Annotated in this window: 164 protein-coding genes, 1 pseudogene and 1 riboswitch; of the genes and pseudogenes, 73 read left to right on the top strand and 92 right to left on the bottom strand. The window is 64.3% G+C overall.

Annotation, left to right across the window (positions count from 1 at the left end; genetic code table 11):
- Nucleotides 1-63 precede the first annotated feature (63 nt).
- From ACREP4_RS07685 to ACREP4_RS07655, 7 genes are all read right to left on the bottom strand, one after another.
- Nucleotides 64-249: a hypothetical protein gene (locus tag ACREP4_RS07685; protein WP_431595586.1), complete on the bottom strand. Its 186-nt coding sequence runs from the start codon at nt 247-249 to the stop codon at nt 64-66.
- Between the two features lie 264 nt (nt 250-513).
- Nucleotides 514-1,698 carry an ABC transporter permease gene (locus tag ACREP4_RS07680; protein ID WP_431595757.1) on the bottom strand — a complete coding sequence of 395 codons (1,185 nt, stop codon included), beginning with the start codon at nt 1,696-1,698 and terminating at the stop codon, nt 514-516.
- Between the two features lie 5 nt (nt 1,699-1,703).
- Entirely contained in the window at nt 1,704-2,459 is a 756-nt protein-coding gene (locus tag ACREP4_RS07675) for an ABC transporter ATP-binding protein (protein WP_431595585.1), read from the bottom strand.
- Between the two features lie 30 nt (nt 2,460-2,489).
- Nucleotides 2,490-4,025: an alpha/beta fold hydrolase gene (locus tag ACREP4_RS07670; RefSeq protein WP_431595584.1), complete on the bottom strand. Its 1,536-nt coding sequence runs from the start codon at nt 4,023-4,025 to the stop codon at nt 2,490-2,492.
- Between the two features lie 75 nt (nt 4,026-4,100).
- Nucleotides 4,101-4,298: a helix-turn-helix transcriptional regulator gene (locus tag ACREP4_RS07665; RefSeq protein ID WP_431595583.1), complete on the bottom strand. Its 198-nt coding sequence runs from the start codon at nt 4,296-4,298 to the stop codon at nt 4,101-4,103.
- A 9-nt stretch (nt 4,299-4,307) separates the two neighbouring features.
- A complete protein-coding gene (locus tag ACREP4_RS07660) occupies nt 4,308-4,892 on the bottom strand; it encodes a hypothetical protein (protein ID WP_431595582.1) in 585 nt (194 codons plus the stop codon).
- A gap of 248 nt (nt 4,893-5,140) precedes the next feature.
- Entirely contained in the window at nt 5,141-5,701 is a 561-nt protein-coding gene (locus tag ACREP4_RS07655) for a hypothetical protein (RefSeq protein WP_431595581.1), read from the bottom strand.
- Between the two features lie 115 nt (nt 5,702-5,816).
- Here ACREP4_RS07655 and ACREP4_RS07650 point away from each other — a divergent pair, with 115 nt between their 5' ends.
- Complete coding sequence (locus tag ACREP4_RS07650) at nt 5,817-6,005, top strand: fimbrial protein (RefSeq protein ID WP_431595756.1); 189 nt, start codon at nt 5,817-5,819, stop codon at nt 6,003-6,005.
- A 32-nt stretch (nt 6,006-6,037) separates the two neighbouring features.
- Here the strand turns inward: ACREP4_RS07650 and ACREP4_RS07645 are convergent, their stop codons facing one another.
- A complete protein-coding gene (locus tag ACREP4_RS07645; protein ID WP_431595580.1) occupies nt 6,038-6,787 on the bottom strand; it encodes a ferredoxin--NADP reductase in 750 nt (249 codons plus the stop codon).
- A 100-nt stretch (nt 6,788-6,887) separates the two neighbouring features.
- Here ACREP4_RS07645 and ACREP4_RS07640 point away from each other — a divergent pair, with 100 nt between their 5' ends.
- From ACREP4_RS07640 to panE, 3 genes are all read left to right on the top strand, one after another.
- Nucleotides 6,888-7,841 (top strand): ABC transporter ATP-binding protein, encoded by a 954-nt coding sequence (locus tag ACREP4_RS07640; RefSeq protein ID WP_431595579.1) that lies wholly within the window; start codon nt 6,888-6,890, stop codon nt 7,839-7,841.
- The gene (locus ACREP4_RS07635) at nt 7,838-8,632 is read left to right on the top strand and encodes an ABC transporter permease (RefSeq protein ID WP_431595578.1); all 795 of its coding nucleotides are present in this window, start codon (nt 7,838-7,840) and stop codon (nt 8,630-8,632) included. The genes ACREP4_RS07640 and ACREP4_RS07635 overlap by 4 nt, the downstream gene beginning before the upstream one ends.
- A 109-nt stretch (nt 8,633-8,741) precedes the next feature.
- A complete protein-coding gene (gene panE / locus ACREP4_RS07630) occupies nt 8,742-9,680 on the top strand; it encodes a 2-dehydropantoate 2-reductase (protein WP_431595577.1) in 939 nt (312 codons plus the stop codon).
- A 16-nt stretch (nt 9,681-9,696) separates the two neighbouring features.
- On the opposite strand, the gene ACREP4_RS07625 is transcribed toward panE, so the two are convergent.
- A complete protein-coding gene (locus ACREP4_RS07625; RefSeq protein WP_431595576.1) occupies nt 9,697-10,506 on the bottom strand; it encodes a TatD family hydrolase in 810 nt (269 codons plus the stop codon).
- 190 nt (nt 10,507-10,696) lie between these two features.
- Here ACREP4_RS07625 and hrpB point away from each other — a divergent pair, with 190 nt between their 5' ends.
- Together hrpB and ACREP4_RS07615 are read left to right on the top strand one after the other, a co-directional pair.
- Nucleotides 10,697-13,387, top strand: a complete 2,691-nt coding sequence (hrpB, locus tag ACREP4_RS07620; RefSeq protein WP_431595575.1) for an ATP-dependent helicase HrpB — start codon at nt 10,697-10,699, stop codon at nt 13,385-13,387.
- Nucleotides 13,388-13,502: 115 nt separating this feature from the next.
- Nucleotides 13,503-13,859 carry a hypothetical protein gene (locus tag ACREP4_RS07615; protein ID WP_431595574.1) on the top strand — a complete coding sequence of 119 codons (357 nt, stop codon included), beginning with the start codon at nt 13,503-13,505 and terminating at the stop codon, nt 13,857-13,859.
- Between the two features lie 239 nt (nt 13,860-14,098).
- Here the strand turns inward: ACREP4_RS07615 and ACREP4_RS07610 are convergent, their stop codons facing one another.
- On the bottom strand, nt 14,099-14,635 hold the full coding sequence (locus ACREP4_RS07610) for a pseudouridine synthase (RefSeq protein ID WP_431595573.1): 537 nt from the start codon (nt 14,633-14,635) through the stop codon (nt 14,099-14,101).
- A gap of 100 nt (nt 14,636-14,735) precedes the next feature.
- Entirely contained in the window at nt 14,736-16,226 is a 1,491-nt protein-coding gene (locus tag ACREP4_RS07605) for a PLP-dependent aminotransferase family protein (protein WP_431595572.1), read from the bottom strand.
- Nucleotides 16,227-16,291: 65 nt separating this feature from the next.
- On the opposite strand from ACREP4_RS07605, the gene ACREP4_RS07600 reads away from it, so the two are divergent.
- Nucleotides 16,292-16,537 (top strand): hypothetical protein, encoded by a 246-nt coding sequence (locus ACREP4_RS07600; RefSeq protein WP_431595571.1) that lies wholly within the window; start codon nt 16,292-16,294, stop codon nt 16,535-16,537.
- A 45-nt stretch (nt 16,538-16,582) separates the two neighbouring features.
- Nucleotides 16,583-17,872 carry a serine hydroxymethyltransferase gene (gene glyA / locus ACREP4_RS07595; protein ID WP_431595570.1) on the top strand — a complete coding sequence of 430 codons (1,290 nt, stop codon included), beginning with the start codon at nt 16,583-16,585 and terminating at the stop codon, nt 17,870-17,872.
- Between the two features lie 61 nt (nt 17,873-17,933).
- Here glyA and ACREP4_RS07590 read toward each other — a convergent pair whose 3' ends face one another.
- Entirely contained in the window at nt 17,934-18,791 is an 858-nt protein-coding gene (locus ACREP4_RS07590) for a class I SAM-dependent methyltransferase (RefSeq protein ID WP_431595569.1), read from the bottom strand.
- A 185-nt stretch (nt 18,792-18,976) separates the two neighbouring features.
- Here ACREP4_RS07590 and ACREP4_RS07585 point away from each other — a divergent pair, with 185 nt between their 5' ends.
- Both ACREP4_RS07585 and ACREP4_RS07580 read left to right on the top strand, forming a co-directional pair.
- Nucleotides 18,977-19,936: an aldo/keto reductase gene (locus ACREP4_RS07585; RefSeq protein WP_431595568.1), complete on the top strand. Its 960-nt coding sequence runs from the start codon at nt 18,977-18,979 to the stop codon at nt 19,934-19,936.
- 82 nt (nt 19,937-20,018) lie between these two features.
- Nucleotides 20,019-20,306: a hypothetical protein gene (locus tag ACREP4_RS07580; protein WP_431595567.1), complete on the top strand. Its 288-nt coding sequence runs from the start codon at nt 20,019-20,021 to the stop codon at nt 20,304-20,306.
- A 487-nt stretch (nt 20,307-20,793) separates the two neighbouring features.
- Here ACREP4_RS07580 and ACREP4_RS07575 read toward each other — a convergent pair whose 3' ends face one another.
- Nucleotides 20,794-21,696: a LysR substrate-binding domain-containing protein gene (locus ACREP4_RS07575; RefSeq protein ID WP_431595566.1), complete on the bottom strand. Its 903-nt coding sequence runs from the start codon at nt 21,694-21,696 to the stop codon at nt 20,794-20,796.
- A gap of 125 nt (nt 21,697-21,821) precedes the next feature.
- Between ACREP4_RS07575 and ACREP4_RS07570 the strand changes: the two genes are divergently transcribed.
- On the top strand, nt 21,822-23,036 hold the full coding sequence (locus ACREP4_RS07570) for an MFS transporter (protein ID WP_431595565.1): 1,215 nt from the start codon (nt 21,822-21,824) through the stop codon (nt 23,034-23,036).
- 67 nt (nt 23,037-23,103) lie between these two features.
- On the top strand, nt 23,104-23,907 hold the full coding sequence (dkgB, locus tag ACREP4_RS07565; RefSeq protein ID WP_431595564.1) for a 2,5-didehydrogluconate reductase DkgB: 804 nt from the start codon (nt 23,104-23,106) through the stop codon (nt 23,905-23,907).
- Between the two features lie 217 nt (nt 23,908-24,124).
- On the opposite strand, the gene ACREP4_RS07560 is transcribed toward dkgB, so the two are convergent.
- The 3 genes from ACREP4_RS07560 to mgtE form a co-directional block, all read right to left on the bottom strand.
- The gene (locus tag ACREP4_RS07560; RefSeq protein ID WP_431595563.1) at nt 24,125-24,859 is read right to left on the bottom strand and encodes an alpha/beta fold hydrolase; all 735 of its coding nucleotides are present in this window, start codon (nt 24,857-24,859) and stop codon (nt 24,125-24,127) included.
- Between the two features lie 163 nt (nt 24,860-25,022).
- Nucleotides 25,023-27,728, bottom strand: a complete 2,706-nt coding sequence (locus ACREP4_RS07555; protein ID WP_431595562.1) for a bifunctional acetate--CoA ligase family protein/GNAT family N-acetyltransferase — start codon at nt 27,726-27,728, stop codon at nt 25,023-25,025.
- Between the two features lie 412 nt (nt 27,729-28,140).
- Nucleotides 28,141-29,511, bottom strand: coding sequence for a magnesium transporter (gene mgtE / locus ACREP4_RS07550; protein WP_431595561.1), 1,371 nt, complete (start codon nt 29,509-29,511; stop codon nt 28,141-28,143).
- Nucleotides 29,512-29,834: 323 nt separating this feature from the next.
- On the opposite strand from mgtE, the gene ACREP4_RS07545 reads away from it, so the two are divergent.
- The gene (locus ACREP4_RS07545) at nt 29,835-31,631 is read left to right on the top strand and encodes a monovalent cation:proton antiporter-2 (CPA2) family protein (protein WP_431595560.1); all 1,797 of its coding nucleotides are present in this window, start codon (nt 29,835-29,837) and stop codon (nt 31,629-31,631) included.
- Nucleotides 31,632-31,708: 77 nt separating this feature from the next.
- On the opposite strand, the gene ACREP4_RS07540 is transcribed toward ACREP4_RS07545, so the two are convergent.
- From ACREP4_RS07540 to ACREP4_RS07525, 4 genes are all read right to left on the bottom strand, one after another.
- Entirely contained in the window at nt 31,709-32,227 is a 519-nt protein-coding gene (locus tag ACREP4_RS07540) for a hypothetical protein (protein WP_431595559.1), read from the bottom strand.
- On the bottom strand, nt 32,224-33,423 hold the full coding sequence (locus tag ACREP4_RS07535; protein WP_431595558.1) for a PAAR domain-containing protein: 1,200 nt from the start codon (nt 33,421-33,423) through the stop codon (nt 32,224-32,226). The genes ACREP4_RS07540 and ACREP4_RS07535 overlap by 4 nt, the downstream gene beginning before the upstream one ends.
- Before the next feature lie 670 nt (nt 33,424-34,093).
- Nucleotides 34,094-37,432, bottom strand: coding sequence for an ankyrin repeat domain-containing protein (locus tag ACREP4_RS07530; protein WP_431595557.1), 3,339 nt, complete (start codon nt 37,430-37,432; stop codon nt 34,094-34,096).
- Nucleotides 37,425-37,700, bottom strand: coding sequence for a YcgL domain-containing protein (locus tag ACREP4_RS07525; RefSeq protein WP_431595556.1), 276 nt, complete (start codon nt 37,698-37,700; stop codon nt 37,425-37,427). The genes ACREP4_RS07530 and ACREP4_RS07525 overlap by 8 nt, the downstream gene beginning before the upstream one ends.
- Before the next feature lie 178 nt (nt 37,701-37,878).
- On the opposite strand from ACREP4_RS07525, the gene ACREP4_RS07520 reads away from it, so the two are divergent.
- Genes ACREP4_RS07520 through ACREP4_RS07510 form a run of 3 tightly spaced genes read left to right on the top strand, consistent with a single transcriptional unit; the run spans nt 37,879 to nt 40,738 of the window.
- Complete coding sequence (locus ACREP4_RS07520) at nt 37,879-39,150, top strand: beta-ketoacyl-[acyl-carrier-protein] synthase family protein (protein ID WP_431595555.1); 1,272 nt, start codon at nt 37,879-37,881, stop codon at nt 39,148-39,150.
- 3 nt (nt 39,151-39,153) lie between these two features.
- Nucleotides 39,154-39,948, top strand: coding sequence for a beta-ketoacyl synthase chain length factor (locus ACREP4_RS07515; RefSeq protein WP_431595554.1), 795 nt, complete (start codon nt 39,154-39,156; stop codon nt 39,946-39,948).
- The gene (locus ACREP4_RS07510) at nt 39,941-40,738 is read left to right on the top strand and encodes a glycosyltransferase family 2 protein (RefSeq protein WP_431595553.1); all 798 of its coding nucleotides are present in this window, start codon (nt 39,941-39,943) and stop codon (nt 40,736-40,738) included. The genes ACREP4_RS07515 and ACREP4_RS07510 overlap by 8 nt, the downstream gene beginning before the upstream one ends.
- A gap of 12 nt (nt 40,739-40,750) precedes the next feature.
- Here ACREP4_RS07510 and fabG read toward each other — a convergent pair whose 3' ends face one another.
- Genes fabG through ACREP4_RS07470 form a run of 8 tightly spaced genes read right to left on the bottom strand, consistent with a single transcriptional unit; the run spans nt 40,751 to nt 47,157 of the window.
- The gene (fabG, locus tag ACREP4_RS07505) at nt 40,751-41,479 is read right to left on the bottom strand and encodes a 3-oxoacyl-ACP reductase FabG (protein WP_431595552.1); all 729 of its coding nucleotides are present in this window, start codon (nt 41,477-41,479) and stop codon (nt 40,751-40,753) included.
- A gap of 31 nt (nt 41,480-41,510) precedes the next feature.
- Nucleotides 41,511-41,894 (bottom strand): phosphotransferase, encoded by a 384-nt coding sequence (locus tag ACREP4_RS07500; protein WP_431595755.1) that lies wholly within the window; start codon nt 41,892-41,894, stop codon nt 41,511-41,513.
- Between the two features lie 40 nt (nt 41,895-41,934).
- Entirely contained in the window at nt 41,935-44,268 is a 2,334-nt protein-coding gene (locus tag ACREP4_RS07495) for an MMPL family transporter (protein WP_431595551.1), read from the bottom strand.
- Nucleotides 44,265-44,885, bottom strand: a complete 621-nt coding sequence (locus ACREP4_RS07490; RefSeq protein ID WP_431595550.1) for a LolA-related protein — start codon at nt 44,883-44,885, stop codon at nt 44,265-44,267. Before ACREP4_RS07490 ends, ACREP4_RS07495 begins: the two co-directional genes overlap by 4 nt.
- A complete protein-coding gene (locus ACREP4_RS07485) occupies nt 44,830-45,810 on the bottom strand; it encodes an acyltransferase (protein WP_431595549.1) in 981 nt (326 codons plus the stop codon). Before ACREP4_RS07485 ends, ACREP4_RS07490 begins: the two co-directional genes overlap by 56 nt.
- A complete protein-coding gene (locus tag ACREP4_RS07480) occupies nt 45,807-46,106 on the bottom strand; it encodes a 3-hydroxyacyl-ACP dehydratase FabZ family protein (protein ID WP_431595548.1) in 300 nt (99 codons plus the stop codon). Before ACREP4_RS07480 ends, ACREP4_RS07485 begins: the two co-directional genes overlap by 4 nt.
- 50 nt (nt 46,107-46,156) lie before the next feature.
- The gene (locus ACREP4_RS07475; protein WP_431595547.1) at nt 46,157-46,882 is read right to left on the bottom strand and encodes a ketosynthase; all 726 of its coding nucleotides are present in this window, start codon (nt 46,880-46,882) and stop codon (nt 46,157-46,159) included.
- Between the two features lie 5 nt (nt 46,883-46,887).
- Entirely contained in the window at nt 46,888-47,157 is a 270-nt protein-coding gene (locus ACREP4_RS07470) for a phosphopantetheine-binding protein (RefSeq protein ID WP_431595546.1), read from the bottom strand.
- A 198-nt stretch (nt 47,158-47,355) separates the two neighbouring features.
- On the opposite strand from ACREP4_RS07470, the gene ACREP4_RS07465 reads away from it, so the two are divergent.
- The gene (locus ACREP4_RS07465; RefSeq protein WP_431595545.1) at nt 47,356-48,366 is read left to right on the top strand and encodes a pteridine-dependent deoxygenase; all 1,011 of its coding nucleotides are present in this window, start codon (nt 47,356-47,358) and stop codon (nt 48,364-48,366) included.
- A gap of 53 nt (nt 48,367-48,419) precedes the next feature.
- Here ACREP4_RS07465 and ACREP4_RS07460 read toward each other — a convergent pair whose 3' ends face one another.
- From ACREP4_RS07460 to ACREP4_RS07450, 3 genes are all read right to left on the bottom strand, one after another.
- Entirely contained in the window at nt 48,420-49,766 is a 1,347-nt protein-coding gene (locus ACREP4_RS07460) for an AMP-binding protein (RefSeq protein ID WP_431595544.1), read from the bottom strand.
- 110 nt (nt 49,767-49,876) lie between these two features.
- A complete protein-coding gene (cydB, locus tag ACREP4_RS07455; protein WP_431595543.1) occupies nt 49,877-50,890 on the bottom strand; it encodes a cytochrome d ubiquinol oxidase subunit II in 1,014 nt (337 codons plus the stop codon).
- 1 nt (nt 50,891) lies between these two features.
- Complete coding sequence (locus ACREP4_RS07450; protein WP_431595542.1) at nt 50,892-52,283, bottom strand: cytochrome ubiquinol oxidase subunit I; 1,392 nt, start codon at nt 52,281-52,283, stop codon at nt 50,892-50,894.
- A gap of 300 nt (nt 52,284-52,583) precedes the next feature.
- Here ACREP4_RS07450 and ACREP4_RS07445 point away from each other — a divergent pair, with 300 nt between their 5' ends.
- Nucleotides 52,584-54,950, top strand: a complete 2,367-nt coding sequence (locus ACREP4_RS07445; protein WP_431595541.1) for a prolyl oligopeptidase family serine peptidase — start codon at nt 52,584-52,586, stop codon at nt 54,948-54,950.
- A 99-nt stretch (nt 54,951-55,049) separates the two neighbouring features.
- On the opposite strand, the gene ACREP4_RS07440 is transcribed toward ACREP4_RS07445, so the two are convergent.
- Nucleotides 55,050-57,740: a protein kinase domain-containing protein gene (locus ACREP4_RS07440; protein ID WP_431595540.1), complete on the bottom strand. Its 2,691-nt coding sequence runs from the start codon at nt 57,738-57,740 to the stop codon at nt 55,050-55,052.
- A 172-nt stretch (nt 57,741-57,912) separates the two neighbouring features.
- On the opposite strand from ACREP4_RS07440, the gene ACREP4_RS07435 reads away from it, so the two are divergent.
- From ACREP4_RS07435 to hemF, 7 genes are all read left to right on the top strand, one after another.
- Nucleotides 57,913-58,500 carry a hypothetical protein gene (locus ACREP4_RS07435; RefSeq protein ID WP_431595539.1) on the top strand — a complete coding sequence of 196 codons (588 nt, stop codon included), beginning with the start codon at nt 57,913-57,915 and terminating at the stop codon, nt 58,498-58,500.
- 69 nt (nt 58,501-58,569) lie between these two features.
- On the top strand, nt 58,570-58,950 hold the full coding sequence (locus ACREP4_RS07430; protein WP_431595538.1) for a hypothetical protein: 381 nt from the start codon (nt 58,570-58,572) through the stop codon (nt 58,948-58,950).
- A gap of 70 nt (nt 58,951-59,020) precedes the next feature.
- On the top strand, nt 59,021-59,560 hold the full coding sequence (locus ACREP4_RS07425) for a hypothetical protein (protein ID WP_431595537.1): 540 nt from the start codon (nt 59,021-59,023) through the stop codon (nt 59,558-59,560).
- Nucleotides 59,561-59,911: 351 nt separating this feature from the next.
- Nucleotides 59,912-60,334 carry an NUDIX hydrolase gene (locus tag ACREP4_RS07420; RefSeq protein ID WP_431595536.1) on the top strand — a complete coding sequence of 141 codons (423 nt, stop codon included), beginning with the start codon at nt 59,912-59,914 and terminating at the stop codon, nt 60,332-60,334.
- Between the two features lie 41 nt (nt 60,335-60,375).
- Nucleotides 60,376-60,954, top strand: coding sequence for a hypothetical protein (locus ACREP4_RS07415; protein WP_431595535.1), 579 nt, complete (start codon nt 60,376-60,378; stop codon nt 60,952-60,954).
- 25 nt (nt 60,955-60,979) lie between these two features.
- Nucleotides 60,980-62,551 carry a hypothetical protein gene (locus ACREP4_RS07410; protein WP_431595534.1) on the top strand — a complete coding sequence of 524 codons (1,572 nt, stop codon included), beginning with the start codon at nt 60,980-60,982 and terminating at the stop codon, nt 62,549-62,551.
- Nucleotides 62,552-62,582: 31 nt separating this feature from the next.
- Nucleotides 62,583-63,485 carry an oxygen-dependent coproporphyrinogen oxidase gene (gene hemF / locus ACREP4_RS07405; RefSeq protein WP_431595533.1) on the top strand — a complete coding sequence of 301 codons (903 nt, stop codon included), beginning with the start codon at nt 62,583-62,585 and terminating at the stop codon, nt 63,483-63,485.
- A 67-nt stretch (nt 63,486-63,552) separates the two neighbouring features.
- Here the strand turns inward: hemF and ACREP4_RS07400 are convergent, their stop codons facing one another.
- Together ACREP4_RS07400 and polA are read right to left on the bottom strand one after the other, a co-directional pair.
- Complete coding sequence (locus tag ACREP4_RS07400; protein ID WP_431595532.1) at nt 63,553-64,035, bottom strand: DUF421 domain-containing protein; 483 nt, start codon at nt 64,033-64,035, stop codon at nt 63,553-63,555.
- A gap of 387 nt (nt 64,036-64,422) precedes the next feature.
- The gene (gene polA / locus ACREP4_RS07395) at nt 64,423-67,194 is read right to left on the bottom strand and encodes a DNA polymerase I (protein ID WP_431595531.1); all 2,772 of its coding nucleotides are present in this window, start codon (nt 67,192-67,194) and stop codon (nt 64,423-64,425) included.
- Nucleotides 67,195-67,272: 78 nt separating this feature from the next.
- Here polA and ACREP4_RS07390 point away from each other — a divergent pair, with 78 nt between their 5' ends.
- Nucleotides 67,273-67,551 carry a DUF2782 domain-containing protein gene (locus tag ACREP4_RS07390; protein WP_431595530.1) on the top strand — a complete coding sequence of 93 codons (279 nt, stop codon included), beginning with the start codon at nt 67,273-67,275 and terminating at the stop codon, nt 67,549-67,551.
- A gap of 296 nt (nt 67,552-67,847) precedes the next feature.
- On the opposite strand, the gene ACREP4_RS07385 is transcribed toward ACREP4_RS07390, so the two are convergent.
- From ACREP4_RS07385 to ACREP4_RS07325, 13 genes are all read right to left on the bottom strand, one after another.
- Complete coding sequence (locus ACREP4_RS07385; protein WP_431595529.1) at nt 67,848-68,297, bottom strand: universal stress protein; 450 nt, start codon at nt 68,295-68,297, stop codon at nt 67,848-67,850.
- Between the two features lie 110 nt (nt 68,298-68,407).
- A complete protein-coding gene (gene uvrD, locus ACREP4_RS07380; protein WP_431595528.1) occupies nt 68,408-70,600 on the bottom strand; it encodes a DNA helicase II in 2,193 nt (730 codons plus the stop codon).
- 172 nt (nt 70,601-70,772) lie between these two features.
- Nucleotides 70,773-72,149: an FAD/NAD(P)-binding protein gene (locus ACREP4_RS07375; RefSeq protein ID WP_431595527.1), complete on the bottom strand. Its 1,377-nt coding sequence runs from the start codon at nt 72,147-72,149 to the stop codon at nt 70,773-70,775.
- A 153-nt stretch (nt 72,150-72,302) separates the two neighbouring features.
- Entirely contained in the window at nt 72,303-72,470 is a 168-nt protein-coding gene (gene rpmG, locus ACREP4_RS07370; RefSeq protein ID WP_431595754.1) for a 50S ribosomal protein L33, read from the bottom strand.
- A 10-nt stretch (nt 72,471-72,480) separates the two neighbouring features.
- The gene (gene rpmB / locus ACREP4_RS07365) at nt 72,481-72,717 is read right to left on the bottom strand and encodes a 50S ribosomal protein L28 (RefSeq protein WP_431595526.1); all 237 of its coding nucleotides are present in this window, start codon (nt 72,715-72,717) and stop codon (nt 72,481-72,483) included.
- A 330-nt stretch (nt 72,718-73,047) separates the two neighbouring features.
- Nucleotides 73,048-73,683, bottom strand: coding sequence for a cation transporter (locus ACREP4_RS07360; protein ID WP_431595525.1), 636 nt, complete (start codon nt 73,681-73,683; stop codon nt 73,048-73,050).
- A gap of 467 nt (nt 73,684-74,150) precedes the next feature.
- A complete protein-coding gene (locus ACREP4_RS07355; RefSeq protein WP_431595524.1) occupies nt 74,151-77,318 on the bottom strand; it encodes an efflux RND transporter permease subunit in 3,168 nt (1,055 codons plus the stop codon).
- Nucleotides 77,319-77,350: 32 nt separating this feature from the next.
- Nucleotides 77,351-78,325, bottom strand: coding sequence for an efflux RND transporter periplasmic adaptor subunit (locus ACREP4_RS07350; RefSeq protein WP_431595523.1), 975 nt, complete (start codon nt 78,323-78,325; stop codon nt 77,351-77,353).
- On the bottom strand, nt 78,322-79,602 hold the full coding sequence (locus ACREP4_RS07345) for a TolC family protein (RefSeq protein WP_431595522.1): 1,281 nt from the start codon (nt 79,600-79,602) through the stop codon (nt 78,322-78,324). The genes ACREP4_RS07350 and ACREP4_RS07345 overlap by 4 nt, the downstream gene beginning before the upstream one ends.
- Nucleotides 79,603-79,656: 54 nt before the next feature.
- Nucleotides 79,657-80,040, bottom strand: a complete 384-nt coding sequence (locus ACREP4_RS07340; protein WP_431595521.1) for a hypothetical protein — start codon at nt 80,038-80,040, stop codon at nt 79,657-79,659.
- Nucleotides 80,041-80,414: 374 nt separating this feature from the next.
- Nucleotides 80,415-82,199 (bottom strand): DUF885 domain-containing protein, encoded by a 1,785-nt coding sequence (locus tag ACREP4_RS07335; RefSeq protein ID WP_431595520.1) that lies wholly within the window; start codon nt 82,197-82,199, stop codon nt 80,415-80,417.
- 106 nt (nt 82,200-82,305) lie between these two features.
- On the bottom strand, nt 82,306-82,641 hold the full coding sequence (locus ACREP4_RS07330; protein WP_431595519.1) for a lipid-A-disaccharide synthase N-terminal domain-containing protein: 336 nt from the start codon (nt 82,639-82,641) through the stop codon (nt 82,306-82,308).
- Nucleotides 82,642-82,643: 2 nt separating this feature from the next.
- The gene (locus ACREP4_RS07325) at nt 82,644-83,366 is read right to left on the bottom strand and encodes a glycosyltransferase family 2 protein (protein ID WP_431595518.1); all 723 of its coding nucleotides are present in this window, start codon (nt 83,364-83,366) and stop codon (nt 82,644-82,646) included.
- A gap of 772 nt (nt 83,367-84,138) precedes the next feature.
- Here ACREP4_RS07325 and ACREP4_RS07320 point away from each other — a divergent pair.
- Nucleotides 84,139-86,169: an LTA synthase family protein gene (locus ACREP4_RS07320; protein WP_431595517.1), complete on the top strand. Its 2,031-nt coding sequence runs from the start codon at nt 84,139-84,141 to the stop codon at nt 86,167-86,169.
- A 169-nt stretch (nt 86,170-86,338) separates the two neighbouring features.
- Here the strand turns inward: ACREP4_RS07320 and ACREP4_RS07315 are convergent, their stop codons facing one another.
- The 6 genes from ACREP4_RS07315 to ACREP4_RS07290 all read right to left on the bottom strand — a co-directional run bounded on the left by ACREP4_RS07315 (nt 86,339) and on the right by ACREP4_RS07290 (nt 91,500).
- Nucleotides 86,339-87,304 carry an NAD-dependent epimerase/dehydratase family protein gene (locus ACREP4_RS07315; protein WP_431595516.1) on the bottom strand — a complete coding sequence of 322 codons (966 nt, stop codon included), beginning with the start codon at nt 87,302-87,304 and terminating at the stop codon, nt 86,339-86,341.
- A 283-nt stretch (nt 87,305-87,587) separates the two neighbouring features.
- Nucleotides 87,588-87,896: a helix-hairpin-helix domain-containing protein gene (locus ACREP4_RS07310; protein ID WP_431595515.1), complete on the bottom strand. Its 309-nt coding sequence runs from the start codon at nt 87,894-87,896 to the stop codon at nt 87,588-87,590.
- A 33-nt stretch (nt 87,897-87,929) separates the two neighbouring features.
- Complete coding sequence (locus ACREP4_RS07305) at nt 87,930-88,844, bottom strand: ParB/RepB/Spo0J family partition protein (protein ID WP_431595514.1); 915 nt, start codon at nt 88,842-88,844, stop codon at nt 87,930-87,932.
- The gene (locus ACREP4_RS07300; protein ID WP_431595513.1) at nt 88,844-89,641 is read right to left on the bottom strand and encodes a ParA family protein; all 798 of its coding nucleotides are present in this window, start codon (nt 89,639-89,641) and stop codon (nt 88,844-88,846) included. Before ACREP4_RS07300 ends, ACREP4_RS07305 begins: the two co-directional genes overlap by 1 nt.
- 357 nt (nt 89,642-89,998) lie before the next feature.
- Nucleotides 89,999-90,640 carry a 16S rRNA (guanine(527)-N(7))-methyltransferase RsmG gene (rsmG, locus tag ACREP4_RS07295; protein ID WP_431595512.1) on the bottom strand — a complete coding sequence of 214 codons (642 nt, stop codon included), beginning with the start codon at nt 90,638-90,640 and terminating at the stop codon, nt 89,999-90,001.
- Between the two features lie 266 nt (nt 90,641-90,906).
- Nucleotides 90,907-91,500 carry a 4'-phosphopantetheinyl transferase family protein gene (locus tag ACREP4_RS07290; protein WP_431595511.1) on the bottom strand — a complete coding sequence of 198 codons (594 nt, stop codon included), beginning with the start codon at nt 91,498-91,500 and terminating at the stop codon, nt 90,907-90,909.
- Nucleotides 91,501-91,599: 99 nt separating this feature from the next.
- Between ACREP4_RS07290 and ACREP4_RS07285 the strand changes: the two genes are divergently transcribed.
- Nucleotides 91,600-91,854, top strand: a complete 255-nt coding sequence (locus ACREP4_RS07285; RefSeq protein ID WP_431595510.1) for a GlsB/YeaQ/YmgE family stress response membrane protein — start codon at nt 91,600-91,602, stop codon at nt 91,852-91,854.
- A gap of 83 nt (nt 91,855-91,937) precedes the next feature.
- On the opposite strand, the gene xth is transcribed toward ACREP4_RS07285, so the two are convergent.
- Complete coding sequence (gene xth / locus ACREP4_RS07280) at nt 91,938-92,708, bottom strand: exodeoxyribonuclease III (protein ID WP_431595509.1); 771 nt, start codon at nt 92,706-92,708, stop codon at nt 91,938-91,940.
- A gap of 305 nt (nt 92,709-93,013) precedes the next feature.
- Between xth and hsdR the strand changes: the two genes are divergently transcribed.
- The 18 genes from hsdR (at nt 93,014) to ACREP4_RS07190 (ending at nt 127,122) form a co-directional block, all read left to right on the top strand.
- A complete protein-coding gene (gene hsdR, locus ACREP4_RS07275; protein ID WP_431595508.1) occupies nt 93,014-96,496 on the top strand; it encodes a type I restriction-modification system endonuclease in 3,483 nt (1,160 codons plus the stop codon).
- A gap of 90 nt (nt 96,497-96,586) precedes the next feature.
- On the top strand, nt 96,587-97,774 hold the full coding sequence (locus ACREP4_RS07270) for a Fic family protein (protein WP_431595507.1): 1,188 nt from the start codon (nt 96,587-96,589) through the stop codon (nt 97,772-97,774).
- Nucleotides 97,771-99,315 (top strand): N-6 DNA methylase, encoded by a 1,545-nt coding sequence (locus ACREP4_RS07265; protein WP_431595506.1) that lies wholly within the window; start codon nt 97,771-97,773, stop codon nt 99,313-99,315. Before ACREP4_RS07270 ends, ACREP4_RS07265 begins: the two co-directional genes overlap by 4 nt.
- Nucleotides 99,308-100,654, top strand: coding sequence for a restriction endonuclease subunit S (locus ACREP4_RS07260; RefSeq protein WP_431595505.1), 1,347 nt, complete (start codon nt 99,308-99,310; stop codon nt 100,652-100,654). Before ACREP4_RS07265 ends, ACREP4_RS07260 begins: the two co-directional genes overlap by 8 nt.
- A 30-nt stretch (nt 100,655-100,684) precedes the next feature.
- A complete protein-coding gene (locus ACREP4_RS07255; protein ID WP_431595504.1) occupies nt 100,685-102,484 on the top strand; it encodes a GmrSD restriction endonuclease domain-containing protein in 1,800 nt (599 codons plus the stop codon).
- A gap of 341 nt (nt 102,485-102,825) precedes the next feature.
- Nucleotides 102,826-107,772 carry an AAA domain-containing protein gene (locus ACREP4_RS07250; RefSeq protein ID WP_431595503.1) on the top strand — a complete coding sequence of 1,649 codons (4,947 nt, stop codon included), beginning with the start codon at nt 102,826-102,828 and terminating at the stop codon, nt 107,770-107,772.
- 478 nt (nt 107,773-108,250) lie between these two features.
- Nucleotides 108,251-109,105 (top strand): HpcH/HpaI aldolase/citrate lyase family protein, encoded by an 855-nt coding sequence (locus ACREP4_RS07245; RefSeq protein ID WP_431595502.1) that lies wholly within the window; start codon nt 108,251-108,253, stop codon nt 109,103-109,105.
- A 57-nt stretch (nt 109,106-109,162) separates the two neighbouring features.
- Nucleotides 109,163-111,577, top strand: a complete 2,415-nt coding sequence (locus ACREP4_RS07240; RefSeq protein ID WP_431595501.1) for a sodium:solute symporter family transporter — start codon at nt 109,163-109,165, stop codon at nt 111,575-111,577.
- A gap of 194 nt (nt 111,578-111,771) precedes the next feature.
- Complete coding sequence (locus ACREP4_RS07235) at nt 111,772-112,650, top strand: LysR family transcriptional regulator (RefSeq protein ID WP_431595500.1); 879 nt, start codon at nt 111,772-111,774, stop codon at nt 112,648-112,650.
- Between the two features lie 484 nt (nt 112,651-113,134).
- On the top strand, nt 113,135-115,306 hold the full coding sequence (locus ACREP4_RS07230; RefSeq protein ID WP_431595499.1) for a TonB-dependent receptor: 2,172 nt from the start codon (nt 113,135-113,137) through the stop codon (nt 115,304-115,306).
- Nucleotides 115,307-115,416: 110 nt separating this feature from the next.
- The gene (locus ACREP4_RS07225; protein WP_431595498.1) at nt 115,417-117,552 is read left to right on the top strand and encodes a TonB-dependent receptor; all 2,136 of its coding nucleotides are present in this window, start codon (nt 115,417-115,419) and stop codon (nt 117,550-117,552) included.
- Between the two features lie 140 nt (nt 117,553-117,692).
- Nucleotides 117,693-118,901, top strand: a complete 1,209-nt coding sequence (locus tag ACREP4_RS07220) for a serine hydrolase domain-containing protein (RefSeq protein ID WP_431595497.1) — start codon at nt 117,693-117,695, stop codon at nt 118,899-118,901.
- Nucleotides 118,898-119,851, top strand: a complete 954-nt coding sequence (locus ACREP4_RS07215; protein WP_431595496.1) for a ribokinase — start codon at nt 118,898-118,900, stop codon at nt 119,849-119,851. Before ACREP4_RS07220 ends, ACREP4_RS07215 begins: the two co-directional genes overlap by 4 nt.
- A 36-nt stretch (nt 119,852-119,887) precedes the next feature.
- Nucleotides 119,888-122,077, top strand: coding sequence for a formylglycine-generating enzyme family protein (locus ACREP4_RS07210; RefSeq protein WP_431595495.1), 2,190 nt, complete (start codon nt 119,888-119,890; stop codon nt 122,075-122,077).
- On the top strand, nt 122,074-123,930 hold the full coding sequence (locus ACREP4_RS07205) for a glycoside hydrolase family 127 protein (RefSeq protein ID WP_431595494.1): 1,857 nt from the start codon (nt 122,074-122,076) through the stop codon (nt 123,928-123,930). Before ACREP4_RS07210 ends, ACREP4_RS07205 begins: the two co-directional genes overlap by 4 nt.
- A gap of 163 nt (nt 123,931-124,093) precedes the next feature.
- Nucleotides 124,094-125,287 carry a CaiB/BaiF CoA transferase family protein gene (locus ACREP4_RS07200; RefSeq protein ID WP_431595493.1) on the top strand — a complete coding sequence of 398 codons (1,194 nt, stop codon included), beginning with the start codon at nt 124,094-124,096 and terminating at the stop codon, nt 125,285-125,287.
- Between the two features lie 27 nt (nt 125,288-125,314).
- Complete coding sequence (locus ACREP4_RS07195; protein WP_431595492.1) at nt 125,315-126,274, top strand: transaldolase; 960 nt, start codon at nt 125,315-125,317, stop codon at nt 126,272-126,274.
- 8 nt (nt 126,275-126,282) lie between these two features.
- Nucleotides 126,283-127,122 carry an acid phosphatase gene (locus tag ACREP4_RS07190; protein WP_431595491.1) on the top strand — a complete coding sequence of 280 codons (840 nt, stop codon included), beginning with the start codon at nt 126,283-126,285 and terminating at the stop codon, nt 127,120-127,122.
- 471 nt (nt 127,123-127,593) lie between these two features.
- Here ACREP4_RS07190 and ACREP4_RS07185 read toward each other — a convergent pair whose 3' ends face one another.
- From ACREP4_RS07185 to ACREP4_RS07170, 4 genes are all read right to left on the bottom strand, one after another.
- Entirely contained in the window at nt 127,594-129,009 is a 1,416-nt protein-coding gene (locus ACREP4_RS07185) for a coniferyl aldehyde dehydrogenase (protein ID WP_431595490.1), read from the bottom strand.
- A gap of 385 nt (nt 129,010-129,394) precedes the next feature.
- Entirely contained in the window at nt 129,395-131,116 is a 1,722-nt protein-coding gene (locus tag ACREP4_RS07180; protein WP_431595489.1) for a cation acetate symporter, read from the bottom strand.
- On the bottom strand, nt 131,113-131,430 hold the full coding sequence (locus ACREP4_RS07175) for a DUF485 domain-containing protein (RefSeq protein ID WP_431595488.1): 318 nt from the start codon (nt 131,428-131,430) through the stop codon (nt 131,113-131,115). Before ACREP4_RS07175 ends, ACREP4_RS07180 begins: the two co-directional genes overlap by 4 nt.
- A 150-nt stretch (nt 131,431-131,580) precedes the next feature.
- The gene (locus tag ACREP4_RS07170) at nt 131,581-133,014 is read right to left on the bottom strand and encodes a DcaP family trimeric outer membrane transporter (protein WP_431595487.1); all 1,434 of its coding nucleotides are present in this window, start codon (nt 133,012-133,014) and stop codon (nt 131,581-131,583) included.
- A gap of 239 nt (nt 133,015-133,253) precedes the next feature.
- Here ACREP4_RS07170 and acs point away from each other — a divergent pair, with 239 nt between their 5' ends.
- The 3 genes from acs (at nt 133,254) to ACREP4_RS07155 (ending at nt 137,056) form a co-directional block, all read left to right on the top strand.
- Entirely contained in the window at nt 133,254-135,197 is a 1,944-nt protein-coding gene (acs, locus tag ACREP4_RS07165; RefSeq protein ID WP_431595486.1) for an acetate--CoA ligase, read from the top strand.
- Between the two features lie 154 nt (nt 135,198-135,351).
- Nucleotides 135,352-136,017 (top strand): response regulator transcription factor, encoded by a 666-nt coding sequence (locus ACREP4_RS07160; protein ID WP_057634817.1) that lies wholly within the window; start codon nt 135,352-135,354, stop codon nt 136,015-136,017.
- Between the two features lie 279 nt (nt 136,018-136,296).
- A riboswitch (yybP-ykoY riboswitch) is annotated at nt 136,297-136,464 on the top strand.
- Nucleotides 136,465-136,474: 10 nt separating this feature from the next.
- Nucleotides 136,475-137,056 (top strand): manganese efflux pump MntP, encoded by a 582-nt coding sequence (locus ACREP4_RS07155; RefSeq protein ID WP_431595485.1) that lies wholly within the window; start codon nt 136,475-136,477, stop codon nt 137,054-137,056.
- 213 nt (nt 137,057-137,269) lie between these two features.
- Here the strand turns inward: ACREP4_RS07155 and ACREP4_RS07150 are convergent, their stop codons facing one another.
- The 6 genes from ACREP4_RS07150 to ACREP4_RS07125 all read right to left on the bottom strand — a co-directional run bounded on the left by ACREP4_RS07150 (nt 137,270) and on the right by ACREP4_RS07125 (nt 160,973).
- Nucleotides 137,270-140,722 carry a hybrid sensor histidine kinase/response regulator gene (locus tag ACREP4_RS07150; protein WP_431595484.1) on the bottom strand — a complete coding sequence of 1,151 codons (3,453 nt, stop codon included), beginning with the start codon at nt 140,720-140,722 and terminating at the stop codon, nt 137,270-137,272.
- Nucleotides 140,723-141,154: 432 nt separating this feature from the next.
- Nucleotides 141,155-142,180: an OmpA family protein gene (locus ACREP4_RS07145; RefSeq protein ID WP_431595483.1), complete on the bottom strand. Its 1,026-nt coding sequence runs from the start codon at nt 142,178-142,180 to the stop codon at nt 141,155-141,157.
- Between the two features lie 10 nt (nt 142,181-142,190).
- Nucleotides 142,191-145,568, bottom strand: coding sequence for a hypothetical protein (locus ACREP4_RS07140; protein WP_431595482.1), 3,378 nt, complete (start codon nt 145,566-145,568; stop codon nt 142,191-142,193).
- The gene (locus tag ACREP4_RS07135) at nt 145,565-157,273 is read right to left on the bottom strand and encodes an SdrD B-like domain-containing protein (protein ID WP_431595481.1); all 11,709 of its coding nucleotides are present in this window, start codon (nt 157,271-157,273) and stop codon (nt 145,565-145,567) included. Before ACREP4_RS07135 ends, ACREP4_RS07140 begins: the two co-directional genes overlap by 4 nt.
- Nucleotides 157,274-157,616: 343 nt before the next feature.
- On the bottom strand, nt 157,617-158,363 hold the full coding sequence (locus ACREP4_RS07130; protein ID WP_431595480.1) for a winged helix-turn-helix domain-containing protein: 747 nt from the start codon (nt 158,361-158,363) through the stop codon (nt 157,617-157,619).
- Between the two features lie 465 nt (nt 158,364-158,828).
- Entirely contained in the window at nt 158,829-160,973 is a 2,145-nt protein-coding gene (locus tag ACREP4_RS07125) for a S46 family peptidase (RefSeq protein ID WP_431595479.1), read from the bottom strand.
- 246 nt (nt 160,974-161,219) lie between these two features.
- Between ACREP4_RS07125 and ACREP4_RS07120 the strand changes: the two genes are divergently transcribed.
- Entirely contained in the window at nt 161,220-162,905 is a 1,686-nt protein-coding gene (locus ACREP4_RS07120; protein WP_431595478.1) for an Hsp70 family protein, read from the top strand.
- A complete protein-coding gene (locus ACREP4_RS07115; protein WP_431595477.1) occupies nt 162,902-164,413 on the top strand; it encodes a hypothetical protein in 1,512 nt (503 codons plus the stop codon). The genes ACREP4_RS07120 and ACREP4_RS07115 overlap by 4 nt, the downstream gene beginning before the upstream one ends.
- Nucleotides 164,414-164,519: 106 nt before the next feature.
- On the opposite strand, the gene ACREP4_RS07110 is transcribed toward ACREP4_RS07115, so the two are convergent.
- From ACREP4_RS07110 to glyQ, 4 genes are all read right to left on the bottom strand, one after another.
- Entirely contained in the window at nt 164,520-168,317 is a 3,798-nt protein-coding gene (locus ACREP4_RS07110; RefSeq protein ID WP_431595753.1) for a translocation/assembly module TamB domain-containing protein, read from the bottom strand.
- Between the two features lie 62 nt (nt 168,318-168,379).
- A complete protein-coding gene (locus ACREP4_RS07105; protein WP_431595476.1) occupies nt 168,380-170,167 on the bottom strand; it encodes an autotransporter assembly complex protein TamA in 1,788 nt (595 codons plus the stop codon).
- A 383-nt stretch (nt 170,168-170,550) separates the two neighbouring features.
- Entirely contained in the window at nt 170,551-172,623 is a 2,073-nt protein-coding gene (gene glyS / locus ACREP4_RS07100; RefSeq protein WP_431595475.1) for a glycine--tRNA ligase subunit beta, read from the bottom strand.
- Nucleotides 172,620-173,531, bottom strand: a complete 912-nt coding sequence (gene glyQ / locus ACREP4_RS07095; RefSeq protein ID WP_431595474.1) for a glycine--tRNA ligase subunit alpha — start codon at nt 173,529-173,531, stop codon at nt 172,620-172,622. Before glyQ ends, glyS begins: the two co-directional genes overlap by 4 nt.
- 185 nt (nt 173,532-173,716) lie before the next feature.
- Here glyQ and ACREP4_RS07090 point away from each other — a divergent pair, with 185 nt between their 5' ends.
- The 4 genes from ACREP4_RS07090 to ACREP4_RS07075 all read left to right on the top strand — a co-directional run bounded on the left by ACREP4_RS07090 (nt 173,717) and on the right by ACREP4_RS07075 (nt 177,747).
- Nucleotides 173,717-175,429, top strand: a complete 1,713-nt coding sequence (locus ACREP4_RS07090; RefSeq protein ID WP_431595752.1) for a GspE/PulE family protein — start codon at nt 173,717-173,719, stop codon at nt 175,427-175,429.
- Nucleotides 175,426-176,154 carry a glutamine amidotransferase gene (locus ACREP4_RS07085; protein WP_431595473.1) on the top strand — a complete coding sequence of 243 codons (729 nt, stop codon included), beginning with the start codon at nt 175,426-175,428 and terminating at the stop codon, nt 176,152-176,154. The genes ACREP4_RS07090 and ACREP4_RS07085 overlap by 4 nt, the downstream gene beginning before the upstream one ends.
- A gap of 5 nt (nt 176,155-176,159) precedes the next feature.
- Nucleotides 176,160-176,684: a 2'-5' RNA ligase family protein gene (locus tag ACREP4_RS07080; RefSeq protein WP_431595472.1), complete on the top strand. Its 525-nt coding sequence runs from the start codon at nt 176,160-176,162 to the stop codon at nt 176,682-176,684.
- Between the two features lie 157 nt (nt 176,685-176,841).
- Nucleotides 176,842-177,747 carry a BPSS1780 family membrane protein gene (locus tag ACREP4_RS07075; protein WP_431595471.1) on the top strand — a complete coding sequence of 302 codons (906 nt, stop codon included), beginning with the start codon at nt 176,842-176,844 and terminating at the stop codon, nt 177,745-177,747.
- Between the two features lie 90 nt (nt 177,748-177,837).
- On the opposite strand, the gene ACREP4_RS07070 is transcribed toward ACREP4_RS07075, so the two are convergent.
- From ACREP4_RS07070 to ACREP4_RS07035, 8 genes are all read right to left on the bottom strand, one after another.
- Nucleotides 177,838-178,830, bottom strand: coding sequence for a diguanylate cyclase domain-containing protein (locus tag ACREP4_RS07070; protein ID WP_431595470.1), 993 nt, complete (start codon nt 178,828-178,830; stop codon nt 177,838-177,840).
- Nucleotides 178,827-179,408: a chemotaxis protein CheB gene (locus ACREP4_RS07065; RefSeq protein WP_431595469.1), complete on the bottom strand. Its 582-nt coding sequence runs from the start codon at nt 179,406-179,408 to the stop codon at nt 178,827-178,829. The genes ACREP4_RS07070 and ACREP4_RS07065 overlap by 4 nt, the downstream gene beginning before the upstream one ends.
- Nucleotides 179,405-180,271 carry a CheR family methyltransferase gene (locus ACREP4_RS07060; RefSeq protein WP_431595468.1) on the bottom strand — a complete coding sequence of 289 codons (867 nt, stop codon included), beginning with the start codon at nt 180,269-180,271 and terminating at the stop codon, nt 179,405-179,407. The genes ACREP4_RS07065 and ACREP4_RS07060 overlap by 4 nt, the downstream gene beginning before the upstream one ends.
- The gene (locus ACREP4_RS07055) at nt 180,256-183,846 is read right to left on the bottom strand and encodes a response regulator (protein WP_431595467.1); all 3,591 of its coding nucleotides are present in this window, start codon (nt 183,844-183,846) and stop codon (nt 180,256-180,258) included. The genes ACREP4_RS07060 and ACREP4_RS07055 overlap by 16 nt, the downstream gene beginning before the upstream one ends.
- A 103-nt stretch (nt 183,847-183,949) precedes the next feature.
- A complete protein-coding gene (gene tatC / locus ACREP4_RS07050) occupies nt 183,950-184,699 on the bottom strand; it encodes a twin-arginine translocase subunit TatC (RefSeq protein ID WP_431595466.1) in 750 nt (249 codons plus the stop codon).
- Nucleotides 184,696-185,169, bottom strand: coding sequence for a Sec-independent protein translocase protein TatB (gene tatB, locus ACREP4_RS07045; RefSeq protein ID WP_431595465.1), 474 nt, complete (start codon nt 185,167-185,169; stop codon nt 184,696-184,698). The genes tatC and tatB overlap by 4 nt, the downstream gene beginning before the upstream one ends.
- A gap of 15 nt (nt 185,170-185,184) precedes the next feature.
- The gene (gene tatA, locus ACREP4_RS07040) at nt 185,185-185,412 is read right to left on the bottom strand and encodes a Sec-independent protein translocase subunit TatA (RefSeq protein ID WP_431595464.1); all 228 of its coding nucleotides are present in this window, start codon (nt 185,410-185,412) and stop codon (nt 185,185-185,187) included.
- A gap of 75 nt (nt 185,413-185,487) precedes the next feature.
- The gene (locus tag ACREP4_RS07035) at nt 185,488-186,387 is read right to left on the bottom strand and encodes a lipid-binding SYLF domain-containing protein (protein WP_431595463.1); all 900 of its coding nucleotides are present in this window, start codon (nt 186,385-186,387) and stop codon (nt 185,488-185,490) included.
- A gap of 337 nt (nt 186,388-186,724) precedes the next feature.
- On the opposite strand from ACREP4_RS07035, the gene hemH reads away from it, so the two are divergent.
- The 4 genes from hemH (at nt 186,725) to ACREP4_RS07015 (ending at nt 191,333) form a co-directional block, all read left to right on the top strand.
- The gene (gene hemH, locus ACREP4_RS07030; RefSeq protein ID WP_431595462.1) at nt 186,725-187,687 is read left to right on the top strand and encodes a ferrochelatase; all 963 of its coding nucleotides are present in this window, start codon (nt 186,725-186,727) and stop codon (nt 187,685-187,687) included.
- Nucleotides 187,684-188,547 carry an alpha/beta fold hydrolase gene (locus ACREP4_RS07025; protein WP_431595461.1) on the top strand — a complete coding sequence of 288 codons (864 nt, stop codon included), beginning with the start codon at nt 187,684-187,686 and terminating at the stop codon, nt 188,545-188,547. The genes hemH and ACREP4_RS07025 overlap by 4 nt, the downstream gene beginning before the upstream one ends.
- 126 nt (nt 188,548-188,673) lie before the next feature.
- Nucleotides 188,674-189,156, top strand: coding sequence for a hypothetical protein (locus ACREP4_RS07020; protein ID WP_431595460.1), 483 nt, complete (start codon nt 188,674-188,676; stop codon nt 189,154-189,156).
- Between the two features lie 14 nt (nt 189,157-189,170).
- On the top strand, nt 189,171-191,333 hold the full coding sequence (locus tag ACREP4_RS07015) for a methyl-accepting chemotaxis protein (protein ID WP_431595459.1): 2,163 nt from the start codon (nt 189,171-189,173) through the stop codon (nt 191,331-191,333).
- Nucleotides 191,334-191,473: 140 nt separating this feature from the next.
- On the opposite strand, the gene ACREP4_RS07010 is transcribed toward ACREP4_RS07015, so the two are convergent.
- From ACREP4_RS07010 to ttcA, 3 genes are all read right to left on the bottom strand, one after another.
- Nucleotides 191,474-192,265, bottom strand: a complete 792-nt coding sequence (locus ACREP4_RS07010; RefSeq protein WP_431595458.1) for a M48 family metallopeptidase — start codon at nt 192,263-192,265, stop codon at nt 191,474-191,476.
- Nucleotides 192,266-192,317: 52 nt separating this feature from the next.
- Entirely contained in the window at nt 192,318-193,226 is a 909-nt protein-coding gene (locus ACREP4_RS07005; RefSeq protein WP_431595457.1) for a recombination-associated protein RdgC, read from the bottom strand.
- A 123-nt stretch (nt 193,227-193,349) separates the two neighbouring features.
- Nucleotides 193,350-194,294 (bottom strand): tRNA 2-thiocytidine(32) synthetase TtcA, encoded by a 945-nt coding sequence (gene ttcA, locus ACREP4_RS07000; protein ID WP_431595456.1) that lies wholly within the window; start codon nt 194,292-194,294, stop codon nt 193,350-193,352.
- A gap of 120 nt (nt 194,295-194,414) precedes the next feature.
- Between ttcA and ACREP4_RS06995 the strand changes: the two genes are divergently transcribed.
- Genes ACREP4_RS06995 through ACREP4_RS06985 form a run of 3 tightly spaced genes read left to right on the top strand, consistent with a single transcriptional unit; the run spans nt 194,415 to nt 198,651 of the window.
- Nucleotides 194,415-196,958 carry a TonB-dependent receptor gene (locus ACREP4_RS06995; protein ID WP_431595455.1) on the top strand — a complete coding sequence of 848 codons (2,544 nt, stop codon included), beginning with the start codon at nt 194,415-194,417 and terminating at the stop codon, nt 196,956-196,958.
- The gene (locus tag ACREP4_RS06990; RefSeq protein ID WP_431595454.1) at nt 196,958-198,427 is read left to right on the top strand and encodes a CehA/McbA family metallohydrolase; all 1,470 of its coding nucleotides are present in this window, start codon (nt 196,958-196,960) and stop codon (nt 198,425-198,427) included. Before ACREP4_RS06995 ends, ACREP4_RS06990 begins: the two co-directional genes overlap by 1 nt.
- A gap of 17 nt (nt 198,428-198,444) precedes the next feature.
- Nucleotides 198,445-198,651 (top strand): YdcH family protein, encoded by a 207-nt coding sequence (locus ACREP4_RS06985; protein WP_431595453.1) that lies wholly within the window; start codon nt 198,445-198,447, stop codon nt 198,649-198,651.
- Here ACREP4_RS06985 and ACREP4_RS06980 read toward each other — a convergent pair.
- Together ACREP4_RS06980 and ACREP4_RS06975 are read right to left on the bottom strand one after the other, a co-directional pair.
- Nucleotides 198,611-199,516, bottom strand: a complete 906-nt coding sequence (locus tag ACREP4_RS06980) for an alpha/beta fold hydrolase (RefSeq protein WP_431595452.1) — start codon at nt 199,514-199,516, stop codon at nt 198,611-198,613. The two genes, ACREP4_RS06985 and ACREP4_RS06980, sit on opposite strands and share 41 nt — an antisense overlap.
- A gap of 18 nt (nt 199,517-199,534) precedes the next feature.
- Complete coding sequence (locus tag ACREP4_RS06975; protein WP_431595451.1) at nt 199,535-200,614, bottom strand: alkene reductase; 1,080 nt, start codon at nt 200,612-200,614, stop codon at nt 199,535-199,537.
- A 103-nt stretch (nt 200,615-200,717) separates the two neighbouring features.
- Here ACREP4_RS06975 and ACREP4_RS06970 point away from each other — a divergent pair, with 103 nt between their 5' ends.
- Nucleotides 200,718-201,599: a LysR family transcriptional regulator gene (locus tag ACREP4_RS06970; protein ID WP_431595450.1), complete on the top strand. Its 882-nt coding sequence runs from the start codon at nt 200,718-200,720 to the stop codon at nt 201,597-201,599.
- A 34-nt stretch (nt 201,600-201,633) separates the two neighbouring features.
- Here the strand turns inward: ACREP4_RS06970 and ACREP4_RS06965 are convergent, their stop codons facing one another.
- On the bottom strand, nt 201,634-202,758 hold the full coding sequence (locus ACREP4_RS06965) for a PAS domain-containing protein (protein ID WP_431595449.1): 1,125 nt from the start codon (nt 202,756-202,758) through the stop codon (nt 201,634-201,636).
- Nucleotides 202,759-203,110: 352 nt separating this feature from the next.
- On the opposite strand from ACREP4_RS06965, the gene ACREP4_RS06960 reads away from it, so the two are divergent.
- A complete protein-coding gene (locus tag ACREP4_RS06960; protein WP_431595448.1) occupies nt 203,111-203,620 on the top strand; it encodes a hypothetical protein in 510 nt (169 codons plus the stop codon).
- Nucleotides 203,621-204,019: 399 nt separating this feature from the next.
- Here the strand turns inward: ACREP4_RS06960 and plsB are convergent, their stop codons facing one another.
- The 4 genes from plsB to ACREP4_RS06940 form a co-directional block, all read right to left on the bottom strand.
- Nucleotides 204,020-206,641, bottom strand: coding sequence for a glycerol-3-phosphate 1-O-acyltransferase PlsB (gene plsB, locus ACREP4_RS06955; RefSeq protein ID WP_431595447.1), 2,622 nt, complete (start codon nt 206,639-206,641; stop codon nt 204,020-204,022).
- An 8-nt stretch (nt 206,642-206,649) separates the two neighbouring features.
- Nucleotides 206,650-207,624 (bottom strand): hypothetical protein, encoded by a 975-nt coding sequence (locus ACREP4_RS06950; protein WP_431595446.1) that lies wholly within the window; start codon nt 207,622-207,624, stop codon nt 206,650-206,652.
- 258 nt (nt 207,625-207,882) lie between these two features.
- Nucleotides 207,883-208,602: an orotidine-5'-phosphate decarboxylase gene (gene pyrF / locus ACREP4_RS06945; protein WP_431595445.1), complete on the bottom strand. Its 720-nt coding sequence runs from the start codon at nt 208,600-208,602 to the stop codon at nt 207,883-207,885.
- Nucleotides 208,599-209,501: a 5'-nucleotidase, lipoprotein e(P4) family gene (locus ACREP4_RS06940; protein WP_431595444.1), complete on the bottom strand. Its 903-nt coding sequence runs from the start codon at nt 209,499-209,501 to the stop codon at nt 208,599-208,601. Before ACREP4_RS06940 ends, pyrF begins: the two co-directional genes overlap by 4 nt.
- A 186-nt stretch (nt 209,502-209,687) precedes the next feature.
- Here ACREP4_RS06940 and ACREP4_RS06935 point away from each other — a divergent pair, with 186 nt between their 5' ends.
- Nucleotides 209,688-210,356 (top strand): YceH family protein, encoded by a 669-nt coding sequence (locus ACREP4_RS06935; RefSeq protein WP_431595443.1) that lies wholly within the window; start codon nt 209,688-209,690, stop codon nt 210,354-210,356.
- A gap of 137 nt (nt 210,357-210,493) precedes the next feature.
- Here the strand turns inward: ACREP4_RS06935 and ACREP4_RS06930 are convergent, their stop codons facing one another.
- On the bottom strand, nt 210,494-210,769 hold the full coding sequence (locus tag ACREP4_RS06930; protein WP_431595442.1) for a hypothetical protein: 276 nt from the start codon (nt 210,767-210,769) through the stop codon (nt 210,494-210,496).
- A 332-nt stretch (nt 210,770-211,101) separates the two neighbouring features.
- Between ACREP4_RS06930 and ACREP4_RS06925 the strand changes: the two genes are divergently transcribed.
- Entirely contained in the window at nt 211,102-212,307 is a 1,206-nt protein-coding gene (locus ACREP4_RS06925; protein ID WP_431595441.1) for a DUF3667 domain-containing protein, read from the top strand.
- A gap of 52 nt (nt 212,308-212,359) precedes the next feature.
- Here ACREP4_RS06925 and tmk read toward each other — a convergent pair whose 3' ends face one another.
- Together tmk and ACREP4_RS06915 are read right to left on the bottom strand one after the other, a co-directional pair.
- Nucleotides 212,360-213,040 carry a dTMP kinase gene (gene tmk / locus ACREP4_RS06920; protein ID WP_431595440.1) on the bottom strand — a complete coding sequence of 227 codons (681 nt, stop codon included), beginning with the start codon at nt 213,038-213,040 and terminating at the stop codon, nt 212,360-212,362.
- Between the two features lie 176 nt (nt 213,041-213,216).
- The gene (locus tag ACREP4_RS06915) at nt 213,217-213,696 is read right to left on the bottom strand and encodes a hypothetical protein (protein WP_431595439.1); all 480 of its coding nucleotides are present in this window, start codon (nt 213,694-213,696) and stop codon (nt 213,217-213,219) included.
- 184 nt (nt 213,697-213,880) lie between these two features.
- On the opposite strand from ACREP4_RS06915, the gene ACREP4_RS06910 reads away from it, so the two are divergent.
- On the top strand, nt 213,881-216,364 hold the full coding sequence (locus ACREP4_RS06910; protein ID WP_431595438.1) for a DEAD/DEAH box helicase: 2,484 nt from the start codon (nt 213,881-213,883) through the stop codon (nt 216,362-216,364).
- A complete protein-coding gene (locus ACREP4_RS06905; RefSeq protein WP_431595437.1) occupies nt 216,361-217,437 on the top strand; it encodes a ribonuclease H-like domain-containing protein in 1,077 nt (358 codons plus the stop codon). Before ACREP4_RS06910 ends, ACREP4_RS06905 begins: the two co-directional genes overlap by 4 nt.
- Before the next feature lie 299 nt (nt 217,438-217,736).
- Here the strand turns inward: ACREP4_RS06905 and ACREP4_RS06900 are convergent, their stop codons facing one another.
- The 3 genes from ACREP4_RS06900 to ACREP4_RS06890 all read right to left on the bottom strand — a co-directional run bounded on the left by ACREP4_RS06900 (nt 217,737) and on the right by ACREP4_RS06890 (nt 221,325).
- Entirely contained in the window at nt 217,737-219,572 is a 1,836-nt protein-coding gene (locus ACREP4_RS06900; protein ID WP_431595436.1) for a M56 family metallopeptidase, read from the bottom strand.
- Nucleotides 219,573-219,575: 3 nt separating this feature from the next.
- A complete protein-coding gene (locus ACREP4_RS06895) occupies nt 219,576-219,962 on the bottom strand; it encodes a BlaI/MecI/CopY family transcriptional regulator (RefSeq protein ID WP_431595435.1) in 387 nt (128 codons plus the stop codon).
- A gap of 247 nt (nt 219,963-220,209) precedes the next feature.
- Nucleotides 220,210-221,325 carry a saccharopine dehydrogenase family protein gene (locus ACREP4_RS06890; RefSeq protein ID WP_431595434.1) on the bottom strand — a complete coding sequence of 372 codons (1,116 nt, stop codon included), beginning with the start codon at nt 221,323-221,325 and terminating at the stop codon, nt 220,210-220,212.
- A gap of 377 nt (nt 221,326-221,702) precedes the next feature.
- On the opposite strand from ACREP4_RS06890, the pseudogene ACREP4_RS06885 reads away from it, so the two are divergent.
- The 5 genes and pseudogenes from ACREP4_RS06885 to ACREP4_RS06865 all read left to right on the top strand — a co-directional run bounded on the left by ACREP4_RS06885 (nt 221,703) and on the right by ACREP4_RS06865 (nt 230,502).
- Nucleotides 221,703-222,034, top strand: a pseudogene (locus ACREP4_RS06885) (hypothetical protein).
- A 363-nt stretch (nt 222,035-222,397) separates the two neighbouring features.
- Nucleotides 222,398-222,796: an I78 family peptidase inhibitor gene (locus tag ACREP4_RS06880; protein ID WP_431595433.1), complete on the top strand. Its 399-nt coding sequence runs from the start codon at nt 222,398-222,400 to the stop codon at nt 222,794-222,796.
- Between the two features lie 321 nt (nt 222,797-223,117).
- Entirely contained in the window at nt 223,118-227,572 is a 4,455-nt protein-coding gene (gene gltB / locus ACREP4_RS06875) for a glutamate synthase large subunit (protein WP_431595432.1), read from the top strand.
- A gap of 138 nt (nt 227,573-227,710) precedes the next feature.
- Nucleotides 227,711-229,156 (top strand): FAD-dependent oxidoreductase, encoded by a 1,446-nt coding sequence (locus ACREP4_RS06870; RefSeq protein WP_431595431.1) that lies wholly within the window; start codon nt 227,711-227,713, stop codon nt 229,154-229,156.
- A 470-nt stretch (nt 229,157-229,626) separates the two neighbouring features.
- Complete coding sequence (locus ACREP4_RS06865) at nt 229,627-230,502, top strand: methylglyoxal synthase (protein ID WP_431595430.1); 876 nt, start codon at nt 229,627-229,629, stop codon at nt 230,500-230,502.
- Nucleotides 230,503-230,686 lie beyond the last annotated feature (184 nt).

Here is a 230,686-nt window from a genome sequence, read left to right as displayed (position 1 = left end):
TCTTCCCCTCACCCCTACCCCTCTCCCGCACGCGGGAGAGGGGATGTGATCGACACATTTGGACTACTGCGTTTGCAGCGGGGAGCGCGCAGGCAAAACAACAGCAGGAAGTAGAGCGGGAGCAACGAGCAGCGTCAGGAACAGGAACAGAAGCAACGGCAACGGCAACGGCAACGGCAACGGCAACGGCAACGGCAACGGCAACGGCAACGGCAACGGCAACCGATGCTGCTGTTCTTGCTCCGTCATTCGCTCGGCTTTGGCTTGCAGCTCTTGCTTCGGCTTCGGCATTCGCTTTGGCTTTGGCTTTGGCTTTGGATTGTTCTCTTGCTCTTGCTGCTGCTCTTGCTGCTGCTCTTTCCCTTCTCCCGCACGCGGGAGAAGGTGCCCGAAGGGCGGATGAGGGCTGCTTTGACTCCTGCTTCGGCTACTCCTCCCTTCGCCCCAAAACTCTCCCCCAAAAAAAAGACCCGGATCGCTCCGGGCCTTTCTCACAACCATATCCCTGCCCTATCAGCCCGAAATGGCCAACCGCTCCTGGCGATAGCGCCACACCGCGAACAACCACAGCAAGGCAGCCAACAGCGCCGACGCGCCCAGATACACCGCCCATTGCAGACCGGATGGCATCTCGCCGCGCGTCACCTTCACCAGCATCTGGTTCTGCGACAGGAACGGCACGGCGTACTGCCACAACTGCGTGTCCTTCAGCGGGTACGCCATCAGCGCATAACCGGGCAGCATCGGCAGCATCATCAGCCACACCATGTGGCTCTGCGCTTCCTTCATGCTCTTGGCGCTCGCCGACAGGCACGTCAGCAGCGCGGTGCCGATCAACACCAGCGGCAGCAGGATCACCAGCAGCTTGCCCATGGCCGCGAAGCTCACATCCAGCGAACGCGCCGCGCCGCTGCCAATGCTCGCACTGAGCTTGAACGACAGCAGGATCAGCAGCATCGACGCCAGACCCAACACCACCGCAGCCAGCATCTTGCCGCTGACCAGCGCGCTGCGTGATGCCGGCGTTGCCAACAGCGGTTCCAGCGATTGCCGCTCGCGCTCACCGGCGGTGGTATCCATTGCCAAGTGCGAGCCACCGACGAAGGCGAACAGCATCAACACCAGCGGCAACACGATGGACAGGAAGATGCCGCGCTTGGCCTCGGCCGTGGCCAGGTCACGGATGCCGACATTCACCGGCGCCGCCACCATCGGGCTGACGCCGCGTGCAAGCAAGCGCAATGCACCCACCGATTGCCCGTACTCGCTCAGCGTGGCGCGAACGCGTGCGACCTGCACATCGCCGGTACGGCGTGTGGTGTCGGCCACGATTTCCACCTTGGCCGGTTTGCCGGCATGCCAATCCTCGGCAAAATCCGCGTCGATCACCAAGGCCACGTCTTCTTTCTGGCTGCGGATGCGGGCCTCGAAATCCTTCGGCGCCTCGGTGGCATTGATGCCACGGCTGGCGAGGAAGGCGACCAGGTTCGGCGCCTGCTGCATGCCAACCACCGACACCGTCATGTCCTTGTCCAACTGCGTTTCGGCGCGCAGGTTGGTGAGCTTGTTCATGCCCAGGAACAATAACGGATACAGCAGCGGCGCGGTCAACAAGGTCAGCAGGAAGGTGCGACGGTCGCGTGAGAAATCGCGCAGCTCCTTGCGCATCACCGTCCACATGTTGCTGAAGAATCCAATCCGGTTCATGCGTGCAGGCCCTCTTCGCTGCCGATCAACTTCACGAACGCATCTTCCAGGTTGGCCTCGTGCGCCTGTTCGCGCAGTTCATCCGGCGTTCCCTGTGCCACCACGCGGCCATGCGCAACGATGACGATGCGATCACACAGCGCCGCCACCTCCTGCATGATGTGGCTGGAAAAAATGACGCAGCGTCCTTCCTCACGCAGTTCCTTGAGGAAGCCACGCAGGCCGCGCGTGGTCATCACGTCCAGGCCATTGGTGGGTTCGTCGAGGATGACGTTGCGCGGGTCGTGGATCAGCGCGCGTGCGATGGCGGTTTTGGTGCGCTGGCCCTGGCTGAAGCCTTCGGTGCTGCGATCGAGGAAATCTTCCATCTGCAATGCTGCAGACAGACGCGCGGTGCGTGCGGCAATGTCCGCCGCCGACATGCCATGCAGTTCACCGAAGTAGTCGATGTTTTCGCGTGCAGTCAGGCGTTTGTAGACGCCGCGCGCATCGGGCAGCACGCCCAGGCTGCGGCGCACGGCATTCGGATCGATTGCCGGATCGATGCCATCCACCAGCACGCGGCCACTTTCCGGCGTCATCAACGTGTAGAGCATGCGCAGCGTGGTGGTCTTGCCAGCACCGTTGGGGCCGAGCAGACCGGTGATCTGGCCGTCGTGCGCGGTGAAGCCCACATCGTCCACGGCGATCACCGGGGTTTTGTCCTTGCCCTTGCCGGGGAAGGTCTTGCGGAGTCGTTCTGCAACGATCATTTCAGCGGATTCCTTGGCAATGCGATGACATCACGGTTCCCAGCCATTGAAGCTGGTGAACGGCGGCACGTAGTTGAGCTTGTCCAGGCAGGCACCATCCAGCGGCTTGGCATCGGCCTTTTCCACAAACTGGGCGAACAGCTTGGGCATGCAGCCCGCGCCGAGCACCGCATGGCCCTGGCCGCGCAGCACGAACAAACGGCTGTTGGGCAGATGCGTGACGATCTGCTCGCCGTAACGCGGTGGCGTCACCGGATCGAACTCACCCGCCAGCACCAGCGCCGGCACCTGCGTGGCCAGCGGCTGGTGGAAATCTGCCGGCGCCGTGCCCTTCGGCCACACCTTGCACATCGCGGCCATGCCCTGCGCCATCTGGTTGCCCAGCACCGTGTCTTCGTCACCACCGGCGGCGGCCATGCCGTCGCTGTCCTCGCTGCAGACCACCGACAACTGCATGCCCATCGCCATGCTGTCCTTCATGTCGCTCTGCAGCATCTGCGTCAGCGCCATCAGATTTTCGTAGCGACCGGCACCGGCTTCATGGATCAGCTTCGGCAGCAGCGCGGCGGCGGCGGGCATGTACGCGTACATGCGCACCAGCCCGGCCACGGTTTCCGCAGTGACCTGACCTTCGCGTTGTTCGCCACTGGTGGCATCACGGTACGTCACCGTCACCGGCTGCGCACGCAACTTGGCCAGTAGTGCGTCCAACTCAGCACGCGGGTCACCGAGCTTGTCCTTGCACGAAGCGACCTTGCTGCATTGGGCGAACTGCAGCGCCAGCGCGTCATCAAGATTGCGCGCGAAGATGTTGCCCAGCTGCAGGCTGTTGGGCACCGGCGAGTCGAGCACGATGCTGCGCGTGTGCTGCGGGTGACGCATGGCGTACTGCTGCGCCACACGCGTGCCGTAACTCACGCCATACAGATTGATCTGCGCGGCGCCAATGGCTTCGCGCACCGCATCCAGGTCGGCGACCGCATCGGTCGTCGTGTAGAAGCGCAGGTCAGCCTTCTTCGACAGTTCCGCCGCGCACTTGGCCGCTTCCGCGCCGTAGGATTCCGGCGTAGTTGCGGCATCCGGTGACGCATCGCAGGCAAGCAGGTTGGACTTACCGGTACCGCGCTGGTCCACCAGAATCACGTTGCGGTGTTTGCGCAGCTCTTTGAAGGCCGGCTCCATCTGCTGGAAGCTGTCCACCGCCGACTGACCCGGGCCACCGGCCAGGAAGAACAGCGGATCGGCCTGCAGCTCGCCCTCTTTCTCCGGCGCCAGCCAGGCGATGTTGAGCGGCACCTTGCGCCCGGCCGGGTTTGCCCGGTCTTCAGGCACCTCGAAGGTCGCGCACTGCGCTTCCATGCTGTCCTTGCTGAAGGACGAGCTCAGGCTGCACGGCAGGAACTGCAGGTTGCCCAGTACCAGCGGCTTGGCCGTGGCAGCGGCCTCCTCGGCGACAGGCTTGGCAGCGCTTGGTGCATCCGCATCGGCTGCGGGCCGGCTCATGCGGTAGCCAACAAGGCCGGCGACCACTGCGATCGCCAGAAGGGTTTGGGTCTTGCGGGACATCATCGGAACAGCCCCCACGATTGATTGAAAGAAACAAACAACGGTTCTGCCATTACCCAGACGCGGCCGGGTCGGCTATGTGACATCCGGAAAGAAAATATCCTCGATCCGCATCCCGAACAGGCGCGCGATGCGGAACGCCAGTGGCAGGCTGGGATCATACTTGCCGGTTTCCAGCGCATTGACCGTCTGCCGGGACACGTCCAGGCGTTCGGCCAACTCCCCTTGCGACCACCCTTGGGCATCGCGCAACTCACGCAGGCGGTTATCCATCTGCCACCCTCAGTGATAGCGCCGCGCGACCACGGCCTTGGCCAGCCCGTAGGCCAGACAGACCAGCGGAAACACCCAGATCATCGCCACGTTGGATGGTACGTCAATGACCTTGGCCGACTGCAGGAAGCCCCCGGTCAGATACAGCAGCGACACGAACGCCGTGGCGAAACTCACCGCTTCCAATTCAATACGCTGCTGCAGCTCATCAACATCGCGGATGTAGCGGATCATTGCCCGCAGCACCAACACCATGGGCGGCACCGGCAGCAGTGCGATCAGCGCACGCAGCAGCGTGCCATCCACCTGTTTCAGCAGCAGAATCGACACCACCAACAACAGCGCATACGCCGTCATGGCGATGACGACTTCGCGGGTATAACGCTTGCGCAACGCCTGCGGCGCGGCATCGCAATCCTCGGGCATCAGGCGCCGCAGAATCGCGGCAATCCCCAACCCCGTGGCGATGCCAAGCAGCAGCTTTGACGCTATTACGCCGCCGGCGGACGGCGCAAACTGCATCACCACCGCGCCCGACGCGGCGAGCAGCACGGCACCGGAAAGCAAGCAAAGCGATAACGCGTTACGGCTCATATCTGCTCCCGAAATTCACTGCCAGTGAAGCGAGTTTCAAATACGGAATCGTCCTTCCATTACCCGCCCGGCAATCGAGCGACTCTCCGCACCGATGGACTCGCAAAGAACACAGTTGCAGCGCTCAGGAGCTTCGCTATCGAAGCACACGCAATGTGTGCAGCGCCAAGCCCTGTAAAGCACGCTTGACACATCCTGCACCGTTCAATGCGAGCCTGTCAAGCGTACTTTACAAGCACAGTAGTTGGTCACGGCGTCGAATCACTTCGGAAGATCGCCTTGTCCAATCGCGTGATCGGGCCCAGCAACCAGAACCCCGCATGTGAATCGTGGACATAGTCATCAAAGAATCGGTCGACCTCAGCAGGAATCGGCGTGGTGCTATCGACCTCCTTCACCAGATCACGCTGGGTTTGCGATGGCCCCGTCGGTAGCGTCAACGTCGCGCCGCCAAGTGCTTTCGGCAGGGTCACCGTCTGCGGTGCATGCGCTGCGCGTGCACGCTGCAGGTCCACCTGCCAATCCTTGTTTCCTTCCTCCAGGTCCACCTTTTCCTGCGCGCTGGCGTGGCGCCAGCTGCGCAAGCGCTTCAGCTCGGCATCGCCGGTGTACTTCGCCCGCCAACGCCAGTAATGCCGCATCTGTGTCTGCATGCGGCTTTCCATATGGCCCCGTTTGCTGCCGACGACGTTTTCGCCTTTCTCATCGGGCGACGTCCACTGCAGATAGGCTGAGAAGGCGCTTTGCAGTTCAGGAGTAATGTCGAAGTCATCAATGACTTCCTGTTCCAACTCTGGAATCAGATTCATTTTTACGCCTGCATTGATGCTTTCAAAGTGCATGTCGGCAAGTGGCATCTGTGACAACAGATCGCTTCGCCCCGCACGCCCCTTGCCTTGGTCACCTGGGGAATAGCCGCCACCAATATCCGAATGCACGCCAGGATACGGCCCAGCGTCGACATCGGCGAGTGCGCAGAATCGCTGGTTGGCCGGTACGGCGCAGGACGGCCAGTTCGTCATTCCGTTGACCGCCCGCTATGTGCAGGACGGCCCAACGGTGGAGCCGGGCTCGGCCAATGCCAACGCCACCATCACCTTCAGCTATCAATGAGGTGATGTGCGTTGGCGTTGATGCTGCAGCGCTTACTTGCTGCTGACGTACTTCTCGCGGCGGATCTGCGCGGGTGGCAGGCCGGCGGCCTTCAGTGCCTCGGCAAAGGTATCGACCATGTCCGGGTTGCCGCACAGGTAGGCGATGTCGCGGGCCGGATCGGGGGCGATTTCGGCCAGTTGCTGCTGCACATAGCCCTTGCGCACGTCCGGGTGTGGATCGGCTGGCAGCTCGCGTGACAGACATGGCATGTAGCGGAAGCCCGGCGTGGCCTCGGCAAAGGCACGGAAATCCTCGCTGTACAGCAGCTCGCCGGGCGTGCGTGCGCCCTGCAGCAGCACCACTTCCACGCCGCGCTCCTCGATGGCCTGGCGCAGCAGCGGCAGCATCGAGCGGTACGGGGTGACGCCGGTGCCGGTGGCGACCAGCAGGTAGCGACCGTTGTGATCGCCCGGGTTCAGGCAGAACCGCCCGAACGGGCCGCTGCCGGTGACGTGGTCGCCCAGCTCCAGGCCTTCAAACAGTGCGGTGGCGGCGCCGCCGGGGACGAAGCTGACCGCGATATCCACCGCCTCGCCCGGCCCGAAGGCGTGGTCGTGGAGGGTGGCCAGCGAATAACTGCGCTTGGTGGCGGTGCCGTCGGCGTAGGCGAAATGCACCTGAATGAACTGGCCCGGCTGGAAATCCAGCGGTTGGCCATCGTCACGGAGGAACTGGTAATGGCCGACGCTGGGCGCCAGCATGTGGCGGCCGACCAGCTTGAGGGGGAATTGGATTGGCACGGGGGAGGAACAGTGTGTAGCCGGGCATGGGCCACGGGGCCAACTATAATAGCGGCCTTGCACCCATCCGGCGCCGTGAACCTGGCGCGAAGGCCCGAGCTTGGATTCCCGTATCTCCCCGGTCGCGCCTGCGTTGCGCGTCCACGATCTCCGCAAAACCTATGACAACGGCGTACAGGCACTGAAGGGTGTCTCGCTGGAAGTTGCCCCGGGTGACTTCTTCGCCCTGCTCGGCCCGAATGGCGCCGGCAAGTCGACCCTGATCGGCATCATTTCCTCGCTGGTGAACCTCAGTGAAGGCCAGGTGGAAGTGTTCGGCACCGACCTGGTCGGCAACCGCAGCGCGACCATGCGCCTGATCGGCCTGGTGCCGCAGGAAATCAACTTCAACCTGTTCGAGAAGCCGTTCGACATCCTGGTCAACTACGCCGGCTTCTACGGCATTGCGCGTGCCGAGGCCGAAGCGCGTGCCGAGGAAGAACTCAAGCGTGCGCACCTGTGGAACAAGGCGCACATGATGAGCCGCACCTTGTCCGGCGGCATGAAGCGGCGGTTGATGATCGCCCGCGCGATGATGACCCGCCCACGCCTGCTGATTCTGGATGAACCCACCGCCGGCGTGGATATCGAAATCCGCCGCGACATGTGGAAGACGCTGCAGGAAATCAACGCCGCCGGCACCACCATCATCCTGACCACGCATTACCTGGAAGAAGCCGAGCAGCTGTGCCGCAACCTGGCGATCATCAACCACGGTCGCATTGTCGAGCAGGGCCCGATGCGCGATCTGTTGGCCAAACTCGACGTGGAAGGTTTCGTCTTCGACATCGACGGTGAACTGCCGGCGCAACTGCCGCAGATCGAAGGCGCCACCCTAATCGCCACCGACGCACACACGCTGGACCTGGACATGCCGCGCGCGATGGATCTGAACCGCGTGTTCGCCGCACTGGCTGACGCCGGCATCCGCGTGCGTTCGATGCGTACCAAGAGCAACCGCCTGGAAGAGCTGTTCGTGCGCTTGACCGGCAACCTGGAGACCACCGCCGCATGAGTACCCCCGCTCCCGTGACCAACAGCCAACGCAACTGGGTGGCGCTGGGCACCATCGTGCGCCGCGAGATCAACCGCATCCTGCGTATCTGGGGCCAGACCCTGGTGCCGCCGGCCATCACCATGACCCTGTATTTCCTGATCTTCGGCGGCCTGATCGGCTCCAAGATCGGGCCGATGGGCGGCTACAGCTACATGCAGTTCATCGTGCCCGGCCTGGTGATGATGAGCGTCATCCAGAACAGCTACGGCAACATCAGTTCGTCATTTTTCGGCGCCAAGTTCGGCCGTCATATCGAAGAGCTGCTGGTCAGCCCGATGCCGAACTGGGTGATCCTGGGCGGCTATGTCGCTGGCGCGGTACTGCGCGGCGTGATGGTCGGTGTGATCGTGCTGATCATCGCCATGTTCTTCACCCCGGTGCGTATCCCGCATCCGTTTGTGACGCTGACCACGGTGCTGCTGGGCGCGACGATCTTCTCGCTGGCCGGCTTCATCAACGCCGTGTACGCCAAGAAGTTCGATGACGTGGCCATCGTGCCGACCTTCATCCTGACCCCGCTGACCTACCTGGGCGGCGTGTTCTATTCGGTGACCTTGTTGCCGGGCTGGGCACAGGCGATGACGCATGCCAACCCGATCTTCTACATGGTCAACGCCTTCCGTTACGGCCTGCTGGGCAGCAGCGACGTGCCGTTGTGGGTCGCGTACGCCTTGATGCTGAGCTTTGTCGCCGTACTCACCGCGCTGTCGCTATGGCTGCTCAAGCGCGGCATTGGCCTGCGTAGCTGAGGTGCATTGAGTGTTGTGAACAAACGGCGCCGAAAGGCGCCGTTTGTTTTTGCGCTTGCACCTATGATGGCCACACTCGTTTTCCGTTGATGGAAGGACATTCACCCTCATGCGTATCCTGATTCTTGGCGCCGGTGGCACCGGCGGTTACTTTGGCGGTCGCCTGGCGCAGGCCGGTGTTGATGTGACGTTCCTGGTGCGGCCAAACCGCGCCGCGCAGCTGGATCGCGATGGGCTGGTGATTCGCAGTCCACTCGGCGATGCCGCGTTTCCGGTGGCACACGTCACCGCCGACGCCTTGCCGCAGCTCGCACATGCGCGGCCGTTCGATCTGGTGATACTCAGCTGCAAGGCCTACGACCTGGACAGCTCCATCGACGCGATTGCACCGGCCGTGGGCGCCAACACCGCCGTGCTGCCCATCCTCAATGGTCTGCGTCACTACGCTGCGCTGGATGCACGCTTCGGCCGCGAGAACGTGCTGGGCGGGCTGTGCTTCATCAGCGCCACCAAGGCCGATGACGGTGCGGTGCTGCACCTGGACAAGCCCGCAAAGCTCACCTTTGGTGAACGCGATGGCAATGCGACCAGCGCGCGCGTTGCCGCGTTGGCCGCCGCCTGCGAAGCCGCTGGCGTCGATCACGTTGCCTCGGCCGATATCGCGCAGGAACAGTGGATCAAATACACCTTCCTGACCGCGCTGGCCGCCGGCACCTGCCTGATGCGTGCCGATGTTGGCAGCATCGTCGCCACCGATCACGGCACCGCGTTCATGCAGGCGTTGTATGCCGAATGCCTTGCCGTGGCCGCGCAGGCCGGGCAGCCGATTCCCGCCAAGGCGCAGGAAGGCGCGCTCGCTGCCGTGACCAAACCCGGCTCGCCGATCAAGGCTTCAATGCTGCGTGACCTGGAAGCCGGTCAACGTGTGGAAGCCGCGCATATCGTCGGCGACATGCTTGAACGCGCAGTGGCCGCCGGCCATTCCGCACCGTTGCTGCAGGCGGCCTATTGCCACCTGCAGGCGTACGAAGCGCAGCGCGCGGTGTGAAAGAAACCGCCTGCCGTCAGACCCGCGGCAGGCGGAACAAGGCGCGCGTTGCAGCAGTGGCGTTGGCGGCGGTGAGCGCCACGTCTTCGCCACGATCACGCGCGAGTTCTTCGACGATATGCGACAGGAACGCCGGCTCGTTGCGGCGGTCCTTCGGCAAGGGCCGCATCGTGCGCGGCAGCAGATACGGCGCGTCGGTTTCAATCAACAGTCGTTCGGCCGGAATGTGCTTCACCAGTTCGCGCAGGTGCGCGCCACGGCGCTCATCGCACAACCAGCCGGTGATGCCGATGTACCAATCACGATCCAGGTAATCGAACAGCTCGCGGCGCTCGGCGGTGAAGCAATGCACCACCGCCGGGCCGATCTGGCCGTCGAAGTTCTTCATCATCGCGATGAAGTCGTCATGCGCGTCGCGCTGATGCAGGAACAGCGGCTTGCCCACGCCATCAACGGCAAGGTCGGCGGAAATCTGCAGCTGACGCTCGAAGGCCTTGCGCTGCGCCGGGCGCGGCGAGAAATCGCGGTTGTAGTCCAGGCCGCATTCGCCCACCGCCACCACTTCCGGGTGCGCATGCAGCGCGCGCATCTCCGCATCGCATTCGTCGGTGTATTCGGTGGCGTGATGCGGATGCACACCGGCGGTGGCGTACAGGAATCCGGGGTGACGCCGCGCCAGCTCCAGCGCCATCGGCGAATGCTCGCGGCTGGCGCCGGTAATCAGCATCTGCACCACGCCGGCAGCGCGGGCACGCTCAAGCACCGCGTCCAGATCGCGATCAAAGGATTCGTGGGTAAGGTTGGCGCCGATGTCGATCAGTTGCATGGAGCGGAAACCAAAAGAAAGCAGTAAAGGCGGCAATTGTAGTCGTTGTCCGGAACGGCAGCCCCGCGCGGAGCGCCAACCCCTCCTCGGCCCTCCCTTGCGCATAGCGAACGGGAGGGCTGGGGAGGGGCGAGCCCGCCCGCGCAGCCATCAACATGGCTCTGCAGCAGCGGGCTTCTACAATGCGCACATGGCATCCGAATTCCCCATTTCTTCACTGCTCCCCGACATCCTCCAGCAACTGGCGGCGCATACGCGGCTGGTACTGGAAGCGCCGCCCGGCGCCGGCAAGACCACCCAGGTGCCGTTGGCGCTGCTGGAGGCGCCCTGGCTGGCGGGTCGCAAGATCATCATGCTGGAGCCGCGCCGCGTCGCCGCCCGCAGCGCCGCGTTGTTCATGGCAAACCAACTGGGCGAACCGGTCGGCGAGACCGTCGGCTACCGCATCCGTTTCGAGAACAAGGTCTCCGCGCGCACCCGCATCGAAGTCGTCACCGAAGGCATCCTGACCCGCATGCTGCAGGACGATCCGCTGCTGGAAGGCGTGGGCGCGTTGCTGTTCGACGAATTCCACGAACGCCACCTGGCCGCTGATCTCGGCCTGGCATTGGCGCTGGATGTGCAGGGCCAGTTGCGCGATGACCTGCGCATCGTGGTGATGTCAGCCACGCTCGATGGCGAGCGCTTGGCGCAGTTCCTGGAGGCGCCGCGCCTGTCCAGCGCAGGCCGCAGCTATCCGGTGGACGTGAGCCACTTCCCCGCCCGTCGCGACGAGGCGCTGGAAGCGCAGACGCGCCGCGCAGTGGAGCAGGCCCTGGCTGAGCATCCCGGCGATGTGCTGGTGTTTCTGCCGGGGCAACGGGAGATCAGCAAGGTGCAGGCGGCGTTAAGCCCCTTTCCCTCCGGGGTGAGAGCGGCCGCTGGCGAACCACTGGTTCGCAGCCCATCGAACGCCCTTGCGCCAGCGCAAGGGCCGGGGCGCGAAGCGGGGGTTGGGGAGAGGGTCGGAGGCACTGCCTCCCATACCTCCCTGCCGCACGAGGCTTCGCCCGCCCCCTCATCCGGCGTTGCGCGCCACGTTCTCCCGCAGCGAGAAGGGTTTGACGTCCTGCCGCTCCACGGCGAACTGCCCATCGAACAGCAATCGCGCGTGTTGCAGCCCGATCCGGATGGCCGACGCCGCGTGGTGCTGGCCACCAACGTGGCCGAGTCGTCGGTGACCCTGCCCGGCGTGCGCGTGGTGATCGACGCCGGACTGGCGCGCGAGCCGCGCTATGACCCCAACAGCGGTTTCTCGCGGTTGGATGCGGTGGCTATTTCGCAGGCCTCTGCCGACCAGCGTGCCGGCCGCGCCGGTCGTGTTGCCGCCGGCTGGGCGTGGCGCTTGTGGCCGCAGTCACAGCGGCTGGAGCCACAACGGCGTCCGGAAATGATGCAGGTGGAATTGGCCTCGCTGGCGCTGGAGCTGGCCGCGTGGGGCAGCGATGACCTGCGCTTTGTCGATCCGCCACCGGTCGGCGCATTGGCCGCCGCGCGCGAACTGTTACAGCGGCTGGGCGCGCTCAGCAGCGACAACACCATCACGGCATTGGGCAAACGCATGCTCGGGCTGGGCACGCATCCGCGCATGGCGGCACTGCTGTTGTCCGCCGCGAATTCCCGCGAGCAAACGCTCGCCGCCGACCTTGCCGCCTTGCTGGACGCGCGCGATCCGCTGCGCCAGGGCGGCGATGCACTGGCCGCCCGTTGGCGCGCCTTGGCGGCATTCCGCAATGGCCGTGCACCGCACGACGCCAACCGCAGTGCGTTGGCCGCCATCGACGCGGCCGCCAAACAGTGGCGACGACGTCTGCGCTGCGATGCCACGCCACCGGCTGACATCGAAGCGCACGAACTGGGCGATCTGCTCGCGCACGCCTTCCCCGACCGTATCGCCGTGCAGCATCCGAGCGATCCGATGCGCTATCAGTTGGCCAATGGCCGCAGCGCGCGCCAGTTCGACAACAGCGATTTACGCGGCGAGCCGTGGCTGGTTATCAGCGAGCTGCGTCACGACCCGCGCGATGCACTGATTCTGCGTGCGGCACCCGTCGATGAAACACGCCTGCGCGCCGACTTCCCCGAGCGCTTCAAACAACAGGACGTGGTGCGTTGGAACAGCGGCAAGCGTGCGCTGGAAGCACGCCGCGAAAGCAGCTTCGAGCGCATCGTGCTGGACAGCCGCCCCGCCGGCCAGGTGAACCCGGCCCACGCTGCACGCGCGCTCACTGATGCGGTGCGCGAGCTGGGCCTTGATGCCCTGCCGTGGACCGAGAACCTGCAGCAATGGCGCGCACGGGTGATGGGCCTGCGCCACTGGATGCCCGAGCTGGAGCTGCCCGACCTCTCCGACGCGGCCTTGCTGGAAACGCTGGACGATTGGCTGCTGCCGGCCTTCACCGGCAAGACGCGGCTGGATGCGTTGTCCGAAGAAGCACTGGGCGAGGCGCTGAAATCCGGCATCGACTGGAACGCGCGGCAGTTGATTGATCGCCATGCGCCGCTGCGCATCAGCGTGCCTTCGGGCATGGATCGCCGCATCGACTACACACTGGACGACGACGGCATCACGCCGCGCCCGCCGGTATTGGCAGTGAAACTGCAGGAGCTGTTCGGCCTGGCCGACACGCCGCGCATCGCGGACAACCGCGTGCCGTTGCTGCTGCATCTGCTGTCGCCCGGCGGCAAGCCACTACAGGTGACTGGCGACCTGAAGAACTTCTGGCAGAACACGTATGCGGAAGTGAAGAAGGAAATGAAGGGGCGCTATCCGCGCCACCCGTGGCCGGATGACCCGTGGAGCGCAACGGCGACGCATCGCGCGAAACCGCGCGGGACGTGAGCAGTTACCGTTGTTTCAGCTTCCGATCACCGCCAAGCACGCAACCGGCTAACATCCCCTACACGCCCATACAGCGAAACTGGGCATCTGACCCGCGACAACAAGGACTCCCCACATGAGCAAGTTCAGCGATATCACCGGTCCGGCGCTGGAGCGCGCGATGGAACTGGTCAACCACGCAGGCGGCAGCCTGAAGGGTGGCGGTGCCAATGCCGCCGAATGGCTCAAGGCCGGTGCAGCCATCGGTGCGATGAAGACCAGCGGCAAGGCCGTTACCCGCGTCGCCAGGCGCAACCCCGCCGCCACCATCGCCGTGGCCGCTGTCGGCGTTGGCCTGCTGGGCTACGCGCTGTACCGCAAGAACAAGCGCGACAACGAAGCCGTGGAAGCCAAGTCGCGCGCCATCGCGCAGCGTCGCCGCCACGCGGCCAGCGTCACTGATGAAACCAGCGATATCGGTAGCGACGCCTGACAGCAGGGGTTGGTGATTTGGGATTTGGGGGTTGGTAAAAGCCGGAGCAACGGCACCCCTCCCCAACCCTCCCCTTCGCGATGCGAAAGGGAGGGAGCAAAGGCAGCCTTCGCTGCGCTCCGACAAGCAGCCGCTGCAACCTGAAAGACGGCACAGAACCACTCCCTCCCTTTGCGTCAGCAAGGGGAGGGTTGGGCAAGGGTGCCGTTGCTCCGGCCAATCCCGAACTCCGGCCCCGATCAGATTTCCCGCCACTGCCCCGGCTGAAGATCACCGAGCGCATGCGGCCCCATCGACGCGCGCACCAGCCGCAGCGTTGGCAAGCCAACCGCCGCGGTCATGCGCCGCACCTGTCGGTTGCGGCCTTCGGTAATCGTCACTGCCAACCACGCATCCGGCACGGTCTTGCGGAAGCGCACCGGTGGATTGCGTTCCCACAACGTGGGCGCGATTTCCAGCAACTGCACGCCGGCCGGCAGCGTCGGGCCGTCATTGAGCTGGACGCCATCACGCAATGCCTGCAGCTTTTCCTCGCTCGGCACACCTTCCACCTGCACCCAGTAGGTCTTGGGTTGCTTGTGTTTGGGATCGGTCAAACGATGCGCGAGGCTGCCGTTGTCGGTGAGCAGCAACAACCCTTCGCTGTCGTAATCCAGACGACCCGCCGCATACACATTGGGCGGCAGGCCGAAGCCGGCCAGCGTCGCGCGCGGCGGCTGGCTGCGGTCGGTGAACTGGCACAGCACGTTGAACGGTTTGTTGAAGGCAATGAGCATCGGACGACAGCAGCGGAAAAGGCGCGGCCATTGTCCCATCCCTGTTCGGCAAACGTGCCGGCATCCGCGCCGTGCGTCAGCACGCTGGAGAATGCGCGGTTCACACCTGCCCGGTTACCCGCCGCAGCACCGTGGCCAGCGGCTTGATCGCCATTTCCATTTCCACCGGGGTATAGGCGGCAAACCCCAGCAGCAGACCCGGTTGTGGCGTCCTGGAGGCGTGCAACGCGGTGAGTCCCTGCAATGCCACGCCTGCTTGCCGCGCGCCCTCCAGCACCGCTTGTTCGTCGATACCCGGTTTGAAGAAACACGGCAGCTGCATGCCACCGGCCGGAACCTGCGGCACGACGAAGTCGGACAGATGTGCGCGCACCAGCTGCAACAAGGCATCACGCCGCGCCACATAGATGCCGCGCATGGCCCGCACATACGCGCCGAAATGCCCGGCCTCCATGAAGCGCGCCAAGGTCAGCTGGCTGAGCGTTGGGCTGTGCCCGTCCATCAAGCTGCGCGCCACCGTCATCGGTGCCACCAGTGCCGAGGGCAACACCATGTAGCCGATGCGCAGGCCCGGAAACAACGATTTGGTGAACGTGCCGATATAGACCGTCCGCTCATGCGGATCCAACCCCTGTACGCAGGCCGTGGGTTTGCCGGCGTAATGGAACTCGCTGTCGTAGTCGTCCTCGATGATCCAGGCATCGTTCTGGTTGGCCCAGTGCACCAACGCCAGGCGTCGGTCCAGTGACAGCATGGCGCCGGTGGGGAACTGGTGCGATGGCGTCAGGAACACCGCGCGGGCGTCATGTCCCTGCCGTTGCAACCGCGCCACCTGCATGCCTTCGGCATCCACGGCGATGGGCACGCGCCTCAACCCGGCAGCGTCGAAGGCCCTGCTTGCGCCGTGGTACATCGGGTCTTCAACGAGGATGCGGTCACCTGCATCGAGCAGCAGGTTGGCGCACAGCGTCAGTGCCTGCTGCGAGCTGGTCAGCACCAGCACCCGGTCGGGCGTGGCGTGGCCGCCGCGCTCCAGGTTGATGTAGTCCGCAATCGTCCGCCGCAACGACGCCATACCCTGTGCAGGGCTGTGTGCCAGCACGGCGCTGCCGTGCTCACGGATGACCTCGCGCTGCAGCCGCTCCCACACATGCAATGGAAAATTGCGTGTTTCCGGCACGCCCGGGGCAAACGGCCGGGGCGCAGACACGGTGTTGACGCCACCGGTGCCATGCAGCGCCTGACCGCGCGCGCTCAACCGGGGTGCCTGCGCTGCGGCCTGCGGTCGGCGCGGCGCGTTGGCACCGGCAAACAGCCGGGCGCGGCGCGAGACGCAGCTGCCACTGCCAACCTGCCGTTCGATGAAGCCTTCGGCGTGCAGTTGGCGGTACGCCGCTTCAACCGTGTCGCGCGATACGCCCAGCGACTGCGCCAGCGGGCGCGAGGCCGGCAACGGCCGGCCCACCTCCAGCGCACCGTCCAGGATCAGTTGGCGGATCGCCCGCTGGATGCGCCCATGCAGCGGCACGCCAGCGTGCGCCGGGTCACCGACAAATGCTTTCACCGATTCCAGCTGGGCGTGTCTGAACACCGTTTCCGACCTTGTACCGGCGCGTAAATGGTCTGCCGGATAGCCAATCAATGGAGGGGCGAAACATGCCATTGGCGGCGTACAAAGACAATCATCTCCCCCTTGCCGGATGCCCGATGCCGCCCCCACCCTCCCCGCTTAGCGCGGGGGATCTGCTGCACCCGACCATCGCCGCGCTGGTGTCGGTGATCGTCAACTACGGCGACACGTTCGTGCTGGTGTTCCAGGCGGCACGGGTGGCCGGTCTCGGCCCGGAGCTGACGGCGTCGTGGGTGTGGTCGGTCTCCACCGATGCCGCCGTGAACCGATGAAGCACTTTCCGTCACCTGCCGGCGCATGACGCCAAAGGAACCCCCGTGTACGACCCCAACCTCACGCTGGAACGCTTCGACCCCCGGCTTGCCAAGGCCATCGATGACGAGCGACAGCGCCAGGAAGACCACGTCGAGCTGATCGCCTCGGAGAACTACGCCAGCCCGCTGGTGATGGCCATCCAGGATTCGGTGTTCACCAACAAGTACGCCGAAGGCTATCCCGGCCGGCGCTTCTACAGTGGCTGCGAGAACGTGGACGTGGCCGAGCGTCTGGCCATTGATCGCGCCAAGCAGTTGTTCAACTGCGACTACGCCAATGTGCAGCCGCATTCCGGCGCGCAGGCCAATGCGGCGGTGTTCCTGGCACTGACCTCGCCCGGCGATACGGTGATGGGCATGAACCTGGCGCACGGGGGTCATCTCACTCACGGCAACCCGGCCAATTTTTCCGGACTGCATTACCGCATCGTGCCGTATGGCTTGGACCCGGCCACCGGGCGGGTCGACTACGAGGCGATGGAACGCATCGCACTGGAGACGCGGCCGAAGATCCTGATCGGCGGCTTCTCCGCGTATTCGCGCCACAAGGACTGGGCCCGCATGCGTGCCATCGCCGACAAGGTGGGCGCGCTGTTCTGGGTGGACATGGCGCATGTGGCCGGTTTGGTCGCCACGGGCCTGTATCCGGATCCACTGCCGCATGCGCATGTGGTCACCACTACCACGCACAAGACACTGCGCGGCCCGCGCGGTGGCCTGATCCTGTCACGCGGCCAGGACGAAGCCTTCCACCGCAAGCTGGACTCGGGCGTGTTCCCGGGCATCCAGGGCGGGCCGCTGATGCACGTCGTCGCGGCCAAGGCGGTGGCATTGAAGGAGGCGTTGTTGCCGGGCTTCAAGGACTACCAGCAACAGGTGCTGCGCAATGCGCGGGCGATGGCGGCGGTGATCCAGGCCTGCGGCTTCCACATCGTCTCCGGTGGCACCGACAACCATCTGATGTTGATCGACCTGTCATCGCGGCCCTACACCGGCAAACAGGCCGATCACGCGTTGGCGCTGGCGCACATCACTACCAACAAGAACTCCGTGCCGAACGACCCGCGCTCGCCGTTTGTCACCTCGGGCATCCGCCTTGGCACGCCGGCAGTCACCACACGCGGCTTCGGCGTACTGGAATGCGAGCTGCTGGCGCACTGGGTGTGCGATGTGCTCGAAGCGCTGGAGCAGGACGAGGACGTACAACGGCGCGTGCGCGAGCGCGTGGCCGGCCAGGTCACCGCATTGTGCCGACAACATCCGGTCTATCGGCGCACGCCCGCTACTGGCTGAAACAACAGCGGGAGGCGCATCCAGCCGCCTCCCGCATCATCACTTCCTGCTTGCTGATGCGTCAGGGCTTCACAAACCGCAGCGTCATCCGGTCGCTCTCGCCGATGGCCTTGTACTTGGCGGCGTCGGCAGCGTCATGGCTGTTGGAGGGCGGCAGCGTCCACACGCCCTTGGGGTGATCCTTGGTGTCGCGCGGGTTGGCGTTGACTTCGCTGCTGGCATCGAGCGTGAAGCCGGCCGCTTCGGCCATCGCAATCACCTGCGCCTGTCCCACATAGCCGCTCTTGTCATCGGCCGGCACGTCGGCCTTGGCACGGTGCTCGACCACACCCAGCACGCCGCCCGGCTTGAGCACGTCGAAGAATGCGCGGAACAGGCCTTCGGCCTGGCCATTGGCGCGCCAGTTGTGCACGTTGCGGAAAGTCAGCACCACATCGGCCGAGCCCGGCTTGCCAAGCACTGGCGCAGCCGGGTCGTAGGCCACTTCGGTGGCTCGGTCGAACTGTGCGGGTGCCTCGGCGAACTTCTTGGCCAAGCCATCGCGCGAACGCTGCTGGTAATCGCGACCACCGCCAGCAGGCAATGCAGCCGGATCGACCACCGCTGCCACGTACTGACCGCCCTCGCGCAGATACGGCGCCAGAATTTCCGCATACCAACCGCCGCCCGGGGTGATCTCGACCACCGTCTGCTGCGGCTGCAGGCCGAAGAACGCCAGCGTCTGCGCGGGATGACGGTATTCGTCGCGCGCGACGTTGGCCGGCGTGCGCGTGCTGGCCGCGACGGCCGCCTGCAACGCGGGCGACACCTGGATGTCGGTTACGGCAACTGCACTGTCCTTGGACATCGCAGGCAGGCTCGACATCAACGTGCCCATACCCAGCAGACAGGCGCACAGCAACGGGACTGGCTTGTTCATCACGGACTCCGACTTTGGTGTGGCGCGAGCCTAGCACGCGTTGAATCGCTGGCAATGCGCCGCGAATGTTTACATTGCGTTAGTGCGATGACGCAATGCAGAACGCTGTTTTCGTCACCGCTGCCATCGAACCGGAACGATCTGCGTCTATGCTGCGAAGCTTGGAAAAAAACAGGGACACGCACATGACCCAGCTCCGTGAACTTGGTCGCTCCGGCCTGCAGGCCAGCCCCATCGCTTTCGGCGGAAACGTCTTTGGCTGGAGTGCTGATGAGAAAACCTCCTTCGCCCTGCTCGATGCCTTTGTCGATGCCGGTTTCAATCTGATCGACACCGCCGATGTCTACCCGGCGTGGGTGCCGGGCAACCACGGTGGCGAATCGGAAACCATCATCGGCCGCTGGCTCACGCACAGCGGTAAACGCGACAAGGTGTTGATCGCGACCAAGGTCGCCAAATGGGCCGAGCACCCGGGTCTGTCCGCTGACAACATCAATGAAGCCGTCGAGGATTCGCTGCGCCGGCTGCAGACCGATGTGATCGACCTGTACCAGGCGCATGAAGACGATGAGTCGGTGCCGCTGGAAGAAACCCTCGGCGCGTTCGCGCGCTTGATCGACGCCGGCAAGGTGCGCGCCATCGGCGCCTCCAACTACAGTGCCGCGCGGCTGCGCGATGCGTTGAAGGTATCGGCGGACTATCACCTGCCGCGTTACGAAACACTGCAGCCGGAATACAACCTCTACGACCGCGCCGGCTACGAAGCCGAACTGGAACCGCTGGTGCGCGAGCATGCGCTGGGCGTGATCAGTTACTACTCGCTGGCCAGTGGCTTTCTCACCGGCAAGTACCGCAACGCCGACGACGCCAGCAAGAGCAGCGCACGCGGCGCGAAAGTGGTGGAGCGCTACGTCAATCCACGCGGCCTGCGCATCCTCACCGCGTTGGACGATCTGGCTGCCAAGCACCGGGCCACACCCGCACAGGTGGCCTTGGCCTGGTTGATCGCCCGCCCCGGTATCACCGCACCCATCGTCAGTGCCACCAGCGTCGAGCAATTGCACGATGTATTGGCAGCGGCGCAGGTCGAACTGTCGGCGCAGGAAGTCGCACAGCTGGATCAGGCCAGCGCCGAACAAAACTGAATACGGCAGCGATTGGACGCCAGGGATGGCGCGCCGTAGCATCCGTCGAACAGGGGGGTAGACCGCGAATGGAGTCCTACCCATGAAGACCGCATCCGCAGCCCAACGCGCCATCAATCGTGACGCCGAGCTTGCCTATTGGCGCAGCGTCCACGCGATTGGTCGGCTCGGCCAACACGACTTCGACCAGTACCAGCGCCTGCTGGAAATAGGCTACGACGTTTACCAAGCGTATCCCCGCGCCAACGAAGAACAGCTCTACCGCGTACTGCAGGACAGCTACCACCGTCACCAACCATCACTGGCCGTGCCGTGGGATGAAGCCCGTTGGCTGGTGCGGCATGCCTGGCATCACGCGCAGACGCATTGAGTGGGTGTGGTGTGCTGAGTGGGTGTGGTGCTGAGTGTTTGCAGTGCGGATGCACGCGGATGCGTTGGTGTTTTGATCGCAGTTCTTAGCGCGGCAGTGTGGCATGTGGTGGTGACTACGCTTGCCGCCCTTGCTTGGCTTGCTTGGCTTGCTTGGCTTGGCTTGGCTTGGCTTGGCTTGGCTTGCTTGGCTTGCTTGGCTTGCTTGGCTTGCTTGGCTTGCTTCGCTTGCTTCGCTTGCTTCCCTTCTCCCGCACGCGGGAGAAGGTGCCCCGTAGGGGCGGATGAGGGGATCTTTGGCTTTTTTCTTTTGGCTTGTCGCTTTGCGAATGGCTTCGGAAAGTTCAGTGCTCGATCATCAATACCTACTTCGATCTCCCCTCTCCCCAACCCCTCTCCCGCAAGGGGAGAGGGGCTTCAAAGCGAAACAGCTTCGCCGCACTCACCGCACTCAGCGCACTCAGCGCGTCTCATCGCGCTCACCGCCCTCATCGCGCAAACGATGCGTTCGCCAGTGCCTGCGCCAGGTAATCCAGGAACGAGGTTATCCGTGCCGATACCGCGGTGTTGCGGTAGTACACGGCGTGGATCGGTTGGCGTACTTCCACGGTCTGCTTGGGCAGCACTTCCAGCAGCGTGCCGGCTTCGCGGTCGCGTTCGGTCATGAAGTCGGACAGGCAGACGATGCCTGCGCCTTCCAGCGCCAACCGGCGCAGTGTTTCACCGCTGGACACGGCCAGCACCGGACGCACATGCAGCAACGTGCCGTCCTCCTCGCGCAACGGCCAATGGTTCAACGAATCCGGTTCGTTGAAGCCCAGCAAGGCATGCTCGCGCAGCCGCGCCAGGTTTTTCGGCGTGCCGTGCTGTTGCAGATACGCCGGGCTGGCGAGTACGCGCAGGCGGCTGTGTGCCAACGGCCGCGCGTGCAAGGTGGAATCCGCCAGTGGCCCGATGCGGATCGCCACGTCGGTGCGGCGTTCGAGCAGGTCGATGTAGCGCTCGCTGCTGTTGAGTTCCAGCGCGACCTCCGGGTACCGCGCGCGGTAGCCCGCCACCAAGGGCGCAACGACGTGCAGCATGAACGGCATCGCCGCATCCACGCGCAGGCGGCCGGACGGGCGTTCACGGCGTGCGGCGATCTGCGCTTCGGCCGCTTCCACCGAGGCGACGATGGCACGCGATTGCGCCAGGAACGCCTCGCCTTCTTCGGTCAGGTGCAGGCGGCGGGTGGTGCGGGTCAGCAAGGTGGTGCCCAGCTTTTCCTCCAGCCGCGCCAATGCCCGGCTGACGCCGGACGTGGTCTGCTGCAGTTGCTCGGCCGCGGCGGTGATGGAACCGGCGTCGATCACCGCGATGAAGGCCTGCATTTCGTCGAGCGTGGTTTTCATGGGCGTGCCTGCCGGGAGACGGGCCATTATTGACTGAAAATCAACAGTCATTGGCGTGAAGACGGCTTTTTCAGCAAGAGTCGGGCACTCAGACTTCGCAGCCTCGTCCCTTCCCGGAAACGCCCATGTCCCGTGGCATCCCCCTTGCTCTGTTGGCGCTGACGCTGGGTGCGTTCGCCATCGGCACCACCGAGTTCGTCATCGTCGGGCTGATCCCGACCATTGCCGCCGACCTCCACGTCAGCCTGCCATCGGCCGGCCTGTTGGTCTCCCTGTATGCGCTGGGCGTGGCGGTTGGCGCGCCGGTGCTCACCGCGCTCACCGGCCGGGTACCGCGCAAGGCGCTGCTGGTCGCGCTGATGGTGCTGTTCACCGTTGGCAACCTGATCGCGTGGATGTCGCCCGGCTACGGCTCGCTGATCGTGGCACGGGTGCTGACCGGGCTGGCGCATGGCGTGTTCTTCTCCATCGGCTCGATCATCGCCACTTCGGTGGTGCCGAAGGAAAAAGCCGCCAGCGCGATCGCCATCATGTTCACCGGCCTGACCGTGGCACTGGTCACCGGCGTGCCGCTGGGCACCTTCATCGGCCAACACCTGGGCTGGCGCGCGACCTTCCTGGCCGTGGCCGCGTTGGGTGTGATCGCACTGATCGGCAGCCTGTTGTTTGTACCGCGCAACCTGCCGCGCAGCGCGCCGGCCACGTTCGGACAGCAGTTCGCGGTGTTGGCGCAGCCGCGTTTGTTGCTGGTCTATGCGATCACTGCATTGGGCTACGGCGGCACCTTTCTGTCCTTCACCTATCTGGCCTCGATCCTGCAGGACGTGACCGGCTTCTCCGCCAATGCGGTGAGCCTGGTGCTGTTGGTATACGGCGTGTCGGTGGCCATCGGCAATTTGTGGGGCGGCCGCCTGGCGGATCGTCTCGGCCCGATTGCCGCACTCAAGCGCATCTTCGCGCTGCTGGCGCTGGTGTTGTTCGTGCTCACCTTCACCGCCTACAACACCTGGCTGGTGCTGCTGACGGTGCTGGCGCTGGGCGCGGTCGCGTTCGGCAACGTGCCGGGTTTGCAGGTGTATGTGGTCAAGCAGGCGCAGCGCTTCGTGCCGCAGGCGGCCGATGTGGCCTCGGGCCTGAACATCGCCGCGTTCAATGTCGGCATCGCGCTGGGTGCATCGCTCGGTGGGCTGGTGGTTGACCATATCGGCCTGATGCATACGCCGTGGATGGGCGCGCTGGTCGTGGTCGCTGCGTATGCACTGACCGTGCTCAGCGGCCGCCTGGATCGCCGCGACGGTGCGGATGCGCGTGCTGACGGCATTGCCGTTGCCGCGCACTGATCGCTTACTACTTTCTATTCGCGATGCACGGCGTGACCGTGCATCGCCTGCTCACTGGAGAAATGCAATGACTGTTCCGTCCATCGGCCTTGGCACCTATCGCCTGAAAGGCCAGGTACTTACCGACTCCGTACACAACGCACTGGACCTAGGCTATCGCGCCTTCGACACCGCGCAGATCTACGACAACGAGGCCGATCTCGGCAATGCACTGGCGGGCAGCGACGTGCCGCGCGAGGCGCTGTTTCTGACCACCAAGATCTGGATCGAAAACTTCCATCACGACGATCTGCTGACCAGCCTGCGCGAAAGCCTGCGCAAGCTGCACACCGATCATGTTGATCTGGCACTGATCCATTGGCCGTCGCCGAACGATGCCGTGCCGATGCGCGAGTTCCTCGGCGCTCTGGCAGAAGCCAAGGCACAGGGCCTGACCAAGGCGATTGGCGTTTCCAACTTCACCATCGCGCTGACGCGCCAGGCCATTGACCTTCTCGGCGCCGACGCGATTGCCACCAACCAGATTGAAGTGCACCCGTACCTGCAGAACCGCGCGTTGATCGCCTACCTGCGTGAGCAAGGCATCCACGTCACCGCGTTCATGAGCCTGGCCTACGGCGCGGTGTTGAAGGATCCGGTGATCGAAGCGATCGCACACAAGCATCAGGCAACGACCGCACAGGTGGCGCTGGCGTGGGCATTGCAGCAGGGCTACTCGGTGATTCCGTCATCGACGCGCCGCGAGAACCTGGCGAGCAATCTGAAAGCGGCCGAGCTGCGTTTGGATGAAGCGGATATGGCACAGATCGCGACGTTGGATCGGGGCGAGCGCGTGGCCAATCCGGAAGGCATTGCGCCGGCTTGGGATTAAGAGGAGTCAAAGCCCCTCTCCCGTATACGGGGTGAGAGGAGCAGGCTGCGAACCACTGGTTCGCTGCTCCTCGAACGCCCTTGCGCCAGCGCAAGGGCCGGGGCGCGGAGCGGGGGTTGGGGTGAGGGGAAGCTTCTAGCAAGCAAAAGCTCAAAAGGCGCCCCTCATCCGCCCCTACGGGGCACCTTCTCCCGTAAACGGGAGAAGGGATGTTCCTTCACGGATTTCTACCAACTGCCAACCACTCCCGCATGGCAGCGCTCACTTCCAACGGCTTTTCCAGCGGTGCCAAGTGCCCGCACTGCGGAATCACCACCAACGTGGCCTGCGGCATCAACGCGGCCATCTGCTCGCTCACCGCCAGCGGTGTGATCGCATCGTTGCGGCCACAGATCACCACGGTTGGCTTGCGCCACGCGCGCAGCACGTCGCTGCCGTCAATGCGTTCGATGCGGCTCTGGCGCAGGAATACTTCAGCGCCCAAGCGCGCGGTCATACCTCGCACGGTATCCACCAGTGCGTGATCGTCCAGGCGTGAGGCATCGATGTAGCTGCGCATCAGCTTGTCGCCGAAGCCGTGAAATGTGCCGGGCAGGCGCACGCTGTTCTGCTGCGCCAACCGTTGCGCCGCGCGCTCGGGCGAATCGGGTTTGAACGAGGTGTCCAGTAACGCCAATCGTGTGACGCGCTCCGGTGCGATGCGCAGGATCTCCTGCGCGATATAACCGCCGAGCGAGAAACCGGCCAAGGCGAACTGGTCCGGCGCATGCGACAGCACGGCTTCGGCGGTGGCACGCAGCGAGTCGTGCAACGTCAGATCACCGACCTGGCAGTCGGCGATGTCGGCCAGGGCGTCCAACTGCGCGCGCCACAGCGTGGCGTCGTTCAACAGACCGGGGAGCAGCAGCAGCGGGGTTTTTCCGGGCTGATTCCCGGGCGAGGTGATTTCCATGGCGGTAGTTTGAACCCACCGGGCCCGGCGGGCAGCGTCATGGTTGGAACGTTGTGGGGAATGCGCAGGTTGTTGCTATGGCGAACCGCACCCCTCCCTTCGCCACCGGCAAGGGAAGGGCTGGGGAGGGGCTGCTTCCAAGCACGCAGAACCCTGTTCCGCGCTACGTCCCGCTCTCGGTCACCGGCAACGTGACATTCATCAGCGTCGAATCGTCCGGGTCGGACTTCACCTTGAAGCCCAGGCTCTGGCACATGGCCAGCATGGTGGTGTTCTCGCGCAGCACCTGGCCTTCCACCATGTTCAAGCCCTGCCAGCGCGCGTACTCGATCATGATCTGCATCAGCTTCCAGCCGATGCCGTGGCCCTTGAGGTCGGAGCGGATCAGGATGCCGTATTCGCCCCGGTTGTAATCCGCATCGGCGTGCAGGCGCACGGCGCCGAGCATGTCGCCGCTCTTCGGGTCGATGGCGACCAGTGCGATGGAACGCGCGTAATCCAGTTGGGTAAGCCGCGCGATGAACTCGTGGCTGAAGTGCTTCACCGACTGGAAGAAACGCAGCCGCAGGTCGTCATCGGTGACACGCGCGAAGAATGCGCGGAACAAGGCATCGTCCTCGGGCCGCACCGGGCGGATGAACACCTTGCTGCCATCGGACAGCGGGATGCTCCGCTCCCACTCGGTGGGATACGGGAAGATCGCAAAACGCGGGTGGCCGCGGCCCTTGTGCAGGCGTTTCACCGGGGTGATCGCGATGCGTGCATCGAGTGCGATCACGCCATTGCGATCGGCCAGCAGCGGATTGAGATCGAGCGTGCGGATCTCCGGGATATCCGCCGCCAGCTGCGCCAGTTTGACCAGCACCAGCGCCACCGCGCGCTCATCGGCGGCCGGCACATCGCCATACGCCTTGAGAATGCGCGACACGCGGGTGCGGCCGATCACTTCGTGCGCAAGCCGCAGGTCCAGCGGCGGCAGCGCCAGGGTTTTATCGTCGATCACTTCCACCGCCGTGCCGCCACGGCCGAACACCACCACCGGGCCGAACACCGGATCGTCGGCGATGCCGGCGATCAGCTCGCGCGCCTTCGGCCGCTGCAGGCTGGATTGCACCATCACCCCTTCGATACGCGCCTGCGGGCGCAGCTCACGCGCGCGCTTGAGGATGGACGTGGCCGCCGCTTGCACCGCCGGCAGCGTGCTCAGGTTCAAACGCACGCCGTCCACTTCGGACTTGTGCGGAATGTCGGGCGAGAAAATCTTCACCGCCACGCTCTTGCCCTTTTCCAGCAGCGGCTGCGCCAGGTCCATCGCCTCGTGCGCATCGCGCGCCAGCATCACTTCCAGCGAAGGAATGCCGTAGGCCTGCAGCAGTGCATGGGTGGCGACCGGATCGAGCCATTGCTGATTATTGGCCAGCGCCGCGTCCACCAAGGCACGCGCGGCGGCGACATCGACGACGAAATCGGCAGGCAGGCTCGGCGGGGTTTCCATCAGCGCCGCCTGCGCTTCGCGGTACTTCACCAGATGCTGGAAACCACGCACCGCATCGGCTTCGCTGGGATAGGTCGGCACGCGCGCGGTGTTGAGTGTGGCGGTGGCGCGATCGTCATTGCCCAGCCACACCGCAAATACCGGCTTGTCGCGCAACTGGCGCGAGCGCAGTCCCAAGGTGTTGGTCAGCGCCTGTGCGGCATCGGCCGACGAGGTGAATGCAGTCGGCACGTTGATCACCAACACCGCATCGTTGGCATCGTCGGACAACAAGGCTTCAATGGCCGACGCATAACGCCCGCCATCGGCATCGACCACGATGTCCACCGGGTTGTCGCGCGACCAGCCTTCCGGCAGCACTTTGTCCAACTGCGCGACGGTGGCGGGCGACAGATCCGCCAGCGAACCGCCCAAGGCCTGCAGCTGATCCACCGCCAAGCGGCCAACGCCACCGCCGTTGCTGAGAATGGCCAGGCGTCGGCCCGGGAACGTGCCCAGCCGGCCCAGCGTTTCAGCGGCGGTGAACAACTCGTCCAATGCATTCACGCGCAGCAGGCCAGCGCGATTGAATGCCGCGCCGTAAACCGCATCGGACGCGGCCAAGGCCTGCGAATGCGTGCTGATGCCGTCGTCATTGGGTTTTGGCTGGCGGCCGGATTTGACCACCACCACCGGCTTGGCACGCGCCGCCGCACGCGCGGCGGACATGAATTTGCGCGCGTCACTGATCTGATCGACGTACAGCAGGATGGCACGGGTGCGGTAGTCGGAAGCGAAGTAATCGAGCAGGTCACCGAAATCCACGTCCAGCGCATCGCCCAGCGAGACCACGCCGGAGAAGCCAATCGAGCGCGCCACGCCCCATTCCACCAGCGCGGCGGCAATGGCACTGGATTCGGAGATCAACGCAAGATCCCCAGCCTGCGGCGTATGCGCGGCGATGCTGGCGTTGAGCCGCGCATGCGGCGCGATCACACCCAAACAGTGCGGGCCAAGCACTCGCATGCCCTTGGGCCGCGCGGCGGCTTCCACTTGTGCGGCGAGTGAACCCGGGCCTTTACCCAAACCGGCGGTCAGCAGGATGGCTGCGGCCACGCCGAGCTCAGCTGCCTGCGCCACCACCTGCGGCACCATCGTCGCGGGCGCGGTGATGACCACCAGGTCCGGTATCCACGGCAGATCCTTGAGCTTCTTGACCGTGCGCATGCCGTCGATTTCGGCGTGACGCGGGTTGACCCAGCCAATCTGTCCGGCAAAACCGCCTGCACGCAGGTTGCGTATCACTGCGCGCCCGGCGGAACGTTCGCGCGGGCTGCCGCCGATGACGGCAACCGAACGGGGGCGGAACACGGTCTGCAGGTGATAAGTGCTCATGACGACGCCAGTTGCGGGAACGTGGTCAAAGGTACACGGCTGGATGGACGTTGGGCTTGCTTTGGATCAAGTCTGGGGAGTGCGGGTGGGTTGTGAGGAGTGAAGCGTTGCGCAGGGCAAGCGAGAGAGCAGGGCCAAAAGCGCCCTCACCCCTACCCCTCTCCCGCCAGCGGGAGAGGGGAGAGCTTGAGCAACCGCTACAAACACCACCACCTACAACAGCAACGGCAGCAGGTGCTCTTGCTCTTGCTCTTGCTTGCGCTCTTGCTCTTGCTCGTGCTCTTGCTCGTGCTCTTGCTCGTGCTCTTGCTCGTGCTCTAACTCCTCTCCCGTTTACGGGAGAGGATGCCGAAGGCAGGTGAGGGCAAAGCGGCGCAGCCGTGCCGTTGTTCTGGCACTGCCGCCATCCGGGTTACAGCAACGTCCCACCCAGAATCATCGCGGCGATGCTGAAGTAGATGACCAATCCCGTCACATCCACCAAGGTCGCCACAAACGGCGCCGAGGCACTGGCCGGGTCGAAGCCCAGGCGCTTGAGGATGAAGGGCAGCATCGAGCCGGACAGCGATCCAAACGTGACGATGCCGACCAACGCCGCGCCGATGGTGAGCGCCAGCAGTACCCAGTGCTCGCCGTAATCATGCAGGCCACCCAGTTGCCACACGGTGATGCGAACGATGGCCAGCGTGCCGAGAATGCCGCCCAGCACCACGCCGGTCGGCAATTCGCGCAGGGCCACGCGCCACCAGTCACGCAGGCGCAGTTCGCGCAGCGCCAGCGAGCGGATCAACAACGACGTCGCCTGCGAGCCGGAGTTGCCGCCGGAGCTCATGATCAACGGAATGAACAAGGTCAGCACCACCGCGCGCGCAAGTTCGTCCTCGTAGTGCTGCATGGCGCTTGCGGTGAGCATTTCGCCGAGAAACAGCACGCTCAGCCAGCCGGCACGCTTGCGCAGCATCTCGAAGAAGCCGATCTGCATGTACGGCTTGTCCAGCGCTTCCACGCCGCCGAACTTGTGTACGTCCTCGGTGGATTCGTCGATGAGCGCATCAAGGATGTCATCCACGGTAACGATGCCCAGCATCTGCTGCTGCGCGTCCACCACCGGGATAGCCAGCAAGTCGTGGCGACGGATCAGCTGCGCCACTTCTTCCTGATCCAGTTGCGGATCAACGGTGACCGGCGGGTTGATCTGCGCCACGTCGAGGATGGAATCGGCCGGCGCGCCGGTGATCAAGCGCCGCATCGTCACCACCTGCTGCAGCCGGCGCGTCTGCGGGTCGAGCACGTAGATGGCGTAGACCGTTTCGCGGGTGCGCTCCACTTCGCGGATGTGCTGCAGCGTCTGCGCCACGGTCCAATCCGCCGGCACGCCGACGAACTCGGTGGTCATCAAAGCGCCTGCAGTGCGCGGCGGGTAACTCAGCAGCAGCTGGATGGACTGGCGCGCTTCCGGCGCCAGCAGCGGAATCAGCCGCGCGCGCTCGTCGGCATCCAGCTCGTGGACGATGTCGGTGGCCCGGTCATCGGCCATCAAGCCGAGCAACGCCGCAGCACGGGCCGGTGCCAGCGCCGCCACCAGCTCACCGGCGCGCTGCAGCTCAGGGGCTTCCAGCAGTTTGACCGCACGCGGCAACGGCAACGCCGCCAGCGTGTCAGCCGCCTTCGGCAGCGCCAGGGTATTGAGGTATTCCACCGCATCGGCGGTGTTGAAATCGGCAAGAGGGGCGCTCAGGGTGGCCGCATCGACCACCGGGCGCAGGAGCTGCTTCTGGTTCATGTTGATTCGCCTGTTTGCGTTGCGACCACGCAACACCTGCACTGACGAACCAGCCCACTCAGGCGTTCATCACCGCTGGCGTCGATCGAGGTCGACTTCTACTGTCGCTTGACATGGGTTGGACTCCGGGAAGGTGCTGCGGCAGAACCGGCAGCGGCGCGAGTCTGGCCCTGTTGGTCAGCCCGGTCAACCCGCGCAGGCAACATGGCGACGGGCGATTGGGCCGTCATTTCGCTTTCGTTGACAGCCCAGCCCGCATAATGGCGCGGGCCGGTCTCACAGTGACGCTGGCGCATCTGCACAGCCCCACGGAGCACGGTTTCATGCATAGCGGCGGTCTCGAACTGGCCTTGGTCCTGCTGCTGGCGGCGGTGATTGCCGTGCCGGTGTTCAAGCGTTTCGGGCTGGGCGCGGTGCTCGGCTACCTGGCCGCCGGCGTGGTGCTGGGCCCGCATGTGCTGGGCTTTGTGCAGGATGCCGACCGCATCCTCAACGCTGCCGAAATCGGCGTGGTGATGCTGTTGTTCCTGATTGGATTGGAGCTGTCGCCGTCACGCTTGATGGTGATGCGCAGGCCGGTATTTGGCGGCGGCAGTGTGCAGGTATTGCTCACCGCCAGCGTGCTCGGCGGGCTGCTGCTGATGCATCACTTTCACTGGAAAAGTGCGTTGGTGGTCGGCACCGCGTTGGCCTTGTCGTCCACGGCGGTGGGCCTGCAACTGCTGTCCGAACACAAGGCATTGAACAGCGATTACGGGCGCTTTGGTTTTGCGATTCTGCTGTTCCAGGATTTGATCGCCATTCCGTTGCTGGCGGCCATTCCGCTGCTGGGCGGCGTGCGCAACGAAACCCTTACCTGGCAGGACGCCGGCATCGCACTGGGTGTGCTTGCGCTGGTGATCGTGCTCGGCCGCCCGGTGCTGCGCCGCTTGTTTGCAATCGTGGCGCGCACGCGCATGCCCGAAGTGTTCACCGCCACCGCGTTGTTGGTGGTGCTGGGCACGGCGTGGATCATGACCGAAGCCGGCCTCAGCGCCAGCCTCGGCGCCTTCGTGGCCGGTGTGCTGTTGGCCGATTCCGAATTCCGCCACGAGATCGAATCGCAGATCGAGCCGTTCAAAGGCCTGCTGCTGGGCTTGTTCTTCATCGCGGTGGGCATGGGCATCGACCTCGCGCGCATGGCCGCCGAACCCTTGTTGATCGCCGGCGGCGTCGCCGTGCTGCTGTTGGTGAAATTCTCCATCCTTCTCGCCCTGGGCCTGGCCGCACGCATGACCTTGCGCAGTGCGCTGATGCTGGGCAGCGTGTTGTGGCTGGGCGGCGAGTTCGCATTCGTGGTGTTCAACGAAGCGCAGCGCGCGAACCTGCTCGGCCGCATCAACCACGACCGCTTGGTGGCCATCGTCAGCCTGTCGATGGCGATCACCCCGTTGTTGATGATCGCCCTGCAGCGGCTGTTGCAGCTGCGCAAACCCGACGCCCCTCCAGAACACGCGCCGGATGCCGCACTGAAAGAGGCCGGTGCGCAGCGGCCACAGGTGTTGATCGCCGGCATGGGTCGCTTTGGTCAGATCATTGCGCGTTTGCTGACCGCACAGCGCATTCCCTTCGTCGCACTGGAAGCCGACCCGGACACCGTGGAAGACCTGCGCCGCTTCGGCAACCAGCTGTATTACGGCGATCCCACCCGCCCGGATCTGCTGCGCTCGGCCGGTGCCGAGCACATCCGTGTGTTCGTGATGGCGATGGACGATGCGGAAACCAACCTGCGCGCGGTGCGTCTGGTACGCCGCATGTATCCCGGCGCAACCGTGCTGGCCCGCGCCCGCAACCGCCAGCACGCCTGGAAGCTGTTGGACATGTCGGCAGAACCGTTCCGCGAAGTCTTCGGTTCCAGCCTGGAAACCAGCGAGCGCGTGTTGACCGCGCTGGGCATTCCCGCCGACATCGCACGCGACCACGTACAACGCTTCCGCGAACACGACGAACAACTACTCAAAGCCCAACACCTGGTCTACGACGACGAAGCCGCCGTGATGCAGACCTCACGCGATGCGCGTGCGGACCTGATGCATTTGTTTGAAGCGGACGCCAGCGACAGCAAGCCCGCCGAGAAATAAGCAGCACGCACCGGTAGAGCGCAGCCAGGCTGCGCTGGGGCTTTACCGGTGATGCCCTTGCCGAGCATGGCTCGGCACTACTCGGATCCAGTGGCAGCACCGCAAGCATCCCACGCCCACACCTGTCGACGCTTGTCGAACTGTACTTGATGGACATAAGGCTTCCCGTCCTTCTCGGTCATGCAGAAGTGACCACGATAGACCCGGCTCTCCGAGCGACTGCTCTCTTTCACAATGCCGCCGGACATGACGGCCGTATAGCGCTTGCCGACAGAAAAAATGGGAAAAGGATTGGAACCAAGCGCACCACTTGCCACACAGTCATCAGGGGACACCATTGGCTGAACCCCTTGATCGGCATAGTTCTGCTGCCAGACCGAGACCGCGCCATCGACCCCTTGCTCGTATACATCGATCACCGACAATCTCGGGTGATATCGGCGCGACTCCCTGTTGTCGCTCAACTTCATGCAAGGCGCCCCTGCCGCATCAATGATGACGGCTGATTGATAACGCCCTTTCGGCTGACTGCATGCAGAGGTGAGCGGCACGGCGAGAAGCATGAGCAACGAAAGTAATCGCAATCTACTGATCATTTGGTCGTCTTCGGAAGATGTGACGTGCTACCTGGGTCCAACAAGAAGTCGGAGATTGTCGTTTTCAGCATATCGGCGAATCTCGCGGTCAACCGGTAGTGAAAGGCTCGCGCTCTTGCCTGCGCCGCCCTGTGAGCGACCAGGAAGTAGTCGGCCAGAATGTCTCCCTGAGCCTCCATGTTGTAGTCGCAAAGCTTCTTCCCACCACCCAGGTGGTACTCGTAATTCATGTTCGGTCTCGGCCCCCGAACTCGCTTTACTGGATACCCCAGTTGGTATTGCCATACATGCACCATCTCGTGGATGAAAAACGCCTGCAGCTCGACATCCACTTTGGAGAAATCGTCTTCGTGGATTCCCTTCGGGAAGTACATCTCCCCGTTTGGTGTTACCGCCGTATTCTCCTGTTGGAGACCAAATAACAGCCAGTACCCATGGTTATGCACTTTGACCTTCGCATAGTCGACCGCGCTACCAAACACGAGTTTTGCGATATCGATTTCGCCAGACGTCAAACTACGCTCATGGCCAGGCGCTTTGACCGAGACAAAGGAGACGCCAAGGTCAGCTTCGGTGGTAGTCGCCTCCTCCACCTCGAAGACTTCGGCTTCTTCATCATGTACGTCACCAGCTATCGGGCCCGCGCAACACGATCCTTGATCAGCAGGCGCATGAAGCTCAGCTTTGACAACCGCTTCCGGTGTATCAGTCTCGAATCGCCGCGTCTTCCCTTCTTCGTCCGTTGTTCCTTCTACCGTGGCACCATCCGCCAAGTGGAGGGTGTAGCGGAGATTAGCCAAAGCGTGCCCCGTTTCCCCGATGAAGCGAATCGCCTGATCACACCTGCGCAGGTTTGTCACGATTGAAACTGCCGCTACTGCGACCTCTGTCACCGCAGTCGTACGCGATGATCCGCTTCCTCCACCTCCCGCATCAACGAAGACATGGTGCTGCTTCATCGCCAATACCTTGCAGCCACATTCAAGCGAAGCGCCATTCAACGCTACCGGATGCCCGTCGATGATGATGGATTGATCACCGTTCAGAATCGAGAACACGCCTTTGTGCAGCGGACAGGTTGCCTTGTCAGTAACGCGCGCGACGGCGATACCGTCGATATCGGTATAGGGCGATGCGGTAATGACCCGGCCGCCACCTGTTGTGGCATCACCCAACACAATCCAGTTTCTTGCCATTTGGAAAATCCGTTTCTTCGGCTGCCGCACGACCTGCAAGCTGCAGCACCCTAACAGCGCGGCAATCGATTCGGCTTTAAGAAACGTCTCAAGATGCCAGTGGTGCCGTCCGGCGCCATTCGTTGAACATCCCATGGCATCGCAACGTTTCTCCGGAACCTGGCCGAGAACACACCTTTGAAGTTCAGAGGTCGCCCTACGCAGAGATGGAGTGTGGCCGAACCCTGGGAATCAGGTCACTCGTGATGCGGAGAATTCATCCTCAGCTTCACGGATCTACGACGATGAAGCCGCCTTGATGCAGACCTCACGGGATGCGCGTGCAGATTTGATGCATTTGTTTGAGGCGGATGCGGGTGATGTGTCGGCGGGTGAACGCTGAGTTGTAGGTTTTGGTTGGAGCTGAAACAAGCGCAGGAGCCGCCCCTCCCCTGCGCTGCGCGCAAGAGAGGGAGCTACAAACGTCCTGCGCCTGACTGTGCTGCGACACCGGCAATGGCTTCATCTGCGGCTGCGGAAGCAGCGCTAGCTTCTGCTTCCGCCTTTGCCCCCTCCCTTTCATCGAAGGTGAAGGGGAGGGTTGGGGAGAGGTCGCTTCTCCGGCCGTTACCTGCATAAACAAAAAAGCCCGGCATCACGCCGGGCTTTTTGTTCACTCACTACCAACCACTCAATTACGATCGCGCAGGAACCGCGCCATCGACGATACGCCCGGCACCGCGGGCTCGAACTCACCGGCCACGTCGATGAAGCCGCGCATGATGGCGATGTCGCGGGGGCTGCGGTTGATGGCGTCGCGCATGTCCGGATCGGCACCGGCGCGCAGCAGGCGCTGCACCAGCAGCGGCAGGCCGTGCAGTGCCGCGAGGTGCAACGGACCGAAGCCGCGCGGATCGCGTACGTCCAGCGATACATCTTCGTCCAGCAGGCGTTCGACCGCCGCCAGCACCACATGTTCGTCGCAGGCGGTGCCCGGTTCGGCGCGCGCTCCCAGCAACAACAGCAGCGGCGTCACCGTACCGGCCGAAGCCTGGTCCGGTTCGGCACCGGCCAGCAGCAGGGTGTCCAGCAGGGCCAACAGGCGGGTGCGGTCACGCGAGGTGAAGCCGTACAGGGCAGCGCAATGCAGCGGCGCCAGCTGCTGGTCGTCACCGGCATGCACGTCGGCACCGGCGGCGAGCAGGCGCGCGACGATGTCGGCCATGCCCAGCGCGGCGGCCAGCATCAAGACGGTGACGCCGCCCGGCAGGCGGTGTTCAAGTTGCGCGCCGGCATTGAGCAACGCAGCGACGATGTCGGTCTGGCGCATGCTCACGGCCGCCGACAACGGCGTGGCGCCACTGGCCGCCGCGTGCTGCGGTTCGGCGCCGCGTGACAACAGCAGGTCGACGACCGCTGCATGACCACCGCCGGCGGCGCGCAGCAGGCCGGTACAGCCCTGCGCATCCACCGCGTCCACGGCAAAGCCGAGATTGATCAGACGACGTACCGCATCGGCATCGCCGGCCATCGCCGCAGCGGGCACGTCGGCCTCACGCAACGCGCGCAGCGGCAGCGACCAGCCGCGCCAGTCCAGCCAGTCGGCCAGATCGCGACGGCCGCTGGACAGCGCAACGCCCAGCGGCGTCTGCCCGTCGGCGGCGCGAGCGTCAGGCGATGCGCCTTGCAGCAGCAACAACTTCACCGAGGCCTCGCGCGCCAACGCGGTGGCCAGATGCAATGCGGTCATGCCGTGACTGTCGCGTGCTTCACGATCCACACCGTTGAGCAGCAGGTTCTGCTGCAACTTCAGCCAGCCCAGGCGCACGGCCAGCGACAACGCCGGATCGCCTGCAGGCGACGGCGCATACGGATCTGCGCCACGCTCCAGCAATTCCAGCGCGAATTGTTCGGTGCTGCGTGCGCCGTGATCGTGTTGCGCGCAGGCGGCCAGCAAACGGGTCAAACCGCCGCGACCGGCCGGCGACACACCGCGCTTGAGCAGCACCTGCAAGGTGGGAATCGCATCCACGCCACGCGACAGCAGCGCGAACATCGGCGTATCGAAGCAGGCGTCGCGCACTTCCGGCGCGGCACCGTGGACCAGCAGCCAATCGACTACGCGCGGTTGCAACGCGAGTTCCGGATCGTGCAGCAGGCCGCCCAGTTCTTCGGCAGCACACAGCTTGGCCAACGGCGCCATGCCGTCGACATTGCCGAACACCAGCGCTTCGCGCAGCAGCGCCAATGGCGCGCGGTCGTTGAGCACCGGCATCGCCTCACCGGTATCGCTGCCATCGGTTGAAGCGCCAGCGGCATCACTGACCGCCGCCGGCAACGGATACGTCGGGTCCAGCAGCGACACGATGCTCCAGCGCCCGGCAGCCGCAGCATGGTCGATGGCGCGACGGCCATCGGGGCCGGCGACATCGGCGGAAATTTTCAGATCCAGCAACCACCGGATCAGCGCGGCCGACACCTGTTCGGCGCGACAGGTCAGCAGCACCGCGTTGTTGCCATCGCCATCCACGGCGCTGACATCGGGTTGATGGGCGAGCAGGCGTTCCAGCACACCGGCATGGCCTTGCGAGGCCGCATCCAGCCACGGCGTGCGACCGGCCGCATCACGCGGTTCGATGTTGGCGCCGGCATTGAGCAGGGTTTCGACGATATCGGCATGACCCGCGAGTGCGGCCTCATGCAGCGCGCTACGGCGCTGACGGTCGCGCGCATCCAGCCGCGCCTTGTGCTTGAGCAGCAGCTGCACGCCGGCCGGGTCATCGTCCTCGGTGGCTGCAGCCGGCACCAGTACCGGCACGCCGTCGGCCGGTTCGACCTTGGCGCCGCGCTCCAGCAGGAACTTGGCCAGACGCCAGTTGCCGGCCTGGCAGGCCACCGCCAGCGGGCTGTGGCCGTCATTGTTGAGTGCATCCACCTCGGCGGCGGCATCGCGCAGCAAGGCGGCCACACCCGGGTCGGAACTGCGCGCGGCGTGATGCAACGGCGTGTTGCCGTCGGCATCGGTGGCGCGCGGATCGGCACCATTGGCCAGCAGCGTCATCACCGCTTCCGGGCGACCGTGCCAGCTGTCGCGTGTGGCGGCCAGCAGCGGGGTCATGCCGCGGTGTGATTGGTTGACGTCCACACCACGGCTGATCAGCAAGCGCAGCAGGCGCAGGTCCGGCAGCACCGCGGCCAGCACCGCCAAGCTGCGCTGGTCACGCGATTCGGTCGGCGGCTGTGCCTTCGGGTCGGCGCCGGCATCGAGCAACTGCAGCGCGCGATCAACGCGGCCGCTGCGTGCGGCGTCGTACAACTGCGGCACCAACTCGTGCTGCGCCAGCGGCTCCAGCGGCACCGGGCCAGCCAGCGCTTCGGCAAAGGGATCGAAGGTCGCAGCTTCCGCAGGTGCGGCATCGGCAATGGCCGGCGCGGCGCGCATGCCCTGCAGCAGGTGATGCAGCAGCGGTGCCAGCACCGCCGTGGCGATGGCCAGCGGCCAACGCAGGCCATTACCGACCAAGCCCGGCCAGGCCGGCGTCACGACCGCAGCGCATAGCAGCAACAGAATCGCCGCCGCACCCAGCCCGTGCCAGGAATCCAGTCCGCGACCGGCCAGTGCCTGCGACTGCGCGCGCAATGAACCGCCTTCACGCTCCACGGCGTGCCACAGCGGCCAAGTGCGCCACAGCGCCAACAAGGCGACGCTGACCGCGACACTCAGCGCGAGCACGGCGGCAAGGCTGCCACTGTCGTGCAGCGCCGCCAGCGGCCAGGACACCAGCAGCGCGACCATCGCGGAACCGCCGGCCCACAGCCCCAGCAAACCGGGCACTTCACGCTTGAGCACGGTTGCCGGCGCCGCCAACGCGCGGCTGCGACGCAGCCACGACAGGCCCAGCGCGAACGCCGGTTGCGCCAGCACACCGCACACCGCCGCCACCCAGCCACCGAAACCGGTGGCCAAGGTCAGCAACAGGCCAATGACCAGCGCGATAGCGACGCTGCGGGTACGCAGGGTTTCAGTCATCGCGACCGTCGATGCGCGGAACCTTCACCGGCGCCAACGGTTGCGGTGGCAGCTGCAGATGGAAACCGTGGGCGGCCAGATTGGCACGCACCAAGGCGGCATCGGCCTGGGCCAGACGACGCTCGGGCGTCAGGGCCACCTCCAGAATGAAGACGTACGGTGCCAACGTGTCGCCCAGCACCGCTGGAATGGCATCGAAATCATCACGCTTGGCAAGGTAGACGAAGGTGTCGGGCTTGCGTTGACTTTTATAGACGTAGGCTTGCATGTCAGCGGGCTTGGCCCTGCCTGAGAATTCAGGGATTGTGTCGGAAAGTTGGCGCTGGCGGAAGGCGCTGGCGGAAAGGAAGCACGGAATTGCAGGCATTGACGTTCATTTTCAGCGACCAATGTCGGTAACCCGCACGCTTCACGCAAGGGTTGCCAAGCTACTTGTCCGGCCATTCATGGTGAAGCGTCAATATACTCACGCCCCATCCAATCCCTGGAAGCCCCGCGTGCCCCCTGCCCTTGCGTCCCCCTCTGCGCCATTGAACATCCTTGCCTACACCGCCACCACGGCCGTGGGCGCAGGGCTGGACGCGCAGCGCAACGCGCTGCGGACGAAGCACAGTGGCTTGCGGCGCAATGACGTTGGCAGCGACCCGTTGCCTTGCTGGATCGGCCGGGTAGCCGGCGTAGAAGAGGTGGTGTTGCCACCGCACCTGGCCAGCCACGCCTGCCGCAACAACGCATTGGCCTGGCTGGCGCTGCAGCAGGACGGCATCCCTGCGGCGATCGAGCAACTCCTGGCGCGCTACGGCGCCGCGCGGATCGCGGTCGTCATGGGCACGTCCACGTCGAGTATCGGCGCGACCGAAGAAGCCTATGCGCGCCTTGAAAGCGACGCTGACGGCACCGCGCGATTCCCCGCTGACCTCGACCGGCCACACATTCACACACCGCATTCCCTGGGCAACTTTGTCCAGGCCGCCACCGGGCTGCGCGGGCCCTGCATCACCGTTGCCACCGCCTGCTCATCCAGTGCCAAGGTGTTCGCCCAGGCATCACGCCTGATCCAGGCAGGCCTTGCCGATGCGGCACTGGTCGGCGGTGTCGACACGCTGTGCGGCAGCGTCCTGTACGGCTTCAATGCCCTGCAACTGGTTGCCCCCGGCCCGTGCCAACCCTTTGATGCGCGCCGGGTCGGGCTGTCGCTCGGTGAAGCCGGCGGCTTTGCGGTGCTGGAACGCGCCGGCACAACTACCACGGAACTGCAGTTATGCGGATACGGCGAATCCAGTGATGCCCACCATATGTCCGCGCCACATCCCGAAGGCCTCGGCGCCAAGCTGGCAATGCAGGCCGCCCTTCAACGCGCGGGCATCACCGCAGACGATGTGGGCTACCTGAATCTGCATGGCACCTCCACGCCGGCCAACGACAGCATCGAGGCAGCCGCCGTGAACGCACTGTTCCCGGCCACCCTGCATGCCAGTTCCACCAAGGGCTGGACTGGCCACACGCTGGGCGCGGCCGGCATTGTCGAATCGGTGATTGCGCTGCTGGCATTGCGTGACGGCCTGCTGCCGGGCACGCTCAACAGCGAAATCCCGGACCCGGCCTGCGGCCCGCAGATCCGCTTTGAAAATGCGCAGGCAGATATCCGCTACGCCATGAACAATTCCTTCGGCTTCGGCGGCAACAACTGCTCGCTGATCTTCGGCAAGGCGGTATAGAACATGCTCGAAGCAACTATCGAAGGCATCGGCTTCTGGGGCGGCGGTCTGCCGGACTGGGACAGCGCATGTGCGCTGCTGCGCAGCGGCACCGTTCCAGAAGTCGCCGCGACACGGCCTTCACCACAGGTGCTGGCCGCCAATGAACGCCGCCGCGCGCCACTGACCGTGGCCGTCGCGCTGGAAGCAGCGATGGCCGCCTGCGATGCCGCTGATCGCTCACCGAAAATACTGTCGTCGGTGTTCACCTCCACCCACGGCGAGCAGTCGATCACCGACTACATGTGCACCACGCTGGCCGACGACCCCCGCGCGATCTCGCCCACCAAGTTCCACAACTCCGTGCACAACGCCGCTGCCGGCTACTGGACCATCGGGACCGGTACGCATGCTGCGGCCACCGCCATCAGCGCCGGTCCGCACAGCTTTGCGCAGGGCTTGCTGGAAGCGATGGTGCAGCTGCATGCCGGCGAAGACGCCGTGTTGTTGGTTGCCTACGATGGCCCCGGCAGTGGCACCTTGGCGCGGGTCGCCCCGAGCGAAGGCTTGCTGGGCCTGGCGATGGTGCTGTCACGCACGCCCTGTATCGGCCTGCCCACCCTGCAGTTGGACGTGCTGCAGGAAAAACCTGATCTGCCGGCCGACACCGAAGACGAGGGCGTACTGGCACGCCGCCTGGCCGGCAACGCCATGCAGCCGGCGTTGCCGCTGCTGGAAGCCATTGCACTGGACCGCGAAGCAGTGTGGATGCCCGCCGGTGAGCAGCAGTGGTTGAGGCTCGGCATCCACCATGACTGAGCGCCCGCTGTCACCGGACAACGTGGCGGTCGTGATACCTGCGCTCAATGAAGCGTTGCGTATCCGCGAGGTGGCAAGCGGCGCATTGGCGGCCGGTTTTACCCAGGTGATCGTGGTTGACGATGGCTCCGAGGACGACACCGCACAGTGCCTCAGCGGCCTGCCCGTCAGCGTGCTCCGCCACCCGCATCGCAAGGGCAAGGGCGAAGCACTGCGCAGCGGCTTTGCCGAGGCAAGGCGACGCGGGCTACGCGGCGTACTGACCCTGGACGGCGATGGCCAGCATGCCGCCTCGGACCTGCCGCGCCTGCTCGCCAGCGCCAACCGTCACCCGGGTTGCATCATCATCGGCGCGCGCCTGCGCAAACGCGCTTCCCAGCCCTGGCACCGGCGCCTGGCCAATGAATTCGGTGACTGGGGTATCGCATGGGGCACGCATTACCAGGTGGTCGACAGCCAAAGCGGGCAGCGTTTCTATCCCGCCGACGTCATCGCATTGCGCGACATCGCCGCCGAAGGTTTCGTGTTCGAGGCTCAGATCATCATCTCGGCCGCACGCCAGCTCGGCACGCGCTGCGTGTCGGTGCCCATCGAATCACGTTACCGCTGCGCCACCACTGACGAGCAGTTCCGGCCCAGCCATTTCCGGCCGTTGCACGATCTGTACTGCATCACCAGCCATATCGTGCTGCTGGCGTTGCGCCACGGCCACGTCCGCGAGGTCTATCGGCGTATCCGCGCCAATCCGCCATTGATCGATGATGAAGGCCTGTCGCCTCCGCCGCGTTGAAGACCGCCTGCTTCAGCCCATCCCGCCATTGATGCCGATCACCTGGCCGTTGATGTAACCGGCGGCATCACTGCACAGGAACGCCACCAGCGCGGCCACTTCATCCGGCCTGCCCGCGCGCGCCGCCGGCACCGCCTGCTTGATCATCTCCGGCGGAAACGCGTCGGCAGCCATCTGCCCTTCAATTACGCCCGGCGCGACCACATTGACGCTGATGCCGCGGCTGGCCATTTCGCGCGCCAGGGATTTGCTGGCGCCATGCAAACCGGCCTTGGCCGCGGCGTAGTTGGTCTGGCCACGATTGCCCAGCACCGCCGCCACCGACGACACACTGACGATGCGGCCCCAACGCGTGCGTGCCATCGGCAACAACAATGGCTGGGTGACATGGAAGAAGCCGTGCAGGCTGACGTCGATCACGCGCGTCCAGCGCTCCACGTCCATGCCGGCCATCGGTGCGTCGTCATGGATGCCGGCATTGTTGACCACGATCTGGATGGTGCCTTCGCCCAGCAGCGCTTCCAGCACGGCGGAGGTGGCAGCGGCATCGGCGACGTCAAAAGCGACCGCCTGCGCACTGCCACCGCCGGCCACGATGTCGTCCACCACCGCCTGCGCGCGTGCCAGATTGGCATTGGCATGGACGATGACATGCGCACCGTCAGCCGCCAGCCGGCGGCAGATGGCGCCACCGATGTCGCCGCTTCCGCCGGTGACCAATGCGCGTCGTTGTTTGTTCATGGGAGGGAACTCCTGCCTGAAGGATGAAAACTCACGGCAACTGCAGCATCACCGCAGCGCGGCCTTCGGCCAGCAGCTGGTCCTGGTGATGCAGCGTGAATGCATATTGCTGACTGCCCGGCGCTTCCACCAGCACCTGCGCTTGGGCCCGCAACGGCCCGGCCAAGGTGTCGATGCGTGCCACATGCAGGCGTACGTCGCGTAGTGCGACCAAGACGCCCGGCCGCACCGCGCCACCTTGGGTGCTGGCACGCAGGCCACCATGCACTGCCATCGCCTGCGCGCCGTATTCGCACAGATGGATGGCACGCAACTGTCCGTTGCAACGCAGCGGATGGTCGGAATCGCGGTGGTTGAATGCCTGCAGCGTGATGTCCGTCGCCGTCCACGCCAGCACCTCATCCCACAGGCACATGCTGCCTTGATGCGGCACCAACTGCAGGATCCGCGCACGATCAAGCACGCTGCACCTCCTGCCAGGGATGGCGCGAGATCAACAACGCCAGCACGAAATTGCACACCACACCCAATGCCACCGTGCTGCCGATGGCCCGCAACACCGGTATCGATGACAGACCAAGCAGGCTGAACACCAGCAAGGTCATCACGCTGCAGACCAGCAGACCATGCAGCGTGCGCAGCTGATCGGCATGGCTGTCGCCGGCGTGCTCGAAGAACAACCCGTAATCCAGGCCAAGGCCGGCCGCCAGAATCAGGCCGATCAGATGGAACAGGTTCAACTCGATGCCCATGCCACGCAGCACCGCCAGCACCAGCAGCGTGCTCAACACCATCGGCAACAGCACCCGCAGCGCGCGCCGTGGCGAACGCAGCGAAGCCCAGACCGTGGCCGACAGCAGCAGCACCGCGACCGCCAGCGCGAGCAGGACGCGGCTACGGTATTCGGCCACCAATGATTCCGAGGCGTCCTTCAGGTCCAGCAATTGCGCGCCCTGCAGGCGTGCGCTGGCGGCTACCGCGGCCACATCGTTCAAACCACTCAGCGACACCAGCGCGGTGGCCTGGCCCTTGCCGTGCAGCAGCAGGCCGTCCACCGCCGTGGCCAACGGCGTGCCCAGCAGATCGTTTGGCTGCAGGGCCGGTGCCGTACGCGCGGCAGCGACATCGGCGATGAAGGGCTCAAACACATCGCTGCGGAACGGGGTATCGGCAACCGCGTCCGCCAACGCCGCGCGCAAGCTGGCTTCGTCAGGCAGCTGCTGCTGGCGTTGCTGCTGCAGGGCGGCGCTGGGCAGATAACGTGCCGCCATGTCGTAACGTTCCAGCGCGTTGCCTGCCACCAGCGCATCCAATGCCGGCCGCATGCGCTCGCTTGCGGCCAGTGCGGCCTGTGCGTCCGCGCCATGGATGGCGATGACATAGCGCACATCCGGTGCGCCCAGCTCGCTGCGCAGTTCCGCGTCGCGCTTGAGATCCTGCGGGTCCACCGGCGTCAGCCGCCCGAGATCGTTCTGCCAGAACGCGCCCGGCGCCCAGATCACGATGGCCAATGCCGCCCAGGCCAATACCAGCAGCGACCAGCGCGGACGCGGCAGGCGGCGGGTGTGTGCCCACACGCGGGCGAGCACGGCCGAATCGGCGAAATCCCGGGTCGGCGGATCCACCAATGCTGGCAGCAGGTAACGCGTGGTCAGTGCCGCCGTGGCCAGTGCGGTGATGGTGAACACCGACAACTGACGCAGCCCATCCACGCCGGAAAACAGGAAGGTCAGGTAGGCGATACACGTGGCGATGACGCCGGTGCCCAGCGTCGGCCACAGCGCGCGCACGTTGTCCCACGACGAACGTCCCGGCCGCTCATGGCTGAAGAAATGGATGGGGTAATCCTGCACCACGCCAATCAAGGTGAAGCCAAAGGCGATGGTGATGCCGTGCACGCCATCAAAACCGATGGCCACTGCCGCCAAGCCTGCCAAGCCCGCGCTGGCCAGCGGCAGGAAGCCGAGGATCGGCATTTTCCAGCTGCGGTAGGCCACCCACAGCAGCAGGATCATGCCCAGCGTATCCAGCATGCCGATGGTGCTGGCTTCCTTGGCGGTGCGGTTGCCGATCTTCACCGAGAACGCACCAGGGCCGCTCAGTTCGATACGGCTGCCACTGTCGTCGGACACCTGCGTAAATGCTGCATTGATCGTATCCACCGCCTGTTGCTGCGCGCCCGGGTCGAAGCCCGCCGCGCGCGTCTGCAACAACAGCAAGGCCTGCGTACCGGTGTGGTCGAACCAGACATCGTCAATGCGCTGTGGTGCGGTGGCCGGCTGCAGGGCTTCGGCCACGCGCAATGTCTGCAGCGTCGGGTCCGAGGATAGCAGCGGCTCGATCAGACCGCCGGCCGGGGAACCCAGGTCCTGCACACGCGCCTGCAGTTCTTCGCGCAAGGTGGCGGTGCTGAAAGCGTCGTCGGGCAACGTGTCGATCAGGTAACGGTAGGGCAGCAGACGCTCGGGAAAGGCCTCCAAACCCGCCTGCTCGCCATTGGCCACCAGCTCGAACTGCGTGTCGGCGGCGAGCTGCGCGCGCAGTTCGCGCGACTGGGATGCCAACTGTTCCGGGATGGCCCCCGACAACGCCACCAGCAACAGCCGTGCACCGGGGCCTTCACCCAGTTCGTCGAGCAGCAGCTTCTGCGCGGGCGTGCGCGCGTCGGGCATGAACTTGCGCAGATCACCACTGACCTGGATGCGGTTGCTGAGCCACACGGTCAACAGGCCAAGCAACAGCAACCAGGTGATGGCCAGCGCGATGCGCTTGGGAGCGGTCAGCTTCAACGTGCGCCACCGTCGTGGCACAGCGCAGCCAACGCGTCGGCCTGACGCACATCAGCGGCGGCCGTGGCAGCCCCTCCCAGCAGCGTGCGCTGCAGCTCGCCCTTGGCCGGCTGGGTTTCAATGCAGCGCAGTTCGCGGCCCTGCCCGTACAGCGTCACCGCGCGCACGCGGCGCTGCAGTGCATCTGCGATCGGCGTGAGCACCAGTTGCCAGTGCTGCGCGCTTCCCGATGGCTGCAGCCGGTAACGCTGTTCCAGCGCGGCGAGGTCACCGGCCAACATGGCCCCGAAGCTGGCCTGCAGGTCGGCCAGCTCCGGCACGCGCTGCAACGAGAACACGCGCGGCGGCTTGCCGGTGCGGACGATGCTGACCTGGTTGTCGGCGATGGTCGTCGTCTCCGCATACGGCGTGCGCACTTCACGCACCAGCGTGCCGGCATCCGGTCGCCGGTACTGGCCTTCGATCCGCAAGGGTTCCTTCAACAGCGCCGAACCACGCAATTCGATGAAGCCGGTCTGGCTCGGTGCCGGCTGTGCCAGCTGGCGCAGGATCGTGGCCGCATCAATGCCGCTGGCCAGTGCCGGTATCGTCAGGCTGGTCAGCAGGGCCAGCGCCATGCCTGGGAGCAGCGCGCGGCGGATCTTCGGATTGCCAGAAATCATAGAAATTGAACCAGTTGTAGGGAGCGGCACGCAGGTGATGCTCCAACCTGCCGACATAACGGTGGATAAGCGCCGACAGCGTGGCGGCACGCACAGCGCGCGGAATCTCCACAACCGACTCGAACGGCTCGAACAGCAGGTCGTAGCGGTTGCCACCGCGGTAAAGACCAAAGGCCAACACCACCGGCGCCTTGAGCACACTGGCAAGCAGCCACGGCGTTGCCGGAAATGCGGCGGGCTCACCCAGCAGCGGAACCTGGACGGCGGTTTCGCCAGGACGGAGGCGATCCACCAGCAACGACACCATCGCCCCTTCCTGCAGCGCCTGCTGGATGGCCAGCGCAACGGTCGGCCCGTCCTGCCCAGCATCAATGATGCCCGCCGCCAGGGCCGGGTCCAACTCGGCCAGCAGCTCGGTAATGGCGGCATTGTGCGAGCGGTCCAGCAGCACCCGCAGCTTCAGATCCGGACGCTGCCGCGAAAGCGCACGCAGTGCGTCGAAACTACCCAGGTGCGAGCCAAACACCAGCACGCCCTGACCCTTGTCCAACTGCTCCAGCAACTGCGCGGTGCCGCCAGTGCGGATGTCGAACAGGCTCAGGCGGCCGGCAAGCAGGAACACCCGGTCCAGGATGGTGGCGGCAAAGGTATGGATGTGGCGGGCGACGTCGATGGCCCGCGCCGGGCGCCCGAGCACGCGCCGCAGGTAGTCACGCGAGGCCCGTCGCTCGCTGCCACGCACGCAGAAGAAATAGGCGGTGATCGGATACAGGCAGGCGCGTGCAATGCGCCGCCCGCCGTGGCGCGCGATGCCACCGATCAGCCGGATGGCAACACGTCCGCCGCCTTCCGGGCGCTGCTTCCAGTTGTCCGCGCTCACGGCTGCACTCCGGCAGCCTCCAGCACCAACTCACCACGCACCAGCAATTCGGCATCACGCAGCACGCGGAACTTCCAGCGCGGCGACTGCCCTTCCAGTTCGATCCGCGCGGTCTGACCCGGCAGCAACGGTGCCATGAACTTCACCTGCGGTAGGCGCAGCAGGCCCGTTTCAGCGCCCAGCTCGGCTTCCAGCGCGCACAACACCTGCTCCAACAGCACCACACCGGGCACCAACGGCCGGCCCGGAAAATGGCCGGGCAGGCACGGGTGGTCGGGAGTGATGCTGAATTGCATGGCATCCGCTGAACGGGCTGAGCGGCACAGGATACCGGCAGCCTGCAGCCTCAGCGCAGCAACGTGCGCCAGAACGTCGGCCCCAACTGCGCCATCTGCCGCATGAAATCAAACACGTTGCGGTAGGGCCGCTGCGGAAACAGCTGCGCACGCACCGCGTACTCCAGCGCGAAGAACCCTCCAATCAGCCCCCAGTCGGCGATATTGGCCACCCAGGACCACTGTTCATGGCTCAACGGCCACCAGGGCTGGATGCCGAACGCGGCCAGCAGGCCACTGGGCACCGCACTCATGGCCAAGCCCAGGTTGATTGCGGCCAGCGTCGTCAACACTACCGCCCAGGCGGCAGTCAGCCGCCGTGAGTAGCGCTCCAGCGCCTCGGTCATCGGCATCCCGGCACGCGCATGCAGTGCCTGCACGATGCTGGAAATCAGGGGTGTCCGGCCCGCCAGCAGCGAGCGTGCGAAACCCCAGGCCACCAGCAGCGGGAACACCACCGGCGGGGCCAGCAACAGCATCCACGCGGCCGAGGAGCCGCCCAACCGGTACAGCAGCACCAGCGCCACCAACACCACCGCCCAGACCCACGGCCGCAGCGACGCCAACGGCTTCAGCAGGCACAGCACCACCAGCCCAGCCAACGCGGCCGCAGCCCACATGCCCTCACTGCGCAGGCTCGCCACATGCGAAAGCACCGGGTAGGCGAGCAGCAGAATCACCCGCAGTGCTGCCAATGGTCCGGGCTCGTTGCTGGACGTCTGTTCCGGGGCCGTCATTGCGCTCAGGCCGTCTTGTTGGCCTGCACATGTGCGGACAAGGCCCGCAGCGAGGCGAAGATGCGACGGTTTTCATCGTTGTCCGAGCGCAGCTGGAAGCCATAACGCTTGCTGATGGCCAACGCCAGTTCCAGCGCATCAATCGAATCCAGGCCCAGACCGTCGTTGAACAGCGCAGCCTCCGGGTCGATCTGTGCGGCATCCACCTCTTCCAGGTTCAGGCTCTCCACGAGCAGTGCGGCCAACTCGCGTTCGGCTTCGGTTTGTTGCGACATTTCGACTTCCGGGGCACAGAAAACCGCAACGATCCGGCATCGCCGCCGTCAACGCAACCATGGCCAATGTGGTCCGCAGGCTATCATTGGGGTCCGTGCAATACCGATATGCCGTGCAATGACGTCGATGCTTCATCCCTGCCCCGCCTTCCTGCAATGCGCCTGCCACTGCGCCATCAATGGCCTGGAGAACGGCCAATGAATGCGCAGGCAACTCCCGCACAGGCAGCGCATCTGCAGGTGGACTATGCCGATCCGGCGCAGCTGCAGACGCTGTTGTCCGACCCGCATGTACTGGCCATCTTCGGCTTCAAGGCCGGCGCGGATGCGCCGCCGACCGACGATCCGCGCTACCTGCAGGTCGGCCTGCAGGCAGAAGGTGAAGCGCAGCTTGAAGTCTGGCGCAGCGCCTCTCCGGTCAGTTGCGGTCGCGATGCCAACGGCCTGGCCTGGGCCAGCGACGGCGCGTTGATGTTCGGCGCGCTGCAGGTGGACGAAGCCACGCACGGCGACATCATGGGTGCCTCGGCGCATGCCTACGCGCAGCTGATGGCTGCGCTTCCAGCGCACGGCTACCCGCACCTGCTGCGCATCTGGAACTACATGGATGCGATCACTGAAGGTGACGGCGACGATGAACGCTACCGTCACTTCAGCATTGGCCGCGCGCGCGGTATCGGCACGATCGATACCGGCACCCTGCCTGCCGCCACTGCGATCGGCCGCCAGGATGGGATGAGAATCCTGCAGGTTTACTGGCTGGCGGCGCGGACAGCCGGCACGCCGCTGGAAAACCCGCGCCAGGTCAGCGCCTACCGTTACCCGCGCCAGTACGGGCCGCAATCACCCAGCTTCGCCCGGGCGCTGGTGGCGGCGCCTGGCAGCCACCTGCCGCTGCTGTTGTCCGGCACCGCCAGCGTGGTGGGCCATGCCACGCTGCATGGCGATTCCACGCTGCGGCAATTGCAGGAGACGTTCAACAACTTCGAGGCGTTGATTGGCGTCGCACGCAATCGCATGCCGGCGCTGCCAGAGCACTTTGGCAGCGGCAGCCGCCTGAAGGTGTATGTGCACGACGCAGCGGAAGTGCCGGCCGTGCGCGAGGCACTGGCCACGCATCTGGCGGCGGACGTGCCCTACATCGTGCTGCTTGCCACCGTGTGTCGGCGCGATCTGCGTATCGAGATTGACGGCGTGCACGGCCCCTGAGGCCCGACGTCGTCCCTGTGCCTGACTGGCGACGGTCAGTGCACCGCTACGGCTCAATGCCGCAGCAACGCCAGTACCGCGTCACGCGGCAGTTTTCCGGTTTCGTTACGCGGCAAGGCATCCACCTTGCGCAGTGGACGCGGCAGGAACACCGGATCCATCAGCCTGCGTAGATCGCGCAGAATTTCAGCGTCCTCGCGCTGCGGCGCCACCACCAGCGCGGCGATGCGGCCGACGGCATGGCCCGGCTCCGGCGGCAATTGCACGACCAACGCATCAACCACGCCGTCCACCGACTGCAGCTTGCGGGTCAGGTCGCCCAGCGATGCGCGTTTGCCGGCGATTTCAAGCAGATCCGCACGGCGGCCTCGCAGCAGGAAGCGGTTATCGGGCAGCAATTCCACCAGATCGGCCAACATCACCGGCATCGCAAGATGCGGCGCATGTACAAGCGTGCCGTCCGGCTGCGGTTCCAGCTGCACGCCCGGCAGCACCTGCCACGCCTCCTCACTGGCGGTGCGGCGGCGAGCGAAGATGCAGGTCTCGGTGGAGCCGAACATCTCCCGCACCTCGGTGGAAAAGCGCTGCTCGGCGGCCTGCGCCAATGGCTGCGACAACGGCGCCGTGGCAGTGACGATCCCCACCAGCGGTGGCAGTTCGACGCCCGACTCCACCAGCGCCTTCAGGTGCACCGGCGTGGTCACCAACAGGCGCGGCGCGGGTACGTCCCGCAGCGCCAATGCCACGTCCTGCGGAAAGAACGGCTTGCCGGCCTGCAGCGTGGCCGGCGCCAGCAACGGCAGCAGCACCGACATCTCCATGCCATACATGTGCTGCGACGGCACCGTGGCCACCACCGAAGGCTGCTGCTGTCCCCATAGATCGCACAACGCCTTGAGGTTCTGTGCGGTGCTGGCCACGAACGAACCCCAGCGCTTGGGATTGGCGCCAGGCACGCCGGTACTGCCGGAGGTGAAGCCAATGGCCACCAACTGTTCGGCCGGCAGCTGCGGAACTTCGCCGGGCAGGCTTGGCAGGGTTTCAGGTAACAGGAAGCACGCCTCCGGCAGTGCGTCCGCAGCACGGTCCGCCACGCAATACGACCGCGCGTAGCGCTGCAGCACGTCGTCCACCACCGCCGGCGCACGCGAAGACGGCAACAGGTTGACCTGGCCACGCAGCGCCACCGCGCAGAACGTCACCAGAAACCGGTAGCGATCCTCACACAGGTTGATGGCATGCTCCCCCGGCGGCAGCAATGCAGCGACGCCACGAACGTGCGCAACGAAGCCCGCCACATCCACCTGGAAATCTGCGGCCATCGCCAGCAGTCGTTTGCGGTCACCGACAACCAGCGGATATCGGGCAGGGAGGGGCGAGGCGGAGTGAACAACCGGCATGCGACTGCGAAGACCTTGGTGGGGACGACCCCGGGTACCTGCGGTATCCGGAGGGCGGCCAGCTTGGCGGCCGCTGGCCCGGCATGCAAGCCGGGCCAGCCAGCCTGCAGTCAGTGATACCCCATATCCGCCGTGACCTTGCCGCGGAATACGCGGTACGACCACACCGTGTAGCCGAGGATCACCGGCAGCAGTATCACCAGCCCGACCATGCTGAAGCCCAGCGACGAGGCCGGTGCGGCGGCCTGCCACAGCGTCATTGACGGCGGCAGCAGGTACGGCCACATGCCCAGCAGCAGGCCGATGAAACCCAGCACGAACAGGGCCAGGGTGAGCAGGAACGGCGGCAGATCGCGGCGCGGATGCATCGCGCTGCGCCACAGCGCCACGGCCACGGCGAGTGTGAGCAGCGGCACCGGCGACAACCACCAGAAGTTGCCATCGCTGAACCAGCGCTCCATCACCCGCGACTGCAGGAACGGCAGCCAGGTGCTGACCAGGCCCATGAACACGATCACCGCCACCATCAACGGCCGCGTCAGCGAACGCGCCAGCGCCTGCTCACGGCCTTCGGTCTTGAGGATCAGCCAGGTGCTGCCCAGCAACGCATAGCCGGTGACCACCGCCACGCCGGTCAGCATCGAGAACGGGCTGAACCAGCCGAACGCGCCACCGACGTACTGGCCGTCCTGCATCTTCAGGCCTTCCACCAGCGCGCCCAGAATCACGCCCTGCGCGAACGCCGCCAGCAACGAGCCCAGCGCGAACGACACGCTCCACAACCGCCGCGAACGCTGCGCCTTGAAGCGGAACTCAAACGCCACGCCACGGAACACCAGCGCCATCACCAGCAGCAGCACCGGCAGATACAACGCCGACAACAACGCCGCGTACGCCTTGGGGAACGCGGTCATCAACCCGGCACCGCCCAGCACCAGCCAGGTTTCGTTGCCGTCCCAGATCGGCGCGGCGGTGTTCATCATCACGTCCAGCTGCTCTTCGTCTTCGGCAAACGGCGCCAACACGCCGATGCCGAGCACGAAGCCATCCAGCACCACGTACATCAACACGCCGAAGCCGATCACCGCGAACCACGCCACCGTCAACACGGTTGTCATGTCCATGTCAGCGGCCCTCCAATGGTTCGTCCGCACCGGACAACGGCCGCGCCGGCGTGTGCGTGATGTCGTCGTGCGAATGATCGTGCGGCACCGGCCCGGTGCGCATGATCTTGACCAGGTACCAGATGCCCCAGCCGAACACGAACACGTACCCGATCACGTAGACCGTCAACGACAACGCGGTCATCCAGGCACTCTGCGGCCCGACCGCATCGGCGGTGCGCAGCACGCCGTACACCACCCACGGCTGGCGCCCCATCTCGGTGACGAACCAACCGGCCACCAGCGCGATGAAGCCGCTGGGCAACATCCAGTTCCAGCCGCGCAGCAGCCACTTGGATTGCAGCAATCGCCCGCGCCACAGCTGGAATGCGGAAATCCATGCCAGCACCAGCATCAACGTGCCGATGCCGACCATGATGCGGAAGGCATAAAACACCGGCACCACCGGCGGCCGTTCACTGGCCGGCACCGAGGTCAGCGGCGCGAACGTGCCGTCGGTGCTGTGGGTCAGGATCAGGCTGCCAAGCTTGGGAATGGCGATTTCGTAATCGTTGCGTTCTTCTTTTTCATTGGGCACCGCAAACACCACCAGCGGCACGCCTTCGCCGGGCTCGGTTTCACGCCAGTGCGCTTCCATCGCGGCGATCTTCATCGGCTGATGTTCCAGCGTGTTCAAGCCGTGCATGTCACCGACAAAGATCTGCACCGGCACCGTCAGCGCGGCAAATGCCACCGCTGCAATCAGCATTTTGCGACCGGCATCGACATGCACACCGCGCCGCAGATACCACGCACCGACGCCACCAATCACAAAACACGTGGTGATGAACGAGCCCAGCGCCATGTGCGCCAAACGGTACGGGAACGACGGGTTGAACACGATCTGCCACCAGTCCTGCGGATGCACGATGCCATCCACCATCTGGTAGCCGGCCGGCGTATGCAGCCAGCTGTTGGACGACAGAATCCAGAACGTGGAGAACAGCGTGCCCAACGCCACCATGCAGGTGGAAAAGAAATGCAGGCGCGCCGACACGCGGCCCCAGCCGAACAGCATCACGCCCAGAAAACTGGCTTCCAGGAAGAACGCAGTGAGTACTTCGTAGGTGAGCAGCGGCCCGATCACGGTGCCGGCGACTTCGCTCAAGCGCGGCCAGTTGGTGCCGAACTGGAATGCCATGACGATGCCGCTGACCACGCCCATGCCGAAGGACACGGCAAAGATTTTCTGCCAGAAGAAAAACAGCTCGCGCCACACCGTATTGCGCGTGCACAGCCAACGCCATTCGACAAAGGCCAACCAGCTGGCCGTGCCGATGGTGAAGGCCGGGAACAGCACATGGAAACTCACAACGAACCCGAACTGGATCCGCGACAACAGAAGCGCGTCCACGCCTGCCTCACTGCACGTTCTTTAATTGGGTCCATTCTGGTCCGGTATCCGTGAAGACCGGATGTGACCGGTTGTCGCAGTGCGGCAATACGTCGCAGCGAAGCCCCTCCCCAACCCTCCGCTGCGCCCATGGCGCAAGGGAGGGAGAAGAGCCACCCCATTCGCTTCGCCAAAGGCAGAGCGCAAAACATTGCCGATTCCGGCAGCTCGTCCGCCGATCCCTGCGCCCATGACCTGTGGCCCAGCCCCGGCAAAGGCCGGGCTGATACGCTTGGCCGGTTCTCTTCACCGGTGCCCGCAATGCCCAGATTTCTGCCGCTTTCCCTGTTTTTGTTGACCGCTTTCGGCAGCGCCCACGCCGCGCCCACGCCGATCACCATTGAACAGGCGATGGCCGACCCGGATTGGATCGGCCCGCCGGTCGAATCGGCCTGGTGGTCGTGGAATGGCCAGCAGGTGGAATACACGCTCAAGCGCCAGGGCAGCGCGGTGCGCGACAGCTTCCGCATCGCGGCGACGGGTGGCGTCGGCCAGCAGGTGGCCGACGATCAGCGCGGCACGCTGGATTCGGCCAGCCGCATCTATGACAGCAGCCGCCAGCGCATGGCCTTCGTCCGCAACGGCGACGTGTTCGTGCGTGACCTGCGCAGCGGTGCGCTCACCCAGCTGACCCGCAGCAACGAGCGCGCCAGCGGCGTCAATTTCGCCACCGACGGCGGCGTGATCTGGGAAGTGGGCAACAACTGGTTCCACTGGAATGCCCGCAGCGGCATCACCAGCCAGGTGGCGCAGCTCAAGGCCGACAAAAACCCGGCCGACGCGCCCAAGGCCGACGTGCTGCGTGACCAGCAGATGCGCACCCTGGCCACACTGCGCAACGACCGCGCCCAGCGCGATGAACTGCGTGAGCAGGGCGAGCGTTGGCGTCAGGCCGACCCGACCCGCGCGCCGGCACCGATCTTCCTCGGCGCCGATGTCGAGATTGTTGACAGCGTGCTCTCGCCCGACGCGCGTCATCTCATCGTGATCACCAAGCCCAAGGGTTACGACGAAGGCCGCGGCGGCAAGATGCCGTTGTACGTCACCGAATCCGGTTACGAAGAAGCCGAAGACACCCGCACCCGCGTTGGCCGCAACAACCCGGAACCGCATACGTTCTGGCTGGCCGATGCGGTGACCGGCAAGGTCGAGGCGCTGTCGCTGGACAGCCTGCCGGGCATCACCAACGACCCGTTGGCCGAGCTGCGTCGCAAGGCCGGCAAGGACGCGCTCAAGGGCAACCGCCCGCTGGAAGTGATGAGCGAATTCATGGGCGGCGGCATCCGCTGGAACGCCGATGGCAGCCAGGCGGCAATCATGCTGCGCGCCAACGACAACAAGGACCGCTGGATCGCCACCACCAGCGCCACCAGCGCCAAGCTGGAAAGCCGTCATCGCCTCACCGACGGCGGCTGGATCAACTGGAGCTTCAACGATTTCGGTTGGCTGCCCGATGGCCGCACCTTGTGGCTGCTGTCCGAGGAATCGGGCTACTCGCACCTGTACACGCAAAGTGGCAGCAGCAAGCCCAAGGCACTGACCTCCGGCAACTGGGAAACCTCGTCGCCGGAAATCAGCGCCGATGGCCGCAGCGTCTACTTCCTGTGCAACCAGAAGTGGCCGGGCGATTACGAAGTCTGCAACGTGGATGTCAACGGCGGTGCCGTGCGTGAAGTGACCGCGCTCGACGGCGTGGAAGACTTCAGCCTGTCGCCGGACGGCCAGCAGTTGCTGGTGCGCTATTCGGCCCCGTACCTGCCCGCGCAGGTCGCCGTGCTGCCGGTCAGCGGCGGTGACGCACGCACGCTCACCGACACCCGCAGCGCCGAGTTCAAGGCCCGCGAGTGGGTGCAGCCGCAGATGGTGCAGGTGCCTTCGCAGCACGGCGCCGCGCCGGTCTGGGCCAAGTACTACGGCCCGGAAACGCTGGAGCCGGGCAAGCAGTACCCGATCGCCATGTTCGTGCACGGCGCCGGCTACCTGCAGAACGTGCACGCGCGTTATTCCAACTACTTCCGCGAGCAGATGTTCCACAACCTGCTGGTGCAGAAGGGTTACATCGTGCTGGACATGGACTACCGCGGCAGCGCCGGCTACGGCCGCGACTGGCGCACGGCCATCTACCGCAACATGGGCCACCCGGAACTGGAGGATTACAAGGACGGCCTGGACTGGCTGGTCACCACCAAGCAGGGTGACCGCGCGCATGCCGGCATTTACGGTGGTTCCTACGGCGGCTTCATGACCTATATGGCGCTGTTCCGCTCGCCGGGCACGTTCAAGGCCGGTGCCGCGCTGCGTCCGGTCGGTGATTGGCACCAGTACAACCACGCCTACACCGCCAACATCCTCAACACCCCGGACATCGACCCGGAAGCCTACCGCGTGTCCTCGCCCATCGAGTACGCCGAAGGCCTGCAGGACAGCCTGCTGATCGCGCACGGCATGATGGACGACAACGTGTTCTTCCAGGATTCAATCAACATGAGCCAGAAGTTGATTGAACTGCACAAGGACAACTGGACCATCGCCCCGTACCCGCTGGAACGCCACGGCTACACCCGCGCCGATTCCTGGCTGGACCAGTACAAGCGCATCCTGAAGTTGTTCGAGCAGGAATTGAAGTAAGCACGAAGCAAACAAGAAAGGCGCCGCAAGGCGCCTTTCTTGTTTGTGTTGCAACACCGTCGTGATGCGCATCAGGCGGAACCTGCTGGGCAGCGACGACTAGGGGGCAGACTTCATCAACGTAGTGAGTTCACGAATCATGTCTTGATCCTCGCTACCCAGCGCAATCAATTCCGGCACTGCCTTTGCCAGCAATGCATGCCCTTCGGCGGTCTTTCCCTCGAGCAGCAGCGCCTGACCTCGTACCGCAGCCAAGCGGTGCTCCCATCCCCGCCGTGAATCACCTGCCATCAGCAGCGCGGGATCCAGCCCCTCCAGTGCCTGCAGGGCTTCCGGGTAGCGCTTCATGTCCAACAACATCTGAGCACGATTGAAGCGGAAGACCTGCGCATGCACGTTGCCGTCGCCACCATGATGCTCGCGCAAACTGCGCTCAGCACGGAGTAGATAATCGATACCGGCCTGACGGTCACCACACTCATATTCCATATCCGCCAGATTTCCGGTCTCTACCAGCGTCGCCTGTTTATCCGCACCGAAGTGATCGGCCATGCGTTGCCGCACGGTTCGCATCACCTGCAAGCCGCTGGGGCAATCGCCACTCAAACTGTGGATATTGGCCACCGCCGACAGCTGCACCAGCGTCTGGTACTGATTGGGCCCCAGCACCCGCTCCGAGGTTTCTGCCGCCGCCTTGGCCAAGGGTAGCGCCTCGTCATTTCGACCGAGATTGCGCAAGGCACGGGCAAGATTCAAACGCAGCGCCGACACATAGATGTCCCCGATTCGACCGCTGTCATAAGCCTCATCGGCGAGCGTGGCACGCAGCATGTCCATCACCTCCTGCGGCCGCCCTTGCCGCAGGATGATGTCGGAAAGATTGATACGCAGCTTGGCGGCACTCAGCACATCATCCGGGTATAGCTGTTGACGCAGCTGCTCGGCTTGCTTCAATGCCTTTTCCGCGGGTTCAAGCCGCTGTTGCTGTACGTTCCACATTGACCGCGCCAAGGCCGCTGCAAAGGCCACGCCATCTCCATCCACCAGGTGTGCGCGCGCCTTCGCATCACTCTGTTCCAACAGTTCACCGGCCTCATCGAATTTCTGCGAGTAGGAAAGTGTGCTGACCAGGTCGTACCGTGCCTTCAGTGCAGGCTCGCTGTCCTCGCCAAATGCCTGGCTGTAATCACGAACGGCGGCACGCAGGTGTACTTCACTGCGATCACGGTCGCCCAGCGTTCGCCATGAACCGCCCAACGCCGCATGCAAAGTGCCTCGGGTAGCCGCGTCATCCGGGAACCGTTGATCGGCATGCTCGGAGGCGTAATCCAGCATGTCCTTGATCGTGGGAGTGCGCTCATAGCTGCTGCCGCCGGGATTGATCGCCCCAATCAAATCGTTGCTCAGAAACCGCACCACGCCATCGGCACGGGCTGCCTGTTGCTGGGCTACCTCACGCTGCTGCTCGGCACGCCACCACATCACGCTACTTGCAAGCGCACCGGATGCCAGCAACGCCAAAGACGCAAGCAACCAGGGCCTGCGATTGCGCGCCAGCACTGCACGCCGTTCAGCGACGGCGATACGTTCGCGCACCAATGCCTGTACCGCATCCTGTTCGTGGCGTTGCTCCAACTGGCGCAGACTGCTCGCAAACTCGGCGGCCGAAGTGAAGCGACGCTGCGGGTCGCCATTGGCGGCCAAGGCGATGTCCTGGCGAAGCAGTGGATCGGTGATATCGGCTTCCCAGCCGGCAGACAAGGGTCGGCGAAAGTCACCCACCACCAATTGATAGAGCGTCACACCCAAAGCATAGATGTCGCTTTTGATCGTGGGCGCGGCCCCAGCCACGACCTCCGGCGCAAGATACAACGGGGTGCCGCCATCGACGGTGCTGTTCACCGATGCCGTCAAGCCCAGCCGGCTGATGCCCAGCGCATCCAGCGCCCCATGCTCGAACACGCTGCTGCCGAAATCGGCAACGCACAAGCGACGCCCTTCCGGCTCTTCACGCATCAACAGGTTGGCGGGCTTGAGGTCCCGGTGCAGCACGCCCACGGCATGCGCGGCGGCCACGACATCCACCGCGCCGATGAACAGCTCCAGGCGTTCAGCCAAGGGCAGTTCGTTCAATGCCGGCTGACACTGATCAAGACTGATGCCGCCGTATTCCAATTCCACGAAACAAGGCAGCTGCTCGAAATCCCAGTCGATGACCTTTACCCGTCCCGGGTTGGCCCCCTGCGCACGCTCCAACAGGCGGCTTACCGTGACCTCCCGCTTCAACGACGGCAGGCGTCGGCCATCCAGACTGAACTTGAACACCCGCAACTGGTCCGTCTTGACGTGCCGGCTCAGCCACACCTCACCATCGTCACGGCGCGCCAGCATCTGCTCCAGGCACCAATGGGGGCGACGCGGAACCCGATCACCTGCAGCCAGCAGGCTGGCCTTGGGCAGGAACTCCACCTGGCGACGACGCACCGCCGCCTCGAGCCGGTAACCCACCCGCGGCACCGTGGCGACCAGGTCGGCCATATCGCCCAATGCCCTGCGCAACTTGCCGATGGCGTTGGTCAACACCGCCTCCACCACCACCCGACCGTTCCAGACCTCTTCGATCAGTTCCTGCTTGGTCACCACCTCGCCGCTATGCCGCAGCAGGTACTGCAACACGCCCAGCGGCTTGTGCTCCAACTCCACGGGATTGCCCCGGATACTCAGCTGCCAGCGGGCTTCGTCCAGCTCCACGTCGGCAAACGTCCAGCAATACAGGACGTTCTGGGTCACGCCCTCTTCCTTGAATTCCATGCTCCCCCCGAGCACCCGCGAAATAAAATCCCATTAGATTCAAACAATTAGAAACCGTTTGAACTTCGTTTGCGCGCCATGAGGACGGCCGCCACCGCTTGCACTGACAGTTCCCTCGAACTTGCCCCCTACTGCGGGCATGGAGGGTTGCATGCAAGGCCGGATCATTCACTACAACGACGTCGAGGGCAAAGGGCTGATTGCCACACCCTTGCGTCAATGGCTGTTTCATATCGGCCAATGGCGTAGCGATGTCGCGCCGTCCCCCAATCAACGGGTGCGTTTACTGCTGCAGGATGATCGCCTGCTGGGCGTTGAAAGAGTCTCCTCTTTCGATCTGTTCCGCAGCTTCGTCCGCATCGGGGTCGACCGCTTGAGCTGGCCGGTGCTGATCACCCATGCGGCATTCGTGACGTCGCTCGTACTGGCTGTACCCAACGGAGACGCCGTGTTGGGCGCCCTTCCCGCCACGACCACTGCCCAGCTGTCGAGCCGCCTGCCATTGCTGCTGGCTTGCATGGCGCCGCTCCTGCCTCTGTTGTTCTGGCGACAGCGCTTGACGTGGCTGGCCCTGCTGCTGCCATTGGCGGCGGTGCTGTCTTGGCACTGGCCCTATCGCGACATTCAGTCCCTCACCGAGCTCGGTGCCGCGTTCTGGCTGCCGTTGAGCTGTTCGGCGATAGCGGCGGCGCTCGGGCTACGTCATCTATTCCATTCACCCCAAAGCGTGCAGCGCTGAGGCCTCGCCTTTCCGCCGTAACGCACCTTGTCCCTTGCCGACACCGCTATTTCCCCAGGAGCAAATACCATGAAGCACATCCCCATCACCCGTATGGTGGTCGCGGCCATGTTGCTGGCGGCCCCAGCCTTCAACGTCGCCGCGCAGCAGGACAACAGCGCCGTACTACAACGCCTCGCTGCCCTTGAAGCGCGGGTGGCCGCGCTCGAAGGTCGACCCACTGTTGCGTCCACGGCAAACGCGGCATGGCAGGACCCCGAAAAGTGGAAGCGTCTGCGCAAGGGCATGACCGAAAAAGAGGTCACCGACCTACTAGGGCCGCAGACCCGCGGGGATCGTCGTTCGGATGGTGCCACGGTCCTGCTGTACCTCGATCCCCTGAATATCCACCACGGGAGCGTGCATCTGATGCAGGACCACGTTTACCACTGGTCCGAGCCTGTTTTCTGAGCTTCTCCGGATGTGATACCCGTTCACGCCCTGCCCATCACCCCCATCAGTCAATCCGGAAATAGCCGAAATGGATAGTTCAACGCTCTTCTACTTGCTCCTCTCCCTCTTCTTCTTGGTTCTCTATCCGGCAGTGCTCGCCCTCATTGCCAAACTGAAAGGCCGGTCCTGGCTCGCATGGGGCGCAATTGGCGTCGCTTGCGCGCTGATTCCCGTCATCGGACTGATCGGCTGGGTGGTTTCAATCATCGTCCTGCTGGTCCGCCCTGCGGCAGGTACAGCCGGCGCCAGTCACGCCATGCCCCGAGACCTCAATGCCACCCACTGGCATGACAACATCGCCATCAATGCGCAGAACGGCAACGTGTGGTTGCGCGAGAAATCCGGCAGGGCAATCGTCGTCCATTCCTCGGACATCAAGAACCTCAACCATACCTGGGCCAGCAACAACAACGCACAGGCGTACAGAAACAGGCTGGAAGTGACCGTGAACAACCTGGATAAGCCTGTGTGGGTCATCGAATTCGATCGCCACAACGAAAGCTGGATCTACAAGGGGCGAAACAAGCAGGAAGCCAATGAATGGGCCGCACGCCTTTCGTCGCTTTGACAGACCTGCGTGTATTTTTCGCTGCAGTTTTCTACTGTGGAAAAGGGTATGCGCTCGGCTACCGGCTCTATATAAGCGCATCGTGACTCGCAACGTGCTGCGCAGGGAGAAGGTCGATTCCGGGGGAAGCTCGAACCGCTTCCCCAGCGCGGCGAGGTGATAGGGCTCGCGCGCCGATTGGCGCGCGAGAACTGTAGAGATGAGCAACAAGGTACAAATGGCACCTCACCATGAACTTGACGCATCACGCATCCGCCTCGCATCTTCCCTCGCAAGAAGAGCGGGAGAAACGCCGCCTTCGAGATTCAACCATTTCATGAATGTCCTTCCAAAGTTCCCGAATCCTCTGCTGTGACAATCCCCATCCGCATCGTTACCGCCGTCATCCTCGATGCACAGCAGCGTGTGCTGGTGGTGCGCAAACACGGCTCGGACACCTTCATCCAGCCCGGTGGCAAGCGCGAGCCCGGCGAAGCCGCGCTGCAGACATTGGCGCGTGAACTGCACGAAGAACTTGGCATCGCGATGGACCCGGACAGCGCACTGCCGCTGGGCACCTTCGAGGATGCCGCGGTCAACGAACCGGGCCGTCGCGTGCAGGGCGAATCATTTCTGGTGCAGACCGCAGGTAATCCGCGCGTGCAGGCCGAGATCTCCGAGCTGGCGTGGATTCCGCTGCAGCCGCCACACGGCGTGAAACTGGCCCCACTCAGCGCACGGCACACGTTGCCGGCAGCACACGCCGCCTTGGTCAAGGCTGGGAAAGCAGGCTGAATCCGGCGATAGTGCGCGCACTTCTCGCAACGTCACTCGCCGTGAAAGCACCCGAACTCCCCGCCGCAACCACGCCGCGCAGCTCAGCGGAAACCTTCGTCGACGTCACCGCCAAACTGTCGCTGGTGATGGCAGCGCTGGCCATCGCCTGGAGTCTTTTCCAGCTGGTAATGGTGGCCGTGCTGGAGCGCCTGGACCTGCTCGACTTCATGCAATCGCAAGGTCTTCCGGTGCCCGAAGCCTTCCGCTTCATCGATCAACACGCGCTGTCGTTGAGCGCGCTGATGCTGGTCGTGTCGGCGGCCTTCCTTGCGGTGTCCTGGGGCTTGTTCAAGCGGCGCGAATGGGGCCGGATCGGCTTCATCGTGTTTCTGGTGCTGGTCGCGTTGCTCAACTTCGCCAGCCTGCCGCTCATCCACTCCCTGTTTGCGAGCATGCAGGCCATGTTCCCCGCCGAATTCCTGCAGTCGGCAGAGGGCGCTGCATTCCGCACGCAACTGGATACCGGCAGGTGGCTGTCGCTGATCAGCAGCGCGGTCGCCGCGTTTGCATTCGCCGCGCTGCACGGCTGGTTGGTGATCAAACTGCAGCGGCCCGACGTGCGCGCCCGGTTCCATTGACCTCATGACTTCCCTGGTATCTGCAATGTTCACCCCTGTTTCCAGTCTCCGCCTGCTGCGCGGCCTCAGCGTTCTGTTGTCACTGATCGCATTGCCGGCGGCGGCCGCAACGTCGTTGGCCTGCGGCAGCTACAAGGAAGTCGATGGTTCCGCGCACTTCGTGATCGAAAGCCCACAGCACGCCGTTCGCACCTATGACGGCCAACCGCCGATCCACTACCTGATCCGCCAGCAGGCGCAGGTGCTGCATGTCGCCGATCTGTCCAATGGTTTCAGCGACGACTACACGATCAGCACCGACGGCAAGCGTATTGGCGCCACCTTGGCCGACTACGTGCTCGACGTACCAGCCCGCTGCAAGGCCGCCCCGCAGCCCGCCGCCGGCAGCTGCCGCGCCGACATCGACCACTGCATCACCGCTGCCAGCAGCGCCTCGCCGCAACAGCTGACGCAGTGGTGCCGCGAAGACCTGCCGTTCGCCTGCGAACGCCTGATCTCCGCCTACCAACGCCAGGCGCAGGCACAGCAGCAGGCCGCAACGCCGGATCCGGATCTGGAAGAACCCGAGGTCTGCAAGGAGACGTCACCGACGTTCGATGAGGACGCCTGCAGAACCGCCGCGCGCGAAGTGCTGGGGATCGCATTTGCCAAGTCCCTGCTCGGCAGCCTGAGCGGCGCCGCCGTGCCACTGGCCGACGCGCCGCTGGGTGAACTGCTGCAGCTGTGCCGCGCGCACCCCGACGCCAGCTTCTGCGACAAGGTGGCCGAAGCGCACTGGGACGCCGCCCGCTATGCGCAGGCAGCCGATGCACTGCAGCTGGCCTGCAAGGCCGGTGGCGACGATCACCTCTGCCAGCGCGCACACGGACTTGCCGCAATGTCGGCGGCCGACCTTGCGCCTGTGGCGGCCAGCACGCTGCCCTGCGGTGACTACACCGCCGCCACCGGCCTGATGAGTGAACTGTCCTTCGGCGATCAAGGCATCGTCGCCATGGGCTTTGGCAGCGAACTGCGCGCCCGCCTGGAGAATGACGTCGTCCACATCCGCCACGACAAAGGCGGCGATTTCGTGTTGAAGCCGCTGCGCAACGGCAGCCTGCTCGGCATCGACCAATGGAACCGCTACGCCGTCTATCAGCGCACCGGCGGTGCCGCCACCTGCAGCGCGCCCACCGTCTACGTGGAGCTGCCGCTGCCGCAGGACTGCCCCATCGGCCAGGACGCCCAAGCCTGTTGCGACAGCGGCAAACTGGCCGGCTGCAACGCCATGGGCCACCGCAAGGCACTGGCTGGCGATTGGCAAGCGGCCGCGCCGTATTACCTGAAGCTGTGCCAGGCCGGCGTGCGTGCCGGTTGCGAAAACCTGCGCTCGGTCTACGAGAACACCGGTGACGAGGATCTTCCCGGCAAGCTGCTGTCCGTGTGCAACCGCGACGGCAAAGGCACGCATGTGGCCTGTGATGTCTACGCCACCAGTAACTGGGCGTTGCTTGGCATGAGCATGCAGCTGCGTCGTGCGACAGAAGACGTCGATGACGAAGACGCGACCGAGACCGCGCCGGCTCCAGCCAGCACCCGCAAATCCTTCCGCAAGTAAGCCCGGCTCACGCCTGCGCTAGAGTACCCGCATGAACGAATTCGACCGCGTACGCGACTACCTCACCGATCTGCAGGACCGCATCTGCAGCGCCATTGAACACGCCGACGGCCAGGCCCGCTTCATCGAAGACCGCTGGCAACGTGCCGAGGGCGGCGGTGGCCGCACCCGCATCCTGCGCGACGGTGGCGTGTTCGAGCAGGCCGGCATCGGCTTCTCCGACGTGGCTGGAACGCGCCTGCCGCCATCGGCCTCGGCCAACCGCCCGGAGCTGGCCGGCGCCTCGTGGCGCGCCTGCGGCGTGTCGCTGGTGTTCCACCCGAGCAATCCGTACCTGCCCACCACGCATGCCAACGTGCGCTACTTCCAGGCTGAGCGTGACGGCGAAAAAGTCGCAGCCTGGTTTGGTGGCGGTTTCGATCTCACCCCGTTCTATCCGTTTGACGAAGACGTGCAGTACTGGCACACCGTGGCGCGTGATCTGTGCGCGCCGTTTGGCGACCAGCGTTACGCCGACCACAAGCGGTGGTGCGATGAGTATTTCTTCCTCAAGCACCGCAACGAAACGCGCGGTGTCGGCGGTCTGTTCTTTGATGACCTGCATGGCGACTTCGACACCGACTTCGCTTATCTGCGCGCGGTAGGCGATGGTTTCCTCGATGCGTATCTGCCGCTGGTGGAACGCCGCAAGGACACGCCGTATGGCGAGCGCGAACGCGAGTTCCAGCTGTACCGCCGTGGCCGCTACGTCGAGTTCAATCTGGTCTACGACCGCGGCACCTTGTTCGGCCTGCAGAGCGGCGGACGCAGCGAAAGCATCCTGATGAGCCTGCCGCCGCGCGTGCGCTGGGAATACGGCTATCAGCCGGAAGCCGCCAGCGATGAAGCACGACTGGCCGATTACCTGGTGCCGCGCGACTGGTTGGTCGAGTAATTCCGTAGTGCCGGGCCATGCTCGGCATGGTTGTGTCGGCAATGCCTCTGCCGAGCATGGCTCGGCACTACCGTTGGTCTTTCTTCAGGATGACGGTGATGTGCCCATTCGTCTCCAACAACGCCAGCTCCACATCGTCCACGTCATCGCTGCCGGCATCGCGCATGGCCTTGGCGAAATCGGCCTTGCTGACCAACTCGCGACGCAGCACGTTCTGCAGCACGTGACCGTGCCGTGCCAACACTACCGGCTCGCCTTCGACCATGCGTTCGATCGCGGGGCTGCGCGTGGTAATCCAGCCCACAAGGTAGTTCAACAAGATCAACGTGGCCGCCAGCAGCAAGCCGCCGCCGAGTGAGGTGTCCTTGCCCAGCAAGGCGTTCTGCACCGCGTTGCCCAGCAGCACCAGCAACAACATGTCGAAGGCGGTGAACTGGCCCAGCGCGCGCTTGCCCGCCACCCGCACCATCGCCAACACCACGACATAAACCACCACCGCGCGCAGGACGAATTCCCACCACGGCATCGACAGCGCGAACAGGTCCGGCATCGGTATCTCCCTGCATTCAATGCATCGCCGTGATGCTCGGCCAATTGCGATCAACGCCGTGCGACGGACCGTCGCGTGGAGCCGCCAAGCGAGGCTGGGCGGGTTCTCTTCACGCCAATAAAAAGCCCCGCCGACCAGGGGGGGGTCGACGGGGCCGGGGAGCGGGCATTTGGGGAGGAATCCCCGCTCCGAGATCTGCTCCAGGGGATGGGAGAGATCCGCGACAGGTATTGCGCCTGTCGGGGTCTATAACACCACCACCAACATTGATGGATCGTGAAGAATCCCTTTGCTTTCCCAAGGAATTAAGGAGGGATTCATCCCTGCAGAGCATCGCTGACAATGAATGCGCCAACGGCCCTATTCAGGGTGAATCTGGTCACAGTATCAATGCGCTTGGTCCCAATTTTCACCCACACCTGTATCCACCACCAAGGGGACACGCAGGGTCGCTGCGCCGGCCATGCGGGATTCCACCTCCGCGCGCAGCGTGTCGATGAAGTCCGTATTGGCCTCGAATACCAGTTCATCGTGTACCTGCAGGATCATCTTGGCCTGCTCGGCATGGCCGGCCAGCCAGCCATCCACGCTGACCATCGCCCGCTTGATGATGTCCGCCGCAGTGCCCTGCATCGGTGCATTGATCGCCGCACGCTCGGCACCGGCACGCAGGCCCTGGTTACGCGCGTGAATGTCGTTCAGATACAGACGACGACCAAACAGCGTTTCCACGTAGCCGTTTTCACGCGCCTGAACACGCATGCGCTCCATGAAGTCACGCACCGCCGGATAGCGGCTGAAGTACAGCGCCACGTAATCCTGCGCCTGGCCGCGGTCGATGCCCAGATTCTTGGCCAGACCAAACGCGCTCATGCCGTACATCAGGCCGAAGTTGATCGCCTTGGCGGCGCGGCGTTCGTTCGGCGTCACCTCATCCAGTTTGCGCCCGAACACTTCCGCCGCGGTGGCGCGGTGCACGTCGGCCCCTTGTTCAAAGGCGCTGATCAGGCCGGGATCTTCCGACAGGTGCGCCATGATCCGCAGCTCGATCTGCGAGTAATCGCAGGCCATCAATTTGCGCCCCGGCGGTGCCACGAAAGCCGTGCGGATGCGGCGGCCATCTTCGGTGCGGATCGGAATGTTCTGCAGATTGGGATCGGACGAAGACAGACGCCCGGTCGCCGCACCGGACTGGTGATAGCTGGTGTGCACGCGGCCGGTGTCGGGGTTGACCATCTCCGGCAGCTTGTCGGTGTAGGTGCTGCGCAGCTTGGTCAGGCCGCGATATTCCAGGATCACGCGCGGCAGTTCGTGCTGCTCGGCAATCGCTTCCAATGCTTCTTCGTTGGTGCTGGGCTGGCCCTTGGGCGTCTTTACCAGCGCCGGCAGGCCGAGTTCGTCGAACAACACCGCCTGCAACTGTTTGGGCGAATCCAGATTGAACGTGTGTCCGGCCATTTCGGTGGCCTTCTGCTGCGCGGCGAGCATGCGTGCGGACAGATCGCTGCTCTGCCGTTTCAGTTCCGCACTGTCGATGGCCACGCCATTGGCTTCAATGCGCGCCAACACCGGCACCAGCGGCATTTCGATTTCGCGGTACACCTTTTCCAGCGACGGCTCGGCCGCCAGCTGCGCAGACAACACACGATGCAGGCGCAGGGTGATGTCGGCATCTTCGGCGGCATAGGCGCTGGCTTCGTCGATGCCCACCTGCGAGAACGAAATCTGCTTTGCGCCCTTGCCGGCCACGTCCTCGAACTTGGTCGTGGTGTAGCCCAGGTAGCGCTGCGCCAGTGAATCCATGTCGTGGCGGGTCGCGGTGGAATTGAGCACGAAGCTCTCAAGCATGGTGTCGTCGTGATAACCACGCACATCAATGCCGTGACGGCGCAGCACGTGGATGTCGTACTTGCCGTGCTGGCCGAGCTTTTTCTTGTCGGCATCTTCCAGCAGCGGCTTCAGTGCGGCCAGCACCTGCGTCATCGGCAACTGCGCCGGTGCGCCCGGATAGTTGTGGCCGACCGGAATGTAGGCGCCCTTGCCCGGCTCCACCGACAGACTCACGCCGACCAGGTTGGCGCGCATCGCGTCCAGTGCGTCGGTTTCGGTATCGAAGGCGAATTCGTCGGCGTCGTGCAGGCGTTTTACCCAGGCCTGCAGTTGTTCGTCGGTGAGCACCGTTTCGTATTCGCCCTTGGCCGACAGGGCCGGGTCGGTTTCGATGGCGGGCGCGCTGTCGGCGGCCTTGGCGTAACCGGCGGCGGTGCCGCGCAGGCTGACCTTGCTGTCGTCGGTGGCCATCGCTGGGGTCACCCCGCCGCCCAGCTCACGCAGCGCCTGGGTGAAGCCGTAGCGGGCGTACAGGCCGCGCAGGGCGTCGGCATCCTGCTCGCGCAGCTTCAGGTCACGCGGGCCCTGGTCCAGCGCCAGATCGGTGCGGATGGTGACCAGGTCACGGTTGAGTTGCAGGCGCGGCAAGGCAGCGCGCAGGTTCTCGCCGATTTTGCCCTTCATGGTTGGCGCGGCGGCGATGACGCCGTCCAGATCGTTGTATTCGGCCAGCCACTTGGCGGCGGTCTTGGGGCCGCATTTTTCCACGCCGGGCACGTTGTCCACGGTGTCGCCCATCAGCGCCAGGTAATCGACGATCTGCTCGGCGCGCACGCCGAACTTGTCGATCACCGCCGCATCGGAATCGGTGCGGCTGCCGGTCATCGTGTTGACCAGCACCACGCCCGGGCGGACCAGCTGGGCGAAATCCTTGTCACCGGTGGAGATGGTCACATCCAGACCATCGGCCGCAGCGGCCAGCGCCAGTGTGCCGATCACGTCATCGGCTTCCACGCCGTCCACGCGCAGGATGTCGATGCCCAATGCCTGGACGATGTCGCACATCGGCTGTACCTGCGAACGCAGGTCGTCGGGCATCGGCGGGCGGTTGGCCTTGTACTCGGCGTACATCTCGTCGCGGAAGGTCTTGCCTGGCGCATCGACCACGAAGGCGACGTACTCGGGCTTCTCCTTCAACGTGGCGCGCAGCATGTTGACCACGCCAAACAGCGCGCCGGTCGGCTCGCCAGCGGCGTTGGTCAGCGGCGGGAGCGCATGGAATGCGCGGTACAGGTAACTGGAACCGTCAATCAGGACTAATCTGCTCATGCGCCGATTCTACGCGGCAGGCCACTCGCCTACCTCCACGGGCATAATCAAACCCACGTCTATTCAAGGAAACCCACCATGAAGCAGTTGCTGCTTATCCCCTTGCTGGCCCTGGCCGGTTGCGCCACCACCGGCGGCGGTGCGCCAGTAGACGTGAAGGGCGCCGATGTCACCCGCAAGGCGATGGACAACGGCGACACCATCGAGGAGTACCGCGTCGGCGGCACCCTGCGCATGGTCAAGGTGACCCCGGCCCGCGGCGCCCCGTTCTACATGTACGACCGCGACGGCGACGGCCGCATGGACAGCGACAAGGACGGCACCAAGCCGGTCTATTGGAAGCTGTATAGCTGGTGATGTACGGCAGCGCCGACAAAGTAGACACACGTCCCTTCTCCCGTGCGCGGAAGAAGGTGCCCCGAAGGGGTGGATGAGGGGCTTTACGCTTTACTGAACCGCTGCGGATGTTGAGCCGCTATATCGGCAACGCGGTTACGGCACTTACCCTCACCCCAACCCCCGCTCCGCGCCCCGGCCCTTGCGCTGACGCAAGGGCGTTCGATGGGCCGCAAACCGGTGGTTCGCGAACGGCCCGCCTCACCCCGCTCACGGGAGAGGGGCTTTAGGCAGAGGCAGAGCCAGAACCTCCAGCCTCAGCGAATCACCAGCACCGGCACGGTGCTGCGGGCCAGCACTTCGGCGGTCTGGCTGCCCAGCAGCACGCGGGTGACGCCGCGGCGGCCATGCGAGGTCATCACCACCAGGTCGCTGTTGCAGGCCGTGGCCGAGTCGATGATGCCGTCGGCGGCATAACGGTCGAGCACGTGATGGGCCAGCACGTTGGCGATGCCGGCCGCGTGTGCGGCTTCCACCGCCGGTTGCAGGATCTTCTGCGCGGCCGCCTCGCGATCCTTCTTGTACTCCGGACTGGCTTCGTAGCCGGCGCTCCAGCCCATCGCGTCGTACATGCCCACCGCCCACGGCTCGGACACGGTGACGATGTCGGCATGGGCGTCCAGCTGGGCCGCAAGCTCCAGCCCCTTCTGCAGGCCCTTGGCCGAAAGCTCGGAACCGTCGGTGGCAATCAGAATGCGCTTGTACATGGCTGTTCTCCTGAGGGAAGGGTTGTCAGTAACCATTGCACACCCGATGTTGCGGCCGTGCATTGAGCCGGATCAAACCACCCGCAGTCATCCAACGGCCGGCATGCCGACTACAGCACCGTCAGATTGGCGTACGCCATCACCAGCCACTTGCTGCCGGCGTCGGCAAACTCCACCTGCACACGCGCATGCGCGCCGTTGCCTTCGTAGTCGGTGACCATGCCTTCGCCGAACTTGGGATGCGTCACCAGCACGCCGAGCTTGATCGGTGGCGCTTCGATGGAGGCGTGGCCCATCACTCGGCTGCTGCCGAGCGATGCCGGGCGCGAGACCTGCACCTTGGGGCGCACTTCGTGCAGCAACTCACGCGGGATCTCGCGCAGGAAGCGTGACGGCAGGCTGTAGTTGTCCTGGCCGTGGATGCGCCGCGATTCGGCATAACTGAGCACCAGTTTCTGCCGCGCGCGGGTGATGCCCACGTAGGCCAGACGACGCTCTTCTTCCAGCCGTCCACTTTCTTCCAGTGAACGTGCGCTGGGGAACAGGCCTTCTTCCATGCCGGCCAGGAACACCAGCGGAAATTCCAGGCCCTTGGCCGAATGCAGCGTCATCAACTGCACGCCTTCTTCGCCCGCCTGCGCCTGGCCTTCGCCGGCTTCCAGCGACGCGTAGGACAGGAACGCCACCAGCTCGCTCATGTCCTCGGCACCTTCTTCGATGTCGTCATCGCGACGCACGAAGCGCGAGGCCACCGAAATCAGTTCGTCCAGGTTGTCGGTACGCGATTCCGAATCCAGCGCGTTGCGGCTTTCCTTGCTCCAGTGCTCACGCAATGCCGAACGCGTGAGTACATGTTCGATGCGCTCGGCCAGGTTCATCTCCGCGGTTTCGGAGGTGGCCTGCTGGACCAGGTTGATGAAGCCAGCCAACGCATTCTTCGCGCGCGAGGTGAGGTCGTTGCCCTGCGTGGCCAGCATCGACGCTTCCCACAGCGACAGCGCCTGCTGACGTGCGATGCGCCGCACTTCATCCAGCGTGCGATCACCGATGCCACGCGTCGGCGTGTTCACCGCGCGCTCGAACGCCGCGTCATCGTTGCGGTTGGTCATCAAGCGCAGGTAGGCCAGCGCATCCTTGATTTCAGCACGCTCGAAGAAGCGCATGCCGCCATACACGCGGTACGGCACCTGCTCGCTGAGCAGCACTTCTTCAAACGCGCGCGACTGGGCATTGCTGCGGTAAAGCACGGCGACATCGCCGTAACTGCCACCGTCACGCACCCACTGCCGCGCACGCTCGACCAGGTAACGCGCCTCGTCCATTTCGTTGTAGGCCGCGTACAGATCGATGGGATCACCATCGCCGCTGTCGGTCCACAGCTCCTTGCCGATGCGGTCCGGGTTGTGCGCGATGACCGCATTGGCCGCGCCCAGAATATTGGCGGTGGAACGGTAGTTCTGCTCCAGGCGCACGGTTTCGGCGCCGGGGAAATCCTTCAGAAAACGCTGCACGTTTTCGACCTTGGCACCGCGCCAGCCGTAGATGGCCTGGTCGTCGTCGCCCACCACGAACACATGACCACTGTCGCCGGCCAGCACGCGCACGAAGGCGTACTGGATGGCGTTGGTGTCCTGGAACTCGTCCACCAGAATTTCGCGGAAACGGGCGCGGTAATGCGCCAGCAGGCCCGGGTTGTCGCGCAGCAGTTCATGCGCGCGCAGCAGCAGTTCGGCGAAATCCACCAGCCCGGCGCGGTCGCAGCGCTCCTGGTAGGTGATGTACGCCTGACGCATCGTTTCGCCCCACTGATCGTGCGGCTCGGGCTGGATGTGCTGCGGGCGCCGGCCCTCATCCTTCTGCGCGTTGATCCACCACATCACCTGCTTGGGCGGGTATTTGCTGTCGTCCAGTTCCAGCTGCTGCACCACGCGCTTGATCAGCCGCAGCTGGTCGTCCGAGTCCATCACCTGGAAGGCTTCGGGCAACTTCGCTTCCGGCCAATGCAGACGCAGCAAACGGTGCGCCAGGCCGTGGAACGTGCCGATCCACATGCCACGGCTGCCCTTGGGCAACTGCGCATCAATGCGGTGGCGCATTTCACCGGCCGCCTTGTTGGTGAAGGTCACCGCGAAGATGCCGTGCGTGGGCACCTCGAACACTTCATTGAGCCAGGCAATGCGGTGAATAAGCACGCGCGTCTTGCCGGAACCGGCGCCGGCAAGAATCAGGTGGTGACCAGGAGGCGCGGAAACGGCCTCGCGCTGGGCTGCGTTCAGCCCGTCGAGAAGGTGGGAAACATCCATCGGCGCATTTTAGCTGCCAACGCGGATAAACGCCCCTGTGATGGCGCGCCCTGCGCGATGGACGAGGCGTGATCTGCAGCAACGCAGCCACGCTCCACTGGAGCGCTGCCGATAAGGGCGCTGCCGAGCATGGCCCGGCACTACCGATGTGTCCGGTCGGGCGCGGTGCTGATTACAGAAATGCGGCGGCAGCATTGGCCGCCTGCGCCCGCAATTCAGGAATGGCCAAACTCTCCCACAGCCGCCCGATGCGCAGACTGCCCAGCACCTGCACGCGCGGCTCGGTGTTGCCGTCTGCATCAATCAGGCTGCCATCGGGCGCACTGTCGATACCCATGCCGTGCGGGCCCGGGCGAGCAAGGCCGCTGCCCAGCAACTGCTGCAGCAGGGCATTGCGCATGGCCTGCGCACGCATCTCCACGCCGGTGGCGTTGATGACGTACTGCACGTCCAATTGAAACGGGTGGCGGCGCTTGTCCAGGGCGGTGATCTGGATGCAGGCGCCATCGGCAAACGCGGTTTCCAGCCGGCCACGGTGCAACTGCAGCTGTCCTTGCTGCTGCAGCTCCATCAGCTGCGCATGCACCGAGGCGGCGATGCGATGCCGGTGCACGTCCCAGTAACGCACCACATGCCGCAGGAAGCGGCGCTGGTCATCAAAGGACAGCGTCTGCCACAGCGCCTGCCCCATCGGGCGGATGCGCTCCATCACGTTCTGCCACGGAATGCCGCGTTCGGCCGCCTCCGCCGCATGCCGACGCAAGGCATGCAGGCGCTGGCGCAGATCCATCTTCAGCAACGGCTCGGGATCGTAGTCCGCCGCCGGCCCCTTGGCATGCGGCAACGGCAACAGCGCATGACGCGACACCACATGAATGCGTCCGCGATGACCGATGGCCCGCAGCGACACCACGGTGTCGGCCATGCTCAGGCCGGAACCAATGATGGCGACATCAGCCGTGCCGGCAATGGCACGCACGGCATCGAAATCCCAGGCTTCCACGCGCTTGCCCTCCGGCAATGAACCGGCACCACGTGCAGGTAGCGGACGCAGCGCATTGCCCGAAGCCAGCACCACGCGCAGCGCGCGCAGCGATTGGCCCGACGCCAGGGTCAACTGAAAACCGCTGACATCACGGTCCACCGCCTGCACACGCTCGGCACGGATATCCAATTGCGCGGCGCTGGCTTGCACCGCCTGTTGCAGGCGATGGCGCAGGTAATCAGCGAAGTGACTGCGCGGCACGAATTGCGTGGCCAGCGTGTCGCGCTCAACGCCGGGGAAGGCCTGCACTTCCAGCAGGTAATCGAGGAAGTCCTCGACCTTGTCCGGGAAGCCGCCCATTTTGCCGGCCGGCACGTTGAGCAGGTGTTCGGGATAACGGGTGGCATAGGCCACGCCGCGCGCCAGGGGCAGCGACGGCTCAAGGATCAGCACCCGCAACGGCTGCTGCGCACCACGCAGCACACCAATGGCAGTAAGTACGCCGGCAGCACCGCCGCCGATGATGGCCACATCACACGGCCCGGAAGGATCAATCACGCTCATTGGCCCGATTGTAGGCGATGCCGCGTAATCAGCTGATGCCCCTGGCGCATGTGCTCATGGGCGATGCGCCATTGCTTTTTCACACCGCTGAAACACAAAACCCGCCTTTCGGCGGGTTTTGCTTGGAACGGTAAATCAGGCAATCCGGAGGGATTACTTGATCTTGCCTTCCTTGTACAGAACGTGCTTACGAACAACCGGGTCGTACTTCAGGAATTCCATCTTCGCCGGGGTGTTCTTCTTGTTCTTGTCGGTCGTGTAGAAGTGGCCAGTGCCGGCCGAGGAAATCATACGGACCTTATCGCGCTTACCTGCCATGATCGTTTACTCCTCAGACCTTTTCGCCGCGGGCACGCAGCTCAGCCAGAACGGAATCAATACCGTTCTTGTCGATGGTGCGCAGTGCATGCGCGGAAACACGAAGCTTGATCCAGCGGTTCTCGCTGGCAACCCAGAAACGACGCTCGTGCAGGTTGGGCAGGAAACGACGACGGGTCTTGTTGTTGGCGTGCGAGACGTTGTTACCCGTCTGCACTCCCTTGCCGGAAACTTGGCATACGCGGGACATTGCGCACCTCGGTAATGTTGATGACTTCCTTAGCCAGGAAGACGGCGGCCCCGGCGGTTACCCGCCACGCGTCATGGGAATCAAAGGGTTACGCTGTCGAGGGTGGGCCGGATGACGTGTTCCCGGCCACCGATCCGGAGGTTTCCGGACACAGCGAGCCGGCAATTATGCAGGCGCGCGCGCTTCAGTGCAAATCCAATCGACCAGCAGGCTCATTCAGCCGCGAACGACAGCGTCCGCCGCCAGCGCAGCGGCTGGTTGGCCGATCCGGGTCGACTGAAAACAAAGGCAGACAGTCCCGTTCATGCAAGTGAAATCACGGGTGAGTGGCTACTGAGGCTGAACGCCCTTGGCCACCTGCAGTTCCCGCCACGCGGCGCGGGCTACGCGCCAGGCCGAGCGCAGAAACAGCAGCAACAAGGCCAGGCCGATCAGCAGATCCGGCCAACCGGCACCAAACAGCCACACGGCCAATGCCGCCAGCACCACGGCGCCACCTTCGTACACGTCGTTCATCGAACACGCCCACGCTGACGCCAGGTTGATGTCGCCCTGCCGGTACGGCCACAACAAGCGCAGGCACAGCAGGTTGGCGGCCAGATTCAGCAGTGCGGCAATGCCCATGCTCTCGAACAAGGGCAGATGGGGATGCGCCAGTTTCCAGCCGATGCCCACTGCCACGGCGATGGCCGCGCACAGGATGAACAGCGCTTTGAGCAGCGCCACGCGCGCCTTGGCGGCGAGGCTGGCGCCGACCACGGCAATGCTCAGCGCGTAGGTCAGCGCATCGCCCAGATTGTCCAGGCTGCCGGACAACAAGGACGCCGAGCCGCTATGCCAAGCGGCGAGCATCATCATCACGAACGTGAGCAGGTTGATCGTCAACACCTGATACAGCACGCGCCGCTGCCGCGCCTGCATGCGTTCGACTTCCAGGGTTTTGCCGCAGCCGCAACAGTCGCTCATTGGGGTTCCGAAATTTTCGTCGCGGCCATTGTCGCGCTGAAATGGAGGCGGGTGCAGATGCAATGTGTTGACGCTGGACTGGGCGCTGATTGTTGTTGGTTGAATGAAAGCGCCAAGAGCCCCCTCACCCCAACCCCTCTCCCGCAGGCGGGAGAGGGGCTTGAGAATCTTTGGCTGGGTCGAGCCGTTGTTGGCCGAATGAATGCGCCAAGAGCCCCCTCACCCCAACCCCTCTCCCGCAGGCGGGAGAGGGGCTTGAGAATCTTTGGCTCGGTCGGGCCGCTGTTGGCCGCATGGATGCGCCAAGAGCGCCCTCTCCCCAACCCCTCTCCCGTAAAGGGAGAGGGGCTTGAGAATCTTTGGCTCGGTCGGGCCGTTGTTGGCCGAATGGATGCGTTAAGAGCGCACTCTCCCCAACCCCTCTCCCGTAAAGGGAGAGGGGCTTCATGCGGAGCAAGGGCTTCGCGCTACTGCGCTTTGCGGTGCAGCCAGCGGTACAGCACTGGGAGCAGCAGCAGGGTCAGTAACGTGGAGGAGACGATGCCGCCGATCACCACGGTGGCCAGCGGCCGCTGCACTTCCGAGCCGGCGCCGACATTGAAGGCCATCGGCACGAAGCCGAGTGAAGCGACCAGTGCGGTCATCAGCACCGGGCGCAGGCGGCCGAGGGCGCCTTCGCGGACGGCTTCGTTCAAGGGTCGTCCGGCCTCACGCAAATGCCGCACGAAGCTGATCATCACCAAGCCGTTGAGCACCGCCACACCAGACAATGCGATGAAACCCACGCCGGCCGAGATCGACAAGGGAATGCCACGCAATGCCAAGGCCAACACGCCGCCGGTGAGTGCCAACGGCACGCCGCTGAAGACGATGGCGGCGTCCTTGGCCGAACCGAATGCCCAGAACAGCATCGCGAAGATCAACACCAAGGTCACCGGCACCACTACTGCAAGGCGCTGGCTGGCCGAGATCAGTTGCTCGAAGCTGCCGCCGTATTCCACCCAGTAACCGGCCGGCACCTTCACTTGCGTATCCACCGCGTTCTGCAACTCGGCGACAAAGCTGCCGAGGTCGCGGTCACGCACGTTGGCGGTGACCACGATGCGGCGTTTGCCGTTGTCGCGGTTGATCTGGTTTGGCCCTTCGCTGGATTCAATGCGGGCCAGTTCGCGCAGCGGCACGGTGCGTGCGTCGCCGCTGCGCCAGCCGCCAGCACGACTGGATTCATCGGCGCTGTCCTGCGCCAATGCGGGTTCCAGCGAAACCGGAAGATCGGCCAGGGCCGCCGGATCCTGGCGCAGCTTTTCCGGCAGACGCACGACGATGTCGAAACGTCGGTCGCCCTCGAACAACTGCCCCGCCACGCGCCCGCCGACCGCGGTGGAAACGGTGGATTGCAGTTGCCCGGGATTGAGCCCGTAACCGGCCAACGCCCTGCGGTTCGGGGTGATGGTCAACAGCGGCAGGCCGCTGGTTTCCTCCAGCCGCACGTCGGCTGCGCCGGGCACTTTCGTTGCGACCTCGGCAATGCGCTGGCCGACTTGCGCCAGCGTTTCCATGTCGTCGCCGAACAACATCACCGCCACGTCGGCACGCACGCCGGAGATCAGCTCGTTCATGCGCATCTGGATCGGCTGGGTGAACTCGTAGTTGTTGCCCGGCAATTCTTCCACCGCCGATTCGAGTTCGGCCAGCAGCTGTGCGCGCGGCTTGCGTGGATCGGGCCACTGCTTGCGCGGCTTCATCATGATGAAGGTGTCCGCGACCGATGGCGGCATCGGGTCGGAGGCGACTTCTGGCGTGCCGATCTTGGAGAACACCTTGTCCACTTCGGCGAACTGCAACAGGCGCGCTTCCACCTGCGTCTGCATCGTCACCGATTGGGTGAGGCTGGTGCCGGGAATGCGCATGGCGTGCATCGCCACGTCGCCTTCGTCCAGGTTGGGCACGAACTCACTGCCCAGGCGCGTGGCGAGCACGCCGCACACGATCACCAGCAACGCGGCACCGGCCACGGCCCAGCGGCCACGCCGCAGCACGGTATCAAGCAGCGGCTCGTAGCGACGGCGCAACCACGCCATCAAGCGGTTCTCTTTCTCCTCCACGCGGCCGCCGAGGAACAACGCAATCGCCGCCGGCACGAAGGTCAGCGCCAGCACCATCGCGCCGGTCAGTGCCAACACCACGGTGATCGCCATCGGATGGAACATTTTTCCTTCCACGCCGGTCAGCGCGAAGATCGGCAGGTACACCGCAGTGATGATGCCCAGGCCGAACAAGCTGGGGCGGATGACTTCGGCGGTGGCGCTGGCGGTTTCGGCGAAGCGCTCCTCGCGTGTCATCGCCCGGCCCAGTGCATGCGTGCGTTCGCCAAAGCGGCGCAGGCAGTTCTCGATGATGATTACCGCGCCGTCGACGATCAGCCCGAAGTCCAACGCGCCAAGACTCATCAGATTGGCCGACACACCACCGCGCGCCATGCCGGTGAGCGTGAACAACATCGCCAACGGAATCACCGCCGCGGTAATCAGCGCCGCGCGGAAATTCCCCAGCAGCAGGAACAGCACCACGATCACCAGCAATGCGCCTTCCAGCAGATTCTTGGCGACGGTCTGGATGGTGCGATCCACCAACGCGGTGCGGTCATAACTGGCGGTGACGGTGACGCCTTCCGGCAAGCTGCGTTGCGCCTGCTGCAGCTTTGCTGCCGCGGCCTGCGCCACATCGCGACTGTTGGCGCCAACCAGCATCACCACCGTGCCCATCACCACTTCGTGGCCGTTCTGGGTCGCCGCGCCGCTACGCAGCTCCGGGCCTTCGGCCACGGTGGCGACGTCATGCACATGGATCGGCACGCCCTCGCGACGCGCCAACACGATGTTGCCGATCTCTTCCAACCCCGCGACCTGGCCGGGCACACGCACCAGGAACTGCTGACCATTGCGCTCGATATAACCGGCGCCGACGTTCTGGTTGTTGCCCTCCACCGCATCGGCGACATCATCCAGGGTGAAGCCCAGCGCACGCAGTTTTGCCGGGTCCGGAGTGATGTGGATCTGCCGCTGGTAACCGCCAATCGTGTTGACCTCGGTGACGCCGGGCACGTTGCGCAGCTGCGGCCGCACCACCCAATCCTGCAGCGTGCGCAGATCGGTGGCGGTGTACGCCGTGCCGTCCGCCTTGCGCGCCTTGGGATCGGCGTCGATGGTGTACATGAAGATCTCGCCCAGGCCGGTGGAAATCGGCCCCAGCTGCGGATCGAGCCCTTCGGGCAATTGCGATTTCACCTGTTGCAGGCGCTCGGCCACCTGCTGTCGGGCGAAGTACAGATCGGTGCCATCCTTGAACACCACCGTTATCTGCGACAGCCCGTAACGCGACAGCGAACGCACCTGCTCAAGTTTGGGCAGGCCTGCCATCACCGTCTCCACCGGGTAGGTGATGCGCTGCTCTGCTTCCAACGGCGAATAACCTTCGGCCGCCGTGTTGATCTGCACCTGTACATTGGTGATGTCAGGTGTGGCGTCGATGGACAGGCGGGTGAAGCTCCAGCTGCCGATGGCGATCAAGGCCAGCGTCAGCGCCATCATCAACCAGCGATGCGCGATGGCCGCGCGGATGATGCGCTCAAGCATGGCGCGGCCCTCCGTGTGCGGTGCGGCGGCGATCAATGTTCATGCGCCGCTCCCGCCTTGCCGATATCGGCCTTGACCACATAGCTCTGCTCGACGACGACCTGCTCGCCCAACTCAAGCCCGGCTTTGACTTCGACCTTGGACGCATCGCGTGCGCCCAGCGTCACCGGTCGTGCGGTGTAGGTTTCGCCATCACGCACGAACACCACGTCGCGGCCTTCCAGCGTCTGCAATGCCGACAGCGGCACCACTTTCTCCGCCGGCTGCATCGCCACGACAATGCGCGCGGTGACGGCTGCACCTGGTCGCCACAGGCCGTCTTCATTGCGCACGCTGGCACGCGCCACAGTGCTCTGGCTGGCGGTGGCGGTGCCCGGCAGCACACGTTCCAACGTGGCGCTCTGACTGACGCCATCGGTCATGCGGGTGATGGTGACCGGCACGCCCGCGGTGATGTGCTGGGTGTCGGCGCCGAAGATATGCAGGTCCACCCACAACTCGGACAAGTCGCCGATCTCGAACAACGCAGTACCTTCGCCAGCCACTGCACCGATCTGCGCCTGCCGCGACAACACCACACCGCTGATCGGCGCGCTGATGCTGTAGGTGGTCAGGCTGAGGTTGCTGTCGATGCTGGCCAGCGGCTGGCCGGCGCGTACGCGGTCACCGACGTTTGCACGCAGTGCGCGGATCGGCCCGGGGAAGCGTGCGGTCACCTGTGCGACGCGGCCATCGACCGGCGTCAGCAAGCCTTGTACTTCGTGCTCGTCGGCAATGGTGCCGGCCTGCACCGGGGCGCTGACGATGCCGGCCTGCGCGGCCATCTCGGTCTTGATGGTGGTGCTGTCGGTGTCAGCCTCGCCTTCGTCGTGTGCGTGGCCGTCTTCGTCGTGGCCGGCTTCTTCTTTCTGCGGCGTCGCAACTTCGGCGGGCTTCTCGCCGCCGCAGGCGCTCAGCGTCAAGGTCAGCAGCACGGCGAGGATGGCGGTGAAAGGGGTGCGGCTCATCGTGCGTTCTCCACGGCAACGGTGGCGTCTTCGGCGGCCATCGACTGGCCGGTGAGACGCTGGATTTCAATCAGGGCGGTGTGTGCGGCGATGGCCGACTCCAGCTGACGCTGGCGCGCTTCGATGCGCATGGCCTGCAGTTGCGCCCACTCCATGTAACTGGCGGCACCGGCGCGCCACGCCTGCTCGGCAGCGCGCTCGGCTTTCTGCAGCTGCGGCAGCACATCGCGGTTCATGCGTTCTACTTCCAGGCGCGCGCCGGCATAACGGCCATGCGCTTCGGCCAGCGTGGCGTACAGCTGCTGCTGACGCGCTTGGCGCTCATACGGGAGCAAGGCGAGATTGGCTTCGGCCTCGCGGATTTCCGGTGCGGCGCGACGCACGCTGCCCAACGGAATACTGAAGCCCGCGACCATCGACGTAGCGCTGTCGGCACGGTTGTTGCGCACGCCGACCTGCCAGTTCCAATCGGGCCTTGAGGACGTACGCGCCAGTTGCAACTGCGCCTCGCGGATGCGTTGTTCGCCGAGCAGTTCGGCCAGTTCCGGCGCACGCTGCAACTCGTCGGCAAGTACATCGAATGGGCGCACTGCAGGCAATTGCAGCGCGTTGCCGGTGACAGCGGTGAAGTCAGCCTTGCGTTCGCCCCACAATGCGGCCAACGACAGGCGTGCAGATGCGGCTTCCTGGCTGGCGCGATCACGGTCCAGCTCGGCCTGGGCCAGCATTGCCTGCGCGGTGAACAACACCGATTCCGGCGATGCACCGGCTTGCAGGCGCAGGCGGGCGGCGCTCACTGCGCGGCGACGCTGTTCGATATCGGTCATGGCGATATCCAGCGCGGACTGCGCGTGGGCCACGTCCAGATAACGACGCGCGGTTTCGGCGAGCAGATCCAGACGCGCGATGGCACGCTGCGGCGCCAGTGCATCGATACCGGCTTGAGCCAGCAACCGACGCGCATCCAGCTTGCCGCCGCGCTCCAGCACACCGGACAGGCTCACCGTGGCTTCGGCACCCTGCACGCCACGGGCATCGCCGCTGCCGAGCAGGTTCTCCAATTCGACGCCCACTTCCATCGGCGGCCGCAGCACGGCCGCATCGCGACGCGCTTCCAGCACCGGGCGCTGTGCATCGAGCAGGCGCAGGTCGGGGTGATCAAGGGCAACGCGGGCAACGGCCGCGTCGAGGGTCAACGGTACAGCGGGCACAGGTTCGAGCGCGTACACGCGCGGAACCAGCGCAAAGGCAGCCATCGCCGCCAGGCGCATCCACATGGGAAATCTCCAGATAACAGGTGCAGACGTGGGAACCGGCCAGTGGCCGGGACGTCAGACGGCTATCGGGGGGCGGAACAGACTCTCGGCCGGCTGCGAGGCCAACTGCGGCGTCAGCGCGACGCGAGCGTGTTGGACAGGTGCCGGCGACAGCTGCCAGACCGGCACAAACAACGGCAACACGCCGCCGTGACCGTGGCAGTCCACGCAATGCACCAAGGCATGCAGCAAGGCGTTGGCGGCGTCTTCGGCATCGGGCGCGGTTGCCAATGCGGCGTCATCGTGGTCATGCACGCCAACACCGATGTCGGTGTGCGACAGCATATGGATGTCGGTCAATGCCGAGGCCAGCGACGTACCGAACACACCAATACCCACCAGCGCCAGCATCAGCAGGCGCAGCAGGTACACGCGGCGGGGGCGCAGGGAACGCGACATGGTGCGCAGCCTAGCGGGTGTGGTTGGGGTTACACAATCGCAAGGGCTTGTTTGCGCTTGTGTTTGCGCTTGCCCCCTCTCCCCAACCCCTCTCCCGCAAGGGGAGAGGGGCTTTGAAGCTGCAGTTGCTCAGATTGCTTCAACATATTTCGAATTTCCTCCCTTCTCCCGTTTACGGGAGAAGGTGCCCCGAAGGGGCGGATGAGGGGAGCTTTTTTCTGTTTGTAGCAATCTGAGCCCCTCTCCCCTCGCGGGGCTGATCCGGACTGCTTGCGAACCACTGGTTCGCAGTCCGGGTCAGCGCCCTTGCGCTGGCGCAAGGGCCGGGGCGCGGAGCGGGGGTTGGGGAGAGGGCGCGCTTCTATCTATCCCGCTTACTTCGCGCTCTTGCGCTGTTCGATATACGCCTTGATCTGCTGCTCCAGCACCGGCAGCGGGACCGAGCCGAGCTTGAGCACGGTGTCGTGGAAGCCCTTGATGTCGAACTTGTCGCCCAGTTCCTTCTCGGCCTGCGCGCGCAGTTTGACGATGGTGATCTCGCCCAGCTTGTAGCTCAGTGCCTGTGCCGGCCAGGAAATGTAGCGGTCCACTTCGGTGGTGACTTCGTGCTCGCTCAAGGCGGTGTGGTCGCGCAGGTAGGCGATGCCCTGCTCGCGGGTCCAGCCGTAGTGGTGCACGCCGGTGTCGATCACCAGACGCGCAGCGCGCCACATTTCGTAGGTCAGGCGGCCGAAGTCTTCATACGGCGTCTGGTAAATGCCCATCTCCACACCAAGCTTCTCGGTGTACAGACCCCAGCCCTCGCCGTAGGCGGAAATGTAGTTGTAACGACGGAAATCCGGCTGCTCGCCCTGCTCGGCGGCAAGTGCGCCCTGCAGTGCGTGGCCCGGGTCGGACTCGTGCAGGGTCAGTGCCGGCAGGTTGTACAACGGGCGCGCCGGCAGGTTGTAGGTGTTGAGCCAGTAGGTGCCCATGCCGCCACGGCCGGCGGTCCAGAACGGCGCGATGTCCGGCGGCACCGGCACGATGGTGAAGCGCGCACGCGGCAAGGTCATGTACTTGCCGATCACGCCATCCACGCGCTTGGAAATCCATGCCGCACGCCACAGCAGTTCATCCGGGGTCTTGGCATAGAACTGCGGGTCGGTACGCAGGAAATGGAGGAAGTCGGCAAAACGGGTCTGCTCGCTTTTACCGGTGAACCCCACCTTGTCGATGATGGCGTTCATTTCCTGCTGGATGCGGTTGACCTCGCTCAGGCCGATTGCATGAATCTCCTGCGGGCTCAGATCCAGCGTGGTGTATTCGCGGATCTGCTGCTGGTAGAACGCCTTGCCGCCGGGCATCTTTTCCGCCGCCAACGTGGTGCGCGACTTCGGCACGTACTCTTCGCGGTAGAACGTCAGCAACGTGCCGAAGGCCGGCACCACGCTGCCGCTGATGGCCTGACGGGCATCGGCCTGCAGCTTCTGCTGCTCGGCGGCGGGAATGCTGGACGGCAGCTTCTTCAACGGCTCGTACAACGGTGATTCGGTTGGATCCTTCAGCTCGGCCACGGTCGAAATGGAGACATCGCGACCTTCCAGCACTGCACGCGGCACGCTGAAACCACGGTCCAGGCCGGCACGCATGTTGACCATCTGCTGATCGAAATAGCGCGGCACATCGTTCAAACGCGCGATGTAGTGGCGGTAATCGTCGGCGGTCTTCATTTCACGCCGGGCCATGAAGCTCAGGTTCGACCAGAACGACGAGTCGGAGTTGAACGGCATTTCGTAGGTGCGCTGGCGCACTTCGTCGGCCAGATTCTCGATCTGGTGCTTGTAGATGGCGTAATTGATCTGGCTTTCGGCCGACAAGGTCTTCGGGTCGATGGCTTCCAGCTGCACCAGCACCTCATCCCACACTTTCAGGCGGGCCTGGTGCGCCTGCGCGCTCACGTCCGGCAGCTTGGTCGCGTTGGCCGGGGCGTCGCTGTCCTCGCTGGCTTCACCGCCGCCGGTCTGGCGCCAGGCCCACTCTTTTTCGTAAATCGCCTTGAACTGCGCGTCGGCGTTCTGCACTGCCAGCGTGGCCGGGGCAGCCGGCTTGGCGGCGAAAGCGGGAGTGGCACTCAGGCCAAGGGCGAGCAACAGCGCAGCGGTCAACGACGATTTCACGATCAGGAGTCCCCGGATGAATAACGATTCATCCCGATCATCGCATTGAACCCATGGGCCAACCTAGACCGAATCAGGCGGCAAATCCGCCGGAATCGTGCGCGCCTCAGTACTCGGCCTTGTCGCGCTTCCAGCCCCGGTGCCGGATATCCAGGCGCAGGCTGTACAAGGCGGTGAACGCCGGGAACAGGTTCTGGATCACGCCTACTGCGTCCTGTTTGGCGGAAAAGATGAAGTAGCTCAGCGTCATCAGGCTGCCCAGCACGCTCATGTACCAGAACAGGCGCGGGATCACCGGCTTGCCGGCGCGGCGTGAGGCGACGAACTGCACCAGCCAGCGGCCGCCGAACATCAGCGCACCGGTCAGGCCAATCAGTTTCCACGGCGACATGTGCACGCCGGTCCACTCCAGCCATGCCAGCGGTTGGTTCATGAAATCCATGTTCAGACCTCCTCCACCGCCGTGCGTTTGCTGCGGACGATCAACCACGTCACGCCGCGCAGATCGCGAATGCCAACCAGCGCGCGGCCCAGATTGTTGTACTTGGAGACGCCAGCGGTGCGATGGCGATGATTGACCGGCACGCTCACGGTTTTCCATCCGGCGCGCTGCATCAATGCCGGCAGGTAGCGGTGCATGTGGTCGAAATACGGCAGGTCGAGGAAGGCCTCGCGCTCGAACAATTTGATGCCGCAGCCGGTGTCGGGCGTGTCATCGCGCAGCATGCGGGCGCGGATGGCGTTGGCCCATTTGCTCGCCCAGCGCTTGGAGCCACTGTCCTTGCGGTTGACGCGCCAGCCGGCGAACAGTTTGACTGCGTCGTTGGCGCTATCGCGTGCGACCAGTAATTTGGGGATGTCGGCCGGATCGTTCTGGCCATCGCCATCGAGTGTGGCGATCCACGGTGCGCGTGCTGCTTTCACCCCGGTGCGTACGGCGGTGCTCTGGCCACTCTGCTGCACGTGATGCAGCACACGAAGTTCCGGATTGCTCGCTTTCAACGACTGCAGCACCTGCAGGGTGTCGTCGCGGGAATGGTCATCCACATAGACGATCTCGAACGGCAGCCGCCCGCGCAACGCAGCGGTGATTTCATTGACCAGCGGCGCGACGTTGTCGCGTTCGTTGAAGACAGGCACCACCACCGAAAGGCTGGGTTGGTTCATCGCTGGATCCGTTTGCAGTGCAGGGGGAAAAGGACCACGCAATTCCTGAGCACAACCTAGCGGAACGTGATTTCAGGCGCGTGATCAAACGCTGCTGCGGCGCCATTCCATCTCCCTGATGACAGGTTCACCGGCATCGGCATGACTGACACTGCGCTAAGAGCAGACATGGCGTACGCCATGTCACGCGGCAACAGCGGCGATCACCTCGATGCGGTGTCCAGCTCCACGGGGGGTATGGATGCCAGGGAAAACGCAGAGTGCGTTGACCGCGGCGCTGGGTACGACAGCGCAGCAAGGCTAACGGGCGTGATGTCAGAAACATGTGCAAAAGCGGGCGGTGGCGAATCGCTTGGCGTATTGAGCGCATCGCTGTCTGAAGTACTCCCTTCTCCCGCGAGCGGGGGAAGGTGCCCGAAGGGTGGATGGGGGAGTTTTTGCTCTATGCACTTTAGAAGCGCCCTCTCCCCAACCCCCGCTCCGCGCCCCGGCCCTTGCGCCAGCGCAAGGGCGCTGACCGGGACTGCGAACCAGTGGTTCGCAAGCAGTCCGGATCAGCCCCGCGAGGGGAGAGGGGCTTAAGCACGGCCCTTCTACGGATTGTGGAAACGTTTGATGCACTCCCTTCTCCCGCGTGCGGGGGAAGGTGCCCGAAGGGTGGATGGGGGAGTTTTTGCTCTATGCGCTTTAGAAGCGCCCTCTCCCCAACACCCGCTGCGCGCTGTCATTTCAGCTGGCATTCAGGCTAAGATTTTCACGTCGTGCAACGCCCATGACAGTCACCACCGCGCCCCCACCTGCGCAGGCGGGCGATGGCAGGCCATTCGGCGTGTTCTGCCAACCCAACTGGATTCAACTCTTGCGCAAGCTCACCTGGCGTTTCCTGCTGCTCACCCTGATTTTCCTGACCCTGTCCCGCGTGGCGCTGTCGTTGTGGCTGTGGCCGCGCGTGGAGCCGGCCGGCGGTTTGTGGCCGATTCTGCTTGGCGGTTGGCGTATCGATCTGAGCCTGCTGGCCATGGTCTGCGCGATACCGGCGCTGCTGTCGCCCTGGCTTGGTCACCGGCATTGGCCCACGCGCATCACCGGCTGGTGGTACCGGCTGTGGTGGCTGTTGTTTGTGTTGCTGGAAGTGTCCACGCCGCAGTTCCTGCTGGAATACGACACGCGGCCGAACCGGCTTTATGTGGAATACCTCAACAGCCCGCAGGAGGTGTCGGCGATGCTGTGGCACGGCTACAAGGGCGTGCTGCTGCTGGCGATGTTGGCGATGGCGCTGCTGGTTTGGGCGGGGTTCCGCTGGCTGCGGGCGCAACGTGATGCGATATCGCTGAAACCCTGGCTGCGTGTGGTGGTCACGGCCGCCGCGTTTGTGGTGTTGTTCCTGGCGGCGCGCGGCACGCTGGAACATCGCCCGTTGAACGCGTCGAAAGTGGCGTTCAGTGATGATGCGATGGTCAATTCACTGCCGCTGAATTCCCTCTACAACGTCATCCACGCCATTCGCGGCATGACCAACGAACGCTCGGCCGCGCAGGTCTACGGCGGAATGCCGGAACAGGACATGCACCAGCTGGTCCGCAGCGCCGCCGGCATCGAAGGCCCGATGCTCGACCCCGACCATCCCAGCATGCACCTGCAGCAGGCCACGGCGACACCGGCCAAACCGCTGAATCTGGTGGTGATCGTCGAAGAAAGCCTGGGCGCGCAATACATCGGAACACTGGGCGGACAACCGCTGTCGCCGCAGTTCGATGCCTTGGCCAAGGACGGTTGGCTGTTGGCCCGCGCCTATGCCACCGGCACCCGTTCGGTGCGCGGACTGGAAGCGCTGAGCACGGGCTTCCTGCCCACCCCGGCCGAAGCCGTGCTGAAACTGCCGCGCAGCCAGAGTGGCTTTTTCACACTTGCCGACCTGCTCGGCGAGTTCGGTTACCGCTCACGTTTTTTGTATGGCGGCGAAGCGCACTTCGACAACATGAAGTCGTTCTTCCTCGGCAACGGCTTCGATGAAGTAATCGACCGGCCGCGTTTTGAAGTGAAGCCGGGCTTCGTCGGTTCGTGGGGCGCATCCGATGAAGACATGTTCAACGAGCTGCACCATCGCTTGATGCAGGACGACGGCCAGCCGCGTTTCACCATGGCCTTCAGCGTCTCCAATCACTCGCCGTGGGAGTACCCGACCGGGCGCATTCAACCCAGTGAACCGGCCGCCAGCGTGGAGAACACCGCCCGCTACGCCGACTGGTCGCTCGGCCAGTTCTTCGCCCGCGCCAAACAATCGCCTTACTGGGAAAACACGGTGTTCCTGGTCGTGGCCGACCACGATTCGCGGGTGTTCGGCGCCAGCCTGGTGCCGGTGCGGCACTTCCATATTCCCGCCTTGATTCTGGGCCCGGGCGTGCCGGTGCAGCGCGACGAACACATCGTCAGCCAGATCGATCTGCCGCCCACCGTGCTGTCACTGATCGGCATCAGCAGCACGCATCCAATGCTCGGCGTGGACCTGACCCGGCGCCACCCCAATCGCGCGATCATGCAGTACGGCGACAACCACGGGTATCTACAAGGCGACCAGTTGCTGGTTCTGCAGCCACAACAACCTGCCGAACAGTTCCGTTACCAGCGTGATGGCGAGACGCTGACGCCGATGTCGGTGGATCCGGCCTTGGCCAAGCTGGCATTGGCGCATGCGTTGTGGCCCAGCTGGGCATATACCGAGCAGCGTTATGCGTTGCCGGACAAGCAGCTGCAGCCGCAGGCTGTCTTTGGTTCTGAAGAAACGGCGGTGTCTAGGAACTAGTTGGTGTAGGCACGGCATGGCTGCTGCCGTTGCACTTCCTGCTATTGCTCTCTGCCGTTGCGTTCTGCTGTTGCCTTGCACTCGCTCGTCATTCCCGCCTGCGCGGGAATGACGCGCAATAAATAGAACGCCAAAGCAAAAACTGAAGCAAAACCAAAACCAAACCCAATCAGGCATCCGCACCAAAGTACGCACGGCACCATGCCACCACCGGCGGCAAACCCACTTCAATCGATGTGGTGGGCGCATAGCCGAACGCCGCATTGGCGCGCGATGTATCAGCCATGGTCTGCACCATGTCGCCGGGTTGCATCGGCTTGTAGACCTTCTGCGCCTGCCGGCCGGCAGCAGCGGCGATCACGTCGATGAAGTGTTCCAGCTCCACCGGCGTGTGGTTGCCGAGGTTGAACAGCTGATGCGGCGTGGCGGCGTCACCGGGGTGCGACAAGGCGCCAAGAATGCCGGCCACGATGTCCGACACATGGGTGAAATCACGGCGCATCCTGCCGCCGTTGAACACATCGATGCTGCGCCCGGCCAACACCGCGCGCGAGAACAGCAGCGGCGCCATGTCCGGCCGGCCCCACGGGCCATAAACGGTGAAGAAACGCAGCCCGGTCGCGCGCAGGCCGTACAACTGCGCGTAGGTATGCGCCATCAACTCATTGGCCGCTTTGGTCGCCGCGTACAAAGAGCGCGGCTGATCCACGCGCTGGTCTTCGGAAAACGGCGGCGTCGCCGAATCGCCATAGACCGAGCTGCTGGACGCATACACCAGATGCTGCACGCCGCGATGGCGGCACAACTCCAGCATGTTGACGAAGCCGACCAGGTTGCTTTCGACGTAGGCGTGCGGATTTTCCAGCGAATAACGCACGCCGGCTTGCGCGGCCAGATGGATTACTTCCGTTGGCTGGATTTCATCGAACAACGCGGCCAGGCCCTCGCGGTCGGTGAGTTCCAGCGCGCGGATATCCAGCTGCGGGCACAGCGCGGCGACGCGGTCGCGCTTGAGCTGCGGGTCGTAGTAATCGTTGTAGTTGTCCAGCCCAACCACACGCTCACCGCGCGCGGCCAAGGCCTGGCAGGTGTAAGCACCGATGAAACCGGCCGCGCCGGTGACGAGAATGGTCATCAAGAATTCCTGGTGTGCGCTGCGCTCCGACGCGCGGAGCCTGCCCGATTGCAGGCCGCGTTTCGTTCCGCCGCCAAGCTTCTGCTTCATCCGCCACGGATACAACGCCAACATCCACATCGGCGCGGGCCAGCCCGTCAGGCAAACGAAAACATCGGCAACACGGGACTGCCGTGTGCCGATCCATTCACTGGTTCATGCCGGATGCGCGCCGAACGCCCATGCGCATTTCATTGAACACACGCGCATGCAGCGCGCGCCGTTCAACAACGGCAGCCCCGCCTCACCACAGCGTGAGTGGCTTTTCCCTGGCCAGGGCTTCCTTGCGTTCCTTGCTGAACGCCCACCACGGTTGTGGCGCCTCACCGCCCATGAAGCGCACGACGGACAGAAACACATCGATCACGCAGGGGTCGTGCACCACGCCGGTCTTCAGACACAGCTGGGCGTACATGTCGTAAGGATCGCGCCCGCGCAGATGCGCCGGGACACGGATTCCAATCAGACGGAGATCTTTCTCACAGGCCGGCCCGACATTCGGCAGGTCGGTCAGACGCAACAGATGGTTGCGGTCGACCTTGGTGGGGTTCATTGACTTGCAGGCACCTCAGGGGGAAATGAAACGTCAGCCTTGCTGACGAGTGCGAAGCCGCTCCAGCACGCCTTCCAGCGTGTCCAGATCGGTGTAGTGAATGACCAGCTTGCCCTTGCCGCCACGGCCGTGGCTGATCGCCACCTTGGTGCCGAGCGATTCGGACAGTTCGGTTTCCAGCGATGCGATATCGGCCTGCGGCGCGGTCGGCGACGGCTTGGCCTTGCGTGCGCCGGGCACTTTGCCGGCAGCGAACTGCTGGGCGCGGTGTTCGACTTCACGCACCGACCAACCTTCGTCGGCGGCTTCTTCGGCCAGCTTGGTGGCCAGTTCCGGCGCCAGCGTCAGCAGCGCGCGGGCATGGCCCATTTCCAGGCGGCGGGTTTCCAGCAGCACGCGCACGCCGATCGGCAGGTCGATCAAGCGCAGCAGGTTGGACACCGAGGCGCGCGAACGGCCCACGGCTTGCGCCGCTTCGGCGTGGGTGAGGGTGAACTCGCTGACCAGCCGCGCCAATGCCTCGGCTTCTTCCAGCGGGTTGAGGTCTTCGCGCTGGATGTTCTCGATCAGCGCCATCGCGATGACGGTGCGGTCTTCCAGCTCACGCACCACCACCGGCACAGCGTCCAGACCGGCCAGGCGCGAAGCGCGCCAGCGGCGTTCGCCGGCAATGATTTCGTACTTGCCGCCCTCGATCTGGCGCACCAGGATCGGCTGGATGATGCCCTGCGCCTTGATCGACTCCGCCAGCTCGGCGAGCTTGCCTTCGTCCATGTCGCGACGCGGCTGGTACTTGCCCGGCTGCAGCTGATCAACGGGCAGCTTGCGCAGCACCTCGCCCGGTTGCGGCTCGGCCACCGCGGCCACCGTTACCGGCGTCACTGCACCCTTCGGGCCCAACAAGGCATCCAGGCCACGGCCCAGACCTCGCTTCTTCGCTGTTGCCATCAGACAGCCTCCATGGCCCGGGAGGGCTGATTGCGTTCGTTGTTGCGGCGGATGATCTCGCCGGCCAGGCCCAGGTAGGCGACGCCGCCGCGCGAGGCGCGGTCGTAGCCGACAATGCTCTGGCCATGGCTGGGCGCCTCGGCCAGGCGCACATTGCGCGGCACGATGGTGCGGAACACGCGGTCACCGAAGTACTCGGTGAGCTGCGCCGACACGGCGTTGGCCAGGTTGTTGCGCACGTCGAACATGGTGCGCAGCACGCCTTCGATTTCCAGCGCCGGGTTCAGGTTGATCTTCAGCGCATCGATGGTCTGCACCAGCGCGCTCAGGCCTTCCAGCGCGTAGTACTCGCACTGCATCGGCACGATCACCGAGTCGGCGGCGGCCAGCGCGTTGAGCGTCAGCAGCGACAGTGCCGGCGGGCAGTCGATGAGGATGTAGTCGTATTCGTCGCGGATCGGCGCCAGCGCGCGCTTGAGCCGCTGCTCACGCTCGCTCTGGTCCATCAGCTGGATTTCGGCAGCGGTCAGGTCGATGTTGCCGGGCAGCAGATCAAAGCCCTCGGCCGTCTTCACACGCACTTCGACGGCGGTGTTCTCGCCCAGCAGAAGATCACAGGTGGAGGCAGCGACTTCACGCTTGTCCACGCCACTGCCCATGGTCGCGTTGCCCTGCGAATCCAGGTCGACCAGCAGCACACGCTTGGGTGCGGCGGCAAGGGAAGCAGCCAGATTGACGGCCGTGGTGGTCTTGCCGACGCCGCCTTTCTGGTTGGCGATGGCGATGATGCGAGCCATGCAGGAGAGCCTCGTAGGCGGGGTTGGACTGGGCATTATGCGTGCACCGGCCCGCTGGCGGAAATCGGCGTACGGCGGGATGCCGCCCAGCGGTGGGGAAAGCCCCCTTCTCCGGCCGGCACTTGGCGGCGACTTGGGCGTGTTGGCTGGGTGGTTGTGCGTTGTTGAAGCGCAGGGAAGAAGCCCCCCTTCCCAACCCTCCCGTGGCCTGCGGCCAAAGAGAGGGAGCAGAAGCCTGGCTGCGGCGCCAGGCGCGGGATGCCGCGTAGCGCGGGACCCTGCTTCGCTGTGCTGGGCCGGGAAGGCCTCTGCCGAGCGTGGCTCGGCACTACCGCTGGGACGGCTTGAGGCTTGCGGTCAGGCTTTGCGCTCGACCACGACCAGGTGGCGGTCGCCGACCAGGCCGGGCACCTGCAGCGGGCGCACGTCCAGCACCTGCCAGTCGGCCGGCAGCTGGGCGATCTCTTCGTGCGGGTAGATGCCCTTCATCGCCAGCAACTGGCCGCCGGGGCGCAGCAGGTGACCGCCGACTTCGATGATGCCGGCCAGGGTGTCCATGGCGCGGGCGGTGAGGTTGTCGAACGCGCCGGGCTCGTCCAGCGCTTCGGCGCGGGATTCGGCCACGCGGGCGTTGCGCAGGCCGAGGTGGCGCACGGCTTCGCGCAGGAAGCGGGCCTTCTTGCCGTTGCTCTCCACCAGCGTGACCTGCAGCTGCGGGTGGGCGATGGCCAGCGGAATGCCGGGCAGCCCGGGGCCGGTGCCGAGGTCGGCCAAGGTGCCCGATTCGACGTGCGGCACCATGGCCAACGAGTCGAGCAGGTGGCGGGTGACCATTTCGCGCGGGTCGCGGATGGCGGTGAGGTTGTAGGTGCGGTTCCAGCGCGCCAGCAAGGTGAGGTAGGCCAGCAGCGGCGTGGCCAATGCGGCGTCCAGGCCCATGGCCTGCAGGCCGTTGTGCAGGTCGCTGGCGACTTCAGGCGGAAGGGTGGTGTCGTTCATGGCGGGGATTATCGCAGGCATGGCGGATTTGGCTTCAGGCCCGCGTCGCCAAACTGAAAGCGCAACAGGAAGGCTGGGCAGGAGCGCAGTGGGTTTAGCCCCTCCCTTGCGCGCAGCGCGGGGGAGGGTTGGGAGCGGTGCTGTTGCTTTTGACTTTTGATCTCCCAAGTCCCGACCACAGCAAAAACGCCCTCACCCCTACCCCCTCTCCCGTAAGCAGGAGAGGGGATGAAGCGATAGCGCCTTTTTCTCTGGCTACCCGGCGATCAAAGCGGATACCACGCCAGCGCCGCGCGGAAATCCTGTGTCGCCTGCCATTCGTGCAGGTGCCAGCGGCTGGCGTCGCCCAGGCCGGGGTCGCACCACACCAATTGCAGGGCGCCCGCTGCATCCGGGGCGAAGCGCAGCTTTTCCAGGCCGAATGAAATGCCGTGGCCGTGCGCTTTCAACAACGCTTCCTTGGCGCACCACACGCGGAAGAACCACCGCTCGCAGCCGGCATCGTCCAGCCCGTCCAGCCAGGCAATCTCTTCAGGATGGAAGAAACGGCGGATCACCTCCCGCATCTGCCGGCGTGGGCGCTGCCGTTCCAGGTCCACGCCAAGACGCGCGCCCTCACCCAGCGCCACCAACAGATGGCCACCGCTGTGGCTCCAGCCGGTGCCGTAATGGGCCAGCTCGCCGATCAACCACGGCCGGCTGCGTTCATCGCGGGTCAGCGGCAGCGACTGCGGCGCGTGACCCAATTGCTTGGCCAGCAATTCACGGGCCTGCGGTTCGCCACGGGTGCCCGGCGTATGCGGCAGCAGCCAGACACGCACCGGGTCGAACCACCAACTGGGCTGTTCGACCTCGGTCATGCGCCGTGCCCCGCCGGGATCAACACCGCTTTCACGCCCGGGCGCGTTGACTGTAGCCACCGCACCGCCCGAGGTGCTTTCAGGCAGGGAGATTCACGCATGGGCATCATCATCTGGTTGATCGTCGGTGGCGTCGTGGGCTGGCTGGCCAGCCTCATCATGCGCCGCGATGCGCAGCAGGGCATCATCCTGAACGTCGTCGTCGGCATCGTGGGTGCCATGCTGGCCGGCTTCCTTTTCAGTGGCGGCAGCATCGGTGGCGGCATTTCCATCCGCTCCTTCCTGCTGTCACTGCTGGGCGCGGTGATCCTGCTGGCCATCGTCAATCTGTTCACCCGCAAAAAGATCCGCTGAGCCACCAGCACGTCGAAATGAGGAGTGAGTGGAAGCAGAAGCCAAGTCGCTTCCTGCTTTACTCGCTCCTCATTCTTTTTCACTCACGGCTGTAGCTGCACCCACGCCGGGGCGTGATCACTGGGGCGTTCCCAGGTGCGCGGCTCGCGGTCGATACCGGAGGCAACCGCGCGCGGTTTGAGCGCATCGGAAACCAGCGTCAGGTCGATGCGCAGGCCCAGATTGCGGCGGAAACCCGCTGCGCGGTAATCCCACCAACTGAAGATGCCGCCCTCCTCGCTGTGCAGACGGAAGCCGTCGTGCAGGCCCAGATCCAGCAGCTTCCGCAGCGCGTCACGCTCGGCGGTGGAAGTAAGAATGTGGTCTTCGTTCCAGACACTGACATCGGGCACATCGCGGTCATCCGGTGCGATGTTGAAATCGCCCATCACCACCAGCTGCGGGTGCTTCTGGAGTTCGGCGGCGATCCACTCATGCACCGCCGCCAGCCAGCGCAGCTTGTAGGCGTATTTATCGGTGCCGACATCCTGGCCGTTGACCACATACAGATTGATGATGCGCACGCCGTTGACGGTGCCGGCGATCACCCGCTTCTGCTCGTCCTCGAAACCGGGGATGCCGATCTGCACGTCCTCGATGGGATCACGCGCCAGCAGTGCCACGCCGTTGTAGGTCTTCTGCCCGGCAAACACGTTGCGGTAGCCCAGTTCCAGCAACCGCGTGTCCGGGAACTTGTGGTCCTCCAGCTTGGTTTCCTGGATGCCGACCACGTCGGGGGCAAAGTCGGCCAGCCACTGTTCCAGGTGCGGCAAGCGGACGTTGAGCGAATTGACGTTCCATGAGGCGATTTTCATGGGGGAGATTCTAGCCGGGGCTGGGGCCAACGGCCCCTCCTCTCAGCTAAAGCAGTCCCCTCCCTTCCGCGTCAGCGCAGGGGAGGGTTGGGGAGGGGTGCTTGGGCTTTGAAGCAACAGCACTAGCAGCATCAAAAGCCCCTTGCCCCTTTCGGGGCACCCTCCCCCGCAGGCGGGAGAGGGACGGCCCATAGCTTCCACGCGCACTTTCCTTAAATACGCTTGCGTGGTCCGCTGGCTGTGGCACCAGCTAACGCCTACCATGCAGATCTGTGCTCCAAGGGGGGAGCGCCGGAGGCAAATGGATGTCCGCAACACAAGGTAACTTCACCTTTCTCGGCCAACACGACCCCGTCCTGTTGCGACTGGCGACGACCGCCGAACAGGTTTTCGCGTCCGACCCCAACACCACCCTGATCAAGCTGCGTCAACTTGGCGAGGCGCTGGCGCAGGCACTGGCATCACAGGCGGGGCTGAAATTTGATGCCCAGACAACTCAGCTGGAGCTGATACAGCTACTGAACCGGCATCTGGATCTGGATCCGGGCATCCGCAATCTGTTCCACACCCTGCGAGTGGAAGGCAATCGCGCCACCCATGGCTTTTCCACCCAGCACCGCGAAGCCATGGATGGGCTGCGTGTCGCGCGTGAACTCAGCATCTGGTACCACCGCGCCTCCGGCAAAGCCGACAGCGCCTTCCGGCCCGGCGCATTCACCGCGCCGACGGACCCCAGTGCCGCCCTGCGTGCATTGCACGGCCAGATCGACACGCTGGAACAGGAGCTGCGTCAGCGTGATGAAGCCCTTGAGGACAGCCGCAAGCTAGCTGAACTGCGCATCGAGGAGAGCGCGCAAAGCATGGCGCTGGCCGAGGCCATGGATGAAGAGGCCCGCGCACTGAAAGTGCAGCTGGACGAACGCGCAGCGCAGTTCGAGCAGGAACGCATCCAATTCCTCGCGCAGCTGCAAGCGCTGCAACAAGCCAACAACACCAACCAACCGCAGGCCACCGCGCTCGCCAAACGCAGCCGCCTCGCGGCCGCGGCCTTCGATCCGGATGAAGAACTCACCCGCATCCTGATTGACCAGCAACTGCGCGACGCAGGCTGGGAAGCAGATTCACTGCAACTGACCTGGTCCAAAGGCGCCCGCCCGGAAAAAGGCCGGTGCATGGCAATTGCCGAATGGCCCACGCGTAGCGCCAAGGCATGTGCCGACTACGTACTGTTTGATGGCCTGATGCCGGTGGCTATCGTCGAAGCCAAGCGCCGACGGGTGAATATTGCCGAGCGCATTGACCAAGCTGAGCGCTATTCCCGCGACCTTCCCATCACCGCACCGCTGCAATTGGCCGGCATTGGTCCCGCCGGTGGCCCCTGGGCTGACGGCCAGGGCTCGCAGTTCCAGGTGCCGTTTGCCTATGCCTGCAACGGCCGGCCATGGATCAAACAGCTGGCCGAACAATCCGGCATCTGGTTCCGTGACCTGCGCAGCCCGGCCAATCTCAAACGTCCGCTGCAGCAGTTTCATACTCCTCAAGGCCTGACTGAGCTGATGCTGCGTGACCGGGAACTGGCAGAGCAGCGCCTGAGCGCCGAGCCTTACGGCTATCTCAAGCTCCGCCCTTATCAGCAGGACGCCATTGCTGCCGTTGAGAAAGCACTGGCGTCAGGCCAACGCCACTGCCTGCTGGCGATGGCCACCGGCACCGGCAAGACCCGTACCACCATTGGCTTGATCTACCGCCTGCTCAAGGCCGAGCGCTTCACCCGCGTCCTGTTCCTGGTTGATCGCACCAGCTTGGGTACCCAAGCGCGTGAGGCGTTTGATGACATGTCGCTGGAGCAGGGCCAAAGCCTGTCGCAGATCTACAACGTCAATGATCTGGGCGACATGGCCGCCGAGGCCGAAACTCGCGTGCAGGTCGCCACCGTGCAGGCCATGGTGCGGCGGCTGTTCCAGTCCGATGCACCACCGCCGATAGACCAATTCGACTGCATCATCGTCGACGAGGCGCACCGCGGTTACACCTTGGATCAGGAGATGACAGAGGGCGAGCTCTCGCTGCGCGACCACGCGCAATACCTGTCCCAATATCGACGTGTGCTGGAGTACTTCGACGCTTGCCGTATCGGCCTGACCGCCACTCCGGCGCGACAGACCACCGAAATCTTCGGCCGCCCGGTCTACACCTACAGCTACCGCGAAGCCGTTGCCGATGACTGGTTGATCGACCACGAACCACCCATCCGCTTCGAGACACAGCTCAGCCGCAATGGCATTCACTTCGACAAGGGAGAACTGGTCGAGGTAGTCAACGCACTGACCGGCGAAGTAGATAGTGCAGAGCTCGACGACGAGCTGTCCTTCGATATCGAGTCCTTCAACCGCAGCGTCATCACCGCCGATTTTGATCGGGTCATCTGTCAGGCGTTGGCAGACGAGCTGGACCCGCTGGGTGATGAAAAGACCTTGGTGTTCTGCATCAACCAGGTACATGCGGTACGCGTATGCAACCTGCTCAACGCGGCCTTCCACAAGGTCTACGGCGAGGAATGGAACCAGGCCGCCGTGCAGGTCATCACCGGCCGCACCGACGAAGTTGCCAAGGTGATACGCCGCTACAAGACCGAGCGTCTGCCCAGCGTCGCCATTACCGTGGACTTGCTGACCACCGGCATCGACGTGCCGGCCATCACCAACCTGGTATTCATGCGCCGAGTGCGCTCGCGCATTCTCTACGAACAGATGAAGGGCCGCGCTACCCGCCGCTGCGATGACATCGGCAAGACCGTATTCCGCATCTATGACCCGGTACGTCTATACGAAGCACTGGAGGCGGTGGATACCATGCGGCCGCTGGTCAAAGACCCCAATATCAGCGTTGGCCAGCTACTGCATGAGTTGCAGGACCCGCGCAGCCATCAACCGGGCTCCGGCCCCGATGCCACCAGCCACGCCCAGGATGTGCTGGATCAGCTGAGTCAGAAGCTGATGCGCGTATTGCGCCGTGCCAACCACAAGGCACAGAACCGCGAACCCCTGCGCAAACAACTGGAACAACTGGAAACCGCCTGGGGCGTTGAGCCGGCCAAGTTGCACCAGTACCTGCACGGCCTGGGCCCGGAGCAGGCGGCCAGCTTCATCGCCACCCGGCTGCCTGCACTGGAAGCGCAGATCGACGAGCTGCGTGCACTGCTGGCCAGCGAGCAATACCCCATCATTTCCCACCACACCGACACGCTGCTGCTGCGCGAGGTGAGCTACGGCGGCAATAACCAGAAGCCAGCCGACTACCTGGAAAGCTTCAACGATTTCATCCGTTCCCAGCTCAACCAATCCGCTGCACTTGCGGCCGTGGTCAACCGCCCGCGCGACCTTACCCGCGAACAACTGCGCGAGGTGCGCCTGCTGCTGGATGGCAAGGGCTACAACGAGGCTCACCTGCACAGCGCCGAGCGCCAGCAATCCAACCGCGACATCGCCGCCGGCATCATCGGCTATATCCGGCGAGCCGCCATCGGCGAGGCGCTGCTGCCTTACGAGCAGCGCGTGCACAGGGCATTGGATCGCATCCTCGTCGGTCGCAGCTGGACCCCGGTGCAGCAACGCTGGCTCAAACGTCTGGCAAACCAGCTGGTGACCGAGGTGGTGATCGACCGCGACAGCATCCAGCACGCCTGCGCACCGGATGGCGGGGTCAAGCTGCTCGATACCGTGTTTGCCGGCCAGCTGGACCAGCTGATCGAGCAGTTCAAAGAGGCGGTGTGGGAGGAGGTGGCTTGAGCCCTGCCCCGCCTGCGATGAGCCGAATCCGATCATTGAGCAGGCTTATTCGGCTCACTGATTGAGCCGAATAGCGTTATTATTCGGCTCATGAACGCCAACCAAGCCCCCGCCCCGCCGCTCTGGATCTGGCAAAAGCCGGACTGGCCAGCCTTTGTCCATCAGGACGCTGCGCTGGCACCGCTGCTACGCCAGTGCCAGCAGGCCCAAGGCCAGCTGAGCGCTTTGGCCGGGGTGCTGCCCGAAGACGGGCGGCAGGCGCTGGATACCTTGCTGCAGAACATCGTCACCTCCTCCGCCATCGAGGGTGAAAACCTCAATGTCGGCTCGGTGCGCTCCTCGCTGGCCCGACGCCTTGGCATCCCCGACGCCGCCGAACCGGCCCCGCACAGTGCGCGCGCCGAGGGCGTGGCCGAGCTGATGCTCGATGCCACCGGCGACGCGGGCAAACCACTGGATCTGCCGCGCCTGCTGCATTGGCACGCCTTGCTGTTTGCTGGCCACGACGGCTTGCTGCCACTGCGGATCCGGATAGGCCATCTGCGCGGCGACGAGCCCATGCAGGTGGTCTCGGGTCGCATCGACCGGCCTACCGTGCATTTCCAGGCACCGCCGCGGCAAGGGCTGGACGAACAGCTGCAGCAGTTCCTTGCATGGTTTGCAGCCAGCACCGATGACCCGGCACTGGATCCGCTACTGCGCGCCGGCATCGCCCATTTCTGGTTTGTCACCCTGCACCCGTTCGACGACGGCAACGGCCGCCTCACCCGCGCCATCACCGATCTGGCCCTTGCCCAAGCTGCGCCCGGCATCGCCCGTCTGTACGCCATGTCGGCCAGCATCCTGGACGACCGCAAAGGCTACTACCGCATCCTGGAAGTCAGCCAACGCGGCGGTCTGGACATCAGCGCCTGGCTGCAGTGGTTCCTGCAGACCTTGCTGCACAGCCTGCAGCAGGCATTGGCCCGCATCCAGCGTGTCATCGACAAGGCCCGTTTCTGGCAACTGCATGCACAGCAGGCCTTGAGCGCCGAACAGGCCAAAGTGCTCAACCGCCTGCTCGATGGCGGTGAACGCGGCTTTGCCAATGGCATCAACGCCTCCCAATACCAAGTCGTGGCCAAGGTCTCCAAAGCCACCGCCACCCGCCACCTGACCGACCTGCTGGACAAGGGCTGCCTGCGGCGCCTGCCCGGCGGCGGTCGCAGCACCCGTTATCAAATCAACCTGCCCGGCACTGCCGGCAACGCAATTCCGTCAGGAGACGGCAGCCAATGACCAACAACGATATAGTCGCCAAGCTGTGGAGCCTGTGCGACATCCTCCGCGATGACGGCATCAACTACAGCGACTACGTCACCGAGCTGGTGCTGCTGCTGTTCGTGAAGATGGAATACGAACAGGCCCAGTCCAACGACAACTTCGAGCACCGCCTGCCCAAGGGTGCACGCTGGCCCGACCTGACCAGCAAGTCAGGTGTGCCGCTGCACACGTTCTACAAGCAGATGCTGCTCAACCTGAGCCAGAACAGCGACCCGATGGTGGCCGCCATCTACACCGATGCGCAGACCCGCCTGAAAGAGCCGCGCCATCTGGAGCAGCTGATCAAGAGCTTGGACGGCCTGGACTGGTTCTCCGCGCGTCAGGACGGGCTGGGTGATCTGTACGAGGGCCTGCTGGAAAAGAACGCTGGCGAGACCAAGTCCGGCGCCGGCCAGTACTTCACCCCGCGCCCCTTGATCGACAGCATCGTGCGCTGCATCCAGCCGCAGTTGGGCGAGACCATCCAGGACCCAGCCGCCGGCACCGCCGGCTTTCTCATCGCCGCAGACACCTATATCAAGGCCGAGCACGATGATCTGTACGGCCCCAAGGTCACCGACAAGGTGCGCAAGTTCCAACGCAACAAGGCCTATACCGGCGTGGAGCTGGTACCGGGCACCCGCCGCCTCGCGCTGATGAACTGCCTGCTGCATGGCATGCAAGGTGAAGGCGAAGGCGTGGTACTGCTGGGCAACAGCCTGGGCAGCCTGGGCACCACCTTGCAGCGCGCCGACGTGATCCTGTCCAACCCACCGTTCGGCACCGCCAAGGGCGGCGGTGGACCAAGCCGCGACGACCTGCCGTTTGTCACCAGCAACAAGCAGCTGGCCTTCCTTCAGCACATCTACCGCAACCTGAAACCACATGGCCGCGCCGCAGTCGTGCTGCCGGACAACGTGCTGTTTGAAGCCGGCGTCGGCACCGATGTGCGCCGCGACCTGATGGACAAGTGCGAGCTGCACACCATCCTGCGCCTGCCCACCGGCATCTTCTATGCACAGGGTGTAAAGACCAATGTGCTGTTCTTCCGCAAGGGCAGTGCCAGCAATTCCAAACAGAACACCGGCTGCACACAGCAGGTATGGGTCTATGACCTGCGCAGCAATATGCCGTCCTTTGGCAAGCGCACGCCGTTTGGCAACGCGCACCTCAAGCCGTTTGAGGACGCCTACGGTGCTGACCGCGATGGCGGCAGCCCGCGCGTGGACGAGGGCGAAGAAGGCCGCTTCCGCTGCTTTACCCGCACTCAGATCGCCGAACGGGGTGACTCGCTGGATATCAGCTGGTTGAAGGATACCGACGCGGTAGATGCGGCAAATCTCCCACCGCCAGAAGAGCTGGCCGCGCAAGCGATGGCGGAACTGAGCGAGGCGCTACGTGAGCTGGATGCGTTGATGCAAGCCTTGGGTGCGGGCGATGAGGCCAACCAGCAGAAGCAGCTGCTGGCGCAGGTACTTGGCTTGGATACGGATGTTGCTGGGGTGGAGCGTGAGTGATCTACCCAGTCAATGGCATGCAACCAAGTTGGGCAATCTCGTTACCGTCATTCGAGGTGTGACATTCCCGGCGTCGGCAAAATCTTATGAGCTAAACGACAGCCATATCCCTTGCCTGAGAACTTCGCACATTCAGCGCGAATTGCGCTGGGATGACGTCTATCTCATACCTGCTTCTTACGTGAAGCGAGATGAGCAGCTTCTTCGCCGAGGCGACATTCTGATGTCCATGGCAAATAGCGCAAATCTTGTTGGGAAAACCTGCATCAACGACACCGATAACGTCGCTTGCTTTGGCGCGTTTCTCGCTGCCATAAGGTGCTCGCATGTGGAACACAAGTACGTTTACTACTTTCTTAGATCAGCGTTCGCGCAGAGTTATTTGAAGAACAGCGCAAGCCAGACAGTGAACATTGCAAACATCTCAGTCTCCGAGCTTGAAAAACTGACTATCCCTTTGCCACCACTAAGCGAGCAGGCGCGCATCGTAAAAGCACTCGACGGCTTTCTGGCCCAGGTGGACACCCTCAAGGCCCGCCTCGACGCCCTGCCCACGCTGATTGATCGATTCCGCCAGTCGGTTCTAAGTACGGCAATCTCGGGAAAGCTAACTTCATCCACAAAGAGTGATTGGAGAAGCATGAAGGCCGCAGAAGCTTGCGCCAAAGTCCAGAGCGGTGGCACGCCCAAGGTTGGCTTCTTCGATTCAGGCGTGCCTTTCCTGAAGGTTTACAACATAGTAAAGAACAAAATTGACTTCGATTACAAACCGCAGTTCGTAAACGAAGAATCGCATTCTCATTCGCTATTAAAATCAAAAACTGTTCCAGGCGATGTTCTAATGAATATTGTTGGCCCACCGCTTGGAAAAATCGCAACCGTCCCTAGCACGCATCTAGAATGGAACATCAATCAAGCCATCGCACTTTTTCGACCCAGCGATAAAATTACCTCGGAATGGTTATCAATTTCTCTACATGGCGGAGAAGCCCTCAAAAAAGTGATCCTAGAGACACGCGGGATTGCAGGGCAGGTCAATATTTCTCTCTCGCAATGCAGAGACTTTGTCTTTGAAGTTCCTCCCGTAGTGGAGCAGGTAACAATTGGCAATAAGACTAGCCAACTCTTCGCCTTCGCCGACCAACTAGAAGCCCGCATAACCGACGCCCGCCAGCGCGTCGATGCGCTGACCCAAAGCATCCTCGCCAAAGCCTTCCGTGGCGAGCTGGTGCCGCAGGATCCGAATGACGAACCGGCCAGCGTGCTGCTGGAGCGCATTGCCGCCCAGCGCGCAGCCGATCCAAAACCCAAGCGCGGCCGCAAAGCGGCTGCACATTAACCACTTCAACCAGGCTGAGGGGAGCCAACCATGACTACATTCGACAGCACCAAACTGCCGCTCAAAGAACTGCTCAAAGACATCGTGCAAGGCAAGATCCAACTGCCGGATTTCCAGCGTGGCTGGGTCTGGGATGACGAGCATGTTCGCAGCCTGCTGGTCAGCCTTGGTCGCTCATTTCCGGTAGGTGCGGTGATGCTGCTGGAGACCGGCGGGAACGTGCGCTTCCAGGTGCGTCCGGTGGAGAACGTGCCCGAGCAGGGGCTGCTTGCACCCGAGCAATTGATCCTCGATGGCCAGCAGCGCCTGACCACGCTCACCCAGGTGCTGAGACTCGATGGCCCGGTGCAGACCCGCAACGAAAAAGGGCGCGACGTACAGCGCTTCTACTACATCCATATTCCGACCGCACTGGAAGGCTCCGACCGCCTGGACGATGCCATCATCGCCACCGATGAGACCCGCCAGCAGCGCAGCGAATTCAAGCGCAAGCTGGATCTGGATCTGTCCAGCCGCGAGTTGGAATGCCAGCACCTGTACTTCCCCTGCTCGGCCATCCTCGATCCGATGAGTTGGCTGAAGGATCTGTACCAGTACAATCCGGCGGCAGTTGCACAGTTCTTCGACTTCAAGGACGCCGTGCTGGATGCCTACAACGAGTATCAGTTGCCACTGATCGTGCTGAAAAAGGAAACCAGCAAGGAAGCGGTGTGTCTGGTATTCGAGAAGGTCAACACCGGCGGCGTTCCGTTGTCGGTATTTGAACTGGTCACCGCCAGCTACGCCGCCGACGGCTACAACCTGCGCGATGACTGGTACGGCAGCGCACAACGCAAGACGCTGTCGCGCTACAAGCGCATGAAGAATGCCGAAGCGCTGCTTGAAACCGTGCAGAACACCGACTTCCTGCAGTCGATAACCTTGTTGCACACCTTGCAGCGCCGCCGCGAAGACATTGCCGCCAACAAGCAGGGCAAGAGCATCGCGCCGGTAAGTGCAAAGCGCTCCGCTGTGCTGGAGCTGCCGCTGGATGCCTACAAACAACGCGCAGACGCACTGGAAGGCGGCTTCATCCAGGCCGCAAGGTTCCTGCGCGATGAATGCGTCAGGCAGACCCGCGACCTTCCCTATCGCACCCAGTTGGCGCCGTTGGCGGCGGTCATGGCCGAGCTTGGTCCAAACCGCTGGCGCGAGCCGCGCATCTACCAGAAGCTTGCCTCCTGGTATTGGTGCGGCGTGCTGGGTGAGCTCTACGGCGGCGCGGTCGAAACCCGCGTCGCCAACGATGTTGAAGATGTATTGGCCTGGCTGGATGACGACAGCCAGGTGCCGCGCACGGTGCAGGATGCAAACTTCCAGGCCGACCGACTCAAGTCCCTGCGCAGCCGGCAAAGCGCTGCATACAAAGGGGTCAATGTTCTGGTCCAGCGTGCAGGCGCCAAGGATTTTTACTGGAAGTCCACCATCCGCGAACTGGATGCTGACGAGGTAGCACTGGACATCCACCACATCTTCCCCCGCGACTGGTGCATCAAGCAGGGCATCGAAGCCAAGGTGTACGACTCCATCATCAACAAGACCGCGATTTCCTATCGCGCCAATCGCAAGATTGGCGGCGCAGCGCCCTCGCATTACCTCAGCGCCCTGCAGCAGGACAAGCAAGTGCAGCTTGGCGATACGGAGATGGACGAGGTGCTGCAAAGCCACGGCATTCCAAGCGCCACCTTGCGAAACGACGATTTCGATGGCTTCTATGCGCAACGTGCTGAACGGTTGATGGTCCTTATTCAGGCGGCCATGAAGAAGGAAGCCTCTGAGGTTGCTCCCTAGAAATCAGGTTCTTCGCAGCAAAGCGGCTCCAGATTGAAGCGCATGCAAGCCAGGATGCGCTGCTCGGGTGGCAAGATTCGGCATCGGCAAGTCCGATGCCGAATTTGTCTCGAGATACCTCCGGTTCAATCATCGCTCATGCCTGAGCCCCGCCTGCTGGCTGCCGCAAGGCAAAAGCTTGCCTCCCATCCATTGCCTTAGTAGAAGCGGGATGGCCAGGAAGCAGGGGACTCATCCTTGCGACATCAGTGATCCCCGAAAACGCTGCCAGTAAATGCCGGCCCGCTCGTAATCCACGCTAGAATTCACAGGTGCTGGAAGCATGAATCACTGAGCCCAATATGAGCGGGCGCAACGCCTCCAATCGTCAGGAGGCATTGAACATGGCACGGGAATCCATGAGCCTAAGACCCTTTTTCAACACCAGCACGCAGGAACTCGCGGCGCTGTTTGATACCGCAGCAGCGCAGCAGGATCTAGCAACGCTGAAGGCTTTGGCCCACGAGCTCAGACATCGCGACCGGCCGGCTGCCCAGCAGCTGAAGCGCAAGCTCTATGTTTTTCTCAAGGCGCAGAAGAAGCCGACTCTGCAGCAAGCGCCAGATACTCCTGTGGCTGACCCACCAGATATCAGTCTTGAAGCGGCAGTAGACGCTTCGCCGAAACTCGAGTCCGCCCCGCTCCCCTCTCCTCTCAATCAGCAGGCCCCGAAGCGTATGACGGATCCCCACATCATCGAGCGCTTGAAGGGCCTGCTGGAGTACGTGCGGCAGACTGCTTACCTGAAAGGCAAGCCAACTCGCCAGATCGAGCAACACGGCAGCTTCAAAGCCTACGAGCATGAGTTGCAGGGATTACCTGGAATTCATTTCGATACCAGCATGGCAGACGACGACACGTGGCTGCGGGTGGAGCGTCTGCACGAAAGCAAGCCCCCGGCCCCGCAAACGCGCTTGCTGGGCGCACTGATCGCCCAGTCCAACACCCCGGCCAAGGGACCTGGATTGGTATCACACGTCAGTCGCACGCAGCTGAGCGCTCTTGGAATCGAAGCTCCGCCGTTGGCAGAAGGCGAGAACCCCGAGCACGCACTGGCAATCGATGCCTTGTTGATCAAGGAACAGCTGCACAGCGAACTTAAGACCTATATCACCCATGTCTGGCAGCCATGGGCTGAGAAGGAAAAGGAAGTCCGCAAGACAATTTCAAAGTACGCGGATCTGTTTGCCAGCTACCAGATGCTGCAAGGCAACCTGGTGGATTCACCGTTGGAGCTGGTACTGGGTGTGGGCTTGGCAATATGGGAGCTGCCGGATGGCGGCAAGCTGGCCTATCCATTGATTTCGCAGTTGGTGGAACTGTCCATAGACGAGCACAGTCATGCCATCGAAGTGCGCCCCCGCTCGCTGGATGCGCGCCTGGAGCTTGATGTCTTTACCGCGCTGGACAACCCGGGCGTCGCCGAGGTTGCCCGGCTTGGCAAGGAGCACTTCAAAAGTGGAGATGGACAGGTTAACCCCTTCATCCCCAGCACCTTCGAACCAGTACTGAAAGCCGCCTCCTCGCTGCTGGACAGCAAGGGCGCCTATTGGCCGTCGCACACCGCACCGGATGATCGCCAGCTACCCAACGCGGGCGAGCACCTGCTGGTCACCGATACCTGGGTGCTGTTTGTGCGACCGCGTACGTCCAACCTATTCGTGCAGGACCTGGAGCGCTTTGAGGCCTTGGTGGAAACCGGGGTGGATCTGGACACGCTCTCTCCGGCCACATTGGCATTGCTGGCCGATCCATCGCAGCAGATCCGTGAGCCGGCACCGGCCAACTACCGTGGCCTGTCCAACATCGACCGTCAGGCTGGCACCTCGGCCAAGGCCAAAGATCTGTTCTTCCCGATGCCCTACAACGATGAGCAGGTGCAGATCGTGCACATGCTGGACCATCAGGACGGCGTCGTTGTGCAGGGCCCTCCGGGTACCGGCAAGACCCACACCATCGCCAATGTCATTTCGCATTACCTGGCTTTGGGCAAGCGTGTGCTGGTCACGTCGATGAAGGATCCTGCATTGGCGGTTCTGCAGGAAAAGCTTCCCGCTGAGATCCGCCCACTGGCAATCAGCCTGCTCAGCAGCGAAGCCGACGGGATGAAACAGTTTGAACATGCCATTCGGCATATCGCTGCTGAAGTCAGCCGCATCAACAAACAGGAAATGCGCACGCAGATCGATCAGTACGAATCGGATATTGACCGCCTGCATGGCCAGATAGCCAAGACGGAATACAAGATCGGACAGTGGGCAAAGATAAACCTCGAGCCTATTTCACTGGACGGCGATGTATTGCAACCGCTGGATATCGCCAAGGAGGTTGCCCTGCACATGGCTGAAGCCGCCTGGATCTCCGACCCACTGACGATTGCAGCCGAACATCGCCCGCAGTTTGGAGATGCGGACATCGTTGCGCTGCGTAATGCGCGCATGGCCTTGGCCGAAGACCTGCCGTTGCTGCAGCAGCACCTACCTGCGCTGGATGCGTTCCCGGAGGCAACAAAGCTGCAGCAGGTCCACTTGGATCTGGGCCGTCTGGTGGAATTGAATGCGCAGGTGAGCAATGCCGTGCTGCCGCCATTGCGTGATACGCAACAAGCCACGGTGGATGAGGCAATCCTGCTGCATACCCGCGTTTTCGGTCTACGTAAGAGCCGCGAATGGGTGGACAACCTGGGCTATGACTGGCTACAGCAGCTGGAACGACGGATGCGTCAGGCCGATCCACAGGATGCGCTACTCAAGCTTCTCTCCGCGATCCGCATCGAAATCCGCGATCTACTCGCCTACCGCACGCAGTTTGTTGCACGCCCGGTGATCGCGCCTGAGGGGCTGACAAGCAACCCAGAAGTAATGGATGCCATCGACAATCTGGCGCAGGGCAAGAAGCCATTTGGACTGGCCGGACTGTTTGGCAAGTCTGCTGAGAAGAAGCTGATCGAACAGATCCAGCTGGTTGGGAAGACTCCTGAAGGAGAAGGCGATTGGGTGCATGTATTGCAGTACCTGCGCTTCCTTCAGAGCTGCAATGCGATGGTTATGCGCTGGGATGCCTTGGCGCTGGAGCTTGGTCTGCCCAGCTTCAGCACGCCACGGGCGTTGATCATGCAGGGCAGCGACTACCTGCTGGCATTGGACAAGATGCAGCACCTTCTGCGGGAAGAGAACGCGGTTGCGGATCTGCTTCAAGCACTGCTGCCGACGTGGCAGGAAGCGGGAAGGAAGCCATACGACAGCAAGCGTCTGCAACAGGCACTTGAGATTCTGGATAGCAATCTCACCCGCAACCGGCTGACCGATACATGGCAGGTGAAAAGCCGCTTTATTGAGGCCCTGTCCGGCGCCGAGGGGGGGATTGTCGATGCGATCAGTGCGTTCTTGAATGACCGATTGGGTGACAGCGCGGTACAAGAGACCGAGCTGATGGCCGAGTGGACCACACTGATGACGGAGCTGCGTCGTCAGCACGGCAGGCGTCCACTGCTGCAATGCGTACAGGAGACAAGCGCAAAGATTGAAGCATCCGGCGCCCCGAAATGGGCACAACAACTGCGTACCGAGCCCGCAACAGCAGCACAGGACCCGCAGCTACCCGACAACTGGAAGGCACTTTGGCGCTATCGACGCCTGCTGACCTTGGTCGAATCCATGGATGGCAGGGCCGAGCTGGCATTGTTATCGAGGCAGCGAAATGAGCTGGAAAAGGACCTGTCCCGGCTTTATCAAAAAGCGATAACAACACGAACCTGGCTGAAGATGGCCGAGAAGGCGACGCCGATGGTTCGATCAGCGCTTGAGGCCTACCGTGTCGCGATCTCACGCATCGGTCGTGGCACGGGAGTACGCGCGCCGCGCTACCGAAAAGACGCACGCGATGCTGCCGCACAGGCCAGCCCCGCCATTCCTTGCTGGATCATGCCGCACTATCGGATCAGCGAGTCGTTGCCGGTTGCGTTGGGAGAATTTGACCTTGTCATCATCGATGAGGCCTCGCAGTCGGATTTGACGGCAATGCCTGCGCTGTTACGAGCGAAGAAGGTGTTGATCGTCGGCGATGACCAGCAGGTCTCGCCGGAAGGCGTTGGACTGGAGGAAGAGAAGATACGAAGCCTGATGGGCCAGTTCCTTGGCAAGCAGGTGGGGCTGTATCGGCCACAGATGTCCCCGGACAAATCCATCTACGACTTGTTCAAGGTGGTGTTTGCCCAAGGCCAGATCATGCTGCGCGAGCACTTCCGCTGCGTGGGGCCGATCATCGAGTACTCCAAGCGCGAGTTCTACAACCACGAGCTGCGGCCGTTGCGCATGCCGCTTGCCTCCGAGCGCATGGACCCGCCGTTGATCGACGTGCATGTGATCGATGGACAACGTGGGAACGGCAAGACCAATCAGGGTGAAGCGCTCTTCATTCTGGAAGAAATACGGAAGATCGTCGGCGATCAGAGCATGAGCCGCCGCAGCATTGGTGTTGTGTCGCTGCTGGGCAGTGAACAAGCTCAGCTGATTTGGAACCTGGTCGTAAAGGAACTTGGGGAGGATGCAGTCCAGCGCCACCAGATGGCCTTTGGTGATGCCCGCACCTTCCAAGGCAAGGAGCGCGATATTGTCTTTCTGTCCATGGTTGATTCGGGCCGTGCTCAGGCCTCGTCTCAGGACATGTTCCGTCAGCGTTACAACGTCGCGGCCTCACGCGCACGTGACCGGATGTACCTTGTGCGCAGCATCACCCAGGACGAACTCAGCAAGACTGATAAATTGCGGAGCAGTCTGATACAGCACTTCCAGACCCCATACACCCAGAACGAAGAGGAAGTGAGTGACCTTCGCCAGTTGTGCGAGTCACCCTTCGAGCGCGAAGTGTTTGATGCCCTTGTTGAACGCGGCTATCGCGTGCAGCCTCAGGTGAAGGTGGGCAGCTACCGCATCGATCTTGTCGTGGAGGGGGAGCGGGATGCACGCTTGGCTGTCGAGTGTGACGGCGACAGATATCACGGGCCAGATCAATGGGAGCACGATATGAGGCGTCAGCGCGTGCTGGAGCGCGCGGGTTGGCACTTCTGGCGCTGTTTCGCTTCGAACTTCGTTCTGCACCGCGACGCATTGCTTGCTGATTTGACCGAGGCGCTGCAACGGCGAGGCATTGAACCCATGGCTGCACAGAGCGAGGTTCGCAGCCTGCACAGCCAAAGCCGAACTTACGAGGCATTTCCATGTGAGGCCAACGCCGATGTCGCTATCTGATTGGGATGGTGGGAATCAGGCGGCGCCTGAACGGCGCTCATCTATCCGCCCCGCAACGAGAACTTCGCTGAGATTTGTTCCGCCTAACCTGCCTCGCTCCTCCCCTTACACCAACGAGAAGTAGCAAGGGTTTTCTGCTTGATGGCGCAGCACGTGCACGATCAAAAGCGCCCCCCACCCGCCCCTTCGGGGCAGTCCCCCGCAGGCGGGAGAGGGGATGGCCGCGCGGTGTCGTAGACGGAGCTGCGGACTGGGAGGCTTTTTACCTTCCCTCTCCACCCCTTCCCTCCGCCGTTTGCGTAAGGAAGGGAGTGAAATGGCGCACACCCAGCAGCGTCGCTCTTCCCCATTCATTAAACCGGGTTTAAGCCGAAGCTCCCGGATAACAACAAAAACTATCTCGTGAATGTCGGGGAACACACTTCTACAGTGTTCTGGTTCCCGCGCAGACTGCCTCGCAAGGTTTAGAGGGAACCCCATGCGTAGCAAGCTGTTTGTGCCCGGCGCGCGTCCGGAGCTGTTCGACAAGGCCATGGCCAGCCAGGCCGATGCCCTGTCTTTCGATCTGGAAGATTCGGTGCCCGAGGCCGGCAAGCAGGCCGCGCGTGAGCAGGTGGCGGCGTTTTTAAGCCGCGCCGGCGTTGCCGATGCCGGCAAGCTGTTGATTGTGCGTACCAATGGCACCGACAGCCCGCACTTTGCCGCTGACCTCAAGGCCGTTGCGCTGCCCGGCGTGTGGTTGCTCAACATTCCCAAGATCGAATCGGCCGCCCAGGTCCGCGAGGCCGTGGCCGCGCTGGAACTGGCCGAGGCCGACAACGGCGTCCGTCATCCGATCGGGCTGCTGCTCACTATCGAAACCCCACGCGGGCTGCGCTTGGCCGCCGAGCTGGCGGCGGCGCATCCGCGTGTGGCCGGCTTGCAGCTGGGCTTGGGCGATCTGTTCGCGCCCAACGGCATTGCCCGTGACCCGGCCAACGTGCACGGCGTGCTGTTGGCGATGAAGCTGGCCGCCGCCGAAGCCGGCGTGTTTGCTTGTGATGGCGCGTGGCCGGATGTGGCCGACAGCGAGGGCTTCCGTATCGAGGCCGAGCTGGCCTGCAAGCTGGGTTTCATCGGCAAGAGCTGCATCCATCCGCGCCAGGTGGACTCGGCCAATGCGGTGTTCAGCGTGCCGCAGGCCCTGGTGGAAGAAGCACAGCGTATTGTTGCCGCCGCGCGCCAGGCCGATGCCCAGGGCCGCGGTGCATTTCTGTTCGAGGGCCGCATGGTCGACCTGCCTTATCTACGCCGGGCCGAAGCCATCGTCGCCGGGGCCGGGCGCGCCCACTGATCCAACTGTCGCGTGACGGCCTGCCGTCACTTCTGATTTCTTTGCGGGGCTTATCCCATGTCCAAGCTTTCGGCCATCACACCGGCCACCCTGAAGCAGCATTTCACTCTCGGCTTCCGCCTGCTGGTGGCCGTCACGCTGCTGGCGCTGAGCGGGTTCGCCTCGGCCGAAAGCCTGAACTCCGTGGCCACCGGCAGCTTGCCGGCATTGCCCGACAAGGCAACGTCACAGCGCTTGTTGACGGTGGACGGCCGCTTGCTTGCGCTGTCCGACGACCGTGCCTGGTCGCTGGCCAAGGGTGCAAAAACCTGGAACCCGCTGCAGCTGGGCAAACTGCAGCCCGGCACGATCCGCGGCAGCGCAACGGTCAACGGTGCCCACTGGTTGCTGCTGGGCACCGATGCCGCGCACAGCGATCATCTGGAACAGGTCAGCGTGAAGGGCGATGCGCTGCTCAGCACGCGCAGCCAACCGCTGCCCACGCCGCTGGCCGACGCGGTACTCACCGCGTTGGACGGCACCTTGTATGTCGCCGGCGTGGATGACGCCGGCACGACCCAGCTGTACCGAAAATCGGTCGATGCCGCGCAGTGGCAGCCCGCCCCGTTGTGGGCGAGCAATGCACCGGCCGCAGCGCTGCAGGCGCAGAAGGGCGCGCTGTATGTGATCGATGCGCCTGCATCCGGCGCCCAGCAGTTGTGGCGCTGGACCACCGAAAAAGGCTGGCAGGCCGTGCCCGGCGCCAACGGCACGCTGGTGCCCGGCTCGCTGCGTTCGCTGGGCCAGGCGCATTTGCTGATGCAGGTGCGTGATGCGAGCGGTGCGGTCAGCGCGCGTACGTTCCACACCATCACCAGTGCCTGGGCGGACCTGGACGACACCAGCGCCAACGCACCGATCGCCACCACCACGTGGGGCAACGGCTTGGCCTGGGCTGGCGGCGACGGCAGTTTCCACACCTTTGAACTGCAGAGCAGCAAGCACCTGCTGGGCTGGCTGGACTGGTCGGTGATCGTCGTCTACCTGGCCGCGATGCTGGGCATCGGCGCCTGGTTCTACTTCCAGGAAAAGCACGGCAGCACCTCGGATTTCTTCGTCGGTGGCCGCAGCATTCCGTTCTGGGCGGCCGGCATCAGCCTGTATGCCACCAACACCAGCTCGATCAGCTTCATCGCCATCCCGGCCAAAGCATTCGAGACCAACTGGCAGTACCTGACCAACAACCTGATCGCGGTCGTCGGCCTGATGTTCGTGGCGATCTGGATCGTGCCGCTGCTGCGCCGGCTGGATTTGATGAGCGTGTTTTCCTATCTGGAAACCCGCTTCCACCCGGCCATCCGCATGCTCGCCAGCGGGTTGTGCATCGTGATGCAGATCGGCAGCCGCATGAGCGTGATTCTGTTCCTGCCGGCGCTGGCCATTTCCACCATCACCGGCGTGGACGTGCTGTGGAGCATCATGCTGATGGGCGTGTTCACCATCATCTACACCACGATGGGTGGCATGAAGGCGGTGATCTGGACCGATTTCGTGCAGGTGTTCGTGATGTTTGGTGGCGCTATTTTCGCCATCGGCTTCATCATCCAGCAGATCAATGGCGGCGTGCCGGAGTTCCTGGCCTCGGCCATGGCCGAGAACAAGACCCAGCTGTTCGACTTCAGCTTCGACCTGACCAAGGCCACCGTGTGGGGCTTCATCTTCCTGGTGGTGTTCGACGTGGTGCTGACGTTCCCGAAGGACCAGGTGCTGATGCAGCGCGTGCTTTCGACCAAGTCGGACAAGGAAGCCGGGCGCTCGATCTGGACCTTCGCGGCGATGATGATACCCGGCGGTTTCATCTTCTACGGCATCGGCACCGCGCTGTGGGTGTACTACAAGAACAACCCGGAGCGGCTCAACCCGCTGCTGCCCATTGATGCCACCTTCCCGTTGTTCATCGCCGCCGAACTGCCTGCCGGCGTCACCGGGCTGATCATCGCCGGCATCTTCGCCGCGGCCATGTCCACGCTGTCGAGCATCATCAACAGTGTCTCCACGCTGGCCTCGGTGGACTTCTACGAGAAGTTCAAGAAGGACGCCACGCCCAAGCAGAGCGTGCGCTTCGCCGAATGGATCGGCGTGGCGGTGGGCCTGATCGCCATCGGCATCGCGCTGGTGATGAGCCGTTATGACATCCACTCGCTGTTCGACGTGTCCATCGAACTGGCCGGCCTGCTCGGCGGCGGCTTTGCCGGTGCCTATACGCTGGGCATGTTCACCCGCCGCGCCAACTGGCAGGGCGTGGCCATCGGCGTCGCCGGCAGCATCCTCATCACCCTGGCGTGCTGGACGATGGACCTGGTGCACCCGTACTTCTACCTGGCCATCTCGATCCTGTTGTGCATCGTGATCGGCTACCTCGCCAGCCTGTTCTTCCCGGCGCCCACGCGCTCGCTGAAGGGCCTGACGATCTACAAGCAGGATGCGGTGTGAAAATCCGGCCGCTGCAGTGACGTAAAATCCGCTGCAGGTCGAACTCCCCGCTTCCGTTTACGGCAGCGGGTGCCCGAAGGGCGGATGAGCGCGATCTTGGCTGGAAGCTTCCCCTCGCCCCCGACCCCTCTCCTGTAAACGGGAGAGGAAAGCCTTGATTACGGGACGTCACGCAAGCTTCAAGAGATAAAACCGTGGAAACCCAGTTTCTCAACACCTTTGTCACCGTCGTGGACCGTGGCTCGATGGCAGCGGCCGCACGTTCGCTGCACATCACGCCCGCCGCCGTGGCGCAGCAGATCCGCACGCTGGAGCGTGAGCTGGGCGCGCCGTTGATCGCGCGCGCCGGGCGCACCGTCAGCGTCACCGAGGAAGGTGCACGCATCCTGCAGCGCGCGCGCGACCTGCTGCGTGGCGTGGCCGACCTGCGCAGCGTCGCCAACGAAACCGGCATGGCCGGCGAGCTGCGGCTGGGCGCCTGCCCGACCGCGCTGGGCGGACTGGTGCCGGACATCCTGGCGCGGATGGTGGCCAAGTTCCCGGAGATCAACGTTTTCATCAAACCCGGTTATTCGGCCGACCTGTACGGCGCGGTGGAATCGGGTGACCTGGATGCGGCGATGGTGCTGCAGGCGCCGTTCTCGCTGCCCAAGACCTGTGATTGGCAACTGCTGCGCGAAGAACCCCTGGTGGTGCTGGCACCCGCGCGTCTGGCCGGTTGCGATCCGCACCAGCTGCTGCGCGAGCAACCGCTGATCCGCTACGACCGCCACGAATGGGGCGGCCGCCAGGCCGATGAATATCTGCGCCGCGTCGGCATCGTGCCGCGCGAGCGGTTCGAGTTGAACGCACTGAACGCGATCGCGGTGATGGTGGATCGCGGGCTGGGCGTGTCGCTGGTGCCCGATTGGGCAAAGCCGTGGCCCGAAGGGATTTCGGTGGCGCGCATTGCGTTGCCCGAACCGAGCGAGCCGCGCCGTATCGGCATGGTCTGGTCACGCGCCTCGGTACGCCTGCGCCAGGTCAACGTGTTGCTTGACGAAGCGCGCACCGCCTTGCTGCAAGCGCAGTAATTAGGACTGCGCCGCAGCGTCGGAGGGAATATCAGCAACTGCGTTGCCGATGATTGGGTGATTTGAAACCGTCGTCGAAGGGCTTTCTCCCTTCTCCCGCATGCGGGAGAAGGTGCCCCGGAGGGGCGGATGAGGACAGCACTTTTCGCGTGAAGTGGCGTATTTCAGGCATGAAACGGGCCGCGACCCACCCGCCGATCGCAATGCCGCGCCCGCCTGCGGGAAAGCAGCGCAAAGATCACGCGCAGCCGTCATTCAATCGCAACAAACCCTAGGCAGTGAACATACAGAACCGCGCTTCTATCGCTGCGGAGCCCCGCCTAGTCTCACGCCCAATGCCGGCGCCTTGCGCTGCGGTTCCCTTGCGGAATCCCTCGCGGCCAAACGGTTGAATCAAAGGGGCACAAGTCCCCGTCGTTTTTGACGCAGCCGGCCCCCCTGACCCGCTTCGTCGCATTTTCTTATCTGGGGGGAGAGGAAACAAATGATCAAGCCACTTTCGGCTGCAATCAGCGCCGTACTGCTCGCCAGCGTGATGAGCCCGGCTTTTGCACAAGACGCCGCCACCACGCTGGACCAGGTCATCGTCACCGGCACCCGTACCCCGGTTGCCATCGACAAGGTGCCCGGCGCGGTCACCCTGATCAGCCCGGAACAGGTGCAGCGCACCCTGAACCTGACCGAAGACGCCACCGCCGTGCTCGCACGCATGGTGCCGGGTTATTCCGAATCCTCGCAGGCGATGAGCAACTCCGGTGAGACCCTGCGTGGTCGCGTCGCGCTGCGCCTGTTCGACGGTGTGCCGCAGGGCTCGCCGCTGCGCGAAGGCAGCCGCAACGGCACCTTCACCGACATGGGCGTGATTGGCCGCATTGAAGTCATCAACGGCCCGTCCGCTGCGGAAGGCATCGGCGGCGCCGGTGGCGTGATCAATTACCTGTCCAAGAACCCGGACGTTGAAGGTCACGAAACCACCATCTCCACCCGTTACAGCAGCCAGTTCAAGGACGACAGCGCGCAGTCCAAGATCGGCGTGATGCACACCTACAAGGGCGACGCGGCCGATTTCCTGGTCAGCGGCGCTTACATCGACCGTGGCGTTGCCTACGACGGCGACGGCCGCCGCGTTGGCCTGAACACCTCCGGTTCGCTGTCCGACTCGTACAGCAAGAACCTGTTCCTGAAGGGCGGCTACAACTTTGGCGAAGGCCAGATGCAGCGCATCCAGGCCAGCTACAGCAACTTCCACATCGGCGGCAAGCACAACTACAAGCCGGTGGAAGGCTGCCGCTTCGACCCGGTCGAGTGCCCGGTCCCCAGCACCAACACCGCCGAAAAGGGCTCCATCGCCGGTTCGCTGTCCGAGTTCAACGATTTCGAGCAGTTTGCGGTGAAGTACACCAATGCCGACTTCTTTGGCGGCGACCTGAGCGTTGACGCGTACTGGGCCGACCAGGCCATGCGCTATGTCGCCGAGAACGGCGCCGACCGCCAGCTGGTCAAGCCGGCACCGCCGGAAGCCGAGCGCATCTGGGACCAGTCGGAAATCAACAGCGAGAAGAAGGGCGTGCGCTTCGGCTATGCCTACGGCGACCTGTTCAAGGTGGAAGGCCTGCGCCTGCGTGCTGGCCTGGACCTGGTGGAAGACACCGCCGAGCAGCGCCTGGCGCTGACCAACCGCCTGTGGGTGCCGCCGATGAAGTACACCAGCGTTGCGCCGTACGCGCAGCTGAGCTGGGACATCGGCCCGGTGACGCTGGATGCCGGCGTCCGTCGCGAAGACGGTGAGCTGGAAATCGACAGCTACACCACCGTGGCGTTCCGCGACCACACCCCGGTGCAGGGCGGCAAGATGGATTACAAGGCCAACATGCCCAACTTCGGCGCGATCTGGCGCATCAACGATGAGTGGTCGGTGTTCGCCTCGTACTCCGAAGGCTTCGGCATTGCCAACGTCGGCATCCCGCTGCGCAACATCCAGGCCAACAGCCCGTGCAAGGCCGTGTCCTGCATCGCGGACCTGCAGCCGCTGATCACCGAGAACAAGGAAATCGGCTTCAACTGGCGCGGTGCCCAAGGCCAGGTTGGCGCGTCGGTGTATCGCTCGACGTCTGACTTCGGCTCCACCATGACCATCGACAAGGTCACCGAAGATTTCATCCTGACCCGCGCACCGGTCGAGATCGAAGGCTTCGAGTTGAACAGCGCCTGGACCTTCAACGAGCACTGGAAGGCGACCTTCCTGTACTCGCGCATCCGTGGCCAGACCCAGTACTACCCGGGTTCGGGCATGAAGAAGGAAATGGGCATCCTGGACATCTCGCCGGACAAGGTGAATGCCTCGGTGACGTGGACCCCGATGGACACGCTCAATGCCACGCTGGGCGTGAGCAAGACCTTCAGCCGCGACCTGCGTGAGACCTTCACCAACCCGGCCAATGGCGACGTCTACGAGAACGAAGAGAACACTTACGGCTACGCGCTGTGGGACCTGAGCGTGAACTACGACACCGGCCGCTACGGCCAGCTGTCACTCGGCATCGAGAACCTGTTCGACAAGCAGTACGTGTTGACCTGGTCGCAGCTGCCGGGCTGGCAGAACTACTTCTCCGGCCGCGGCCGGATGGTGTCGCTGTCGCATACGTTCAAGTTCTGATCCGATCTTGATGCAGAAAAAGCGCTGTCATCTTGACAGCGCTTTTTTTAATACGCGCGCCGCTTTGGCGTCAATTGCACCACCACCGCGTTTTGGAGAGAGAGCGCACCATGAAGAATCTTTTGTCATCAAGCATCACCCTGGCCTTGCTGCTGTCGGCAAACGCACACGCGCAGGACACCGCAGCCGCTGCAGGTGACAAGCCCACCGCTACAACGCTGGACAACGTGATTGTCACCGGCACCCGCGCGCCCAAGGCAGTGGACCGCATTCCTGGCGCGGTGAGCATCATCAGCCTGCAGGAAGTGAACAACTCACTGAGCCTTACCGAAGACGCCACCGCGGTGCTGACGCGCACCATTCCCGGCTATTCCGAATCGACCCAGGCCCTGACCAACTCCGGTGAAACGCTGCGCGGCCGCATCGCGCTGCGCTTGTTCGACGGCATCCCGCAGACCTCGCCACTGCGCGAAACCAACCGCGCCGGCAGCTTCACCGACCTGTCCGTGATCGGCCGCATCGAAGTGGTCAACGGCCCCTCCGCGGCCGAAGGCGTCGGCGCGGCCGGCGGCATCATCAACTACATCTCCAAGACGCCGGAAGAAGGCAGCCACACCAGCATCAACACCCGTTACAGCAGCCAGGGCCGTGATGACAGTGATGGCTGGAAAGTCGGGCTGACCTTTGGTCACAAGGAAGATGCCTACGACCTGTTGCTGGCAACGTCCTTCGTTGATCGTGGCATGGCCTACGACGGCAACGGCCGCAAGATCGGCATGCGCGGCTCAGGCACCATCAACGACTCCGAGTCCAAGAACCTGTTCCTGAAGGTAGGCACCAATTTCGGCGAAGCCGACATGCAGCGCCTGCAGGCCACGATCAGCCGCTTCAACCTCACCGGCAAGGGCAACTACACCGGCATCGAGGGTGACCGCGCCAACAACCTCACCTCGACCTCGATCTCCGGCACCCCGCTGGGCGCCAAGACCGAGTTCAACGATTTCAACCAGTTCTCGCTGTCCTACAGCCATGCCGATTTCTTCGGTGGCACCTTGTTGGCCGACGCGTATCGCGCCGACCAGGCGATGCGCTACCCCGCTGAAAACGGCCCGGACAAGCAGGATCCGTTGTTCGCACCGCTGGGCCAGCTGGTCGACCAGTCCGAAGTCAATTCGGAAAAGCGTGGCCTGCGTACCTCGTGGACCCGTGGCCAGCTGTTCGGCGTGGACGGTCTGGAACTGCGTGCCGGCGTGGATGTGGTCAAAGACCTCACCGATCAGCGCCTGGCATTGACCCACCGCGTGTGGGTGCCGCCGATGGAATACAAGAGCACCGCGCCGTACGCACAGCTGTCGTGGGATGTCGGCCCGCTGACGCTCAGCGGCGGCCTGCGCCAGGAAGATGGTGAGTTGAGCGTGGACAGCTACACCACCACGTACTACAACAACCGCGTGTTCGTGGAAGGCGGCAAGCTCAGCTACAAGACTGAACTGCCCAACGTCGGCATGGTCTACCGCTTCACTGATGCGCTGTCGGCGTATGCCTCGTACTCGGAAGGCTTCAGCCTGCCCAACGTCGGCATCCCGCTGCGCAACATCAACAAGCCCGGCCAGAGCGTGAGCGGCATCCTTGATCTGCAGGCGATCATCGTCGAGAACAAGGAAATCGGCTTCAACTGGCGCACCGGCAATGCCACGTTCAGTGGTTCCTACTACCGCAGTTCTTCGGAGCTCGGCGTGTCACTGAGCACCGATCCGATCACCGGCGACTTTGTCATGAACCGTGGCCCGGTCAAGATCAACGGCATCGAGTTCAGCGGCAGCTATGACTTCAGCGACGACCTGAAGATCAACGCGATGTACTCGCACATTGTCGGCAAGACCTGGTTCACCAAGAACGGTCCGCTGGACAAGCGCATGGGCGCCAACGACATCAGCCCGGACAAGATCGGCGTGAATCTGTACTGGCGCGTGGCCGAGCAGGTTGACCTGAACCTGGGTGCGATGACCCTGCTGTCGCGCACGATCAACACCGGCAAGAGCGGCGCCGAGCACACCTCCGGCCGCACCCTGCTGGATCTGAGCGTGAACTACGACACCGGCCGCTTCGGCAAGCTGACCTTGGGCGTGGAGAACCTGTTCAACAAGCAGTACATCCTCACCACGTCCGAAGCCAGCAACAGCAACGACGACTGGATGGCCGGCCGCGGCCGTGTGTTCTCGCTGTCGCACAACATCAACTTCTGATGAAGCTGATCACAGCCAGGGGCCTGCGCCTCGAACGTCGCAATCCCGCCTGCCCCCGCGGCCGGCGGGTTGCGCTGTGGCTGTCCCGTGGTGCCCAAGGCCTGGCCTTGGGCACCGCGTTGTGTCTTGTGGCAATACCCATGACGACGTGCGCCACGCCTGCGGCACACACCGCCGACGCACGGCTGCCAGTGATCGACGCTTTCCTGCAGCAGGCCACCGCTGCGCACGGCTATACCGGCGCGGTCGCACTGGTGCTGCACGACGGCAAAACGGTGCACGCCGCCAGCTACGGCTGGCAGGATCTGGCACACACCAGGCCGATGCGCCGCGACAGTATTTTCCGCATCTATTCGATGACCAAAACCGTGGCCTCGGTGGCCGCGCTGATGCTGGTCGATGAAGGCAAGCTGGGGCTGGACGATCCGGTCGCGCGTCATCTCCCCGAATTTTCAGCGTTGCAACGGTTCGCCGGTGGCAGCGCCCAAACGCCTGTGTTGCGCCCGCTCAACCACACGCTGACCGTGCGCCATCTGCTCACCCATACCTCGGGTTTCGCCGCCGGCGGCGAAGGCTTGGAGGCGGTGACGCAACTGCTGGAACAGCAACAGCTGGGTGACGCCAACAACCTGGCCGAGTACAGCACCAAGCTGGCGCGGGTGCCGCTGGCAACCGAACCGGGCAGCCGCTTCCGGTACGACAGCACCTCCACCGAAACCCTGTCGCGGTTGGTGGAAGTCGTCGCCGGGCAGCCCTTCGAGCAGTTCCTGCAGCAACGCATTTTTGCCCCGCTGGACATGCGCGACACCGGTTTTGACGTGCCGGTGGAACAGCGCGCGCGCGTGGTGGACCTGACCGTGATGGGCGCCGATGGCGCGCTGGTACTGGCCGACGAACCCCATGCACGCGCGCCAGGCACTGCGCTGCGCCCCTATCGCAGTGGCGCTGGCGGGCTGTATTCCACCGCCGACGACTACGCCCACTTTGCGCAGATGCTGCTCGATGGCGGCCAGTTCAACGGCAAGCGCCTGCTGCAGGCCGACACCGTGACGCAGATGCTGCAGAACCAGCTCGTGCATTTTTCACTGCCCAAGCCGGTCACCGAGTTCAGCGATGCTGAAGGCTTCGGCCTGGGCGGCTCGATACTGCTGGACCCGGCGTTGAAGGGCCGCACGGCATCCGTAGGTACATTCGGCTGGTCCGGCGCCGCCTCGACCTATTACACGATCGACCCGGCCAAACACCTGCTGGCGATCTTGATGCTGCAACACCTGCCCGGCGGCAACGACGACCTGCCCCGCATCAGCACTCCGTTCTACAACCTTGTCGATGAGGCGATACATCCATGAACTCTGACCCGCGCAACGGCGTTCTGGTCGCCGGCTCGGCCAATCTCGATTTCGTGGTGCGCGCGGCGCATGTGCCGGCACCGGGTGAAACCGTGCTTGGCCGTGAGTTCCGCACCTTCCCCGGTGGCAAGGGCGCAAATCAAGCGGTGGCCTGTGCGCGTTCCGGCGGTGCAGCGACCCAGATGCTGCTGGCGCTGGGCAACGATGATTTCGCCGCGCCCATCGAAGCTTCGCTGATCGACGCCGGCGTGCAGCTGCACACCGTGCGTGATGCACAACTGCCGACCGGCACCGCCTTCATCTGCCTGTCCGACGATGCCGAGAACGCGATCACCGTCGCGCCCGGCGCCAACATGGCCTTGCAGCCCGAACACCTGCCCGCGCTCGATGGTGTGCAGTGGCTGCTGCTGCAGCTGGAATCGCCGCTGGAATCCGTGCAGGCCTACGCCGCTGCCGCACGCGCTGCCGGCGTGAAAGTCGCCCTGAATGCCGCACCCGCGCAGGTGTTGCCGACTGAACTGCTGGCGCTGCTGGACATGCTGATCGTCAACGAAGGCGAACTGGACGTGGTGGCCGGCAATCCGCCGGATCTGGCCAGCGGCCTGTCGCGTCTGGACGTGCCGTGCGTGATCGTCACCTTGGGCGCGCGCGGCAGCCTGGCGCGTGTCGATGGCGAGACTCTGCTGCAGCCGGCGTTCTCGATTTCGCCGGTCGACACCACCGCTGCAGGCGACACGTTCTGCGGCACCCTGGTGGCCACGCTGGCACGCGGCGAGTCGCTGCAACACGCCCTGCTTGCCGCCAGCGCCGCCTCTGCACTGGCCTGTACGCAGCTGGGCGCACAATCCAGTATTCCCAATCACACCGACGTGGCTGCGCTGCTGGCCGATGCCACGCGCCTGCCCGGTGCCGACGCCCACGCCGCGCTTGCGGCATGGTGCGCGCTGTAACCCGTTGCTCTCCCCTGTACTTGCTGGATGAATACCATGACCTCGCGTTACACCACGCCCGATTACGACAACGACGCCGCCGACTACGGGCGCGAGGCGATTGCCACCGAATACAAGTTCTCGCACGTCACCACCGGCCGTTACCTGCCCACGCCGGGCAAGGCGCCGGCCTGGCCGTTTGCCGACATCGGCAGCTGGATGATTGATGCCAACGCCAGTGCCGGCGATTGGTTGACCGAGCTGAAGGACTGGCGCCAGGAACACCTGGTGCGTATCGGCTACACCGACGTGAACTACCGTCGTCCGGAACTGCAGTGGGCGCAGCGCAACTTCGTGCACGCGCAGATGATGGTCGAGGACCGTTACTTCTTCGACGTGGAGACCGCGCAGTACACGGTGGACAAATACCTGGACGATCTCACCGAGCGCTTCGGTGGCCTGGACTCGGTATTGATCTGGTACATCTACCCGAACATCGGCATTGATGACCGCAATCAGTTTGATCTGGCACACACGCTGCCGGGCGGGCTGGAAGGTTTGACCGCTGCAGTAAAGGCATTCCAGAAGCGCGGCGTGCGCGTGTTCCTGCCGGCCAAGCCATGGGATCACGGCACCCGCGATCCGGGCGTCAGCCACTGGGAAGGCATGGCCGAGATCATCAAGGCCACCGGCGCCGATGGTATCAACGGTGACACCTTCAACGGCGTGCCGCGCGCGTTCTTCGACGCCTGCGATGCGCGTGGCAACCCGGTGGTGGTGCAGCCCGAATCGACCATCAGCTCCGAAGAGCAGCTGATCTGGAACGTGCAGAGCTGGGGCAAGAAAGCCCCGGACGGCCCGGTGCCGCCGGTGTCCAAGTGGAAGTGGCTGGAGCCGCGCCACATGGTCAATTACGAAAACCGCTGGGGCCGCAACCGCAACCACGACCTGCAGTACTGCTTCTTCAACGGCATCGGCTACAACGCCTGGGAAAACATCTGGGGCATCTGGAACCAGTTCACCGCGCGCGACGGTGAAACCCTGCGTCGCATGGCGACGATCTACCGGCAGTTCCCGCAGCTGATCGTGTCGATGGACTGGGAGCCGTACCAGGTCTGCTACCAGGGCGGCATCTTCGCCAGCAAGTTCCCGGTCGATGGCCTGAGCCTGCACACCTTCATCAACCGCAACGAATACGCGGTCAACGGCGAGCAGATTGGTCTGCCGCATGTGGACGGCACGCGTTACTACGACGTGTGGCACGGCGTTGAACTGACGCCGGCCGTGCGCGATGGCGTGGCGGTGATTGAACTGCCGATGGAAGCACGCGGCTTTGGCGCGGTGTTGAGCGTGCAGCCGGGCGTTGCCGTGGAAGGATTGGATGCGTTCCTGATCGAAGCCGCCAAGCGCGGCGTGCAACCGCTCAACAGCTTCTCCGCCGCATGGAAAGCCATTCCGCAGGAGCTGCGTGAGATCCCGGCCACGCCGGCACACGCCGTTGCACCGCAAGGCATGGTCACCGTGCCGGCCGGCGAGTTTGTGTTCGCCGTGGGCGGCATCGAAATTGAAGGCTTCAACTGGGCCGGCCAGGACGTGCAGTTCCCGTGGGAAGACTGCCCGCGCCGTCATCACCGCAAGCTGATGCAGATGGACGCGTTCCATATCGACCGCTATCCGGTGACCAACGCGCAGTTCAAGGCGTTCATCGATGCCACGGGCTATCGCCCGGCCGACGACATCAACTTCCTCGCGCATTGGCTGGATGGCGCGCCGCGTGCGGGCTGGGACAACAAGCCGGTGGTGTGGGTGGGTCTGGAAGATTGCCGCGCCTACGCCGCGTGGGCCGGCAAGCGCCTGCCGCACGAATGGGAATGGCAGTACGCCGCGCAGGGCAGCGATGGTCGCGCCTATCCGTGGGGCAATGACTGGGACGACAACCGCGTGCCGCGCGTGAACCGTGGTCGCCGCGTGTTGGCACCGGCCGATGTCGATGCACACCCGCAGGGCGCCAGCCCGTTCGGCGTGGAAGATCTGGTTGGCAACGTGTGGCAGTGGACCGATGAATTCATCGACGAGCACACCCGCGCGGCGATCCTGCGCGGTGGTTCCAGCTACCAGCCGCAGACCTCGCATTGGTATTTCCCGCAGGCCTATCGCCTCGACCAGCACGGCAAATATCTGTTGATGGCACCGGCCAAGGACCGCAGCGGCATGCTCGGCTTCCGTTGCGTGGTGGACGCGGCATGAGTGCGGCCATCACCTGTGGCCAGCAGCTGATTGCACCGGCGGCGGTGCAGTTGGAGGGTCTGTTCGGGCAGATTCTCAGCGCCAACCGCAGCGGCCGCTTGAACCACTTCATCGTGGATGAAAGCAGCCCGTCGATCAGCATTTTCGGCCAGGCGCACAAGCAGCAGAATCAGGAAGGCGACTGGTACGGCGAACACGCCGGCAAGTGGCTGTCGGCGACCGCACGCGCCGTTGCACAGGGCGGGCAAGCGGCACTGGAAGCCAATCTGCGCCGCGTCGCGGATTGGTTGATCAGCCAGCAGGACGACGACGGCTACCTCGGCAACTACGCCGCCAACCGCCGCTTCACCGTGCCGCAGCCGCCAAAGCCCGAGAGCTGGAACGGCGAACCCGCGCTGCGCACCTGGGACATGTGGACGCACAGCTATCTGGTGCTGGGTTTCCTGGAAACCTGGCGTGCGCTGGGCGACGACAGTTACCTGCAGGCCGCACGTCGCATCGCCGACCTGTGCTGGCAGGCGCTGGAATCGGGCATCGACATCACCACGCTGGGCAACCACCACGGCATGTCGGCCACGGTGCTGCTGGACCCGGCTGCTGATCTGTATCTGGTCACCGGCGAGCCGCGCTATCTGGCACTGGCCGAGAAGATCCTGCAGCAGGCCAACGCCAATCCGCGTCTCGCGCTGTTGGACAAGGGCATCGCCAACGAAGATGCCGCCTTCATCGCCACCGGCAAGGCGTACCAGCTGTCGTGGAACCTGGTCGGCCTGGCCAAGTTGTACAAGGCCACCGGCAAGGCCGACTACAAGCTGGCCATCGACAACCTGTGGAACAACATCCGCGAGCAGCACCTCACGCTCGGCGGCGGCCCGTGGGGCGGCGTGGCGCATCGTTCGCGCGAAGTGTTCAACGCGCCGCGCACGTTCTTCCCGCAGGCCTATGTGGAAACCTGTTCGGTGCTGGCGTGGATGCAGCTCAACCGCGAGCTGCTGGCCATCACCGGCCACGCACGCTACGCCGACGAACTGGAACGCACCGCGTACAACGATCTGCTGGCGGCGATGGCGCCCAATGGTGAGGACTGGTGTTACTACACCTTCCCCAACGGCAAGCGCGTGCACACCACGTATTGGCGGTGCTGCAAATCCTCCGGCGCGATGGCAGTCGAAGAACTGCCACAGATCGCCTACGGCATCGCTGCTGACGGTGGCCTACGGGTCAACCTCTACGGCGCCGGTGAAGCCACGCTGGTGCACGCGGAAGCCGGCACCGTGCAGTTGCAACAGCAGACGCGTTATCCGTTCGACGGCCAGATCACGCTGCGCGTCATCCCCGAGCGCAGCGCCACCTTCGGCATTGGCGTGCGCATTCCCGCATGGGCCGAAGATGCGCGCATCCAGGTCAACGGCGTGAACGTGCCGGTGCAGCTGGGCGAAGACGGTTACGTGCAATTGCAGCGTGACTGGCAGGCCGGTGATCTGATCAGCGTGCAACTGCCGATGCAGCCGCAATTGCATCGCGCGGCCAACATCAACGTGCAGGAATCGCGCGCGCCTGATGGCTCGCCGGTCGCGCAGGAAGTGCTGCGTTGGGAGTACGTCGGCCTCAGCTACGGCCCGCTGGTGTACGCAACCACTTTGATCGATGGCTTCAAAACCGACGAGACGGTGAAGCTGCCGGCCGGTGATCCGTCCACCTGGTTGCAGGTGGGTGCGGATCAAGGTGAAGGCGCCACGCTGACGATGCAGTTGGACTGCCGCGCACCGTTGGTGTTCGAGCCCTACTACCGCTGCGGCGGCCGTGAAGACGGCGCCTGGCGCCTGAGCTGGCTGTCGCTGGCGCCGCAGTAAGCGAGCAGGCACTGACTGTGCCCGTTTGAAGCACAGTCAGTGCCGTCGTGGCAGGCGGGGATCGGACCGATGCAAGGTTTTTGTCCTCGCTGAAAATACCCGCACGATATGTTTCTTCCGGAATACCGGGAGGAAACTGCAAGCAAGGAATCGAGTGCACCCCATGTCAGGAAGCCACAGCCCATCTCCCTTTGATATCGCGCGCCGTGACGGCGCCGCAGGCCCGCTCAGCGGCGTCCGCGTACTGGACCTGAGCGCCTACATCGCCGGTCCGTACGGCTGCACGCTGCTGGCCGACCAAGGTGCGGAAGTCATCAAGGTGGAGCCACCGGTTGGCGACAACCTGCGCAAGTATCCGTCCACGCTGGAAGCCGAGAGCCGTGCGTTCCTCGGCGTGAACCGCTCCAAGCGCGGCGTGGTGCTGGACCTCAAGCAACCCGACCAGCGTGCGGTGCTGATGCGGCTGGTGCGCGACGCCGACGTGCTGGTGCACAACTTCCGTCCCAGCGTGCCGGCACGTTTGGGCATCGACTTCGATAGCCTGCACAAACTCAATCCGCGCCTGGTGTACTGCGCCGTCACCGGCTACGGCGAAGATGGTCCGCTCAAGGACAAGGCCGGCTATGACCAGGTGCTGCAGACCATGACCGGCATGTGTTCGATGCAGGGCAAGCCCGGCGGCGCTCCGGAAATTCTGTACGGCTCGGTGGTGGACTACTACGCCGCCGCGCTGGTCGCCGCTGGCGTGTCTTCGGCACTGTATGAGCGCGAGCGCAGCGGTGAAGGGCAGTACGTTGGCGTGTCACTGTTGCGCAGTGCATTGACCATGCAGTCGGCACGGATGATCTGGGCCGAAGGCGAGCCGGAGGGCGTGGGCCGCGACATGCGCTCGGGCGGTGTCACCGGCATTCACCCGACCGCGCAGGGCCACCTGTACATCTCGGCCAATACGCCGCGTTTCTGGCAGGCACTGTGCGACAAGATCGGCCTGCCCGGCTTGGCCACCGAGCCGCGCTACGACACCGTGCGCAAGCGCGCCGAGCACTCGGACGAACTGCTGGCGCAACTGCATGCCGCACTGGCCACGCGCAGCGCGTTGGAGTGGGAAACCCTGTTCGGCGAAGACGTGCCATGCGCGGCCGCACGCAAGGTGGAAGACATGTTCGACCACCCACAGGTGCTGGCCGAGGAAATGATCACCACGTTGCCGCATCCACTGCTGGGCAACTACCGCGGCATCACCCGCCCCATCGTGTTTGGTCGCACGCCCGGCCCTCAGCCGTTCGCTGCGCCAGTGTTCGACCAGGACACCGCTGCTGTCATCGGCACCACCGATGCTGGCGACGTCACCGCCTGATCGCGCCGACAACCTCGGAGTACCTGCATGACTGCTGCATCCAAACTCGCCCAGCTGCGCGAACTGTCCGTTGTTGTCGCCGACACCGGCGACTACGACGCCATCAAACGCCTGCGCCCGGTGGACTGCACCACCAACCCGACGTTGGTGAAAAAAGCCCTCGACCTGCCGGTCTACGCCGGCCTGATCGAGCGCGAGCTTCAGTGGGGCCGCGCGCAAACCGGTGACACGCAGGCCATCGCCAACGCCGTGGTTGATCGCCTGACCGTCGGCGTTGGCACCATGCTCGCCGAGCTGGTGCCCGGCCGCGTCTCCACCGAAGTGGACGCCGACCAGGCGCACAACACCGAGGCAACGATTGCCAAGGCGCGCGAATTCATCGCCATGTACGAAGCGGCCGGCGTGCCGCGCAGCAAGGTGCTGATCAAGATCGCCGCGACCTGGGCCGGCATCGAAGCCGCCCGCGTGCTGCAGGCCGAAGGCATCGACTGCAATCTCACATTGATCTTCAACCCGACCCAGGCTTTGGCCTGTTCGGAAGCCGGCGCGTTCCTGATCTCGCCGTTCGTCGGTCGCATTCTGGATTGGTACGTCGCCAACGACCAGACACCTGCGAGCATCGACGAAGACCCGGGCGTGCAGTTCGTGCGCGGCGTATTCGCCGAGTTCAAGCGTCGTGGTTCCAACACCGTGGTGATGGGCGCCTCGTTCCGCTCCACTGCGCAGATTGAAGCGCTGGCCGGCTGCGACCGTTTGACCATCTCACCGGACCTGCTGGAAAAGCTGGACGCCGATTTCGGCGAGCTGCCGCGCAAGCTGGTGGCCGGTGCTGCGCAAGCGGTGAATGTCGCTGCGATTGATGAAGCGCAGTTCGATGCGGATATGGCCGCCGATCCGATGGCGACCGAGAAACTGGCCACCGGCATCGACGCCTTCGCCAAGGATCTGCAGACCCTGCGTCAGACCATTGCTGCACAACTCAGCTGAGGGCCACCATGAATCCATTGCGCTCCCCATTTCCTGTATTGCTCGCCACGAGTCTGAGCCTGCTGCTCAGCGCATGTGCCACCACCGCCAACGCCCCCCACGAGGTTCCCGAGATCCGGCCCGGCGTTGCACGCGGCTATCTGGAGACCGCGCAGCTTCCAGACAGCGTGGCGCTGTTGCCACCGCCACCGGCACCCGGCTCTGCGGCGTTCGCACTGGACGAACAGGTCAATCTGGCACGCAACCTGCGCGGCACCCCGCGCTGGCAACAAGCCACGGCCGACGCCAACCTGCAGTTCCCCGAAGCCGCATCGATCTTCGCCTGCGCCATCGGCACGCGGATTGATGAAGCCACCACACCGCGCCTGTACGGCTTGCTGCGTCGCACCCGCACCGATGCGGCGGTGGTCAGTGATGCCGCCAAGGACCGTTACAACCGCGGCAGGCCATTCGTTGCCAATGGTCAATCCACCTGCACGCCGGACAAGGAAGCAGGGCTGGCCGAAAACGGCTCCTATCCCTCCGGCCATACCTCCATCGGCTGGGCGTGGGCGCTGATCCTGGCCGAACTGGCGCCGGAACGTAGCGACGCGATCCTTGCGCGTGGTCGCAGCTACGGCGAAAGCCGCCTGGTCTGCAACGTGCACTGGCATAGCGATGTTCTGGCGGGCCGCTTCATGGGCTCGGCAGTGGTGGCACGCCTGCATGCAGATGCCGCCTTCCGCAGCGACATGGACGCCGCACGCGCCGAGCTGACCAAAGTGCTTGCCACCGCACCGCAGCCACCGGCGAACTGTGCCGACATCGCCAGCGCACTGGCACAACCGCTGCCGGTTACCGCCTACTGAGTGTGCGCACTCGGCATGTGCAGGCAGCGGAGGCCTGCGTGTTTGAAGCGCTCAACGGCAATGCATCGCGTGTTGCAGTGCTGGTTTCCACGCGGCAACGCATGCGATGGCTTTCGACAGCAGCGTCCACTGCAATCGGCGACCTCCGGGCGGATCGCAGCCAGAGCGTTGGCTGGGATGCAGCGAAGCGGAATCCCAGCAAAGCAAGCACAACTCGAACCACTCCCTTCTCCCGCCTGCGGGAGCAAGGTGCCCCGAAGGGGCGGATGAGGGGAAGCTTTTGCTCCGTTTTGCTCTACGTGCTTTCAGAGCGCCATCACCCCAACCCCTCTCCCGCTTGCGGGAGAGGGGCTTCTTGATCGCAAGCTTTCCTGCAGGCTTCACCACGCTTTTCGACACCCGGCTCCCTCTCCCCCGTGCCGGTGTCACCGCAGCCAGCGCCCTGCGCTTGGCTGCGGTTTTTTCTACCAATCAGCGCGAAATCATGTCGATGAAACGCGCCACGCGCGCGTACGGCGGTCGCAGCAGGTCGCTGCCGGCGCGCTTGGTCTGCCACAGCACCGGCAGGCGCTTGCTCATCGCATCGAAGCCGGCGCGGCCGTGGTACGCGCCCATGCCGCTGGCGCCAATGCCACCGAACGGAAGGCCGTTGATCGCGAAGTGCAGCAGCGTGTCGTTGACGGTGACGCCACCGGAAACGGTCTGCCCGACAATCTTCTCCACCGTCGTTTTGTCGTGGCTGAAGGGATACAGCGCCAGCGGTCGATCGCGACCGTTGATGGTGGCGATGGCCTCCTCCAGATGCCGATAGCTGCGGATCGGCAGGATCGGCCCGAAGATTTCTTCCTGCATCACCGTGGCATCGTCGCCCGGTTGCAGGATCAGGGTCGGCGGGAACAAGCGCTCACGGCGCTGCCGCTCGGCGTCGATCTGCGCCAGTTCGATCACCTGCAGCCCGCGCGCGCGCGCATCGCTGACATACCCTTTCAGCCGCTCGAACTGCGCGGCATTGATGATGCGGCTGTAGTCGCCAGCATCGTCGAAGTTGCCGTAGCGCAGGCCCACCTGTTCGCGCAGCGCCTGCACCAGCGCATCCAGCCGGCCGTCATCGATCAACACATAATCCGGCGCGATGCAGGTTTGTCCGGCGTTGAACCATTTGCCGGTCGCCAAGCGCGCGGCCGCGCCAGCGATGGGGTAATCCGCCGCGATCACCGCCGGTGACTTGCCGCCGAGTTCCAGCGTCAACGGCGTGAGGTGTTGTGCAGCGGCAGCCATCACCTTGCGGCCGACCGCGGTGGAACCGGTGAACACCAGGTGGTCGAACGGCAGCGCCGAGAATGCCGAGGCCACACTCGCATCGCCCTGCACCACGCGCACGCGGTCAGCCGGAAATACATCGGCCAGCAACGACTGCAGAAACGCCGAGGTTGCCGGGGTGTGTTCGGACGGCTTGAGCAGCACATGGTTGCCGGCCGCAATCGCGGTGGCCAATGGCACCAGCGCAAGATTCACCGGGTAGTTCCACGGCGAGATCACACCCACCACGCCCACCGGCACCGCACGCACCTGCGCGCGCGCCGGCCAGAAACGCCAGCCCACGCCGATGCGCTCGGGCTTCATCCAGCGGCGCAGGTGCGAGAGCAAATGGTCAATCTCACCGGTGACCGTCATGCCGTCGGCAATGATGGATTCGTGGTGCGAACGGTGACCGAAGTCGGCGGAAATCGCTTCGCTCATCTGGCCGATGCGCGCCTTGAACACCGCGCGCAACCGTTGCAGGTCATCGCGTCGCTGCGTGTAATCCGGTCGTTGCTGCTGCCAGGCCTGACGTAATTGCGTCAGATGCGGCTGCAGATTGTTTGAACCATCGTTCTGTGGATCCATGGTGCCTCCCCCAAGATCAGCGGCCACTGTAAACCTCCGTGCGATCGTGCGTGAAGGGGAGTCTGCGGCGCAGACGTGATGCGCTGCGCAAAGTTGGGAGCGAAGGCGGTGGAGCTCCCCCTCCCCTTGCCTACGGCAAAGGGAGGGAGCGAAATGCGCGACCTGTCAGCCCCCCTTGCACGCCGCTTTTGCCCCCTCTCTTTCGCGCAGCGAAGGCGGGTGAAGAAGGGCTGCATGCGCGCCACTGGCGCGCGGCCTGATGAACGACCGAAGGCGGCGCCTTCGGGCCGGGCGGGCTGGAGAGGAGTGCTCTCCGCGCATCAAACAAAAAAGGCCGCCCCCTTGCGGAGGCGGCCTTTGCATTACCCATCAATCACTCAAGCAATCAATGGTCCGATGCCTTGCTCGCACCGATGCCGGTCTCAGCACGCACCTGCTGTGCCGGGTAAGCCGCACGTTCGGCCTGTGCGTTCTTGCTCTTGTCGGTCACCGAGAAGAACCAGATGCCGACGAAGGCAATCGTCATCGAGAACAGCGCCGGGCTGGTGTACGGGAACGGCGCGCTACCGGCGGCGTTGCCCAGCGTATCCACCCACACCGACGGCGACAGCAGGGTCAGGATCAGCGACGAGGCCAAGCCCAACGAACCACCAATCACCGCACCGCGGGTGGTGCAGTCCTTCCACAGCAGCGACAGGATCAGCACCGGGAAGTTGGCCGAAGCGGCGATGGCGAAGGCCAGCGACACCATGAAGGCCACGTTCTGCTTCTCGAACACGATACCCAGCAGCACCGCGATCACACCCAGCGCCAAGGTGGTCATGCGCGACACACGCAGTTCCGAGCCCGCCGGCGGGTTGCCCTTCTTGATCACCGTTGCGTACAGGTCATGCGACACCGCCGATGCACCGGACAGGGTCAGGCCTGCGACCACGGCCAGGATGGTGGCGAACGCCACGGCCGAGATGAAGCCCATGAACAGGTTGCCGCCAACGGCCTTGCCAACCAGCACAGCTGCCATGTTCGGGCCGCCCTGGATCGTGCCGGTGACCGGATCCGCATATTCCGGATTGGTCAGCACCAGTGCGATCGCACCGAAGCCGATGATGAAGATCAGGATGTAGAAGTAACCGATCCAGGTGGTTGCCCACAGCACCGACTTACGCGCCTGCTTTGCATCGGGAACAGTGAAGAAGCGCATCAGGATGTGCGGCAGGCCGGCGGTACCAAACATCAGTGCCATGCCGAACGAGATGGCCGAGATCGGGTCTTTGACGAAGCCGCCTGGTCCCATGATCGACAAGCCTGTCGCCGCCGCTTCTTCCGCCCCCTTGCCGCCGTTGGCTGCAATCTGGGTCTTGACCCGCACCGCCTCGCTGAACAGCGCCTCGAAGCTGAAGTTGAAGTGCCACATCACCATCACGGCCATGAAGGTGACGCCGAACAGCAACAGGCAGGCCTTGATGATCTGCACCCAGGTGGTCGCGGTCATACCACCAAACAGCACGTAGACCATCATCAACACGCCGACCAGCGCCACTGCGATCCAGTAGTCCAGGCCGAACAGCAGCTTGATCAGCGCACCGGCGCCGACCATCTGCGCGATCAGGTAGAACAGCACCACCACCAGCGTGCCGGACGCGGCAAACATGCGGATCGGCTTGGGCTGGAAGCGGTAACCCGCCACGTCGGCAAAGGTGAAGCGGCCGAGGTTGCGCAGGCGCTCGGCCATCAGGAAGGTCAGGATCGGCCAACCCACCAGGAAGCCCAACGCATAGATCAAACCGTCGTAGCCGTTGGTCATCACCGCCGCGGTGATGCCGAGGAACGAGGCCGCCGACATGTAGTCACCGGCGATGGCCAGGCCGTTCTGGAAACCAGTGATGCCGCCACCGGCGGTGTAGAAGTCGGACGCGGACTTGGTGCGGCCGGCGGCCCATTTGGTGATGCCAAGCGTGAACAACACGAACGTCGCGAACATGATGATCGCGGTCCAGTTGGTGGGCTGGCGCACGGTCTGGCCGATGTCGCCACCGGCGGCCATCGCCGCACCGCTGGCGATCAGCAGACCGAGCAAGGCGCCCGATCGGAGGACGGAGTGGTTCATTGCGCTTCCTCCACAATCTCTTCGGTCAACTTGTCGAATTCCTTGTTGGCACGGCGTACGTAGAAACCGGTGATCAGAATGGTGAACACCATCAGGCCCAACGCGATCGGAATACCGACGGTGGTGATCTTGCCGGCGCCGATCGGCGTGGCCAGGAAGGCCTTGTCGAAGGCGATCAGGCCGATGTAGCCGTAGTACCCCAGCAACATCAAGATGGTCAGGAACCAACCCAGCTTGTTGCGCGTGCTGCGCAACCGTTGGTATTTCGGGTTGGAAGCGATCCGCTCAACACGGGGATCGACGGAAGCATTCATTGGAATTCTCCAGATTTCGGGAATACGGCAGCGCTGGCGTGCGATGCACGCCGGTGCGTTGGCATGAGTGCTCCCCGTGGGGGTAGGGAGATGGGACGTACTGCGTTTTCTGCAATGACGCCGGCGTCATCACGACACCGGCGTCGGCATTCAGAAGCTGTACTTGGTGGTGAACTGCAAGCGACTGATATCGCCCTTCTTGCCGTTCTCGATTTCGCGCACGCCGTACATCAGCTCGGCGCCGATATCGACCTTGGGCATCGGGGTGTAGAACACGTTGCCACGGATGGACTGCACGCTCTTGGTCACCAGGTCACCGGTGATCGAGGCGTTGTTGTCGTAATCGCTGCGTGCGTAGATCAGGTTGGTGCGCAGCTTCGGGCTGAAGGCATGGCGCCAGCCCACATACGCGGCGACCACGCCGGTCGGATCGATTTCATCGCGGATGGCGTCATAGCCGCTGTCAGCGGTGATGCCCAAACCGATGTAACGCGAAATGCCTTCGCCACCGGTCAGCTGGTAATGCAGGCTGTCGCTGTCACCCATCACCCACTTGCCGCCCAGCGTGACGCCGCCGGCCACCTTGCTGGCGTCGGCACCGGTGAGCTGGTTGTCCAACTTGAGTTGACGCACCAGACCGGCGACGCCAAACGTGCCCCAGTCACCCTTCCAGCCGTAACGCACGGTCAGGTCCGGCATCGAGCCACGGTCGGAGTTGGCTACGGCCGGCACATTCCACTTGCCGGTCACCGGATTGAAGGCACCGGTGAGCGTGGTGGTTTCCGGGTTTTCCAAGGCAACGCTCAAGCCGCCATTGGTGTAACGGATCTGCGCCTGACGCACGAACACCACACCATCGGTCGGGCCGACGAAGTCGACCGCTTCCGGAATCGCGCCAGCGTCCATGAAGTTGGACCAGGTCTGACCGGCCAACCACTTGTTCCAGTACATGTAAGCGTGACGCAGGGTGACGCCGTAGGTGTTGGTGGCGGTCTGGTTGCCCAGCGAGTTGCCGAAGAAATCCATCTCGACCATGGCGCCGGCCTTGTCGCCGTTTTCGGCGACATGGTCCACGCCCAGATTGAAGCGCGAGAACTTGGCGTGCGCGTTGTAATCCACATCCGACGCCTTGCCGGTACCGCCGGCACCGTGCACCGGCGTCTGCCCAGGCAGGTACAGCGAGCGACCGGTGGCGTCATCCGCCAACTGACCATCGCCGGTACGCGTGGCCAGGAAGTCGGCCTTGATGAAACCACCAAATTTGAAGGTCGTGCCCGGTGCTGCGCCCGGGGTGATGCTGGTGACCTGGATCGGCTGCTTGCCTGCCGGCACGGCGGCCACGGCCGGGCGTTCGGCCTGCGCCGCGCGCACCTGCACCACGTCATTCTGGGTTTGGGTAATCACGCCCTGCTGTTGTTGCTGCGCCGACAGCAGCAGCTGCACCTGTCGCTCCAGTTCGATCACGCGTGATTCAAGCGCCCGCTCTTTAGCGGTTTGGGCGAAGGCCATGCCGGGCACCAGCAGCGCCACGAATACCGCGGCAGCCAGCGGCCGACGGGCCGTTTTCAAAAGATGTGTATTCATTGGATCAGCCTCTCTCCCGACCGGCGTTGTGAACCGCAGCAGCGGCACGTTCCCGGGCAGGGTGCGCGGCGCCGATGGCGGGCGGCTATTCGCCATTAGTCGTAAGTGACGGCGCATTCGACCATCGTCTAACAGCGGGGGCAGCGCGATGCGGGGCGGATGCGGCACACTTGGGGTGTCCGGCCATGTCGCATGACATGGCTCATTCATTGGTTACAAGTGCAAAGGTGAGGGTTGCCATGACTGATGTTTATCCCGTTGAATCCGCATTCGCCGCGAAGGCCCGGATCGACAAGAACACGTATCAACAGCTGTACCGCGAATCGGTGGAAAACCCCGATGCGTTCTGGGCCAAGGCCGCAGAACGTCTGGACTGGTATGTAAAGCCGACCAAGATCAAGAACGTCAGCTACAAGCTCGACGATTTCCGCATCAAATGGTTCGAGGACGGTGAACTCAACGTCAGCGTCAACTGCCTGGACCGGCAGCTGGCCACGCGTGGCGACAAGACCGCGCTGTTGTTCGAGCCTGATGGCCCGGACAGCCCCGCGCAGAAGGTCACCTACCGCGAACTGTACGAACGCGTCTGCCGCCTGGGCAACGCACTGCGCGCGCTCGGCATCAAGAAGGGCGACCGCGTCACCATCTACCTGCCGATGATCGTCGACGCCGCCGTGGCCATGCTGGCCTGTGCCCGCGTCGGTGCGATTCACTCGGTGGTGTTTGGTGGTTTTGCCGCCAACTCCATCGCCGACCGCGTCGGTGACTGCGCCAGCAAGCTGATCATCACCGCCGACGAAGGTCTGCGCGGTGGCAAGAAGGTGCCGTTGAAGGCCAACGTCGATGCCGCGCTGAAACTGCCCGGCACCAATACCGTGGAAACGGTGCTGGTGGTGCGCCACACCGGTGGTGCGGTCGATATGCAGGCGCCGCGTGACCGCTGGTTCCACGACATCGTCGACACGCAGCCGTCGGTGTGCGAACCGGAGCGCATGAACGCCGAAGATCCGTTGTTCATCCTGTACACCTCCGGTTCCACCGGCAAACCCAAGGGCGTGCTGCACACCAGCGGCGGCTACCTGCTGTACGCGGCGTACACGCATGAAGCAGTGTTCGACCTGCGCGAAGACGACATCTACTGGTGTACCGCCGACGTGGGCTGGGTCACCGGCCACAGCTACATCGTCTACGGCCCGCTGGCCAACGGCGCCACCTCGGTGATGTTCGAGGGCGTGCCGAATTACCCGAACACCTCGCGCTTCTGGGAAGTGATCGACAAGCACCAGGTCACCATTTTCTACACCGCGCCCACCGCCATCCGCGCGTTGATGCGCGAAGGCGCCGAGCCGGTCAAGCGCACCTCGCGTTCCAGCCTGCGTCTGCTCGGTAGTGTCGGTGAGCCGATCAATCCGGAAGCCTGGCGCTGGTACTACGAAGTGGTTGGCGATTCGCGCTGCCCCATCGTCGATACCTGGTGGCAGACCGAAACCGGCGGCATCCTGATTTCGCCGCTGCCCGGTGCCGTCGACCTGAAGCCGGGCTCGGCAACGCTGCCGTTCTTCGGCGTGCAGCCGGCGCTGGTCAGTGCCGATGGCGAGCCGCTGGAAGGCGCCGCCGAAGGCAACCTGATCATCCGCGACTCCTGGCCGGGCCAGATGCGCACCGTGTACGGTGACGACCAGCGTTTCATCGACACCTACTTCCGCACCTACCCGGGCAGCTACTTCACCGGTGACGGCTGCCGTCGCGATGAAGATGGCTACTACTGGATCACCGGCCGCGTCGATGACGTGATCAACGTCTCCGGCCACCGCATCGGCACCGCCGAAGTGGAAAGCGCGCTGGTCTCGCACCCGAAGGTGGCCGAAGCGGCCGTGGTCGGCTTCCCGCACGAGATCAAGGGCCAGGGCATCTACGCCTACGTCACCTTGGTCGCTGGCGAGCCGCAGACCGACGAACTGCTCAAGGAACTGGTGGTGTGGGTGCGCAAGGAAATCGGCCCCATCGCTGCACCGGATCACCTGCAGTGGGCACCGGGCCTGCCCAAGACCCGCTCGGGCAAGATCATGCGCCGCATCCTGCGCAAGATCGCCGAGAACGCGCCGGACCAGTTGGGCGATACCTCCACGCTGGCCGATCCCTCGGTGGTTGCCTCACTGGTGGAAGAGCGCAAGGTTCGATAAGGCCGGGAACGGGGAACAGGGAAGTGGGAATGCACGGTCCGAGTGACATCATTCCCCACCCGTTCCCCGTATATTGCAGAGGCAGCGGCCAAACCTGCTGCCACTGCACTGCTTCATTCCCGGTTCCCCATTCCCCGTTCCCTGTCTTAACCCCATGCCTACCCTTCTGATCGCCGATGACCATCCGCTGTTCCGCGAAGCCCTCAAGGGCGCGGTGCAACGTGTCATTCCCGGCGTGCAGTTGTTGGAGGCCGATAGCGTGGAAGCGCTGTATACGCTGGCCGAACAGCATCCCGATGCCGACCTGGTGTTGATGGATCTGAACATGCCCGGGGCGCAGGGTTTCAATGCATTGGTGCATCTGCGCTCGCTGCACCCGCAGTTGCCGATTGTGGTGGTCTCCGCCCGCGAGGAACCCACGGTGATGCGCCGCGCACTGGATCACGGCGCGTTTGGGTTCATCCCGAAATCCGCCGATTCGGACACCATCGGCCACGCGCTGGGCACCATTCTCGATGGCGAGCGCTGGGCACCGGCCGAGGCGCACAACGTGCCGCCGACCGATCACGAAGAACGCGAAGTTGGCCAACGTCTACGCGAGCTGACCCCACAGCAGTTCCGCGTCCTGCAGATGCTGGGCGTGGGCCGCTTGAACAAGCAGATCGCCTACGACCTGGGCGTTTCCGAAGCCACCATCAAGGCGCACGTCACCGCCATCCTGCGCAAGCTCGGCGTCACCAATCGCACCCAGGCGGTGCTGATGGCCGGCAAGCTCGCCATCGACGACGACGCCATCGTGCTGCCGCCGGAAGAAGACTGAGCCACGCTGCCTGGCGGGCTTCGTCGGCTGGGATGAAATCCCTGTGCTGCATTGATCCTTCGACAAACGGCTGGAATTTCATCCCAGCCTGCGGCGGTGCCTGTCTCACTTGCCGCATTCCTTGTCTGCGCTGTGCGTGAGTCGCTGGCTCGTGCGTGCTACGGGTTGATGCGTTGTTTCTTGGCGGAGCTGCTTTCCGCTTCGCGACTTGCACTGCTGCCGCACGCCACAAGGCTGAATGGTGCCCTGAACGCCCGGCGATGATGGTGCTGCTACAATCCGCATTCCCTTGGGGAGTAGCCTGCTTCCAGCATTGGAAGCGCCCACGTCAACATACTCGGCCATTGCGCCGTGGCGTGGGCAGCCAGACCCGGTTGGCGAGACCAGCGGCACGCGTGCGCAACTTCAGGTTGGGCGTGCCGTGTGCCGTTTGTGTCCGCCCGACCCGGTACCCCAGATGTCCCCACTCTCCATCCTGCTTGTTGGCTTTGCCATGTCCACCGACGCCTTCGCCGCTGCGGTCGGCAAGGGCGCTGCCATGCGCAAACCGCGCTTCGTCGACGCACTGCGCGCCGGTTTGATCTTCGGCGTCATCGAAGCCATCACCCCGATCATCGGCTGGCTGCTGGGCCGTGCCGCTTCGCAGTATGTGGAAGCGTTCGATCACTGGATCGCCTTCGTGCTGCTCGGCGCGCTGGGCGTGCACATGATCGTTGCCGGGCTCAAACCGGACGATGCGGAAGCCGATGATGCGGCGGATGAAAAGCCGCGACACGGTTTCTGGGCGCTGGCCGCCACCGGCTTTGCCACCAGCATTGATGCGATGGCGATTGGCGTGGGCCTGGCCTTTCTGGATGTGCATATCGGTGTAGTCGCGCTGGTGATCGGCCTGTGCACGCTGACCATGGTGACGCTGGGCATCATGCTTGGCCGCGTGTTGGGCACGCTGGCCGGCAAGCGCGCGGAAATCGTAGGCGGCGTGATCCTGATCATCATCGGCTGCACGATTCTTTATGAGCATTTGAGTGCGGCGGGGTGAGGTTTGTTTTTGGGGTTGAGTGCTGAAGCAGAAGCAACGCCAAAAGCAGAAACCCCCTTCCCTTGCGCGTCGCGCAGGAGAGGGCTCGCTTCTTGCAGCGAGCCGTGACTTCGGAGGTGCACTGCTTTCGTCGGCTTTGGAGCGATTCGTGGTTTCGCGACTGAAGTCGCTCCTGCGTTGCTCCTACGCCGCTCCGATAGTGCGCCTGCGTTGCTACGCGCCGCCTTGGCGCCGGCGCGGGTCATTCAATGCGGTGAGGAACGCACGCAGCGATGCCGGCTTCACCGGTTTGGTCAGCACACGGTAGCCGCGTTCGCGCGCCATGCGCTTGAGTTCGTCGCGGCCGTCGGCGGTAAGCAAGGCGCCAGGCAGCGGGCGGCCTGCGGCTTCGCGCAGGGCAACCAGCGTGTCGAGGCCGTCCAGGCGGTCGTGCAGGTGGTAATCCACCAGCATCACGTCCGGCTCCTCGGCTACTTTCTTCAACGCCATGTCCACGGTGCTGGCGGCGATGACTTCCACCTTCCAGCGACCGAGCAGGGCGCGCATGCCGTCGAGAATTTCCTGATCGTTGTCCACGCACAACACGCGCATGCCGGCCAATGAATCATCACCGCCGAATGCGGAAATCTGCTTGGCGACGGCTTGCGGCAAGCTAGGTGCGGCGACACGCGGCAAGGTGATCGAGAACATGCTGCCGTGGCCGATCTGGCTGCGTGCATTCAAGCCGTGGTCAAGCAGGCGCGAGATGCGTTGGCAGATGGAAAGGCCCAGACCCAAGCCCTGCTCGCCCCAGTCGAACGGCTGCTGGTAGCGATGGAACTCCTTGAAGATCTGCTGCATGTGGTGCTCGGGAATGCCCGGGCCGGTATCCCACACCTGCAGCTCCACCTGCTCGCCGCGCACGCGCAGGCCCAACACGATGCGGCCAGTGCGGGTGTAACGCAGTGCGTTGGCCATGAAGTTCTGCAGCACGCGACGCAGCAAGCGGCGATCACTGCGCACCCATGCCGGGCGCGCGAACACATGCAGACGCAGACCGCGCCCGGCTGCGATCGGCGTGTACTGCGCGGCCATTTCGCGAACCAGCACGCTGGCATCGAAATCGGTGATGGTCGGGCGCAGGCCGCCGGCATCCAGACGCGACACATCGAGCAGGCCGTCGAGCAGTTCTTCGGCGGCACGCAACGAGGCGTCCACGCGTTCGGCCAAGTGTCGTTGTTCGTCGGTCTCGTGCAGGCTGTCGCGCAATGCCGAGGCAAACAAGCGTGCAGCGTTGAGTGGCTGCAGCACGTCGTGACTGATCGCGGCCAAAAAACGGGTCTTGGATTGCTGCGCGGCCTCGGCCGCCTGCGAGCGTTCGGCGACGCGCTGTTCCAAGGTTTCGTTGGCTTCCAGCAATGCCTGCTCAGCCTGTTTGAAATCGGTGATGTCGTTGTAACTGGTGACGTAACCGCCACCGGGCAACGCCTGCCCGCGCAGTTCAATCACCTTGCCGTCGGCGCCGGTACGCTCGAACACATGCGGCGAACCGGCGCGCATGTAGCCGATGCGCCGATTGATCTGCACTTCGGTATCGCCCGAGCCCAGCTCACCCCGCTCGGCGTTGTAGCGAATCAGATCGGCGACGGGCCGACCGACGTAGAGCATGCCGTCGGGATAGCCGAACATCTGTTGATAGCGACGGTTCCATGCGGTGAGCCGCATCTCAGGATCGACCACGCTGACGCCGGCACTGATGTTCTCCAACGTGGTGGACAGAATCTCGCGGTTGAAGCGCAACTCTTGCCCGGCTTCATCCAGCACCGCCACCACTTCGCCCAGGTCCATGCCCGAGCCACGCAACAAGCTGGTCAGCAACAAGCGTGCCGACGCCGCACCGATGGACGCGGCCAGAAGACGTTCGGTGAACTGCACCCACACGCGGTCGGCAGCAGCCGAGGGCAGGAAATCACGTTGTAGCAGTTGTGCCTGTTCGATGAAGGAACGGCGGGCGCGGCTGTCGCCGATCACGCGCGTGGCCAACGCCAACAAGTCACGCACTTTGACGTGCGCCGGCCAGTCGCCGGCAACCACCGGGCGCTTGGCATACGGATCAAGAAACGGCGCCGCACGCAGGCGCTCGGCGACATCGGGTCGCCAGCGCATCGAAACCAGCAGCATGGTGGCGGTGTTGAGCAGCAGCGACCAGAACGTGCCGTGGGTGAGTGCATCCCAACCGGCCAGGCCGAACAGCTGCTCCGGGCGCAGCCATTCAATATTGAATGGCCCGTGCTGCAGCAATTCGCCGCTCAACCAGCCGCCGTGACTCAATGCCGGAATCAGCAGCGTGTAAATCCACACGCCGAAGCCGACCAGCATGCCGGTCTCCACACCGCGACGGCTGGCACCGCGCCAATACAGACCACCGATCAAACCGGGCGCGAACTGCGCCACGGCCGCGAACGCCATCAAGCCGTACGTGGCGAGCATGGTGTCGTTGTTGCTGCCGCGGTAATAGCCGTACGCCACCAGCGCCAACAACAGGATCGCCATGCGGCGGATCCACAACACGCGCGAGGCAACGCTGGCCGCTTCGCGATGATCGCCACTGCGACGCAGCAGCACCGGCATCACCAGATCGTTGCTGATCATGGTGGCCAGCGCGATGGACGACACGATGACCATGCCGGTCGCCGCCGAGAAGCCGCCCACATACGCGGCCAGGGCCAACGCCATGCTGCCTTCGGACATCGGCAGTGCCAGCACCAGCGTGTCGTCGGAGGCCAGGCCGGTGCCGAACAGCGTCGCACCTGCGGTGGCGATGGGGATGATCATCAGCGAGATCACCACCAGGTAGCCGCCAAACATCCAGCGCGCGCGGCGTACGTCACCGGCATTGCCGCATTCCACCACCGCGACATGGAACTGGCGTGGCAGGCAGATCAACGCCAGGAAACTGAGCAGCGTCTGCGAGACAAAGCCGACCGGCGGCATGCCCTCGAACAAGGTGCGTGCTGAGCGCACCACCGACTCGCCGCGATCGGAGATCAACAGGTAGGCGAACACGCCCACCGCGACTATCGCGATCAGTTTGATCATCGACTCCAGCGCGATGGCCAGCATCATGCCGTGGTGGTGTTCGGTGGCATCCACCTGGCGCGTGCCGAACAGGATGGCGAACAAGGCCATCAACAAGGCCACATACAGCGCCGGGTCGGTGAACACGCCCTTGCCGCCGGCATCGCCGCTGAGCACCTGCAGGCTCATCGCAACCGCTTTGTATTGCAGCGCCAGGTACGGCACCACGCCGATCAGCGCGATCAAGGCGACCAATGCGGCCAAGCGCCGCGAGCGGCCGAAGCGCGAGGAAATGAAGTCGGCGATGGAAACCACATTCTCGGTGCGGGCGATCAGCGCCAGCCGCTCGATGATGCGCCAGCCGAACGCCAGCATCAGCAGCGGGCCCAGATAAATGGGCAGATAGCCGATGCCGTAACGCACGGCGGTGCCGACGCCGCCATAGAAGGTCCACGAGGAGCAGTACACCGCCAGCGCCAGGCTGTAGACCACCGGCCGCAGCCACGGGCGGTCCGGATACATCGGGCGGCGGTCACCCCACCACGCCACGCCGAACAGCAGCGCGGCGTAACCGAGTGACACCAGGAGCAGGATCCAGCTGGAGACCAAGGGCGTACCCGTTGAAAGGAGCGGCCCAGTGTAGCCATTCCGGCTGGGTGGGGCTTTTGCGGGGCCCTGATCAGCGTCGAATCTCAGCCGAACGGCCAGGGAGCCAGGAAGGCATGGATCACTCCCTTCTCCCGTTTGCGGGGTGAAGGCATGCGGCTTACGAGCCACCGGCTCGTGCATGACTGAACGCCTCGCACGCGGGAGAGGGGCTCCCAGCTGAGACTCGACGCTAATCAGGTTGCAGGGCGGGGGTGCAGCTGGCCGGTGCTCAAGCGCTCCCCTTCCTCCGCCCTCTCCTTCGCCGCGCTGCGCGAAAGGGAGCGGGTAGAAGCGGCGGCGTTGCTCCCTCTGCCGCTGCTTCGCCGTCGAAGGCGCGAAAACAGAACGCCCCGGCATTGCCGGGGCGTTCTGAGTTCAACACTGGCCTGAAACTTACTGCGCCAGCTCGAAGCGCACTTCCACGCGGCGGTTCGGCAGCAGGCATTCCAGCAGCGCGGCGCGGGGCTTGACGCCTTCGCACTGCTGTACCTGCTGGGTGTCACCGCGGTACTCGAAGCGGATCTTGTCGGCAGGGACGCCGCGGCCGATCAGCACCTCGCGTACCGTCGCGGCGCGACGCTCGGACAAGGCCTGGTTGTGGTCGAAGCCCTTGCCCTGCATGCGATCGGCATGGCCGACCAGCGCGACGCCGGCCAGTTCACGCTTCTCGGCGGCGATGGTGGCCAGTGCGCGGTCCACGCTTTCCAGCGAGTAGGTGCGGATGTCCTTGTAGCCGTTGCGGTCGAACTCGAACAGCACGTTGGCAATCAGCGGGCCCGCTGCCGGCGCAAGCGGTGCCACCGGGCCTGCCGGGTCCACGCCGCACAGGCGCGCGGCGGTTTCGGCTTCGTTGACCAGATCTTCGGCGATCTGGATGTACGGCTTGGAGTGGCGCCACTGCTGCTGGTTGAACTCGTTGCCGGCATGCACCAGCTCCACTTCACCGCAGGCCACTTTCTGCGCGGCGCAGGCAAAGCCCGGGGTGCCGTGGATGACTTTCAGGCGCTGCCACAGGTCGGCACGCAGGTACTTGGCGTCGTTCACCAGGGCGGTGTCGGTGGGGATCGGCGAGACGCCGTTCTCCATGTCCACGATCAGCTTCTCCGACTCGGTCAGTGCTTCCTGCGGGAACGCGCTGCGGTCGTTGCGGGTGTATTCGTGGAAGGACACGTCCAGCCAGCACTGCGCCTTGGACAGGTGGTAGTCGCGGATCGGGCGGCCACCGTCGTTGAGCGCCTGGATGCGGCCCTGGGTGGCCTCGTAGGATTCCAGGTCGGCATGGATGGCTTCATCGCTGATGCGCTTGGCCTGCGGGTTGAGCTGGGTCTGCTGGGCGTTGGCGCCGGCGGCGACCACCGTGAGCACGGCAGCGGCCAGCAGGGAGCGGAACGCGGGGGTTTTCAGATGTGAAAGCGTCATGGTGTCGTCCTCAGCGGGCCGGATCGCGGTAGCGAACCGGGTCCCGACGGAAAAGATCTTCATCGAACTTGAAGCGCAGACGCAGGAATGCGCCCTGCTGCGTGTACTCGTAACCGTTGAGGTCGCTGTCACCCTCGAAGCCGGTCCAGTTGTAGCCGGCCGACAACCACAGGTTCTGGCGCAACAGGCGACCCACTTCCAGACCGTAGGCGTATTGGTTGGCACCGTACTGGCCACGGAAAGTGGAACCCAGCACGCCGATGTCCCAGTTCTCGGTGATGTCGTAGACCACGCGGCCGGACAACAGCACGGCGTTGAAGCTGCTGTTGACGCGACCACCGTCGCTGTAGGCGAACTGGTCACGCTGCCACTTGCCGGCGATGCGGCCGGTGAGCCACCACGGACGCGACGGGTGCCAGTCGGCATGCGCCGAGACGATATGCGCACGGGTGCGCACGTCCTGGCTGGTGCCATCCACCACTTCACCGTCCTGCAGAGTCAGGCCGCTCTCATCGCGTTCGAGCTTGTACTCGTAGCGCATCAGGGCGTTGATCCGGTTGCGGTCGGTGTCGCGGTAGGCCAGGCCAAGCTGGAAGCGATCCTGCAGCACGTCACCACGGTCTTCGTAGTTGGTGGCCAGCAGGTAATTGCGGCCCAGCAGGGTCCAGTCGCGGCTCAACTTGCGGGCCAGCATGAACTGCAGCAGCGAGGTGTTGAAGGCCTCGTTGCCGACCGTGCCCGGCACGTCCTCGGAGATGCGGTGCTCGCCACGGATGGCGCCGCGCCACAACGGGTTGGCGCTGTAGTCCAAGGCCAGCGCCAGGCCGGTGCTGTCGCCGGTATCACCGGCCACCACGTTGACCCGCTCAACCGAGCTGCTCAGGCGCACGCCCTGGGCGATGTCCCAGTTGTTGCGGATACCCGAAGCCGCCTGCACGTCGCGACCGCTGATCGAGTCACGCATGCGGTACTCGGAGAACGTCTGCGTGTCGCGGATGTAGCTGCTGTCGATACCGAACACCAACGCATCGGCCTCACGGTCGGTGGTGGTGATGCCGTAGGCGCTGGTCAGGCCGGTCTGCTTTTCGTAACGGCCGTACAGACGGCTGCGCTCGAACACCTGGTAATCCACGCCCGCGGCAACGCGGTTGCGGTCTTCACCGCTGACGCTCTGTTCGTACTCGGCGCCGCCGCTGAACTTGTCGCTGAAGCGGTAACCCAGGCCCAAACGTGCGCTGTCCGATTCCAGTTTGGTGCCGATCGGCAGATCGCTGGTGATCGGGCTGCCGCTGGACGAGCCGTTGATGACCATCAAGCCGGTGGCCGGGTCCAGCGCCTGCTGGCCGTAACCCATCGCACCGCCGCCGCTGCCGGTGGCAAAGCCGCCGGTCAAACCGCCGGTCTGGCCGAACGGTGCACCGGACGACCACGGCGAGGTCACGCCGATGGTTTCGCGGATGCTGCGCAGGCCGACGTCCACGGTCAAACGCTCGGTCGCACCGATGCGCACACCGGCGCCGCCGGCATCACGCTCGCCGCCGTCGGGGTTGCGGTCTTCACTGCGCAGGCCTTCGACATACAACTCAAGGCGCGGACCCACGGCGTACGCCATGCGGGCGCTGTATTCACCACGGCCGCCGTACAGCGGCGAGGCGGCGTTGTTGAACTCAGGATCGGTACGCGCGGCGAACACGCGGGCGTCGAACTTGCCACCGTCATGGGCGAATTCCACGCGCCAAGCATCGCCTTCCACTTCGCCGGTGACATCCTTCAAACCCTGCGAGGTCACCTGGTTGAGCGAGTTGGTATTCACTTCGCTGCGGGTGCGCGCGAACTCGGCCACCAGCATGGTGTTCTGCCCGAAGCGATAGCCGGCGTTGACGCTGCCCATCTTGAATTCGGCATACGGGTTGCGGTCTTCCACCGCCGAGGCGCCCACTTCCAGCTTGTCGGTCAGCTTGAACTGGCCATCGGCGCCGACCACCCAGAACTTCTCGGTCTGCTGGTCCAGTTCATAGGTGATGCGCAGCGACACCGGGTTGAGGTCGCTGTCGAACGACGGCAGGAACTGGTTGAGCAGGATGCGCCCGGAGAACGGCTCGAAGCTGTAGTCCACCAGACGCGCCAACGGCTTGACCGAGACGATGCGGGTGGGCTGGTTGCGGTCGCGCACGATCATTTCCACGCGCTCGCTGCCTTCCAGCACCGCGTTGTTGCGCAGCGCATACGGGCCACTGCCCTGGCTGCGGAACTCTTCGATGATCTGCCGCAGCGAGTCTTCGATGGCGAACACGTTGGTACGCACGCGCTCACTCTCGAAGTGCCAGCCCAGGCCGGTCGCGGTGCGGTTGTAGGTGCTCAGGATGCGCTGCGGGATCGGGCCGCTGCCACCGATGCCGCTGGTGGTGGCCAGCGTGTCGCCGGTCTGGAAATCGCCGTACAGCAGGTAGCTGCGCTTGTTGTCCACACGCACATACAGGCGCTCGGCCGAACGCGCGTCGAAGCCACGCAGCGACGAATCGCCGTACACCGGGTAGAACTCTTCCGGCTGGATGTCACGCAGCAGACGGCCGCGTACATCCTTGTCCGAATCGTAGGCCGCGGTGAGCAGGTACTCACCCTTGATCTGGCCCTTGACGAAGAACGCGGTGCGCGCCGAGGCATTGGCCTTGCCGTTGTTGAACTGCTTCTCCCAACGACGGATGTCGCGGTCGAAGGCGTCGTGATGCTGCACCGGCGAAACCAGCCCGGCGTTGGACTTGTTGCGGAAATTGACGATGCCTTCGATCAGGCCGGTGGCCAGCAGCTCGCGCATTTCCGGCAGAAAGCCAATCGTGCCTTCAGCGGTCTGGTTGCCCGAGGTGATCCGCAACAACACATCCTGCGGATCATGCGGGGCAATGAGGTCGAACTCGGCCACGCCGTTCTCGACCGCCAGCTGTACACCCGGCATTACCTTGTCGGCATCGGCCGCGCCGGGGCCGAACTCATCGGTACGCGAGCCCGGCAGGCGGATGCGGCCACCGCTGTTTTCAATGGTGACGTAGCTGGTGCCGACCAGCGGCTTGCCGTCAGCGCCGAGCAGACGCAGGGTGATGTGCACCGGCGTCTGGCCATCGGCCGGCACGCCGTCGCGGTCCACTTCCACCGACACGCGATCCACACCGACGTTGATGCTGTAGTCGGCCTCGCCCGAACGGGCAGCGACGACTTCCGGCGGCGTATCGGTGGTGACCAGCGAGCGCGGATACAAGGTGCTCGCATCACCCAGCACCGGCGTGAAGCGGCTGCTGCCGACATGCTGGGCCATGGCCGGCAACGCCGCCGTGGCCAGCGCACAAGCCAGCAGGCTCATGCGCGGCATGGTACGCAGGGAGTGGCGGCTCATGGCTGCACCTCCTGCGAAGCGGCGGCCGAGGGCGGGTTGGGTCGCGGATGCACGATCGGTCTCTGGTTGGCCGAATCCGTGGCCTGTTGCGGCGCACGGGCGGGCTTGCTTTCAAAGCGCAGCGGCGACTGGCCGGTTTCGGTTTCCGGCGCACGCACCTCGCCCTGGGTACGACGGGCCTTGACCTGTTCCAGCAGCGGGTTGGAGCAGCTGCCTTCGATGAAGTCGGCGCGGTGCAGCTCACCGTTCTTCAGGTCCAGGAACAGGCTGTCGGCATCGCCCAGGTTGCGGTTGCTGCTGGTGGTCAGGCGCGAGCCGGCCGGCAGCGTGGACGCATCCACCTTCAGCGTGTGGCTCTGCGGGGTCAGGCCGCAGTAGCTGTACTTGCCTTCCGAATCGGAGATCACCCAGGTGCCGTTGGAGAAGTACAGACGCACGCCCGGGATACCCAGCTCTTCGTTGTCCTGCAGGTGGTTGTTGTTGCAGTCCACGAACACCTTGCCCAGCACGCACGCTTCTTCGGTGAACACGCCACCGGTGACGCGCACGCGGTACTCGGCACGGTTGGACGGCACCGAACCCGGCACCGGCGTCATCGATTCCGGATCAATACAGCCACCGGTGATCGAGCAACCATGTGCCTGGGCGCGGTTGATGCCGTCACCCTGCTGCGCACCCACGCCAACCCGCACGCGGTAGGTCAGCACCAACTGCTGGCCGACGTTGATCGGGCCGAGGTTGAAGCCCAGGCGCGGGCCCGGCTTACCGAACGGCTCGTCCAGCGCACGGCCACCGACGCGCGCGGTGCCGTCGATGTAGGTGAAGCCACGCGGCAGCGTATCGACGATGTTCAACGTCGCCATCGCGCTGCCGGCGGTCTGCCGCACGGTGATGGTGTACTGCACGGTGTCACCGATTTCCGCGGTCTGGCGATCACCGGTCTTGGTGATGACCAGGCCGGTGGCTTCGGCCGTATCCAGCGGGATGTGGTTGTGGACGATGCCCGCGGTTGCCGAACCGGCAAACAGGTTCAACCAGTACTGCGTTGCCGTACCCACCGCACCGGTCGGTGCGCTGGCCTGCGGCTGCACCATGTGGGTGCTGCCTGCGGCACCGGCCGGGGACAGTGAACCGTCCTGCGGTGTGATCAGCGACGACACGAACTGGTAACCACCCGGCGGCGTCACCGTCAGCTGGAACTCGCAACGTGCCGGCGCGGCCGGACCAAACACGAACTGGTAGTAGCCGCTGTTGCCAACGGTCATCGAGACCGCGTTGCCTTCCACCTTGTAGCCACCGGCAGCGGCGTTGAGCACCGCGGTCAGCGGGTCGTAGCCGTTGCACAGGCCCACCGGGGTGAGGGTCACGATGGAACCGGGCACCGGATCGCGGGTGACCGCGTCATACACCAGGCCCGACGGATCCACCGGCAGGCTCTGCTGCGGCAGATGCTGGCCGGCTTCAAGCACGACCTGCAGCTGGCTGCTGCCGTTCTCGGTGACACGGCAAGCGCTGACGCTCGAATCGGTGATGGCACGCGGGCCGTCACAGGCAACGCCCATGCCGCCGGCGGTTTCCTGGTTGACCGGCCATGCCCACAACACGCCCGAGGCAGGGTCGCGGAACTGCAGGTTCCACTTGATGCCCGGCACCACATCGCCGAAGCGGTAGCTGCCGTCCACGGCGGTGGTGGTGGTCTGACTCACCAGGCCGGTGGCTGCATCCAGCAGTTCCACGATCCACGACTGCAGGCGCTCATCGCCGCCGTCCAGATGCGTGTCTTCGCTACCGATGTCGAACCACACGGTGCCGCCTACCGACGCGGCCAGCTGCACCTCGTTCGGCACGCGGCACACGTTCTGGGTGATGGCGGTATCGCACACCGGCAGATCGGTGACGTCGCCTTCAAACGTGGTCTTCTCTTCCGGCGTCGGGGTGCGGAACTCGTTCTCGCCGCCGCCTTCCACCAGCACCGCATTGTTGACGGTGCCGGCCTTGGCAGCCTCAGCGGTGACGTTGACCTTGACGGTGATGTCCGAGGTCGAGGTCACGCCCGCACTGAGCACTTCCGAACTACGGCATTCAAAGCGGGTATCGCCCACCGCACCGGAGCAGGTCCAGCCATTGCCCGACGGAACTTCCGCCAGGTTCAGGCCAACCGGCAGACGATCCTTGACGAGGTACTCGCCCTTCGACGCCTGCTGCCCGCCGTTACGCACACGGATGGTGTACGTGGCGACGTTGTTGACGGTGAACTTGACCGTGGTGGACGACTTGCTCACCAGCATGTCCGGCGAATCGCCGATCTCGCCGAAGTTGTTGTCCACCGAGTTGTTGCCCGGCCTGAGCACGATGCCATCGATCATCGAAGGCGTGGTTTCCTTGCCGGTGACCTTGGCGTTGGACTTGTCACCATCAACGGTGCCGGCGGTGGTCAGGCCATTGAGGGTTTCGGCAGGCTGCGTCGGCTCGGTCACCACATAGGTGCCCGGACGCAGGTTCTCGAACACGTAATGGCCCTGCGCGTCGGTCTTGCCCGGCACGTTGATCGCGTTGCCCAGGTCATCGGTGCCGGTCAGCACGACATCGATCAACGCATAGCCACCTTCGTCGCTCTGCTTGATGCCGTCATCGTTGCTGTCGTTGTAGACAAAGCCGGCAATGCTGCCCACCGGAATCTCGCCGAAGTTGTTGTCCGTCGAGGTTTCGTTCACTCCAACCTTGATCGTGCTGATCTTCGACGGCGTGGTGCCCGGCGTGCTTGCGGTGCCACCGGTGCTGCCCGGTACGGTCTTGCCGTCCAGGGTGCCCGGCGGCTGGTTCGGCTCGGTCACCGTGTAGGTGCCCGGCGGCAGGTCGGTGAAGCTGTAGTTGCCATCGGCATCGGTGGTCACCGTGACGGTGATCTTGGTGCCATCGATGGCCGTGCCTTCCAGCTCAACGGTCACGCCGCTGATGCCCTTTTCATCCGGGTCCACGACGCCGTCGTTGTCGGTATCCACCCACACCTTGCCGCTGATGCCGCTGCTACGCGGAATCTCGCCGAACAGGTTGTCCACCGAGGCGCTGCCCGGCGTGCTCAGGTCGATGTCGGCAATCTTGCTTGGCACGGTGGTCACCGGCGTGGCGGTGCCCGAAGCGACACCGTCCACCTTGCCCGCCGTGGTGATGCCGTTGGCGGTGCCGGTCGGCTGGGTCGGCTCGGTCAGGCTGTACTTGCCCGGGCGCAGGCCCTCGAAGCTGAACTTGCCATCCTTGTCGGTGGTGGTGCTCAGGGTCACGGTCGCGCCGGTGTCATCGACACCGCTCAACTCGATGACCACGCCGTCCAGGCCGATTTCACCGGCACCGGCAATGGCGCCGTCGTTGTCGACATCCAGGAACACGGTGCCGGCAATGGACACCTGCAGCACTTCACCGAAGTTGTTGTTTTCGGAGGTGCCGCCGGCCGCCAGGGTGATGCCACTGATCGCACTGGGAACGGTGTTGACGCCCGTGGCCGTGCCCGTGGTCGTGCCGACGGTGGTGATGCCGTTGGCAGTCGCAGTGCCATTCCAGGACGGCTGATCGGCTTGCTGGGTCACCTTGTAGCTACCGGCCAGCAGATCGATGAACTGGTACTTGCCGTCGGCATCGGTCACGGCCTTGGCCACGGCAACGCCCTGAGCGTTGACGGTGCCGGCAGGCAGTTCCACTTCCACGTTCGGCAGGCCCGGCTCGCCGGTGTCCTGCTTACCGTTGTTGTTGCTGTCCAGGTACACCACGCCCGACAACACCGCGGCGATCTCGCCGAAGTTGTTGTCCTGCGAGCCGGTGGCCGGCAGGTTGCTGATGGTGATGACGTTGCTGGTGTTTTCCTTGCCGTCGGCCAGGCCGGTCGGCTGCGTCTGGGTGATGGTGTAATCCACGCCCGCGATCGCGTCAGGCCAGCTGTAGTTGCCGTCCTTGTCGGTGGTGATCGTCTCATTGACGTCGTCGCCACCTCCCGGCTTTCCATCCGGGCCATTGCTGGTGATGACGATCGTCACGCCCGGGATACCCGGCTCGCTGCCGTCCTGATCACCGTTGTCATTGCGGTCGATATAGACCGTGCCGCTGATCGGCGCCTTCTTCAGCTCGCCAAACAGATAGCCGTCGGCCAGTTGGCCTGCACTCAGGCCAATACCGGTGATGGTGTTGGCTGCCGCGTTGCTGCCAGCGGTGGTTGCGTTGCCGGCAGTGTGCTTGCCGTCTTCGTAACCGGTCGGCTGCGTTTCGGTAATGGTGTACGTACCTTCCAGCAGATCGCCGAAGCTGTACTCGCCATCACTGTTGGTGGTGGTCGTACGCGAGGGGATCGTCGCGCCGCTCTTGTCGGTGCCGCTCAAGGTCAGCGTGACACCCTCGATGGCCTTCTCGCCGGCATCCTTGACGCCGTTGTTGTTGCCTGAGGTGGTGGCCGAGAAATCCTCGTACACATAACCGGCCAGCGCACCCAGCTTTTCACCGAAGTTGTTGCCAGCCGAGCCCGTCAACGGCAGCTGTTTGATGCTGATCTCGTTGGTCGTGTGCTCCTTGCCTTCGGCATAACCCGCCGGCTGGAGTTCCTTGATCACGTAATCAACGCCGGTCGGCAGATTGGCAAAGGCATAGTTGCCCTGCGCATCGGTTTCCACGCGCTTGAGTTCAGTGGTGCCATCGGCGGCATACAGCACCACCGTGACCTTCTCGATACCGCCGTTGGCGGCCGAGTTCACCGTGCCCGCATCACCGGCATCGAAGCTGCCGTTGTCATTGCGGTCCACATAGACCGTGCCGCTGATGCCGGCCACCAGTACTTCGCCGAAGTTGTTGTTCTCCGACACGCCACCGGCCGCCAGGATGATGCCACTGATCGCACTGGGAACGGTGTCCACATCCGTCGCCGTACCGGTCGTCGAACCGACGGTGGTCTTGCCGTTGCTGGTTTCGGCACCGCCGTACAGCGGCTGCTTCAACTGCTCGGTCACCGTATAGGTGCCGGCCAGCAGATCGATGAACTGGTACTTGCCGTCGGTACCGGACATCACCTTGGCCACGGCAACGCCCAGGGCGTTGAGGGTGCCGGCAGGCAGTTCCACTTCCACGTTCGGCAGGCCCGGCTCGCCGGTGTCCTGCAGGCCGTTGTTGTTGCTGTCCAGATACACCACGCCCGACAACACCGCAGCGATTTCGCCGTAGTTGTTGTCCTGCGAGCCGGTGGCCGGCAGGTTGCTGATGGTGATGACGTTCGGCGTACCAGTGTTGACGGTGCCGTTTTCCTTGCCATCGCCCAGATCGGTCGGCTGGGTCTCGGTGATGCGGTAGTTCTTGCCGGTGACCGCATCCGGGTAGCTGTAGTGACCGTTGGCGTCGGTGACGATGGCCGGACCCGGCACCTTCACCCACGTCCCCGGGCTCTGCTCCACCTCGATGACGATGCTCACGTTCGGGATGCCGGTCTCGCCAGCATCCTGCTTGCCGTCATTGTTGCGGTCGATGTAAACGGTGCCGCTGATCGGCGCATTGGCCAGCTCACCGAACAGGTAGCCGCTGGCGTTCTGGCCAGCCGTCAGGCCAATGCCGCTGATGATGTTGGCCACCGCATTGCTGCCCGCCGTGGTTGCATCACCCACGGTGTGCTTGCCGTCGATATAGGCACTGGGCTGGATTTCGGTGATGACGTAAGTGCCTGCAAGCAGGTCGCCGAAGCTGTACTCGCCGGTGCTCACATCACTGGTAACCGTGCGATCGACCGAGGCACCCGCTGCATCGGTGCCGGTCAGGTTCAACGTCACACCACCGATGGCCTTCTCGCCAGCATCCTTCATACCGTTGTTGTTGCTGGCAGCCGTGCCCGAGAAGTCCTCGTACACGTAGCCCGCCAGCGAGCCCAGTGTTTCGCCAAAGTTGTTGCCCACCGAACCACTCACCGGCAATGCGCTGATGCGGATCTCGTTGGTGGTGTGTTCCTTGCCGTCGCCATAACCCGCCGGCTGCAGCTCCTTGACCACATAGTCAACGCCGGTCAGCAGATCGCCGAACGAATAGTTGCCGAATTCGTCGGTCTTCGCGCGATTAAGCTCAGTGATGCCATCGGCGGCATACAACACCACCGTGACATCCTTGATGCCGCCATTGGGAACCGAGTTCACCGTGCCCGCATCACCGCCATCAAAGCTGCCGTTGTCGTTGCGGTCCACGTAAACCGTGCCGCTGATACGAGCAACCAGGATCTCGCCGAAGTTGTTGCTTTCCGACACGCCACCGGCCGCAAGGACGATGCCGCTGATTGCACTGGGAACGGTGTCCACATCCGTCGCCGTGCCACCCGTCGTGCCGGCCTTGGTGATGCCGTTGCTGGTGATGTCACTGCCAAAACTCGGCTGCAGGATCTGCTCGGTCACCGTATAGGTGCCCGCCAGCAGGTCGACGAAGGTGTATTCGCCGTTGGCGTTGGTGACCGCCTTGGCCACGGCCACACCCAGTGCATTGAGGGTGCCCGCAGGCAGTTCCACTTCCACGCCCGACAGGCCCGGCTCACCAGCGTCCTGGATGCCGTCGTTGTCGCGATCAAGGAACACCACACCCGACAACGTCGCGCCGATTTCGCCGAAGTTGTTGTTGGTCGAGCCGGCTGCCGGCAGGTTGGTGATGGTGATGACGTTCGGCGTGCCGGTATTGACGGTGCCGTTCTCCTTACCATCGCCCAGCCTGGTCGGCTGCGTCTCGGTGATGCGGTAGTTGTTACCGACAACACCATCGTCGTAGCTGTAATGACCATTGGCGTCGGTGACGATCGGCTGGCTGGTGACAACCGCCGTCCAGGTGCCCGGCGTCGTCTCCACTTCCAGGGTGATGGTTACCCCGGCAATGCCCGGCTCGTTCGTGTTGTCGCTGCCATCGTCATTCTGGTCGAGGTAGACACGCCCGGAAATGATGCTGACGAGGTTTTCGCCGAAATTGAACTCGGTGCCATCCTGACCTGAAGACAGGTCAATATCGGAAATACGGCTGGTGGTGGCTTCGTCCGGACTCACGCCGTTGCCCGGCGTGCAACCCGTCGCGCACAGAACGCCGCCGATCTTGCCCTTGTTCACGGCATCAGGACGGTTGGCATAGCCCGTAGGCAGTGGCTCACGCAGCGTATAGACCTTGAGCGGATCAAGGTTCTCGAACTTGTAGGCGCCATTTACCGTCGTGCGGGTGTCCAGCACCGTCGTCGGATTGCTGGCATCGAGCAGTTCCACCACGGCGCCGTCGATCAGCGTGTCACCCGCCCCGTAAGTATTGTTGCGGTCCACATCCACATAGACCAGGCCGGACAGGGACGGAAGCCCGATCTCCGGGAAGTCGTAGTGGGTGGCGGTGTCCTTGCGGCCAATCTGGACGCCGCTGTAGATCACCGAGCCGTTGTAGGTACCGCCATGCGATGCCGCGCCAGGCGCAGGTGCCACCGGCACCATGTCCGGGCTGTCCAGGTAGCCGCTGGGCTGTACCTGGGTGACCGTGTAGCCGGCCGCGTCCGAGGGCGGCAGGTTGTCGAAATTGAAGCGGCCGTCAGCGCCGGTTGTCACTTCGATGTAGTTGACCGTTGCACCACTTGCCCCGCTGCTGAGCGCATTGCCATAGCTGTCGGTACCCGACAGGCGCACCACCACCTGGCCGATGCCCGGCTCGTCACTGTCAGCCTGGCGGTTACCGCCCTGGCCGGAGGTGCGCAGCCGGTCCTCATAGACCACACCGGACAGCGAGGAACGCACGAACGGAATTTCTTCCTCGTCCTTGTTGTTGTTTGGCTTGCTGTCTACCTGCTCGGTTTTCACCTCGGTGACATTCTTGACCTTGCCACCGCTGGGCCAGCTGGTATGACGGACCTTGGCGATCACACGCACCTTGCCGGTCGCGGTGACGTCACCCACATTGCAGGTGATTTTCAGACCAGTGACCGAGCACGTGCCGCTACCGACTGGCGTGGTATCGACCTGTGCCGGGCCTTTCTTTTCCCAGGTCACATCATCGCCGATCAGCTCGGTTCCGGCCGGAAGCGTGTCAGTAATGACGGTGCCGGTTCCACTTGCCGGACTGGTGCCATTGCGATCCTTGGAAAGGCTTGCACCCGGGCCATGGTTGGTCGCATCCATGACCCAGTAGAACGGCTGCCACAGCGTAACGTCCGTTGCCGCCGCTGGCGTCGGGGCATCGGGGTCGGCAACCGGCACATCGGTATGCACCGACTTGGCGATGCTCAGGTCCACGCGCGTGCGCACCGTGGTGTCCTGCGTCTTTGATACGGTCTGGGCTTCCACCGCCGATACCGAGACCGTGTTCATCACCGTGTCGCCATTGGCGGCCGGTGCGTCCAGATACTCGTACCTCAGGAATGCATAGCTGTAGGCACGTGCATTGAGCACGCCTTCGGCATTGTTGGCGAAACCGGAACCGGCCAGGTTGCAGCTGATGTTCAGGCCAGCATCTCCTGGACCGATGCCAGCGCCGGTGAACGTGGTGGAGCCCGTTACGGTGCAGTTGGCCACGCTGTAGGCAGCATCAGCCGGCCGGTTGTAGCTCGCGCTGGTGGCCATGCCCAGGAACCTGACCTTCTGGCCAACCGGTACACGCAGCGTGTCGTTGAGCATCACATTGCTGGCAACGGACGGACCGAGGTTCTGCACGGAAACGCGGTAGGTAAGCGTGTTGTTGCCCGGATTCAGGCCGTCGAAGCCCAGCGGATCCACGCCGCCAAAGTCTGGCTCACCATCGACAGTCAGGTCATCCTTGTTGACGACCAGCGTGGCGGCTTCCTGGGTGAAGGTCAGCTCCGCATCCTTGGTGTCATCACCGCTGTCGGTGTTGAAGTTGTAGTTCGGGCCCGTTGCGCCACCGGTGATTTCGAACTGGCCGACGTCGTGGAAACTGCGGCCCGCCGGTGCATTGGGGTGACGGTTTGGACGGATCACAACCGTCATCACTTCATTCTGGCGGTACGCCATGTTCAACGCCGGGCAGGCGATGCTCAGCTGAAGATCAGAACCCGTGGGGTTGCTGTAAGACGTACCACCGCCGGCATTCGGGTTCTGGACAATGCCCGGTGCCACCGTTTCCACCGTGCAAGCCACGGTGCTGGGCGTACGTGATGCCGACACGAACACGAAGCCGGGATCGTTCGCCGGCACGGTGAGCACATCGCGGAACACAACGTCGGGAATCAGCGACGGGCCGTCATTGAAGTAGGTGATCTTGTATTCGCTGTTGACGCCAATCTGCCCAACGCCGTTGTTGGACACGCTCTTTTTCGCAGTGCGCATGTTGGCCTGGCGCTCAATCGCCACCCAGTCCTTGGCCTGGTTGTTGGCCGCGTTGGTCTCGGCTATCGAGCTGGCGATCGCTGCATCAACTGCCACACCCGCAGTGTTGCAGTAAGCGCCTGTCGCTGGCGCGTCAACGCCACAACTTTCGGTTCCGGTCTGTGCGGACGAGTCAAACAGCGGGCGAGTGACCGTAATGGTGATGTCCTCAGACTCACCCGGTTCCAGGCCTTCCGCATTCGAGCGGCACGTCACCGAGCCTGCATTGACCACACAAGCCCAGCCCGAGACCGAACTTGCGGTGACGCCGGTGCCCGGCAGCGCCGTCCCTTCAATCTCGCCCGGAGGAACATAGCCCGGGATGGTGTCGTTGACGACAATGCCGGTGGCCTTTACCGGAGCATCACCGACATCGAGGTTGGTGACGCGCAGGGTGTAGGTCATGGTGTTCTGATTGAACTTCAGAACGTTGTCTGCACTGCCGGCGGCATTGGTCCGCTTTTCAAGTGCCAGATCCACCCGGTCAAGCGTCGTACGCGTGCCATCACCGGCGCAGTTGTTGGTCGAATCCCGGTCGCCGTACTTGACGCTTGCATTGTCAGCGCTGGTACCAGGAATCAATGAACCACCGGAGCCACCCGTGCAGGCCTGGTTTTCCATGTTCAGATTGGGCGCGCGCGCGCGGGTGATGATCTTCAGCTCCGGCGTCCTGCCGTCCTTCGGCAAGGGGTACTTGCTGGGGTCCAGGTCACAGGTGACAACCTGCTTCGGGCCACCCTGGGTCCACGGCGACGGCGTGACCGAGCACGACCATTCCCCCGTGTTGCCACCGCTGACAAATTCCTCACCCTCTGACAGCTCATCCACGACCTGCACATTGCTGGTCGCCGCCCCCGGCCCGTCGTTGAGCACATTGATGAGCGAGGTCATGCGGCTCTCGCTGTCATCGCCCACGCCGTTCCACACCGAAATCAGCTTGGGGTTTTTTTTCTTGGTCAGCGCCAGATCGACGCCATTGGACATCACCGGGAAGGTGATAGCGCCTGCGTTGTTGCTGGTGTTCGGGTCGTCGGTTTCTGACTCCACATGTGCCGTATTGGTCACATTGCCGGAGCTGTTGGTACCCGTGGACGGTGCCAGTGCATTGAACTCAAAGTTCACCACCGCGCCTACCGCCAAACTGCCGGTGTAGTCGCACTTGATGCGGGTATCGTTATCGAACTTGGCGCAGATCCAGTTCGGGAGTATGGGCAACGGTTCGGTAAGCGTGAAACCCTCCGGCAAGGTGTCTTCCCAGCTCGGGTTCAGTGCAGGACTAGGGCCCGGGTTGTTGATCTGGATCTGGAACGTCGCCTGCTCACCCGCAATGACCGGCGTGCTCTTCAGCCCCTTGCTGATGGCCAGATCCGCACCCGCAGTCACGACCGTGGTTGCCGTATCGTTGTTGTTTTCCGGGTTGGACTCGCGTGGCTGCGAGAGGTCATCGCTGGGTTCCACCACCGCCAGGTTTTCAACCGTGCCGGTGGCTGCATTGACCTTGGCACGCAGAGTGAACGTGGCGCTGCCACCCTCCGGGATCGCAGCGCCCGTGTAGGTCGCCGTCATGCTGCCTTCGTTGAAGGACCAGTCCGAGCCCGCAAAGCTGCCTGGGACATAGGTTGGGCCGGACAGGCTGTCAGCTACCGTGAACCCAGTCGTGGGGCTCGGACCGTCGTTGTGCACCGTAACGGTATAGGTAGCAATGCCGCCGCCAATGATGGTCGCCGGGCCCTGCTTTACCAGGCGCAGGTCCGTGGAACGCTCCAGTGTCGTGCGTTCCTCCTGCCAGTTGTTGTTCGTGTTCCCGTCGTCGCCGTAGAAAGGCGGCGGCGCGGGTTGGCCCGGGCGCAGGCTCTCAACCGAACCGGTGATGGTATTGAGCTGATCAGCGAAACCAATCGCACCGAACAGCTTGACATCCTGCGTGGTGGCCCCGGAGATGGCACGGGTGTCCACTTCAAGGTCGAATATCAGCGGCTCCTCTGTCTTCAGCTCGGGTAGCGTGCAGGTCACGCGCACCGGTGTGGTGGCAGCAGCGGTACAGCTGTTCAACCCGTTGACTTTGCTCAGCGTCGCGCCCAGGGGAAGGTCGAATACCACCGCGCCATTGCTGACCGACTCGACATCGGAGTTGCTGGCCGTTATCCGGTACTTGATCAAGGCGCCGGCAGCCACCGGATCAAACCCCGTGTCACTGACATTGAGGATCAGATCACTCGCCATTGCAGTGGCCGGCGCTAGCCAAGCCAACGTCATTGCGGCCAGCGCACGGGTGATGCGTGTCCGCAGTCCCGATCGCTCCTGTTTGACTACGGCGACGTAGCCACCAATGGCACTGCACTGCTCGAAAAGACTTTTCACCGGGTAACCCCATTGCAAACGCGCGGCTACACCAGGCCGCCAGTTCAGCTGGCAGCCCGGGTAAGACGAGATTGGTTGGAAGACGAGCCGCCCCAAAAACGGATCGTCAGAACGACATCGCTATTCAGCGATGTCGTGAAGGCGGAATTCTTACGTCGGCCTTCGAGGGTTACAGTTCCGGTTTATGACGAAAACTCACGCAGACTCACGCCCGGGCGGTCTGGTGATCCGGATTTATCCGCTATCGCCTTGATTTAACGGAATTTTCATTCCCTTTAATTCACGAATGTGACGATGCGCCGCTTTTACAAACGTGACTCATAGGTGAACACAAAAGTGTGAACTACAGCGTCAGCCGGTAGCCCGAACCGCGAACTGCGCGGATCGGCAGGGTACAACGGGTGACGCTTCGCACCCGGTTCCGCAGACGGTGCACCAGCACCTCAATCCTATGCGGATCAAAGCTCCACGGCTGCTCGGTCAAGGCCGCGATCAGCCGGTCACGGCCAATCGTCTCATCAGGTGATGAGAACAAAAGCGAGAGGAATGCACGCTCAGCCTCGGTCAAAGCGAGAACTTGGCCGCTGGGCGCGCGCAGGTTCCAGCCACCCGATTCCAGCTCCCACGCGGCCGATGTTTCGCCGGCCACTGCGGCCTCGATCACCTGTGCCGGCTCACCCGGCAGGCGGCGACGCAGGCTGTACAGCTTGGCGGCGAGCAGTTCCACTTCCGGCCGGTGTGCCAGGCAGGCATCGGCGCCGGCCCACAGGCCTTCTGCAACGCGCTGCGGGGTTGCTGCATCCACCAGCAACACCACGCCCAGGTCATCACGACGGCGCAGGTGTTCCACAGTGGTGGAAAGGTCTTCGTCCACCAGCGCGGTGTCGATCAACACCACGTCGCACGGAACGATGGCGAGCTCACGGTACAACGCCGTAATGCTGTCCATTGCATGTACCTGTGCGCCGTAGCGCTGTAGCGGTAACACCACATCCAGGTTGCCGACTATCCATACGCGTAGCGGCGCCAACGCCCGCGCCAAAGCATCGTCAGCAGCCGCTGACACGTTGTCCAATTGTTGCGTTACCACACAATTTCCCCGCTGTGAGGCACATGACCCTGCCCAATATAGGGGAATATTAGCCCACCGTAATGTCAGTTACTGAGGCAATTCTTAAAGAGCTTTCTTACAGCGGTTAAGAAACGCCTGAACACGCCTTCGTTTCAACGCGTGATCGAGGTCTCGCATTTTTTGTGAACTGCCGCCGATACGCTGCCGCACGCGAGGTTGCGCGCGATGGAGTCATGTTTCGTTGCAGCGTGCGCGCATAACGCCTTATGCCGTGTGTAGCTGGCATTACAGGTTCGACGGGTGCGTTGGAATCTGCCGAAGAGGCCTGTGCATTGCGCAAAGCGGCGCGTTGTTTCATTGAAACTTGCGCGGTCACGCCTCATGCCGAACATGGCTCAGCACTGCCGTTGCGGCAGGTGTGCGGGAACGTCTCGGCAATGCCCTTGCCGAGCAATGCTCGACAAGGGCAACACGGTGCCGGTGTTACTCCGCCGGTACGCCCATTTCTTTCAGCAGTTCCGGTGCCGGGTAGACCTTGGCCAGCAGCCAGCGCAGGTAACGCATGTCCACATGCACCGCGCGCTTGTAACGCGGGTCGAACCACCAACTGGCGCTCACCGATTCCCAGTTGGAATCGAAATTCAGGCCAATCAATTCACCGCGTGCATTGAGCACCGGCGAACCGGAGTTGCCACCAGTGGTGTCCAGGTTGGTCAGGAAGTTGACCGTCTGCGTCTTCAGCACTGGATCGGCAGTGCTGCCGAAATCACCCTTGGCAATCGCCGCCAGCAACGGCTTGGGCGCGTCGAACGGCACCGTGTTGGTGTTCTTCTCGACGATGCCGGCCACGGTGGTAACCGGCGAATAGCTCACCGCATCGCGCGGATGCAGCGCTTCCACCTTGCCGTAGCTGATGCGCAACGTGCTGTTGGCATCCGGGTATACCGCGCGGCCCTGCTTCGCTCGCCAATCGAACAGTGCCTGCATGTAGGACGGACGCAGACGCAGTTGCTCGCCCTCGCGCTCCTTGCTTTGACGTTCGGCATCGAGCTGCGCGACCACCAGGGCCGCGGCTACTGTCGCCAGTGGATCGCTCTCGATGGCGCCCCCGGTGCGTGCGCTTTCAAAGCGCGACAGGCGCTGTGCTTCGTCGCCCAGTTTGGTCTGTGCGTACAACGCATCCAGACGCGTGGCCAGCTGCGCCGGCGTGCGCCCGAACAGCGTGTCGTACTGCGCATTGCGCTGCGCGTCGGGCAGTTGCTGATAACGGGTGAGCAGCGCGGTGACAATCGCTTTTTCCACCGTCGGGTCGTAACGACGCTGCACCTGCTTGAGCACGCCTTCGATCAACGCCTGGTCGCGCTGCTGGTAGCCGCTTTCACGCGCCGCGTCGGGCTTGGCCGATTCAATGCGCAGCCGTTCCAGCAACATGGCCGAACGCAGCAGCTGGGTCTGGCTGGACAACAACGTCACCAGGAACTCGCTGTTGCCCACTTCACGATCCGCGGCCAGCGAGGCGAACAAAGCATCGATATCGGCTTTGTACTTGCTGTCGGTGGCAGCCAGCATGGCCTGCTCGTCCTGCGCACGCTGGGCCTTGGCATCGCTGCGCAGCAGGCCTTCCAGTTCACCGGCCGCGCGCTTGCGGTTGTTCTTCAACGACTGCAGCTGCGAGGCGTAACGCGTGCGTGCATCGGCGTTGGTCTTGCCGACCGCTTCGATGGTGTCGATCAACTGCTGGAACACGTCAACGCGGCGCGGCAGCACGGTGTCGATCTGGTTGCCGAATTCAGCGGCGGTACGCAGGCGATACGTGGTGCCCGGGTAACCGGCCAACATCGCGTAATCGCCTTCCTTCGGACCATCCGCTGCCATCTTCAAATGTGCCGGCGGCTGATACGGAACGTTGTCCTTGTTGTACGGCGCCGGCTTGCCGTCCTTGCCCACGTAGGCGCGCAGCAGGGTGAAGTCACCGGTGTGGCGCGGCCACATGAAATTGTCGATTTCGTCGCCGTAGTTGCCGATCGCGCGCGGCGGTGCGTACACCAGACGAATGTCGGTCAGTTCCAACTGGCGGATGCGGTAAAAGTCGGTGCCGTAATACATGTTGGCCACCGAGCAACGCACGCCGCCTTCGGCTTCGCAGTCAGCGACGATACGCTTGCGTGCGTTTTCCACGGCGTCGTAATACGCACGACCGGTCTTGCCGCGTGCGTCCTTGAGCACGTCATCGGTGACCTTGTCGAAACCCACCGTCACCAGCACCCGGTAATCCGGATTGGCCGCGCGCTCATCGGCGCGACCCTGGGCGATGAAGCCCTCGTTGATGGTGTCCTGTTCCTTGCTGGCGTTGTACTGGATCACGCCGTACGCCACGTGGTGATTGGTCAGCAGCAAGCCATCGCCCGACACGAACGCGCCGGTGCCACCGCCAACCCGCACCACCGCGCTCAACGGTGGCGCGGTGACATCGGCCAGTTCTTTCGGATCACCGTTGAAGCCGGCCTCCTTCAGCGTTTTTGCCAACTCCGGCAACTGCGTGGGCATCCACATGCCCTCGTTGGCGTTGGCGGCAGCAGCCAGGCTCATGCCCAGCACCAGCGCAGCGGTAAGCGGTTTGCGCGTCATTGGATCTCCAGCGAAATACAGAACAGGCGTGGACAGTAGCGGCGCCAGTCAGGTGCGGCAACCGCCAGCGGTCATGGGGTTGGGGTTCACAGGCCGGGATGGGCCGCAACTGCAGCCTGCTGACCAGCCAAGTGCCAACCGGCCCTGATGCCGCCGACGGATCCCTACCCGGCACATCAAGGTCGTGGTTCCAGCGGCAGAGATGCTTGCCTACAATCGACGGCCAACCAGAACAGGCAGTCAGGGATGATCGTCGGCATAGATTTGGGCACCACGCATTCGTCAATCGGCCTGCATACGGCCAATGGCCCGGAGCTGTTCCAGAATCCACATGGCCAACTGCTGACGCCTTCGGTAGTCAGCATCGCCGATGGTGCCGTGCTGGTCGGCCAGGCCGCACGCGACCGTCTGGTCAGCCACCCCGGCGAGAGCGTCGCCCACTTCAAACGCTGGATGGGCACCGAACGCGAGACACGGCTGGGCGAGCACCGCTTCCGTCCGGAAGAACTGTCCGCGCTGGTCCTGCGTTCGCTGCTGGCCGATGCCGAAGCCGCACTCGGTCACAAGATCGAAGAAGCCGTCATCAGCGTGCCGGCCTATTTTTCCGACGCGCAGCGCAAGGCAACCCGCGCAGCTGGTCAGTTGGCCGGCATCCGCGTCGAACGACTGATCAACGAACCGACCGCCGCCGCGCTGGCCTATGGCCTGCAGCAGCGCGACGAGGAAGGACGCATCCTGGTGCTGGACCTGGGCGGCGGCACCTTCGACGTTTCGATCCTGGAACTGTTCGACGGCATCATCGAAGTGCACGCCAGCGCGGGTGACAATTTCCTGGGCGGCGAGGATTTCCTGCAGGTACTGGTGCAGGCCTTCAAGCAGGATACGGACCTGGATCCAGCTGCGCTGGACAGCTTCGAGCACGCACAACTCGTTCACCGTCTTGAACAGATCAAGCGTGAACTCAGCTCCCGTGGCGCAACCAATCTCGATATCACACTCGCCGGACGTGACCTGCAATGGACGATCGAGGAACCCCGGTATGCACAGCTCTGCGAGCCCTTGCTCCAGCGCATGCGCATGCCGATCGAGCGCGCCATCCGCGACGCGCGACTCAAGCCGGATGCATTGGACGATATCGTGCTGGTGGGCGGCGCCGCGCGCATGCCGATGGTCAGCCGCTTGGTGACCCGCATGTTCGGTCGCTTGCCGCTGCGCCACATCAATCCCGACCAGGCCATCGCGCTGGGCGCTGCGGTTGCCGCAGGAATGAAATCGCGCGACAGCTCCCTGCGCGAAGTGGTGCTCACCGATGTCTGTCCGTACACACTGGGCACGCAGGTGTCGCGAATGGCGCCGGACGGCAAGGAACGCACGGGCTATTTCCATCCCATCATTCAGCGCAACAGCGTGGTGCCGGTCAGCCGCGAAGACACGTTCCATCCCATCCGTGATGAGCAGAAGTTCCTGCGCATCGATGTCTACCAGGGCGAAAGCCCGACGGTGGACAAGAACATCAAGCTCGGCGAACTGCAGGTGCCATTGTCTGCCAGCAGCACCGGTGACCGCTCGGTCACCACCCGCTTCACCTACGATGTGGACGGCATTCTGCAGGTGGAAGTCACCGAGAACGCGACCGGCAAGCGCCACGAACTGGTGCTGGAACAGAACCCCGGCGTGCTCGCGCCGGAGCAGATCCGCCAGCGCTTGCAGGCGCTGGATGCACTGAAGATTCACCCCCGCGAGCAGCAGGTAAACCTGGCACTGATCGCCCGCACCGAGCGCATGTATTCGGAATACGTGGATCAGCGCGACCAGTTGCAGGGCTGGCTGCTGCAGTTCTGCGAAGCGCTGGAGAGCCAGGACATGCAGCGGGTAGAGCGCCACCGCCGCGAACTCAGCAAGGTGCTGGATGAGCTGGAGGGCGTGTATTGAACTGGGCGCTGGAAGTACTCGAACTGGAACAAGGCGCCGACGAACGTACGATCAAACGAGCCTATGCCCGGCTGCTGCGCGGCAACCGTCCCGACGATGACCCCGAGGCCTTCCAGCGACTGCACGAGGCCTATCAGACAGCGTTGCAGTGGCATCGCTACCGGCAGGATTCCGCCGACGAGCAGGAGGAAGACACGGACATCGAGGGAATCCATTGGACCTTCGATCTGAACGACATACGGGACGACCATGCTACGTTGACGGCCGTGAACGCCGAAGCCGTTCCGGTACCGCAGGCAGCTGCCGCCGTGATGCAGGCATTCGAGCAGCCCCCAGCCCCTTCGCCTGAAATGACGGAGTTCCTGCGCACGCATCTGGCACCGGACGACACCTTGCGGCCGCAGCCCATCGACGTCGACACGCTGGTCGAACGCATTGTCGATGCTGCCCGGACACTTCCTCCCAACGAATTCGACAGCTGGCTGCACGCCTGCCCGGAGCTATGGTCCCTGAGCGGCAAGGCGGATGCAGGCAGTGCATTGCTCGGTCGGTTTTACCGAGAAGCTGACTCCATCGGCGGCGCCAACTTCGACCTGATCGCCACGGCTTTCGGCTGGGACGAAGTCGGCACGCACGTTGATCCGGATACGTTGGCGTCCATGCGCGAGGGCATGCGCCAGCATTGGATATGGCAGGCAGGCAACGAGCCTGCTTTGGCACTGCAGTTGCAAACGGACAAGAACGCGCCGGTGTCGCTGCCCGAAACACGGCGATGCCGCATGCTGTTGACCCGTCCATGGCACCGCATGCAGGCCTTGCTCAGCGCGGTCAATCCAGCACACGTGCACATGATGCGCAGCGCCCTGCAGCACGTCGGTGGTTGCAACGCGTCCCTGCCGTGCCCGCCGTTGCGTGAAGAGCAGGTGCAATTCTGGCGCGATGTCAGCCATGAAGATCGACTCACCTCAAATCGCGTCCTGCTCGGCCTGATGCGCAGCCTCGGCCTGATAGCACTCTGGTTGCTGCTGCCATCGGCGACCTACCTGCTGCAGGCCTACGCGGATCTCAAGGCCGGCTCCGGTTGGCCGCCCGCCCGCGACCTTGTGCCGCTGGGCCTTGCCGGCATGTTGGTCATGTTGATCCTCGGCATGGGACTGCTGCCGTGGAAGCTGCTGCTGCGTTGGCTGACATCTCCTGGACCGGCGCGGGTACTGCTTGCCTTGCTGGGGCTGGCAGCCATTGCAATCGGACGAACCCAGATGAGTTTTCTGGGTGCCATGCTGGGAGGGGCGACACTGTGGATCATCATGCGGCGAGCGCTGCGCAACTCACCCAAGCTGGACCGCCTCGCCCCCGTGCTGACGATAGGCCTGTTCGTGGCCGCACCCTTCGTTACGACCAGCATGAACATCTCATACGCCGAACTGACCGGCGGACTGACGTTGGTGCTGGCATGCGTATCCGGCATTGCCCTCGCGCATCGCAACTACACACGTGCGCGCGCCTGATGTGCAGACTTCAAGGGAAGCGCAGCGTGATCGCGACACGCTGTTGATCTGAAGGCGCGGGGACGGTCATCTCCGCGCCTGCTCCCATGACGGCCGCCAGCCCGCCTTATTTCTCCGTGCGCCAGTTCACCGAACCGCGGTTTTCCACCGTGGACGATTCCACTTCGATGTCGAAGCCGCGACGCAGCAGGTACTTCAGCGTCAGCACCGAGCCGCTGCCGACCAGCGAAACGCCGTAGCCCACATAGAGTTTGGGCGTGATGTATTTGCCCACACCGATCACCGAACCGCCCAGCGCGCGTGATTGGCTGACGCCCGCATCATCCAGGCCCAACTTGGCGCCCACCTGTGCCGCCAATAGCCCGCTGCCGGCCGACAACGCCGCCGATGCTGCGTTGACCTGCTGCGCCTGGTCGCTGCTGGCCATGCTCAAACTGCGGCCCAGCACCAGATACGCCAGCGACTCGGATTGCGACATTGCCGGGTCCGACCACACGTCCACCTTCGGCGCCTGCGCGCGGCCGGTGACGTGGATACCGGCGGTGATATCACCGATTTCACGCTCGGCCTTGATGTTGATGCGCGGGTCCGAAACGATGCCGTAGTTCCACAGCAACTGGCCGTCGGTGATGGTCAAATCCTGGCCGTAGGCCTTGTAACGACCACTCACTTCCAGGCCGCCGTTGGCAGTCATTTCGCGGCCCGGACGGGCACGCACCTGCATGCGTCCGGTCAACGCACCCTTCAGGCCGAAGCCGGTCATCTTGACCTTGTCGCCGAGGCTGACGGTCAGGTCCATGTCCAGCGGTGAGGACGGGCCTTCTTCCGGGTCTACCGGGTCCAGCACCACCACATCTTCAGACACGGAAGTGCCGCGATCCAGGCGCTCCAGATCCAGATCGGCCTCGGGCACATGCACGCTGCCGCGCAGTTCCATCGCCGTACCGGCCAGGGTGAAGTTCAGATCCGGGTTGGCGACCACGCGCAGTTCGCTGGTGTTGGCCAGCAGCACTTTTTCGCCGGAAATATGCAGCTGCAGCGGCTGTGCATCACCAAACCACGACAGCCCGCCATCCACTTTCAGCGTGCCTTCGCCACCGGTTTTAGCCGAGGCATTGATCCGCGCCGAGCCATCGGGCTGGGCGATGAAACTGCCCGCGCCTTCGCTCAAGGTCAGCCCCAGCGCCGGCAGTTCGCCGGTGAAATCGCTCAGCTTGGCGTCACCGCCCAAGGTCGGCTGCGCGCGTGTACCGCGCAGGCTCACATGGCCTTCAATCAGGCCCTTGGGCCGCACCAGATCCGGCGAGAACAACTCCAGCCAGTACAGCCGCGACATGTTGAGGTACAGCTCGCCGTTGAGCGCGGCGCCCGGCTCCCAGCCGGTCTGCACCTTGGCATCAACGAAGCCGTCGCCCTGGAAACCGACACCGAGATAGCCCTTGATGCTGTTGGGCAGCAGGTCCACGTTGAGCGAGAAGTGGTCATAGCGCACCAGCTCGCCACGCGCGTTGTCGCCCAGGCGGATGCCGCCTTCGGCCGAGGCCACTTTGAAACCGCCCTCGAACGCGTTGCCGCGCGGGCGAAGTTCGCCATCCAGCGTGACCTCGCCGCGCAGATGCAGGCGGCGGCCTTCATTCGGCGGCAACCACGGCTGCACCAGCGCCAACGGCAGTGCGTCACCGCGCAGCGTCAGGCCATCACGCGGCCAGTTGGCACTCACGCACAACGCGCCGCCGGTGTCCGAGCCCAGGCAGGCATCGCCCAGCGTGAAGTTGCTGCCCTGCACGCTGAATGCCGATGGCTGCCGCAGCTGCCACGGCGCGCCCTTGGCCGGCGCCAGCCGCAGCGAGGCCAGTTCACCGCGCCATGCCTGCCCGGCCTGACGCACGCTGCCGCTCAGTGCGATGGCACCCAGCTCGTTGCGGGTGTCAGCGTCCAGCTGCAGATTCTGCACGCTGCCGCGTGCATCGACGCGCACGCTGTCCAGCAGCATGCCGACGTCAACAGCGCTGCCTTGCACCTGCAGCGCGCCGTTGTCGCCCTTCCACGGCAGGTGGCCGTTGATGCTGACCTGGCCGGCCTTCCAGTCGTCCCATTGCAGGCCGTTGCCGCGCAGGTCGGCGGTGATGTCCGGTTGGCTTGGCGTGCCGCGCAATTGCAGGGTGCCGGCCAGGCTGCCGCTGCTGCCGGGCAGCAGGTCGGACAGATGCAGCGGTTCCAGCTGCGCGTCCACGTTCAAGCGGTCGCCCACCTTGCCCTTGGCTTCGATGCGGCTGTCGCCCACCACCAAGCGCACATCGCCCTCGCCCTGCGTGCCCTGCAGCGCGAGCTTGGCGCGCGCTTCCACGGTGCGGCCACGCAGACGCCCGCTGAGCTTGGGCACGTCCACTGTGGCTTCAAAGCGCAGGTCGTCGGTGCCGGCCGGCGACGGCAACTGCTTGCCGGTGGAGGCCAGCGTGCCGGACAGATTGCCTTCCCAGCCCGGCAGGAAATAACCGGGATCGAAACTGGCCAGGGTGGCGTCCACATCCCAGCTCACGATCGGCGCCCACGCGGCGGCGCCGGTCAAGTCCAGTGAACCGCCCGGCGTGGTCGCCTTGAGTTGTTCGATGCGCGCCTGCTGATCGTTGCCGCGCACGTCGAAATCGAGACTGGCGTCCTGCGCGTCGCGGGCGACATCGGCCTTGCCGATCGCAGCCCAGTTCTTGAGATTGCCGGCCACGCCCAACCGCGCTTCTTTCAGGTGCATCGGCACCGGCGGCGCGCTGTCCGGCGCGGTGGGATCCGGCGCCGGCGTCCAGGTCAGCTGGTTGGCCACCACCGCAAAGCGGAAGCCGGGATTCTGCGCATCACTGAAATCGGCCGTGCCCTGCAACCGCACGCTGCCGCCGAAGACTTCGGCCACCAGCGGTGCAACGGTCAGCACCTGCTTGTCGATGGCGACGTTGGACGGCGCCAGCACCAGCTCGTTCTCCCCCTGGCGTACCCGGCCCTGCAGCTGCGCCTGGCCGCCGCGACCACGCGCGGTGAAATCCAGCGCCAGCGGTGCGGGCGCTTCGGCCATGAACTGTGCCGGCACCAATTGGCCCAGATCCAGTTCCTCCGAACGCGCGGCAATGTTCCACACCGGGTTGTCACGGCCGTCCAGAATCAGGCTGGCGTGCAGCGGCTTGGGCGCGTAGCCGGCCAGCGCCACTTCCATATGCGCCAGATCGCCACGCGCCACCAAACCCAGCCGTGCGGCCGGCTGGCCCGGTCGCGCCGGCATCAGTGCGCGCACGGTGAGGTCGGTTTCGTAATCGCTGCGCGGCAGGTAATGGCCGTCGATGCGGAAATCACCGAGGTTGCTGTTGACCTTGATCTGGGTGGCGCGGAATTCGCCATCGGCCGCTTCCAGGCCGCCACGGATGCGGGTGATGTCGATCACCGGTTGCTGCATCTGGCTGATGCGCAGGCCGTCAACCACGATGGTGTCAGCCTGCAGGGCCAGCGGCAGCTCGATGGCGGGCAGCACGTCCGGCCAGTTCGGCAACTCGAACGGCGTGTCTTCCGACGGGCCCAGCTCCAGCGTGGCGTCGGTGATGCGCAGCGCGTCCAGGCGCAGCTTGCGGCCCAGCAGCGGGCGGATGTCCGGATCCAGATACGCCTGCGCGGCGGTGAAGTGCAGGTCTTCGTAGCGGAAGTCGAGGTCGTGCAGGATCAGCGGGCCGGCCAGCGGGCCGTCGGCCTTGCTCCAGGTCAGCGACGAATTGGCGGGCAGCCGCGCCACTACCTGTGCCAGCAGCACTTCACGTCCGGCCACGGTCTGCAGCAGCCAATACACCGCAAACAGACCCAACAGCACCAGCACGGTGATGCTGATACCGCTGCGCACGGCAAGCTTGCGCAGGCGCGCCTTGCGCATGGCGCGCAGTTCGGCGATACGCGCTTCGCGCGCTTCCGGTGTCACGTCATCGGGGCGGCGGCTCACAGGTCAGCTCCGATGTTCAGGTACAGCTGGAAGGCCGAATCCGGGCTGTTCAAGCCGCGCGCGATATCAATGCGCACGGGGCCGACCGGGGATTTCCAGCGCACGCCGAAGCCCACGCCGGTGTGCAGATCAATGGTGTTGTCGAAGGCGCTACCGGTATCGATGAACACCGCCGCGCCCCACGGGCCACCGTTGAAGTAATGCTCGTACTCAGCCGAGCCCACCACCACGTTCTTGGCACCCAGCGCGTACTTGTCCGGGGCCGGCGTGCGCGGGCCTACTTCGCGATAGGCGTAGCCACGGATGGAGCGGTCACCGCCGGCGAAGTAACGCAGGCTGGGTGGCATCGACACCAGATCGCTGGTCCAGGTGCTGCCGGCCTGGCCGCGCAGGATCAGGCGGTCGGCATCGCCTACCGGGATGTACCAGCGCAGGGTCATGTCGGCCTGGACAAAACTGGTGTCCGAGCCGGCGCCCTCGATGCCGCCGCGCATGGTGACGTTGCCGCTGATGCCACGGCGCGGAAAACTCTCGTCGTCCACGTTCACGTAGTCGCCGGTCAACTGCGGGTAGACCAGCGTGGAGTACTGGTACAACCGCCGGTCGAAGGTATTGCCGGAGTTGTAGCCCCAGCGCTCGCGCAGGGCGTTCATCGAGACGATGGCGGTCCAATGCTCGTTGATCTCGCCGCTGCGGCTGGCGATGAGCTTCACGTTGCGCAGGTCGATGTAGTCGGTCTGCTCGTCATAGGCGCTGACCGCGTAGGTGTACCAGCCGTCCAGCCAACGGAAGCCCGGCACGCGGTAACTGGTGATCAGGCTCTTGCGCCGCTGCGCGTAATCCACTTGGGTATTGAGCTTGTGACCACGGCGGTTGACGTAACGCCGCTCCACGCCGCCGCGCACACCGGCGCCACTCTCGCTGCCGTAGCTGACACCGGCGGTGTAGATGGTGCGCTTGGCCTTGGTCAGCTTCACGTTCACCGGCACTTCGCCGTTTTCGTCGGCCTGCTCGGGGTGCGGCTGGATGTCGATGACGCTGAAGTAATCGAGCTTGGTCAGCGACTCGCGCAGGCGGTCGAGCTTGCCTTCGTGCCAATAACTGCCCTGCTCCCAGTACACCAGCGGGTCGAACAGGCCGGGACGGAAGTAATCCTCCTCGAAGCTGATCGGCCCCATGTTGTAACGGCGGCCGCTGTCCCAGCTGAGGAAGATGTCGGCCGCATTCTCGGCGCGGGTGACTTCCACCTTGCGCTGGGTGAAGTCGGCATCGAAGTAACCACGCTCGGCCAGACGCCGGGTGATGGTGACCTTGCTGGCCTCGTAACTGACCGAGTCGAACACCTCGCCCTGCTTGGGCGTGAACGCCTCCAGATCATCCTGCAGGTAGCGGTCGCGCGAGGCCGGGCCGGTGATGGTCACGTCCTCCTTGCGCACTTTGATCTGCGAGCCCTTGTCCACCTGGATCACCACCTGCAGGTGGTCGCCGTCGCGCGGCGCCTCCACGGTGATGGTCGGGTTGTAGTAACCAAACGGCTCCAGCGCCTGCCGCGTCTGCCGCTCGGCCTGCGACAGCAGATACTCCAGCCGCGACTCGCCCTGGACCTTGCCGATCACGTCATACAGCGACAGCGAGACCTCGATGTTCTCGAGGAGAGCGGCGTCATTGCCCTTGTCCAGCCCCTTGATATCCACTTTCTGGACAGTGCCACGGGCATGGGCGAGGGGCGCTGCCAGAAACAACATGGCAATCAGAAGGGACAGGGTGATTCGGGATGGCTGCATGCCGAGCAGGATACCGGGCTCTACATGTCCAGCAAAATCACAATGTTGTAACGCAGCAACGGTTATTGGGACAAAATTTCCGCGTCTTGTGGCACGCATGGCGCAAGCGGCCAGGCCCACCTAACGACGTGCAGCAACCACCCGCGCAGGAGTGGTCTTGGCCGCGAAGCTCACAATACTCGCGCACAGGCGTGCACTCTGCCGCGCGGACCTTGTCCGAGGCGGATACGGCGCGCCCTTCGGATTCGGTGGCGTCGCGGCCAAGGCCACTCCTACATGTCGTTGTCTGGCGGCAATGCGCAGCCTGCGTTTTCTTCCAGAACATGCAAAAACGAAGGCCCGCTTGCGCGGGCCTTCGTTGCAACCACGTCCGCAGTGCGCAATCAGCTGGACAGATGCTCGATGGCGGCGACGCTGCCCAGGCGGTCGCCGAGGGTGCGCAGCAGCGCCAGACGGTTGCCGCGCAGTGCCGGGTCTTCGGCATTGACCATGACGTTGTCGAAGAACGCGTCCACCTGCGGGCGCAGGCGGGCCAGGCGGCCGAGCACGGCCACATAGTCCTTCTGCGCCAGCGCGGTGCCGGTGTCGTCGATGGCGGCGGTCACCGCTTCGGCCAGTTCGCTTTCGGCCGGCTCGCGCAGCAGCGATGCATCGATGCTGCCCGGGATTTCGCCTTCGGCCTTGCGCAGGATGTTGCGGATGCGCTTGTTGGCTGCCGCCAGTGCTTCGGCTTCCGGCAGTTGCGCGAAGGTGCCGATGGCGTCGATGCGACGGTCGAAGTCATACAGCGACGCCGGCTTGAGTTCGGCCACGGCATTGAAGTGCGTGGCCGGCACGCCCTTGTCGGCGTAGTAGCCCTTCAGGCGGTCGATGATGAAGTCGTAGAGTTCGCCGACATCGGCCTGGACAGTGCGCTCAGCCAGGCTCGCGTTCGCCGCAGTGAGCAGCGCGCGCAGATCCAGATCAAAGCCCGACTCGATGATCGTCCGCGCCAAACCCAACGCATTACGACGCAGCGCAAACGGATCCTTGTTGCCGGTCGGCTTCAACCCAGCCGCAAAACCGCCGGCCAGCGTGTCCAGACGCTCGGCAATCGCGAGCACCTTGCCCAGCGGCGACAGCGCGATGTCATCGCCGCCGAAGCGCGGCTGATACGCCTCGTCGATCGCCAAGGCCACGGCCGGCGACTCGCCGCCGACCAATGCGTAATGACGACCGGCGATGCCCTGCAGTTCCGGGAACTCGTTGACCATGCGCGACTGCAGGTCGTTCTTGGCCAGTTCGGCGGCACGCTTGGCCTGCACCGGGTCGGCGCCCACCTGCGTGGCGATGACCTGCGCCAGCGCCGACACGCGCTGCACCTTGTCAGCCACGCTGCCGAGCTTGGCTTGATAAGTGACGGTCTTCAGACCCTCGCCCATCGACACCAGGCCCTGCTTCAGATCTTCGTCAAAGAAGAACTTGGCATCGGAGAAACGCGGGCGGATGACGCGCTCGTAGCCCTTGGCGACTTCGGCCACATCCTTGGATTCGATGTTGGCGATGCCGATGAACTTCTCGGTCAGCTTGCCGCTGTCGTCCAGCACCGGGAAGAACTTCTGGTTGATCTCCATCGTCTCGATCAACGCTTCCTGCGGCACGGCCAGGAACTCGCGCTCGAAGCTGCACAACACCGCCGCCGGCCATTCGACCAGGTTGACCACCTGCTCCAGGTTGTCGTCGGTGATGCGCGCCACGCCGCCGGCCTGCGTTGCCGCCGCGTTGACCTCGGCGACGATGCGCTCGCGGCGCGCGTCGGCATCGACCAGCACATTGGCGGCCTGCAGCGATTCGATGTAATCACCCGGGTTGCTCAGCCACACCTGCTTGTCAGCCATGAAACGGTGGCCGCGACTCATGCGGTCGGACTTCAGGCCCAGCAGCTCGGCATCCACCACGTCATTGCCGTGCAGCAGCACCAACCAGTGCACCGGGCGGGCGAAGGCGTATTCGTGGCTGCCCCAGCGCATCGGCTTGGGGATCGGCATCGCGGCGATGGCCTCGCGCACGATCTCCGGCAGCAGCACAGCGGTCTGCGCGCCCGGGGTCGTCGAACGCAGCACAAAGCGCTCGCCCTTGGCGTCGGTGGTGCGCTCCAGCGCGGTCCAGTCGATGCCGGCCTTGGCGGCGAAACCCTGCAGCGCCTTGGTCGGCTCACCGTTGGCATCCAGCGCGATATTCAAATACGGGCCAAACACTTCCGAATGCTGTTCGGGCTGTTCGGTTTCCACGCCCGGCAGCAACACTGCCAGGCGGCGCGGCGTGGACAGCGGCTTTGCGCCATCGCGATCAAAGGCGATGCCACGCTTGGCCAGCCCGTCGATCACGCCATCAAAAAATGCCTGCGCCAGACCTGGCAGCGCCTTGACCGGCAGCTCTTCCACGCCCAGCTCGATCAGCAGCGGTTGCATGCTCATGCCTGCACCTCCTTGGCGGCCACGGCTTCAAGACGCTTGCCCTCGTACAACTTGGCAACCGCTTGGGCCAGCGCGCGCACGCGCAGGATGTAACGCTGGCGCTCGGTCACCGAGATGGCGCGGCGCGCGTCGAGCAGGTTGAACGAATGCGATGCCTTGCACACTTGCTCGTAGGCCGGCAGCGGCAGGCCGACTTCAATCAGCTTCTGCGCTTCTTTCTCGCAGGCGTCGAAGCGATGGAACATTTCTTCCACGTCGGCGTACTCGAAGTTGTAGGTGCTCTGCTCGATTTCGTTCTGCAGATAAACGTCGCCGTAAGTGACCGGCGTGCCGTCCGGGCCGTAGGTCCAGATCAGGTCGTAGACGTTGTCGCAGTTCTGCAGGTACATGCAGAGCCGCTCCAGGCCGTAGGTGATCTCGCCCAGCACCGGCTTGCACTCCAGGCCGCCGGCCTGCTGGAAGTAGGTGAACTGGGTGACTTCCATGCCGTTGAGCCAGATTTCCCAACCCAGGCCCCAGGCGCCGAGCGTCGGCGATTCCCAGTTGTCTTCGACAAAGCGCAGGTCGTGCACCAGCGGGTCGATGCCCAGCGCCTTGAGCGAATCCAGGTAGAGCTGCTGGATGTTGTCCGGGCTCGGCTTCATCGCCACCTGGTACTGGTAGTAGCGCTGCAGGCGGTTGGGGTTTTCGCCGTAGCGGCCATCGGTGGGACGGCGCGACGGCTGCACGTAGGCGGCATTCCAGCTTTCCGGCCCGATCGAGCGCAGGAAGGTGGCCGGATGGAAGGTGCCGGCGCCCACTTCCAGGTCCAGCGGCTGGATCAACACGCAACCCTGCTTTGCCCAGTATTCGTTGAGGGTCTGGATCAGGCCCTGGAAGGTAATCGGAACGTTGGGGGTCGCGGACATGCTGCCTGAGCCGTGCGTAAGGGGTGCGCTAGTATAGCGACCGACCGCGCGGCGGCCGTGCGAGCAAGGAGTTTGGGGTGGAACAGCAGGCCGCGCATAGCGCGCAGATACCGCCTATTCCGGTGAACATCGCCCCGGGAAGGCTGCAGTTCTCCAACGTCGCCTCGGCCCTGCTGGGCGATGGCATGGTGGCCGCGCACGACCAGGAGCGCATTCGTTTCTCGGCCCAGGGCGCGCGCAACGCCAGCGAAGTGCATCCGCTGGTGCTGTTGGCCAACCTGAAGCTGGCCGCCGCACCGCCGGCCTCCGGTGACCTGGCATTGGAGCGGCTCACCGAATGGCTGGCGGCACGCACCCACACCCCGCACCTGCGCATTGACCCTACCCGCGTCGATGTGGCCGCCGCCACTGCCGTGGTCTCCCACGCTTACGCACGCCGCCACCGCATCCTGCCGCTGGCGGTGGACAGCGAGCGCGTGCTGGTGGCCACCAGCGAGCCGATGGCGCGCGACTGGATGCCCGACCTGCAGCACCTGACCCGGCGCCGGATCGACCTCGTGCTGGTCAATCCGCTGGACCTGCACCGCTATTCGATGGAGTTCTTCGGCGTCACCCGCTCGGTGCGCGGCGCCCGTGGCGACGCCCGCGACGGCGGCAACAGCAGCGGCCTGCCCAGCTTCGAGCAGTTGGTGGAACTGGGCAGCTCGGGCGACGTCAACGCTGACGATCACCACGTCGTCAGCATCGTCGATTGGCTGCTGCAATACGCCTACGAACAACGCGCCAGCGACATCCATCTGGAGCCGCGCCGCGACATGGGCCGGGTGCGCTTCCGCATCGACGGCGTGCTGCACAAGGTGTTCGAGCTGCCGCCGTCGGTGATGACCGCCGTGATCAGCCGCGTCAAAGTGCTGGGCCGCATGGACCTGGCCGAGCGCCGACGCCCGCAGGATGGCCGCATCAAGACCCGCTCGCCGGGTGGCCGCGAAGTGGAAATGCGCCTGTCCACCATGCCCACCGCGTTCGGCGAAAAGTGCGTGATGCGCATCTTCGACCCGGATTCGGCGTTCAAGAGCATCGAGCAGCTGGGTTTCAGCCCGGAAGAGGCCGCCGGCTGGAACGAGTTGGTCGCCCGCCCGCACGGCATCGTGCTGGTCACCGGCCCCACCGGCTCGGGCAAGACCACCACGCTGTATTCCACGCTCAAGCGCCTGGCCACGCCGGACGTGAACGTGTGCACGGTGGAAGACCCGATCGAAATGATCGCGCCGGAATTCAACCAGATGCAGGTGCAGACCAACATCGACCTGGATTTCGCCAGCGGCGTGCGCACCCTGCTGCGGCAGGACCCGGACATCATCATGATCGGCGAAATCCGCGACCTGGAAACCGCGCAGATGGCGGTACAGGCCTCGCTGACCGGCCACCTGGTGCTGTCCACGCTGCACACCAACGACGCGCCCTCGGCCATCACCCGCCTGCTCGACCTGGGCGTGCCGCATTACCTGATCGCTTCCACCGTCAACGGCGTGCTGGCGCAGCGCCTGGTGCGCACGCTGTGCCCGCACTGCAAGGCGCCGGATACGCTCAGCGACGCCGATTGGGCACCGCTGCGTGATGCCCATGACGCATTACCTGATGCCGTCACCGCATATGCACCGGTCGGTTGCCTGGAGTGCCGGCGTACCGGTTACATGGGCCGCATCGGCCTGTATGAGTTGCTGCCATTGGGTTCGCGGCTGCGCGCGTTGATCACCCGCGACATGGATCTGGCCGGATTCAGCCGCGCCGCACGCGGTGAAGGGCTGCGTACCCTGCGCCGCACCGGGCTTGAAAAGGTGGCCGCAGGGCTGACTACAATCGAGGAAGTCCTGTCTGTCCTGCCGCCCTCGGAATGAAGTCCCCGCCGTTCTTGATCGTTGAAACCGGGCAACCGTTCCCGACCCTGCGCCGTTATGGGCGTTTCCCGCACTGGATCCGCGTCGCCGCCGGGCTGGAACAGGCCGAGACGGTGGTGGTCAACGTCGAGCATGGCGAAGCCCTGCCGGACCGCGCGGAGTTTGCCGCGACCATCGTCACCGGCTCGGCCGCTTTCGTCACCGACCGCGCCGACTGGAGCGAACGCAGCGCGCACTGGCTGCGCGACGCCGCCCACGACGGCATGCCGCTGCTGGGCATCTGCTACGGCCACCAGCTGCTGGCCCACGCGCTGGGCGGGCAGGTCGATTACAACCCGGCCGGTCGCGAGTCCGGCACCATCGTGCTGGAGCTGGAAGCACCGGCCGCCGCCGACCCCTTGTTTGCCGGCTTGCCGGCCAGTTTCCCGGCCCACGCCACCCACCTGCAGACGGTACTGCGCGCGCCCGACGGCGCCACCGTGCTGGCCCGCTCGGTGCAGGACAACTGCCATGCGTTCCGCTGGGGCGAACATGCCTGGGGCCTGCAGTTCCACCCCGAGTTCGCCACCCACCACATGCGTGGCTACGTCCGCGCCCGCGCCGACTGCATCGCCCGCCACGGCGGCTGCGCCCGCAGCGTCGCCCGCGAGGTCAGCGCCGCGCCCTTGGCCCGGCAGTTGCTGCGCCGGTTTGTGCGGCATGTGCGTCGGGGTAATAGTCACTGAGGCCCATGTTCAAACATCCCTGTTATGTGGTGCTTGAAATCCCCGATCCCGTTGCGGCGCAGGTCTTGGCCCTGCGGCGTCACTACGACGCTCGGCTGGCGGATTTTCCGGCCGAGATCACCATCGCCGGATCTTCCGGACTGGGTCCACTGGTTGCCGGGCAATCCGAAACGCGCGTGTTCGAGCAACTGCAAACGCTTGCCGAAACCCATCTGCCGTTGGCCTCTCGTTTCATCGGAATCCGCCGCTTTGCCAGCGGCCCGGTGACCTGGCTGCAGCCTGCCGATCCCGCTCCGTTTCTGGCACTTCATCAGGCCCTGGTGGACAGCAACCTTGCATTTCATCCACACCGCTTCGCCTATACCCCGCATTGCAGCCTATGCACCACTGAGCTCCCATCGGTCCAACAAGAGCAGCTGTTGGCCGAGGCCATCCCAAGCGATGCCTTCACACTCGGACAGCTGGCGCTCTATCAAGTCGCGGAGGGGCGTCCCGAATTGCTGCTCCGCTTCGGCCAGAGGCTTCCGTAGGCAGCGAACGTCTGGTGAGGCTTTCGTAGCCCACCTCAAAAGCTACCCCTCCTCAACCCTCCCGTTACTTGCGACTCATAACCCCAGCTTGGGTTTCGGGCGATAATCGGCCAGCGTCTGCAACGTTGCCGGCGATCCCCCCTGTTTCGGAACTGCAATGAGCGAGATTCACAAGGTGCCGGCGTCCGCCGGTGCGGATTGGTTGCTGACCGGCTTTGGCCTGCTCAAGCGCGCGCCGCTGGCGCTGGGTTCGCTGGGCGTGTTGTGGGGCGTGGGCACCTCGCTGGTGCTGTCGTTGGCCATGCTGGCGCCGGCGTCGCTGGGCCTGGTGCTGCAATTCCTGCTGATCCTGGCCGGCCCGTTGTTCATGGGCGGCATGCTGTGGGCGATCCGCGAGGTCGACCAAGGCCGTCATGCACGTCCGGTGCATCTGCTGCAGGGCGTGCAGGAAGGCCGTGCGCCGCACCTGCTGGTGGCGCTGATGCCGCAGCTGATCGCCGCGCTGGTGCTGGGTGCGCTGCTGTTCGTGCTGGTCGGTGGCCCCGCCGGCTTCCAGCAGCTGTCGGACGTGATGCTCAAGATCAACGAGATCAGCCAGTCCGGCGTGCAACCGGATCCAGCACAGATCGAAACACTGGTGGCGACCTTGCCGGCCGGCCGCATCCTGCTGTGGATGGTGCTGATGCTGGTTACCTTCGCCGCATTGACGCTGGCGCTGTTCGTGATGCCACCGCAGGTGATGTTCGAGAACCGCACCGGTGTGCAGGCGCTGCGTCAGAGCCTGCGCGCCAGCATCCACAACCTGCCGGCCATGCTGGTGTTCTTCGTGCTGGCCTTCATTGCGATCTTCGCGATCTATTTCGCGGTGATGATCGTGGCGCTGATCATCGGCATGATCGCCGGCCAGGCGGCCGCGCTGGCCGTTGCCCAGCTGCTGCTGATGGCGGTGCTGATGCCGGTCTTTGCCGGCGCGGTGTACGCGGCATGGAAGCAGATGCTGGCGCCGACCACGGCCGATACACCGTCGGCACCGACGTCGTCGGGCCACGTGTTCGAGGCCTGAGCCTCCGGTTTTGTCAGGCCGCAGGCTGGAATGAATTCCAGCCGTTTCTCCGGTCTTCCCAGGCGCTGGGATTTCATCCCAGCCCAGGATTCACGCCGCGTCGCGACTGCGCTTGATCAGGTACATCGCCTGGTCGGCTGCATGCAGCAGCGCATCCACCTCGGCGCCATCGGCGGGATACGCGGCCAAGCCGATGCTGGCGCTGATCGGCAAGCGGACTTCTTCACCGTCACGCAGGTACCGCATCGGCGCTGACAGCGTGGCACGCACGCGTTCCAGCAGCCGCTCCGCGTCCTGCACGTCCTCCAGCTCTTCCAGCACCAAGGCGAACTCATCGCCGCCCAGTCGCGCGACGGTGTCGTTCTCGCGCAGGGTGCTGCGCAGCCGCGCGGCCAGTTCGACCAGCATTGCGTCACCGGCGGCGTGACCCCAGGTGTCGTTGACGTCCTTGAAGCGGTCTACGTCCACATAGACCAGCGCGAACAGACCGCCGTGTCGCACCGCGCGATGGTGTGCGCTTTCCAGGCGGTCCATGAACAACGCACGGTTGGGCAGACCGGTGAGCATGTCGTGCATGGCCAGGTGGCGCATTTCCTGTTCCATCTGCTTGCGCTGCTCGACTTCGATCTCCAGCTGGCGGTTGCGCTCGGACAATTCACCCAGCGCCGCGCGCAACGCAACGCGATGCCGGTACAGCTCCAGAAACACCTGCACCTTGGACAACAAAATGGTCGCTTCCAACGGCTTGGCCATGTAATCGACCGCGCCGAATCCGTAGCCCTTGAGCCGGTGCACATCGTCGGCATAGGTGGCGGTGACGAAGATGATCGGCGTCTGCCGCGTACCTTCTTCCTGCGACAGGATTTCAGCCACTTCAAAGCCGTTGATGTCCGGCATGTAGACGTCCAGCAGCACCAGCGCGAACTCATCGTCCAGCGTCGCCTTGAGCGCGTCGTTGCCCGACGAGGCTTCGACCACTTCGACATCGAGCTTGGCCAGCACCCGGCGGATCACCAGCAGGTTGGCCGGGTTGTCGTCCACCGCCAGAATTTTGGGGCGCTGCGTGGCAGGCGATTTGGTCACGAACATAACGATTCCAACAAAAGAGAAATTTCAGGCAACGGCAGGCAATGGTCGGCGCCAGCGAGTTCAAGCGCGGCGGCCGGCATCATCGGCACCTGTGCGGTGTCCGGGTCCTGCACCACCACCGTGCCACCGGCGCGGCGCACCTTCGCGCAGCCTTCTGCACCGTCGGCATTGGCACCGGTCAGCAGCACTGCGAGCACGCCTTGGCGCCACACTTCGGCAGCCGATTCAAACAACACATCAATCGATGGCCGCGAAAACGCCACGCGCGGATCAACGCTCAACGCGAAACGATGGTCGCGCTCCAGCAGCAGGTGATAACCCGATGGTGCGACATAGATGCGGCCGGGCTCCGGCAGCAACCGTTCCTCGGCTTCCTGCACCGGCAGGCCGCTGCGGCTTTTCAGCAATTCGCAGAACACCCGCATGTCTTCCGAACCGCTGTGGCAGACCACCACCATCGGCACCGCCAACGGCTTGGACAACCCACCCAGCAGCACATGCAGCGCCGACAATCCGCCGGCAGAGCAGCCCACCACCACGATCTCCGGCGACGGCGCCTGCAGCGCACTCACAGCGTGCCCCCCGCATTGCGGTACAGCCGCAACTCGGCATCCAACGGCACGAAATCACGCGCGCTCGGCGCGAAGCGGATCGACTCGCGATTGCCCAAACACAAAATGCCACCACGGCTGAGGCTGTTGCGGAACAATCCCAGCACGCGGTCCTGCAACGCATCGGAAAAATAGATCAGCACGTTGCGGCACAGGATCAGCTGCGCTTCGCAGAACACGCCATCGCAGACCAGGTTGTGATTGGCGAAGGTCACCCGCTCCTTCAAGCGCTCGTCCAGCTTCATGAAGTCGTAGCGTGCGTGGTAGTAGTCCGACAACGTGTGGCGGCCACCCGCCGCCAGATAATTCTCCGAATACAACCGCGCATCGCGGATCGGGAAGATGCCTTCCTGCGCGCGCGCCAAGGCCTCGTCGCTGAAGTCGGTGGCGTAGATCTGGCAGCGGTCGTACAGGCCGGCTTCCTTGAGCAGGATGGCCAGCGAATACACTTCCTGGCCATGCGCGCAGCCGGCCTGCCAGATGTTGATCTGCGGGTAGGACGCCAGCACCGGAAACACGTCGTCGCGCAGCTTGCGGAACACTGCCGGGTTGCGGAACATCTCCGACACCGGCACCGACAACTTGGCGATGACCTGCGGCACCATTTCATCGTCACGCAGCACGCGTGCGGTCAGCTCGCCGACATGGGCGATTTCCAGCGACTGCACCAAGGCCTGCACCCGCCGCTTGAGCGAGGCCGGCGCGTAGCCGCTGAAGTCGTAACCATGCCGGCGCGTCATCGCCTGGATGAAGCCATCCACTTCGATGTCGTCAATTTCATCGCGGTGCGCAGCGGACGCGACCGGGCCTACTTTTGCAGCCATACGCGCATCATCGACAGCAACTTGTCCAGGTCCACCGGCTTGGTCAGGTAATCATTGGCACCGGCATCCAGACACTTGTCGCGATCACCGTGCATGGCCTTGGCGGTCACCGCGATGATCGGCAGGTTGCTCCATTCCGCACGTTTGCGGATCTCGCGGGTGGTTTCGTAACCGTCCATGCCCGGCATCATGATGTCCATCAGGATCAACTCGATGCCGGGATTTTCTTCCAGCTGCTGCAGCGCCTTGTAGCCGTCCTGCGCCATGCTCACGGTGACGCCGCGCGCGCGCAGTGACTTGGACAACGCAAACAGATTGCGCATGTCGTCATCGACCAGCAGCACCTGACGGCCTGCCAGGTGTTGGTCGTCCGATGGCGTGGCGTTGCCGCCGCGCGAGCCGATGCTGTGCAGGAACAGGCTCACTTCATCGAGCAGACGCTCTGGCGAACGCTGGCCCTTGATGACGATGCTGTCGGTGTACTGACGCAGCTTGAGGCTGTCCTCACGGCTCAATTCCTGACCGGAATAGATCACCACCGGCGGCACCGCCACCAGCGTGGCCGCGCGTTCGAGGAATTCCACGCCAGAAATCCCACCGAGATTCAGATCCAGCACGATGCAGTCATAGCTGTGCGTGGCGATGCGCTCCAAGGCCTCTTCGCCCGAGGCGACCTGATCGATCTCAACATTGTCTGCCTGCAGCAAACGCGTCAGTGCCAAACGCGAATCATCATCGTCGTCGACCAGCAGCAGCTTGCGTACGATCTTGCCGGCGACATCGAGCAGATGATCGAACGCAGCGATCAACGCCTTGCGATCCACCGGCTTGGTCAAGTAACCCACCGCACCCAATGCAACGCCCTTGGCGGCTTCGTCCACGGCGGAAATGAAGTGCACTGGAATCGCGGCGGTGACCGGATCGTGCTTGAGGTGCTGCAGCACCGACCAGCCGTCCATGCCCGGCAACATCACGTCCAACAGGATGCCGGTGGGACGATAACGCCGCGCCAGTTCCAGGCCGCTCTCGCCGTCGGCAGCGGCCAGCGCGCGGTGGCCCTTGCGGCGGATCAGGTCGACCAGAATGCGCGCGAACGCCGGGTCGTCCTCGATGGTGAGGATCACCGATTCGCCGGCCGCGATGGCATGGCGGTCATCGGGAATCCAGTCGATCAACGGCGCGGTCGCGGTGCGCTTGGGCGTCGGCACGAGCCGCTGCTCCACGCTTGTCGCCGCCGGCACCGTGCTGACCACGGCCGACCACAACGGCAACACCAGCGCGAAACAACTGCCCTTGTCCGGCGCGCTGTCCACCACCAACTGGCCGCCCAGCAACTGCGCCAAACGACGCGCGATCGCCAGGCCCAGACCGCTGCCGCCGTAATGGCGACTGGTGCTGGAATCCACCTGCTCGAACGCCTCGAAGATCGACTCCAGACGTTCTTCCGGAATACCGATGCCGGTGTCGCGCACCGACAACGCCAGATGCGCTTCATCAGCCGCCGCGCCCACACGCGTAAGCAGCGCAGCGTCGGCCATCGCCAGGCGCAACGTCACCTTGCCTTCGCGGGTGAACTTGAACGCGTTGCCCAGCAGATTGTTGAGCACCTGCTGCAGCTTGGAGCGGTCGGTGATCAGCGACTCCGGCACCGCCGGGTCCACCTCGATGGTGAACTCCAGCCGGCTTTCCATCGCCATGTGGCGGAAGTGGCGGGTGACCTCGCGGGTGAGCGCTTCCACCCGCACTTCTTCGCGATACACATCCATCTTGCCGGCTTCGATCTTGGACAGATCGAGGATGTCGTTGATCAGACGCAGCAGGTTGGAACCGGAATCATGGATGACCGCCGCGGCCTCCACTTCTTCGGCATCCAGATGGCCACTTTCATTCTCGGCCAGTTCCTTGGACAGAATCAGCAGGCTGTTGAGCGGCGTGCGCAGCTCGTGCGACATGTTGGCCAGGAAGTCGGTCTTGTACTGGCTGGCACGCGCCAGTTCCTGCGCCTTGAATTCGGTTTCGCGCTGCAGCACCTGCAGCACTTCCTTCTGCTCGTTGAGCACTTCGGTCTTCTGCCGCAGCTCTTCGTTGGAGGCCTGCAGTTCCTCGGCCTGCACACGCAGTTCCTCTTCCGACGCGGACAGCCGCTGCGCGTGCTCTTCCAGCTCCACAGTCTTGCCCTGCAACTCTTCGTTGGCGGCGCGCAGCTCTTCTTCCTGCGCCTGCAAGGCCACCTGCGAGCACTGCAGTTCTTCGGCCTGGGCACGGGTGTGATCGAGCAGCAATTGCGTTTCATCGGCGCGACGGATGTTGTCCAGGCCCAAGGCGGCGGGCGCCAGAACGCTGTCGATAAACGCCTCCTGGCTGGCACTGAAGTGGCCAAAACTGCCGAATTCCAGCACGCCCAACAGTCGGTCCTTCAACAACAACGGCACCGCCACCAACGTGTTGGGCTGCGCTTCGCCGAGCGCCGAATGCACGCCAAAAAATTCGTCCGGCACCTGCTGCACGCTGATGCGTTTGCGCTCCAACGCCGCCTGGCCGATCAAGCCATCGCCCAAGCCGTAGCGCAGGCCCAGATGCTTGCGCCGCTGGAAGCCGTAACTGCCCTGCAGCCGCAGTTCCTTTTCCTGCTCGTCAAAGACAAAGAACACACCGATGGGCGCACCGATGCGCGGCGCAATCTGCGATATCAGCGCCTGCGCGTAGTCGTCAGGCGTCTGCATTGCCTGCAGTTCGGCACTGACCTCACCGACACTGAGCTTGACCCAGTTGGCGTCACGCGAGGCCAACGAATTACGGCGGAACACATCCAGCGCGCGGGCGATGGCGCCAATTTCATCACCGCGTTCCAGCCCGCCGATTTCCACGTCCAGGTCATCGTTGGACAGGCGCGTCATCTTCTCGGTGAGGCGGTTGATCGGCCGTACCACCAGCCGCGAGATCATCCACAGCGTGCCAAGGATGATCAGGAAACCTGCCACCAGCAGCACCAACGAAATGACGTGCGCGCGGCCGATCCACTCACTCATGCGGCTGCGTTCTTCCAGCAGCATCGCCAGTTCCGAGTCGTAGATGCCATCCAGCGCGTCGGCCAGCGCATTGCCGTGGCCGGCATTGCTCACCAACTCCAGGCGCTGCGCAGGCGTCTGCGCATCGGCCTCGGTGCTCACGCTGCGCAGTACGTCCATCACTTCGGCATCCCAGGCGTTGGCCTGCACCTGCGTGCGCTGCAGACGTTCCACCTGGGTCTTGTCACCAACCGCAATGGCCGCCTGCAAGGCCTCGTCACGGCGCTCGCGCTGCCTGTTCAGCGCTGCCAGTTCCTGCGGGCCACCATCAAGCAGGTGGTTGCGGATGGCGATCTGCTGCAGGCGCACGGCCTGGATCGCAGACTCCACCTGGCGGATCACCTCGATCTTCTGGCCTTCGTGGCGGCGCGCCGCATCGTCCTGTCCGGAAGTGCGGTAACTGACCACGCTGGTGGCCAGGAAACACAGAAACACCAGGCCAAATGCGGCCAGCATCTTGCTCAGCAATGAAACGTTGTTGATCCAGCTGCCTTTGTGTTGCGTCATGCGGGAGTCCCCTGGCTGTCCCCAAGCCTGCCCGATGAAATGCGCGCAGCCTTACTGGCAGAAAGGTAGCGCAGAACGTGTGCAGGCGCCGTGCCCCCCGTGTTCAGGGGGCGGCAGTCTTGTCCTGATCGCGCGGCAGCAACCAGCGCGAGGCATGGATGCCCAGCTCGTAAAGCACGCACATCGGGATGGCCAGCATCAGCTGCGACACCACATCCGGCGGGGTCAACACCGCCGCCAACACAAAGATGCCGACCACCGCATAGCCACGGCCTTCGCGCAGTTGTTGCGGCGTTACCCAACCCAGCAACACCAGGATCACCATCGCCACCGGCAATTCAAAACTGAAGCCGAAGGCAAAGAAGATGGCCAGCACGAAATCCAGATAGGCGTTGGCATCCGGGGTGATCGCAATCACTTCCGGGCGGAAGGTGGTGAGGAAGTGAAACACCGCCGGCAGCACCAGGAAGAAGGCAAACGCGCAGCCGATGTAGAACAAGGCCATGGCCGAGCCCAGCAGGGGTACAGCCAAACGACGTTCGCGCGCATACAAGCCCGGCGCGACAAAGGCCCACGCCTGATACAGCAGCCACGGCACCGCCACGAACACGGCGGTAAAGAAGGTCAGCTTCAACGGCGCGAAGAAGGCACCGGCCGGATTGGTGGCGATCATCGACTGCCCGGCCGGCAGCTGCGAAATCAGCGGCGTGGCCAGGTGGGTGTAAAGCGTGCGCGAGAACGGCAGCAACGCCAGCAACACCACGCCCAAACCCATCAGCGCGCGCACCAGGCGCGCACGCAGTTCGATCAGATGTTCGATCAGCGGGCTTTCGTTGGATTCATTGGCACTCATTGCGGGCGCTCCTGCGACACGGGCGCGGTTTCCGCAGCGGGCGGCGGGGCGGGCGTATCCAGCGGAATGGCGCGGTTGACCATTTCCGACTCCAGCGCGGCGGCGGGAACAATCGGGCGCGGCTCGATCACGCGCTCGCCTTCAACCGGCGCCGGCACTTCATGCAACGGAAGCGCTTGCTGCTGCACATCCTGCTGGAACGCATCGGCGCCGTCGCGAACCTGTTGGGCTTGGTCGCGCAGTTCGGTTTCCGCTTGGCGCATCGACTGGCGGACATCCTGCAGGTTGCGTTTGATTTCCTCGGCGTGCAGTTCGCGTTCCAACTCCTGCTTCACCGAATCCCATTGGCTGCGGGCACGCCGCACCCACAGCCCGGCAAACCGCGCCGCCTTGGGCAGGCGCTCCGGACCCAGTACCACCAACGCAACCACCGCAATCAACAGCAGTTCGCTAAAGCCGATATCAAACACGCCCGGAACTCCGGATCAACGCGCTTGGTTGTCGTGCTCAGCCTGCTTGTCGCGGCTCTTTTCGGCGTCACGCGACTCATCGCCCAGCTGTGCAGCCGGCTTGTCCTCGTCGCGCATGCCCTTTTTGAATTCCTTGACCGCACTGCCAAGATCTTTGGCGCCGCTGGTCAACTTCTTGGTGCCAAACACCAGCAGAACGATGACCAACACGACCAACCAGTGCCAGATGCTGAAACTGCCCATGATCTGCCCGCGTAATTAGTGTGGAAGGTGGACGAGCATAGCGCACACAGCCTGAGCCAATCGCTATGCCAAAGGTCAGTTGTCGCCGTCCAGCGACTCGGTGCGGATTTCGCCCTCGGTCACCGGCTGGAAGCCCGCGTGCGGCTCGGCCTGGGCCGGGTTGTTCTGCAGCGGCGCGGTGGTTGCGGTATCGGCGCCGGTTGCGACGGGAGCCTGAACGCTCACCGGCGCCGCACGCGTTGCCGAGGCTTCCACCGGCGCGGCGGTGCCCTGCGTTCCGCGCTTCAGGCGGGCGGCGTAGGTGGATTCTTCCAGACGATCCCGGAAGGCCACCACGTCACTGGACGGTGCTGCCGACAGCCGGCCTTCGATGATCATGCGCGGCGTGGTGCCCTGGCCGTAGGCATCGAGATTGGCGGCGTCGTCGATCTGCAGTGCCGCACCATCCAACGCCACACCGGCAAACAGACCGCGTGCACGCGACCACGACCAGATTTCGGCCTTGAGCTGGCCGTCGGTGGCGGCGGCGGCATTGCGGCCCACCGGACCAGCGGCCACGCCGGCATCGGCGCCGAGGGTGAACTTGCCGTTGACGATGTTGTCCAGGCTGCGGTCGTTGCGGAACACCAGGATCACGTCGGAGGACTGCACGCCGGCCTGGAAGCCGATGCTGGCGCCGGTGAGCTTGATGAACACCGGGCTGGACCAGCTGCCGTCGGGCGTTTTGACCGACATCAAGCCATGCCCACGACGCCCGCCCAGCACCAGACCAGCCTTGATCGTGTCGGGGATGACGACGATCGCGCGGCCTTCGTCGAGCAATTTGTCCGGAATGGCCTGCTCGGGAATCTCCTGGATTTCACTGAGCACACGCACCGCATTGCGGGCGCGCTGGTCTTCCTTGGGGCCGGCAAAGGCAGTAGCAGACAGCAGGCTCGCGGACAGCAGCAGAACGAGGCACGGCAGGCGGCGCATGGTGAACTCCATAGGTCGATGCACAAGAAGATATAGCAAGTGCCTGAAATTAGGGGCGCAGCGATGAATCAGTGGTGAGTGGCCGGGACTACGGGAACGAAAGCGGGGCGACGGCCGACGTTGAAGCAAAAGCCCCCTCCCCAGCCCCTTCGCTACGCGAAAGGGAGTGAGTGGTTTCGCTTGCCGAAGAGAACGCTCGCTGTTTGTTTGGCCGAAGCCGATTCCAGCCGCCTCCCTTGCGCAACGCGCAGGGGAGGATCGAGGAGGGGTGCCCTCGCGATTGCGGTTCTCCTCCCGCGCCTCGCCCTACCCCGGCCAGACCTGCGAAAATGCGCGCATGTCCGACGCCCCCACTACCGCGTTGCTCGCGGTCAATCTAGGCACGCCAGAGACAGCCACCGCCCCGGCGGTGCGTCGCTACCTCGCTGAGTTCCTCAGCGACCGGCGCGTGGTCTCCCTTCCCCCGCTGCTGTGGAAGCCCTTGCTGCACGGCGTGATCCTGCCGTTGCGCAGCGGCCGCTCCGCACATAAATACGCGCAGGTGTGGTTGCCGGAAGGCTCGCCGCTGGCCGTGTATACCCGCCGCCTGGCCGAAGCGATGCAGCGTGAATTGCCGCAATGGCGGGTGCGCGATGCGATGCGTTACGGCACGCCGGCATTGCAGCCGGCGCTGGATGCGCTGGTGGCGGAAGGCGTGCAGCGCATCGTCGTGCTGCCGCTGTATCCGCAGTACTCCACCACCACCACCGCTTCAGTCGAAGACCGCGTGCAGCACTGGCAGGCGCGCAATCCGCATATCGAGGTGCAGTTGATCCGCGATTACGCCGACGACCCGCAGTGGGCCGCCGCCGTGGCCGCTTCCATCACCGCGCATTGGCAGCAACACGGTCGTGGCGACAAGTTGGTGTTCTCGTTCCACGGCATTCCACAGCGGCTGGCCGATGCGGGTGATCCCTATCCACAGCGCTGCCAGGCCAGTGCCGAGGCGATCACCGCCGCACTTGGGCTGTCGGCCGATGAGTGGGAGCTCACTTATCAATCGCGCTTTGGCCGTGAACGCTGGCTTGAACCCTATGCCGAGCCGCGGCTGTGGGCGCTGGCACAAAGCGGCATGAAGACGCTGGACGTGGTCTGCCCCGGCTTTGCCACCGACTGTCTGGAAACCCTGGAAGAAGTGGAACTGGGCTTCACTGCGACCGTTGCCGAGCGTGGTGCGCGCATGCGTTACATCCCCTGTTTGAACGACGCTCCTTCGCATGCGCGCGCTCTGGCGACGCTGGCGTTGGCACAACCGGCATGACCGTAACCGCGTTCGAACTTGAGCTGGACGGGCAGCGCGTTGCCGGCCTGCGCAGCGGCAAACCCGGCGGGCTGAAAGTGCTGGCCCTGCACGGCTGGCTGGACAACGCGGCCAGTTTTCTGCCGCTGGCCGCGCAGTTGCCGACGCTCGATATCGCAATGGTTGACCTGCCCGGCCACGGCTTCAGCGATCACCTGCAACTGACCACGCCGTACACCACGCCACTGGCCATCGTGCAGACGCTGGCCATTGCCGATGCATTGGGTTGGGAGCGGTTCGTGCTGCTCGGCCATTCCATGGGCGCCGCCATTGCCAGCCTGGTGGCGGCCGTGGCCGGTGAACGCGTGCAGGCGCTGGTGTCGATTGAAGCGCTGGGCGGCCTGGCGGCACCGGCCAACGAAACCGTGCAGCGGCTGCGTACCCACGTAGACGCGGCGATGAAGCTGGAAGCCAAGCAGCTGCGTGTGTTCCCGGATCTGTCCGCGCCGGTGCGCGCACGCATGATGGTCAACCAGCTCAGCGAGGCATCCGCACGCTTGCTGGTTGAACGCGGCGTCAAGCAAGTTGACGGCGGCTGGACCTGGCGCAGCGATCCACGGCTGATGTTGCCCACCGCGGTGCGCATGACCGAAGACCAGGTCTGCGATGTGGTCAGCGCCATCCAGTGCCCGGTGCAGGTGATCTATGCCACGCCGGCGCAGGTGTATTTCCCCGAGCCGGAACGCAGCCAGCGCGCCGCGCTGCTGCCCGACGGCCGCCTGCACACCTTGGCCGGCCATCACCACGTCCACATGGACGACCCCGAAGCGGTGGCTGAGATCGTCCGCGACTTCATCGCTGGCTTGCCGGACGCCAGCTGAACACGGGGCCGCCGAAGCGCCCCGCACGGTTCAGTACCGTGCCGCTTGGCCGATAGGTCGGTGACCACCGTCACATCGAGAACGTCGTGACGCGGGCCTGCAACGGGCCTGCGATGCCCGCACTGTATGGCTTTTCCGTCCCCCCTCCGGCCCGGTGTCATCACCGGCCTGCTCCTGCTCGCCTGTTGGTTGGGCTGGGTCACCACCAGCCTTGCCGCCCTGGGCCAACGCCCGGCCGGTGATGCGGCGACAGTGACGGCGATGCTGGAAGAACTGCGCGTGCGCGGGCAGCTTCCCGCCACCGGAAAGCCCGCTGCGATCCGCCTGAATGCCCTGGACTGCAACTGCGAAACACCCGCCCAGGCATGGGCGGACATTGCCGATGCGATGCGCGATGCCGACGGGCAGGTGCTCGACACAACCCTCACCAACACCGCAGGTCACGAGCTGCTGGTGCTGGCCGCCGATGGCAGCGCCCGTTATGCCGGGCCGATGTCGCCCACCGCGCTGTCCTGCGGGCGCAGCGACAACCTGCTCGTCAACGGGCTACCGGAATTGCTGGCCGTGCACAGCCCGCCCTTGTTTCTTCCTCCCCGCTGTTCCTGTTGAACCGGAGTCCCCCAATGTCCCCCCGCCCCCTGTCCGCCACGCCCCCACCCGACGCCTATTACACGCAGCTGGCGCGCGGGGCCGACCGTGTGTTTCTGCTGTTCGGCCTGTTGCTGACCATCGCCTCGCTGGGCATCGCACTGTGGAATGGCCAATGGCTGCCGTTCCTGGCGGTGAGCCTGCCTTCGTTGGCCGTGATGGCACTGCAGGTGCGACTTGCACCGGGCACGTTGCTCAGCCGTATCACCGTGGCGCTGGTACTGATGGCGTTGGTGGCCGCCACCATCCAACAGGCGCATGGCTTGGTCGAAATGCATTTCGGCGTCTTCGTGGTGCTGGCGCTGCTGCTGTATTACCGCGACTGGATTCCGGTGGCGGTGGCCGCAGCCGCCATTTCGGTGCACCACCTTGCGTTCTATTGGCTGCAGACACGCGGCCTGCCGATTCGCGCATTCGCCCCCGGCAGCGGCCTGAGCATCGTGCTGCTGCACGCGCTGTATGTGGTGGTGGAAGCCGGCTTCATCGGTGTGATGGCGGTGCAACTGCGTCGTCAGGTGCGCACGCTCGGCGCTGCGCCGGCCAAACTGCGTGCGGTGGTGGATGCAATCGCCGCCGGTGATGACGTGCACGCGCTGGCCGATGTGTCGTGCTTTGCGCCCGGCACCTTGGCCGATGGTGTGATGCGCATGCAGGCGCAACTGCAGGAACGGCAACAGCACGAACACGCGCTGCATAGCGAAAACGTACGCATCCGCGCATCGCTTGATGCCTCACGCACCGGCATGATGATTGCCGATGACCAGCACATCATCCGTTACGTGAACCACTCGGTCGTGGCGCTGCTGCGCAATCAGCAGGACACGCTGCGCAAGGCCTTCCCCGACTTCGATGTGGACACGCTGGTCGGCACCAGCATCCACCGCTTCCATGCCAATCCGGGCCGCATCCGCACGATGCTCGACCAACTGAAGCAGCCGCATCACGGCCGCATCCAGATTGGTCAGGTGCATTTCAGCCAGCTGGTCACGCCGGTCTTCAATCCCGACAACAGCCGCAGCGGCTTTGTCGTGGAGTGGCACGACCGCACCCAGGAGCTGCAGCTGGAAAACAACGTGGCCAGCATCGTTGCCGCAGCTACTGCCGGTGACCTCAGCCAGCGCCTGCAGCCGGTAAGCAGTGCCGGCTTCATCCAGACCCTGACCGTGGGCGTCAACCAGTTGCTGGATACCGTGGCCGGCGCCACCGGTGAAATCCGCGCGATGCTCGCCGCGTTGGCGCAAGGCAATCTGGACCACCGCATCACCGGCGAGCATGCCGGTGATTTCGAGGCAATGAAACGCGACGCCAACCTCACCGCCGAACGCCTGGCCGACATCATTGGCCAGATCAAACAGTGCTCGCAGTCGATCACCACCGCCGCACGCGAAATCGCCAGCGGCAACGATGATCTCTCACGCCGCACCGAGCAGCAGGCCGCCAGTCTCGAAGAGACCGCCGCGTCGATGGAAGAACTGACCGCCACCGTGCGCCAGAACGCCGAGTCCGCGCGTCACGCCAACACGCTGGCCATCGGCACCGCCGGTGTGGCGGCGCGCGGCGGCGACGTGGTCGGCCAGGTAGTGAGCACCATGCGCGCCATTGAGCATTCGTCACACCGCATCGCCGAGATCATTTCGGTGATCGACGGCATCGCCTTCCAGACCAATATCCTGGCGTTGAACGCGGCGGTGGAAGCGGCACGCGCGGGCGATCAGGGACGCGGCTTTGCGGTGGTGGCCTCGGAAGTGCGCACGCTGGCGCAGCGTTCGGCCACGGCCGCGCGCGAGATCAAATCCTTGATCGACGACTCGGTCAGCAAGGTCGGCGACGGCACCGCCTTGGTGGCGCGCGCCGGCAGCACCATGGACGAGATTGTCACCTCGGTGCAGGAAGTAACCACGCTGATGACGCGCATTGCAGCGGCGTCGCAGGAGCAGTCGTCCGGCATCGAGCAGGTCAACCACACCGTCGTGCAGATGGATGAAACCACGCAGCAGAACGCGGCGTTGGTGGAAGAAGCCAGCGCGGCGGCGCGTTCGATGGAACAGCAGGCGGAGGCGCTGGCGGGTGCGGTGTCGGTGTTTCAGTACTCGGAACAAGGCAACGCCAACCTGCATCCAGCACGTCATGGCGCCTGAAAGAAGCAAAGCCCCTCTCCTGCGGGAGAAGGGTTGGGGTGAGGGTAGGCACAGCGCACTACTGTGTTCTCAAGTGCGCTGCCGTACCCCCTCATCCGCGCTTCGAGCACCTTCTCCCGGGGGGGAGAAGGAAAGCGACGCTAGCCGCGCACCTGCAACAACTGGTGCAGCGTGCTCTTGAGCTTGCGTCCTTCCACGCGCAGGTAATCGCGCTCCTGCTCCCACTGCGGGAAGCGTGCTTCCACTTCGGCCCAGAAGGCCGGCGAGTGATTGGCCTGCAACAAGTGGCACAGCTCGTGGACCAGCACGTACTCGAACGCCGATGACCTTCCCAGCACCAGGGCCAGGTCCAACGCCATCGATCCATCCGGCGCCAGTGATCCCCATTGCGAAGACATCACTTTGACCCGCAGTCGTGCCGGTGCACGCGACAAGCTGGGCAGATATTTCGGCAACCATTGGCCGACATCGGCGCGCGTCTGCGCTTCATAGAACTCACGCAGCGCGCGACGCAATGCCTGCTCGCCGGCACGCGCTGGTAGCTGGATGCACACACCTTCGGCGTCGATTTCGATGCGGGTGAAACGGCCTTCCTGCCAGCGCACCGGCAGCAGCTGCCCACGCAGCGGCAACAGGCCGGGTTCGCGCAGCATCAGCGGCGGCGTCATCAAGCCATCGCCGCCCAGTCGCGCCAACTGCTGCTGCAACCAGTGCCGGTTGGCCTGCAGAAAACGCTCGCCCGCGACCAGGCTGGCGCGCAGCGGCATCGTCAGCCGCGCGCCGCGCTCATCGACACTGAGCTTGAGCCGGCGCGCACGCGGGTCGCGTACACGCAGCACCTCGATCTCGTCATCGTCCAGGCGCAACCGCACCGTGTCGCGCTGGATCACCGGCGCGGCGGGTGCGATCAGTTTGCGGAACAGGTCGGTCATGCGCACAGCATAGTCCCGGCGCCGTTACGGAACCGGGTAGATGCCAACCGGTTCAGCTGTCGGCCTTGCTCAGCTTGAACGCCTGCTCCAGCAGCAGGAACAAACGGCGGATTTCACCGCTCTGCAGCGCGAAGCGCGCGTCCAGTTCGGCGCGACGGCCGTCTTCGTCGATGTGCTCCAGCTGGTCCAGCGCACCGTCCAGGAACTTGAGCTTGCGCACGATCAGGTCTTCACCGAGCACGAAGGACAGGTTGTCCTCGAAAATCAGCGCCAGCTTGGTGACCTGCTTGCCGGCGTCCAGGTGCTTGTCGATTTCGTCGCAACGCAGTTCCTGGTGCTGGCACTTGACCACCGCACCGCCCTCGGCCGGATCCTTCATCTCGCACTCTTCGCCCAGCATCAGGCCTTCCGGCAACGGCTCACCGGCAATCCACGAGGTGAGGATCGAACGCGGCGCCACTTCCGCATTCAGCGGCATCGCCGGGAAGCTGCCGAGCATGCCGCGGATGTCGCTCATGACGTTCTCGCCGGTCTTGCGGCTGGAACTGTCCACGGCCACATAACCGTGCTGCAGATCGAGGAAGGCATCGGTGCGCGAGCTCTTGACGAAGGCGCGCGGCAGCAGTTCGTGCAGCAGGTCGTCCTTCAAACGCTTGCGCTCACGCCCGCCGGGCTTGCGGCCTTCCTTCTCTTCGATTTCTTCGAGCTTGCGCGCCAGCAGATCGTTGACGACCACGCTGGGCAGGATCTTGTCTTCGCCGCCGACGGTCAGCCACAGCGCGTCGCCAAGGCGGTGCGAGAACTGCGTTTTTTCTTCGCGGCCAAACGGCGAGATGAAACCGCGCGAAGTCATTTCCAGCGCGCCAACCGGCTTGAGCACCACCTGCGGCAGCAGCGTATCGACCTCGGAAAAATCAATGGACGTCGGGAAGCGGAACAGCGTGAGATTTTTGAAGAACATGAATTAAGGGCCGGGAATTGGGAACAGGGAAAGGGGAATCAAATGTGAGGCGTGCGTCCTTCTCCGCTTGGGAGAAGGTGCCCAGCGGGCGGATGAGGGTCGGGCAGCTGAGCGAGCCTGCAACTAATGCGGTACGCCAACTCCAGCCACCGGGACAGAAGCAGGTTGGTCGACCGGCAGGTCAGCTTCAACCCACGCCGACGGCGCATCAGGCCGCGATGCATCGTCACCGCGGCCCAGCGCCATGAAATCGAACAACGCGGCATCGGCCATCTGCGACGGCTGGATGTTGCCCAGCGCGCGTGAAATCTGCTCGATGCGGCCGGGGTGTTGCGCCTCCCACTGCTGCATCATCACGCCCACCTGCCTGCGCTGCAGGTTTTCCTGGCTGCCGCACAGGTTGCAGGGAATGATGGGAAAGTTGCGCGCGGCGGCGTACTCGATGATGTCACTCTCGCTCACATACGCCAGCGGGCGGATCACCACATGCTTGCCGTCATCGCTGAGCAGCTTGGGCGGCATGCTGGAAATCTTGGCGTGGTGGAACAGGTTCATGAAGAACGTCGCCACCCGGTCATCGCGATGATGGCCCAGCGCGATCTTGGTAAACCCGTGGCGCGCGGCGTGGTTGTACAACGCGCCGCGACGCATGCGCGAACACAACGAGCACAGGGTTTTGCCTTCCGGAATCAAGCGGCTGACCACGGAATACGTGTCCTGCTCGATGATCTGGAACGGCACGCCCAGCGCAGTCAGGTAGTCCGGCAGCACCTGTTCCGGGAAGCCCGGCTGTTTCTGGTCCAGATTCACCGCCACCAGCTCGAACGGCACCGGTGCCTTTTTCTGCAGCTGCAGCAGCACATCCAGCAAGGTGTAGCTGTCCTTGCCGCCGGACAGGCAGACCATCACCTTGTCGCCGGCCTCGATCATGCCGAAGTCGGCAATGGCCTGGCCCACCTGACGACGCAGACGCTTGCCCAGCTTGTGCTGCCCACGCTCGGCCACGCGCGGATCACGGGTGCGCGGCGCAGGTGCAGACAGGGGAAGGACCGAACTCATCGTTGGCATTCTACCGGCTGCCCCCGGTCTCCACAGCGACCCTCAGCAGAGGTTTCAAAAAAGCGTCATGGGCTCGTCACCCCCGCCTGACAGCATCCCGGCTCCCCTCACTCCACAGTTGATTACGTCGTGCTCCGCAATCGTCTTGCTTCTGCTGTCAGCTGCGCCCTCGTTGTTTCCGCCCTGATGCCGGCCTCGGCCTTCGCCCAGAACGCGGCCACCTCTCCCGCCACTTCCGCCAAAGACCTGGACACGGTGATCGTCACCGGCCGCAGCGGAACCGGCATCCGCACCAAGGCCGAAACCAGCTATTCGATCACCAATATCGAAGAAGAACAGCTGCGCATGCAGGCGCCGACCAGCGTCACCGAGGCACTCAAATCCGTGCCGGGTTTCTGGGTGGAGGCCTCCGGCGGTGAAGCCAGTGGCAATATCCGTGCGCGCGGCATCCCGGTGGATGGCTTTGGTTCGGTCACGCTGCTCGAAGACGGTATTCCGGTGGTGCACGATCCGGCGTTGGGCTACCTCAACGGCGACCAGGCGTTCCGCCTGGATGAGACCATCGAGCGCGTGGAAGTGGTGCGTGGCGGGCCGGCCTCGGTGATGTATTCCAACGCACCGGCCGGCGCCATCAACTTCATCCCGCGCCAGGTCGGCGAAGAAGCCAGCGGCGTGTTCAAGTACACCGTGGGCGACAGCGGTTTGAACCGCATGGACTTTGCCTATGGCAGCCCGTTGGCCAACGACTGGAAACTGCTGCTCGGTGGCTTCTATCGCGTGGAAGACGGCGTGCGCGACCCGGGCTTCAACGGCAATGAAGGCGGCCAGTTCCGGCTCAACCTGGCCAAGGAATTCGAGGGCGGGCGTTTCAGCATCGACGCCAAACACCTGGATGACCGCGTCGCGCTCTACCTGGGCATCCCGATGTACACCAACGGCAACGGTGACATCCGCGCGGTGCCCGGCTTCGACGGCAACCACGGCACCCTGGCTGGCCCGGAAACCCGCTACCTGTCGATGAAAACCGCCGATGGCCGCGGCTGGGATTTCGACAACAGCGAAGGCACCCACGTAAAGCGTGACCAGCTTACGCTGAAGCTGGAAACCGAACTGGGCGGTGGCTGGGAACTGGCGCAGTCCGCGCGTTTCAGCAAAACCGACACCATCCGCAACGGCGTGTTCCCCAACGCACTGAGCACCGCGGCCAGTTTCTTGGACGGGCAGAAAGGCCTGTTGAATTCGGTGCCGGGCGCCACCGCGCTGGGCCTGCGCTACCTCAACGGCAGCGGCAATTTCGACATCGCCGGGCAGAACGGCAATGGGCTGATGGTGACCGCCGGCCTGCGCGGGCTGGACATCCCGGTGCGCGAGTTCGTCAACGACACCCGCCTGATGCGCAGCTTCGACATCGGTGGCCAGCAGCACAACCTCACCGTCGGCTATTACATGGCATCGACCAAGGAGGACTACCGCCGCTATTCGTCCTCGATGCTGCTTGATGCCAAGGACAACGCCAGCGTGCTGGATCTGGTGGCGCTCGATGCCAACGGCGATGTGCTGCAGACCTTCAGCGACAACGGCGTGTGGCGCTACGGCTACGAATGGAACAACGCCTCCGGCGAGCAGAAGAGCCACGCCTTCTACGTCAGCGACGAGTGGCAGGTGAACGACAAGCTGCGCATCGACAGCGGCCTGCGTTGGGAAAAGGCCAGCAGCAGCGGCTGGAATGAAGTCCGCGAACGCGTGAACGGCGGCACCCTGGCCACCTCGCAGATGCTGACCGGCTCGGGCCTGTACGTGAACCACGACCTGTCTTCGGACGACCTGGGCTGGTCGGTGGGTGCCAACTGGCAGTTCAGTGACAGCATGGGCCTGTTCGGCCGCTGGACCTCGGCCTTCCGCCTGCCCAGCCTGGGCAACTACCTCACCCGCAACGACAACTGCGACGCCACTTCGGTCGAGACGGTTGCCGCCTGCGTGGCCGGCAACAACGCCGTGGCCGATACGCAGACGATGGATCTGGCCGAAGTCGGCTTCAAGTTCGCCAACCCGCTGTTCAGCGCCTACGCCACCGCGTTCTACACCCAGTACGACAACGTCGGCTTCAGCAACTACCACTTCAATGCCGACACCGGCGTGTCCACCCGCGAGACCGGCTACGCCAGCACGCGCACCTTCGGCCTGGAGCTTGAAACGGCGTGGTACCCGAGCGATTGGTTCGACTTGCGCGTCAACGCCACCTGGCAGGATGCGCAATATCGCGACCTGCGTTACAGCGAGCTGGTGGATGGTGCGCCGGTGCTGCGCGACTTCATCGGCAACCAGCTGATCCGCGTGCCGGAACTGAGCCTGCGCGCCGTTGCCGGCGTCAACCTGCTCGACCAGCGCCTGCGCCTGCAGCTGGCCGCCGAACACCAGGGCGAGCGTTTCGTCGATACCGCCAACTCGGTGCGGTTGCCGTCCTATGAACTGCTCAACCTCAGCGCGCGCTACGAGCTGACCGACCGCTTCTCGATCTACGGTTATGTCGACAACCTCACCAATTCGCTGGGCCTGACCGAAGGCAACCCGCGCGCGGGTGAACTGGCCAGCAGCGATGCCGGCGCCAATGCGTTCATCGCCCGGCCGGTGCTGGGCCGCAACTACCGCCTGGCCGTGATGTACCGCTTCTGATGCGCGGCCTGTTCCCGCTCCTGCTGGCGGCGCTCGCCGCCAGCACCTCCGCCCATGCCGCCGACGTCCTGCACCTGCAGGGCACGCTGACCGGCACGGATCATCAACGCTACCTGGAGCTGCCGTTCCAGGTGCCGGCCGGCACCGGCCGGGTAACGGTCACGCTGCAGCACGATGGCAGCAAGGAACGCACCGTCATCGACCTGGGGCTGCTCGACGCCAATGGCTTCCGGGGCTGGAGCGGCGGTTCGCGCTCGACCATCTCGGTGTCCCGCTACGACGCCACCGGCGGTTACCTGCCCGGTGCATTGCCACCGGGCCAGTGGAACGTATTGCTGGGTGTTCCCAACATCCGCAGCAAGGTGCGCACGCCCTACAAGGTTGACGTCACCCTGTGGAGCGAGGCCGACGTGCAGGCCGGCAAGGACCGCCCGGCGCTGGTGCTTGCCGAGCGCCCGGGCTGGTATCGCGGCGACCTGCACATGCACAGCACCCACAGCGACGGCAGCTGCAGCAGCCAGCAGGGCAACAAGGTGCCCTGCCCGTTGTTCCTGAGCCTGCAGGCAGCGGTGCGGCAGGGTCTGGATTTTGTCGTGGTCACCGAGCACAACTCGGTCGCGCATCTGGAAGAACTGGTGCGCCACCAGCCCTGGTTCGACCGCCTGCTGCTGATCCCGGGCATGGAGGTCACCACCTTCCAGGGCCACGCCAACGTGTTTGGCGTCAATGGCCCGGTGCCGTTCCGGCTGGGCGACACGCTGCCGGACTGGAACCCGGTACTGCGCCAGGTGGCCGACAGCGGCGCGGTGTTCTCGATCAACCATCCGGCGCTGTCCTCCGGCGAGGACTGCATGGGATGCGGCTGGACGCCGGCCAAGCCGGTGGACATGACGGGCGTGCACGCGGTGGAAGTGGTCAACAGCACCCAGGCCGACGGCCCGCGCGCCGGGGTTGGCTTCTGGGAGCAGCAACTGCAGCAGGGCCACCGCATGACCGCAGTCGGCGGCAGCGACAGCCACAACCCGGGGCCGGCCGATGGCCCGTCACCGATCGGGTTGCCGGCCACGCTGGTGCATGCCGAGGGGCTGTCACGCGAAGCCTTGCTGGCCGGCATCCGGCAGGGGCGCGTGGTGGTGGACGTGCGCAATGCACGCGGCAGCCGCCTGGACCTGCGCCTGGAAACCGACGATGGGCGCGGCGCCGACATGGGCCAGGAACTGGCACTGGCTGCCGGGCAATGGGCGACCCTGCGCACCTCGCTGGACTATCCACAGCCGGTGCAGTTGGAGTTCATCGTCGATGGAAAGCGCCACCGCGCCGCTTTGGAATCCGGCGACGACGGCAGCCAGCAAGCGAGCCTGCGCTGGCGTTCGGACGGCAAGCGTCATTGGCTGCGGGTGGACGCGCGTGCCGCCGATGGCAGCCTGCTGATGCTGGGCAACCCGGTGTATGTCAACTGGTCACCCTGAGCGGCTAAGCTGGCGGCATGTCCAACCTGCCGCCAGCCAATGAACTGCACCAGCGCATCGCCGAGCTGCGGGCCGAGCACCGCAGCCTGGATGAGCGCATCGCACGCCTCGCCGCCAACCTGGACGATGATCTGGAAGCCAAGCGCCTGAAGCGTCGCAAGCTGCAGCTCAAGGACTGCATCATCAAGCTGGAAAGCCTGCTGATTCCGGACGAGCCGGCCTGAGTCCAGCCCGATTGCCCTGAAGGGCTGCCGGCGTCGCACCGGCAGTCCACTCCTCCAGGAATTGCAGAAGATCCGCCTCCACCTGCGCGCGCCGGCTGATGACCAGCGCATGGCCGGCCTGCGGATATTCGATGTAACGCGCACCGGCGATGCCCGCAGCGCTCACCCGCCCGCTCAGCGTTGCCGGCACGCTGGCATCGGCGCCGCCATGCATCACCAGCGTCGGCACCTTGATGCGCGCCAGATCCGCACGCAGATCGGTGTTGAACCAGCTGCGTGCCGCCTCGCTCGTGGCCCGCGCCGATGCCTGCAATGCCATTGCCATGTACCACTGGTGAGCGACATCGCTGGGCGGCGGGGCGCCATCACCGCCCAGGAAGTCATCGGCCAACTGTTTCAGTACGCCGGGGCGATCATGCGCAAGCGCGGCCAGCAGGCCATCCAATACGGCCGTTGCCACGCCTTCCGGGTTGTCCGGGCGCTGTGCCAGCAACGGTGCGGTGCCGGCCATCAGAACCACCTGGGCGACGCGGGCGTGACCATGCCGCGCCTGATGGCGGATGACTTCGCCGCTGGCCATCGAAAAACCCACCAGCGTGACTTCATGCAGGTCCAGGTGCTCCAGCAGTTCCTGCAAATCATCGGCAAGGCGGTCATAGCCATAGCCGAGCCAGGGCTGGTCCGAGCGACCAAAGCCGCGCCGGTCGGGGCAGATCACCCGGTAGCCCTGTTGTGCCAGCAGCATGGCCTGCCGCTCCCACATGGCCGATGACAGCGGCCAGCCGTGCAGCAACACCACCGCGCGCCCCTGGCCGGAATCGGTAAAGAAAATCTGCGTCCCATCCGACGTGGAAAAACTGGGCATGGCAATCAACTCCGGGGCTCAGGCACTGGCCAGCAATGCGGTTTGAAGGAACGGATAGTCGGTGTAGCCGCGCGCACCACCGCCATAGAACGTGCTCGGGTCGGCCTCGTTGAGCGGCGCACCGCTGCGCAGCCGGGCCACCAGGTCCGGATTGGCCAGCGCCCAACGCCCCACCGACGCCATGTCGGCCAGCCCGGCATCAATGTCGTCGGCCACGGCCTGCAAGGGGCGATTGACCCGGTTGACGATCAAGGTGCCCGGCCAGCGGCGGCGCAGTTCGGCCAGCAGCGTGTCATCGCCACCATGGGCCAGGTGCAGGTACGCCAAGGGATACCGCGCCAGTTCCGAAACCAGGTGGTGATACAGCGGATCGCGCTCGGCGCCTTCATTGATGCCGCCCAAACGCGACCCGGGTGACAGGCGGATGCCGGTGCGGTCCGCACCGATGGCGGCGGTTACCGCCTCCACCACTTCCAGCGCAAACCGCACACGCTGGGCGACGCCACCGCCATAGGCGTCGGTCCGCTGGTTGGCATTGGGCGACAGAAACTGCTGGATCAGATAGCCATTGGCGGCATGGATCTCCACGCCATCGGCACCGGCTTCCATCGCCCGCGTTGCCGCGCGCGCATGGTCGTCCACCGTGGTCTGGATCTCCGCCCGCGACAGCGCGCGCGGCGTGGGAATGTCCTTCATCCCGCCGAGCGTGAACATCTGCTCGCCCGGTGCGATGGCCGAGGGTGCGACCGGCTGGCGGTGATGCGGGGTGTTGTCCGGGTGCGCCATGCGGCCGGCGTGCATCAACTGGATGAACAGGTGCCCGCCGGCGTCATGCACGGCGCGGGTCACGGCTGCCCAGCCGGCAACATGCCCGGCGCTGTGCATGCCCGGCGAGCCCGGGTAGCCCTGGCCGTCGGCCGAGGGCTGCGTCCCTTCGGACACAATCAGCCCGAAGCCGGCACGTTGCGCGTAGTACTGCGCCGCCAAGGGTGCCGGCGTGCCATCGGCCAAGGCGCGGGAACGGGTGAGCGGGGCCATGGCCAGACGATTGGGCAGTTGCAGCCGGCCAAGTTGAACGGGGTTCCACAAACGCTTCATGGCGGGTTTCCGATAGGTTGCCGAGGGCAGGACCGCCAGCTTGGATGTATCGAAAATGATCCGATAGCCATAATCTTTGGACACCCCGTCTCGAAAATGAGCCATGGATCTTTCCGCGCTGGTCGATTTCCACCTGGTTGTCGATGCCGGCAGCTTCAGCCGGGCCAGCCGCGACACCGGGCGGCCCAAGGCCACGCTGTCGCGCCGGGTGCGTGCGCTGGAGCAATCGCTCGGCCTGCGCCTGCTTGAGCGTGGCCAGCACGCGCTGCACCTGACCGAAGACGGCCGCGCGCTGTTCGAGCGCACCCGCGCATTGGTGCGGGAGATCGAAGAGGTCGGGCAATCGCTGGTCTCCGGCAACACCGCCCCACGGGGCCTGCTGCGGATCAGCGCACCGACGCTGTTTGCCACCACGTTCGGCGGCCGCATCGCCGCCGGCTTCGCCAAGCTCCATCAGCAGGTGCAGTTGGAGCTGGTCGGCGAAGACCGTCGCGTGGACTTGGTGGAAGACGGCTACGACATCGCCATCCGGGTCAATCCACAACCGGACAGCGAACTGGTGGGCCGCTGTTTCGCCCGCGACCGGATGTGGCTGGTGGCCGCCCCCGGGTTGCTGCCACCGCCTCCGCAGGCCGATGGCAGCCCCGCTAGCGTTGCCGCGGTCGCCATGCTGGGGCTGCCACGTCCGGCCGGCTGGCAGGTGGAGCGCGGCGGCCAGCGTTGGCAGGTGGCCCCCGATTTCCGGCTGCGGCTGTCCTCCTTGCTGATGGTGCGCGAGGCGGTGTTGGCCGGTGCCGGCGCGGCGTGCCTCCCTTCTTCCATCGTCCGCGACGCGGTGGATGCGGGCCGCTTGTCGGTCTGGAATGCCGACATCGAAGACGCCGTTGAACTGTGGGCCCTGCACGCCTCACGGCGCCTGGTCAGCCCGAAGGTGGCCGCCTTCCTTCAGTATCTGGTCACGGCCTTTCCGGAACGCAGGCTGTGATCCAGATCGCCGCACCACACAGCTGCGGCGGCAATCAGCCGCTACTGGCGGTGATCACCGCCGCAATCAGGCGAACCAGACTCACCTGGCCATGTTCGCCGGTCTTGTCATAGATGGTTTTCAGCCGGCCCAGCGCCGTGCCGGGGGTGATGCCGCATTCGCGCGCGGCGGCGGCGACGTCGGCATGCCGATAGAGCGCCAAGGCCAGCCGCGCCTCGGCCGCAGTCAGGCCGAACAGGCGCTGCAGGGTGGGTTCCTGCGAGACCGGTGCCTGGTTCACTTCGCGCGCGAACACCAGCAGCTCCCCTGACTCCTGCATGGCGGCGGCCGGTAGCCGGTGGGCCGTCATCACCAGCGCGGGGCGGTCATTGGCGTCATGCAGGACCAGCTTCTCGACATCGCCCCCCACCAGCAGGCTGGCGCCGCGCAATGCACGTTGCAGCAATGCCTGCAGGCTGGCGTGCGCACGTCCATTCACCGCCAGTGCGCCGGCGTCACGCCGGAGCAGGCCACTGCCGAGCAGGGACTCGGCGGCGGCATTGGTACGGCAGATATGCAGCGCGGCATTGAGCATGAACATCGCCACCGGTGAGTGCTCCAACGCCTGCTCCAGCGTGCTCACCTGCTGCTGCAGGCCACCGATGCGGCGGAGCATGGCGTAGGCGTTGATCCAATGCGGCGTCAGCGCGCGCAGCAGGCCCAGCTCGGCTTCGCCGTAGGCACGCTTGATGTCGCCGTGGCACAGCGACAAGGTCACCGAACTGACGCCGTCGTACAGGCCTACGGCAGCCACCTGCTGGACGATGCCCAACTGCCGGTAATAGGCGTTGTAGAAGCCGCTGCGCAGCGCTTCGCGGCGCGGCAGCATGTCTTCGGTATCCAGCACCCGGCCAATCGCCAGCTGCGGCGTCACCCGCTTCATCCACGGATCGTCACGCAGGTCCAGCTCGGCCAGCAGGCTCGCCATGTGCGCGTTGTCCACGCCATGGATATGGCTGACCTGGCCCTTGCCGGCGGCAACATCGTGGATGAGCACCCCGGTGATGGGGCTGTCGGTGGCGTCGGCCAAGCGCTGGTTGAAGGTGTCCAGCGCGGAGAGGTCGAGTACCGAGGCGTAGAGCGGTTCCAGCAGGTCTTCCAGCCGTGGCTTAACGGACATGCGGCACCCCCGCTGAACCCGCCGCGCGGCCGCAGCAGGTACGCGACACAGTCTTGCCACTCGGTTGCGCCGGCCCCACCCGCCGCGTGCGTTTTTGCATGACAACCCCCTGTCAAGCCCCGGCTGGGAGTGTTCCCATTTTTCCGGTTGCGATCAACTGCGATGGCTGGCAGCTGCCGCCCGCTCGGTGGAAGACGGGTGGCGGCGTTCATGGCGGAACGCGCGGCCTCGGCCACGCAGCGCACCAGGGGGAAACATGGGTACTACGGCACGCTTCAGGATCGGTGAATGGAATCGCCTGCCACAACCTGTTTTCCGGTTGTGACGCAACAACAGGGAATGGACTCGGCATATGACGAGCAAGCGCAATCCCATCGTATTGACCGCACTGCTGACGCTGACAGCGGCCACGCCGCTGCAAGTGCTCGATGCGCCGTTGTGGTGGGAGCAGAACAATCCGCGCAACACCACTGAAGGCGATACAGCAGCCAATGCACAGGCGCTGCCGCATCGCGTCGATTCAAACCGCAAGCACTCCATGTCAGCCATGCAACCGACGCCGCTACAACAGCAACGTCTGGTCGAACAAAACCTGCGCGAGACATTCCGGGGCACCGCCACGTCCTGCGCAGGCGGCGGCAAAGCGATCCTGTACCTGCGCGGTGCAACACCATCGCGCAGCGGCTGCAGTGTCAACTTTGAAGCGCGCTGCCGCGGCAGCGCATCCGCCCGCCGAACGCGCTTCAAACACGCCCGCTACGGCGGCGCCGGCTGCGGACAGGACGACCGCATCCGTATCGGTGCGATGGCTTGCGCCCCGGCGCAGGTGGAGATCCAGATGACCGACGCCCGCTGCGACTGATCCGTGCTGCCGGTCAACGGCCCCGGGGCGGAACACGTGGCAAAGCAGGCGCTGTTTTCAACCGACGTACCACAGGCAATTTCGCAACAGATTGGGGATTGGGGATTGGGGATTGGGGATTGGGGATTGGGGATTGGGGATTGGGGATTGGGGATTGGGGAAGTGCGGGTTCGGAGCGGAGCGGTTGCACGGCGTCTGGCCCAAGGCCAGTCACATCGCGCCTGCTCCTGATCCAGCAACGGGAAGGGGGGGCAAATTGCCCCCCCCCCTTTGATCCAAACGATTGATTGGCAAGGCCAGATGAAGGCAACTCACTCGCCTTTGGGCTTGCCCTTGCTCAGCTTCGGCGTCATCGCCTTCTGAATCTGCTGGATGCTTTCTTCCGGCGATTGCGTCGTTTTACGAAACCGGCGGCTCCGCCGGCTTCACTGCCTCCGGGCTCACACGCTCGATGGTGTGGCGCAGTTCGCGGCCGAGGATGAACTTGGCGTCCTTGGCCCAGGCATCGAGGCGGTCGTCGAACAGCAGTTTGCTGTTCTCGTCCGGCCATACCAGGCGCAGTTCGCGCATCTTCTGGATGAAGCCACGGAACAGCGACTTGTCGAAGAATTCCGGTGCAGCCGGTGCATACAGCAGGCTCAGGCGCTGTGCGGCCTGTTGGCACAGGCTTTCCAGTTCGGCGGCGCCGAGCGTGCCCGGGCCATTCTTCACCAGCACCGAGATGGCGATGTAATAGCGCTCGAATGCCTGCTGCAGCGAATGGCCGATGGCACGCAGGCGGAACACTTCATCGGTCTGGCCGGTGCTGCGCGCAAGCATGCCGCCATCGTCTTCGCCGACGTGCTGCAGCAAGCCTTCGCGCACGAACACGTTGATGGTCTGGTCGATGCGCGCGGCGAATTCGTCCTCGCTCCACGGCAGGAACAACTCGGCCTGCAGGAACGGATACAAACCACGGCCCAGTCGCAGCAAGCCGCCACGGCTCATGCGGCGATTGTTCTGGAAACAGCACGCCACCCACGACGACGCGGTGAACAGGTGCAGCACGTTGTTGCGGAAATAGCTGAGCAACACCGCGGTGTCGCCGCTCACGCTCAGCACGTCGCCCAGCGGGTGCTTGACCCGGGTGAGGACGTTGATTTCCTCGGCGTGGGCAATGATGCGCTCGGGCGAATGCGGGGTGACCGTGACGCGGTCGGAGTACGGCATTTCCACCAACAGCTTCTTGCTCAACTCGATCTGCGCGATCAAATCGGCCTCACCCATCGCGTGCTTGGGTGTGGACAGCAATGCCAGCGCCAGCAGGTTGATCGGGTTGACGTCGGCGGCGGCGTTGATGCGCACCTGGATCTGCTCGGCCAGCGTATCGACGGTGCCCGACAACCAGCTCGGTTTCTCGTCTTCGGCAATCGGCTGTCCGTCCCATTCGGGGGCTTTGTGGGCCAGCACATCGTTCAACGCGATGGGCTCGCCGAAGTTCACCACCACCTGGCCGAAGTTCTGCTTGAGCACCTTGGGAATGCCCCACAGCAGCGCCCAGATCGATTCCTTTTCCTTCGGCCGACCGGTCAGCTCGTCCAGATAGCTGTTGCCCTCCATCAGCTTTTCGTAGCCGATGTAGATGGGCTGGAACAGCACCGGCTTGCGCGGCTGGCGCAGGAACGCGCGCAGCGTCATCGAAATCATGCCGCCCTTGGGCTGCAGCAGACGGCCGGTACGCGAGCGCCCGCCTTCGACGAAATATTCAATCGAATAACCGCCCGCCACCAACTGCGCGACGTACTCGCTGAGCACCGCCGAATACAGCGCATTGCCCTTGATCGAGCGGCGGATGAAGAACGCGCCGCCCTTGCGCAGCAGCGTGCCGACCACCGGCAGGTTGAGGTTGATGCCGGCCACGATATGCGGCGGCACGATGCCGCGGTCGTACAACAGATAGCTCAGCAGCAGGTAGTCCATGTGGCTGCGGTGGCTGGGCACGTAGACGATTTCGTGCCCGGGCGCGGCTTCCTTGAACTTGTCCAGGTGATGCACCAGCACGCCGGCGTAGATGCGGTTCCAGACGTGGCTGAGCATGAAGCTGGCCGAGCGCACCACCGGGGTGGAGTAGTCGGCGGCAATTTCCCAACCGTAGCTCTGCGCCTTCTTCCAGGCGTCGGTGAGCTTGGAGTTGTCGCGCTTGGCCTGGACGGCGATGGCTTCGCGCACCGAGTCCGATTCCAGCACCTTGTCCACCAGCAGCCGGCGGGTGGACAGATCCGGGCCGATGATCGATTCGCGGATGCGGCGGAAATGGGTACGCAGCACGCGCTGCAGCTTGCGCACGGTGCGCTCGGGCTCCAGGCCCTCGTCCACGGTATTGCGCAGCGACACCGGCGGGGCGAAGCGGACAATGGTGTCGCGCCCGTTCAACAGCACCGCGAGCAGGCGGCGGAAGCGGCCCACCAGCGCCCAGTTTTCCGAGAACAGCACCGCGAACCAGCCGCTCTGCTTGTCCGGCGCACGGCCGACAAAGATCGACACCGGCACCAGGTGGATGTCCAGCGCCGGGTTGGCGCGGTGCGCCTGCAGCAGCTTGGCCAGCGAGTCGGAGTGGGTCTTGGCACCGCGCTGTTCGGGGATCAGCGCGCTGTTGCTGGAACGCCGCGACAACGCCACATAGGCGCGCTTGCGCCCGGTCGGGTCGCCGGCCAGCGGCACCAGCGGCGACGGCAGGCCGGCGTCGCGGCAGGCCTTGTCCAGGATGAGCGCGTTGGACAGGCCGTAGTTCTCCAGCACGTACACCACCGGGCGGCCGTCGTCGTATTCGCCGGCTTGTTCGGGTTCGATCTTCAAGCCCAGCCAGGGCTCGATCAACCGGCCGAGCAGGCGCGCCCACAGCGGGCGGCGGCCAGCGGCACGGGCATGCGACCCGCGTGCGGACTGGCCCGGCACGATGGCAGCAGGAGAGGCGGCCGACGCATTGGCGTCGTCCGGCGGCAGCAGTTCGCCCTGGTCGGGCTGGGATTTCTGTTTCGACATCGGCGGCATTATGGCTTAGCCGATGCGTCCGCGTTGCCCGGAGCGTCCTGCGCCGGTGCTTCGGAAAGTGCGGCTTCATCGGCCGCAGCCTGGGCTTTGACCTGTTCGGCGGCACGGGCGCTGGTCAACAGGGCGTCCACTTCGCTCAGTGTGCGTGCCGGGTACCAACGCTTGTCCCGCCGCACCAACTCCAACTGCAGATCGACGTCTTTGCCGGCCAGCGGGTATTGCACGCGCACGGTGGCCTTGTCGCCGTTCTGGGAGACCAGGCCGGTACGCATCTGGCTGATGCTGTCATCCAGCACCAAACCGTAGCTGGCCAACACCTGCTTGGTCGCAGCGGTGAACGGCGCCAATTTCTGCAGGGTGCCGGTCATGCCTGCCGCCTGAAAGGCCTCCTCGCCGGCCAGGCCGGTGGCGCGGGCGGCGGCGGTAAGCGTGGCGATGTTGGTCTTGGCCAGGTTGGGATCGGACAGCGGCGCGGCCTGCGCCCACCCACTGAGCGCGGTGACCAGTTGCACGTAATGCGCGCGCTCGGCCGGGCTGTAGTCGCCTTGATGGGTGATGTACTGCACGCCGAACAGCTCCAGCGAATGCGCGGCCTGGCGCACGCTGGCGGCCTGGCCTTCCAGCTGCGCCTTGAAGGCACGCTGCAACTGTTGCTCGGCGTTCTTTTCGGAAAGCGTCGCCAGCAGGCCGGGAAGTTTTTCGTCCAGCGGCAGCTCGGTCAGCGGCCAGCGGCTGTGACCCTGCGCCCAGGCCGCTTCCAGCTCGGCGTACTGCGCCGGCGGCACTGCCGCGCGGGCGTAGCCGACCAGGTCGTTGTCCTGCAGGTGCTTGGCCAGTTGGCGCACGGCAGCGGCGGGCTCGGTGGCCGCGCCGGGCAGCGGTTCGACATCGCGCTTGCACGCGATGAGCAGCGCGGTCGTGCAGAGTGTCAGCAGCACGAGGTGTTGGCAGGCACGTAATGAACGGCGTTGCATGGTGCGGCGATCCTCCCCAAAGGCCGAAGCATCTTGAGGCCAGCCCGATGACAGCAGCAAGCATGGCCGTCACGGTGGGGAATCCAGAGCCGAGGCCAAAAAAAAGAGGCCGCCCCGTTGCCGGTGACAGACCTCCTCAAGCCGGCACAAGGCCGGTGGACTGGTTTGACGCATGCCGGCAGAGCCGGACGAGGGCTAGCCTACGCGTCGAATTCAGTTAAAGCAACACTTGATAAACAATGATTCAAGTGATTGATTTTATTGAAATGAATCTGAAATTTCCTTCTGAATCAACCGCGCGGCAGCGCGCGGATCGGCAGCCAGCCGGATCGGTCGGCCAACCACGATGGCATCTGCACCGTCAGCAAAGGCCTCGGCCACGCCCACCGTGCGTTGCTGGTCGTCGCCGACCGGGCCACCGGGGCGAATACCCGGGCAGACGATGGAAAAACCCGCGCCGGTAGCAGCACGGATCGGCGCCGCTTCCTGGCCCGAGGCGATGACGCCATCAATGCCGGCACGCTGCGCGGCCAGCGCGCGCTCGACCACCACGTCCACCGGCTCGCGGTCGATGCCCATCTGCGCCAGATCCGGGCGACCCATCGAGGTCAGCACGGTCACCGCCAGCAGGCGCATGTCCGAGGTGTTGGCCGCGGCGGCGGCTTCCATCATCGCCGGGTGCCAGCCGTGGATGGTGCAGTAGCTCACCGGCCACTGCGACAAACGGCGGATAACGCCGCCAATCGTGGCGGGAATGTCGAAGAATTTGAGGTCAACGAACACGCGCTTGTCGCGCTTGGCCAGTTCATCCAGCACGTCGAAATACTCGCCGGAGGCCAGCAGCTCCATGCCGATCTTGTAGAACGACACCGCATCGCCCAAGCGATCCACCCATTCCATGGCCTGCACTTTGCTCGGCACATCCAGGGCGAAGATCAGCTTCTCGTCATTGCGCAGCGGCAGCGGGGCGCGGCTCATCGGGCCACCTCCAGCGCGTCACGCTTGGCGGCGTTGCGCTTGTCGGCCGGCAACGACCAGGCGTTGTTGATCGCTGCGCCTTCCCAGCCACCGTAGGTGGGGTTGGGCAGGATCCACCAGCGCGAGCCGATCCAACGCTGGTGCTTGTCCAGCAGCGCGTCGCGCGCGGCCAGGGTGTTGTCCTCGACCTGCAGGAAATCGGTGAACTGGTCGCCCACCTGCATCAGCACGCGGTAGTTCTGCGCCACCAGCTGGCGGCGGCAACCCTTCTCGCTGCCGTGTTCGGTGCAGCCCGGCACCGGCGTGCCCAGGCCGAGGTAAACGCTGTCATCGGCCACCGGCAAACCCACCTTGCGCAGGTTGGCGATGGTCACGTCCTTCATCGCCGCGGTGCGGTTGCTGATGTAGATCATGGTCACGCCCTTGGCTGCAGCGGCCTGCGCGAACTGCACCGCGCCGGGCACCGGCTCGGCCTTCTGCTCGTCCACCCATGCTTCCCAGGTGGCGTCGTTGTAGCTGCTGCCGTCGCGCACCAGGCGCGCCTGATAGGGCGAGTTGTCGAGCACGGTTTCGTCCACATCCACCACCACGGCCGGCTTCAGCTTGCCCGACTGATGGTTACCGCCTTCGTCCGGCAACAGCGCGGTCCAGGTCGGATCGGCCAATGCACGATCCAGTTGTGCGGCGGCCATTGCCCAGGTCTGCAGCGTGCTGGCGCGGTATTCCTGCGAACGCTGCACCCACAACACGGCATTGAGGTTGTCGTTGGCGCCATTGGCCGGCGCGGCCTCAACCGGGGCCGGCGGCGGTGAAACGCGCGTCAGGCGGGCGGGCGAACTGCAAGCGGCCAGCGACAGCACAGCGCCGGCGAGCAGGGTGAAGGCAGGGAATCGGGACATGGGAACTACCGGGAATCTTCCAAAACCCGGCAAGTTTACCGGCTCCCCGCCCGAGCCGCCCCGACGCAGGGAAAACCGGGGTCAGAGTCGGGTTTCGTGTTCCGGGGAAGAACCGGGAAACCCGACTCTGACCCCGGTTTCGTCCCCTCGGCTATCCTTGCGCCCCCGCGTGACGGAACAGCGACGATGACCGACGACAGCCTGCAAGCCCCCACCTTCCCCATTCTCGACGCCACCCAAGCGCGCGTGCTGGGCTGCCTGATCGAGAAGGAGGCCACCACCCCGGACGCCTACCCGCTCACCGTCAACGCCACCCAGGTGGCCGCCAACCAGAAGACCGCGCGCGAGCCGCTGATGAATCTGGAGACCGGCAAAGTGCAGCACGCGCTGCGCCAGCTGGAAAACCTGGGCCTGGCGCGCCAGCACTTCTCCTCGCGCGCCGAGCGCTACGAGCACCTGGCCGGCACCAAGCTCGATCTGTCACGCCAGCGCGTGGCCCTGCTCGGCCTGCTGTTGCTGCGCGGCCCGCAGACCATCGGCGAACTGACCACCCGCAGCGAGCGCATGGCGAAATTCGCCGACGCCGCCGACCTGCGCCACCAACTCGAACGTCTGCAGCAGCGCGGCCTGGTCGCCCAACTGCCGCGCGCCAGCGGTCAGCGCGAAGACCGCTACATGCACCTGATGTGCGGCCCGCTGGACATGGATGCGTTGGCCGAGACCTATAAGTCGGCGCCGGCTGCAGCGGGCGCTGCAGGCAACAGCGCGCTGGAAGCCCGCGTGCAGCAGTTGGAAGCCACGGTCGCTGAGTTGCAGGAGCAGTTGGCGGAGTTGAAGGCGGCGGTTGGCGGTTGAGCCGGAGCACTCGGTAACGCTGACGCGCTAAACCGCAGCCGCAACGGCTTGTCGCGTTTGCCCCTCCCTTTCGCGACGCGAAGGGGAGGTTTTCGGAAAGGTACGTTGGGCGCCAGCGGCGTGGCGGCCGGCTTCTATTACAGAAACAGCACCAGCACCACCAAGCCATTGATGAGCATGCCGACGTAGCCCATCCACTCGCGGCTTTCCTTGCGCCAGCGCGAGGCGATGCCCAGGCCGGTGCCGATCACGCCGCCGCCGATGGCGATGATCAGCCCGGCGGCGAGCTTCTCCAGCCCGCCGTGGATTACCGAGACGGCGATGACGCCGATCAGCAAGGTGACCAATGGCATCAGCAGCGACATCAGGCCCAATCGGTGCGAGCGTTGCGGGGGCTGCTGGGCGGCTTCCATGAGGGGGTTGTCCTTGCGGCGTGCGGAATACGGTACGGCATGCCTTGGGCTGGGTTCCAGCGTGATTGGGGTGGTATCGAGATGACTGGATGATGGGCGTGGGGTGATCGGTAGTGCGTGGTGGCATCAGGGGTTGGAGCGGTAATAGCGGCAGATCAAGAGCGCCCCTCACCCCAACCCCTCTCCCGCTTGCGGGAGAAGGGCTAAAACGCCAGCTCCAGCTCCAATTCCCGCTTCACTTTCCGCGTCGGCTCTGAGACCTGATGCTGAACATCGCTGGCAAACACCGCTATCGTAGGCGGCTTCCGTCAGCCGCCCTCCCTGTCGCGCCCATGAGCCAGACCGACGCAGTGCCCTCTTCGCCGCAGCATGCGGCTGCCGACACCGCGCACGCACACGGCGCTTGCGAGAACTGCCACACCACGTTGCACGGGCACTACTGCCATGCGTGCGGGCAGTCTTCGCACAATCCGCTCAAGCATGTGGGCCATGCGATCGAGGAAGTGTTCGAGTCGTTCTGGCATCTGGATGGGCGCATCTTCCGCACCCTGCGTGACTTGCTGGTGCCGGGCAAGGTGGCGGTCAATTTCCTCAAGGGCCACCGCGTGGGTTACGTGCAGCCGCTGCGGCTGTTTGTGATCCTCACCCTGTTCACGTTCTTCGTCGGCAAGCTGACGCTGCACGTCAACGATTTCAATGTGAGCGATGGCGGCAACTCGACCTTCTCGGCGGCCAAGACCGCAGAAGAAGTGGAGACGATGCGCGCGGCGCAGGTGGCCGAGATCGAGCAGCAACAAAGCACCTCGCCCACGGCCATTGCGGCCTTCGCGATGGCCACGGCGGCCGTGAATACCGCCGCCGCGCAGCGCACCGCTGAACTCAACGAAGCGGCGCACGCGTCGGCGACCAGTACCACCGACTCGGCGATGACGCGTGCGACGCAGGCCGCAGCACGCGCCAGCGAGCAGCAACACGGCACCTTCTTCAACTACCAGATCAACGGCAAACCCTGGGACGCGGAAACCAATCCACTCGTGTTCGACCACCTGCCCCAGTTCGTCAACAACTGGCTCAACCGTCGGCTGGAAAACGGCAATGCCAACGTACAACGGATGGGCAACAAGGCCGACCTGTACATCCAGGCCGTCCTCACCGCCCTGCCCGGCTCGCTGTTCTTCCTGATGCCGCTGTTTGCGCTGGTGCTGCGCGTGGCCTACGTCGGGCGCGGCATCGGCTACCTGGAACACCTGGTGGTGGCGCTGTACAGCCATGCGTGGCTGATGCTGGTGCTGCTGGCGACGTTCGTCACGATCGGCATCACCAGCGCCATCGGCAACCCGGTGGTGAACGTCATTGGCGACTGCATCTACGTGGTGCTGTGGATGGCGGTGCCGGTGTACCTGCTGTGGATGCAGCAGCGCGTGTATGGCGGGCGCTGGTGGCTGACGCTGCCGCGCTACCTGTTCATCGGCAGCATCTACTTCTTTCTGGTGGTGTTCGTGGTGATGTACGCGGTGCTGGCCGGGGTGTCGGCGTAACCGACGCCGTTGTCGGTCAGCGTCGAGCAAAAACCCGACTCTGACCCCGGTTTCAGATATCGGCTGCGCTCAGTCGCTCAGTCTTGCGAGCGTTCTCCACCGCGTCATTGCCGCCTTCGCCAATGCGCGTGGCCAGTGCCTCGGCGATGGCCGCATGTGCGGCACGCAGCACATGGGCTTCGTCCTGGCTGGCATCGACGACGCGTTTGTTCGGCAGCTCCAACTGCTGGAAGATCACCCGACAGCGTTCCAGGTTCTGCGCCGTTTCAAAGTGATTGGGCTTGTCGCCACGGGCGCGGATGCGCTCCAGCCCTTGCTCCGGCGCCAGATCCAGCAACAGCAGCAGGTTCGGGCGCGGGGCGAAATCGTTGGCGTGCAGCATCTCGTCCAGCGGCAGGCCGGCGGCGCCCTGGTAGGCCACCATCGACGGGAAATAGCGGTCCAGGATCACCACTTCGCCGCGCGCCAGGGCCGGCTTGATGATCTCTTCGACGTGCTGGCGACGGTCGTGCAGCAGGAATTCGACTTCCTGCTCCGGGCTCAGGCGGCCGGTGGCGGCACTCTCGCGCAAGCGCGTGCCCCAGGGGCCGTTGGTCGGCTCCTTGCCCAGCACGACCGTGGCACCTGCGGTTTCCAGGATGCGGGCCAGTGCGTGCGCAAGGGTGGTCTTGCCTGCGCCATCAATGCCTTCGATGGCGATGAGCAGGCCGCCGGGAATCTGTTCTTTGATCATGGCGCGTACTTTAAACGCCCGGGGTGGATTGCACACCCGCTGAGTGCCGAGCTTGCTGCCTCCGCTCAGCTCATGCGCCGCGTCTCTGCGGTAACGATGACGCGGAGCTCAAAAGCCTGCCCTCACCCCAACCCCTCTCCCGTAAACGGGAGAGGGGCTTTAGGCCGCTCTGCCGCTCAACGCTCCTCGGCTGCGCAGTCGCCTGCTTCGCAGTACGCGGCAGCGCGGCGTTGCTGTTGCTCGGTCAGTTCCGGCGGTGGGCGCGCGATCGCCGACTGGATCTGGTCCGGTGCCCTGGTCACCGGTGCCCTGGTCAGCTTGTGCAGGCCCTTGCCCGCGCCCTTCAGCACGTAGCCGAGACCCAGAAAAATGTAGCCGCCGCTCATACTGACCTGCTCCGGCGAGGGCGGTTCGCTCCAGGATTTGCTGAAACGGTTGGGCGCGGGCTGGACCGGATTCTTGAAGCGGTACAGGTCCAGCGGTGCATCGTCTTCGGGCTTGAGCGCGCGGACTTCGCCCAGCGTGGTGACGTTGCCCTCGGCCTGGGCCGGCGCGGTGAACGCATCCTGCGCCTCGGCGGCGGTCTGCTGCGGTGATGGCGGCAAGGCCTGCTGCTGCGCCTGCGCCGTGCCGGCCAGCACCATGCCGGCCATCATTGCTCCATGCCATCCACGCACCATCACCGCTCCCATCTCTGTCCGTGTACGGCGCAAAGCTTACGGATGCGGGCTTCAAATTTCGTTGCGCGGGCGCATGTGTTCAGCCAGCAGCGCAAAGCGGTCTCACAGGCTGAGACCCGTTTGTGCTTCCATGCCCCTCCTTTGATCGGCAGTTGCGTGCATGGCGTTCTCCCTCGCTCCCCGCACCGAAGCCAGCGAACGGGCGCTGGCAACCACCGATGGCCTGCCCTCGCGTGACGGCTCGCTGCTCGGCCAGCGGCTGGCCCGGCGCTACAAGGACCGGGTCACCGGCAGCTTCACCCTCCCCGGCCGCGAAAGCAGTTACGCGCCCATTCCCGATGACGTGCCCGAGGCCCTGAAAGCCGCCTTGAAGGCGCGCGGTATCGAGCAGTTGTATTCGCATCAAGCCGAGGCGTGGGAGGCCACGCAGCGCGGCGAGCATGTCGCCATCGTCACGCCCACCGCGTCGGGCAAGTCGCTGTGCTACACGCTGCCGGTGGTGAGTGCGGCGATGCAGGGCAATGCCAAGGCGTTGTACCTGTTCCCGACCAAGGCACTGGCGCAGGACCAGGTGGCCGAATTGCTGGAGCTCAACCGCGCCGGCGATCTTGGGGTCAAGGCATTCACCTTCGACGGCGACACGCCCGGCGATGCGCGGCAGGCGATCCGCCTGCACGGCGACATCGTGGTCAGCAACCCGGACATGCTGCACCAGGCGATCCTGCCGCATCACACCAAATGGGCGCAGTTCTTCGAGAACCTGCGTTATGTGGTGATTGATGAAATCCACACCTATCGCGGCGTGTTCGGCAGCCACGTCACCAATGTGATCCGCCGGCTCAAGCGCATCTGCGCGTTCTACGGCGTGCAACCGCAATTCATCCTGTGCTCGGCCACCATCGGCAACCCGCATGCGCATGCCGAGGCGCTGGTGGAAGAGCAGGTGCATGCCATCACCGAAAGTGGCGCCCCCACCGGGCCCAAGCATGTGTTGCTGTGGAATCCGCCGGTCATCAACCCGGATCTTGGCCTGCGTGCGTCCGCACGTTCACAGGCCAACCGCATTGCCCGCATCGCGATCAAAAGCGGCCTGAAGACGCTGGTGTTCGCGCAGAGCCGGTTGATGGTGGAAGTGCTGACCAAATACCTGAAGGACATTTTCGACAACGACCCGCGCAAGCCGGCGCGCATCCGTGCATATCGCGGCGGCTATCTGCCGACCGAGCGCCGCGAGGTGGAGCGCGCAATGCGGGCCGGTGACATCGACGGCATCGTCAGCACGTCGGCGCTGGAACTTGGCGTGGATATCGGTGCGCTGGACGTGGTGATCCTCAACGGTTACCCGGGCAGCGTTGCGGCAACCTGGCAGCGCTTTGGTCGCGCCGGTCGTCGCCAACAGGCCGCGCTGGGCGTGATGGTGGCCAGCAGCCAGCCGCTGGATCAGTACGTGGTGCGGCATCCGGATTTCTTCGCCAATGCCACGCCCGAGCACGCGCGCATTTCGCCGGATCAACCGTTGATCCTGTTCGACCACATTCGCTGCGCGGCGTTCGAGCTGCCGTTCATGAGTGGCGAGCCGTTCGGCCCGATTGATCCGCTGGTGTTTCTGCAGGCGCTGGCCGAGACCGAGGTGATCCACCAGGAAGGCGACCGCTGGGAATGGATTGCCGACAGTTACCCGGCCAACGCCGTGAGTCTGCGCGCGGTGGCCGATGGCAACTTCGTGGTGGTGGACCGCAGCGACGGCAAGCAGAAGATCATTGCTGAAGTGGATTACTCCGCCGCCGCGCTCACCCTGTACGAAGGCGCCATCCACATGGTGCAGAGCACGCCGTACCAGGTGGAGCGTTTGGATTGGGAAGGCCGCAAGGCCTACGTCACCCGCACGCATGTGGACTATTACACCGACAGCATCGACTACACCAAGCTCAAGGTGCTGGACCGTTTCGACGGCAACGCGGCCGGGCGCGGTGATTCGCATCACGGCGAAGTGCATGTGGTGCGACGCGTGGCCGGCTACAAGAAAATCCGTTACTACACGCACGAGAACATCGGCTACGGCCCGGTCAATCTGCCAGACCAGGAGCTGCACACCACGTCGGTCTGGTGGCAACTGCCGCAGGCCACCTTGCTGCGCAGCTTCGTGCAGAAGCAGGACGCGCTGGATGGTTTTCTCGGCGCCGCATACGCGCTGCACATCGTCGCCACGGTCGCGGTAATGGCCGATGCACGCGACCTGCAGAAAGCAGTCGGCAATGGCGACGGCGCGTGGTTTGCGGTGGCCGACCAGACCGGCCGCGGCCAGCTGCGCGGCACCGAAGGCGGCGAAGGCGCGGTGGAACTGATGCAGAGCTTCGTACCCACCGTATACCTGTACGACAACTTCCCCGGCGGCGTCGGCCTGAGTGAACCGTTGTGGCAGCGCCAGGGCGAGCTGGTACAGCGCGCGTTGGAGCTGGTCGAACGCTGCGACTGCACCGCCGGTTGCCCGGCCTGTGTCGGCCCGGTGTTGGCCGCGCAGGAGGAAGGCGACGGCATCACCCCGCGCTCGCTGGCCTTGCGGGTGTTGTCACTGTTGTCGGCCGAGCGTGGCGATCAGGTGCAGGCCGTCGTGGTTGATGAGGCACTCGACCTGCTGCCATGAGCATCAGCCTGGACAAGCTGAAGGCGCTGCGCAAGCAGGCGGGCCATGCGGAGAAGCCCGCTGGTGATTCCCCTGTAGGCGCGGCCTTGGCCGCGAAGCCGATGCAGGTGAATGCCGATTCGGAGTCTGCAATTGCAGCTCGCGCTTCTTCGGCTGCGGATGCATTGCCTGCCTCGCGGCCGAGGCCGCTCCTACAGGGACGGGAAGAATCGGTGTTTGGCTGGGTGGACGGTATCCAGCACAAACCGGCGGCGCCGGTACGTCGCGCGCAGGACGGCGATGCGCTGCGCCGGCTGCTGGCCACGCGCAATCGCGCGGTTGCGCCAGCACCGCGTGCCGAACGCAATGGGCCAATAGACCGCGCACTGCCCGGCGTGGAAATTGCGCCCGGGCTGCATCTGATTGAAGCGTTTCTGCCACAACCCATTCCCGCGCAGCCGTTGTCGCTGGCTTTCAGCAAGCGCCCGGAAGAACACGTGCAGGCGCGCGACCTGCTGTTCTTCGACACCGAAACCACTGGACTGGCCGGTGGCACCGGCACCCGTGCTTTCATGATCGGCGCCGCTGATTGGACCCACGACAGCACGCGCGGCGAAGGCCTGCGCGTGCGTCAGTTGTTGATGTCCACGATGGGCGCTGAGAGCGCGATGCTGGACGTGTTTTCCGGTTGGTTGTCGGCGTCCACGGTGCTGTCCAGCTACAACGGCCGCAGCTACGACTCCCCGCTGCTCAAGACCCGCTATCGACTGGCGCGACGTGGCGACCCGATCTCACCGTTGGACCATGTGGACCTGTTGTATCCCACCCGCCGCCGCTATCGTGGCACCTGGGAGAACTGCCGGCTGGCGACCATCGAACGCAACCTGCTGCAGATCGCCCGCGAGGATGATTTACCCGGCTCAGAGGCGCCGGCGGCGTGGCTGGGTTATCTGCGCGGCGGCAGCGCGCGCAACCTGCGCCGCGTGGGTGAACACAACCATCAGGACGTGGTGACGCTGGCGCAGTTGTTCCTGCGTTTGGTGCAGGAAGATGCGGATGAGCGGGAGGAGTTGGGGCTGGGGGAAGAGCGCTGAGGTTTTGGTTTTTGGTTTTGGTTTTTGGTTTTTGTTTTTTGCTCTTTGCTCTTCGCTCTTTGCTCTTTGCTCTTTGCTTTTGGCTTTGGCTTTGGCTTTGGCCTCTCCCTTCTCCCCTTGCGGGAGAAGGTGCCCGAAGGGCGGAAGAGGGGGAGAGCTTTTAGCTTTTAGCTTTTAGCTTTTGCTTTTAGCTTTTGCTTCTAGCTTCTAAAGCCCCTCTCCCCAACCCCTCTCCCGTGAAGGGAGAGGGGCTTCAAGACAAGAGCAAAAGCTCAGAGCAGGGCTTCAAGCGCAAACCCTCACCCCCGAACCGGCTTCGCAACGCCGTCGCGGATCAGCCGCTCGATCAACTGCTCTGATTCTTCCCGTGCACGTGCGCTGGCTGCTGCCTGTTGGCGACCCAGCTCGGCCTGTTGCTTGCCCAGTGCCGACTGCTGACGCGACAGGTCTTCCCGCTCCGCGCGCATCGCCGGGCTGTTCATTTCCTCCCTTGCCTGCGCCATCTTGCGACGCGCTTCCTCCATGGCCTTGCGCTGCGCTTCGGTGCGTTCACCGCCGCTCAGTGCCAGCTGGGCCTGTTCGCTCGCCAGTTCGCCGATCTGCGCACCGATCTCACCCATGCGGGCGCCAATCTCACCCTGCCGCTCACCCAGCTCACCCTGCTGGTCGCCGAGCCTGCCCTGCAGGTCGCCCAGGCGCATGGTTTCGGCGTGCACCTGGCGGAAGCGTGCCAGCGTGGCGGCGTCATGCACCACGTAATCCTTGCCGTCGCGACGCAGCCACAACACGCCGTTGCCATCGTCCAGACGCCGCACCATGCGCAGGTCGGCGACGGAGCCGTTCATGATGCTTTGGTTGCCCTGCAGCAGCACGTAGGCGTTGCGGCTATGGTCGTTGGACAGATGGATCACACCCTGTGTGCTGACCGGTGCCGGCGGTACTGCGGGTGCGGCGGGCGGTACCGGAGGCACGCGAACAGCGGGCGCTGCAGGAGCCGCCGGAGGCGCGGGCGGGACCGGCATCTCGTCACTGCCATCGCTGGAATAGACGTACACCGAGGATTTCTTCGCACCGGGTGCGGGCGGGGCCGGCGGTGCTTTCACTGCTGTCGGCGCCGCCGGCGGTGCGGGCGGCGCAGGCGGCACCGGCATGGCGACCAATCGCAGCGGTGCCACACCCACCAAGGCGACGGCAGCAAGAATCAGGGCCGCACCGAAGCGCGGGAAGGAGGACGTGTCCTGCAACATGAGCAATCTCCGCTTGAGGCTGAGGAAGGTGGGCGAGGCGCTGGCCAGGCCGGCACCGGGTCGAGGTGCGACGCCCAACTGCAGCAGCAGGCGTCCGTAGTGCTGCCGGCAATGGCGGTCACCGGCGACCACCGCGGCATCCACCGCCGCTTCGCGGGCTATGCCGTATTCGCGGGCAGCGATGTGCACGAGGGGATTGAAGAAGAACAGGTGCTGGGCGAGCGCGGGGACCAAACCCAACCACAGGTCATGCCGCTGCAGATGCACCAGTTCGTGGGTCAACGCCATGTCCAGGTCGTCATCGCCCATGCGTTGCAGGCCACGCGCCGGCAACAGCAATACCGGGCGCCACGGGCCGATCAGCTGCGGTGAGTCGATGGCCTTGCTCAGCATCAAACGCGGTGCGCGCGGCAGGCCGTGTGCTTCGGACGCCAGCTGCAATGCGGCGTTGAGCTTGTGGTCGCCACACGGCTGCGCGTTACGCAGCAGGGTGCGGCTGGCGCGCCATGCCAAGGCAGTGCGCAGTACCATCACCAGCACGCCGGCCAGCCACAGCGACATCGCGACCAGTTGCCACGACCACCCGCTGTCCACGGGCAGTGGCTTCATCATGATCAGCGGCGCGGCATGTTGCTGCGGCACGGCGGCACTGGCCTGCTGCAGCACGGTCACCGATTCGACGGCCGGCAGCAGCGGCAGTTCCAGCGGCGTGGCCCAGAACAGCCCCACTACCGCCTGCAGCGCCACCAGCCACCACAAACCACATTGCGTACTGGCCGGCAGGCGTCGCACGTAACGGCACAGCAGCCACACCACGGCGGTCAGCGCGATGGTCTGCACGCTGGTGGCCAACAGGCGGTTGCCGAGTAATTCAAGCATCGTGTCCATGATTCAGTCCTCGCGCCGCTGCGATTGCAGCTTGCTGACCAGTGCTTCGAGTTCGGCCAGTTCGTTGTCGCTGACCTCGGCTTTCTCCGACATCCAGGTCACGAACGGCGAGATCGAGCCCTGCAGGGTCTTCTCGACAAAACTGCTCACCGCGCTGTTCACCACGTCCTGTTGCTCGGCGGTGGTGTGGTAGCGGTACACGCCTTCATGCGACGCACGCTGCAGATAGCCCTTGGTGCGCAGGCGCTCCATCATCGTCAGCACGGTCGAACGGGCCAGCCCGCGCGCCTCGCCGTAACGTGCAGCCACCTCGCCCACGCTGGTGGGTTCGTTCTCTCCGATGTACTGCAGCAGGGCCAGTTCCTGGTCCCCGACGGTCTTGCCGCGCATGTCCAACTCCAGTGACTACACTTGTCGCCACCGTAGTGATGACTACAAATGTAGTCAATAGCCCGGAAGGCATCCTGCAATGCGTCTGGATGAATGCTTCATGTTTGAGCGCCCAGTAGTGCCGAGCCACGCTCGGCAGGGGCACTCCCCGGTAAAGCCTCAGCGGAGCACGGCTCCGCTCTACAGCGTCAGGGTCTCCGGTAAAGCCCCAGCGGAGCGTGGCTCCGCTCTACGGCGGCAGGGCCCCTCAGGAAACGGCGCTGTCGATCTGCCAGCGCGCGAACTCGCTCTCGAACTCGGCCAGCGTGATCAGGCCGACGCAGGCGTGTGCGCCCACCGGCAGCGGTTCGCCACGGGCGAAACGTCGTGCCAGCAGCACGGCGGCGAAGGTGGGGATTTCCGGGCCGTGCAGCATCGGCGCGGTGAGATCCCAGTGCACGGTATGCGCTTGCCCGGCGCGCTGACCGCGCAGGGTCACGCGCATGCCGCCGAGGTCGGTGCCGAAGCGGTCAAAACAACGCCCGGCTCGCGCGAATACGCCAGCGAGCGCTTTCATCGGCAATGGCAGGCCGATACGGCGCAGCCATGCGATGGCGGCCAGGCAGCGCGACAGGAATGGCAGCTCCAGCGCCGCACGGAAGCGCACGGTGCGCACGCCTGGATAACGTTGTGCCAGCAGATCGTGATCGGGCACATCGCACGGTGAGGCCAAACGCGGGCCGATGCGGGCAAAGTTGACCGGCTGCGGATTGGACCAACCGACCACGCGCTGCCAACGGTTGTCGATCCAACATTCAAAACCTTGTCCGCAGTACGACAACACCGCCCGCACGGTAGCCATGCCCAGCGGCGTGGCCTGTGCCGGTGCGATGACGATATCGATGGACTGCAGTTGCTCGAACTGCGCCGCCAGTGCATCCACAACGGCACTGGAAAGGCCCGGCAAGGTGCTGGCGCCGCTGATCGCACTGCGCTGTGCGCGACACGCGGCGGCATCCATCTGCGCAGGAAAATCGCGGACGAAATCGCGACCATCGGCGAGGTCGATGTAATGCATGCCGGCCTGCAGGCACGCACGGGCGACATCGAAGCCCTGCCCTTGAAATGGGCCGGCGGTGTGAATGACCAACTGTGCGCGCGTCGCCGCCAGCGCCGTCGCGAAATCCGGATCGGCGGTATCCAGGCGGCACCGTTCGATGGTGGCCAGATCCACACCCGGCAGATGCGCCGCCGCATGCGCCGGGTTGCGGCCGGCCGCAATAACAGTGATGCCGGCGGTAATCGACAACGCACGCACGATGCGCGCACCAAAATGACCGTAGCCGCCCACTACGAGAACACGACAGCTTTCCTGCTGCAGCATCGGTACATCCTGCGCTGATGAATGCCCGATTATCAGCCAACCGCGTCGCCCGCTCCGAGCCGGCGCGTGCATCCGATGGTCTTAGGACCAACATGCAGTTGGCTGTGCTGCACGAAATGCATGCGCATGCGCGGCAAGTCGACCGCTGACGTTGCGATCTCTGCGCAGAACGCTTGGGTGGCGTGGCGGGTGCAATGCTCGCAACCGGCGATTCTGTCGTCGGCATCAACCGCGTGTCGGATGCATTTCCTTTCAGAGCAAATGAACGTCAGCGCGCATGTCAACGCGAAACAACGTCGCAAATTTCAGGATTCATCCGCTGCATACAGACGCCGCGCGATGCTGTGCGCTCGTTCCTGCATTGCCCGGAGTTCGCCATGTACCGTCTGCTCGCCCTGCCCGCTGCCGCGCTGTTGCTGTCGGCCTGCAATTCCGCCTATGTCACCGACGTGCAGCCATTGATGGCGTCATCAGCGGCCAATGCCATGTGGACATGGTGCGCGGTGCGGTTGGTCTGGCGGCAGCGCCCGGCACGGTTGAACGTGCGCGCGTGGACAGCGACAGCCTGGAGGTGAACGTCATTCGCGGTCAGGAACAGGCCGATGGGCACGCCAACTCGGTCGAAGTCGCCTCGGCATCAACCGGCGGCAGTCGCCTCACCATTGAAGTGGGCCGCACCAACAACATCACCGCGATCTACTGCGGCTGAATACGCCCATTGGCGCGATGACCGACACGCAGGGATTCCCTGCGCTGCGATGACGCCGCGCGCCCGTTTTACCGCCGCGTGCATGCCGGTTGAGTTGCCCGTCAGCGCAAGCACGCCGCCGATAGCGAAGGCCTCCCGCCAGCGCTGGCACAGCTGACGCCCGCTGCGGGGCACTCTGACAGGCCGCAACCCGCGTGACCTGCCGCCTGCGGCCAAGTGCCAGACATTCAGTCGCATTGCGGGTCCTCCGCTCGCCAGCTCGCATCGCCCCCAACGCTGGCTGCATGCACGGTCAAGGACACAGCCGCAGCCGGCCTGCTTGGCGATATGCTGCAGCATCATCCAAAACGTTCTGGAGTACCGATGCAGTTCCCGACGACGACGCGCGGCCTTCGCCGCCCCGCCGCCCTGATTGCCGCACTTTCGCTGGTGCTGGCACTGGGCGCCTGCACAGGCCCGGCCCCGGAAGAACAGGAAGAAGCGCTGGACAAGGCGCAGCAGGCCGCGACTGCCGCTGCCACCCCCGATCCGGGCACCGCCGCCGCACCGCCACCGCCGGCCAGCTGCGACGCCAGCCAGGTGCAGGGGCTGGTCGGCCAGGCATGGTCCGACGCACTGCAGACGCAGGCCAAGGAAGATTCCGGCGCCAGTGACGTGCGCATGCTCAAGCCCAACCAAGCCGTGACGATGGAGTTCATCGGCGAGCGCCTGAACATCGAAACCGACGACAAGGGCACCATCACCGGCGTGCGTTGCGGCTGATCGTGACTGAACAGGCAGCAGCCAAAGCCTTGCCCCGCAAGGCTTTGGTTGCGCCAGCAACGATGTATTGCGGCGTTGCAACAACTGTGATTTAGTCGAACGCATCCGGTGACTTCAGGGTGCGCTCCAGGTAGAGCACACCATGTGCATTGGGTGAGCGCGAGGGCGCCAGCACTGGTAAGCACGCCGTGAGGCGATGCCCGCCAGGCTTCCCCACCCAGCCGAACGATGCAGGACGGCACGCCTCACTCCCGTGTGCATGGCGTGTTTGGCGAGCGGGCATGACTGTCGCCGCTCACCTGACATCGCTAAGAGGCACAGATGGCCGCCGGTACACCGCAAGGGCTCTACGACCCGCAAGACGAACGCGACGCCTGTGGATTCGGCATGGTCGCGCAGCTCGACGACCAGCCGTCCCGCCTGTTGGTGGATACCGCCATCGCCGCACTGTCGCGCATGACCCACCGTGGTGGCGTCGCCGCCGACGGTTTGACCGGCGACGGCTGCGGCCTGCTGCTGCGCAAACCCACCGTGTTCCTGCGCCAACTGGCTGAAGAAGCCGGCATCCGCATTGGCCCCAACTTCGCGGCCGGCGTGGTGTTCCTGCCGCACGATGCCGACGCCGCACAGCGCTGCCGCGACGAACTGGATGCGCAATTACGCAACGCCGGCTGCCAGCCGCGCGGTTGGCGCGAGGTGCCCACCGATGACAGCGTCTGCGGTGAACTTGCGCGCGACACGCTGCCGAAGATCGAGCAGGTGTTCGTCGATGCCGACCCCAGCCAGAGTGCGGAGCAGTTCGCACTGGCGCTGTTTCTGGCGCGCCGTCGCAGCGAACAACAGCTGCGCGACATCGCCGATTACTACGTCACCACGCTCAGCCCGGACGCCATCAGCTACAAGGGCATGGTGCTGCCGGACAAGCTGAGCACGTTCTTCCCGGACCTGCAGCGCCACGAGCTGGCCTCGTCCGTGGTGGTGTTCCACCAGCGCTTTTCCACCAACACGATGCCGCGCTGGCCGCTGGCGCATCCGTTCCGGCTGCTCGCCCACAACGGCGAGATCAACACCATCGAAGGCAACCGCCACTGGGCGCAGGCGCGCAGCAAGGTGTGGAAGACGCCGAAGTTCGACATCGCCGAATTCGACCCGGTGATCTCGATGCACGGCTCCGATTCGCAGAGCATGGACAACATGCTGGAGTTGATGGTCGCGGGCGGCATGGAGTTGATCCAGGCGCTGCGCATCCTGGTGCCACCGGCAACGCAGTCGCTGGAATTCAAGGACGCCGACCTCGCCGCGTTCTACGAGTTCTATGGCCTGAACACCGAGCCGTGGGATGGCCCGGCCGGCATCGTCGCCTGCGACGGTCGTTATGCGGCGTGCACGCTGGACCGCAACGGCCTGCGTCCGGCGCGCTGGATGCTCACCTCCGACCGCCATTTCCTGGTCGCCTCCGAAGCGGGCGTGTGGGAAGTGCCGGCCGAACGTGTGGTGCGCAAGGGCAAGCTCGGCCCGGGCCAGATGATGGCCATCGACCTCAAGCGCGGCGACCTGCTCGACTCCGACGCCATCGACCGCATCAACCGTGCGCGGGCGCCGTACAAGCAGTGGCTGCACCAGGGCGTGACTTACCTGCAGACCGAGTTGATCGACCCGTCGCTGGCCGAGGAGCCGTTCGACGAGCCGACCCTGCGCAGTTACCACAAGCTGTTCCAGCTCACTTCCGAAGAAGTGGAGCAGGTGCTGCGGCCGCTGGCCGAGATCGGCCAGGAAGCCACCGGCTCGATGGGCGACGACACGCCCATCGCCGTGCTCAGCCGCAACACGCGGCCGCTGTACGACTACTTCCGCCAGGCCTTCGCGCAGGTCACCAATCCGCCGATTGATCCGTTGCGCGAAGAATGCGCGATGTCCTTGAGCACCCAGCTCGGCAAGGAAACCAACATCTTCCATGCCGGCCCGGAGACGGTGAACCACGTCATCCTCAACTCGCCGGTGCTCAGCCAGCGCAAGCTGCGCCAGCTGTTGAAGATGGAGCAGTACGTTGCGCGCAATCGCCTGATCGACCTGTCCTACAGCATCGAAGAAGGCATCAAGGCCGGCATCGAGCGCATCTGCGCGCAGTGCGAGCAGGCTGCGCGCGATGGCGTGGTGATGCTGTTGTTGTCGGATCGCTACCCGGTGCCGGAGCGGCCGATGGTGCACGCACTGCTGGCGACCAGCGCGGTGCATCACCACCTGTCCAAGGTGGGCCTGCGTTGCGACGTCAATCTGATTGTTGAAACCGGCACCGCGCGCGATGCGCATCACATGGCGTGTCTGCTCGGCTTTGGTGCCACGGCGGTGTATCCGTACCTGGCCTACCAGACGCTGTTCGACATGGGCCGGCGCGGCATCCTGCAGCTGAAGAAGGGCGGTGAGGTTTCACAGATCGGCCGCAGCTACCGCAAGGGCATCTACAAGGGCCTGAGCAAGATCATCTCCAAGATGGGCATCTGCACCGTGGCCAGTTATCGCGGCGCGCAGTTGTTCGAGATCATCGGGCTGGACCCGGACGTGGTGCAGCTGTGCTTCCCGGATGCCACCGCGCGCATCGGCGGCGTCAATCTGGCGCGGCTGGATACCGAGGCGCAGGAACTCACCGTGCGTGCGTGGAACGAGCTGGCGCCGGCCGAAGTTGGCGGACTGCTCAAGTACGTGCACGGCGGCGAATACCACATGTACAACCCGGACGTGGTGCTGACGCTGCAGCGCGCCTCGCGCACCGGCGATGCGGCGGATTGGCGCAAGTACATGGACGCGGTGCATTCGCGCCCGACCTCGGCGCTGCGTGATCTGCTGCAGCTCAAGCCGGCCACAACGCCGACACCGCTGGACGAAGTGGAACCGGCCGAAGCGCTGTTCAAGCGTTTCGACACCGCCGCCATTTCGCTGGGCGCGTTGTCGCCGGAAGCGCATGAGGCGCTGGCCATTGCGATGAACCGGCTCGGCGGCCGCTCCAACTCCGGCGAAGGCGGCGAAGACCCGGTGCGTTATGGCACCGACAAGCGCTCCAAGATCAAGCAGGTGGCGTCGGGGCGTTTCGGTGTCACCGCCGAATACCTGGTCAACGCCGAAGTGCTGCAGATCAAGGTCGCGCAGGGTGCCAAGCCCGGCGAAGGCGGCCAGCTGCCCGGGCACAAGGTCAACGAACTGATCGCGCGCCTGCGTTATGCAAAGCCGGGCATCGGTTTGATTTCGCCACCACCGCATCACGACATCTATTCCATCGAGGATCTGGCGCAGCTGATCTATGACCTGAAGCAGGTCAATCCGGATGCGCTGGTGTCGGTGAAGTTGGTGTCGCATGCCGGCGTCGGCACGATTGCCGCCGGCGTGGTGAAGGCCGGCGCCGATCTGATCACCGTGTCCGGCCATGACGGCGGCACCGGTGCTTCGCCGATCAGCTCCATTCGTTATGCCGGCGTGCCGTGGGAACTGGGCGTGGCCGAATCGCATCAGGCGCTGATCGGCAACGATCTGCGTGGCCGCACGCTGCTGCAGACCGACGGTGGCTTGAAGACCGGGCTGGATGTGATCAAGGCGGCACTGCTCGGCGCGGACAGCTTCGGCTTCGGCACCGGCCCGATGATCGTGCTGGGCTGCAAGTACCTGCGCATCTGCCACCTCAACAACTGCGCCACCGGCGTGGCAACGCAGGACGAGCGTCTGCGCGAAGGCTATTTCACCGGTTTGCCGGAACGCGTGGAAAACTTCTTCAAGCTGCTGGCTGAGGAAGTGCGCGAGTGGTTGTCGTACCTGGGCGTGCGCTCGCTGGATGAAATCGTCGGCCGTACCGATCTGCTGGAACAGCTGGACGTGTCGCCGCGCGAAGGCGTCAAGGTGGACCTGTCGCGGTTGCTGGCCCCGGCCCGCTATGAAGGCCCGCATTGCGCGGCACAGCGCCTGTACCAGTCGCCGGACAGCCTGGCCACGCAGATGGACGACCTGCTGGCCGACGCCATCGCCCACAAGCGCGGCGGCGATCACCGCTTCCTGATCCACAACACCGACCGTTCGATTGGCACGCGCCTGTCCGGCGCCATCGCCCGGGCGCATGGCAACCACGGCATGATCGATGCGCCGTTGAACCTGCGCTTCCGTGGCACCGCGGGGCAGAGCCTGGGTGCATTCAACGTCGATGGCCTGAACCTGGAAGTGGAAGGCGAAGCCAACGATTACGTCGGCAAGGGCATGGCCGGCGGCCGCTTGGTGGTGCGCCCGCCGCGCGGTGCGCGCTTCGAGGCGCGCAACACCGCCATCATCGGCAACACCTGTTTGTACGGCGCCACCGGCGGCGAGTTGTTTGCCGCAGGACGCGCGGGCGAGCGCTTCGGCGTTCGCAACTCCGGCGCGCTGGCGGTGATTGAAGGTGCCGGTGACCACTGCTGCGAATACATGACCGACGGCATCGTCGCCGTGCTCGGCAAGGTGGGCCTGAACTTCGGTGCCGGCTTCACCGGCGGCCTTGCGTATGTGCTGGATATCGACCGTGATTTCGTGGACCGCTACAACCACGAACTGATCGACATCCACCGCATTTCGGCTGAAGGCTTCGAGAACCACCGCCAGCATCTGCACACCTTGATCAGCCGTCACCGCGAGTTGACCGGCAGCATCTGGGCGCAGCAGATCCTGGACGAGTTCCGCGATTACGTCGGCAAGTTCTGGCTGGTCAAACCCAAGGCCGCCAGCATCGAGTCGCTGGCTGCGGCACTGCGTAACGCAGCGTGATGCATCTCTCCCTCTCCCGCCTGCGGGAGAGGGCCGGGGTGAGGGCGCCTTGAAAGCCAAGCCCCTCATCCGCCCCTCCGGGGCACCTTCTCCCGCGCGTGCGGGAGAAGGGAGCCTCCCAGACGCAACGAGTTCCCCATGAGCCGCAAGCAAGCCTTCCAGTTCCTCGATCTCCCCCGCACCATGCCGCAGCGCATTCCGGTGGAACTGCGCACGTCCGGCGATTGGGGCGAGCTTTACGGGAAATTCGACAAGGCCGATGCGCAGTACCAGGCCGGCCGCTGCCTGGATTGCGGCAACCCGTACTGCAGCTGGAAGTGCCCCGTGCACAACGCCATTCCGCAGTGGCTGCAATTGGTGCAGGAAGACCGCATCCACGAAGCGGCCACGCTGTGCCATTCGACCAATCCGCTGCCGGAAGTGTGCGGCCGTGTCTGCCCGCAGGATCGTCTGTGCGAAGGCAGCTGCACGCTGGAGGAATTCGGCGCGGTCACCATCGGCGCGGTGGAGAAGTACATCGTCGATACCGCACTGGCCACCGGCTGGAAGCCGGACCTGCACGCGGTGCAAAGCACCGGTCACCGCGTCGCCATTGTCGGTGCAGGTCCGGCCGGGCTGGCCTGCGCGGATCGCCTGGCACGCGCCGGCATCCAGGCGGTGGTGTTTGACCGTTACGAACTGATTGGCGGCCTGCTGCAATTCGGCATTCCCAGCTTCAAGCTGGACAAGAGTGTGATCGACCGCCGCCGCGAGATTCTCGAAGGCATGGGCGTGGAGTTCCGGCTTGGCGTGGAGATCGGCCGCGACATCACCATCGAACAACTGCAGCTGGACTTTGATGCGGTGTTCCTCGGCACCGGCGCGTACCGCTACACCGATGGCGGCTTGATCGGCCAGGATTTGAAGGGTGTGCTGCCGGCGCTGCCGTTCCTGGTGCAGAACAGCCGCATCGTGGGTGGCAACGATCCACACGGCCGTCCGATTGCCGGCTGGGAAGACCAGATCGCCCTGCCCGACCTCAACGGCAAGCGCGTGGTGGTGCTGGGCGGCGGCGATACCGGCATGGACTGCGTGCGCAGCGCCATCCGCCTCGGCGCGGCGCGTGTGACCTGCGCTTATCGTCGCGATGAAGCCAACATGCCCGGCTCCGCGCGCGAAGTGGCCAATGCCCGCGAGGAAGGCGTGCGTTTCCTGTTCAACCGTCTGCCGCAGGCCATTGAAGCCGGCGCCGATGACGAAGTGATCGGCGTGACCGTGGTGGAGACACAACTCGGCGAGCCCGATGCCAATGGTCGCCGCAATGCAGTGGCCATTGAAGGCAGCGAATCGTTGCTGGAAGCCGACGTGGTGATCATCGCCTTTGGTTTCTCGCCGACGCTGCCGGAATGGTTGGCATCGCAAGGCGTGGAAGCCACCAGCAACGGCCGCATCGTTGCCGGCGGTGCCGGACGGCTGCCGTACCAGACGCACAACGCGAAACTGTTTGCCGGCGGTGATGCGGTACGCGGTGCCGATCTGGTGGTGACGGCGGTGGCTGAAGGGCGGGATGCGGCGGAAAGCATTGTGGCGTTGCTGAAGCGATAAAGGCTTCAAGCGTCGCCCTCACCCCTACCCCTCTCCCGCACGCGGGAGAGGGGATGACTTCGGTTCGGCTTACTGCGCGGCGTCGGCGCTGTTACTCCGCCACGCATCCGCAAGCCAAACATATCAACGCACAAGTAATGCTGCAGCAGTCCCTTCTCCTGCATGCGGGACGACAACTCGGCAGTCCTGCCGAGTTGTACGGCGAAGCCGCCCGAAGGGTGAGCACATGGATGTGCCGAATACAGGTGCCCGAAGGGCGGATGAGGGTGCTTCTGCTCCGATGCTTTTGTTCCAAGTCTCTGCTTCTGCTTCTGCATTGCTCTTGGTGTTCAACGCGATGAAAGCTGCGCTCTTGGCTTCAGCAGCTTCCCCTCATGCCGCTTCCGACTTCTCTTCGCAGCATCCCAACTACTGCATCATCGCAGTCCTCACCGCTAAACTTCCCGCTTCGCCAATCAAGGGGAATCACGATGCGCATCGGCCTGGCTGCCAACCGTCTGCACCATGAGAGCGCCGACGCCGCGCTGTTCCGTTGGCTGCGTGCCTGCGAAGGGGGCATCCGAGAACTTGGTGTTGAACTGCACGCAGTGGGCCGCACCTTTGATGCCATCACCGGTGCCGGGCCGCTGGCCGACTACCCTGCCCTCAAGCGTTACCCCAACGGCCGCGAAGGCGGTTTGATGAAGCTGGTGGCCGAAGTAGTCGGCATGGGTACGCCGGAGCGCACGCTCGATGGCGCCATCTATTTCATTGATCCGGTCGACCCGTCGTCCATCTTTCCCGAAGCCATCGCGCTCAAGCGGCAGTGCGTGATTCACGGCAAGCCCTTCATCTCAACGGTTGCCACCGCGCGCGACTGGATCGAGATGGAGCGCATCCACGCCGGTCTTGCGCCGGATGCCGGTGCCGATGACCTCAATGATTTCGGCAAGCAGACGCTGGCCTTGATCGCGCATGACGCGCGCAAGCCGCAGATGCTGGCCTTCGCCAGCGAGCACTTCGATGTGCTGTCGAAATTCGCACAGCGTATCGGCACCGGCACCACCGGTCAGCGCTTGAACGAGATGGCGTGGAGCCGTGGCTGGCCGCGCGAGCAGGAGTGGATCCAGCGTTTCCAGAGTGGTCCGCTGGGCGGCGACGCGCAGATTGCCGACCGCGTGCTGGAGCACCGCTGCCAGCGTGCGATCTTCTTTGAAGACCCGCACGTCGCGCGCCAGCATGAAGCCGACATCCAACTGCTGGAACGCGCGGTGACGACGGTGACCGATGAAGCGGTGTGCATCACGGCGCCGAATATTGCAGCGCGCTGGGCGCAGGCGGTGGTGATGCGGCAGGGACGGAGATAGTTTCGGATTGCGGCGAATTTCTTCATTTGGGGTGAAGCGGTATTGATGCGTGTGGAGCGATGCGCTTTGCGCATTCCCCCTCTCCCCAACCCCTCTCCCGCAAGGGGAGAGGGGCTCAGATCGTTGCAGGTTGAAGCAATCTGAGCAACTGCGCCGCTAAAGCCCCTCTCCTTGCGGGGCGATG

Source organism: Stenotrophomonas sp. (genome assembly GCF_050737575.1).
Lineage (GTDB): Bacteria > Pseudomonadota > Gammaproteobacteria > Xanthomonadales > Xanthomonadaceae > Stenotrophomonas.
The sequence above is the reverse complement of the archived record's forward strand: the minus strand, read 5'-3'. Positions and strand labels throughout refer to the sequence as shown.

What these genes read in the sequence shown, in the direction of transcription:
- ACREP4_RS07190 (WP_431595491.1), top strand. Translation starts at nt 126,283, where the DNA reads ATGAATCCATTGCGCTCCCCATTTCCTGTATTGCTCGCCACGAGTCTG.
- ACREP4_RS07120 (WP_431595478.1), top strand. Translation starts at nt 161,220, where the DNA reads ATGATCGTCGGCATAGATTTGGGCACCACGCATTCGTCAATCGGCCTG.
- polA (WP_431595531.1), bottom strand. Translation starts at nt 67,194, where the DNA reads ATGAGCAGATTAGTCCTGATTGACGGTTCCAGTTACCTGTACCGCGCA.
- ACREP4_RS07285 (WP_431595510.1), top strand. Translation starts at nt 91,600, where the DNA reads ATGGGCATCATCATCTGGTTGATCGTCGGTGGCGTCGTGGGCTGGCTG.
- ACREP4_RS07255 (WP_431595504.1), top strand. Translation starts at nt 100,685, where the DNA reads ATGACTACATTCGACAGCACCAAACTGCCGCTCAAAGAACTGCTCAAA.
- panE (WP_431595577.1), top strand. Translation starts at nt 8,742, where the DNA reads ATGCGTATCCTGATTCTTGGCGCCGGTGGCACCGGCGGTTACTTTGGC.
- hemF (WP_431595533.1), top strand. Translation starts at nt 62,583, where the DNA reads ATGAACGAATTCGACCGCGTACGCGACTACCTCACCGATCTGCAGGAC.
- ACREP4_RS07555 (WP_431595562.1), bottom strand. Translation starts at nt 27,728, where the DNA reads ATGAGCACTTATCACCTGCAGACCGTGTTCCGCCCCCGTTCGGTTGCC.
- ACREP4_RS06970 (WP_431595450.1), top strand. Translation starts at nt 200,718, where the DNA reads ATGGATCTTTCCGCGCTGGTCGATTTCCACCTGGTTGTCGATGCCGGC.
- ACREP4_RS07140 (WP_431595482.1), bottom strand. Translation starts at nt 145,568, where the DNA reads ATGAGCCGCCACTCCCTGCGTACCATGCCGCGCATGAGCCTGCTGGCT.
- ACREP4_RS06960 (WP_431595448.1), top strand. Translation starts at nt 203,111, where the DNA reads ATGACGAGCAAGCGCAATCCCATCGTATTGACCGCACTGCTGACGCTG.
- ACREP4_RS07220 (WP_431595497.1), top strand. Translation starts at nt 117,693, where the DNA reads ATGACGACGTGCGCCACGCCTGCGGCACACACCGCCGACGCACGGCTG.
- ACREP4_RS07615 (WP_431595574.1), top strand. Translation starts at nt 13,503, where the DNA reads ATGAGCAAGTTCAGCGATATCACCGGTCCGGCGCTGGAGCGCGCGATG.
- ACREP4_RS06880 (WP_431595433.1), top strand. Translation starts at nt 222,398, where the DNA reads ATGCAGTTCCCGACGACGACGCGCGGCCTTCGCCGCCCCGCCGCCCTG.
- ACREP4_RS07580 (WP_431595567.1), top strand. Translation starts at nt 20,019, where the DNA reads ATGAAGACCGCATCCGCAGCCCAACGCGCCATCAATCGTGACGCCGAG.
- ACREP4_RS07025 (WP_431595461.1), top strand. Translation starts at nt 187,684, where the DNA reads ATGACCGTAACCGCGTTCGAACTTGAGCTGGACGGGCAGCGCGTTGCC.
- ACREP4_RS06990 (WP_431595454.1), top strand. Translation starts at nt 196,958, where the DNA reads ATGCGCGGCCTGTTCCCGCTCCTGCTGGCGGCGCTCGCCGCCAGCACC.
- ACREP4_RS06865 (WP_431595430.1), top strand. Translation starts at nt 229,627, where the DNA reads ATGCGCATCGGCCTGGCTGCCAACCGTCTGCACCATGAGAGCGCCGAC.
- ACREP4_RS07170 (WP_431595487.1), bottom strand. Translation starts at nt 133,014, where the DNA reads ATGAATACACATCTTTTGAAAACGGCCCGTCGGCCGCTGGCTGCCGCG.
- ACREP4_RS06935 (WP_431595443.1), top strand. Translation starts at nt 209,688, where the DNA reads ATGACCGACGACAGCCTGCAAGCCCCCACCTTCCCCATTCTCGACGCC.
- tatC (WP_431595466.1), bottom strand. Translation starts at nt 184,699, where the DNA reads ATGAGTGCCAATGAATCCAACGAAAGCCCGCTGATCGAACATCTGATC.
- ACREP4_RS07325 (WP_431595518.1), bottom strand. Translation starts at nt 83,366, where the DNA reads ATGAACCAACCCAGCCTTTCGGTGGTGGTGCCTGTCTTCAACGAACGC.
- ACREP4_RS07195 (WP_431595492.1), top strand. Translation starts at nt 125,315, where the DNA reads ATGACTGCTGCATCCAAACTCGCCCAGCTGCGCGAACTGTCCGTTGTT.
- ACREP4_RS07545 (WP_431595560.1), top strand. Translation starts at nt 29,835, where the DNA reads ATGCATAGCGGCGGTCTCGAACTGGCCTTGGTCCTGCTGCTGGCGGCG.
- ACREP4_RS06925 (WP_431595441.1), top strand. Translation starts at nt 211,102, where the DNA reads ATGAGCCAGACCGACGCAGTGCCCTCTTCGCCGCAGCATGCGGCTGCC.
- ACREP4_RS07385 (WP_431595529.1), bottom strand. Translation starts at nt 68,297, where the DNA reads ATGTACAAGCGCATTCTGATTGCCACCGACGGTTCCGAGCTTTCGGCC.
- ACREP4_RS06895 (WP_431595435.1), bottom strand. Translation starts at nt 219,962, where the DNA reads ATGCGCGGCAAGACCGTCGGGGACCAGGAACTGGCCCTGCTGCAGTAC.
- ACREP4_RS07660 (WP_431595582.1), bottom strand. Translation starts at nt 4,892, where the DNA reads ATGAGCCGTAACGCGTTATCGCTTTGCTTGCTTTCCGGTGCCGTGCTG.
- ACREP4_RS06910 (WP_431595438.1), top strand. Translation starts at nt 213,881, where the DNA reads ATGGCGTTCTCCCTCGCTCCCCGCACCGAAGCCAGCGAACGGGCGCTG.
- ACREP4_RS07445 (WP_431595541.1), top strand. Translation starts at nt 52,584, where the DNA reads ATGCCCAGATTTCTGCCGCTTTCCCTGTTTTTGTTGACCGCTTTCGGC.
- ACREP4_RS07185 (WP_431595490.1), bottom strand. Translation starts at nt 129,009, where the DNA reads ATGGATCCACAGAACGATGGTTCAAACAATCTGCAGCCGCATCTGACG.
- ACREP4_RS07245 (WP_431595502.1), top strand. Translation starts at nt 108,251, where the DNA reads ATGCGTAGCAAGCTGTTTGTGCCCGGCGCGCGTCCGGAGCTGTTCGAC.
- ACREP4_RS07560 (WP_431595563.1), bottom strand. Translation starts at nt 24,859, where the DNA reads ATGGAAATCACCTCGCCCGGGAATCAGCCCGGAAAAACCCCGCTGCTG.
- ACREP4_RS07080 (WP_431595472.1), top strand. Translation starts at nt 176,160, where the DNA reads ATGTTCAAACATCCCTGTTATGTGGTGCTTGAAATCCCCGATCCCGTT.
- plsB (WP_431595447.1), bottom strand. Translation starts at nt 206,641, where the DNA reads ATGTCGAAACAGAAATCCCAGCCCGACCAGGGCGAACTGCTGCCGCCG.
- ACREP4_RS07110 (WP_431595753.1), bottom strand. Translation starts at nt 168,317, where the DNA reads ATGCGCAAGGCGCGCCTGCGCAAGCTTGCCGTGCGCAGCGGTATCAGC.
- fabG (WP_431595552.1), bottom strand. Translation starts at nt 41,479, where the DNA reads ATGAACAAACAACGACGCGCATTGGTCACCGGCGGAAGCGGCGACATC.
- ACREP4_RS07155 (WP_431595485.1), top strand. Translation starts at nt 136,475, where the DNA reads ATGTCCCCACTCTCCATCCTGCTTGTTGGCTTTGCCATGTCCACCGAC.
- ACREP4_RS07635 (WP_431595578.1), top strand. Translation starts at nt 7,838, where the DNA reads ATGAGTACCCCCGCTCCCGTGACCAACAGCCAACGCAACTGGGTGGCG.
- ACREP4_RS07005 (WP_431595457.1), bottom strand. Translation starts at nt 193,226, where the DNA reads ATGTTCTTCAAAAATCTCACGCTGTTCCGCTTCCCGACGTCCATTGAT.
- ACREP4_RS07010 (WP_431595458.1), bottom strand. Translation starts at nt 192,265, where the DNA reads ATGACCGACCTGTTCCGCAAACTGATCGCACCCGCCGCGCCGGTGATC.
- ACREP4_RS07480 (WP_431595548.1), bottom strand. Translation starts at nt 46,106, where the DNA reads ATGCAATTCAGCATCACTCCCGACCACCCGTGCCTGCCCGGCCATTTT.
- ACREP4_RS07430 (WP_431595538.1), top strand. Translation starts at nt 58,570, where the DNA reads ATGAAGCACATCCCCATCACCCGTATGGTGGTCGCGGCCATGTTGCTG.
- ACREP4_RS07375 (WP_431595527.1), bottom strand. Translation starts at nt 72,149, where the DNA reads ATGAGCGTGATTGATCCTTCCGGGCCGTGTGATGTGGCCATCATCGGC.
- ACREP4_RS07290 (WP_431595511.1), bottom strand. Translation starts at nt 91,500, where the DNA reads ATGACCGAGGTCGAACAGCCCAGTTGGTGGTTCGACCCGGTGCGTGTC.
- ACREP4_RS07020 (WP_431595460.1), top strand. Translation starts at nt 188,674, where the DNA reads ATGGCTTTTCCGTCCCCCCTCCGGCCCGGTGTCATCACCGGCCTGCTC.
- ACREP4_RS07585 (WP_431595568.1), top strand. Translation starts at nt 18,977, where the DNA reads ATGACCCAGCTCCGTGAACTTGGTCGCTCCGGCCTGCAGGCCAGCCCC.
- ACREP4_RS07225 (WP_431595498.1), top strand. Translation starts at nt 115,417, where the DNA reads ATGAAGAATCTTTTGTCATCAAGCATCACCCTGGCCTTGCTGCTGTCG.
- ACREP4_RS06870 (WP_431595431.1), top strand. Translation starts at nt 227,711, where the DNA reads ATGAGCCGCAAGCAAGCCTTCCAGTTCCTCGATCTCCCCCGCACCATG.
- ACREP4_RS06890 (WP_431595434.1), bottom strand. Translation starts at nt 221,325, where the DNA reads ATGCTGCAGCAGGAAAGCTGTCGTGTTCTCGTAGTGGGCGGCTACGGT.
- ACREP4_RS07470 (WP_431595546.1), bottom strand. Translation starts at nt 47,157, where the DNA reads ATGTCGCAACAAACCGAAGCCGAACGCGAGTTGGCCGCACTGCTCGTG.
- ACREP4_RS06905 (WP_431595437.1), top strand. Translation starts at nt 216,361, where the DNA reads ATGAGCATCAGCCTGGACAAGCTGAAGGCGCTGCGCAAGCAGGCGGGC.
- hrpB (WP_431595575.1), top strand. Translation starts at nt 10,697, where the DNA reads ATGGCATCCGAATTCCCCATTTCTTCACTGCTCCCCGACATCCTCCAG.
- ACREP4_RS07685 (WP_431595586.1), bottom strand. Translation starts at nt 249, where the DNA reads ATGACGGAGCAAGAACAGCAGCATCGGTTGCCGTTGCCGTTGCCGTTG.
- ACREP4_RS07200 (WP_431595493.1), top strand. Translation starts at nt 124,094, where the DNA reads ATGTCAGGAAGCCACAGCCCATCTCCCTTTGATATCGCGCGCCGTGAC.
- pyrF (WP_431595445.1), bottom strand. Translation starts at nt 208,602, where the DNA reads ATGAGCCGCGCCCCGCTGCCGCTGCGCAATGACGAGAAGCTGATCTTC.
- ACREP4_RS06900 (WP_431595436.1), bottom strand. Translation starts at nt 219,572, where the DNA reads ATGGACACGATGCTTGAATTACTCGGCAACCGCCTGTTGGCCACCAGC.
- ACREP4_RS07625 (WP_431595576.1), bottom strand. Translation starts at nt 10,506, where the DNA reads ATGCAACTGATCGACATCGGCGCCAACCTTACCCACGAATCCTTTGAT.
- ACREP4_RS07075 (WP_431595471.1), top strand. Translation starts at nt 176,842, where the DNA reads ATGAGCGAGATTCACAAGGTGCCGGCGTCCGCCGGTGCGGATTGGTTG.
- ACREP4_RS07490 (WP_431595550.1), bottom strand. Translation starts at nt 44,885, where the DNA reads ATGGCGCTGGCCCTGCTGACCAGCCTGACGATACCGGCACTGGCCAGC.
- ACREP4_RS07180 (WP_431595489.1), bottom strand. Translation starts at nt 131,116, where the DNA reads ATGAACCACTCCGTCCTCCGATCGGGCGCCTTGCTCGGTCTGCTGATC.
- hsdR (WP_431595508.1), top strand. Translation starts at nt 93,014, where the DNA reads ATGTCCGCAACACAAGGTAACTTCACCTTTCTCGGCCAACACGACCCC.
- ACREP4_RS07350 (WP_431595523.1), bottom strand. Translation starts at nt 78,325, where the DNA reads ATGAGCCGCACCCCTTTCACCGCCATCCTCGCCGTGCTGCTGACCTTG.
- ACREP4_RS07085 (WP_431595473.1), top strand. Translation starts at nt 175,426, where the DNA reads ATGAAGTCCCCGCCGTTCTTGATCGTTGAAACCGGGCAACCGTTCCCG.
- ACREP4_RS07670 (WP_431595584.1), bottom strand. Translation starts at nt 4,025, where the DNA reads ATGTCCCGCAAGACCCAAACCCTTCTGGCGATCGCAGTGGTCGCCGGC.
- ACREP4_RS07655 (WP_431595581.1), bottom strand. Translation starts at nt 5,701, where the DNA reads ATGAATCTGATTCCAGAGTTGGAACAGGAAGTCATTGATGACTTCGAC.
- ACREP4_RS07315 (WP_431595516.1), bottom strand. Translation starts at nt 87,304, where the DNA reads ATGACCATTCTCGTCACCGGCGCGGCCGGTTTCATCGGTGCTTACACC.
- ACREP4_RS06930 (WP_431595442.1), bottom strand. Translation starts at nt 210,769, where the DNA reads ATGGAAGCCGCCCAGCAGCCCCCGCAACGCTCGCACCGATTGGGCCTG.
- ACREP4_RS07265 (WP_431595506.1), top strand. Translation starts at nt 97,771, where the DNA reads ATGACCAACAACGATATAGTCGCCAAGCTGTGGAGCCTGTGCGACATC.
- ACREP4_RS07590 (WP_431595569.1), bottom strand. Translation starts at nt 18,791, where the DNA reads ATGAACAAGCCAGTCCCGTTGCTGTGCGCCTGTCTGCTGGGTATGGGC.
- ACREP4_RS07540 (WP_431595559.1), bottom strand. Translation starts at nt 32,227, where the DNA reads ATGATCAGTAGATTGCGATTACTTTCGTTGCTCATGCTTCTCGCCGTG.
- ACREP4_RS07305 (WP_431595514.1), bottom strand. Translation starts at nt 88,844, where the DNA reads ATGGCAACAGCGAAGAAGCGAGGTCTGGGCCGTGGCCTGGATGCCTTG.
- rpmB (WP_431595526.1), bottom strand. Translation starts at nt 72,717, where the DNA reads ATGTCCCGCGTATGCCAAGTTTCCGGCAAGGGAGTGCAGACGGGTAAC.
- ttcA (WP_431595456.1), bottom strand. Translation starts at nt 194,294, where the DNA reads ATGCCAACGATGAGTTCGGTCCTTCCCCTGTCTGCACCTGCGCCGCGC.
- ACREP4_RS07145 (WP_431595483.1), bottom strand. Translation starts at nt 142,180, where the DNA reads ATGACGCTTTCACATCTGAAAACCCCCGCGTTCCGCTCCCTGCTGGCC.
- ACREP4_RS07360 (WP_431595525.1), bottom strand. Translation starts at nt 73,683, where the DNA reads ATGAGCGACTGTTGCGGCTGCGGCAAAACCCTGGAAGTCGAACGCATG.
- ACREP4_RS07525 (WP_431595556.1), bottom strand. Translation starts at nt 37,700, where the DNA reads ATGCAAGCCTACGTCTATAAAAGTCAACGCAAGCCCGACACCTTCGTC.
- ACREP4_RS07460 (WP_431595544.1), bottom strand. Translation starts at nt 49,766, where the DNA reads ATGCCGGTTGTTCACTCCGCCTCGCCCCTCCCTGCCCGATATCCGCTG.
- ACREP4_RS06940 (WP_431595444.1), bottom strand. Translation starts at nt 209,501, where the DNA reads ATGTCCCGATTCCCTGCCTTCACCCTGCTCGCCGGCGCTGTGCTGTCG.
- ACREP4_RS07410 (WP_431595534.1), top strand. Translation starts at nt 60,980, where the DNA reads ATGTTCACCCCTGTTTCCAGTCTCCGCCTGCTGCGCGGCCTCAGCGTT.
- dkgB (WP_431595564.1), top strand. Translation starts at nt 23,104, where the DNA reads ATGACTGTTCCGTCCATCGGCCTTGGCACCTATCGCCTGAAAGGCCAG.
- ACREP4_RS07055 (WP_431595467.1), bottom strand. Translation starts at nt 183,846, where the DNA reads ATGACGCAACACAAAGGCAGCTGGATCAACAACGTTTCATTGCTGAGC.
- ACREP4_RS07435 (WP_431595539.1), top strand. Translation starts at nt 57,913, where the DNA reads ATGCAAGGCCGGATCATTCACTACAACGACGTCGAGGGCAAAGGGCTG.
- ACREP4_RS07390 (WP_431595530.1), top strand. Translation starts at nt 67,273, where the DNA reads ATGAAGCAGTTGCTGCTTATCCCCTTGCTGGCCCTGGCCGGTTGCGCC.
- ACREP4_RS07665 (WP_431595583.1), bottom strand. Translation starts at nt 4,298, where the DNA reads ATGGATAACCGCCTGCGTGAGTTGCGCGATGCCCAAGGGTGGTCGCAA.
- ACREP4_RS06965 (WP_431595449.1), bottom strand. Translation starts at nt 202,758, where the DNA reads ATGTCCGTTAAGCCACGGCTGGAAGACCTGCTGGAACCGCTCTACGCC.
- xth (WP_431595509.1), bottom strand. Translation starts at nt 92,708, where the DNA reads ATGAAAATCGCCTCATGGAACGTCAATTCGCTCAACGTCCGCTTGCCG.
- ACREP4_RS07250 (WP_431595503.1), top strand. Translation starts at nt 102,826, where the DNA reads ATGAGCGGGCGCAACGCCTCCAATCGTCAGGAGGCATTGAACATGGCA.
- ACREP4_RS07300 (WP_431595513.1), bottom strand. Translation starts at nt 89,641, where the DNA reads ATGGCTCGCATCATCGCCATCGCCAACCAGAAAGGCGGCGTCGGCAAG.
- ACREP4_RS07060 (WP_431595468.1), bottom strand. Translation starts at nt 180,271, where the DNA reads ATGGCTGCAAAAGTAGGCCCGGTCGCGTCCGCTGCGCACCGCGATGAA.
- ACREP4_RS06975 (WP_431595451.1), bottom strand. Translation starts at nt 200,614, where the DNA reads ATGAAGCGTTTGTGGAACCCCGTTCAACTTGGCCGGCTGCAACTGCCC.
- ACREP4_RS07575 (WP_431595566.1), bottom strand. Translation starts at nt 21,696, where the DNA reads ATGAAAACCACGCTCGACGAAATGCAGGCCTTCATCGCGGTGATCGAC.
- ACREP4_RS07675 (WP_431595585.1), bottom strand. Translation starts at nt 2,459, where the DNA reads ATGATCGTTGCAGAACGACTCCGCAAGACCTTCCCCGGCAAGGGCAAG.
- ACREP4_RS07600 (WP_431595571.1), top strand. Translation starts at nt 16,292, where the DNA reads ATGCCATTGGCGGCGTACAAAGACAATCATCTCCCCCTTGCCGGATGC.
- rsmG (WP_431595512.1), bottom strand. Translation starts at nt 90,640, where the DNA reads ATGAACGACACCACCCTTCCGCCTGAAGTCGCCAGCGACCTGCACAAC.
- ACREP4_RS07530 (WP_431595557.1), bottom strand. Translation starts at nt 37,432, where the DNA reads ATGACTGAAACCCTGCGTACCCGCAGCGTCGCTATCGCGCTGGTCATT.
- ACREP4_RS07105 (WP_431595476.1), bottom strand. Translation starts at nt 170,167, where the DNA reads ATGCAGCCATCCCGAATCACCCTGTCCCTTCTGATTGCCATGTTGTTT.
- uvrD (WP_431595528.1), bottom strand. Translation starts at nt 70,600, where the DNA reads ATGGATGTTTCCCACCTTCTCGACGGGCTGAACGCAGCCCAGCGCGAG.
- ACREP4_RS07500 (WP_431595755.1), bottom strand. Translation starts at nt 41,894, where the DNA reads ATGTGCCTGTGGGATGAGGTGCTGGCGTGGACGGCGACGGACATCACG.
- ACREP4_RS07520 (WP_431595555.1), top strand. Translation starts at nt 37,879, where the DNA reads ATGGTGAAGCGTCAATATACTCACGCCCCATCCAATCCCTGGAAGCCC.
- ACREP4_RS06915 (WP_431595439.1), bottom strand. Translation starts at nt 213,696, where the DNA reads ATGATGGCCGGCATGGTGCTGGCCGGCACGGCGCAGGCGCAGCAGCAG.
- ACREP4_RS07270 (WP_431595507.1), top strand. Translation starts at nt 96,587, where the DNA reads ATGAACGCCAACCAAGCCCCCGCCCCGCCGCTCTGGATCTGGCAAAAG.
- ACREP4_RS07035 (WP_431595463.1), bottom strand. Translation starts at nt 186,387, where the DNA reads ATGCGCCGCCTGCCGTGCCTCGTTCTGCTGCTGTCCGCGAGCCTGCTG.
- cydB (WP_431595543.1), bottom strand. Translation starts at nt 50,890, where the DNA reads ATGGACATGACAACCGTGTTGACGGTGGCGTGGTTCGCGGTGATCGGC.
- ACREP4_RS07160 (WP_057634817.1), top strand. Translation starts at nt 135,352, where the DNA reads ATGCCTACCCTTCTGATCGCCGATGACCATCCGCTGTTCCGCGAAGCC.
- ACREP4_RS06980 (WP_431595452.1), bottom strand. Translation starts at nt 199,516, where the DNA reads ATGCCCAGTTTTTCCACGTCGGATGGGACGCAGATTTTCTTTACCGAT.
- tmk (WP_431595440.1), bottom strand. Translation starts at nt 213,040, where the DNA reads ATGATCAAAGAACAGATTCCCGGCGGCCTGCTCATCGCCATCGAAGGC.
- ACREP4_RS07535 (WP_431595558.1), bottom strand. Translation starts at nt 33,423, where the DNA reads ATGGCAAGAAACTGGATTGTGTTGGGTGATGCCACAACAGGTGGCGGC.
- ACREP4_RS06985 (WP_431595453.1), top strand. Translation starts at nt 198,445, where the DNA reads ATGTCCAACCTGCCGCCAGCCAATGAACTGCACCAGCGCATCGCCGAG.
- ACREP4_RS07320 (WP_431595517.1), top strand. Translation starts at nt 84,139, where the DNA reads ATGACAGTCACCACCGCGCCCCCACCTGCGCAGGCGGGCGATGGCAGG.
- ACREP4_RS07400 (WP_431595532.1), bottom strand. Translation starts at nt 64,035, where the DNA reads ATGCCGGACCTGTTCGCGCTGTCGATGCCGTGGTGGGAATTCGTCCTG.
- ACREP4_RS07475 (WP_431595547.1), bottom strand. Translation starts at nt 46,882, where the DNA reads ATGACGGCCCCGGAACAGACGTCCAGCAACGAGCCCGGACCATTGGCA.
- ACREP4_RS07355 (WP_431595524.1), bottom strand. Translation starts at nt 77,318, where the DNA reads ATGCTTGAGCGCATCATCCGCGCGGCCATCGCGCATCGCTGGTTGATG.
- ACREP4_RS07425 (WP_431595537.1), top strand. Translation starts at nt 59,021, where the DNA reads ATGGATAGTTCAACGCTCTTCTACTTGCTCCTCTCCCTCTTCTTCTTG.
- ACREP4_RS07125 (WP_431595479.1), bottom strand. Translation starts at nt 160,973, where the DNA reads ATGACGCGCAAACCGCTTACCGCTGCGCTGGTGCTGGGCATGAGCCTG.
- ACREP4_RS07340 (WP_431595521.1), bottom strand. Translation starts at nt 80,040, where the DNA reads ATGTCGCGTTCCCTGCGCCCCCGCCGCGTGTACCTGCTGCGCCTGCTG.
- tatA (WP_431595464.1), bottom strand. Translation starts at nt 185,412, where the DNA reads ATGGGCAGTTTCAGCATCTGGCACTGGTTGGTCGTGTTGGTCATCGTT.
- ACREP4_RS07610 (WP_431595573.1), bottom strand. Translation starts at nt 14,635, where the DNA reads ATGCTCATTGCCTTCAACAAACCGTTCAACGTGCTGTGCCAGTTCACC.
- ACREP4_RS07210 (WP_431595495.1), top strand. Translation starts at nt 119,888, where the DNA reads ATGACCTCGCGTTACACCACGCCCGATTACGACAACGACGCCGCCGAC.
- mgtE (WP_431595561.1), bottom strand. Translation starts at nt 29,511, where the DNA reads ATGAACCAGAAGCAGCTCCTGCGCCCGGTGGTCGATGCGGCCACCCTG.
- ACREP4_RS07310 (WP_431595515.1), bottom strand. Translation starts at nt 87,896, where the DNA reads ATGAACCCCACCAAGGTCGACCGCAACCATCTGTTGCGTCTGACCGAC.
- glyS (WP_431595475.1), bottom strand. Translation starts at nt 172,623, where the DNA reads ATGAGCATGCAACCGCTGCTGATCGAGCTGGGCGTGGAAGAGCTGCCG.
- gltB (WP_431595432.1), top strand. Translation starts at nt 223,118, where the DNA reads ATGGCCGCCGGTACACCGCAAGGGCTCTACGACCCGCAAGACGAACGC.
- ACREP4_RS07345 (WP_431595522.1), bottom strand. Translation starts at nt 79,602, where the DNA reads ATGTGGATGCGCCTGGCGGCGATGGCTGCCTTTGCGCTGGTTCCGCGC.
- ACREP4_RS06950 (WP_431595446.1), bottom strand. Translation starts at nt 207,624, where the DNA reads ATGCAACGCCGTTCATTACGTGCCTGCCAACACCTCGTGCTGCTGACA.
- ACREP4_RS07215 (WP_431595496.1), top strand. Translation starts at nt 118,898, where the DNA reads ATGAACTCTGACCCGCGCAACGGCGTTCTGGTCGCCGGCTCGGCCAAT.
- ACREP4_RS07205 (WP_431595494.1), top strand. Translation starts at nt 122,074, where the DNA reads ATGAGTGCGGCCATCACCTGTGGCCAGCAGCTGATTGCACCGGCGGCG.
- ACREP4_RS07175 (WP_431595488.1), bottom strand. Translation starts at nt 131,430, where the DNA reads ATGAATGCTTCCGTCGATCCCCGTGTTGAGCGGATCGCTTCCAACCCG.
- ACREP4_RS07510 (WP_431595553.1), top strand. Translation starts at nt 39,941, where the DNA reads ATGACTGAGCGCCCGCTGTCACCGGACAACGTGGCGGTCGTGATACCT.
- ACREP4_RS07090 (WP_431595752.1), top strand. Translation starts at nt 173,717, where the DNA reads ATGGTGGCCGCGCACGACCAGGAGCGCATTCGTTTCTCGGCCCAGGGC.
- ACREP4_RS07570 (WP_431595565.1), top strand. Translation starts at nt 21,822, where the DNA reads ATGTCCCGTGGCATCCCCCTTGCTCTGTTGGCGCTGACGCTGGGTGCG.
- ACREP4_RS07330 (WP_431595519.1), bottom strand. Translation starts at nt 82,641, where the DNA reads ATGGATTTCATGAACCAACCGCTGGCATGGCTGGAGTGGACCGGCGTG.
- ACREP4_RS07230 (WP_431595499.1), top strand. Translation starts at nt 113,135, where the DNA reads ATGATCAAGCCACTTTCGGCTGCAATCAGCGCCGTACTGCTCGCCAGC.
- ACREP4_RS07465 (WP_431595545.1), top strand. Translation starts at nt 47,356, where the DNA reads ATGAATGCGCAGGCAACTCCCGCACAGGCAGCGCATCTGCAGGTGGAC.
- glyQ (WP_431595474.1), bottom strand. Translation starts at nt 173,531, where the DNA reads ATGTCCGCGACCCCCAACGTTCCGATTACCTTCCAGGGCCTGATCCAG.
- ACREP4_RS07515 (WP_431595554.1), top strand. Translation starts at nt 39,154, where the DNA reads ATGCTCGAAGCAACTATCGAAGGCATCGGCTTCTGGGGCGGCGGTCTG.
- hemH (WP_431595462.1), top strand. Translation starts at nt 186,725, where the DNA reads ATGTCCGACGCCCCCACTACCGCGTTGCTCGCGGTCAATCTAGGCACG.
- acs (WP_431595486.1), top strand. Translation starts at nt 133,254, where the DNA reads ATGACTGATGTTTATCCCGTTGAATCCGCATTCGCCGCGAAGGCCCGG.
- ACREP4_RS07015 (WP_431595459.1), top strand. Translation starts at nt 189,171, where the DNA reads ATGTCCCCCCGCCCCCTGTCCGCCACGCCCCCACCCGACGCCTATTAC.
- ACREP4_RS07240 (WP_431595501.1), top strand. Translation starts at nt 109,163, where the DNA reads ATGTCCAAGCTTTCGGCCATCACACCGGCCACCCTGAAGCAGCATTTC.